Source organism: Pseudomonas putida group bacterium ESBL64, assembly GCF_045277175.1.
GTDB classification, from domain to species: Bacteria; Pseudomonadota; Gammaproteobacteria; order Pseudomonadales; family Pseudomonadaceae; genus Aquipseudomonas; species Aquipseudomonas alloputida.
This window is the reverse complement of sequence record NZ_CP145799.1, coordinates 2710618-2938583: the sequence shown is the minus strand read 5'-3', so window position 1 is coordinate 2938583 and position 227966 is coordinate 2710618. Positions and strand designations below refer to the sequence as shown.

The window sequence follows — 227966 nt, the reverse complement described above, 5'->3', positions numbered from 1 at the left end:
ATTCGTCGCTTCCAGGACCTGCTGCACCACGGTGGCTTCAACGTCACCACCCGTACCACGCGCGGCGACGACATCGACGCTGCCTGTGGCCAGCTGGTCGGCCAGGTCAATGACCGCACTCGCCGCAGTGAGCGCTACATCGCTGTTCGCCAGCTTTCTGCGGACGTCGAACTGCCAGACAGCGCCGCCAGCCACTGACAGGTACCTTGCCCATGAGCCTGCGCGCCGCGCTGTCGATCCTTGCGCTTTCGCTGCTGGCCGGCTGCGTGTCGGGCGGCGCGAGCGACCCCTTGGCCAGCCGCCAGGGCAGGGTGGAGGCGGGGCGGGCTTATGTGCAGCTTGGCTTGGGTTATTTGCAACAAGGTTTGACTGAACAGGCCAAGGCGCCGCTGGGAAAGGCCCTGGCGCTGAATGACCAGGATGTCGATGCGCACGCCGCCCTGGCGGTAGTGTTTCAAGCCGAAGGCGAGCCGGCGCTGGCCGAAGCACACTTTCGCAAGGCCTTGCTGATAAGCCGCGGTGACACGCGAATTCGCAACAATTACGGCAGTTTCCTTTATGCTCAGGGGCGATTTGCCGAGGCCAAGCAGATGTTTCGCCTGGCCAGTGCCGATACCCTGTATCCTGAGCGCTCACGCGTGTACGAGAATCTGGGCCTGACCGCCCTGAAGCTCGAACGCCGCGATCAGGCGCACGCGTATCTGTTGAAAGCGTTACAACTCAACCAGCGGCAACCAAAAGCGTTGCTGGAAATGGCTGAGTTGTCCTACGAAAACAGGCATTATGTGCCGGCCCGGGACTACTACGATCGTTTCAGCCAGTTGAGCGACCACGACGCCCGTAGCCTGCTGCTGGGCAGCCGCCTTGCCAGGGTGTTCGACGAGCAGGGCGCACTGGCCGAACTGGGTCAGCAATTACAACGACTTTATCCCGGTACGCCGGAATATCAGCAATACCTGTCGGAGCAACGATGAACGCCGCGCACCCCGAAGTAGCAGTAGCGCCTGGCCAGAACCCCGGTGAGCTTTTGCGCCTGGCCCGTGAGAAACGGGACTGGTCTCAAGCCGAGGTGGCCCGCAAGCTCAACCTCACTGTCAGTTCGTTGAACCACGTGGAAACCGGCGCCTTCGACAAGCTGCCCGGGCATACTTTCGCTCGTGGCTACATTCGCGCCTACGCCAAGCTGATGGACCTCGACCAGGCCGCCCTGGTAGACGCCTTCGACCGTTACACCGGTACCCACGCCAAAGGCAGCGACGTGCATTCGTTGGGCCGTATCGAAGAGCCTGTGCGTCTGTCGCACAACATCCTGCGCGGCGTCAGCCTGCTGTTGCTGGTGGCTGTGGTCGGTGGTGGCTTTTTCTGGTGGCAGGACCAGGGCAGCCTGCGGGGCAAGGACCTGGCCAAGATTGCCCTGGAGCATGTCGAGGTCGAAAGCGCCGACGGCACCACACAGATTCACCCGCTCGATGAGCCTGAAGACCAGGCCGTTTCCGCTGGCCAGCAAGCTGAAAGTGCGCCGCTGGCGCTGGAGCAGGGCGCTGCCGAGCAGCCTGCTGCCGCTGAACAAGCACCGGTAAGCTCTGAGGCCGCCATTGCCGCAGCGCCTGCTCCAGCACAGCAAGCGCCGGTGCAACCCGCACCTGCTGCTTCGCCTGCACCGGTTACTCCTCCGGTACAGGCCACTGCTGCACCTGCACCTGCACCTGCACCGGCCGTGGCGGCCGCCGAGCCTGCCGCGGTGCCAGCTGGCAGCGCCAAGGTCGCCATCCAGTTCACCGCCGATTGCTGGACCCAGGTCAGCGACGGCAACGGCAAGGTGCTGTTCAGCGCCATCAAGCGCAAGGGGGACAACCTCGAGCTGACCGGCAAGCCGCCATTCGCGGTACGCCTGGGCTTTGCCCGGGGCGCCCAGGTCAGCTACAACGGCCAGGCCGTCGATGTTGCCCCGTTCACCAGTGGCGAGACTGCTCGCCTGAAGTTGGGACAGTAAGTCATGCACGGCGAATCTCCGATCAAACGTCGCGAATCCCGCAAAATCTGGGTTGGCAATGTGCCGGTGGGTGGTGATGCGCCCATCGCGGTGCAGAGCATGACCAACACCGACACCAACGATGTCGCTGCTACCGTGGCGCAAATCCAGCGTCTGGTCGACGCCGGCGTGGACATCGTGCGCGTCTCGGTGCCGGACATGGACGCCGCCGAAGCGTTTGGCAAGATCAAGCAACGGGTCAGCGTGCCGCTGGTCGCCGACATCCATTTCGACTACAAGATCGCCCTGCGCGTTGCCGAACTGGGCGTTGATTGCCTGCGGATCAACCCGGGCAACATCGGCCGTGAAGACCGTGTGCGCGCCGTGGTCGATGCCGCCCGCGACCGCGGCATTCCGATTCGTATCGGGGTCAACGCCGGTTCGCTGGAAAAAGACCTGCAGAAGAAGTATGGCGAACCGACCCCGGCCGCACTGGTCGAGTCGGCCCTGCGCCACGTCGAGCATCTCGACCGCCTGGATTTCCAGGACTTCAAGGTCAGCGTCAAGGCCTCGGACGTGTTCATGGCTGTCGAAGCCTACCGTCTGCTGGCCAAGCAGATCGTACAACCGCTGCACCTGGGCATCACTGAAGCCGGTGGCCTGCGTTCGGGGACGGTGAAGTCCGCCGTCGGCCTCGGTATGCTGTTGGCCGAGGGTATTGGCGATACCATCCGCATCTCGCTGGCGGCCGACCCGGTCGAAGAAGTGAAAGTCGGCTACGACATCCTCAAGTCGCTGCATCTGCGTTCGCGTGGCATCAACTTCATCGCCTGCCCGAGCTGCTCGCGGCAGAACTTCGATGTGGTCAAGACCATGAACGAGCTGGAAGGGCGTCTGGAAGACCTGCTGGTGCCGCTGGATGTGGCGGTGATCGGTTGCGTGGTCAACGGCCCGGGTGAAGCCAAGGAGGCCCATGTCGGGTTGACCGGCGGCACGCCGAACCTGATCTACATCGACGGCAAGCCTGCGCAGAAACTGACCAATGACAACCTGGTCGATGAGCTGGAAAAGCTCATCCGCCAGAAAGCGGCCGAAAAGGCCGAAGCTGACGCGGCGCTGATCGCCCGTGGCTGACACACCGAATTCGTAAGGACTTTTCGTGAGCAAATCGCTGCAAGCCATCCGTGGCATGAACGACATCCTGCCAGAACAGTCGCCGCTGTGGCGCTACTTCGAAGGCACCGTGGCCGGGCTGCTGGACACCTACGGGTACAGCCAGATCCGCACGCCGATCGTCGAGTTCACCGAGCTGTTCAAACGCTCGATCGGTGAAGTGACCGACATCGTCGAAAAAGAGATGTACACCTTCGAGGACCGCAACGGTGATTCGCTGACCCTGCGCCCTGAAGGCACCGCGGCCTGCGTGCGAGCGGTGCTCGAGCACGGCATCACCGGCAACGGTCAGGTGCAGAAGCTGTGGTACATCGGCCAGATGTTCCGCCACGAGCGCCCACAGAAGGGCCGCTACCGTCAGTTCCACCAGATTGGCGTGGAAGTGTTCAACCTGGACGGCCCGGACATCGATGCCGAGCTGATCATGCTGACCTGGCGCCTGTGGGGCCTGCTGGGCATTCAGGACGCGGTCAAGCTGGAACTCAACAGCCTGGGCACCAGTGAAGCCCGCGCACGCTACCGTGACGCGCTGGTCGAGTTCCTCTCGGCGCGGCTGGAGCAACTGGACGAAGACAGCCAGCGCCGCCTGAAGAGCAACCCGCTGCGCATCCTCGACAGCAAAGACCAGAACACCCAGGCGGTGTTGGTCGGGGCGCCGAAGCTGGAAGACTACCTAGACGAAGAGTCGCGCGTGCACTTCGAAGGCCTCAAGGCCCGCCTGGACGCAGCCGGTATTCCGTTCGTGATCAACACCAAGCTGGTACGTGGCCTGGACTATTACAGCAAGACCGTGTTCGAGTGGGTAACCGACAAGCTCGGCGCCCAGGGCACGGTGTGCGCGGGTGGCCGTTACGACGGCCTGGTCGAACAGATGGGTGGCAAGCCGACCACTGGCGTTGGTTTCGCCATGGGCATTGAGCGCCTGATCCTGCTGTTGGAAACCTTGGGCAAGGTGCCGGAGTCCATCAGCCGCCAGATCGACGTTTACCTGTGCGCCTTTGGCGAGCAGGCGGAGCTGGCAGGCCTGCGCCTGTCCGAAGGCTTGCGCGACCGTTTGCCGGGCCTGCGCCTGGCTGTCAACGCCGGGGGTGGCAGCTTCAAGAGCCAGTTCAAGAAGGCCGACAAGAGCGGTGCACTGTTCGCCCTGATCCTCGGCGACGACGAGCTGGCCAAGCAAGAGATCGGCTTGAAGCCCCTGCGTGGCCAGGGCGAACAACAGAACATTGCCTGGGATGCTCTTGCAGAGCACCTGGAAACCGCGATCGCGCAGGCGTAACGCGGTTCAACAAGCGAATAGGCGAAAAGGAGTATTGGGGTGTCGAGTACCGATGATGATGACCTGGCAGGGGTCAAGGACTGGTGGAACCGCAACGGCAAGCCGCTGCTGACCGGTGCATTGCTGGCTGGCGTGGTGGTGTTGGGCTGGAATACCTGGCACAAGTACCAGACCAACCAGTCGCAAGGTGCCTCGCAGTTGTATCAGGCGCTGATTGAAACCAGCCTGACACCGACCGGCCAGCCGGACGCCACCAAGGTCGCGGAACTGGCCGGCAAGCTCAAGAGCGAGTTTGGCGGCACCGCTTACGCCCAGTACGGCAGCCTGTTCGTGGCCAAGGTCGCGGTCGACAGCGGCAAGCTCGATGACGCCGCAGCCGAGCTGAAAAGCGTGCTGGATAAACCGGCCGACGTTACCTTGGGCGAGATTTCGCGTCAGCGTCTGGCGCGCGTACTGGCAGCCCAGAACAAGGCCGAGGATGCCCTCAAGTTGCTCGACGGCGACGCCGACAAAGCCTTCCTGGCCAGCCGTGAAGAGTTGAAGGGTGACCTGCTGGTGCAGCTGGGTCGCGCCGACGACGCACACAGCGCTTACGAAAAAGCCAAGGCTGCGCTGTCCGATGACGCGGCGGTCGGTGGCCTGCAATTGAAGCTGGATGACCTGGCTAAAGGGGACGCGTAAGTGATCGGTTGGAAACATGCAGCAGTGCTGACCCTGGCCGTACTGGCCGCAGGTTGCAGCAGCAACAGCAAGAAGGAACTGCCCCCGGCCGAGCTGACCAAGTTCACCGAGGAAGTGGTGCTGAAGAAGCAGTGGAGCCGTTCGATCGGTGACGGCCAGGGTGAAACCTACAACACCCTGGTACCGGCCATCGAGAACGACCGTATCTACGCTTCCGACGTCAACGGCGAAGTCTTCGCCCTCGACCGCATCACGGGTGACGTGGTGTGGAAGAAGGACCTGGAGCTGCAGGTTTCCGGTGCAGTTGGCGTAGGCTATGGCCTGGTCATGCTCGGTACCCTCAAGGGTGAAGTCATTGCTCTGGACTCCAGCACCGGTGAGGAGCGTTGGCGCTCGCGCGTGACCAGCGAAGTGCTGGCCCCACCTGCCAACAACGGTGACGTGGTGGTGGTGCAGACTCAGGACGACCGCCTGATCGGCCTGGATGCCGCCACTGGCGACCGCCGTTGGATCTACGAAAACTCCCCGGCCGTGCTGACGCTGCGTGGCACCGGTGCGCCGATCGCCACCAACCGCCTGGCGGTTGCCGGCCTGTCCACCGGCAAAGTGGTCGCGGTTGACATCAACAACGGTGTGCCGGTGTGGGAAAGCCGCGTGGCCATCCCGAAGGGCCGTTCCGAGCTGGACCGTGTGGTTGATATCGACGGCGGCTTGCTGCTGTCTGGTGGTACCCTGTACGTCAGCACCTACCAGGGCCGTGTAGCGGGCCTGGACCTGGAAAGCGGCCGCGAGCTGTGGCAGCGCGATGCTTCCAGCTATGTGGGTGTCGCTCAGGGCTTCGGTAACGTCTACGTCAGCGAAGCCTCGGGTACCGTGGAAGGTGTGGATGAGCGCTCTTCCAGTGCCCTGTGGAGCAACGACAGCATGGCTCGCCGCCAGTTGACCGCCCCTGAAGTGTTCAGCAGCTACGTGGCTGTGGGTGACTTTGAAGGTTACCTGCACCTGCTGAGCCAGGTGGATGGCCGCTTCGTCGGCCGTGAGCGTATCGACAGCGATGGCCTGCGCGCCCGCCCACTTGTGGTCGGCGACACCATCTATGTCTTCGGCAACAGCGGCAAGCTCGAGGCACTGACCATCCGCTGAAGCTATGCTTGAAGCCTTGGCGGGCTTCAAGCCGCGGCGTAGGACACGCCGCCCAAACTCCGGCCGCTGCCTTGCAGCGGCCTTTGCATTTTCAAGAATTCGAGAGTGGAGAGCCGATGGTTCCCGTAATTGCCCTGGTGGGCCGCCCGAACGTCGGCAAATCCACCATGTTCAACCGCCTGACCAAGACCCGCGATGCCATCGTCGGTGACCTGTCGGGCCTGACCCGTGACCGCCAGTATGGTGATGCCAGCTGGCAGGGTCGTTCCTTCATCCTGATTGACACCGGTGGTATCACCGGTGACGAAGTGGGCATGGACGAAAAAATGGCCGAGCAGTCGCTCATGGCCATCGAAGAAGCCGACTACGTGCTGTTCCTGGTTGATGCCCGAGCGGGCATGACCGCAGCAGACCAGATGATCGCCGAGCACCTGCGCAAGCGGAACAAGGCCGCGATCCTGGTTGCCAACAAGATCGACAACATCGACCCCGACGTTGCCCGCGCCGAATTCTCGCCAATGGGCATGGGCAACGCCATTCCGGTGGCAGGCTCCCAGGGCCGGGGTATCAGCGCCTTGATGGAGGCCGTGCTCGGTCACCTGCCGCGTGATGCCGAAGACGAAGCCCTCGAACAGGACGTTGCTGAAGGTGAGGAAGCTGTGCGCATTCCTGGCCCAAGCGAGAAGGATGGCATCAAGATCGCCATCATCGGCCGCCCGAACGTTGGCAAGTCGACGCTGGTCAACCGCATGCTCGGCGAAGAGCGTGTGGTGGTCTACGACGAGCCGGGTACTACCCGTGACAGTATCTACATCCCGTTTGAGCGTGATGGTGACAAGTACACCTTCATCGACACCGCCGGTGTGCGCAAGCGTGGCAAGATCCACGAGGAAGTCGAGAAGTTCTCGGTGGTGAAGACGCTGCAGGCGATCAAGGACGCCAACGTCGTCATCTTCGTCATGGATGCCCGCGAAGGTGTGGTCGACCATGACCTGAACCTGCTGGGCTTTGCCCTTGAAGCCGGTCGCGCCATCGTCATTGCCCTGAACAAGTGGGATGGCATGGAGCCGGGTGAGCGCGCCTACGTGAAGACCGAGCTGGAGCGCCGGCTGTTCTTCGTCGATTTTGCTGACATCCACTTCATTTCTGCGCTGCATGGCACGGGCGTGGGCAACTTGTACAAGTCGGTGCAGGCTGCGTTCCAGTCCGCGGTCACCCGCTGGCCGACCAGCCGCCTGACGCAGATCCTCGAAGATGCCGTGAGCGAGCACCAGCCGCCGATGGTCAATGGTCGCCGCATCAAGCTGCGCTATGCCCACCTCGGCGGTGCCAACCCGCCGCTCATCGTGATCCACGGCAACCAGACCGACAGCATTCCCAAGTCGTACTCGCGTTACCTGGAAAACACCTATCGCCGGGTGCTCAAGCTGGTCGGTACGCCGATTCGTATCGAGTACAAGGGTGGTGAGAACCCGTACGAGGGTAAGAAAAACACCCTTACCGATCGCCAGGTCAACAAGAAACGCCGCCTGATGTCGCACCACAAGAAGGCCGAGAAGAAGCGTCGCGACAAACGCTAAGCAGCGCCATGTGGGGGCGGGCAAGGCTGCCCCCACAGACGCCCTTTGATCCAGAGCAATCCCCCTATTGTTTCAACCTTTTTCCTGACCGCTCGATCCGCTATGCTCGGACTCCACCCCGTGCCGGATAAACCCCAGGAAAGAGGGCTCCATGATCCGCAGCAAACTGCCGAATGTCGGCACGACCATCTTCACCACCATGTCCCAGCTCGCCGTGCAGACTGGCGCGCTCAACCTGTCCCAGGGCTTTCCTGACTTCAATGGCCCGCAGGCCCTGCTCGATGCAGTGGGCCGGCACGTGGCTGCCGGGCATAACCAGTATTCGCCGATGACCGGCCTGCCGGCCTTGCGCCAGCAGGTGGCGGCCAAGGTCGAGCGGCTGTATGGGGCCAGGGTGGATGCCGATCAGGAAGTGACTATCACCCCCGGCGCTACCGAGGCTATTTTCTGTGCCATCCAGGCGGTGGTGCATGCCGGTGACGAAGTGATCGTCTTCGACCCCTGCTACGACAGTTACGAGCCGTCCGTGGAGCTGGCCGGGGGCCGCTGTGTACACGTGCAGTTGAGCGACGTCGACTTCCGTATCGACTGGCAGAAATTCAGCGATGCTTTGAGCCCGCGCACGCGCATGGTCATCCTCAACTCGCCACACAACCCCAGCGGCGCGTTGATCACCCGCGAAGACCTCGACCAGTTGGCCGCACTTATTGCCGACCGCGATATCTACCTGGTCAGCGATGAAGTGTACGAGCACCTGGTCTACGACGGCGTACGCCACGCCAGTGTGCTGGCCCATGAGCAGTTGTACTCGCGTGCCTTCGTGGTCAGTTCCTTCGGCAAGACGTACCACGTTACCGGCTGGAAGACCGGTTACGTGATCGCGCCGCCTGCCCTGAGCGCCGAGCTGCGCAAAGTGCACCAGTACGTCAATTTCTGTGGCGTGACGCCGCTGCAGTGTGCCTTGGCCGACTTCATGGCCGGGCACCCCGAGCATATTGATGAGTTGCCAGCCTTTTACCAGGCCAAGCGCGATCTGTTTTGCGGTTTGTTGGACGGCTCGCGTTTTAACTTTACCCGCACGACGGGCACTTATTTCCAGTTGGTGGACTATTCGCAAATCCGTCCGGACCTGAACGATGTCGACATGTCGCTGTGGCTTACCCGCGAACATGGCGTGGCAACCATTCCGGTATCGGTGTTCTACCAGCAACCCATCCCCGAGCAACGCCTGGTGCGCCTGTGCTTTGCCAAACGAGAGGAGACGCTGCGTCAGGCAGCGGAAAGACTATGCGCGATCTGAGTACACTGCCGAACCTGAAAGTCGCCCTGGTGCAAACCACCTTGGCCTGGCACGACCGCGAGGCCAACTATGCGCACTTCGAGGTGCTGCTGGAGCAGGTGGGCGAGGTCGACCTGGTGATCCTGCCGGAAATGTTTACCACCGGTTTTTCGATGCAATCGGAAAGCCTGTGCGAGCCGGAGAACGGTCCGACCTACAAATGGCTGAAGGCACAGGCCAAGAAGCACAACGCGGTGATTACCGGCAGTGTGATCATCCAGGCCGCCGATGGCAGCCACCGCAACCGCCTGTTGTGGGCGCGGCCGGACGGCGAGATTCTGCACTACGACAAGCGCCACCTGTTCCGCATGGCCGGTGAGCACAAACATTACACCCCAGGCGAGCGGCAGGTGCAGTTCGAGGTCAAGGGCTGGCGGATTCGCCCGCTGATCTGCTACGACCTGCGCTTCCCTGTGTGGAGCCGTGACGCCCAGGACACCGACCTGCTGCTGTACACCGCCAACTGGCCGGCCGCGCGTCGCCAGCACTGGAACCGCCTGCTGCCGGCGCGGGGCATCGAAAACCTGTGCTATGTGGCGGCGGTGAACCGGGTGGGCACGGATGGTAAAGGCTTTGCTTATTCTGGTGACAGCCAGGTGCTGGATTTCCAGGGTGAGAGCCTGCTTAGTGCCGGGGAGGCGGACGGGGTGTTCACTGCAGTATTGAGCGCGGCGGAACTGGCGGCATACCGGGCCAAGTTCCCGGCCAACCTGGATGCCGATACCTTCGAGCTGCACTGACAGCAGGGCCGGCTTCTTCGCGGGTAAACCCGCTCCTACACACGCATCGGCGGTTGGTCACAGGCCGTTGTAGGAGCGGGTTCACCCGCGAAAGGGCCGGCCCTGCTGACCAATTTCCATCCGACGTTCACCATTGCCGCCGCCACCGTATTCGCGGGTAAACCCGCTCCTACACACGTATCGGTGGTTGGGGAAAGGCCGTCGTAGGAGCGGGTTTACCCGCGAAGAGGCCGGCCCTGCTGGCCAATTTCCACCGGCCGTTCACCGTTGCCGCCGCCACCGTATTCGCGGGTAAACCCGCTCCTACACACCGATCAATACACATCCCGCCGATACCGCCCATCCTCGATCAACTGCTGTACAGCAGCTTCACCCAGCATGCCTTTGAGCGCCGCATCCACCCCCGCCGCCATGCCTTGCAGGCTGCCGCAGACATACACGCAAGCCCCGTCGGCCACCCAGCGCTTGAAGTCCTCGGCCTGCTCCAGCATCACGTCCTGCACATACACCTTCTCAGCCTGATCGCGCGAGAACGCCAGGTCCAGCCGTGCCAGGTCACCGTTGTCCAGCCAAGCGTGCAGCTCATCGCCACACAGCAAGTCATGCGCCCGATTACGCTCGCCGAACAACAGCCAGTTGCGCTGCTCACCGGCATTGACCCGCGCGCGCAACAGGCTGCGAAGGCCCGCCAGGCCAGTGCCGTTGCCGATCAGGATCATCGGCGCAGCATCCTCAGGCAGATGGAAGCCACTGTTACGCCGCAGGCGCAGGCTCAGGGTGCCATTCATTGGCAGGTATTCGGTCAGCCAGCCAGAGCCCAAGCCAAGGCTGCCGTCGGGGTGGCGTTCCTGGCGCACGATCAGCTCCAGCACACCATCGCTGGCGATCGAGGCAATGGAGTACTCGCGGCAACCGATTGGCACCAGTGCATCGACCAGCGCTTGTGGCTGCAAGCCGATCAGGTGGTCGCGGCGCGTAGGGAGTTGGCGGCCAGCGAGTGCCTGGGCAAGGGTTTCGCTCAGGCCATTCACCTGCACCTGGCTGCTGGCGTCCAGTGCCATGCCCTTGAGGAACGCGTCGATCCGTGGCTGCCCATTCAGCGGCAGTATCTCTACCAGGTCGCCGGCTTCCCAGCTCGCAGGTTCTGCAGCCTGCAGGCCAAGCAGGTACACCGGTTGGCCTTGGCTGCCGGGGTTGAGCAGTTTGCGGCGCACCAGCGACCAGTTGGCAAAGGTTGGCGGCTGCCAGGCGGCCACCGGCTGGACGCCCGTCAGTTGCGCCAGTTCCTGCTGCCATTGCTGCAGGGCGGCCTGGTCGGCGTTGTCCACTTCCACCGGGCTGAATGCACTGCTGGCACCGCGCTCCCCCAGCCACGCCTGGAGACGACGAGCGAAACCGCAGAAGTGCGGGTACTGACGATCACCGAGGGCGAGCAGGGCATAGTTGAGGTTGTTCAGTGCCCAAGGCTGGCCGAGCACCTTGCGCTCGAAGGCGCGAGCGCTGTCGGGCGCTTCGCCGTCGCCGAATGTACTCACCACGAAGAGCGCGCGATGGGCTTGGCGCAGGTCGTTTTCACCCAGCTCGGCAAGGGCGCGCACCTGAACGGGCTGGCCAGCTGCCTGCAGCTGCTCGGCACTCTGCCAGGCCAACTGTTCGGCAAAGCCACTCTGGCTGGCGAAGCCGATCAGCCAGCCGTCGCCAGTGCCGCTGTTGGCGACGTTGCCACGGGCTGCGCGCACCTGACGTTTCTTGCGGCGGCGGTCGAGGTACAGCAGCCAGCCGGTGACGAAGAACAACGGCATGGTGAGGCTGGCGATGGTGACGATGATGCGCCCCGGCAAGCCGAAGTATTCGCCGACGTGCAAGGCGTAAACACTCTGCAGCAACTGCGCCTTGAATGACTTGTCGGTGTAGCGATCGTGCTTCTTAACTTGGCCGGTGGCCGGGTCAAGGACCAGGGTATTGAAGGCACGTGGGTGCGCGGCGTTGTCGAGCAGGTAGAACAGGTTGGCCGGCTGACCGCCAGCAGGTGGCAGGCGCAGGTTGTAGGTGGACAGGCCTGGGCCTGCGGCCTCCTGGAGGTTGGCCCAGATGGCGTCGTAGTCCACCACCAGCGGTGGCGCATTCTTGTCGACTGTTTGCGGCCCGTGCCGGCCACGGCCTTCACCTCGTTTTTGCTGCTGGCCCGCGGCTGGCGCGTCGGCCAGCAGCTTGTTCAGGCCTTCACGGTACCACTCATAGGACCAGAACAGCCCGGTCAGGGCGAACAGAAGATAGAACAGCAGGCACCAGGTGCCGGCAACGGCGTGCAGGTCCCAGTTGAAGGCGCGGCCTTTCTTGGCCCAGTCGAAGGTCAGCCAGGTGCGCCAGTCCAGCGCTTTACGCGGCCAGCGCAGGTAAAGGCCGGACAGGCAGAAGAACACCAGCATCAGGGTGCAGGCCCCGGTGATTTGCCGGCCAGTATCGCCCATGGCGAGGAAGCGGTGCAGCTTGAGCATGAGGTTGAAGAAGCCTTGCCCGGCCGCTTCGCCCTTGAGTTCGCCGGTGTACGGGTCGGCATAGCGCAGCTCGCCACGGCGTTCGCCCGGTGCGGGCATGAAGAAGATCCGTGCAGCGTTGCCTTCGCGCACGTCGACCCACAGCATCGAGACTTTGTCGTGTTGCTGGGCTTCGACCCGCTTAACCAGCTCGGCCGGCGGTAGCACGCCTTCGGCGCGTACTTCTACCTTGAGTACATCGGCATTGAATGCGCGCAGCAGTTCTTCCTGGAACGAGTACAGCGCCCCGGTAATGCCCATCAAGGCCAGCACCAGGCCAGCGGTGATGCCAAAGAACCAGTGCAATTGGAACAGCGTCTTCTTCACCACGTTTCTCACCTTGAGTTGCCGCCGCGACCCGCGCGGCGTGCATTATGCCTTGATACGCAAAAGCCCCGCTCACAGGAATGAACGGGGCCAGGTGGGCTGCTTTTCGTGTTGTCTGTGCGGGCCTCTTCGCGGCTAAGGCCGCTCCTGCACCGGCAACGCAGGAGCGGCTTTAGCCGCGAAAGGGCCGGCACAGGCGCAGCCCTTCAACAGATCAACCCAACCCAGACATCAGAAGTGCACGCTGGTGGTCAGCAGTGCCGTCCGCCCGGCCGCCTGGTTGGCGAAGTGGGTGGAGAAGGCCTTGTCGTAGTACACCTCGTTGGTCAGGTTCTGCACGTTCAGTTGCAGGTCGACGTTCTTGGTCAGCTTGTAGGCGGCCATGGCGTCGTAGCGTACGTAGCTGTCGACCATGGTGGTGTTGGCCACGCTGCCGTACACGTCATCCACGTAGAACGCACCACCGCCAACGGTCAGCTTTGGCGTGATCGAGTAGGTGGTCCACAGGCTGGCGCTGTTGTTTGGCGTGTTCGGCAGCTGGTTGCCGTCGTTGGCCTTGCCCACCGGGCCGCCGTCGATCTGGCGAGCCTGCATGTAGGTGTAGCCGGCGAACACCTGCCACTTGTCGGTCAGCTTGCCGCTGGCCGACAGTTCGATACCCTGCACGCGAGTTTCGCCGACGTTCTCGTAGGTAGTGGTGTCCACCTGAACGCGGGCGTTTTCCTTCTCAGTGCGGAAAAGCGCCGCTGCCAGCGACAAGCGTTCGTCCAGTAAGTCCCACTTGGTACCGATTTCGTAGTTGGTGGTTTCTTCTGGTTCCAGGTCGCTGCCCAGAATATTGCCGCTGCGGTCGGTTGTACCTGGCAGTGAGTTGGTCTCGGTACCTTCGCCGAGCATTGCGCCTGGCGGTGTCGCCGAGGTGGCGTAGGAAATATAGATGCTACCGTTCTCGGCTGGCTTCCACACCAGACCCAGCTGGCCCGTGAAGAATTCGCTTTTGTCGCGACCTTTGGTGGGTACGCCGTTCTTGTTCAAGACGGTTGCGCCGCTGGCGTCGTAGGTGCGGAACTTGGTATCGAAATGGTCGTAACGCAGGCCCATGTTCAGCAGCCATTGGGGTGTGAGCTCCAATGTGTCGAAGACATAGATCGCTCGGGTCTTGCCGCTGGTCTTGGTGCCGGCGTAGTTGCGCGAGACAGTGCCGTCCCAAGTGTCGTCCGGGTTAGGGTCGCTCAGTGAGGTGCAGCTACCACCATTGCCAGGCCCGGTGCAGGTGAGCTTGCTGTTTGGCGTGACGGTGTAGCTCTGGCGGTCGGATTCTTCCTTGGTGAGTTCGATACCGGTCGAGAAGTTGTTTTTGAAACCGCCGACGAAGAACTCGCCGAACAGGTCGGTCTGGTTGGTGGTGGTGGCGGTGTTACCCACGCGGGTGTTGGCACGACGCCATACACCGTTGTTGTTCACGTTGCCGGCACTGTCATCCGGCTGGGTCAGCACGTAGTCTTGCATGCTGTTGCCGTGACGCAGGGTGTTCTTGATGGTCAGCGAGTCGGTCAGGTCGTGCTCGATGGCGAAAGTGGCGATGTCCACGCGGCTCTTGCGGAAGTCGCGACCGGTTAAGCCGTAGAAGTTGTCGCTGTCACCGCCATCGATCGGCTTGCTCGGGTGCGCCGAAGTACGGGCAGCGCTGCCAGTAACGGGGATGCTGTAAGGGATACCCGAATCCGGCAGGTCGTCGCTTTCCAGGTGGTAGTAGTCAAGGTTGACGCGGGTCGGCGTGCCCAGGCCAAAGGCCAGCGACGGGGCGATACCCCAGCGGTCGTAGTTGACCTTGTCGCGGCCGGCGACGTTGCTTTCGTGGGTCATCAGGTTCAGGCGACCGGCAACGGTATCGCTGAACTGGTAGTTGCCATCGAAGGTGTAGCGCTGGGTCTGGTCGCTGCCCCAGGTCCAGGCGCCGTCCAGCGAGTTGCCCAGATGCGCGCGCTTGCTTACCAGGTTGATGGTACCGCCGGCCGCGCCGCGGCCACCGATGGCCGAGTTCGGCCCCTTGGCCACTTCAACAGATTCGATGGCGAAGATTTCGCGGGTTTGGGCGCCAGTGTCACGTACGCCGTCCAGGTAAGTATCGCCCTGGGCGTCGAAGCCGCGGATGAACGGGCGGTCACCTTGCGGGTTGCCGCCTTCGCCAGCGCCGAAAGTAATGCCTGGCACGGTGCGCAGGGCATCCTGCAGGGTCAGGGCGTTGGTGTCCTTGATCACTTGCTGCGGGATCACGGTTATCGAGCGCGGGGTGTCTACCAGCGGCGCGGTGTACTTCTGCGAGGCGGCCTTGTCCACCTTGTAATCGGTGCTGGCTTGTTCAGCCTTGCCGTTAACGCTGGTGGCATCGAGGGTGATGGCGCTGCTGGCGGCCGGATCGGCGGCATAGACCGACGAGGCACTCAGGGCGACACCGATGGCAGACACGATCAGGCGTGGCGAACTCACAGCAGATGGTACGTACTGGCGCATTGCAAAGAACCTTCCCCAAGGTATTGAGGCGGTGGATCTTAATGTAAGCAATTTTGACTAACAATTGAGACTCGTTACCATTCGTGAAGAATTTACAATCTTTACAATTTGTCTTTACGGTTTCATGCCGCTGAAACGTCTTAAGTGGCGAATGGGGCTTGTGTAGCGCAAAAGGGAATCAATATCATTGCGCCTTTACATTTCCTAACGGTGCCGTTGCCATGCTGCTTCACATCCCAGGCCTGTTCGACGCTGATGAACTGGCCCGTATCTGCGAGGCGCTGGAGCGGGCCGACTGGGCCGATGGCAAGGTTACGGCGGGTTATCAGTCGGCCAAGGCCAAGCACAACCTGCAGTTGCCGGAAGGTCATGCGCTGGCCAAGGAAATCGGCAGTGCGCTGATCGACCGCCTGTGGAAAACCCCACGCTTCATGTCGGCAGCCTTGCCGCACAAGGTGTTCCCGCCGCTGATCAACTGCTACCGCGAAGGCGGCAACTTCGGTTTCCACATCGACAACGCCCTGCGCCAGCCCAAGGGCAGCCCGGAGCGGGTGCGTACCGACCTGTCTTCCACGCTGTTCCTCAGTGACCCGGAAAGCTACGACGGCGGTGAGCTGGTGATCCAGGACACCTATGGCGTGCAGCAGGTCAAGCTGGCCGCCGGTGACATGGTGCTGTACCCCGGCACAAGCCTGCACAAGGTCAACCCAGTGACCCGTGGCCAACGCTATGCCGCGTTCTTCTGGACCCAGAGCCTGGTGCGCGATGACAGCCAGCGGACGCTGCTGTTCGAGATGGACAACGCCATCCAGCAACTGACCGCCGATGTGCCGGACCATCCTTCGCTGTTGCAGCTGACGGGCACCTACCATAACTTGCTGCGCCGCTGGGCTGAGGTCTGAGCCGTGTCCTACCTGCTGCGACGTGAGGAAGTAGTGGATGTGGCCGGCTTGCAGGCCATGCTCGAGGAAACCCCTGGCAAGGCCGCCCAGGCGATTCTGGCGGCAGCGGGGCAGGGCGCGGTCGAGGCGCAGTTGCTGCTGGGGCAGATCCTGCTGGATGGGCGTGGCATCCAGCAGGATGCCACGGTTGCCCGGCGTTGGTTCGGTATCGCTGCACAGGGTGGCAGTGCCATGGCGCACAACATGCTCGGGCGTTGCCTGGAGCATGGCTGGGGCGGCGAGGTGAGTTTGGTGCAGGCGGCCGTTCACTACGCCCGTGCGGCCGATTCGGGTTTGGACTGGGGCCTGTATAACCTGGGCAACCTTCTGGCGACCGGGCGTGGGGTGCCGGCCAATCAGGCGCAGGCACTGATGTGCTACGAGAAGGCTGCGCAGCTGGGGCATGCCAAATCGATGAACCTGTATGGGCGTTACCTGGAGCAGGGCATTGCCACGGCACCCAGCCCGGCGCGGGCGGTGCGCTGGTATCGGCGTTCGGCCGAGGCGGGGGATTTTCGTGGGATGTTCAGCCTGGCGCTGGTGCTGGTCGAGCGTGGGCAGTTGGCCGAGGCAGGGCAGTGGCTGGAGCAGGCCCGGGTTGCGGGGAACATGAATTTCCTGCGTGCTGCGTTGGTAACCCTGCAGGGTGCGGGGCCGGTGTTGATGGCCTTTGCGGCGCGGTATGCCGAGGAGATCGATCGGCGTGGTGAGTGAGGTTGACTGTGCCGGCCAATTTCCACTGGCCGTTCACTGTTGCCGCCGCCACCGTGTTCGCGGGTAAACCCGCGCCTACACACGCATCGGTGGTTGGGCGCAGGCCGTTGTACGGTTTACCCACCAAGAGGCCAGCATCGACAGCACGCACATGAAAACGGGGCCTTTCGGCCCCGTTGTGCATTACAGGTAGTAAGCCTTCAGCGGCGGGAAACCGTTGAATTCCACTGCGCTGTAGCTGGTGGTGTAGGCGCCGGTCGACAGCCAGTACAGGCGGTCACCGATGGCCAGGTTCAGCGGCAGCCCGTACTTGTAGTTCTCGTACATGATGTCGGCGCTGTCGCAGGTCGGGCCGGCGATGACCACTTCTTCGGCTTCGCCTTTCTTCTCGGTCCAGATCGGGAACTTGATGGCTTCGTCCATGGTTTCGATCAGGCCGGAGAACTTGCCCACGTCGGTGTAGATCCAGCGCTCGACGGCGGTACGCGACTTACGTGCGACCAGCACCACTTCGCTGACCAGGATGCCGGCGTTGGCGATCAGCGAACGGCCGGGCTCGAGGATGATTTCCGGCAGTTCGTCACCGAAGTCTTCCTTGAGGAAACGGATGATTTCTTCGGCGTAGGTTTCCAGGCTGTTGGTACGGGTGATGTAGTTGGCCGGGAAGCCACCACCCATGTTGATCAGCTTCAGTTCGATGCCGTCTTCTTCTTTCAGGCGTTCGAAGATTACCTTGACCTTGGCGATGGCGGCGTCCCACACGCTGATGTCGCGTTGCTGCGAGCCCACGTGGAAGGAGATGCCGTATGGCACCAGGCCCAGGTCGCGGGCGAGGATCAGCAGGTCCATGGCCATGTCGGTCTGGCAGCCGAACTTGCGGGACAGTGGCCAGTCGGCAGTGGTGGAGCCTTCAGTCAGAATACGCACGTACACTTTCGAGCCCGGTGCGGCCTTGGCGATGTTGCGCAGGTCGGCTTCCGAGTCGGTGGCGTACAGGCGCACGCCCTTCTCGTAGAAGTAGCGGATGTCCTTGGACTTCTTGATGGTGTTGCCGTAGCTGATGCGGTCGGCGCTGACACCGCGGCCCATCACTTTGTCCAGCTCGTAGATCGAGGCGATGTCGAAGCTCGAACCTTTCTCTTTGAGCAGGTCGATGATTTCCACGGCCGGGTTGGCCTTGACTGCGTAGTAGACCTTGGCAAATTCGAAACCGGCGCGCAGGTCGTCGTACGCCTGGCTGATCATCTGGGTGTCGATGAGTACGAACGGGGTTTCCTGCTTGTCAGCGAACGCCTTCATTTTCTGGAAGGTTTCACGCGCGAAATAGTCTTCGACCTGGATCGACATGCTCAGGGACTCCATGGGCAAACTGAAAGATTAAGTGGCTGCAAACTGAACGTCCTCCGTATCCCCACTTTGGTTCGCCTACTCAGTACTTGAGCCGGATGGATCGTTTCCAGCATGGACGTTCGGCGCGCACTTTAGGGCGTGAAGAATGCAGAATCAACAGGCAATCCGGGCGTGATCGACGTGGATCGACGACCAGCCATTTGAATAACCGACTCGTGTGACCGGCTGATGTTCCCTGCGATCTTTCAAGCGTAAAAAATTGTGGAATGGAGCGTGTTGGGCCCTTCGCGGGCAAGCCCGCTCCTACAGGGGATACGCGTTCCATGTGGGGGGCGGGCTTGCCCGCGAAAGGGCCGGAGGTGTTCATATTTATGGCCACATTTTCCTGGTACCCCCGTACAGGAAATCGCCCATAAATTTTTTGTTACCGACTGGCGGATTTGCTGCTTTTGATGCGAAACATTACTATTCGCACCCTTATCTGCCTCCCTGATGACCCCGACCGTGTCCGGACACAAAGGCTTCCTCGACCATTACCATGAGCTGATCGGCACCTGGACGCGCAAGCTGCGCAGTCGTCAGCAGGCCGAGGACCTCACCCACGATGCCTTTGTCCGGGTACTGGAAACCCCGCGCGAGCAGGTTGAGCAGCCACGCGCCTACCTGCATCAGGCTGCGCGCAACATCGCCGTGGATGGCTTCCGTCGCGAAGACCGCCGCCAGGCCCTGGAGCGGGAAGCCTTCGAAGAAGGCGCAACCGGCAGTGGCGACCCGGAAGCCTACGTGCATGCCCTGGAGCTGGCCGACAGCGTCGAGCGGGCTCTGGCCGAGCTGCCACTCAACTGCCGGCAGGTGTTCATCTGGCAGAAGCTCGAAGGCCTGACCCAGGCCGAGATTGCCGAGCGCATGGGGTTGAGCAAGAACATGGTCGAAAAGTATATGATCCGCACGCTCCGGCACCTGCGTGAGCACCTGGATGTGTCGGCATGAAGAGTCAGGAGACCTTTTCGATGAAACAGCACGGTACCGATGCCGTCCGCGAGCAGGCGGCCGCATGGTTCGCCCGCGTGCAGGATGCACCTCGGGATGCCGGGCTGCACAAGCAGTTGCATGCCTGGTTGGCGAGCGACGAGCACCACCGGGAAGAATATGAGCATCTCTGCCGCGTGTGGCTGGCCGCCGACTTCATTCCACGCCAGCACCTGGAGGCGCTGTGCCAGCCAGACCCGGTGCAGCAGCTGCCACGACGGCGTTTCATGCGCCAGGCGTTGGCCGCCAGTGTTGCGGTAGTGGCGCTGGGCCTGGGCTGGGGCGGCTGGCACCACCTGCAACTGAACCATCAAGGCAGCCTGCAGACGGCCTTCAATGAGCGCCGTCAGGTCGAACTGCCGGATGGCTCGCATCTGGAGCTCAATGGCAGCACGCAGGTGCAGGTCGAGTTCAGCGCCGGCCAGCGGCACGTGCGCCTGAACGCCGGTGAAGTGATGTTCAGCGTCGCCCATGACAGTAACCGGCCGTTTGTGGTCGACACTGCCCAGGGCAGTGTGATCGTCACAGGTACCCGCTTTGACGTCCGCCTGGACCCAGCCAGCACCCGTGTGGCGGTGGAACAGGGGTCGGTGCGGGTGCAGAGCAAGGGCGACTCGCCGGCGCTACTGACGGCCGGGCAGGGGTCGCATATAGATGCACAGGGCCTGGTCGCCGCACCCTATGCGGTCAACACCGGCGCCATGACCGCATGGCGACAGGGCAAGCTGGTGTTCGACAACGCAACCCTCGCCGAAGTAGTGGCCGAAACCTCGCGCTACCGTCGCCAGCCATTGCGGGTCGCCCCTGGGAAAGTCGCCCGGCTGCGCCTGTCCGGTACCTTCAGTACCAACGATACAGACGCTCTGCTGCGGGCCTTGCCGAGCATCCTCCCGGTGGCCATCAAAGCCCATGAAGACGGCTCCAGCGAAATAATCGCCAAATAGATTCAGGTTTTTTTTCACTCGTTCGTCTTCCTCGCCAGCTGCAACTGCCAAGCATTTCCATTTGCACGCGGTTGGCGTTTATTCCGCATTCCAGGATGTTTCGACGACGTGAACAACAACAAACCTCTCCCACGCTTTCGCGCCCTGGCGCTGGCCCTGGCGGTCAGTACTGTGGCCGTTGGCAGCCAGGCCGTAGAGGCCGCTAATGCCCTCCACATCCAGGCCCAGCCATTGGGTTCGGCGCTGAACCAGCTCGGCCAGCAAACCAGCCTGCAGCTGTTTTTCAGCCCCGAGCTGGTCGCCGGCAAACAGGCCCCGGCGGTATCGGGCAACCTGGCGCCGGTGCAGGCGCTGCAACAGCTGTTGCAAGGCAGCGGGCTCACCTACGAGATGTCCGGGGACACCGTTGTGGTGAAGCCTCTGCCGACTACCCTTGACCTGGGCAGCGGCAGCCTGGAGCTGGCCCCCACCGACATCAAGGTGGTCGGTGACTGGCTGGGTGATGCCCAGCAGAGCGTGGTACAGAACCACCCTGGGGCACGCACCGTGGTACGCCGCGAGGCAATGGTGGAGAAGGGCGCAATGAACGTGCGCGACGTGCTGCGCGGCATCCCCGGCGTGCAAGTGCAGGACTCCAACGGGACCGGTGGCAGCGACCTGTCGCTGAACGTGGGCGTACGCGGCCTTACTTCGCGCCTGTCGCCGCGCTCCACGGTACTGATCGATGGCATCCCGGCCGCCTTCGCGCCGTATGGCCAGCCACAGCTGTCGATGGCACCGATTTCCTCTGGCAACCTCGACAGCATCGACGTCGTGCGCGGTGCCGGCTCGGTGCGCTATGGCCCGCAGAACGTGGGCGGCGTGATCAACTTTGTAACCCGGGCGATTCCGGAAAAGGCCTCGGCAGAGCTGTCCACCACCCTGGAGACCTCCCAGCACGGTGGCTGGAAACATACCGAGTCAGCCTTCGTCGGTGGCACGGCCGACAATGGCATGGGCGTGGCGCTGTTGTACACCGGGGTGAATGGCAACGGTTACCGTGAAAGCAACAACGGCAACGACATCGACGACGTAATCCTCAAGACGCATTGGGCGCCAACCGATGTCGATGAGTTCTGGCTCAACTTCCATTATTACGATGGCCGTGCCGACATGCCGGGTGGCCTGACCCAGGCCCAATACGACAGCAACCCGTACCAGTCGCTGCGCGATTACGACTACTTCGCGGGCCGGCGCAAGGATGTGTCGTTCAAATGGCAGCGGCAGCTCGACGATGCCACCCAGTTCGAAGTGCTGACCTACTACACCGACAGCTTCCGCGGCAGCACCATCGCCTCGCGGGACATGAAGACGTTGTCGTCGTACCCGCGCAACTACCACACCTTTGCCATCGAACCCCGTGTGTCGCGCATCTTCTTTGCCGGCCCAACCACCCAGGAAGTCAGTGTCGGTTACCGTTACCTGAAGGAAGCGATGCGCGAACAATCGACTCGCCTGGCGCTGATCGACAACGTGCCGACGGTGACCCCGACTTCCGACGGCCACGTGTTCCAGGACCGCAGTGGCGGCACCGAGGCCAGCGCCTACTACATCGACGACAAGATCGACGTGGGCAACTGGACCATCACCCCTGGCGTGCGCTTCGAGCACATCAATACCGACTGGCGCGACCGCCCGGTGCTGGACGCCAACAACCGCCCGGTAGCCGAGAAGAAGCGCAGCATCACCAGCAACGAGCCTTTGCCGGCACTGAGCGTGATGTACCACGTTTCCGATGCCTGGAAGGTGTTCGCCAACTACGAGACTTCGTTCGGTAGCCTGCAGTACTTCCAGCTGGGCCAGGGCGGTTCTGGCAACAGTACGGCCAATGGCCTGGAGCCGGAAAAAGCCAAGACCTACGAAATCGGTACCCGTTATGACAATGGCGGCTTTGCCGGTGAGCTGACGGCGTTCTACATCGACTTCGATGATGAGCTGCAGTACATCAGCAACGACGTGGGCTGGACCAACCTCGGTGCGACCAAGCACCAGGGCATCGAGGCTTCGGTGCGTTATGACCTGGCCGGGCTGGACCCGCGCCTGGACGGGCTGTCGGTGAGCGGTGGCTACACCTATACCCGCGCGACCTATGAAGGGGATATCCCAGGGTTCAAGGGCCGAGACCTGCCGTTCTATTCACGCCAGGTGGCCACTGCCGGGGTGCGTTACGCAGTTAACCGCTGGACCTGGAACCTGGACGCCTATGCCCAATCGAAGCAGCGTGCGCCGGGAACCGGGATCAATGCCGATGGCAGTTTCAATGGCGACTACATCACCGAGCCGAGTGCTGACGGGCAGTATGGCGATATTCCGGGTTATGTGACCTGGCATGCCCGCGGTGGGTACGAATTCGGGCCTGAACTGTCCAACCTGAAGCTGGCGGCGGGGGTGAAGAACCTGTTCGACAAGCAGTACTTCACCCGCTCCAGTGACAACAATGCCGGCCTTTACGTGGGTGAGCCGCGAACCTTCTACGTGCAGGCCAGTGTTGGGTTTTGATCGAGATTGCCGGGGCCGCTTTGCGGCCCTTCGCTCGCTCTTGTAGGAGCGGGTTTACCCGCGAAAGGGCCGGGCCTGCTGGCCAATTTTCACCAGTCGTTCACCGTTGCCGCCACCACCGTATTCGCGGGTAAACCCGCTCCTACACATGATCGGTGGTGGACATACATCGGGGATTGAACACAGGCCGTTGTAGGAGCGGGTTTACCCGCGAAGGGGCGCAAAGCGCCCCCGACGATTACGAAACCACCGCCTCGGCCGGCGAAACGATACTGCTCTTCGCCCCCCGCGATCTCCCCGAGCTCAGGTACGCGGCAATCGACTCCTGCGTCACCTCGCCCAAGAACACCTGCTCGGCATCCAACACTGGCAACCACGCGCGGTTGAACTCGTACATGCGCGACAGCAGGATGCGCAAGTGCTCATCGTACGAGGCCGTGGCATTGAACGGCCGCAGGAAATCACCGCAAGTGCCTTGCTGGCGGTGCATGTCGCGCCGGCGCACATAGCCCAAGGCCTTGTTTTGCGCATCGGTCACCACCACGTAGCGGCGGTCGTGCTCATCGAGCAGCTCCAGCGCGTCGCCCACCGGTGTTTCCGGGCTCACCGACGGCGCGTTGTCCGCTGCATCCTCGGCACGCACCAGCAACAGGCGTTTGAGGGTGCTGTCCTGGCCCACAAAGTTGCTGACGAAATCATCCGCCGGGTGCGCCAGCAGGGTATCCGGGTGATCCAGCTGCAACAGCTTGCCGGCACGGAAGATGGCAATCTTGTCGCCCAGCTTGATCGCTTCGTCGATGTCGTGGCTGACCATGATCACGGTCTTGTTCAGCGCCCGCTGCATTTCGAAGAACTCGTTCTGGATCATTTCGCGGTTGATCGGGTCGACCGCGCCGAACGGTTCATCCATCAACAGCACGGGTGCATCTGCTGCCAGGGCGCGAATCACGCCGATACGCTGTTGCTGGCCGCCAGACAGCTCGCGCGGGTAGCGTTGCAGGTACTGCTTGGGTTCGAGCTTGATCATGTGCATCAGCTCGCGAGCCCGCTCGTGGCATTTCTGCTTGTCCCAGCCAAGCAGGCGCGGGACCACGGTAATGTTCTCCTCGATGGTCATGTTGGGGAACAGACCAATCTGCTGAATCACATAGCCGATGTGCCGGCGCAGGGTAACTTCGTCCAGCCCGGTGGTGTCTTCGCCATTGATGAACACCTGGCCCGAGGTGGGCGTGATCAGGCGGTTGATCATTTTCAGCGTGGTGCTCTTGCCGCAGCCCGACGGGCCGAGGAACACGCAGATTTCCCCTTCATTGACGGTGAGGCTTACCGAGTCGACGGCTTTGACGTCCTTGCCGTTGACGTTGAAGGTTTTGCTGAGGTTCTTCAGTTCGATCATGAGCGCAGTCCTTCTGGAGTCAGGGCACGTTGCAGGGTTTGCAGCAGCAGGTCGGCGATGATCGCCAGCAGGCTGACCAGTACGGCACCGACCAGCAGCATCGACATGTCGCTGCGGCTGATGGAAGTCAGGATCAGCACGCCGAGGCCGCCGGCGCCGATGGTGGCGGCAATGGTCATCACACCGATGTTCATCACCACGGCGGTGCGCACGCCGGCGAGGATCACCGGTACGGCGATGGGCAGCTCGACCATGCGCAGGCGCTGGCCGAAGGTCATGCCGATGCCACGCGCGGCTTCACGGATACCGGGCTCGACATTGGTCAGGGCCAGGTAGGTGTTGCGCATGATTGGCAGCAGCGAATAAAGAAACACGGCAGTGATCGCCGGCAAGGGGCCCAGCCCCTGGCCGAACTTGGAGTAGAACGGCAGCAGCAGGCCGAACAACGCAATCGAGGGGATGGTCAGCAGCACTGTGGCGCTGGCCTGCAGCGGGCCGGCCACCGCCGGGAAGCGGGTCATCAGGATGCCCAGCGGCACGCCAACGAGGATCGCCAGGCCGACGGCGATGCCGACCAGCATGATGTGCTGCCAGGTCAGTTGCAGCACCTGGGCCCAGTCGAGGTGGGCGAACGTGTCGAGCAGGCTCATGGCTGTACCTCCTTGAGGGGATGCTCTCGCAGGAATGCGGCGGCCACAGCGGTCGGGTTCTGGTGGTCTACGTCAACCTTGGCATTGAGCTGGCGCATGGTCTCGTCATCGAGCTGCTCGGCCAGTGGCTTGAGCAGGGCGACCAGTTGCGGGTTGGCGTCGAGCACGGCCTTGCGCACCACCGGGGCGGCGGTGTAGTCGGGGAAGTAGTGCTTGTCGTCTTCGAGCAGCTTGAGGTTGAACGCGCTCAGGCGACCGTCGGTGGTGTAGACCAGGCCTGCGAACACCTGGTTGTTGTGCATGGCCGTGTAGACCAGGCCCGCGTCCATCTGGCGGATGTTGGCGCGGCCGACCTGCAGGTCGTACATTTCCTTGAGCCCGACCAGGCCGTCGGGGCGGTTGGCGAACTCGGTGTCCAGAGCCACCAGGTGATTACGCTTGCGCTCGTCGCGCAGCACCTGGTTGAGGTCGCTGATCGAGTTGATCTGCGGGTAGGCCTCGGCGACCTGCTTCGGCAAGCCGAGGGCATAGGTGTTGCTGAATTTCGACGGGGTCAGCCAGATCAGGTCTTTTTTGGCATCCAGCTCCTTGACCTTGGCGTAGGTGGCCTCGGCGCTGGGCATACGCTCATCGATGTGGTTGTAGGACACCAGCGACACCCCGGTGTATTCCCACATCAGGTCGAGCTGGCCGGTTTCCTGGGCCTGGCGAGCGATGCTGCTGCCAAGGCCGGTGGTGACGCGTACGTCAAAGCCGTTCGCGCGCAGGTACTGCGCGGTGATTTCGGCGAGCACGGTCTGTTCGGTGAACACCCGCGCGCCGATGCGCACCAGGGGTTTTTCCGCTGCCTGGGCAACTCCTGCGAACAGCAGGGCCGCGCCCAGCAGCAAGGCGATTCTCTTCTTCATACGTTTCCTATCCTTATTGGGCCAGGCCACGTTCCAGCCAGCGCCTGCTGGAGAAACTCACCGCCGCGTCCAGCACCAGAGCCAGCAGCGCGGTGCAGGCGGCACCCAGCAGCAGCTGCGGCTGGTTGTTCAGGGCGATGCCGGGGAAAATCAGGCTGCCCAGGCTGTTGGCGCCGATCAGGAATGCCAGCGGTGCGGTGCCCACGTTCAGCGCCAGGGCCACGCGTACGCCGCCGACGATGATCGGCACGGCGTTGGGCAGTTCCACCTGCCAGAGTTGCTGGCGCGGGGTCATGCCGATGCCGGTAGCGGCTTCCTTGAGCGATGCGGGGACATTTTTCAGGCCTTCGTAGGTGTTGCGCACGATGGGCAGGAGGGACGCGAGGAACAGTGCGAAGATCGCAGGCCCGGCGCCGATGCCCAGGATACTCAGGGCGATGGCCAGAACGGCCAGAGGGGGGATGGTGTTGCCAACGTTGAAGAACTGCATGAAACGCTCGGCTTTGTCGACCCGGTGCGGTCGACTTAACGCAATGCCGGCGGGGATGCCCACGGCCAGCGCCGCCACCATCGAAGCCAGCACCAATACCAGGTGCGCTTGCAGGTAGAACCCAAGATCGTCGCGATAACGCGCGATCGTGTCGATGCCGATCCAGTGGACCAGCAGGGCCAGGATGACGAGCACGGCGGCCCATCCCAACAGCCCCTTTCCGTAGCGTTTAGCCACAGGCGGACTCCTTGTGTTGTCGGCGAGCACACTTCTTGGAAGCCGGCCAATCCTGGCGGCGGGTGGTGTGTTCGCGAGTAGCAGCGAGATGCAAGCCGAAGGCTGCGATCAGGCCATGAGCCGAACCCCGTCGGGCCCGAAAATGCTGATGAAAACCAGTCCCCAACCGAAGCGGGTTGCAGGGGAGTGGACGTCTCCGTGGGCGTAAAGGTTCCCATCTGAGGCGGCATTTGGCCAGCGTTAATCGCTGGGTGGCGGGATTTTTGGCGAGAAAAAACAGCGGCTTAATACGCTGCAGGCGTTGAAATAACTGCGCTTTGGGCATTTGTCGTGATAAATCGATTGCCTGTTGGATTTCTTTTGTCTGTGCCGGCCTCTTCGCGGGTAAACCCGCTCCTACAATGACTGCACCGCATCCGAACCCTGTGTCGTACCTGTAGGCGCGGGTTTGCCCGCGAAGAGGCCGGCACAGGCGCCATTCATTCGGCAGATTTTGGTCCAGGCCCAACTTCAGGTATGATACTGCCCCTTTCAAATCCCCCAGTCAGGCGATTTCCCATGACCAACCAGGCCGCCGAAGTCGCGAAGCGCCGCACTTTCGCAATCATTTCCCACCCCGACGCCGGTAAGACCACCATCACCGAGAAGCTGCTGCTGATGGGCAAGGCCATTGCCGTCGCCGGTACCGTGAAGTCGCGCAAGTCCGACCGCCATGCCACCTCCGACTGGATGGAAATGGAGAAGCAGCGCGGCATCTCCATCACCACCTCGGTGATGCAGTTCCCGTACCGCGAGCACATGATCAACCTGCTCGACACCCCCGGCCACGAAGACTTCTCGGAAGACACCTACCGCACCCTGACCGCGGTGGACTCGGCGCTGATGGTGCTCGACGGCGGTAAAGGTGTAGAGCCGCGTACCATCGCCCTGATGGACGTGTGCCGCCTGCGCGACACGCCTATCGTCAGCTTCATCAACAAACTCGACCGAGACATCCGCGACCCGATCGAACTGCTCGACGAAATCGAAGCCGTTTTGAAGATCAAGGCCGCGCCAATCACCTGGCCGATCGGTTGCTACCGCGACTTCAAGGGCGTGTACCACCTGACCGGTGACTACATCGTGGTGTACACCCCGGGCCACGGCCACGAGCGCACCGAAGCCAAGATCATCCAGAAGCTGGACTCGGACGAAGCCCGCGCGCACCTGGGCGACCAGTACGATTCGTTCGTCGAGCAACTGGAGCTGGTGCAGGGCGCTTGCCACGAGTTCAACCAGGAAGAGTTCATCAACGGTCAGCTGACCCCGGTGTTCTTCGGTACTGCGCTGGGCAACTTCGGTGTCGACCACGTGCTCGACGCCGTGGTCGACTGGGCGCCGCGCCCGCTTGGCCGTGTGGCCCACGAGCGCACCGTGGAGCCTGTGGAAGAGAAGTTCACCGGCTTCGTGTTCAAGATCCAGGCGAACATGGACCCGAAACACCGCGACCGTATCGCCTTCATGCGCATCTGCTCGGGCAAGTACGAGAAGGGCATGAAAATGCGCCACGTGCGCTTGAACAAAGACCTGCGTATCGGCGATGCGCTGACGTTCTTCTCCTCCGAGCGTGAGCAGCTGGAAGAAGCCTTTGCCGGTGACATCATCGGCCTGCACAACCACGGCACCATCCAGATCGGCGACACCTTCACCGAAGGCGAGGCGCTGGGCTTCACCGGTATCCCGCACTTCGCGCCGGAGCTGTTCCGCCGCGTCCGCCTGAAAGACCCGCTGAAATCCAAGCAACTGCGACAAGGCCTGCAGCAGCTGGCCGAAGAAGGTGCTACTCAGGTGTTCTTCCCTGAGCGCAGCAACGACATCATCCTGGGTGCGGTCGGTGTGCTGCAGTTCGACGTGGTCGCCAGCCGCCTGAAGGAAGAGTACAAGGTCGAGTGCGCCTACGAGCCCATCACTGTCTGGTCGGCGCGCTGGATCAGCTGCGCTGACAAGAAGAAGCTCGAGGAATTCCAGACCAAGGCCATGGAAAACCTGGCCATCGACGGCGGCGGTCACCTGACCTACCTGGCGCCGACCCGGGTCAACCTGGCGCTGATGGAAGAGCGCTGGCCGGACATCAAGTTCCGCGCTACCCGCGAGCACCATTAAGGCATGAAATCGGGGCCGCTAGGCGGCCCCATTTCAATTTCCGGCTTTGATACTGGTCCAGATTCGCGTACGAATACGGTCGATCTTCGCCGGCATCGCCTCCAGCGCATACAGCTTGCCCATCACCTCGTCGCTCGGGTAAATCATCGTATTACCCTTCATCGCCGGGTCCACCAACCCGTCCGCCTTGAGGTTGCCGTTGGCGTACTGGACGTGGTTGCTGATGTTGGCCATCACCTCCGGCTGCAGCAGGTAGTTCATGTAGGCATATCCGGCCTTTTCATCCGGCGCATCGACGGGCATGGCGACCATGTCGAACCACATCGGCGCGCCCTCCTTGGGTATCGAATAGCCCACCTTCACGCCATTGTTCGCCTCATCGGCGCGGTTCTTCGCCTGCAGCACATCCCCCGAGAACCCCACTACCACGCAGATATCGCCGTTGGCCAGGTCGCCCGTGTACTTGGACGAGTGGAAATAGCTGATGTAAGGCCGCACTTTCATCAGCAGGTCCTTGGCCTTCTCGTAGTCCTTGGGGTCTTGGCTGTGATGGGGCAAGCCCAGGTAGTGCAGGGCGATCGGCAGCAGTTCGGGGCCATTGTCCAGCACCGCGACGCCGCAGCTTTTCAGCTTGCTCATGTACTCGGGCTTGAAGATCAGGTCCCAGGAGTCCACGGGCGCGTTGTCGCCGAGCACCGCCTTGACCTTGTCGATGTTGTAGCCAATACCGGTACTGCCCCACAGGTACGGGAAGCCGTACTGGTTGCCCGGGTCGTTCACCTCCAGCGCCTTGAGCAGCACCGGGTTGAGGTTGTGCCAGTTAGGCAGCTGGGATTTGTCCAGGCGCTTCAAGGCCTTGCCCTGGATCTGCCGGGCCATGAAATGGTTGGAGGGGAACACCACGTCGTAGCCGGAATTGCCGGTCATCAACTTGCCATCGAGGGTTTCATTGCTGTCGTACACGTCATAGGTCGGCACGATGCCGCTGGCTTGCTGGAAGTTCTTCAACGTATCGGGGGCCACGTAGCTGGACCAGTTGTAGATCTTCACCGTTTCAGCGGCGCTGGCCACGCTGGCGGCCAGCATCAGGGGGGCGAGGAGGAAGGTGCGCATGTCGGGTTTACCTTGCTTTGTCTGTTGTTATCGAAGGCAGGCGATCAGCGGATCAGAAAATAAGCACGTAGGTCTTGCGCACGGTCTCCAGGATGTCCCAGGTGCCGGTGCTGTTGGCCGGTAGCATCAATGCGTCTCCGGCTTCTATGACCAGGGGCTCGCCACCGTCGGGGGTGAACGTGCAGCGGCCCTTGATGAAATGGCAGAACTCCTGTTGCACGATCTGCCGCCGCCAGCGCCCTGGGGTGCATTCCCAGATGCCGGTTTCAACGCCATCGCTGCGCTCCACGCAGGTGACTGACGTGACTGCCACGGGTTCGCCGAGCGGTACCGCGACCGGGTTGGAGCTGTCGAGCACGGCAAATTCGGTGTTCTTGAACTGGGTGATGCTCATGACCGGTGGATCCTGTACGAGTGAAAAGGGAAGTCAGTGCATGAAGCCTTCCATGAAGTCCGCAACCGAGATGGCCAGGCGCCGCCTCCACGGCGCACTGGCGGGGTTGGCGAGGGTCCGGTCCTCATGGACGAAGCTCTGAATGATCGCGTTGTAGCCCAGCCAGCGGCATGGCTCGGGAGGCCAGCTGGCCAGGCTCGATAGCGGGCGGTTGTCGAGCACCCAGGGTTGCGCCGTCAGCTCGTTGCGCTGGTTGAGGATCAGCGCCGCCAGGGTGCGCCCACCCAGGTTGGTAGCCCCGACGCCTTCGCCGCCGTAGCCGCCGGCAAGGGCGATGCCGCGCTGGCGGTCGCAAAGCATGTGTGGGCGGAAGCGTCGCGCCATGCCGAGGTTGCCGCCCCAGGTATGAGTGATGCGTACCTGTTTGAGCTGCGGGAACAGTTCGCCGAACAGGTAGCGGCGCAGTTCGACTTCGTGTTCGTCGAGGTTGAAGTTCTCGCGCAGACGCCCACCGAAGCGGTAGCCACCGCGAGCACCGAAGACCAGGCGGTTGTCGGCGGTGCGCTGGCCGTAGGTGACCTGGCGGCTGCTTTCACTGAAGGCTTGGCCCTTGCTCAGGCCAATTTGCTCCCAGGTGGCCTCTGGCAGCGGCTCGGTGGCCACCAGCAGGCTCTGTACTGGCAATTGGTGTTTGCCCAGTGGCGGCAGGCTGGCGGCGTAACCCTCCACAGCAGGCACCATCCACTGGCAGCGAATCTGTGCCAGCGGGGTACGCACCTCGCTCGGCTGCCAGTCGATGGCCGGGGTGTTTTCGTAGATCGATACGCCCAGCGCCTCCACTGCCCGGGCAAGGCCGCGCACCAGCTTGGCTGGCTGGATGGTCGCCGTGTGCGGGCTGTAGATGGCTCCAAACGCATTGCTGACCCGTAACTGGTTACCCAGCTGCTCGGGGCTCAGCCAGCGGTAGTCGTCCTCGGTCATGCCTTGGCGATACAAGTCGTCGAGGTAGGCGCGCAGGCTGCGTTCCTGCTCCGGGTAGCGCGCTGCGCAATAAAGGACGCCGCCTTTGCGGTAGTCGCAGTCGATGCCTTCGCTTTGCAGCACGCGATGCACTTCATCCGGGATGCCGTGCAGCAGGTCGATGCTGGCGCGGCGCTGTTGCGGCGAGAGGGTGCCGAGCAGGCGGTCTTCGCCGAGCAGGTTGCCCATCAGCCAGCCCCCATTACGGCCGGAGGCGCCGAAGCCGGCGATTTGGGCTTCGATCACCGCGATGTTCAGCTGGGGGGCCTGGCGCTTGAGGTAGTACGCGGTCCAAAGGCCGGTATAGCCTGCACCGATGATGCACACGTCAACGTCGAGGTCATTGCGCAGTGCCGGGCGCGCGCACAGCGGCTCGTCGAGCTGGTCCATCCACAGGCTGAGCGTGCGCAGGGGTTGCATCGGGTTCGACTCCACATCCGTCAAGGTCTGTGGGCGATCGTAGTGGTGTCAGCGGGCAGCTGTCTTACGTGCGTGCACGCAGGGAAATTTGCTTCAGATAGGCCTTGGGCGTGAGCCCGGTGTGCTCACGGAAGCACTTGTAGAACGCCGACAGCGAGTTGAAGCCGGCACTGAAGGCCAGCTCGTCGATCGTCGCCTCGACGCTGTCATCGCCGAGGCTGGCCATCAGGTGCTGCAGGCGTGCCTGGTTGACGTAGCGGTAGAAGCTTTGCCCCAGCACCTGGTTGAGCAGGTAGGAAATCTGGTTGCGGCTGTAGCCGCTGGCGTCGGCGACCTGTTGCAGGTCGAGCTCCGGGTCGAGGTAGGGGCGTTGACGCTGGAAGTAGTGCTCCAGGTCCTGGGCCATGGTCGACAACTGCCGGGGCGACAGGCCCAGGCGGCTGGTGGCGGGGCGCGGGCCGCTGTTGGCGGGGCCTGTGCCGTTCCGGCGGACCAGCGTGGCGTATTCGTTGACCCGCCAGATCAGCCCGTCCCTGACGGTGATCGCCTCGCTGGACTGGAACGCAACCAGGCCGTCGCCGCCCTGCACCGTGACCTGATACTGGATGAATGCGGTGCAGCCATCGACGCGGATGCGGTCGCTGTGGACGATGTCCTCGCCAGCTTCATGGGGCAGGCAAGCGCATACGTAGTCGCGCAGTTCCTGGTGGCCGAGCACGCGGTTCTGGAAGAAGTCGTGGTACTGGATATCGGGGTGGTAGAGCGCCATGACACCGTCGAGGTCGCGGTGCTTCCAGCAGAGGTGGTAGCGCAGCACGATTTCGGCGGTAAGCGGCGTTTGCTCGGGGCCATCGGGGAGGGTGGTGGCGATCATGGGTGGATAGTGCATTGCAGAACACCCAGGTGCAAGGGCGTGGATCCTGCATATTGCACGGTTTGCTCAGGCGGCTTGGAGGGTAAGCCTTTGATTCTTATGAATGTAGTTTTTTGATACAACTGGCATGGCGGCTGCACCTTTCTTGTTACCATCGAACAAGGAGAAAGGCCATGCGCTCGATACTGCTTTGGATGATTGGGGTGCCGATTCCGGTGATCATTCTGATCTGGTTCTTTATGCATTGAGATTTTGGGGGCCGCTCTTTGCGGCCCTTTTGCTACAACTCTTCGCTACAAAAGGCGTGTGCAAGGCAGGGCCCGGATGCCGGCTTGAGATCAATAAATCCAATTTGGTGTTCTGATGAACACCAAAGGTCTCGTTGAATTAGTAATATTTAGTGTAGTAAGTGCAAGTGGAGTGTTGTCTGAAAGTTCCTACAGTATTCTCTTGGCACTTGCCGCTATCTCTACAGTACTAACTAACTCGTTAATAATGTTGCTAGGCTGGTGGACGTGCCGAAATACGTTAGTCTGTAGATTCTTGTCAAAATAGGTGTTTGATTTCTGCTGTTTTCCCGATTACTGTCTGAGGAGGTTCAGGAATAATTCATAATTAAGGACCATTGCTATGGACGTATTCATGGGGTTGCTGGCTGCGGTGTTCTGGGGGTGCACCGACTTCTTGGTCGGCGTGAACGCAAGAGCGGTTGGAGTAAAACGGGCGGTATTTTTCGGTCAGTTGCTAGGGCTTTTCTTGATGGCAATCATTATTGCCATTTCAGCCGATCAGTGGCAGAAATTTACTTCTGCGCCCTGGCTCACGATAGGGTTAGGAATTGTCGCCTCTCTATGCACCGTAGTAGGAGCGCTGGCGCTTTCAAAAGCTTTCGCTATTGGCAAGACAGCCATCGTGGCGCCCCTGGTCACTTCGTATGGTGTTTTTACAACGCTGTTGGCATGGCTGGGTGGTGATGCCCTTTCCGCTTGGCAGGTGGTCGGTATCCTTGTCTGCTTTTTCGGCGTGCTGTTGGCCTGCCGCAGCGATAATGGTGGTTTCGATCGTAAGGTCACCAGCGTAATGTCTGTGTGGTTTGCTTTGTTGGCGGCCATGCTTTACGGCATCAGCTTCTGGATTCAGGGGAAATTCACCTTGCCGGCGCTGGGACCGGTGAACATGCTGGCGCTAGGGTATGCGGTGGGGGTCATTTTTTTGATCCATGAAGCCGTCAGGTTTCTGCGGGACCATACGACAATAATGCTGAAGACCTATGGCTCACTGTGCGGGGCAAGTCTTTTCAACTTGGGAGGGTTTTCTGCGTTTTCTTGGGGGGCTCTAAATGGCTCGGTGTCCGTTGTCACCGTCATCAGCACGTTGTCGGGTGGTATTGCCGCGATCCTGGGGTACTTCTTTTTTCGCGAGCGGCTGTCAGTCATCCAGATCGGTGGTGTTAGCCTAGTGTTGTCAGGCGCTTTGCTTCTTCACCTGTATGGGTGACATTTTCTTCGGTATATAAATCGTAGATTTTTTGGGGGTGCCAATGGCGTGTTTTTCGCTACGGGCCTGTAGATATGAGTGATCATAGTTATGGACTATCAAATCTATCTTGCGAAAGTCATGTTGATATGTTGCCTTGCATGGCAGCATTTGCGGTAGTGGTTGAAACTGGAAGTATTGTAGACGCATCTGCCCGATTAGGCTTGACGGCGTCTGCAGTCAGCAAGCAGGTATCAAAGCATTGAAAATGCCTTGTCCCGTACACAAAAAACTGACACTTCCCTGATGGTCGAATCCCGGTATCCGTCCGGCCAACACATCTTCCTGACGGAACCGGCGAAGGCCATGGTGTCCACCTAAAAGTGGACACCATTTCTGACCCATCAAGCGCATTTTCCAGGCCTCAGCGCCGTACCTACAATAAACCTTTCAAAGCCCAGAGTGCGACGAGCCCGGCGCCTCCATCGCAAACATCGCCTTGGACTACAGCCTCAATGGCAACCTCGTCCACAAATGGATTCAGCTCCACAATCAAAAAGCCTTGGTACTTCAGCTGGGCAGCGCAGCAAGCTGCGGTTTTTCGCATTGAGGGCTGCCCAGTTTTCTAACAGTTAAAGAAACTGCTCCGCATAGTGGCACGCAACCTGCCGCGTACTCACCTGCCTCAGCGCCGGCACCTCCTTGGCACACCGCTCGGTCGCATACGGGCAGCGTTTGTGGAAGGCACACCCATCCGGCGGGTTCAGCGGGTTGGGGAGCTCCCCGACGATACGAATCTTCGGCTTCAACGGGTCTGGATGAATCGCCGGTGTCGCCGACAGCAGCGCCTGGGTATAGGGATGCAGCGGCTTGTTGTAGATGTCCTCCTTCGGCCCCATCTCCGCCGGCCGCCCCAGGTACATCACCAGTACCTGATCCGCCACATGCCGTACCACCGCCAGGTTGTGCGAGATGAACACGTAGGCAGTGTTGAACTCCTTCTGCAGATCCATGAACAGGTTCAGCACCTGCGCCTGAATCGACACGTCCAGCGCGGAGGTCGGTTCGTCGGCCACCAGCACCTTGGGTTGCAGCATCATCGCCCGGGCCAGGGCGATACGCTGGCGCTGGCCGCCAGAGAACATGTGTGGGTAGCGCTGGTAGTGCTCGGGGCGCAGGCCGACCTGCTCCATCATCTTCTGCACTTTGTCGCGGCGCTCGGCCTTGCTCAGCGAGGTGTTGATCAGCAGCGGTTCGGCCAGTTGGTCACCGATCTTCTGCCGTGGGTTGAGCGAGGCGTAGGGGCTCTGGAACACCATCTGCACATCGCGGCGCAGTTGTTTGCGCTCTGCCTTGCTGGCGCCCTTCACCTCGGTGCCGGCAATTTGCAGCGAGCCGGACGACGGCTCTTCGATCAGGGTCAGGGCGCGGGCCAGGGTCGACTTGCCGCAGCCCGACTCGCCGACCACGGCCAGGGTCTTGCCGGCCTCCAGTTCGAACGACACGCCATTGAGCGCGCGCACCAGCGCATGGCCCTTGAACAGCCCGCGGGAGACTTCGTAGTGCCGGGTCAGCTCCCGGGCAGATAGAACGACGGCCATCACGCCACCTCCTGGTTCAGCGGGTAGAAGCAACGCACCAGGCTGTGGGCCTGTGGGTCGAGGGGCGGGCGCTGGCGCCGGCAATTGTCCTGTACATAGGGGCAGCGTGGTGACAGCAGGCAGCCGACCGGGCGGTCGTAGCGGCCGGGGACGATGCCAGGCAATGTGGCCAGGCGCTCGGCGCCAATGCTGTGCTCGGGGATCGCGGCGAGCAGGGCTTCGCTGTAAGGGTGGGCGGGCACATCGAACAGTTCTGGCACCTGGCCCACTTCCACGGCTTGGCCGGCGTACATCACGCACACCCGCCTGGCGGTTTCGGCGACCACGGCGAGGTCGTGGGTGATCAGGATGAGCGCCATGTTGCGCTCCTTCTGCAGGTTGACCAGCAGTTCCATGATCTGTGCCTGGATCGTCACGTCGAGGGCCGTGGTCGGTTCGTCGGCGATCAGCAGCTTGGGCTCGCCGGCAATGGCCATGGCGATCGCCACACGTTGGCTCATGCCGCCTGACAGCTGGTGCGGGTAAGCGTCCAGGCGGCTTTCGGCGGCCGGAATCTCGACCTTCTTCAAGAGCTCCAGAGCACGCTGGCGGGCAGCCTTGCCCTTGAGGCCCAAGTGCTGGCGCAGCACTTCCTCTATCTGGAAGCCCACGGTGTAGCTGGGGTTGAGCGCGGTCATCGGGTCCTGGAAGACCATGGCGATGTCCTTGCCCACCACCTTGCGCCGCTGACGGCCGCTGAGCTTGAGCATGTCGGTGCCGTCGAAGGTGAGGGCGTCGGCGGTGATGCGCCCGGGCGCATCGATCAGGCCCATCAGGGCCATCATGGTGACCGACTTGCCCGAGCCAGACTCGCCGACGATGGCCAGGATTTCGCCGGCATCCACCGCCAGGTCCAGGCCATCGACCACCGGTACCGCGTTGGCGTCGCCGAAGCGCACATTCAGGTTGTTGATCTGCAACAGTGACATGGCGTTCTCCTCAGGCGGCGTTCTTGAGTTTCGGGTCCAGCGCATCGCGCAGGCCGTCGCCCATCAGGTTGATTGCCAGCACACTGAGCAGAATGGTCAGGCCGGGCAGGCTTACCACCCACCAGGCGCGCTCGATGTAATCCCGGGCCGAAGCCAGCATGGTGCCCCACTCGGGGGTAGGCGGCTGCACGCCGAGGCCGAGGAAACCCAGCGCAGCAGCGTCGAGGATCGCCGAGGAAAAACTCAGGGTCGCCTGCACGATCAGCGGTGCCATGCAGTTGGGCAGCACGGTGACGAACATCAGCCGGGGCAAGCCGGCGCCGGCCAGGCGGGCAGCGGTGACGTAGTCGCGGTTCAGTTCGCCCATCACCGCGGCGCGGGTCAGGCGCACGTAGGACGGCAGGGAAACGATGGCGATGGCGATCACGGTGTTGATCAGGCCAGGGCCGAGGATGGCGACGATGGCCACGGCCAGCAACAGCGACGGCAGCGCCAGCATCACGTCCATCAGGCGCATGATCGACGGGCCGAGCAACTGCGGGAAAAAGCCGGCCAGCAGGCCAAGGAGAATGCCCGGGATCAGTGACATCACCACTGACGACAGGCCGATCAGCAGCGACAGCCGTGCACCTTGAATCAGCCGCGAAAGCAGATCACGGCCCAGTTCGTCGGTGCCCAGGATGAACTGCCAGGTGCCGCCTTCCAGCCACACCGGCGGGGTCAGCAGGAAGTCGCGGTACTGCTCGCTCGGGTCATGTGGGGCGACCCAAGGCGCGAACAGCGCGCAGAATACCACCAGGCACATGAAGGCCAGGCCCATGACCGCGCCTTTGTTGCGCGCGAAGGCTTGCCAGAATTCTTTGTACGGGGAGGGGTAGAGCAGGCTCTGGTCCACCGGGCTGGCCGGTGACACGGATTTTGTAATCGGGCTAGTCATGGCAAGGGCCTCAGCGCTGATGACGGATGCGTGGGTTGGCCAGGCCGTAGAGGATGTCCACGACGAAGTTGACCAGAATCACCAGGCAGGCGATCAACAGGATGCCGTTCTGGACCACGGGGTAGTCACGGGCACCGATGGCTTCGATCAGCCATTTGCCGATGCCCGGCCAGGAAAAGATGGTTTCGGTCAGCACCGCACCGGCCAGCAGCGTGCCGACCTGCAGGCCGAACACGGTCAGTACCGGGATCAAGGCATTGCGCAGGCCATGGACGAACACCACACGGGCCGGCGACAGGCCTTTGGCGCGGGCGGTGCGGATGTAGTCTTCGCGCAGTACTTCAAGCATCGACGAGCGGGTCATGCGGGCGATCACTGCCAGCGGGATGGTGCCGAGCACGATGGCCGGCAGGATCAGGTGCATCACAGCGTCCTTGAACGCGCCTTCTTCATCGCTGAGCAGGGTGTCGATAAGCATGAAGCCGGTCTTCGGCTCGATGTCGTAGAGCAGGTCGATGCGCCCGGACACCGGGGTCCAGCCCAGGCTCACGGAGAAGAACATGATCAGGATCAGGCCCCACCAGAAAATCGGCATCGAGTAGCCGGCCAGTGATATGCCCATGACCCCGTGGTCGAACAGCGAACCGCGCTTGAGTGCGGCGATTACACCGGCCAGCAGGCCGACGACGCCGGCGAACAGCAGGGCGGCGAAGGCCAGTTCCAGGGTGGCCGGGAACAGGGTGAGGAACTCGCGCCACACGCTTTCGCGGGTGCGCAGCGATTCGCCAAGGTCACCCTGGGCAAGTTTGCCGACGTAGTCCAGGTACTGGACCGGCAGTGGCTTGTTCAGGCCCAGGCGTTCCATGGCCTGGGCATGCATTTCGGGGTCGACCCTGCGCTCGCCCATCATCACTTCCACCGGGTCGCCGGGGATCAGGCGTATGAGCGCGAAGGTCAGCAAGGTGATGCCGAAAAAGGTCGGTATCAGCAGGCCAAGGCGCCGGGCAATAAAACTCAACATTGTCGGGGTTACCTCATCAGGCCGTGGGGCGATCAGCCCGGTACGGCAGTGCCGCCGGTCCCCGTATGGGTGGCCGGCGGTCGTTGTTGTTCTACTTCACCTTGGTGGTGGCGAAGTTGTTGTTGGTCAGAGGGTTGATCACGTAGCCCTCCACGTTGTCACGCATGGCGGTGAACATCTTTGGATGAGCCATGCTGATCCAGGGTTGTTCGTCATCGTACACTTTCAATGCCTCGTTATAGAGCCTTGCACGCTCGTCGTTGTCGATCACTTCGCGGGCGCGGCTGATCAGCTCCTGGAACTTGGGGTTGCACCAGCGCGCATAGTTCTCGCCACTTTTCACGGCATCGCAACTGAGCAGTGGGCTGAGGAAGTTGTCCGGGTCGCCGTTGTCGCCGGCCCAGCCGGTGGACACCAGGTCGGCTTCGCCGTTCTTCGCCCGGCGCAGCATCTCGGCCCATTCCATGACGCGGATATCCAGCTTGAGGCCGATCTGTTTGAGGTCGGCCTGCAGCATCTCGGCGGACAGGCGCGGGTTGGGGTTGGTCGGGCCGCCGCCGTTGCGGGTGAACAGGGTGATTACCGTGCCCTCGGGTACACCGGCCTGGCTGAGCAGTGCGCGGGCTTTGTCGAGGTCGCGCGGTGGGTTCTGGTTGTGGGTGTTGTAGCCGATCATGGTGGGTGGGTAAGGGTTTACACCCACCAGCGCGTTGCCTTTGCCAAACAGTTGGTCGACATGGGTCTGGCGGTCGAAGGCCATGTTGATGGCTTTACGCACACGCACGTCGTTGAGGTATTTGTGCTGGGTATTCATGGCGATGTAGCCGGTGACCAGGGCCTCGATTTCTTCAACCTTGAGTTTCGGGTCTTGCTTGATCGACGGCACGTCATCGGGCTTGGGATAGAGCGCCACCTGGCACTCGTTGGCGCGCAGTTTCTGCAGGCGCACGTTGCTGTCGATGGCGATGGCGAACACCAGCGCATCGGCCGGCGGCTTGCCGCGGAAATAGTCCGGGTTGGGCTTGAAGCGGACCTGGGCGTCCTTGTTGTAACGCTGGAAGATGAAAGGGCCGGTGCCGATCGGTTTGCTGTTCAGCTCGGCGGTCTTGCCAGACTTGAGCAACTGGTCGCCGTATTCGGCGGAGTAGATCGAGGTAAAGCCCATGGCCATGTCGCGCAGGAACGGCGCTTCCGGTCGGCTGAGGGTAATCACCACGGTGTGCTCGTCAGCCTTGCTGACTGACTTGAGCAGTTCCTTGAACCCCATGCTCTCGAAGTACGGGTAGCCGACGCTGGTCTTGTCATGCCAGGGGTGGTTCGGGTCGAGCTGGCGATTGAGGCTCCACAGCACGTCATCGGCGTTGAAGTCTCGAGTTGGCTTGAAGTAGTCGGTGGTGTGGAACTTCACCCCCTGACGCAGATGGAAGGTGTAGGTCAGACCGTCGGCTGAAATGTCCCAGCGCTCGGCCAGGGCCGGCTGGATCTCGGTGGTGCCGGGTTTGAAGTCGACCAGGCGGTTGAACACTGTCTCGGCCGAGGCATCGGCGGTGACTGCGGTGGTGTACTGGGCGATGTCGAACCCTTCCGGGCTGGCTTCTGTACACACCACCAGCGGTTTGGCCGCCAGTTGCGTGGCGCCGCCCAGAAGCAGCGCGACCAGGGCTAGGCGCAACGGCCGCGATTTCATTAAAGCTCTGTGCATGTGTTGAAAACTCCCTGCTTGCATTGGTTCCAGCGTAGCCGCCCCGGCCCGCAGCGAAACGGGCCAGGGCGTCGACGGTCAGAGAATGTTGAACGGAATGGTGGTGACCACGCGGAACTCATCCAGGCTGCCATCGCCCTGGGCCTTGCTGGCGCGATGGGTGGTGTAGGTGGCGCGTATGCTGGTGTCTTTCAGCGGCCCGCTCTGCAGCGCGTAGCTGGTGCCGATACCCCACTCATAGTGGGTTTCGCCATCCAGGCCATTCACGTCGTAGGCAGTGCCGCGGTAGTGAGTGCCGTCGATACCCCAGCCGCGGGCGTTGTACAGGTTGAACTTCAGGCCAGGCACGCCATAGGGCGCCATGTTCAGCACATAGGAAATCTGCAGCGATTTCTCGTTGGGGCCGTTGAAGTCCGACAGCAGCGAGTTGGCCAGGAAGATGCCGTTGGTTTCGTGCAGGTAGTCGAAGTACTCATTGCCGTTGACCTGCTGCCAGGAGGCGCTGAGGGTGTGGGCCTGATGGGTCAGGCCCAGTGACAGGCTGTAGGTGTCGTTGTCGATCTTGCCCATTTTCTGGCTGCCGGCGTCGACGGTCTTGTAGTAGTTCAGGCCGGTGCTCAGGCTGAGCACTGCGCTGTCGCCGAGCACATGGTTGGCGCCGAAGTAGTACTGGTTCCAGAAGTCGTCGACCTTGGTGGCGTACAGGCTGGTACTCAGGCTCTTGAACGGCTGGTAGTTGATGCCGGCGGTGCTGGCACGGTCGGTTTCCACGCCGGTGGCGCTGTACTCGCTGCGGAACTTGCTGAGGCTCTGTTCGGTACGTGGCGAGACGCGGTCGAAGGTGCCCAGGTCGAGGCTGAGGTTGTCGAATTCAGCGCTGTGCAGGAACGCGCCCTGGAAGCTCGAGGGCAGGGCGCGGTTGCCGATGTAGGCGATCATCGGCGTGTCCACCGACTGGCGGCCAAGGGTAAGGGTGGTGTTGGACACGCGCGCCTTGATATTGCCCAGGCCCAGTTTGCTCCACTGGCCGACGGGGTCGCCATCGCTGTGGGTGAGGGTGCGGTTGTTGGGGCCGGCGATGGCTTCGCGGCTCTGCTGCAGGGCGATGGCGTTGTAGCCGGCAGCCTCGACGGCGAAGCCCACGGTGCCCTGGGTGAAGCCGGAGCTGTAATTGAGGATGGTGCCCTGGACCCAGTTTTCACGGCTGTGGGTGTCGTGGCGGGTGCCGTCGTTCTTGTAGTACTTCCACAGCGGCGCGCGTGCGGCACGTTCGCGGGCATACCAGTTGCGGGTGCTGCCGGACAGGCTTTGGCCGTCGATGAAGCCGCTGGCTTGCGCTTGCTCGCTGCTGCTTTTGAGGGTGAGCGGGAGGTAGTCCTGGCTCTGCGGATCTGCCTGGGCCACCGTGGAAAAGGCACCGATGGATAACGCCAGTGCGGTCAAGGTGAATACTTTCAAGGTTAAAGCTCCCTTTCTTTTCTAGTTATGGCCGGCCTTGTGGGCCGGGTGATTGCTGCGGTGTTGCCAGGGGTGCCGCGGGATCGCCGGGCAGAATCGGGGCGTTGTGTTGGCCGTTCTGGCCTCGTCGCGGGCAAGCTCGCTCCCACAGGTAGGGCGCAGTGTCCGAACCTGTCGAGATCCTGTGGGAGCGGGCTTGCCCGCGAAGAGGCCGGTACTGGCTAACGCTTAATCAACACTCACACCGGAAAAATCATTGCGCCCAAACGGGCTGACCTTGAACTGGGAAACCTTGACGCTAAGCGGCTGGCTCACGGTGGAATGCGCCACCGGCGTAATCGGTACCTGCTGCTTTAGCCGCTGCTGGGCCTGCTGGTACAGGGCGGTGCGTTGCGTACGGTCGGTCACTTGCTTGGCCTGCTTGACCAGGCTGTCGTACTGCGGGTCGCACCACTGCGAGTAGTTGTTGCTGCCGATGGCATCGCAGCTGTAGAGGGTGCCCAGCCAGTTGTCCGGGTCGCCGTTGTCACCGGTCCAGCCGATCAGGGCGATGTCGTGCTCACCGTTTTTCATGCGCTTGAGGTATTCGCCCCATTCGTAGCTGACGATGCGCACCTTGAAACCGAGTTTGCTCCAGTCGGCCTGGAGCATTTCGGCCATCAGCTTGGCATTGGGGTTGTACGGGCGTTGCACCGGCATGGCCCACAGGGTGACCTCGGTGCCAGGTTTGACACCGGCCTGCTGGAGCAGCTGTCTGGCCTTTTCGGGCGCGTACGGGGCGTCCTTGATGCTGTCGTCATAGGACCACTGGGTTGGTGGCATGGCGTTGACCGCCCGTTGGCCGGCGTCCTGATACACCGCCTGGAGGATGGCTTTCTTGTTGACCGCCATGTCCATTGCCTGGCGCACTTCCAGGCGGTCGAATGGCGGGTGCTGGGTGTTGTAGGCGATGTAGCCGAGGTTGAAGCCTGGTTGCTGGAGCACCTGCAGTGTGCTGTCGGCCTTGAGCGCCGGCAGGTCAGCCGGGCGGGGGTGCAGGGTGACCTGGCATTCGTTGCGGCGCAGTTTCTGGATACGCACCGAGGGGTCGGTATTGATCGAGAACACCAGGTTGTCGATCTTCACCTCGTTCGCTGCCCAATAGTCCTTGTTGCCCTTGTAGCGGATCTGCGAATCCTTCTGGTAGCGCTGGAACACGAACGGCCCGGTACCGATAGGCTGCTGATTGATGTCGCTGGGGCGTCCACTGGCCAGTAGCTGTTCGGCGTATTCAGCGGAGAGGATGGAGGCGAAACTCATGGCCAGGTTCTGGACGAACGCGGCATCGACGGTGTTCAGGGTGAACACCACGGTCAATGGGTCGGTCTTCTCGACGCGGGCGATGTTCTTGTCCAGGCCCATGCCGTTGAAATAGGGAAACTCGGTAGGGTAGGCCTGACGGAACCGATGCCCCTTGTCGAGCATGCGGTTGAAGGTGAACAGCACATCGTCGGCGTTGAACGTGCGGCTCGGGCTGAAGGCCTTGTTGCTGTGGAACTTGACCCCTTCACGCAGGTGGAAGGTGTAGCGCAGGCCGTCGTCGGACACCTCCCAGTGCGTCGCCAGGGCCGGGTGCACGGCGGTGCCGCCACGTTCGAACTCGACCAGGCGGTTGTAGATGGGTTCGGCGGCGTCGTTGTCGGTGGCGCTGGTGTACTGGGCGGTGTCGAAGCCGGCGGGGCTGCCTTCAGAGCAGAACACCAGGTTGTTGGCCAGCAGGACCGGGGATTGGCTGACCAGGCCCAGAGCCAGCAGCGCGGAAAGGCGGGTAACGTGGCGCATGGCAAATCCTTTTTCATCTGTTCGCGCCGCCTCCGGGTACGAATGGCGGCAACAGTTCGCCGTCCCCGCAGCGTATGGCCGCAGGACGACATGAAGAGGTGGCGGGGGTGAAGGGCACCCGCGATTCAGCGGGTGCCTCAGTCAGCCTATTTGTCCACGCTGACGCCGTAGAAGGAATTCAGCGCGAACGGGCTGATCTTGAAGTCCTTCACCTTGGCGCTCATGGGCTGGTAGACAGTGGAGTGGGCGATCGGGGTGATCGGTACCTGCTCCTTGAGGATATGCTGCGCCTTCTGGTACAGCTCGGTGCGCTTGGCCTGGTCGGACGTGGCCTTGGCCTGCTTGATCAGGTCGTCGTAGGGCTTGTAGCACCACTTGGAGAAGTTGTTGCCATCGACGGCATCGCAACCGTAGAGGGTACCCAGCCAGTTGTCCGGGTCACCATTGTCACCGCTCCAGCCAATCAGCATGGCACCCTGTTCGCCACCTTTGGAGCGCTTGATGTACTCGCCCCATTCATAACTGACGATCTTCGCCTTGATACCGATCTTGGCCCAGTCGGACTGGAGCATTTCGGCCATCAGCTTGGCATTGGGGTTGTACGGGCGTTGCACGGGCATGGCCCACAGGGTGATTTCGGTGCCTTCCTTGATGCCGGCTTCCTTGAGCAGTTGCTTGGCTTTCTCGGGGTCGAAGGCGGCGTCCTTGATGCTGTCGTCATAAGACCACTGCGTGGGCGGCATGGCGTTGACCGCCAGCTGGCCGGCGCCCTGGTACACCGACTCGATGATCTTTTTCTTGTCCACGGCCATGTCCAGCGCCTGTCGGACTTTCAGCTGGGCCATGGGGTTGGCCTCGTTGCTGCCCTTGATCTTGTCCATCACGTTGTAGGCGATATAGCCGAGGTTGAAGCCGGCCTGCTGCGGCATTTGCAGGTTCTTGTCGGCTTTTAGCGGCTCGATGTCGGCCGGGCGTGGGAACAGGGTGACCTGGCACTCGTTCTTTTTAAGCTTCTGCATGCGCACCGAGGCGTCGGTGGTGATGGCAAAGATCAGGTTGTCGATCTTCACGTCCTCGGGCTTCCAGTAGTCCTTGTTGCCCTTGAAGCGGATCTGCGCGTCCTTCTGGTACTTGCTGAACACGAACGGGCCGGTGCCGATCGGCTTCTGGTTGATGTCGGCGGCCTTGCCATTCTTGAGCAACTGGTCGGCGTATTCGGCGGACTGGATCGAGGCAAAGCTCATGGCCAGGTTCTGGATGAACGCGGCGTCCACCTCGTTGAGGGTGAACTTCACCGTGTGCTCGTCAAGCTTCTCCACCTTGGCAATGTTCTTGTCCATGCCCATGTCGGTGAAGTATGGAAACTCGGTGGGGTACGCCTTGCGGAACGGGTTGTCCTTGTCGAGCATGCGGTTGAAGGTGAACAGCACGTCGTCGGCGTTGAACGGGCGACTGGGCTTGAAGTAGTCGGTGGTGTGGAACTTGACCCCTTCACGCAGGTGGAAGGTGTAGGTCTTGCCGTCGTCGGACACTTCCCATTTGGTCGCCAGGCCCGGGATGACCGCAGTGCCGCCGCGCTCGAACTGGGTCAGGCGGTTGAACACGGTCTCTGCCGAGGCGTCGAAGTCGGTCCCGGTGGTGTACTGCCCCGGATCGAAGCCGGCTGGGCTGCCTTCGGAGCAGAACACCAGGTTGGATGCGGCGACGGCCGACGGTGCGCCGCTGAGCAAGCCTGCACCCAGCAGGAACGGAATGACTGCGTGTTTGAGCATGGTGGCCTCATTGTTGTCATTTTTTGGATGAGGTGGCCTCGTGAGCCGACCTGCGGATACTTATGCAGGGGGTGTTCCCAATGCAACAGGTACAAGGATAGTTGGCGTCAGAAAAGTGGTACGACCGTACATGGATGTCGCATCGGTATAACTTTTGGCGAAGTTAAACGTTTGCGTAGGCAAAATGATGGCGTTTTGCGCGATGTTTCTAGGCAAGGGTAAACGTAGGACGCACCTTGATGGTGCGTAAGAAAGGTCTGAAAATCGTGAAAATGGCGCGTTCACCTGTAGGAGCGGGTTTACCCGCGAACACGGGCGAAGCCCGTGCCATCCACCGCCGTGTCTTGCTCGCGGGCTCCCACAGATGATGCGTGGACGCCTTATGGCATCTGCACTTCGATCAGGCCATCGGCATTCATGCTCACTTCACTGGTGCCCGCCTCGATATCTGGCGCCGGTGCTGCTTCATCAGCCCCCATGGCCTTCATCGCCATCGGCGCGCTACGCAAGTACGGGCGCGGGTAGCCGCTGCTGTTGAGGTTCAGGCTCACCACTTTGTAGCCTTTGCCACCCAGCGCTTCGGTCGCCAGTTGCGCGCGTGCCTTGAAGGCATCGACCGCATCCTTGAGCAGTGCATCCTCGCTGGCCTTGCGCGTGGCCGGGGCGATGGAGAAGTCCATGCCAGCCATTTTCAGCTCTTGCAACAAATCGGCGGTAAGCTGGGACAAGGCCGGGAAGTTGGCGCTTTCAAGGCGCAGTTCGGCGCGCTCGCGCCAGCCGGTAATTTTCTGGCCCTTGCTGTCATACACCGGGTAGCTGTTGCGGCTGCCTTGGCTGATCTTCACGTCCTTGACCTGGCGCGACTGCTGCACGGCCTTGTTCATGGTTTCGGTAATCTGCTTGGCGAGCTTGCCCGGGTCGCTGTTCTGCGCTTCGCTGTACAGGGTCACGACCATCAGGTCGCGCGCCACTTCCTTGCTGACTTCGGCACGCAGCGATACCTGGTTGAAACGCGGTTCATCGGCGGCCAGTGCCGGCAGGCTGGCGAGCAGGCCGCAAGACATGATCAGAGCAGCGCCGCGACGTGGGATTTGCATGTGGTACTCCTTGGCATTTAAAGGCGTGGGGGCTGGTCATCCATTCCACGCATGGCCCATAAGACCGGCAACAGTGTAGTGGGTTCAAAAGTGCCATCATGAACCTGTGACAAAGTGTGGCGCTTTGCCGCATCGCTGCAGCGAGGCGCCCGGCTTCGGTATACTCCAGCCGATTTTTCTGGAGCACTCATCAGGAGAGCTCATGCTCGCCGCCGTACAACCGTTGTCCGCTACCCGCCAGAACCTCTGGCGCCTGACCGTCATTCGGGTCCTGGTCCTGGCTGCCCAGGCCGGCTCGGTGGGCGTTGCCTACTGGACCGAACTGCTGCCGTTGCCCTGGCTGTCACTGGCCGGCACCTTGGCCTTGTCTTCGTTGCTGTGTGCCTTCACGGCCCTGCGCCTGCGGCTGTCGCTGCCCGTCACCGAAATGGAGTACGCCCTGCAGCTGGCCTGTGACCTGCTGATCCACAGTGCCTTGCTGTATTACTCCGGCGGCTCGACCAACCCGTTCGTGTCGTATTACCTGGTGCCGCTGGCGATTGCCGCGGTGACCTTGCCGTGGCTGTATTCGCTGATCCTGTCGGGCATTGCGCTGACGGCCTACAGCTTGCTGCTGGTGCAGTTCTACCCGCTCGAAGGGCTGCCGATGGCGCGGGACAAGATGCAGGTCTACGGCATGTGGCTGAGCATTGCCCTGGCGGCGGCTGTGATCACCTTCTTTGCCGCGCGCATGGCCGAAGAGCTGCGCCGCCAGGAGCAGCTGCGTTCAGAGCGGCGTGAAGAAAGCCTGCGCGACGAGCAACTGCTGGCTGTGGCTACCCAGGCTGCCGGTGCCGCCCATGAACTGGGTACGCCGCTGGCGACCATGAGCGTGCTGATCAACGAAATGCGCCAGGACCACACCGACCCGCTGTTGCAGGAGGACCTGCAGATCCTCCAGGACCAGGTAAAGCTGTGCAAAGAGACCTTGCAACAGCTGGTGCGCGCAGCCGAAGCCAACCGACGCCTGGCCATCGTGGAGCAGGATGTGACCGCCTGGCTGGACGAGGCGCTCAACCGCTGGCACCTGATGCGCCCGGAAGCCAGCTACCGCTTCCAGCGCCTGCGCGACGGCAAGGTGCCGCGTCTGGCGCCGCCGCCAGACCTGACCCAGGCGTTACTGAATCTGTTGAACAATGCCGCCGATGCCTGCCCTGATGATCTGGAGGTTCGCCTGGACTGGGACGCCCAGGACATCGTCATCAGTATCCGCGACCATGGTCCTGGTGTACCGCCAGCCATTGCCGAAGCCATTGGCAAACCTTTTATTACCACCAAGGGCAAAGGCTTCGGCCTGGGCCTGTTCTTGAGCAAGGCCAGCGTGACCCGTGCGGGCGGCTCGGTGAAACTCTATAGTCATGAACAGGGTGGCACCCTGACCGAACTGCGCCTGCCCTATGGCAAGCGAGGAGATGAATGATGAGCGAAGAAAACCAGGTCGAAAGCGAAGAGCTGCCGCACCTGCTGCTGGTGGATGACGATGCCACCTTCACCCGGGTCATGGCCCGGGCCATGAGCCGTCGCGGTTTCCGTGTGAGCACTGCCAGTTCTGCCGAAGAAGGCTTGATTCTGGCCCAGCAGGACCTGCCGGACTACGCCACGCTGGACCTGAAGATGGATGGCGACTCCGGCCTGGTGCTGCTGCCCAAGCTGCTGGAACTGGACCCGGAAATGCGCGTGGTGATCCTGACCGGGTACTCGAGCATTGCCACCGCAGTGGAGGCGGTCAAGCGCGGTGCCTGCAACTACCTGTGCAAGCCGGCTGACGCCGATGATGTGTTGGCAGCACTGCTGTCGGAGCACACCGACCTGGATACCCTGGTGCCGGAAAACCCGATGTCGGTCGATCGCCTGCAGTGGGAACACATCCAGCGCGTGCTGAACGAGCATGAAGGTAATATCTCGGCCACCGCGCGGGCGTTGGGCATGCACCGACGGACGTTGCAGCGCAAGCTGCAGAAGCGGCCGGTTCGGCGCTGATTCTGTATTGATGATGTTGGCCTGTTCGCGGGGGCATCCGCTCCTGCAACTGTGAGCGCGGGCTTGCCCGCGAAGGGCTGCAAAGCAGCCCCCATCAAGGCGAGCACGATGAAGGTACTGTTGGTCATCCTTGCGCTGGTTGCAGGTAGCGCCAAGGCGGAGGACTGGCCTGACCCGCAGTGGCAGAACGACCCCGCCACCCTCGACTGGCAGGCCGTCGACGCTTACGCCTTTCCTGCACGCTCCCCCTCGGAGCGCAGCGGCATCCGCACGGACGCTCTGCTGATCATCCGCGACGGGCGTATCCTTCACGAGCGCTACACCGCGCCCACCCGTGCCGCCACCGCGCACCTGACCTGGTCGGTAAGCAAGAGCGTACTGGCCACGATAATGGGCGTGGCCCAGGGCGAAGGCCGCTTCCAGCTGCAAGACCCGGTCAGCCGCTTCTATCCACCCATGCGCGCCCACCCAGGCGTGCGCGTGGCCGACCTGCTGCACTGGGCCAGTGGCCTCGAGTGGCAGGAAGACTACGAATACGCGCCGCTGAAGTCCTCGGTGGTGGCCATGCTGTATACCCGTGGCCGCGCAGACATGGCTGCCTACGCGGCGGCGCGGGGTGCCACCGCCAGCCCCGGTCAGCGGTTCCTCTACTCCAGCGGCGACAGCAACCTGCTGGCCGCCGCGCTGCGCGGCATGCTCGATGCCGGGCAGTACCCCGACTACCCCTGGCACGCACTGTTCACCCCGTTGGGTATCGGCAGTGCGGCGTGGGAGCGTGACCGGGCAGGCACCTACGTAGGCTCTTCCTATCTCTACCTCAGTGCCCGTGATTTGGCCCGTATTGGCCTGCTGATGCAGCGCGACGGGCGCTGGCAGGGCCGACAATTGCTGCCCAAGGCCTGGGTCGCCTTCAACCGCACCCCGTTTGCCCTGGCCCAAGCGCTGCCTGGCGAGGCCGTCCCTGGTGGCCATTGGTGGCTCAACCAGCCGCTGGCTGGCGCCGAACGGCCTTGGCCCAGTGCACCGGCAGACACTTTCGCCGCCCTTGGCCACTGGGGGCAGGCGTTATATGTGCTGCCTGAGCAAAAGCTGGTGATCGTGCGCTACGCCGATGACCGCGACGGCAGCTATCGACACGACGAACTGCTCAAGCGGGTGCTGGCGGTACTGGCCGGGGAGGGGGCATGAAGCGGCTATTGCTGCTGGCGCTGGCAGGGCTCCTGTTCTGGGCATGGCAGGAACGCCAGGCGCTGGCGGACTTCCCCGGCATACTCTCGGCCTACTCGGCCAAGGAATACTGTTCCTGCCGCTTTGTCATGGGCTTCGACAAGGTGTACTGCCAAGGGTACGTGAAGCAGTGGCTGCCACTGAGCCTGCTGGAGGAAAACAGCCAGCAGCGGCGAGTCACCGCTGAAGGCCTGGGGCGACGCAGCCAGGCGGCCTGGCAAGGCGCGCGTGAGGGCTGCCGCTTGCTGCCATGAATGCAGGCGGGTAAGGTTGGCGGCCTGGTTTCACGAGATCTGTCATGTTCAAGTTGCCCCGTCTGCTGCCTGCCTTATTGCTGGCTTTGTGCCTGCCCGCTCATGCCAATTGGCACCTGGATGGCGAATCCTCACGGCTGTCATTCATCACCGGCAAGAACGGCGACACCGCCGAAGTGCATCGCTTTCTGGTGTTGCATGGCACGGTCGATCGCAAGGGTATGGCCGGGTTGAGGATCGAGATGGACTCGGTGAGCAGTGGTATTCCGCTGCGTGACGAGCAAATGCGCGACAACCTGTTCGAGGTCGAGCGCTTCGCCGAGGCCACCGTGAAGGCGCAGATTGACCTGCAGCCGATCAATGACCTGGCCGACGGTGCACAGATCGAATTGCGCCTGCCGCTGACGGTCACCCTGCATGGCCAGTCGCACAGTTACAGTGTTCTGTTGCTGGCTACCCGCCTGGATGCGCGGCGCTTCCAGGTGGTGACCCTTGAGCCTCTGGTGCTGCGCGCCGAAGATTTTGGCTTGCTGCCGGGGCTGGAAAGCCTGCGCAAGTTCGCCCGGTTGAAGTCCATCAACCCGTCGGTACCGGTTAGCGCGGTGCTGATCTTCACTGCGCGCTGACATGGCGGGGCCGGTCTTCCCCTGGCGTGATGGCAATCAGTTCGAACTGCTCATCGACGGCCCTGTGTTTTTTCCGCGCATGCTCCAGGCGATCATGCGTGCCGAGTTCCAGGTTGACCTGGAGCTGTACCTGGTCGAGGCCGGGGCCTGTGCCGATGCAGTGGTCGACGCGCTGGAGCAGGCTGCCCGGCGTGGCGTACGGGTGCGGTGCCTGTTCGATGACTACGGTTCATTGGCCTTCAACAGCGCGTTGCGTCAGCGCCTGCTGGACGCTGGCGTGTACTTGCGCTGGTATAACCGCCTGCGCTGGAAGCGTGGCCTGCGTAATCTCTACCGTGATCATCGCAAATTGCTGCTGGTTGACGAACGTTGGGCCGTGGTGGGGGGGACGGGCGTTACCGACGAGTTCTGGACGCCCGGTGAGGCGACCAGCGAATGGCACGAAGTGATGGTGCAGATGCAGGGGCCGGTGGTGAGCGACTGGCAGTTGCTGTTTGACCGTCAGTGGCAAGCCAACAACCGCCGCACCGCCTGGCGCCCTGCTGAAGGCTTTGGCCTGCCGCGTCTGCCCAAGGTGCCTGCGCAGGGTCAGGGCATGGGCCGGGTCGCTTATGCCGACGCCCGCCAGCACCAGGACATCCTGCACGCGCTGGTACGGGCGCTGAACAGCGGCAAGAAACGGGTGTGGCTGGCCACGCCGTACTTCCTGCCGACCTGGAGCGTGCGCCGTTCATTGCGTCGGGCCGCCAGCAAGGGCCTGGACGTGCGTCTGTTGTTGACCGGTCCGCGCACCGATCACCCCTCGGTACGCTACGCCGGGCATCGTTACTACCCGCGTCTGTTACGTGCGGGCGTGCGGATTTTCGAGTACCAGCCGTGCTTCCTGCACCTGAAGATGGCTGTGGTAGACGACTGGGTCAGCGTCGGTTCTTGCAACTTCGACCACTGGAACTTGCGCTTCAACCTTGAAGCCAACATCGAAGCGCTGGACCCGCCGTTGACAGCGGCGGTGGTGGCCAGCTTCGAGCGCGACTTCGCCCAGAGCGAAGAAGTCGACCTCGCCCACTGGCATGCGCGCCCTTTGTGGCGCAGGGTGAAGCAACGGATCTGGGGCTGGCTTGATCGGTTGGTGGTCAACTTCCTCGACCGCCGTGACTGACAGCGGCTATCGTGCAGTGACTATTCACAGTTAACCGAAGGAGTGGGCGAGATGACGGCGAAGAAAATTCTCATGCTGGTGGGCGACTACGTCGAAGATTACGAAGCGATGGTGCCGTTCCAGGCCTTGAGCATGGTGGGCCACACGGTGCATGCGGTGTGCCCGGAAAAGCTGGCGGGGCAGACCGTGCGTACCGCGATTCATGACTTTGAGGGTGAACAGACCTACAGCGAAAAGCCAGGGCACAATTTTGCCCTGAATTATGATTTCGTGCGGGTGCGGCCCGAGAGTTATGACGCGCTGCTGATCCCAGGTGGCCGCGCGCCGGAGTACCTGCGCCTGAATGAAAAGGTGTTGGACCTGGTGCGGGCGTTCGACCAGGCCGGCAAGCCGATTGCGGCGGTGTGCCATGGGGCCCAGCTGCTGGCAGCGGCAGGGGTGCTGGAGGGGCGTGAGTGCAGCGCGTACCCGGCATGTGCGCCAGAAGTGCGCCTGGCGGGTGGCACGTTCATCGACATCGCGGTGGACCAGGCGCATGTGGATGGCAACCTGGTGACCGCACCGGCATGGCCCGCGCACCCGGCCTGGCTGGCGGCGTTCCTTCAAGTGCTGGGCACGCGCATTGTCTGACAGGCTTGATTGAATTGGCAGCGGGTTGCTTCAGGCAACCTGCTCAACCCAGTCATTGAGGTTGTAGTAGTTGGTCACCCGGGCAATCTTGCCACAGTGAATATAGAAGAACGCCCCCGCCGGCAGCACATAGGTTTGGCCGTTTGCCGTCGGCAGCCCTTCGTCATCGGCCAGGTATTGGCCATGCACGGTGAACTCCGCCGCCGCGCGGCTGCCATCGGCGTTCTGCATCACCACGATGTCGGCCAGGCGCTCGCGGTAGCAGCGGTTCATCTTGTCCATGAACGCGGCGAACCTGGCCTTGCCCATCTGACGCTCGCCCTGGTTGATGTCGTGGATCACGTCTTCGCTGAGCAGCGCCAGAAAGCCCGGCATGTCACCCGCGTTGAAGGCGGCGTAGTAAGCATTTACCAGTTCGGTTGCGGTCATGGAACATTTCCTGTCGTGTAGGGAAAAGGCGGGTCGTTACCTCGGATGATAGGGTTTCCCCTCAAGCCCGGCTTAGCCGAGCGCGTCATCCACATCGACAAAACGACCGCCAAACATGGAAATACGCCTGTTGCACGGTGCCGCTATCGCGCCTTACATCGATGACCTCGCTCGCCTGCGCCTTACTGTGTTCCGCGAGTTCCCCTACCTGTACGACGGCACCCCGGAGTACGAGGCCGACTACCTGGCCAACTATGCCCGCTCCGGGCGCAGCCTGGTTGTGCTGGCGCTGGACGACGGCAAGGTGGTCGGCGCCTCTACCGGCCTGCCGTTGGTGGATGTCGCGCCCGAATTTCAGCAGCCATTCCTGGCCCAGGGGCGCGACCCGGCCAGTGTGTACTACTTCGGGGAGTCGCTGGTGTTGCCGGCATACCGCGGTCAGGGCCTGGGGGTTCGCTTCTTCATCGAGCGCGAGTCCTACGCACACAAACTGGCCGAGTTCGATTACTGCGCGTTCTGCGCGGTCGAGCGACCTGGTGCGCACCCGCGACGGCCAGCCGAGTACAAACCCCTGCATGGCTTCTGGCGCAACCGCGGCTTCCTGCACGACCCATCGCTGCGTACCACCTACGCCTGGCGCGACCTGGACGAGCAGGAAAGCTCCGACAAGCTGATGTCGTTCTGGCTCAAGGCACTGCCGATATGATCCGCCTGGCAGCCTGCCAGTACGCTATCGAGCTGCACGAAACCTGGGACGCCTACGCCGACCACCTGCAAGGCCTGTGCGCCGAAGCGGTGGAGGCGGGGGCACGCTTGCTGCTACTGCCGGAGTACGCCGGGCTGGTGCTGAGCGGCCAGCTGAATGCCGGGCAGCGGGAAGACCTGAAGGCATCGATTGCCGGCATCCAGCCGCTGATCGAACCCTGGAAAGCGTTGTGCGAGAGCCTTGCCCGACGCTGGGGGATCTACTTGCAACCGGGCAGTGTGCCGGTGCTGGACAACGATGGGTGCTACCGCAACCGTGCCTGGCTGTTCGGCCCCCAAGGTGTGCTGGGTTATCAGGACAAACTGATGATGACCCGCTTCGAGCGCGAGCAGTGGGACATCGCTGCAGGCCAGGGGCTGCAGGTGTTCGAAACCGAACTGGGGCGCTTGGGCATTCTGATCTGCTACGACAACGAGTTCCCGATGCTGGCCCGCCGCTTGGCCGAGTGTGGTGCCGACCTGATCCTGGCGCCGAGTTGTACCGATACCGAGGCCGGTTACCATCGGGTGCGTATTGGCGCCCAGGCGCGCGCCCTGGAGAACCAGATTGCCGTGTTGCAGAGCCCTACGGTGGGGGTGGCGCCCTGGTCGCCGGCATTGGACGAGAATATCGGCCGGGCAGGCTTGTTCGTGCCGCCGGATCACGGGATGCCGGGGGATGGGGTGGTGGCGTTGAGCGAGCAGTTGAACCCGGACTGCAGCCATTGGCTGGTTTGCGAGGTAGATCTGCAGGAAGTGCGGCGGGTGAGGCGGGAAGGGCAGGTGTTTACCTGGCGGGACTGGCCGGAGCAGTTCGAAAGAGTCCTGTGATGACAGTGGCGGCCTCTTCGCGGGCAAGGCCGCCCCCACAGGTAACGCGTAGCCTTCTGGCTTGCGCTGTACGTGTGGGAGCGGGCCTGCCCGCGAAGCCGCCGCCGCAGTTACATCAGGTTACTTCACTTCGACGGCCAGGCTTTCGGCAATCTTGCTCTGCCACAGGGCAGGGCCAGTGATGTGTACCGACTCGCCGTTGCTGTCCACAGCGACGGTCACCGGCATGTCCTTGACCTCGAACTCGTAGATCGCTTCCATGCCCAGCTCGGCGAAGGCCAGTACCTTCGACTTGCGGATGGCCTGGGCGACCAGGTAGGCAGCGCCACCAACAGCCATCAGGTACACGGCCTTGTTGTCCTTGATCGCCTCGATGGCGGTCGGGCCACGCTCGGACTTGCCGATCATGCCCAGCAGGCCAGTCTGCTCAAGGATCTGGCGGGTGAACTTGTCCATACGGGTAGCAGTGGTCGGGCCGGCTGGGCCTACCACTTCATCACCCACCGGGTCGACCGGGCCGACGTAGTAGATGAAGCGGCCTTTCAGGTCTACCGGCAGCTCTTCACCACGGTTGAGCATTTCAACCATGCGCTTGTGCGCGGCATCGCGGCCGGTCAGCATCTTGCCGTTGAGCAGGATGGTTTCGCCCGGCTTCCAGCTGGCCACTTCTTCCGGAGTAATGTCGTCGAGGTTGACGCGACGGGCGCTTGGGCCGGCTTCCCAGACGATTTCCGGGTAGGCGTCCAGCGACGGCGCTTCCAGTTCTGCCGGGCCGGTGCCATCAAGCACGAAGTGGGCGTGGCGGGTAGCGGCGCAGTTGGGGATCATGCACACCGGCAAGGACGCCGCGTGGGTCGGGTAATCCATGATCTTGACGTCGAGCACGGTGGTCAGGCCACCCAGACCCTGGGCGCCGATGCCCAGCTGGTTGACCTTGTCGAACAGCTCCAGGCGGATTTCTTCCAGGCGGTTCTGTGGGCCACGGGCTTTCAGTTCGTGAATGTCGATGGACTCCATCAACACTTCCTTGGCCATGACCGCGGCCTTCTCGGCGGTACCGCCGATGCCGATGCCGAGCATGCCAGGCGGGCACCAGCCAGCACCCATGGTCGGCACGGTCTTCAGTACCCAGTCGACGATCGAGTCGGACGGGTTGAGCATGGCCATCTTCGACTTGTTTTCCGAGCCGCCGCCCTTGGCTGCGACATCGACTTCCACCTTGTCGCCGGGGACGATGGAGTAGTGGATCACTGCCGGGGTGTTGTCCTTGGTGTTCTTGCGGGCACCGGCCGGGTCGGCCAGGATCGAAGCGCGCAGGACGTTTTCAGGCAGGTTGTAGGCGCGACGCACACCTTCGTTGATCATGTCGTCGACGCTCATGGTGGCGCCGTCCCAGCGCACGTCCATGCCCACGCGGATGAACACGGTGACGATACCGGTGTCCTGGCAGATTGGACGATGGCCGGTGGCGCACATGCGCGAGTTGATCAGGATCTGGGCGATGGAATCGCGTGCAGCAGGCGATTCCTCACGCAGATAGGCCTCGTGCATGGCCTGGATGAAATCGACGGGGTGGTAGTACGAGATGAATTGCAGGGCGTCGGCGACGCTCTGAATCAGGTCGTCTTGCTTGATCACGGTCATGCAGCGCGCTCCTCTTAAAGACGGGAACATTCAAAAAGACGCTCGACATAGCCGACCAGCACGTCGAAGCGCCTTGCAAGGCGCCGGCAGGTCAGGCCGACGGAAAAAGGCGCGGCAGTATAGCGCGCATCCGTGCCCGGCACACCTGCGGCCGGTCTGGACCATGGTCGGTAACGGGCAGGCATGGTTTTTCTGCCAAGCGTGACGTCGCAGGCGACAGGTATCCAAGAGGCTGAGTGGTGATAGGGGGTGAGCCGACTGAAGAATATGGAGGGTACAGGCCGAGCTCGTGCACGGGTTAAGGTGAACTCGGCCTTTGATCACTACAACGTAGCAGAGGTGATGGGGTCAACTGTCCGTGTTGCAACGGAGTAAAAAGCCCACGCGGGCACGACCGGACTCGAAATCGGTTCCGCAGATGATGGTTTTGCCAGTCACCTCGGCGCTGGATCTCACGGCAATATCCATGCTGTCACCCAATGCAATGCGTCCCCAGCCGCGGTTTTCACCAAATGCTGTGTCAGGAGTTCCGTCAAGGTTGAAGCGCCCGACGACGACATCAGCTTCTTCACCGCCTAACGTGGAACCGGAGGTGATAATTTTCTCCAGGGAACGGTTGACGTATCCGCTTGTCCACTGCCCGCCCTCGCCACCAAATTCGGTGGTGCCGCCGAAGCCGGGGATTTTCGAGCCGCTGCGCGTAAAGGCCGTCAGGTAGCCTTTTTGCAGGCCCACGGAGGCGATGCAAACGATGCTGCCTTCATCATTCAGCGTATCCAGATCATGGAAATACAACCCGCTCGCGAGCTCCGATAGTAAATATCCATTCGCACCAAACTCTCCATCTTCCAAACCGGTGTCTTTCAAGCAGACTATGTAGGGGCCACTGTCGTCCTTGATTGTAGTGATGCCGCAGACATAGATTTTTCTGCCTGTGATCAAGCAGACTCTTCCGGAGCTTTCGGAAGATTGAGGAGGGGTCAGGAATTTATATCCAACCTTATTGAAGCTGGTGTCGTAATCTCCGTCGAAGTTAAACTTCATCAGCACGCTGTGTGACCAGGGGTACTGGTAGGTAACAAAAACTCCGTCTGTGCTGGATATGCTGGTGAGGGGCGGTGCCGCTGCCGGATTCGTTGTCGGATTTGTTGAGGACTTCGGAGGTGCCGGGGGCAGTTCGATGACCTTGTGTCCATGGCTGCCGAATCGGGTGTCCAACTGCCCGTTCGCAGTGAAACGAGCCAGCGCCGGCAACTCCAAGTTGGTCGATGGGTCGCGGCAGGTGCCCGTGATGATGATGTGCTCGCCGTGCAGATGAATGCCTGCGGATGAAGAGTTGAAGCCCTCTTTGAAGGTTCCGGTAGCCAAGCCGCCTTTGCCAAACGTAGTATCCAATTTCCCGTTGTGGTCTATGCGCATGAGCGCATAACCCAACGCATCGCCAATACGGGTCTGACCTACGCACAGGCGCCATTTATCATCTTTGGCTGAGACTGTTGAGGCGTTTATTGACACCAAGTTCAGGTCTGGATAAGCAATGCCTTGTTCGCCATAGTCAGGGTCTAATAGTTCTGATTTTATAGGTGTGAATTTCATGATGGGTACCTCCACGCTTGAGGAGATCCCAGCGTGATGTGTTAGCCATCAAGGTTAAACTGTCAAATTTGTCAGTTGACACTCAATTCGTTGATTGTAAAAAAATAATTCTGCCGTCGCTGTGGTACATTCGCCATGAAACCCGCCGTCAGGTTCCTGGTTTTGGAGAAACTGTAATCATGCCCATAATCTGTGTGGGCTTGCGCCGTTGGACTGTGCCCATTGGCAGCAACCTGCTCGATGCCCTCAACGAGGCGGGGCTTAATGTGCCTTACAGTTGCCGCGCCGGCAGTTGCCACGCCTGCCTGGTGCACTGCCTGGACGGGCAACCGGCAGACGCTTTGCCCGAGGCATTGGCGTTGGAGAAGCACGCCCAGGGCTGGCGCCTGGCTTGCCAGTGCCGGGTGGTCGAGGACCTGCGTGTGGCGCTATACGACCCCTTGCTGGGTGGTGTACCGGCACAGGTCTGTGCGTTGGACTGGTTTGGCGATGTATTGCGCCTGCGGTTGCGCCCCGATCGGGTGGTGCGTTACCAGGCGGGGCAGCACGTGGTGCTGTGGCTAGGCGCGGTTGCTCGGCCTTATTCCTTGGCCAGTCTGCCGGGTGAGGACGATTTTCTCGAGTTTCATATCGATTGCCAGCGGCCTGGTGCCTTTTGCGACAAGGCGCGTGGTCTGCAGGTCGGCGATCAGATGCGTTTGGGGGAGTTCAGAGGCGGAGCCCTTCATTACGACCCTGATTGGCAGGAGCGGCCGCTGTGGTTGCTGGCTGCGGGAACCGGGCTGGCGCCGCTCTGGGGTATCTTGCGCGAAGCGTTGCGCCGGGGGCATCGGGGCGAAATCCGGGTGGTGCATGTGGCGCGGGATCCGGCTGGGCACTATCTGGCGGAGAAGCTGCTGGAGCTGCCCGGGGTGAGTGTCGAGTTGGTGCTGGTGGAGCATGTGGATGAAGCGTTGGCCGGGATGCGGCTGTTGTCGCGCCAGACGGTGGCGCTGCTGTGTGGGGCACCGGCGAGTGTCGAGCGGTTTGCCCGGCGGATGTTCATGGCAGGGGTACCGCGGGGGCAGGTGTTTGCTGATGTGTTCGTCGAGCATGCCTGAGGGTCGCCTTGACGTGCGAAGGGCCGCAAAGCGGCCCCTCTTTCATGCGGCGCTGCGCTCGGCGACGGGCACCTCGGCCTGCCCCCGCCGATAGAGAACCAGGTAATACGACCCCAATCCGATCAACCAGCAGAACACTGCCGTCCACACATTGTGCGACAGGAAGTGCGCCCCCTGCATCATCCTGCCCACCGACAGTACCGACCCTGCTATCAAGGCCACTGCAAATGCCACCCGCGCCAGGCGCGGCTTGCGATCACGCAGCATGAAAAACAAGGCGAACAGGCAGAAACCGGTCGCTGCATGCCCGCCCGGCCAGCACAGCCCAGGCTTGTCGGTAGGCGGCCGTGGTTCCAGCAGCTTGCTGTAGGTTTCGGTGCCGCCAAACTGGGTCAGGCTCCAAGGGCACTGCACCTGGGTGACTTTTTTCAGCGGCGTGACAAACGCCGTGGACAAGCCCAGTGCCAGCGCCAGGCAGCCCAGTTCACGGCGCCAGCCAAACAGGCGCTTCCAGAAAAAGCTCGCGGCAAAGGTCAGCAGCGATATCACCCCCAACAGGATCACCACTTGCTTGACCCGGTCATGCAGGATGTTTTCCAGCAGGTAACTGTGGCGGCCAATGAACTGCCCGGCAGCGGGGTCGAAGAACAGGTTGGCGACATCCATGTCGACTGAAGTCAGCTCCAGCAGGATCAAGGCCAGCGCAGTCGCCAGGGGAATCCCCAGGTACAGCCAATAGTTGATCGGGCGAGGGGAGGTGCGTTGCTGCATGACGGCTCCAGGGCGCGAAAAAGATCGGGTATTGTCGGGCGCCCGCTATCCTGTGTCCGTGAAGGATCAGTGAAAAAACCGTCAAGTGCGGTGAATTTTCCCCAGGGCTGGCACCGTGCAGGCATAGGCCTTAAGCTGCGCCTGCCGCGCACCACAGCGAGAAGCGCCGCACAGGAGAAACCGATGCGCATTCTTTTGGTTGAAGACAACCGCGATATCCTGGCCAACCTGGCCGATTACCTGGGCATGAAAGGCTACACCGTCGACTGTGCCCAGGATGGCCTGTCCGGGCTGCATTTGGCCGCCACCGAACACTACGACCTGATCGTACTCGACATCATGCTGCCAGGCATCGATGGCTACACCCTGTGCAAGCGCTTGCGCGAAGATGCCCGCCGTGACACGCCGGTGATCATGCTCACTGCCCGTGACCAGCTGGACGACCGCCTGCAGGGCTTCCGCTCTGGGGCTGACGACTACCTGCTCAAGCCATTTGCCCTGTCGGAGCTGGCGGCGCGCATCGAAGCGGTGCTGCGCCGTGCCCAGGGCGGTGGGCGGCGCACCCTGCAGGTGGCTGACCTGAGCTACGACCTCGATACCCTCGAGGTAACCCGCCAGGGGCGCCTGCTGAAGCTTAACCCGGTCGGCCTCAAGCTGCTGGCGGTACTGATGCAGAAAAGCCCGCACGTACTGCGCCGCGAGGTGCTGGAAGAAGCCTTGTGGGGCGATGACTGCCCCGATAGCGACAGCCTGCGCAGCCATGTGCATCAGTTGCGCCAGGTGATCGACAAACCGTTTGAAAAACCGTTGCTGCATACCGTCCATGGCGTCGGCTATCGCCTCGCCGAGGGCCGCGATGGAGTTTAAGCAAAGCCTTGCCCAGCGCATCATCATCGCCTTTGCCCTGATGAGTGCGCTGGTGGCCGGGGCCTTCGCATTCGGTATCGTTGGCACGGTGCACCTGGTCGAAGAGCGACTGATTTCCTCGGTACTGGGCGGTGACCTGCAGCGCCTGCTGCGTATGGACAGCGTCAGTGACTGGAGTCATCGGCCTCGTCCAGACCAGCTGTTCTATTTCAGCGGCGGGCGTGACGACTTCGAGCTGCCCAAGGACCTGCGGCACCTCGACCGCGGTTTCCACGAAGTGTTCCGAGACCAGCTGTCCTACCACGCCATGGTTGAGATCGTCGATGGTCGCCGTTATGTACTGCTGCAGGACCAGAGCGACTTCGAGGAGCGCGAGCGCGTACTGTTTGCCGTGGTTGTGGTGGGCTTCGTGCTCAGCCTGGTGTTGGCGGTCATCCTTGGCTGGCTGGTTGCACGTCGGGTAATGGCACCGGTCATCCGCCTGGCGCGTCAGGTGCGCCACCGCGATCAACTACTGGGCCTGGCCCCGCCGCTGGCTCCCGATTATGCGGCGGACGAAGTCGGCCAGCTTGCAGTGGCTTTCGACGACACCCTGGGCCGCCTGCGTGATGCGCTGACCCGCGAGCGGCTGTTCACCAGCGACGTCAGCCACGAGCTGCGCACGCCTTTGATGGTGTTGGCGACCTCGTGTGAGCTTCTGATGGAAAACCCCGGCCTCGATGCCCGTGCGCGTAGCCAGGTGGAGCGCGTGGCGCGGGCCACCGAAGAAATGCGCGAGCTGGTCAAGACCTTCCTTATGTTGGCCCGCGCGCAGCGTGATGAGGGGGCAGTGGCGTCACGGGCGACCCTGCGCGAAGTGGCCGACGAGCTCATCGGGGTGTGGCGCGACACCATCGAACAGAAAGGCCTCACCCTGTATTTCGATGGCCGCGTGAGCGCTAGCTCTGTGCTGTACAACGCCACCTTCCTGCAGTCGGTGATGGGCAACCTGCTGCGCAATGCGGCGCACTACACCGACAGTGGGTATATCCGCCTGAGCCTGGAAGCCAACGGTTTCAGCGTAGAGGACAGCGGCGTGGGTATCCCCGAAGAGCAGCGTGAGGCCATGTTCAGGCCGTTCGTGCGCGGCGATGAACGGCGTGGCGAGGGCCTGGGGCTAGGGCTTTCGCTGGTGCAGCGGATCTGTGACGACCAGGGTTGGCGTGTCACCCTGACATCCACCTTGCCGCATGGCTGCCGCTTCCAGGTGGACCTGAGCAACACCGTGGCCAAAGGCGACCCGGACGCCCTGGCCGAGTAATGTCTTGTATCAGGTCAAATGGTGTTCAACGTTTTTTTCACATTGGCATGACCTGATTCCAACGCTTGCATACCTAATGTGGGCGCAATGGAGTCAGGAGATGTCCAATGCGTAGCCCCATCAAGCTTGAATTTTCCGAGAAGTACGACAAAGACCATGCGCGCGAGTACTTTCTCAAGCACCAGGACGGCCTGGCGCGACGCCTTTCCCACAAGCGAGATGAGCAGTTGGCGCGCCGCGCCCTGGCATTGGCGGGCGAGCCTGGTTTGGTACTGGACCTGCCATGCGGAGCGGGCCGTTTCTGGCCGCTGTTGGCGGAAAAGCCCAATCGGGTAATCATCGGTGCCGACAACTCCGAGGCCATGATCGAGACCGCCTGTGCGGCGCAACCGCCAGAAGTGGTGGCACGGGTACGGCCTTTGCAGACTTCGGCATTTGCCATCGACCTGCCAGATAACGCCGTGGACAGCATTTTCTGCATGCGCCTGTTCCATCACATTGGCGAGGCAGCGCACAGAAAGACCATTCTTTCGGAATTTCAACGGGTTAGCCGTGATAGCGTGATCCTGTCACTGTGGGTGGATGGCAACTTCAAGGCCTGGCGCCGGAAAAAGCTGGAGCAGCGCCGTAGCGCCAAGGCCGAACAGGATAATTACCAGAACCGTTTCGTGTTACCTGCCGAAACGGTCGAAGAAGAATTCAGGGCCGCCGGCTTCAGAATCCAGGAACGCCTGGACTTCCTGCCGTTCTATGCCATGTGGCGGGTCTATGTATTGCGTAAGGGGTAGTGTTTGATGGCTGTAGCCCATAAAGGGGAAGCGCAGTTCGATTTTTACTGGCGCCAGCAAGGCGAGTGGGTCGAGGAGCCTAACCAGCGCCGCGGCGGCGAGAGTGGCGTGCAACGCCTTAACGATGCCGATGGCAAGCTGTTGTATGCCAAACGCCAGGTCGGGCATATCTACCGCAGCCTGTTGCACCCTTTTGGTCGGCCGACCGTGTTGCGTGAACTCGATGCGCTGAACAGTTTCGAGCAGTTGGGCGTGCGTGTACCGCGCATCGTCTTCTGTGGCGCACAGCGTGATGCCGAGCACCAGTGGCGCGCGCTGCTGGTCAGCGAAGCGCTGGACGGTTTTGTCGAACTCGACACCTGGCATGCCGAAGGTGCCCGCGAGCGTTACCCGCAGGTGGTGCATGAGCGCATGCTCAAGGACCTGGCGGACAACCTGGCGCGGATGCACCTGGGGCACTGGCAGCACGGCTGCCTGTATGGCAAGCACGTATTTATCAAGGTAATCGGCGAGGGCGAGCAGGCCCGCGTCGAAGTGGCGCTGCTGGACCTGGAAAAGTGCAGGCGGCGTATCAGCTGCCAGCGTGCGGCCGGCAATGACCTGCGTCAGCTACGCCGCCATTCGTCGCTCAATGACGCGGAATGGCAGACACTGCTCTACTTTTACAAGATGGCGTTTGGCAGCGCTGTCAAAGGGTTAGAGTAATGAAACTAGAAATTGCTCGAGCTTTGTTCCTGGTAGCTGGCCTGGCGGTGACCACCGTGGCGGTGGCTGCCTGGGAAGAGCCGAGGCCAACGGTGTTCAGCAAGGCTGAGATGGCAGACCAGTGCGCGTTGCCGCGGGATGCAAAACCGCAGCAGCAGGCCCGAAGCGAGCCGGACCAGGACCTTTTGCTGTTCCTGTTTGGCTTGCGTCAAGGGTTGCGGCCACTGGGATGAACCCTGCGTTAGCTGGAAAAGCCAGAGGCCTCGCGATTGCGGGGCCTTTGGCTTTTTGCGTCTGCGTTGCCGGCCTCTTCGCGGGCAAGCCCGCCCCCACAGGTCGGTTCAAGCGATTGCAGGTGCCTTGGCGCTCGCCTTGTGTGCCAGCAGGGTGTAGATGCACGGCAACACAAACAAGGTAAACAGCGTGCCAATCGACATCCCGGTGGCAATTACCATACCGATGTCAAACCGGCTGACCGCTCCCGCCCCGGTTGCCAGAATCAGCGGCACCATGCCGAACACCATAGCCGCAGTGGTCATCAGCACCGGCCGCAGGCGAATGGCCGCTGCTTCCTCGATCGCTTCGCGCACACTCAGGCCACGCTCATCGCGTAGCTGATTGGCGAACTCGACGATCAGGATTCCGTGCTTGCTGATAAGCCCGATCAATGTCACCAGCCCGACCTGGGTGTAGATGTTCATGCTCGACACACCCAGGAACAGCGGCAAAAGCGCGCCACAGATCGACAACGGCACGGTCACCAGAATCACCAACGGGTCGCGGAAGCTTTCAAACTGTGCAGCCAGCACGAGGAAAATGATCGCCAGTGCCAGGCCGAAGGTGACCCACAATGCGCTGCCTTCCTGTACATACTGGCGGGCCACGCCGGCGTAGTCGAAGGCAAAGCCCTCCGGGGCCTCTTCGCGAGCGATGTCCTGCACGGTCTTGAGCGCCTCGCCCAGGCTGACCATGGGGACGCCCTGGATGATCGCAGCGTTCAGTTGCTGGAACTGGTTGAGCTGGCGTGGGCGAGCGCGGTCGGTGAGGGTGATCAGGGTCGACAGTGGCAGCAACTGGCCCTGGTCGTTCTTTACGTAGTAGTTGTTCAGCCAGCCGGGGTTGTCGCGGTAAGGCCGTTCAACCTGGGCGATCACCTTGTAACTGCGGCCTTCAAGGGTGAAACGGTTGATTTCCGCCTCGCCCAGCAGGGTCGCCAGGGTGCCGCCGAGGGTGTCCATCGACACCCCCATCTGCGCCGCCTTTGCCCGGTCGATGTCCACCACCACTTCGGGCTTGTCGAAGGCAAGATCGATATCAAGGAAGGCGAACTTGCCCGATTCCTGAGCGCGCGTCTTGATGCGCTGGGCCACGTCCAGCAGAGCCGGGTAGTCGCCAGCGGTATTGATCACGAACTGGAATGGCAAGCCCTCGCCAGTGCCGGGTAACGAAGGCAGGTTGAAGCCGAAGATCTGCAGCCCGCTGATTTCCTCGAGTTTGGCCTGCACCAGCGGCAGTAGCTCCATCTGTGTGCGTTCGCGCTCGTTCCAGGGCTTGAGCAAAAAACCACCAATACCGGTCTGCACGCCATTGAAGCCGTTGATCTGAAACGACGAGTAATACTCGGGGAAGGCCTTGAACAGCGGTGTGAACTGGTCGGTGTAGGCGTTGAGGTAGTCGAGGTTGGCCGGTTGAGGCGAGCTGCTCATCATGAAGATCACCCCCTGGTCCTCGTTGGGCGCCAGTTCGTTCTGGGTGAATTTGAGCAGCACCGGGATCAGGCACAGGATGATCACGGCAAACACCAGCACCACCGGCCGGCTGTCGAGGGTGGCGTGCAGCACGCGCTGGTAGCGCCCTTTCAGGCGTTCGAACAGTTGGTCGAGGCGATGAGCCAGGCCGCTCGGGTTCTGCTCCCGGCGCAGCAGCAGGGCGCACATCATCGGTGACAGGGTCAGGGCAACGATACCGGAAATGACCACCGCCCCGGCCAGCGTCAGGGCAAACTCCTTGAACAGCGCGCCGGTGAGCCCGGTGAGGAAGCCGATCGGTGCATACACGGCGGCAAGGGTGATGGTCATGGACACCACTGGCATGGCAATTTCGCGCGCGCCTTCCAGGGCTGCGTCGAACGGCGACTTGCCTTCTTCCATGTGCCGGTGAATGTTTTCCACCACCACAATGGCATCGTCCACCACCAGGCCGATCGCCAGCACCATGGCGAGCAGGGTCAGCAGGTTGAGCGAGTAGCCCATCATCTGCATGAAGAACAGTACACCGATCATCGACAGCGGTATGGTCACCACCGGAATCAGTACCGAGCGCAGGGCGCCAAGGAACAGGAACACCACGACGATGACGATCAACACCGCTTCGCCCAAGGTCTTGATCACTTCGTCGATCGAGGCCTGGATGAACCGCGTGGCGTCGTAGGCAATCGACACTTTCAATGCCGAGGGCAGCTGGCTTTCCAGCTCAGGCATGATGCGCCGCACTTCCTTGATGACATCCAGCGGGTTGGCGGCCGGGGTGGCCTTGATGCCGATATAGACCGACGGGGTGCCGTCGAACGAGCTGACCGTGTCGTAGTTTTCTGCGCCCATCTCGACCCGCGCCACATCGCCCAGCAGCACGCGGCTGTCACCGCTGGTCTTGAGCGGCAGGGCGGCGAACGCCTCGGCCGACTTCAGTTCGGTGCTGGCGTTGACGCTGGTGACCACGTATTCGCCTTTCACCTCGCCAGCGGCGGAAAGGAAGTTGTAGCGGCGTACGGCATTGGTCACGTCGGTAGCCGAAAGGCCGAAACCGGCCAGCTTCACCGGGTCCAGCCAAAGGCGCATGGCGAACACTTGATTGCCGAGGATCTCCGCCTCGGCCATGCCCGGCAAAGTGGCCAGCTTGGGCTGGATAACCCGTGACAGATAGTCGGTGATCTGCGGGTTGCTCATTTCCTTGCTGTAGAAGCTGACGTACATCAGCGCCGAGGCGTCGGCAGCTTCCTTGCTCAGTACCGGGTCTTCGGAGTCCTGGGGTAGCTTGTTACGCACCTCATTGGCCTTGGCCAGCAGTTCGGTGAACAGCCGGTCGCTGTCGGCGCCAACGCGCGCGTAAATGGAAATGATCGAGAAGTTCTGCCGGCTCACCGAGGTCATGTAGTCGATGCCTTCGGCGCTGGCCAGGCTTTGCTGCAATGGCTGGGTGATATAGCCCTGGATGGTTTCGGCGTTGGCCCCGGGGTAGGCGGTGGTGACCGTGATCAGGGCGTTTTCCATTTGCGGGTACTGGCGGATCTGCAGCTTGTTCCAGGCCTGGAAGCCGAGCAGCAGAATCAGCAGGCTGACCACGCTGGCCAGCACCGGGCGGCGGATGAACGGGTCGGTGAACGCCATGCCAGCCTCCTGTCAGTCCTTGGCCGCTGCGCCCGGTTCGGGCTTGAGGGCGTTGTCCTGGCCAATGCGTATTGCGGCACCGGGTGTGAGTTTCAGCTGCCCGGCGGTGACCACCTGTTCCCCGGCCTGCAGGCCTTCGCTGACTACAACCACGCCGTCTCGGCGCTCGCCAGTCTTTACCGTGCGCTGTTCGGCGACCAGCTGGGGTTGGCCCTTGTCGTTGTATTCCGGTTTGCCGTCCTTGTCCTTTTTCGGTGAGGCGACATACACCGAGTTGCCATACAGGGTGTAGGTAATGGCGCTTTCCGGCACCACCACTTGCGGCTGCGGGTTGGGCAGCAGGATCAACAGGCTGGCGAACATGCCTGGCAGCAGTTTGCCGTCGGGGTTGGCCATGGTGGCGCGTACCAGCAGGTTGCGCGTGGTTTCCTCGACCTTGGGGTTGATGGCGCTGAGGCTGCCGGGGAAGCGCTGACCCGGGTAGGCGGCCACTTGCACCAGCACCTGCTGGCCCAGGCTCAGGTGTGGCAGCGCCTGTTCCGGCACGTTGAAGTCTACGTACAGGCTGGACGTGTCTTGCAGGGTGGCGATCACAGCCCCGGCGGCCAGGTACTGGCCGATGTCCACCTGGCGGATGCCGATGGTGCCGCTGAAAGGCGCATTGATGCGTTTCTTGATCTTCTGCGCCTTAAGCTGCTCGACCACTGCCTGGTTGCGCCGGTACTGGGAGGAAAGGCGGTCGAACTCGCCGCGGGAGATGGCCGAATCGCCCACCAGCTGGCTGCCACGGCCGAAGTCGACCTTGGCCAGGCCCAGGTCAGCCAGGGCGGTACCGAGCAGGGCTGTTTCCTGATCGTCGTTGAGCTGCAAGAGCAGTTGCCCGGCCTTGACCCGCTGGCCTGAGTCGAAGTGCAGGGATTTGACGATGCCTTCCACCTCCAGGCTCAGATCCACACCCTGCAGCGCCTTGAGGCTGCCGACAGCGGGCAGGCGTTCTTGCCACGGGCGCTGTTCGGCCATGGCAGCCGCCACGGTGATGGGGGGCTTGGGGGCAGTGAACATCTGGATCTGCTGGTAGATCGAGAAGGCTTTGTAACCCCCCAGGGCCAGCACGATCAGCAGAACCACGGCCAACATGATGAGCATGCGGCGGCGCAGCATAGGTCCGGTTCCTTGGATGCAGTTGTTATTCGCTTCTACACGACAACGGGCGATCCTGCCCACGTGCGGATGGGGGAAGTATTGACTGTTTTTCGGGAGGAGGGGCGTGAAATGCCTGTGCCGGCCTTTTCGCGGCTAAAGCCGCTCCTACAGGGACCGTGTAGAACCCTGTGGGATCGGCTTTAACCGCGAGAAGGCCAGTGAATGCAACGGAAAAATCAGACGAGATGCAGGTGGTTGTCCCAGAAGCCGGACGGCAGGTTCATCGGTTGCCCGACCAGTTCGGCCTTGCGGCAATCGTAGAACCGGCAGCGGCCCTGCCCGGAGGTGACGACAAAGCCGTCCTTCACCGCGCCAACGCCTGCGCAGTCGGGCATCGGGGCATCCAGCCGCACCGCGCCGCTGTCCAGGTCCCAGACGAACAGGCGGTTGGCCCGCGGTGCCGTCAGCGCCACCAGCCGCAGCTCGCTGTGGATGGCAACGCTTGCGGTGTATTGGGCCATGGCTTGCAGCTGCCGCTCTGGCACCGGGAAGGCCTTGAATGGCTCGCCCGGGCGCTTGATCGCCAGCAGCTCGGCAGTTTCATCGGCATCGCCCATGAACTGCTGGCAGGCGGCGATGGTGCCATCGCTGGCCACTGCCAGGTGTCGTACGCTGTTCATCTGCTGGGCCAGGGTTTCCTTGCTCAGCAGGGTGCCGTCGCGCTGCATCAGCACCAGGCTCGGTTGCATGGCGTCGAGGTTCATCTCGACACGGCTTTCGGCTTCGGTACGGATACCGCCGTTGGCCACGACCAGCGTTTCACCGTCAGGCAGCCAGGCAACCTCGTGCGGGCCGATACCGTGGGTCGGGATCTCACCGGTGTGCACCAGGCGTTCGCCTTCGAAACGGTACACGCCAAGCACACCGCGCCCGGGGTCGGTGGTGTCGTTCTCGGTGGCATACAGCCATTCGCCGCCTTTGTGCACGACGGCGTGGCCATAGAAGTGCCGGTTCGGCTGCGAGGTTACTGTTTGCAGCAGGCGCCCGTCACGCAGGTCGATCAGGTAGCTTTCGGTGCCTGGGCGGCGGGCGACGAACAGGGCGATGGGCAGCTCGGGGTGGTGGATGATCGCATGGCAACGCTGAGCGACCTGGGTGCTGAACACCTGTGTGCCGTCCAGGCGAAAACCTACGGCAAAGTGCTGGCCGTTGCCGTTGTCACGCGCCGAGAGCAGCAAGGGTTCGCTGCCTTTGTTGCGGAACAGGCTCCAGCCGCCCAAGGTGAGGGCACTGAGCAATACGCTACCGAGTTTGAGTGCCTGGCGTCGCAGCATGATCAGTCACCGTCGTTGGCATTGAAGCCCAGCTGGATGTTCAGCGCCTTGGCAAGATCGCCTTCGTGCAGGCGGTGGACGACGTTCAAGCTGTCGTAGATCTGGTTGAGGGTTTGCTGACCGGCGTCGTCGGCCAGCAGCTCACCGAGCGTTTTCTGGTTGTCGGCAAGCAACTTGAGCGAAGTAGCGTAGGCAGCGTCGATCTTGTCCACCAGCGCTTTCTGATCGCTGGGCAACAGGCCGCGCAGGCCCTTGTTGTCTACCCCGACCCAGACAGCTTCGGCGGCCTTGAGGCTGGCCTGCAGGCTGTTCATCGAGTTGTGGCTGCGCCAGGCCTCGGCCTGCAGCGGCTGCGGAATGCCCTTGCTCTGACGGCCCATCGGTGCGCCGAGCTTCTTCTTCAGGGTGTCCAGGGCGGTCACCTGGGCGCGCAGCAGATCGGCGATAGCCTCGTGGGAGTCGGCGTAGCGCTGGTTGGGGAACTTGGTCAACTGCGAGAGCATGCCGTCGGTGCTGTTCCAACCTTTGAGAATCTCCTCTGCCAGGGCTTTCTGGTGTGCGCCGATGGCCACCAGCAGCGGGCAGTAGCGGGCTTTCTGTTCGGCAGTGGCGATGTCCGGCTTGCTGTCGAACAGGATGTACTCATAGGCCGACAAGCCACGTACCACTACGCTGGACTTGCCCAAAGCCTCAGCATCAACCGGCTTGTCGCCGTTGACCAGCTGCTCGACCTGACGGCCGACCAGGTTTTTCTTGTCAGGCCAGAATTGGACCTGCCAGGCGCGGTTGCCTTCAGCCAGCGGGCCGACCAGTAGCGGTTGCAGCTCGGCCCAGGCTTTTTGTGCATTGAGGAAGTCGGCGCGGGCTTTATCCAGGCTTTCCTTGCCTTCGCAATAGGCCAGGGCACTGGCAGCCAGCGTACGGTCGGCTTCGACCCAGCGGCTGTAGGTAGGCAGGATCACCTGGTTGGCGATGGCGGCGGAGGTCACTGCTTGCGGGTCTTGTGGCGAGCAGGCACCGAGGGCGAGTGCGGCGAGGCTGGTGAACAACAGTTTGGGTCGGAACATGCCCGGCTCCTTTGCGCGTTTAAAGTGAGTTCAGGAACGCGAGCAACGCAGCGCGCTGCTCGGCATCGAAAGTGAGTACGAAATTGCGTGCCGCCTCGGCTTCGCCACCGTGCCACAGCACGGCCTCAAGCAGGTTGCGGGCGCGGCCGTCATGCAGGAACTGGCTATGGCCGCTGACCGTTTCGCTCAGGCCTATGCCCCACAGTGGCGGCGTACGCCAGTCCTGGCCGTTGGCGGCGAATTCGGTGCGCTCGTCGGCCAGCCCCGGGCCCATGTCATGCAGCAGCAAGTCGCTGTAGGGGCGGATGACCTGGTTGGCCAACGCGGGTTCGGTGGCGTCGGCGGCGGTGGTGAACTGCGGTGTGTGGCAACCTTGGCAACCCGCCTGGTAGAACAGGTTCTTGCCCGCCAGCACCTGTGGCGAGCCGACGTCGCGGCGGGCCGGCACCGCCAGGTTGCGGGTGTAGAACGTGACCAGGCGCAGTATGTTGTCGCTGACTTCTTTCTCGCCATCGGCACCATCGCCGTTGGGCGCAGCCAGGCAGCCGGTTTGTGCCGGGGTGCAATCGTCGTTGGGCAGCAGGGTGCTGGTCAGGCCCATGTCGCCGGCAAAGGCGTGCACGTTCTGCTGGTTGACGTTGGGCTGCCCGGCTTTCCAGCCGAAGCGGCCGATCACTGTTTTGCCCTGGGCGTCGTCCCACACACGGTTGGCCCGCCCGCGGATGCCATCGCGGTTACGGTCGTCCGGGTCTTCGTTGGCCAGCAGGTCGGCTTCGGGGATCGCTTCAAGCAGGCCCAGGCCGATCATTGGTGGTGCCACCCGCGCAGAAAAGCGCGTGTCGGGGTGCATCACACCATAGCCGAGCTGGGTGATTTGCAGGGCTGGCTTGCGCAGCTCGACCTGGTGGCCGTCCTTGAATAACACGGTTTCGCGGGTGTAGCTCACCCGCACCTTGCCTTCGGGCGCCACGCCGGGAATGGCCATGTCCTGCAACTGGGTACCGTAGACAGGTTCTGGCACCACGCCGAGGCGCTCGATCACTTTGGCCAGGTAGGGTTGGTCGGGGATCGACAGGCGTACCAGCATACCCACCGCGTTGCTGTCGCCCGGCTCTGGCGGGTGGCCACGGCCATCGCGCACGTGGCAGTTCTGACAGGCGTTGGTATTGAACAGCGGGCCCAGACCATCACGCGCGGTGGTGGTTGACGGCGCGATCACCCAGGGGTTGCGAAAGAAGCTGTTGCCAACGGCGAAGTCCAGGCGCAGCGCTGGCGAGAGGTTGGCCGAGGGCAGGGAATAGGCATTGCGGTCGCTGCGCTGCACGGTCGCCTGGCCACCCGACAACGCTTCGCCGGGCTCGGCGTGAGTGAAACGCGGGGCGTCGTCACAGGCGGCCAAGGCCAAGGCCAGCAGCAAGGGAAGGAGTCGGGACAGCGACAAGGACATCGAGAATCCTGGGCGTGAGCGAAAAACCGGCGTGCAGCTTAGCAGGCCCAGGATCATTGAATAAGAGCAATTTGCGTTTGCTTGATGAAATCGCTGCGAGCGCGGTTGGTCAGGCCATATAGAGCATGAAGTGTCGGTTGACCAGGTTGACGATCAGGTTCTTGTTGCCGCCACCGCGATTATCGCCGGTGACTTCGATGACTTCTTCGCTGGTGTATTCCATGGAGGAGGCGGTAATGCACTTGACCGCGTCCATGTGCGCAGGTTGCCAGTAATCCTGGAATAACCAGATGCTGGTGTCGGCAGACGGGCCGAGGATCAGGCGCAAGGCCTTGTGGTTCTCAGTCGATCTGCCGATCCACGGGATGGCCAGCGAGCCATTCCAGACGTGCTGGGCGCCGACTGCCAGGCTGTTGCTGCGGTTTTCACCGTCGATCAGGGTCAGGGTATAAGGCGTGTTATTGGCGATGGAGCGCAAGTAAGTGACATTGGCCATGTAGTGTTTTCCTTTCAATGTTCAGTTTTCGGGCGTGGCAACGGGCTGGTCGGGGCGCGATAGACATAAGCCGCGAGCAAAGTGATTTCGTTGAACGGGGGGTCGAGCTCGGCGGGATGAAAGCGACCGAGCAGCTGCATCCCTTGGTCAATGGCGACTGCCTCGAACATACGGCGGTCAGTTTCGTTGGGGTCGTACAGGTAGATCTTGCCGGGGCGGGCAACTACCCGGCACATTTCCTCGGCCACATGCCGGGTGATCGGAGCGCCCATCAGCGTCACGTGAGGGACTGCATGGTCGTCGAGGGGAAAGTCCGGAGCATCGTATTCGTATACGACAATGAGGTTGGGAATGTGCCCGCCAGCGAACGGCCCGTTGGAGATGAGCTGGCCAGCCTTGTTCAGGTTGTACGCATCGTTGAATCCGGTGATGAGGTCTTCCCCATTCATGCGCTGGACGATTCGGCCTTCGCCCCAGACATCAAGAATCTGCAGCACTGTGCCTCCTGTTAGCTTTGATCGAAGGCCTACAGGATGAGCATCTGCATGCACGCCAGGCAGCGGGAAGCGTTTTACCCGGCAGCAAACGAAAACGCCCGGCACAAGGCCGGGCGTTTTCGATGAAGCGCTACAGCAGGATCAGAACTCGTGATCCGCAGTGTCCGGGTTCAGGTTGGCAATGCCCAGCTTGCCCGCGGCCTGCTCGATCGAGCCGGTCTGCTTGACCAGGGCGGCGATGGCGTCACGCACGATCTGGTTGCCGGCAGCGTTGTCGGCGGCGATCAGCTGGTCGTAGTGCTCGCCTTTGAGGGCGTGGTCGACGATCACCTGAAGCTTGGCCTCGGTGGCTTCCAGATCGGCCTTGAGGGCTGCATCGGCGGCCGGGTCAACCTTGGCGACCAGCGACGACAGGCTAGGGCCGGTCAGCTTGGTGCCGTCCGGGCGGGTGTACTCGCCCAGGTAGACGTTGCGGATGCCCTTGGCGTCGTAGAAGTGCGAATAGTGAGTGTTGTCGCTGAAGCAGTCTTGCTCGTCTTCTGGCGAGTTGGCTTCCAGCGAAACTTTCATGCGCTCGCCAGCCAGTTCGCCCAGCGACAGGCTGCCCATGCCGAACAGCATCTTGCGCAGGCCGTCGTTGACAGGCTCGGCTTCCAGCTTGGCGCGGTAGTTGTCGGCGACGTTCGGTGCCCAGTTGCCGACCATCTCTTCGAGGTCGGTGACCAGCAGGTCGGTAACCGCTTTGAGGTAGGCGCGGCGGCGGTCGTTGTGGCCGCCGGTGGCGCCCTGGCCTTCCAGGTAGTCGGATGCCGGGCGGTTGCCAGCGCCAGGGCCGGTGCCGTTCAGGTCCTGGCCCCAGAGCAGGAATTCGATGGCGTGATAGCCCGTGGCAACGTTGGCCTCGGAGCCAGCCAGCTCGTTCAGGCTAGCCAGTTTTTCGGGGGTGATGTCCTTGACGTCGACCTTCTCTTCGCCCACCTGGATCTCGGTGTTGGCGATGATGTTGGCGCTGGCCCCCGGGTTGCCCAAGGCGTGCTCGTAGCTCTTGTCGACGTAGTCGATCAGGCCTTCGTCCAGGGGCCAGGCGTTCACCTGACCTTCCCAGTCGTCGATGATGGTGTTGCCAAAGCGGAAGGTTTCGCTCTGCAGGTACGGTACGCGCGCGGCGAACCAGGCTTCCTTGGCGGCTTTCAGGGTTTCGTCGTTGGGCTTGGCCAGGAACGCGTCGACTGCGCTCTGCAGCGTCTTGGCAGTGCTCAGCGAGTCGCTGTACACGGCGTAGACCATGTCGGTGTAATGCTTGACCACGGCTTTGCCGGCTGCTTCGTCGACAGCCCCTGGCGCAACAGCGGTGGTGGCTGCAGCAGGTGCCTGGGCTTGCGGCGCGGCGGCTTTTTCGTCCTTGCCTTCACCGCAACCGGCGAGGGCGATGGCAATGGCCAGCAGACTGGCGGAGGCCAGAGGCATTCGAATCATTATTGGTTTTCCTGCATCGTGTGGTTGGACCAAAGGGGTGGACCGTGCGCCGTGGCACGCAAAACTACAACATCATGCGAAAGATTTGCATTTGCTGTAAAGAGGCGGGCGCGCAATTCATGTAAATCAGGGGCACGGCCTGTAACCGGGCAGGTGGCCTCAGGACACCGAAACCCGGTTGCGTTGCGCTTGTTTGAGGAAGTGGGTCAGTTCACGGGCCGAAAGAGGCTTGCTGTAGTGGTAGCCCTGGCCCTCGTGGCAACCCTGGGCAACGATGTAGGTTTCCTGCTCGGCCGTTTCCACGCCCTCGGCGATCACCTGCATCCCCAGGCTCTTGCCCAGCTGGATGATGGCGCGAACGATGGTGGCGTCGTCATCATCGTCGAGCAGGTCCTGAACGAAGCTCTTGTCGATCTTGATCTTGTCCAGTGGCAGCGACTTCAGGTAGCTGAGGGACGAGTAGCCGGTGCCGAAGTCGTCGATGGCAATCAGCGCCCCGGAGCGGCGCAGGCTCAACAGGTGCTGGGCGGCGGTGCTGATGTCTTCCATCAGGCCGGTTTCGGTGACTTCCAGTTCCAGGCTGCGCGGTGGTAGGCGATAGGCTTGCAGCAGGTTGTTGACCACCCGTGGCAGCTCGCTGTGGTGCAGTTGCACGGTAGACAGGTTGACCGCCATGCGCAGGTCGCTGAAGCCTTGGTCGTGCCATTCGCGCAGTTGCCGGCAGGCCTGGTCAAGCACCCATTCGCCGATGCTGATGATGCTGCCGTTCTGCTCGGCCAGGGGGATGAACTGGTCGGGTGGCACCATGCCCAGTTCCGGGTGCTGCCAGCGCAGCAGGGCCTCTACGCCAACCACCCGGTGGTCGCGGTAGCTGATCTGTGGCTGATACACCAGGTAAAGCTGGTTGCGGGGCAGGGCTTCACGCAGGTCCTTTTCCAGTTCGCGACGGCGACGCATCTCGCTGTCGACGCTGGCGATATAGAACTGGTAGCGGTTGCGCGAGCGGGCCTTGGCCAGGGTCATGGTCTGTTCGGCTTTCTGCAGCAGTTTTTCGGTGCTGTCACCGTCTTCGGGGAACAGGGTGATGCCGATGGTCGCGCGCAGGCGGATTTGCTCGTGGTCGAGGTCGAACGGTACTTCCAGGTCATCAAGGATGCTTTGCGCCAGTTCGGCAGCCTCGTAGGGCTGCTCGATATTGGCCTGTACCAGGGCGAACTGGTCGCCGCCCAGCCGCGCCAGAGCGCCCAGGCGGCCGCTGTGGGCGCGTAGTCGATCGGCCAGGGCCAGCAGCAACTGGTCACCGACCTGGTAGCTGAACTGTTCGTTGATACCCTTGAAGTCGTCCAGGCCAACGCACAGCACTGCCACACGGTGCTGCAGACGGCCGCCGTCGACGAGGATCTTGTCCAGTTGCTGCTGCAGTTGCTGGCGGTTGGGCAGGCCGGTAAGGAAGTCGTACTGGGCCATGCGTTGCAGGCTGTTTTCCGCCTCGTGGCGCAGATGGGTGTTGCGCTCGATCGAGGCCAGCAACTGGTTGGCGGTGTTCACCCACAGGCCCAGTTCGTTTTTCTCGTGGCCCTTGAGCAGCGGTATCTGGTGCTGGCTGGGGCGGTCAGGGTTGATCTGGGTGAGGTGCTCGATGATCTTCGACAGCGGTTTGGTCAGCAGCCAGTGGTAGACCAGGTAAAGCACCAGGCCCATGGCCATGGCCCGCAGCACGCCGGATATGAAGATGATCACCGCGTTGATCAGGAAATCTTTGCCGTAGGAGGAGGTATCGAGGGTAATGCTGAGGTCGCCGTAGTATTCGCTGTAAGGGCCACGGCCGACCAGTTGTGTGGTGTAGGTGCGCTCCTGGCCGAGGATGAGGTCGGTGAGCCAGCGCATGGACATGTCCTGCAGCGGGCGGGACTTTTCTGCCAGCATGGTTTCGTTGGGGTGGCCAATGGAGGCCATGCGCACTGATTCGTCCTGGAACAGGCCTTCCATGACCTGCATGCCCATTTCACGGTCGAGGCTGTAAACCGCCTGGGTCGAGGGATCGCGGAACATGTCGAGGATGCGCTGGGCATCATTGTCCACGGCCTGGCGGGTCTTGTAGGTGTCATAGACGATTTGCGCACAGCTGAGCACGACGCCAACCGCCAACGCCGACAGCAGCACGACCCTGAGCAACTTGACCGACAAGCTGTTCCGCAATTCCAGCTTCAATGGGGTTTCCTTAATCCATGCGCATGGCATCATTTTGCCATCAACGATGACGATACACTACCGGCCGACCGTTAGCAGTGTATCGGTTGCCTGACCCCGCAACTTGAATGCGCTGTATCAATCTTCCAGAGGTTTGATGTTAGCGTGGTATGCGGCCTGAGCAAGCGTTTTGCGGGTGGGGCGCAGGTGAAATGCGTGCTGGCTGCTTCGCGGATAGCCCGCCCCCACAGGCATGGCAAACTCCTCGAACAGAGGGCCGGTGGAGCGGAAGTAACCGATGGCTGCCCCTGAAAGGCAGCGCTATTTCTCCGGCAGCGCCCAGGCAATGATGCTGTCACCCAGCTTGGTCGGAATCCGGTCATGCCCGCCGACCACGGCAACCACGTACTGGCGGCCTTCGCTCACGTAGGTCAGGGGCGACGCCTGGTTGCCGGCCGGTAGGCGTTCTTCCCACAGCAATTCACCACTTTCGCTGTTGTAGGCGCGCATGAAACGGTCGATGGCAGCGCCGATGAAGGTCACGCCGCCGGCTGTAGCCACGCCGGTGGCATCGCTCGGTGTACCGATTTCGAAGCGCAGTTTCGAGGCGATGCCCAAGGGGCCGCTGTCATAGCCGGTGCCGAATGGGCGGCTCCAGCGCACTTCACGGGTGCGCAGGTCGATAGCGGAGATGAACCCCCAGGGTGGCGCGATACACGGTTGTTCCAGCGCCGACATCCATGGGTCCTTGATGGCCCCATACGGCAGGCCGGCCTGGACGCGGAACCCTTGGTTATTGCCGGGCGACTCCTGAAACGATTTGGCATTGATCGCATCGAGCTGCTCGCGTGGAACCAGCCCCTGCATGTACGGCAGCCGCTGGTTGTTGATGATCAGCAGGCCTCGCTGCAGGTCCACCATCACGCCGCCCCAGTTCAGGCCGCCGTGGTGCCCGGGGAAGATCAGGCTTTGCTGGCCGACTACCGGTGGCGTAAAAATCCCTTCGTAACGCGCCTGGCGAAACTCGATGCGACATTGCAGCTGATCGAACGGCGTCAGGCCCCAGGCATCGGCTTCGTTCAGCACTTCCGGGGTTTTCGATGGGCGGCCCATGGTGCTCGGCATGCCCGGTGACAGCGGCTGCGTTGCCGCGGTGTAGTCCCCTGGGGCCGTGCCCTGTGGGACGGCAGCCTCCGAGATATCGACCAGCGGTTCGCCGGTGGCTCGGTCCAGGACGAACAACTGGCCTGACTTGGTGGCTTGAATGACTGCCGGGCGTGTGCCGTTGGCGGTGGGGAAATCGATCAGCGCCGGTTGTGGGCTCAGGTCGTAGTCCCAGAGGTCGTGATGGACGGTCTGGAAGTGCCATTTGACCTTGCCGGTGAGGGCATCCAGGGCCACCAGCGAAGAGCTGAACGTGTCTTCCTGTTCGGTACGGGTACCGCCATAGAAGTCACCTGCAGCATTACCAGTGGTGATGTAGACCAGCCCCAGCTCGTCGTCGGCGGAAATCGGCGCCCATGAGTTGGGCGTGCTGAGCGTATAGGTTTCATCTGCCTCGGCAGGGGCAGTGCTATCGGGACGGCCAAGATCCCAGGCCCACTTTTGTTTGCCGCTGACTGCATCGTAGGCGCGAACCACGCCTGACGGTGCCGGGCGCACATCCGAGTCCAGCACCCGGCCACCGGTGATGACCACCCCGCGGATGACCAGCGGTGCGGAAGTGATGCCGGTGGAGCCTTTACGGAACGTACCCAGGCCGTCCTTGAGGTCGGCAAAGCCTGCCGTGCCGAAGTCTGGGCAGGCCTGCCCGGTAAGCGCATCAACTGCACCCAGGCGGATGTCGTTGGTGCCCCAGATGATGCGTTTGGCGCACAGCCCGCTGGCATTGGGTACTTCGTAGTACGAGACACCACGGCAATAGGCACCGCCGTTGGCGAAGTAGTCCGGGTCGACTTTCGAATCGTAGCGCCAGTTCTCTTTGCCGGTGGTCGCGTTCAACGAAATGATGATTTGCTTCGGCGTGCAGGTATACAGCGAGTCGCCAACCTTGATGGGGGTCGCCTCGTTCAGATACTTGGTTTTTTCGCCAGGCTGTTTGACATCGCCATGGTGGTATTCCCACGCCTTGACCAGGCCGGAAACGTTAGCTGGAGTAATCTGCGCTGCAGCGGAATAGTGGTTGCCGAGGTTCGAGCCGGCATAGGCGGTCCAGTTGGTCTTGTCGTGAGACGCGGCGACGTTGGCGTCTGGTGATACCACCGTGCTGCGGCTGAACGGTTGCTGTGAATGCGCGGTGATCGCCGGCGAGTCGGCCAGATGAACGGTGTTCGGGAAGAACAGCGGTGCCAGGATGGTGGCCGCCATCAGCAGCGGCAGCACGCCCATGATGCTGAAGTACAGTGCCTTGTTGATTTTGGCGAAGTCGCGGCGGACCAGTGGCCAGAAAGCCAGAAAGATCACACTGAGCAGTACCAGCCAGGCCAGGCGTGGAATATAGGCCCAGCCGTTGTAGCCCGACTCCCAGATCGCCCAACCGTAGGTGGCCAGGGATGCTGCGCCATAGAGGTAGATTCCGACCGCCTTCTTCAGGCCCATGAGTGCGGCGGCCAGCAACAATACGGTGCCCATCATCGCGTAGTACGGCGAGCCACCGGCATTGACCAGCGCGCCTCCCTGATAGGCCAGTGTCAGGCCAAGCAGGGCCAGCAGAATCGTGTAGACCCCGAACAGAAGGCTCGAGACCCCCGTCCCTTTAGCCAACGTTCCTCGTTCCATTGCATCCATTCCTGTGTGATTCGGTGCCACAGTGCGTCCGAGCGGTGCGCATATTGCTTATTGTTACAATGAAATACAATAAGTGGCGCGAAATTTACGGCGAGCGCTGATTTTTCAGGTTGCTTTGTATCTTGTGTCAAAAGGAGGCAATGGCTAAGCTGCCATGCCTGATTCACGCGCGGGTTTGAAGGGAGGTGGGAGAAGGGTTATGCCGGCTGGCTTTCCTGCAAGGCAGCCTGGCCGGTTTTGAGGCGGCCTACTTCGTCCAGATGTTTCCAGAGAAACCGTGCCGCCTCTTCGCGCCGACCGGATTCGATCAGGTCGAGCAGGTGCAGGTGCTCCAGGCATTGCGTCATCAGGCGACTGCGGTCGACATTGGCTTTGTAGCTCATGAAGCGTCTGAGCTGGTTTTGCCGGCGTATGGCATCGATGAAGAAGAGGTTGCCCGAGCATTGCACGATCATTTCGTGAAACTGGGCGCCGATTTCAAACAGTTGGGCACGTGACAGCGTGTGAATCTCGCCGTCGAGCATGGCCTGCTGTTGCGCCCTGGCTTTGGCAAAGGCGGCCTGGTTCACGTTGTAGCCCGGCTCACGCAGTGCGGCCGGCTCGATGGCCATGCGGAAGCGGTAGCTCTGGATGTGGGTCTGGGCGTTGTGCACGAATTCGTTGAGGCTCCAGCCTTGCCCGGGCTTGCGCTCGACCATGGCCTCGCTTGCCAGCCGGTTGAGGACCTTGAGCAGTTGCCCGCGAGGCACAGAGTAGCGTCGCAGGAGCTGGGCTTCGAAGAATTCGGCAGGGATTTCCCCGTTGAGGATGTCGTCCACCACACGCAGGTAGAAGTCTTCGAAGGGGTCGCAGGCGGGCGGTACGGTGGCTTCCTGGATCTGCCCGGCGTCCTGTTTCAGAAAATAGCCGCGATTGGGCTCCTGGACCGCGATGTTCCACTCGGCGAGCAGGGCGAATACCCTGCGGATGGGGGAGCGGGAGACATCGAAGGCTTGGGCGAAGGTTTGCTCGCGCAATGGCTCGCCGGCCTTCATCGACCGGGCGCGGATCATCTCGATGACGCGAGGGGCCAATTGCAGGGCGAGGTCTTTCTTGATCACAGGCTGTATTCCGAATGTTTGACTTCAGTCGATCCGGCAGATTTGGGTCGGACTGGGGCAGGAAAATACCACACACGAAGGACCTGAGTATCTGCACGCAGCGAGCTGGCGCAGTTGCCGCCAGCGCAGTGCCTGAGCCGCGGCTCAGGATTTGGAACGACGAATGTTTTCTTCCCGGGATGGATCTTTACACATGCTCAAATTCAATGCTCACCTCGGCTTCCAGTTCAACGAAATGCCTTTTCTGCAGCGTATCGAAGCCGCCGCTGCCGCCGGATTTCGCGCGGTGGAATTCCCCTCGCCCTATGAGTTGGATGCGAGTTTGTTGGCGGATGAACTGGCGAAGTACGCGTTGCCATTGGTCCAGTTTGCCGCACCGGCTGGCGTTTCCAAGGGCATTGCTGCAGTGGCGGGCAGGGAACCCGAGTTTCGTGACGGGTTGCGCCAGGCAGCCAGCTATGCCCGCACACTGGCATGTACGGATGTGCACCTGATGTCCGGGATAACCCACGAGGATGGCGCCGGCAAGGTGTACGCGAGCAACCTGGACTATGCCGTGAAGTACTTCGAGGACCAAGGGCTGCGGCCATTGATCGAAGTGATCTGCACGCAGGAAATGCCAGGGTATTACATGTCCGACTTCAGCAAGGCACAGCAGGTGCTGGAGACGCATGCGAGTCTCGGGCTGATCCTTGATCTTTACCATGCGCAGTTGTTGACCGGAAATGCGGCCGATGTGTTGGCACAGTTCTTTGAGCGGACGGTGCATGTGCAGGTGGCCGACTGTCCTGGGCGGCATCAACCGGGGACGGGGCAGATGGACATTGCAGGGTTGTTTGCGACGCTGGAGCAGCGCGGGTATGCGGGCTGGGTCGGGTGTGAGTACCGGCCTACGGGCGCTACTGCGGATAGCCTTGGCTGGCTTGGTCAGTACGCCTCATGAAAGCCCTGTGCGCTGGCTCGTTCCAGAACCCTTGAAAAAAAACCGATGCCAGAAGACTGGCATCGGTTTTTCGAGGAAGCCCGGCGTGGATGGCAATGCTGGACTGCCAGCATTACGGCGCGAGGCCGGGTTTCTTGCTCAAGGCTGAGGGACTCAGGCCTTGAAGGTCTTGCCTTCGAACTGCTCGGCAACGAAGGCCCAGTTGACCAGGTTCCAGAACGCCTCGACGTACTTCGGACGCAGGTTGCGGTAGTCGATGTAGTAGGCGTGTTCCCAGACGTCGCAGGTCAGCAGCGGGGTGTCGCCGCTGGTCAGTGGGCAGCCGGCGCCGATGGTGCTGGCCAGGGCCAGGGAACCGTCAGCTTTCTTGACCAGCCAGCCCCAGCCGGAACCGAAGGTGCCCACCGAAGTCTTGGTGAACTCTTCCTTGAACTTGTCGAAGGAACCGAAAGCGGCGTTGATGGCGTCAGCCAGTGCACCGGTAGGCTGGCCGCCGCCGTTTGGCGACAGGCAGTTCCAGTAGAAGGTGTGGTTCCAGACTTGAGCGGCGTTGTTGAAGATGCCGCCCGAAGAGCTCTTGACGATTTCTTCCAGGGTCTTGCCTTCGAATTCGGTGCCTGGGACCAGGTTGTTCAGGTTCACGACATAGGTGTTGTGGTGCTTGTCGTGGTGATACTCCAGGGTTTCCTTGGAGATGTGCGGCTGCAGGGCATCATGGGCGTACGGCAGCGGCGGCAATTCAAAAGCCATGGTGGATCTCCTGATTCAGGTCTGTTTGCGGTTTGCGCAAGGCCGATCACGGGCGGCCCGATAAGCGTCGGCGAGTCTGTACTCTTTGCGACGCAAGGGCTGGATCATAGCACCGGGCCCGGCGCATAACCACGCAACAAACATAGGGAATAGAGGTTCCGCAGGGGCTGGGCTGTGCCGACCGGCGGCTCGGCGTTGCGCGGGTGTTGCCTGCAAGACCGCGTGCCGCTCGATCTTGCCGTTGATGAATATGCCGCGCCCCGAGGTCAGTTGAAGATCAATTGCGCCGCCACCGCGAACATCATCACCGCCACCATCAGGTCGAGCATGCGCCAGGTCGCCGGCCGCGCCAGCCACGGTGCCAGCCACGCCGCGCCAATGGCCAGGGTCGAGAACCACAGCAGCGAAGCGCTGGCCGCACCGGCCACGTAGGCGCCAGGGGCGGACTGTTGGGCGCCCAGCGAGCCGATCAGCAACACCGTATCGAGGTACACGTGCGGGTTCAGCAGGGTCACCGCCAGGGCGCTGAGCAGTACGGCGCGACGTGAGCGAACGCCCTGGCCTTGCTGGTGCTGCAGGCTCTGCTTGGAGCAGGCACTGCGCAGCGCCTTGGCGCCGTACCAGATCAGGAACACTGCGCCGCCCCAGCGGGCGATTGCCAGCAAGGTCGGGTTGTGTGCCAGCACGGTGGCCAGGCCGAATACCCCGGCGGCCACGAGGATGGCGTCACAGACGATGCACAGCGCTGCCACCGGCAGGTGATGCTCACGGCGCAGGCTCTGGGCGAGGACGAAGGCGTTCTGGGCACCGATGGCCATGATCAGGCCGAAGGCCACCAGCATGCCATTGAGATAGCTTTGCCACATGGCAGGGCTCTCCAAAAAGGGTCACGGAAGATGCTGGCCATTGTGATGTTCGGCGCTGTATAAGAAAAACAAATAAAGCTGATCACCCATTAGGAAAATCGATGTTCGACTACAAACTGCTGGCTGCCCTCGCGGCCGTGATCGAACAAGGCGGTTTCGAGCGTGCGGCGCAGGTGCTGGGCTTGTCGCAATCGGCCATTTCCCAGCGCATCAAGTTGCTTGAGGCGCGGGTCGGCCAGCCGGTGTTGGTACGTGCCTCGCCGCCCGGCACGACCGAAGTCGGTCGGCAGCTACTCAACCATGTGCAGCAGGTGCGCCTGCTTGAACGCGACCTGCAGCGCCAGGTACCGGCGCTGGATGAAGAGGGCATGCCGGAGCGCCTGCGTATCGCCCTCAACGCCGATAGCCTGGCCACCTGGTGGGCCGGCGCGGTGGGCAACTTCTGCGCACAACAGAACGTGCTGACCGACCTGGTGGTTGAGGACCAGGAAGTGGGCCTGAAACGCATGCGTGCCGGCGAAGTGGCGGCCTGCCTGTGTGGGAGCGAGCGGCCGGTAGCCGGCGCACGCAGTTTGCCACTGGGGGCCATGCGCTACCGGGCATTGGCCAGTCCCGTGTTCATGGCGCGGCACTTCCCCCAAGGTTTTGTCGCCAGCCGCCTGGCCCGTACGCCAGCGATCGTGTACGGCCCGGACGATTTCCTGCAGCATCGCTACCTGGCATCGCTGGGCATAGAGGGTGGTTTCCTGCACCACCTGTGCCCTTCGTCCGAAGGCTTCCTGCGCATGACCGAGGCCGGGTTGGGATGGGGCCTGGTGCCCGAACTGCAGGCCCGGGAGCAACTGGCCAGTGGGCAATTGGTGGAAATCTGCCGCGATACCCCTATCGATGTGCCGCTGTACTGGCATCATTGGCGCAATGGCGGGCAATTGCTCGCGCAACTGACCGACCACCTGCGGCACACCGCACAGCATTGGCTGGTGCCCTTGTAGCCGTGGCTGGCGTCAGTTGCATCTGAAATCTGGCAAGACGGAGTGTTACATGCGAATTCTGGTCACCGGCGCGAGTGGCTTCATTGGCGGGCGTTTTGCGCGTTTCGCCCTGGAGCAAGGCCTGGACGTGCGCGTCAGCGGCCGCCGTGCCGAAGGGGTCGAGCATCTGGTCAAGCGTGGCGCACAGTTCATCCCGGGTGATCTGGGTGACGCCGAGCTGGCCCGGCGTTTGTGCCAGGGTGTCGAAGCCGTGGTGCATTGCGCTGGCGCGGTCGGTAACTGGGGGCGCTATCAGGATTTCTACCAAGGCAACGTGGTGGTGACCGAGAACGTGGTCGAGGGCTGCCTGAAAGAGCACGTACGGCGCCTGGTGCATCTGTCTTCGCCGTCGATTTACTTCAATGGCCGTTCGCGTCTGGACGTCCGTGAAGACCAGGTACCGCGTCGCTTCCACGATCACTATGGGCAAACCAAGTACCTGGCCGAGCAGAAAGTGTTCGGTGCCCAGGAGTTCGGCCTGGAAGTGCTGGCGCTGCGTCCGCGCTTCGTTACCGGTGCGGGCGATGCCAGTATCTTCCCGCGGCTGATGCAGATGCAGCGCAAAGGGCGTGTGGCGATCATCGGCAACGGCCTGAACAAGGTCGATTTCACCAGTGTGCACAACCTCAACGAGGCGCTGCTAAGTGCATTGTTCGCTGATGACCGGGCGCTGGGCCAGGCCTACAACATAAGCAACGGCCAGCCACTGCCGCTGTGGGACGTGGTCAACTACGTGATGCGCCAGATGCAGCTTCCCCAGGTGACCCGCTACCGTTCCTATGGTCTTGCCTATAGCCTGGCCGCGCTCAACGAGGCGGCCTGCATGTTATGGCCAGGGCGCCCGCAACCGACCTTGTCGCGCCTGGGGATGCAGGTGATGAGCCGTGATTTCACCCTGGATATCAGCCGTGCCCGGCAGTACCTGGACTACCAACCCAAGGTCAGCCTGTGGACGGCGCTGGATGAATTCTGCGGCTGGTGGAAGCATTTGCCGCCCGGCTGACAATGGTCATCAATGCGCCGCGCTGGCGGTTTATACTCGTGCCTCTTTGTGACTACCGCGGTTGAATGTATCCATGCGTAACCATGCTCACGATGACTTTGATGACGTGCCTGCCTTGCGGGCGGGCACCGTTGATGATGACGAACTGATGCCGGCGCATGTGATGCGCAGCCGCCAGAAAGCCGCCCGCGGGGCTAGCACGGCGCCGTTGTGGGCGTTGATCGGTGCCGCGTTCATCGCGTTGGCGGGCCTGGGTTGGTGGAGCTTTCAGCAGATCTCGCTGATGGAGCAGCAACTGGTGGCGACCCAGGAAAGCTTTGCCCGCATCAGTGAAGAGGCGGCTGGCCGCCTTCAGGCGATCAGTGGCAAGGTGGCGGCCAGTGAGTCTGGCGCCACTACCAGCAGTGAGGCATTGAAGCTACAGCTGCGCCAGTTGCAGCAGGGTGTTGCCGGGCAGACCGGCGACCTGGGCAAGCGTCTGGAGCAGGTGCTGGCCGATACCCGAGAACAGCAGAAGGCTGTGACCGAGTTGCAAAGCCAGTTGCAGGCGCAACTGAAGCTGGTGAATGGCGAGTTGGCGGCGCTGCGTTCGGGCCAGGTCGATGGTGGCAAGCTGGATGCCCAGTTCAAGAGCCTGAGCGAGCAGGTTGCCGCGCTGAAAGCCTCACAGGTGGATGGCGGCCAGCTGGACGGCCAGCTCAAGAGTTTGGGTAGCGAGGTGGCGGCCTTGAAGAAACAGGGCAACCCGAGCGCTGAGATTCAGAGCCTGCAGCAGGACATGCTGGTGTTGAAGAGCCAGGTCGACAACCGCCCGGCCGCGGCGTCATCCAGTGGTGCTTCGGTGCAGGAGTTCGATGCCTTCCGTGCGCAGATGACGCGTAACCTGAATACGCTGCAGAGCCAGATTCAGAACCTGCAGCAACAGATCAACGCTCGGCCGTGACGCCGCAGGGGAGGGCGTTGCCCTCCTATCGCGACACAAGGCCGCTCCCACTATGTACGGTGTACGCCGATTGAGCTGCGCCCCGGCAATCTTGATTACAACCGCGGGTAATCGATGTACCCCACCGGCCCCTTGCCATAGAAGGTTTCGGGATGTGCCTCGTTCAACGGCGCATCCGCTGCCAGCCGTGCCGGCAGGTCGGGGTTGGCGATGAATGGCACACCAAACGCCACGGCATCCGCTTTGCCACTGGCCAGGGCCGCATTGGCACTGGCCTTGTCGAACCGCTCGTTGACGATGTACGGGCCACCGAATGCCTCTTTGATCAGCGGCCCGATGCTGTCGTCGGCCTCCCGCTCCCGCGAGCAGATGAAGGCGATGCCGCGCTTGCCCAGCGCTCGGGCCACATAGGTGAAGGTCTCGGCGCGGTCGGCGTCGCCCATGTCATGGGCGTCGGCTCGCGGTGCCAGGTGCACACCTACGCGCTGCGCGCCCCACACTTCAATGGCCGCATCGGTCACCTCCAGCAGCAGGCGCGCGCGGTTTTCCAGCGAGCCACCGTAACGGTCGGTGCGCTGGTTGGTGCTACTTTGCAGGAATTGGTCGAGCAGGTAACCGTTGGCGCCATGGATCTCCACACCATCGAAACCGGCAGCCTTGGCATTTTCGGCACCACTGCGGTAGGCCTCGACGATGTCGTTGATTTCTTCGGTTTCCAGCGCCCGCGGGGTAGGGTAGTCACTCAGCGGGCGCACCAGGCTCACATGGCCCTTGGGCTGGATCGCGCTGGGGGCCACAGGCAGTTCGCCATTCAGATAGCTGGGGTGGGAGATACGACCCACGTGCCACAGCTGCAGGAAGATGCGACCGCCCGCGGCATGTACGGCCTTTGTCACATTGTTCCAGCCACGTACCTGTTCATCGTTCCAGATGCCGGGGGTATCTGGGTAGCCGACGCCCATTGGGCTGACCGAAGTGGCCTCGCTGAGGATCAGCCCGGCGCTGGCACGTTGTACGTAGTATTCGGCCATCAGCGCATTGGGCACACGGCCTTCATCGGCACGGCAGCGGGTGAGCGGGGCCATGATGATACGGTTGGGCAGTTGCAGGTCGCCCAGTTTGATCGGATCGAAAAGCGTGGTCATTGTGGTTACCTGCCTTGTCAAAGTGCTTGGCGCAGTTGTTCGAGGAACGCCTGGATGGTGGCTTCGTCGCGTTTGAAGAAGTGCCATTGGCCAATCTTCTGGCTGCTGATCAGCCCGGCGCGCTGCAACGTGGCCAGGTGGGCAGAGACGGTCGACTGCGACAGGCCGCAGCGTTGGTCGATTTGCCCCGCACACACACCGTTTTCGGTGCTGTGGTACTGGTCCGGAAACTGGGTTGCCGGGTCTTTCAGCCAGCTGAGAATTTCTCGCCTGACCGGGTGGGCCAGTGCTTTTATGATTTCGTCGAGATCGAGTGGCATGGTTTGAGGCTCGTTGTAGCGGTATATCGCGATAGGCCGAAATATAATTCGCTGAATTCCGATATACAAATACGAAGGCGTTCTGAGCTGAGCGCGAATCGATATATCGCGTTATAACGATATGCTGGGTGGCGATGCTAGACTGCGCTCATGAACTACCTCGCACACTTGCACCTGGGCGGCCCGGCGCCGCAACAACTGCTTGGCAGCCTGTATGGCGACTTTGTCAAAGGCTCCTTGGAAGGGCGCTTTCCGCCTGCGCTGGAGGCGGCCATCCGACTGCACCGGCATATCGACAGTTACACTGACCAGCATCCGGTGGTGCTGGCGGCTCTGGCACGTTTTCCGCGCGAGCGGCGGCGCTTTGCCGGCATCGTCCTGGATGTGTTTTTCGACCATTGCCTGGCACGGCACTGGGGCAACTACGCCGATCAGCCGCTGGAGCAGTTCACTGGCGCGTTTTATCGGGTATTGCTGGCAGAGCCCGAGCTGCCTGGGCGGCTGGCGCGGATTGCGCCGTTCATGGCAGCGGATGACTGGCTAGGGGCGTATGGCGATTTCGACACGCTGGAGCAGGTGTTCAACGGCATTGCCCGGCGCTTGTCACGGCCTGAGGGGATGGCCGGGGTGATGGTGGAACTGGAGCGGCTGTATGAGCCGCTGCTGGCGGATTTTCGCGAGTTCTACCCGCAGCTGCAGGCGTTTGCGGCGGTAGGGCGGATGTCTGACAGTTAGAGGTGTGTGGGTGATACTGGCCCCTTCGCGGGTAAACCCGCTCCTACGGGCAATGCGCTCGGTGTAGGAGCGGGTTCACCCGCGAAAGGGCCAGAACAGGCAGTACACGCATTCAGGCAGCCCGCGCCTGTCGACGTGGCGCCATCTCCATGTCTTCAACCCCGAACAGCGCCAGGTGAATCGCCTGCTGTGCCTGCAATGCCAGCACCGCACGTTCCTTGCCCACGCTACCTATTGGCTGCAGGAGGTGGATGCACACCTCGCCCCGCGGCAGGGCGAACAGGCGCATCAGGTGCGACACCAGGTCGTCCTCACCAATGAACGGCGCTACCGGGTCGATCTGGCCATCACGCAGGTACTGGATAGCGACTGGCTGCACTGCCACGCCACGGTCGATGGCACCTGCCAGCAGGCGGCCATGAAAGGTGCGCAACGTGCGGCCGCTGGTAGTGGTGCCTTCGGGGAATATCAGCAGCGGGCGGGCCAGCCCCAGTTGCCCGGCGATCTGTTCGCGCAGGCGCTGACTGTCGCCACCACCACGGCGAATGAACAGCGTGCCGGCCTTTTCCGCCAGCCAGCCGGCCACCGGCCAGTGGCGCACTTCGGCCTTGGACAGGAAAGACAGCGGCGTGAGCATGCCAAGCAGGGGGATGTCGGTCCAGGAAACATGGTTGCTGACCCATAGCATCGGTCGCTGTGGAAGTTCGCCAACTACCTTCACGTCGAAGGGCAGGGCGGCGACCAGGCGCTTCATGAACAGGCAGGTCCAGCGCTGGCGCCGTTCGATCGGCGCCTTGAAGCCCAAGCGTTCGCCCAAGGCGATAATGCTGGCCATCAGCATGCCTTGCGCCAGCACCAGCAGCAGTCGGATGAGGCGGGCCAGTACCCGCAACTTCGGCATCAGACCGCCGCCTTGAAGTGGCGGGCGTAGCGTGGGCACAGCTCGTCGCGTTTGAGCAGGATGAACACGTCTGCCACCTGGAAATCCTGGTCCCAGCATGGCTCGCCGCAAATCTTCGCGCCCAGGCGCATATAGGCCTTGAGCAGCGGGGGCATTTCGGCAATGACGTTATTGGGCAGGGCCAGTTTCGGCAGCGGGTTCTTCGGCTCGGCACGCAAGTGTTCGGTGCACAGGTAACGTTCACGCAGGCGCTGCATCACTGCATGGGCCTGCACGCCGCCGTCCTGCATGGGGATACTGGCGCAGCCCATCAGATAGCTGTAGCGGCCCTCGTTGAGCACCTCGGCCAGTTCGCCCCAGAGCACGGCGATGGTACCGCCGTTGCGGTAGTCGGGGGCGACGCAGGTACGGCCCAGTTCGAGGATTGGGCCTTGCAGCTGCAACAGGCCGTGCAGGCTGAATTCTTCTTCGCTGTAGAAACGGCCCAGGCTGCTGGCGGCCTGGTGATCGAGCAGGCGGGTGGTGGCAACCAGTTCGCCGGTGCTCAGATCGCGTACACCAATGTGGCGGCAGTGCACGTCGTAGTCGTCCATGTCCAGGCCCTGCTCGGCACCTTTGAGCTTGGCCTTGAATTCTGCGCTGAATACGGTATAGCGCAGAGCCTGGGCTTCTTGCAGCGCTGCGGCGCCAACCAGGCGTTCGGCTTGCAGACGGCGTTCAGTGCTGTAGTCGCCAGCGGTAGCGATCCGAGTCATTACGAGTCTCCATAAGCCAGCCAAGAAGGGTTGCGGCCGGTCGGCTTTGTTGTGCAAAGTCAGCCTAGGTAGACCCAGTGTCACCCCTGTGAATGTTTGGTGATGCTTGCGTGACACACCCTGAGCCTTAACTGAAAGCCCTCCAGCAAGGAGCTGTTCCATGGCCTGGTTGCAACGACTCAACGATCCGCTTCGCCTTGCGCCGACAGGCACCCTGGGCGAAACCTACGCCGCGCTGCTTGAGCGCCTCGGCCCGGTTGCCCCGTTCGAATTGGCGGTACTGGGTGGGCGTGCAATGGCCACCCCGGGCCTGGCCTTCCTGGTGGGTTACCAGGCTGCCCTTCGCGTGCTGTGGCCCAGTGCGCCGCACAGCCTTGGCGCCTTGTGTGCCACCGAGCGGCGCAGCGTGCGGCCGGCAGACATGCACACACGGCTGGACGCTCTGCGGCTGTCGGGCTGCAAAGACTTCGTTACCGCAGGCCTGGAGGCGGAGTGGTTGCTGGTGGCAGCGCGTAGCGAAGCGGCTGGCGCGGCGCCGCAATTGAGCCTGGCGGTGGTTTACCCCGGGGAGCCTGGGGTGACACTGGAGCCATTGCCGACCCTGCCGCTGATGCCGGAAGTCGGGCACGGCCGACTGCTGCTGGAGCAGGCATCGTGCGAGTTGCTGGCCGGTGACGGCTGGGATGCCTACGTGAAGCCGTTCCGTTCGCTGGAGGATTTGTATGTGCTCACGGCGCTGACCGCTTGGTTGTATGGCGTTGGGCAGGAGTGCGCCTGGCCGCAGGGGCTTCGCCTGCAGTTGCTTGGGCTGTTGGCCGGCTGCGCCGAGGGTAGCCGGCAGTGTGCCGATAGCATGGGTTGTCACTTGTTGCTGGGCGGGTTGTTTGCACAGTTCCAGGCGTTGCGGGGGGAGATCGATGCGGCGTTGGCGACAGGGCCGGGGCACTGGGCGCACATCTGGCAGCGTGACCAAGGGGTGATGGCGCTGGCGGCGTCGGCACGGGAGAAGCGGCTGAACAAGGCGTGGGTTGCTGCGGGATTGTCATGAATGGCTGACAGGTTTGTGTGAACCGATGAGCCGCGGCGTGGTACCTGTGGGGGCGGGGTTAGGTGCAAAGCGGCCGGTACTGGCAGCAGAAAACCTGAAAGGCATGTCCTTTTATCGCGCTTGATCCCCGCAAATCCCAGCCGTTGACGTATCATTGGCCGCCTGACGGCAACCCCTCCAGGATCGCTTGCGCATGCTCGCCCTTCTTATCCAGACCCTGAACATCACGGCACCGGTTTTCGCCATGCTGTTCATGGGCGTCCTGCTCAAACGCATTCACTTGATCGACGACAACTTCAACCGCGTCGCCTCGCAGCTGGTATTCAACGTCTGCATGCCGGCGCTGCTCTTCCTCGGCATCTACCACGCCGACCTGGCCGCAGCGGTCAAGCCCGGTGTCATCCTGTATTTCATCGTCGCCACCCTGGCCGGTTTCGCCCTTGCCTGGGGCATGGCCATCTGGCGCAGCCCGATGGCCGACCGAGGCATCTATACCCAGGGCGCCTTCCGCGGCAACAACGGTGTGATCGGCCTGGCCCTGGCCGCCAGCCTGTACGGTGACTATGGCATTTCCCTGGGGGCAGTACTCGCAGGCCTGGTCATCCTCATGTACAACTCGCTGTCAGCGGTGGTTCTGGCGGTGTACAGCCCGGACCTCAAGTCCGACCCGTGGAGCATCTGCAAGAGCATTTTCAGCAACCCGCTGATCATCAGCGTGCTGGTGGCCGCGCCGATGGCTTACGGCCAGGTGCCATTGCCCAACTGGCTGCTGACCTCAGGCGACTACCTGGCACAGATGACCCTGCCGCTGGCGCTGATCTGTATCGGTGGCACGCTGTCGCTGGCAGCGCTGCGTAACTGTGGCCGGCTGGCCATCGATGCCAGCCTCGTGAAAATGCTCTGGCTGCCGCTGCTCGGCACCCTTGGGGCCTGGTTGTGCGGGTTTCGCGGGGCGGAGCTGGGCATCCTGTTCCTGTACATAGGCAGCCCGACCGCTGCGGCCAGCTACGTGATGGCGCGGGCGGCCAACGGCAATCATGAACTGGCCGCGTCGATCATCGTGATTACCACGCTAATGGCGGCGATCACCACCAACATTGGTATTTTCATCTTGCAGTGGGGCGGATGGATCTAGATCCTTGACTGCAAATAACAGCAACAACACTGCCTCACTGAGCTAAAGGACACTTCATGCAAGACCAGAGCAAGCCCGAGCGGTTACAGCGCGGGCTGAAGAATCGCCATATCCAGCTGATCGCGCTGGGCGGGGCCATCGGTACCGGGTTGTTCCTGGGCATTGCCCAGACCATCCAGTTGGCCGGCCCCTCCGTGTTGCTGGGTTACGCCATCGCCGGCCTGATGGCCTTCCTGATCATGCGCCAGCTGGGCGAAATGGTGGTGGAAGAGCCGGTTGCCGGCAGCTTCAGCCACTTCGCCCACCAATACTGGAGCGAGTTCGCCGGCTTTGTCTCAGGCTGGAATTACTGGGTGGTGTACGTGCTGGTCGGCATGGCCGAGCTGACGGCAGTCGGTATCTACGTGCAGTACTGGTGGCCGGACTTCCCCACCTGGGCCACGGCGGCGATCTTCTTCGTGGTGATCAACCTTATCAACCTGACCCAGGTGAAGGTCTATGGCGAGATGGAGTTCTGGTTCGCCCTGGTCAAGGTAGTAGCCATCGTCAGCATGATCGGCTTTGGTGCCTGGTTGCTGGGCAGCGGTCATGGTGGCCCGGATGCCAGCGTGGCCAACCTGTGGCAGTACGGCGGCTTCTTCCCTAACGGCGTCACGGGTCTGGTAATGGCCCTGGCGGTGATCATGTTCTCGTTCGGTGGCCTGGAGTTGGTCGGCATCACGGCTGCCGAGGCTGACAACCCGCGCGAGAGCATCCCCAAGGCCACCAACCAGGTGGTGTACCGCATCCTGATTTTCTACATCGGTGCCTTGGCAGTGCTGTTGTCGCTGTACCCGTGGCAGAAGGTGGTGCAGGGCGGCAGCCCGTTCGTGATGATTTTCCACGAACTGGACAGCGACCTGGTGGCGACCATCCTCAATATCGTGGTGCTGACGGCTGCGCTCTCGGTGTACAACAGCTGTGTGTACGCCAATAGCCGTATGCTGTTCGGCCTGGCCAGCCAGGGCGATGCGCCGCGTCAGTTGCTGAAGGTGAGCCGTAGCGGCGTACCGCTGACTGCGCTGGCCGTGTCGGCCTTTGCGACCGGCCTGTGCGTGCTGATCAATTACCTGATGCCGGGCGGGGCCTTTGGCTTGCTGATGGCGTTGGCAGTGTCCGCGTTGGTGATCAACTGGGCGAGCATCAGCATTACCCACCTCAAATTCCGCAAGGCCAAGCTGGCCGCCGGGATCACCCCCTTCTACAAAAGCCTGGGGCACCCACTGACCAACTACCTGTGCCTGGCGTTCATCGTGCTGATCCTGGTGGTGATGTACCTGACGCCGCCGATTCGCATCTCGGTAATGCTGATCCCGGCATGGATCGCTGTGCTGTGGGTGGCCTTCAAGCTGAAGAAGGCTCGCCAGGCCAAGGGCTGATCGGGTTTGTTCGTAAGGGGCATGCCGTTAGGTTTCGGCGCCTGTGAGATCGAGCGCCGCCCGCGCGGCGCTCGATCTCACAGGCGATGAAAGCCTAAAGGCATGCGTCTGGCGGCCCTGACGCGTGCCCCTTCCATGCCCCTCAATGCTGCCTCCGCCAGGCACGCACAGTGGTGTACAGCAACACCGCAGCGAGCACCGGCAGTACATAGAACAGCATCAATCGCTCCAGGCGGCCAGCCAGCGGCATACCCATGGTAAAAGCCGCCACATGAAGGCCGTAGGCCAGGTACAGGCAAAGAAACACCAGGCCTTCGGCGCGAGTGATGCGGTAACCGGAATAGAACACTGGCAGGCTCAGGACAGCAACGCCGAGCATTACAGGCAGATCGAAAGACAGCGCGTTAGGCGAGATCGACAGGGGTTCCGGGGTGATCAGTGCGGTCAGGCCCAGCACGGCCAGCAGGTTGAACAGGTTGCTGCCGATCACCGTGCCCACGGCGATCTCCCGTTCGCCACGCAAGGCGGCGATCAGCGCAGCGGCCAGTTCCGGCATGGAGGTGCAGATGGCGACGACCGTCAGGCCGATAATACGCTCGGACAGGCCCAGGTCGGTGGCCATCTCGATGGCAGCTTCCAGTAGCAAGTGGCCCGCCAGGCTCAGCAGGCCAAGGCCGACCAGTATCTGCAGCAGCGTACCTGACCAGAAGCGCCCGGCACCGGACCTGGCGGCGTCCGGGGCCGGGTAGGTGCGTGCGTAATGGCGCGACTGATGCCAGAGCATTGCCAGGTAACCGGCCAGCCCCAGCAATAGCAGTGCCCCTTCAACCCTACCCAGGTGGGCATTGGCGGACAGTGCATACACCAGCCCGCTGGCGACGATCATCAAGGGAAGATCCAGGCGCACCAGCTGACGAGACACCCGTAGCGGGATGATCAGCGCGGCCAGGCCGAGAATGACCAGCACGTTGAAGATGTTGCTGCCGATCACGCTGCCTACTGCCACATCCGGCGCGCCCTGGTAGGCGGCCTGCAGGCTTACGGTCAGTTGTGGCGCGGTACTGCCGAAGGCCACCAGGCTCAGGCCTATGATCAGCGGGCGAACGTGCAGGCGCTGCGCCAGGCGCAAGGCGGAGCGCACCAGTAGCTCGGCGCCACCGATCAGCAACAGCAGGGCAACGCCCATTTGCAGCAGGCTAAAAGTGGGAAGGGTGGCCAGGTCGAAAATGGTCGGACTCCTGTCGCGTCAGTCGCTAAGCCCTTGTACGCGCACGCGCGCTGTTCCGCTACGGAGCATACCGATTTTTTCTGCTGCTGCGCGAGACAGGTCGATCAGGCGGCCGCGGGTGTGCGGGCCACGGTCGTTGATGCGTACCACCACACTGCGCTGGTTGGCCATGTTGGTCACCCGTACACGTGTGCCGAAGGGCAGGCTGCGGTGTGCGGCGGTGAGGCCGTGCTGATTGAACGGTTCGCCACTGGCGGTGCGTTTGCCATGGTGGCGCGAGCCGTAGTAGGAAGCGGTGCCCGTCTGGTCGTAGCCGCGCGGGTCGATGTCATGGCTGGCGCAGCCGGCCAGGAAAGAAAACAGGGCGAGGGTGCCGAGGGAACGTTTTAGCAAGTCAGGTGCTCTCCGGTGCGACCATTCGCGGGTAAACCCGCTCCTACAGGGAAAACGCTGGCTTGTGTAGGAGCGGCTTCAGCCGCGAACGAGGGCGAAGCCCTCGCAGCATTACAGGGGTAAAACCATCACCCTTCGAGCTTGGCCTTGAGCAATTGGTTCACCTGCCCCGGGTTGGCCTTGCCTTTGGAGGCTTTCATGGCCTGACCGACGAAGAAGCCGAACATCTTGCCGCGCTTGGCCTCATCGGCTGCGCGATATTGTTCGACCTGCTCGGCATTGGCTGCCAGCATTTCGTCGAGCATCTTGTCGATCGCACCCGTGTCGGTAACCTGTTTCAGGCCTTTGCTCTCGATGATGCTGTCGGCATCGCCTTCACCGGCGGCCATGGCCTCGAACACGGTCTTGGCAATCTTGCCGCTGATGGTGTTGTCACGAATGCGCAGCAGCATGCCGCCCAGTTGCGCAGCGCTGACCGGCGCCTGATCGATTTCGACACCCAGCTTGTTCAGCAGGCTACCCAGTTCGACCATGACCCAGTTGGCCGCCAGCTTGGCATCACCACCGATCTTCACCACTTCTTCGAAGTAGTCAGCCTGTTCGCGGCTGGAAGCCAACACGTTGGCGTCGTAGGCCGACAGACCGTACTGAGTCTGGAAGCGCTCGACCTTCTGTGGCGGCAGCTCCGGCAGGCCGGCGCGAATGGTTTCGAGGAAGCTGTCCTCGATGACCACCGGCAGCAGGTCGGGGTCGGGGAAGTAACGGTAGTCGTTAGCTTCCTCTTTGCTGCGCATGGAGCGGGTTTCGTCCTTGTTCGGGTCGTACAGGCGTGTTTCCTGCACGACTTTGCCACCGTCTTCGATCAGGTCGATCTGGCGCTGGATTTCGCTGTTGATCGCGCGCTCGATAAAACGGAACGAGTTGACGTTCTTGATTTCGCAGCGAGTGCCGAACTCGGTCTGGCCTTTCGGTCGGATCGATACGTTGCAGTCGCAGCGCAGCGAACCTTCGGCCATGTTGCCGTCGCAGATGCCCAGGTAGCGCACCAGCGCGTGGATTGCCTTGACGTAAGCCACGGCTTCCTTGGCGCTGCGCATGTCAGGCTCGGAGACGATTTCCAGCAGCGGGGTGCCGGCACGGTTCAGGTCGATGCCGGTGGAGCCGCTGAAGTCTTCGTGCAGGCTCTTGCCGGCGTCTTCTTCCAGGTGCGCGCGGGTTACGCCGATGCGCTTGATGGTGCCGTCTTCCAGCGCGATGTCCAGGTGGCCCTTGCCGACGATCGGCAGGTCCATCTGGCTGATCTGGTAGCCCTTGGGCAGGTCGGGGTAGAAGTAGTTCTTGCGTGCGAACACGTTGCGCTTGCCGATCTCGGCATCGATGGCCAGGCCGAACATGCACGCCATGCGCACGGCTTCCTCGTTCAGCACCGGCAGTACACCGGGCATGCCCAGGTCAACCAGGCTGGCCTGAGTATTCGGCTCGGAGCCAAAGGTGGTAGCGCTGCCGGAGAAGATCTTCGACTGGGTGGCGAGCTGAGTGTGGATTTCCAGCCCGATCACAACTTCCCATTGCATGTGTGAATTCCTCAGAAGCCGTTGGGGGCGCGGGTATGCCAGTCGGTCACCTGTTGGTAGCGGTGCGCGACGTTGAGCAGGCGGCCTTCCTGGAAGTAGGGCGCCAGCAGTTGCACGCCGACCGGCAGGCCGTCGACGAAGCCCGCAGGCATCGACAGGCCAGGCAGGCCCGCCAGGTTGGCGGTGATGGTGTAGACGTCTTCGAGATAGGCGGCAACCGGGTCGCTGCTCTTGGCGCCAAGCTTCCAGGCCGGGTTTGGCGTGGTCGGGCCGAGAATCAGGTCGACATCGTTGAAGGCGGCCATGAAGTCGTTCTTGATCAGGCGGCGGATTTGCTGCGCCTTCACGTAATAGGCGTCGTAGTAGCCGGCCGACAGGGCGTAGGTACCGACCATGATGCGGCGCTGTACTTCAACGCCGAACCCTTCGCCGCGTGAGCGCTTGTACAGGTCGGTGAGGTCTTTCGGCTCTTCACAGCGGTAGCCGAAGCGTACGCCGTCGAAACGCGACAGGTTGGAAGAGGCTTCAGCCGGGGCGATCACGTAGTAGGCCGGAATGGCATGCTGCATGTTCGGCAGGCTGATTTCCTTGACCACTGCGCCGAGCTTTTCCAGCTCTTTGACGCTGGCCTGGACCAGGTCGGCGATGCGTGGGTCTAGACCGGCACCGAAGTACTCTTTCGGCAGGCCGATGCGCAGGCCCTGCAGCGAAGCGCTCAGGCTGGCGCTGTAGTCCGGCACCGGTTCTTCGATGCTGGTGGAGTCCTTGGCGTCGAAACCGGCCATACCTTGCAGCAGCAGCGCGCAGTCCTCGGCGGTGCGGGCCAGTGGGCCGCCCTGGTCGAGGCTGGAGGCGTAGGCGATCATGCCCCAGCGCGACACACGACCGTACGTCGGCTTGAGGCCGGTGAGGTTGGTCAGTGCCGCTGGCTGGCGGATCGAGCCGCCGGTGTCGGTGCCCGTGGTGGCGGGCAGCAGGCGCGCGGCCACAGCAGCGGCCGAACCACCGGACGACCCGCCCGGAACGTGCTCGAGGTTCCACGGGTTCTTCACCGCGCCGTAATGGCTGGATTCGTTGGCCGAGCCCATGGCGAACTCGTCCATGTTGGTCTTGCCCAGGGTGACCATGCCGGCTTCGGCCAGCTTGGCGACCACGGTGGCGTCATAGGGCGCCTTGAAGTTGTCGAGCATCTTCGAGCCGCAGCTGGTGCGTACGCCGTTGGTGCAGAACAGGTCTTTGTGGGCGATCGGTGCACCCAGCAGCGCGCCGGTTTCGCCAGCGGCGCGACGGGCATCGGCGGCACGCGCCTGGCCCAGGGCCAGGTCTTCGGTGACGCTGATAAAGCTGTTGATCTGTGGGTCGAGCTGTTTGATGCGCGCCAGCAGCGTGCCGGTCAGCTCTTCGGAAGAAAACGATTTGTCGGCGAGTCCGCGGGCGATCTCGGCCAGGGTCAATTGATGCATGGCAGGCTCTATCCCTTACTCGATGACTTTGGGAACCAGGTACAGACCGCTTTCGGTCGACGGTGCGATGGCCTGGTAGGCATCGCGCTGGTTGCTTTCGGTGACTTGGTCAGGACGCAGGCGCTGGCTGGCCTCCAGCGGGTGGGCCAGGGGCTCGATGCCAGTGGTATCGACCGCTTGCATCTGGTCGACCAGGCCGAGAATGCTGTTCAGGGCGTCGGTAATGCGTGGCAGTTCGCCATCATTCAGGCCCAGGCGGGCCAGATGGGCGATCTTTTCCACGTCGCAGCGTTCAAGCGCCATGAGGATCTCCAAGGGAAACAAAGAACGGAATTTGGGTCCGCGGTGAGGAACATGTCAGCTTTCTGGCGGTCTAACGGCCGCGAAATTCTGCTGGCGTGCTCGGAAAAACAGCCAATTTAACATATTGGCTCCTTGCCCAAAATCCCTGCCATTGTTAGAGTTTGCCGCACTTTTTTACCCACGCTTTCCCCAGGGTCACTTTCCCATGTTCAAGAAACTGCGTGGCATGTTTTCCAGCGATCTTTCTATCGACCTGGGTACTGCCAACACCCTTATTTACGTGCGTGAGCGCGGTATCGTCCTGAATGAGCCCTCGGTTGTTGCCATCCGTACCCATGGCAACCAGAAAAGCGTTGTCGCCGTCGGTACCGAAGCCAAACGCATGCTGGGCCGTACGCCTGGCAACATTGCAGCCATTCGTCCGATGAAAGACGGCGTCATTGCCGACTTCAGCGTCTGCGAAAAAATGTTGCAATATTTTATCAACAAGGTTCACGAGAACAGCTTCCTGCAGCCGAGCCCGCGCGTGCTGATCTGCGTGCCGTGCAAGTCGACCCAGGTCGAGCGCCGCGCCATCCGTGAGTCGGCCCTCGGTGCGGGTGCCCGAGAAGTGTTCCTGATCGAAGAGCCAATGGCCGCTGCCATCGGTGCCGGCCTGCCGGTTGAAGAGGCCCGCGGTTCGATGGTCGTCGATATCGGTGGCGGTACCACTGAAATCGCCCTGATCTCGCTGAACGGCGTGGTCTATGCCGAGTCCGTCCGCGTTGGCGGTGACCGCTTCGACGAAGCCATCGTGACCTACGTGCGCCGCAACTACGGCAGCTTGATCGGCGAATCCACCGCCGAACGTATCAAGCAGGAAATCGGTACTGCCTACCCAGGTGGCGAAGTACGTGAAGTCGACGTGCGTGGTCGTAACCTGGCCGAAGGTGTACCGCGTGCCTTCACCCTGAACTCCAACGAAGTGCTCGAAGCGCTGCAGGAATCGCTGGCGACCATCGTCCAGGCGGTCAAGAGCGCCCTCGAGCAATCGCCGCCGGAGCTTGCCTCGGACATCGCCGAGCGCGGCCTGGTGCTGACCGGTGGTGGTGCGCTGCTGCGTGACCTCGACAAACTGCTGGCCCAGGAAACCGGCCTGCCGGTGATCGTCGCCGAGGACCCGCTGACCTGCGTCGCCCGTGGCGGCGGTCGCGCCCTGGAGATGATGGACAAGCACGCGATGGACCTGCTCTCCAGCGAGTGATCCCGCTCGCTGTTCACGAGCGCCCGGTTTACAGGTAGTACGTACAGTGCTACCTGTATGCGCTGGGCTGGCGCCCGTTTGGGCGCCGTATCCGTCAACCCGCAACCAGGCTGGTGCGTTGTTCCATGTCCAATGACCTCCTGAGTCGTCCACGAGGAACGGCCCATTAAACCGCTTTTCTCCAAGGGCCCTTCGCTGGGCGTTCGCCTGCTCGTTCTGGTGGTGATGTCGGTCGCGTTGATGGTTGTCGACGCGCGCTTCGACGTGCTCAAACCCGTGCGCAGCCAGATGGGCCTGGTGCTGATGGAGTCGTACTGGATCACCGATTTGCCACAGCGTGCCTGGCAAGGTGTGGCCGGCCAGTTCGGTAGCCGCACCGAGCTGATTGCCGAAAACGAGAAGCTCAAGACCGAAGCCCTGCTGCTGCAGGGGCGCCTGCAGAAGCTGGCGGCCCTGACCGAGCAGAACGTGCGGCTGCGCGAGCTGCTCAATTCTTCGGCGCTGGTCAACGAAAAGGTTGAAGTGGCCGAGCTGATCGGTGTCGACCCCAACCCGTTTACCCACCGCATTCTGATCAACAAGGGTGAGCGTGATGGTGTGTTCCTGGGCCAACCGGTGCTCGATGCCCGCGGCCTGATGGGCCAGGTCGTAGAGTTGATGCCCTATACCGCGCGGGTGCTGTTGCTGACCGATACCACCCACAGCATTCCGGTGCAGGTCAACCGCAACGGTCTGCGAGCCATCGCCAGCGGCACTGGCAACCCGGAGCGCCTGGAGTTGCGGCATGTGGCCGACACGGCCGACATCAAGGAAGGCGACCTGCTGGTCAGTTCCGGCATGGGGCAGCGCTTTCCTGCCGGCTACCCGGTGGCCACGGTCAACGAAGTGATCCACGATTCCGGTCAACCCTTTGCCATCGTCCGTGCCATCCCCACCGCCGCGCTTAACCGCAGCCGCTACATGTTGCTGGTGTTCAGTGACCGGCGTAGCCCGGAGCAGCGTGCCACCGATGCCGCCATTGCCCAGGAAGAGGCTGACCGAAAGGGGGCTGCACCTGCTGGCCAGCCGGCCGCTACCCGTGATCAGGTCGCACCCGCCGCTGGCACGCCTGCCGCGTCGGTCACACCGGCAGCACCGGCCACTCCGGTCGCGCAGCCAGCAGCCCCGTCTGCTGCACCTGCCATGCCGGCCGCACCCGCTCAACCCCGGAGGCAATGATGGCTGCATCACGCCGCAATAACGGCTGGGTCATCTGGCTTACGTTCGCCATCGGCCTGCTGCTCAGTGTTTCCCCCATGCCGCAGTTCATGGAAGTATTCCGGCCCATGTGGCTGGCCTTGCTGGTGTCGTTCTGGACCCTTGCCGTGCCGAACAAGGTCGGCATGACCACGGCATTCGTGCTGGGCCTTGCCGAGGACGTGCTGTATGGCACGCTGCTGGGGCAGAATGCGCTGGTCCTTACCCTCATCACCTTTCTGGTGCTGTCCCTGCAGCAGCGTCTGCGCATGTTCCCCATGTGGCAGCAAAGCCTGGTCATTCTGGTGATCTTTGGTATCGCCCAGTTGATCCAGCTGTGGCTCAGTGCACTGACCGGCAACCGCCTGCCCACCCTGGCGCTGGTCTGGTCGGCGGTGATCAGTGCCTTGCTCTGGCCATGGATCAGCTTTGCCTTGCGCGACCTGCGTCGACGCTTGCACATCAACTGACGGCAACGCGCCACTGACAGGGAGATGTCTGCATGACCCCGCTATACCTGGCTTCAGGCTCGCCCCGTCGTCGTGAACTGCTGACGCAGATCGGCGTGCCGTTCATTGTCATCAGTGCCCCCATCGATGAATCTCCGCTAGCCAGCGAAAGCGCCCCTGCCTACGTCGAACGCCTGGCCCGGGCAAAGGCTGCCGCCGGCCTGGCCCGTGTCGACGGCCCGGCTGTAGTGCTCGGCGCAGACACTGCCGTGGTGCTCGATGGTCGTATTCTCGGCAAACCGGAAAACCGTGAAGATGCCTTGGCCATGCTGGCTGACCTGTCAGGCCGCGAGCATCAGGTGCTGACCGCTGTCGCCCTGGACGATGGCCAGCGTGTGCACAGTTTTTGCGTGACCAGCACAGTGCGCTTTCGCGCCATCAGCACCGATGAAGCGCAACGCTATTGGGCCAGCGGTGAGCCAGCTGACAAGGCTGGCGGCTATGCCGTCCAGGGGCTGGGTGCGGTCTTCGTCACCGGTCTTTCCGGCAGCTATTCGGCGGTGGTCGGCTTGCCGCTCTGTGAAACGGCCGATTTGCTTGGCCAGTTCGGCATCGCCTGCTGGCAATCGCTCGCGCATACGCCAGAGGTAACAAACCCGCAGTAGCCAGCAGTGCATACGCCATCCATCATTAGAAAGAACCTTTGACGAGAGCCTGCCATGAGTGAAGAGATCCTGATCAACATCACCCCGATGGAGTCACGTGTGGCGGTGGTTGAAAACGGGGTGCTGCAGGAAGTGCATGTCGAGCGCACCCAGCGCCGTGGCATCGTCGGCAATATCTACAAGGGCAAGGTGGTGCGTGTGCTGCCAGGCATGCAGGCGGCCTTCGTCGACATCGGCCTCGAGCGCGCAGCGTTTATCCATGCCTCGGAAATCTCCCAGCGCGAAGGCTCGGCGGTAGAGAACATCACCGCACTGGTACATGAAGGCCAGGCCCTGGTGGTGCAGGTGACCAAGGACCCGATCGGCACCAAGGGGGCGCGCCTGACCACCCAGCTATCGATCCCGTCGCGCTACCTGGTGTACATGCCACGCAGCAGTCATGTCGGTATTTCGCTGAAAATCGAGGACGAAGCCGAGCGTGAGCGCCTCAAGCAAGTGGTCAGCGACTGCATGGACAGCGAGAACATCAAGGATGCCGGCGGCTTCATCTTGCGCACCGCCGCCGAAGGCGCGCGTGCCGAGGAGATCTTGCAGGACATCCGTTATCTGCGCCGCCTGTGGGAGCAGATTGGCACCCAGATCAAGACCTGCGGCGCGCCCACGGTCATTTACGAAGACCTTGGCCTGGCCCTGCGTACCCTGCGCGACCTGGTCAACCCGAAGATCGAGAAGATCCGCATCGACTCGCGGGAAACCTTCCAGAAGACCACGCAGTTTGTCGGCGAGTTGATGCCGGAAATTGCCGACCGCCTCGAACATTACCCCGGCGAGCGCCCAATCTTTGACCTGTACGGTGTCGAAGATGAGATTCAGCGGGCTCTGGAGCGCAAGGTACCGTTGAAGTCCGGCGGTTACCTGGTGGTCGACCCGGCCGAAGCGATGACCACCATCGACGTCAACACCGGGGCTTTCGTCGGTCATCGCAACCTCGAAGAAACCATCTTCAAGACCAACCTCGAGGCCGCTACCGCCATCGCCCGGCAACTGCGCCTGCGCAACATTGGCGGCATCATCATCATCGACTTCATCGACATGGAAGACGAAGATCACCAGCGTCAGGTACTGCGTACCCTGGAAAAACAGCTGGAGCGCGATCACGCCAAGACCAACATCATCGGCATCACCGAGTTGGGCCTGGTGCAGATGACCCGCAAGCGTACGCGGGAAAGCCTGGAACAGGTGCTTTGCGAGCCGTGTCTGGCCTGTCAGGGCCGCGGCAAGCTGAAAACACCCGAGACCATCTGTTACGAAATATTCCGCGAGATCCTGCGTGAGGCCCGTGCCTATCAGGCTGAAGGCTACCGTGTGCTGGCCAACCAGAAGGTGGTCGACCGCCTGCTGGATGAAGAGTCAGGCAACGTGGCGGAACTGGAAGCCTTTATCGGTCGAACCATTCGCTTCCAGGTCGAGTCGATGTATTCGCAGGAACAATACGACGTGGTGCTGCTCTGAGGTCTTCTGAAACACGCCACTGCATTGTCGTGCTGGCAAAACCGGCACGACGGGCCATCATGGATAAACGACTTGGAGGGCCATGGCCATGGGACGTCTGAACCGCGTTCTTGTTGCTCTGACCCGCTGGGGGTTGGGCATATGTGCCCTGCTGGCCGTATTGGTGGCGCTGTATGTCAGCCTTGGTCGTGAACTGGTGCCGCTGGTAGCCGAGTACCGTGCCGACGTAGAAAGCAAGGCCGAGCAGGCGCTGGGCCTGCCCGTGCATGTCGGTGCCCTGGAAGGGCACTGGAGCGGACTGGCCCCTGTGCTGCGGGTGCGCGACCTGCAATTGGGCGAAGGCACCAAGGCGCTCCGGCTGGACGACGTCATGGTGGTGCCCGACATCTGGGCCAGCCTCACCGCCCGCGAAGTGCGCCTGGCGCGCATCCAGCTGGGCGGGCTGCAACTGATCCTTCGCGAGAACGAGCAGGGCGCCTGGAGCCTGGAAGGCCTGCCGAAGAAGGACGACGCGCCGCTGGACCCTGCCGACTTGCTGCAGCGCCTGCGCCAGCTGGGGCGCATCGACGTGTTCGACAGTCTGGTCACTCTGCACCCCTGGCAGCGCGACCCGCTGACCCTGACTTATGTGAGTGCCGGCCTGCAGGCCGGTGCCACCCGTCAGGCCTTGGATTTGCGTGCGACCCTGCCTGACGGCCAACCCCTGGCGTTGAGCCTGAACAGCCGTATGTTGGCCGACGCTTGGCGTGATGGCGAGGTAGACGCCTATGTCAGCCTGCCGCAAAGTGACTGGGCACATTGGTTGCCGCCCAAGGTGTTGGGTCAGTGGCATGCTGACACCCTGCGGGCGGGCGGTGAGTTCTGGATCGGCTGGGGCAAGGGGCAGTTGCAACGGGCCGTCGTAAGGCTCAATGCACCCAGGCTGGAGGGGGCCTATGCCGGGCGCAAGGCTGCCAACCTGAATAATCTGGCTTTGGGTGCCTGGTTCCAGCGCCGGGAGCAAGGCTTCGATGTGGTCGTCGACTCGTTGGCCATGGACCTCGGCAAGGCCCGCTGGGAGTCTCACCTGCAGTTGCAGCAGCGCCCTGGCCAGAACGCAGCCGATGAAAGCTGGCAGTTACAGGCCGACCGCCTCGACCTCACCCCGCTGACTCCGCTGATCGATGCCCTGGCCCCCCTGCCGGACAAGGTCAAGGATGTGGTCGATGGCTTGAAGGTGACCGGTGCGTTGCGCAATGTGCGCCTCGAGGCCAGGCCCAAGGCCGAGGGTGACCAGCGCCTGCAGTTCGCAGCCAACCTGGAGAAGGTAGGCTTCGATGCTTATCACAACGCCCCGGCGGCCGGTAACGTCAGTGGCAGCATCAGTGGTGACCTGGGCCACGGCGAGCTGCGCCTGGATACCGATGCGTTCATGCTGCATCTGTACCCGATCTTCGCCAAGCCCTGGCATTACCAGAAGGCGAATGCGCGCTTGACCTGGACCTTGGACAAAGACGGTTTCACCCTGATTGCGCCCTACCTCAAGGTGCTGGGCGAGGAGGGCAAGATCGCCGGTGACTTCCTCATTCGCCTGTTGTTCGAGGAAGGCCGCGAGGACTATATGGACCTGCGCGTCGGCCTGACCGAAGGCGATGGCCGCTATACTGCCAAGTATCTGCCCGAGGTGCTCAGCCCGGCCCTCGACGAGTGGCTGCGCAGCGCTATCGTCAAAGGCGCTGTGGATGAAGGCTACTTCCAGTATCAGGGCTCGCTGAACCATGGCGCAGCGCCGCAAGCGCGCAGCATCAGCCTGTTCTTCAAGGTGCATGACGCCGCGCTGGACTTCCAGCCCGGTTGGCCACAGGTGCAGCACGTCGATGGCGATGTGTTCATCGAGGACAGTGGCGTGCGCATCAAGGCCCAGCGAGGCGTGCTGCTCGACACCAAGGTCAGCGATGTGAATGTCGATATCCCGCATGTCGAGGGTGACCAGCACAGCCACCTCTACCTGGATGGCGACTTCGACGGTAGCCTGGGTGATGGCCTGAAGATTCTCAAGGAAGCGCCAATCGGCACCGGTGAGATTTTCGCCGGCTGGGAAGGTGAGGGGCCGCTGAAGGGCAAGGTCAAGCTCGATATCCCGCTGGTCCGTGGGCAGCGCCCAAAAGTGCAGGTGGACTTCGCCACCCACGATGCGCGCCTGAAAGTGGCCCCGCCAAGCCTGGAGTTGAACCGCCTGAAGGGCGACTTCAGCTTCGACTTCGACAAGGGCCTGAGTGGCAAAGGCATCAGCCTGCAGGCTTTCGGCAAGCCGGTAACGGCGCAAATAACCGCTGAAGGTCAGGCTGGGCAGATGCAGACCCGCATCAATGCCAATGGCCAGGTATCGCTCAAGACACTGACTGACTGGCTGCAGTTCAAGCAGGCCTTGCCGGCCTCCGGTGAACTGCCCTATCAGTTGCAGCTCAGTCTGGGGAGCCGGGACAACCGCCTGAATGTCACTTCCAGCCTCAAGGGGCTGGCCATCGACCTGCCGGCTCCGTTCGGCAAAGCGGCAGCAGATACCCGTGACAGCCGTTTCAACATGAGCCTTCAGGGCCCGGAGCGGCAATTCAACGCTGCCTACGCCGACCTTGCCCGCTTTGCCTATGCTGCACCGGCTGAAACGTTGACTCAGGGCCGTGGCGAGCTAGTGCTGGGCACAGGCGACGCCCGGGTACCTGCCAGCCAGGGGCTGAGGGTGCGCGGGCGCCTGGAGACCCTGGACCTGGCCCCTTGGCAAGAGCAGGCGGGCCGGCTGGCTGGGGACGACCCCGGTGGCAGCGCGCGGCAGAACCTGCAAAGCGTCGACCTGAGCATCGGCCAGTTGAAAGCCTTCGGCATGGACCTGAACCAGGCCGTGATACGCCTGGCCCGGGGCGGCCCGGCCTGGGATTTGCGCCTCGACAGCAAGGAAGTCATCGGTAATGCGCGCGTACCGGATGCCAAGGGCGCGCCCATGGTCGTGCGCATGCAGACCTTGCGGCTGCCTGCCGCCAGCGCCGCTGAACAGCAGGCTGAAGACGGCCCCGACCCGCTTGCCTCGTTCGATCCGCGCAAAGTCCCGGCACTGGACCTGAGCATCGATAAGCTCTATCGCGGTGACGATCTTTACGGCAGCGCCGCGATCAAGCTGCGGCCGACCCCACGTGGCGTCACAGCCAGTGATATCGACCTCGACCTCAAGGGGTTGCGCATCGATGGCGGTGGTGGCTGGGAGGGTGAAACGGGCAAAACCAGCAGTTGGTACAAAGGGCGCCTTGACGGCAAGAACCTGGCGGATGTGCTCAGCGCCTGGGGCTTTGCCCCGACGGTGACCAGCCGCGATTTCCGCCTGGATGTGGATGGCCGCTGGCCGGGTTCGCCGGCCGCGGTGGGCCTGAAACGCTTCTCGGGCAGCATGGATGCAGCACTGCGCACCGGCCAGTTCGTCGAGGTCGAAGGCAGCGCACAGGCGCTGCGGGTGTTCGGCCTGCTCAACTTCAACTCGATTGGCCGGCGCCTGCGTCTGGACTTTTCCGACCTGTTTGACAAGGGCCTGGCCTATGACCGGGTCAAGGGCTTGCTGGTGGCCAGCAGTGGCGTGTACGTGACCCGCGAACCGATTACCGTGACCGGCCCGTCGAGCAACTTCGAGCTCGACGGCACGCTGGACATGGTCAGCGACCGGGTCGATGCTGACTTGCAGGTGAGCCTGCCGGTGACCAACAACCTGCCGCTGGCGGCGTTGATCGTCGGCGCGCCGGCGGTGGGCGGTGCGCTGTTCCTGGTCGATCGGCTGATCGGTGACCGCGTGTCACGCTTTGCCAGCGTGCACTACCGTGTCGAAGGGCCGTGGAAAGAGCCTAGAATCACCTTTGTGAAACCTTTCGAGAAATCCCGCTAGGAGTACCCATGAAGGCAGCGGTAATCCAGATGGTCAGCCAGGACGACGTGCAGACCAACCTGCAGCGTGCCGGTGCCCTGTTGGAGCAGGCCGCATTGGGCGGCGCACGGTTGGCGGTGCTGCCGGAAAACTTTGCCGCCATGGGGCGCAAGGACGCTGCTGCCATCGGCCGTGCCGAAGCCTTGGGGGAAGGGCCCATTCTGCCGTGGTTGAAACGCACCGCCCGCGACCTCAAGTTATGGATTGTTGCCGGTACTTTGCCCTTGCCACCGTTCGGCCAGCCCGATGCCAAGGCCCATGCGTGCTCGCTGCTGGTCGATGAACACGGCGAGGTGGCGGCAAGGTATGACAAGCTGCACTTGTTTGATGTGGATGTGGCCGACAACCGGGGCCGTTACCGCGAGTCGGATGACTACGCGCAGGGTGCTCAGGTGGTGGTGGCTGATACGCCGGTCGGGCGGCTGGGGCTGAGCGTGTGTTACGACCTGCGCTTTCCCGAACTGTACAGCGCGCTGCGCGCTGCCGGCGCGGAGCTGATCACCGCGCCAGCAGCTTTTACCGCAGTGACCGGCGCAGCACATTGGGAGGTGCTGGTGCGTGCCCGGGCCATCGAAACCCAGTGTTACCTGCTGGCTGCGGCACAGGGCGGCGCCCATCCTGGCCCACGGGAAACCCATGGCCATGCGGCGATCGTCGACCCTTGGGGGCGCATTCTCGCAGAACAGGCGCAAGGTGAAGCGGTACTGCTTGCCGAGCGCGACATTGAAGAACAAGCGTCCATTCGGGCGCGCATGCCGGTGGTATCGCACCGGCGCTTTTTTTCGCAGGGCGCGTTGCGACCTGCGCATACCTCGGAGTGACTATGAGCCAGATGTTATCCACCGTCAGTGAGCAGCTCCTGGCCCCAGGCGGCTTGACCCTGGACAGCCTGCAGAGCGTGCTGGGTGAGTTGGCTGGCCCCGGCATCGACGCCGCCGACCTGTATTTCCAGGGCCAGATCTCGGAAACCTGGGCGCTGGAGGACGGTATCGTCAAAGAGGGCAGCTTCAACCTCGACCAGGGCGTGGGCGTGCGTGCCCAGTCCGGCGAAAAAACCGGCTTCGCCTACAGCAACGCGATCAACCTTGAAGCGCTGACCTCGGCAGCCCGTGCCGCCCGTTCGATTTCCCGTGCCGGGCAAAACGGCACGGTGCAAGCCTTCCGCAGCCAGGAAGTGGCCGCTCTGTATACCGCGGACAACCCGCTGGACGTGCTCAGCCGTGCCGAAAAGGTCGAGCTGCTTAAGCGTGTCGATGCCGCCACCCGTGCCCTGGACCCGCGCATTCAGCAAGTCAGCGTGAGCATGGCCGGGGTCTGGGAACGCATTCTGATTGCCGCGGCCGATGGCAGCCTGGCTGCCGACGTACGCCCGCTGGTGCGCTTCAATGTCAGCGTCATCGTCGAGCAGAACGGCCGTCGTGAACGCGGTGGGCAGGGCGGTGGCGGGCGTACCGATTACCGCTACTTCACCGAGGAGCGGGTGATGGGCTATGCCCGCGAGGCCTTGCGCCAGGCCCTGGTGAATCTGGAAGCGATCCCGGCACCGGCCGGTACCTTGCCGGTAGTGTTGGGCTCGGGCTGGTCGGGCGTGCTGTTGCACGAGGCCGTCGGCCATGGCCTGGAAGGCGACTTCAACCGCAAGGGCAGTTCGGCGTTCAGTGGCCGCATTGGCGAGAAAGTGGCGTCGAGCCTGTGCACCATCGTCGACGATGGCACCCTTGAAGGCCGCCGTGGTTCTCTGAGCGTGGATGACGAAGGCACCCCGACCGAATGCACCACGCTGATCGAGAATGGCGTGCTCAAGGGGTACATGCAGGACAAGCTGAACGCGCGCCTGATGGGCATGGCTGTGACCGGCAACGGCCGCCGTGAATCCTACGCGCACCTGCCGATGCCACGCATGACCAACACCTACATGCGAGCCGGCGAAAGCGACCCACAGGAGATTATTGCGTCGGTGAAGAAGGGTATCTACTGCGCCAACCTCGGTGGTGGGCAGGTGGATATCACCAGCGGCAAGTTCGTGTTCTCCACCAGTGAGGCCTACTTGATCGAAGACGGCAAGATTACCGCGCCAGTGAAGGGCGCAACCCTGATCGGCAATGGTCCCGAGGCGATGAGCCGGGTTTCGATGGTCGGTAACGACCTGGCACTGGACAGCGGAGTAGGGACGTGCGGCAAGGACGGGCAGTCGGTGCCGGTTGGGGTGGGGCAGCCTACCTTGAAACTGGATGCGATTACCGTGGGCGGTACCGGGGCTTGATGGCTTCGGGAGCCATTGTAGGAGCGGGCACGCCCGCTCCTACAAGGCCCCAGTCCGTCAGCGCAACCCGCGCTGCAACTCGTCGAGGTCGCGGATGTACTTGAACACCTTGCGCGCGGCGGCAGGCGGCTTGTTCCGCGCCTTCTCGTGCTGGGCATGGCGCACCAGCGAGCGCAGCTGCTGGCGGTCGGTGTCGGGGTACTCGTTGACGAAGCGCTCGAGGTCTTCGTCGTTACCGTCGATCAACCGGTCACGCCAGCGCTCCAGGCTGTGGAAACGTTCGTTGTACTGGCGAGTCGAGCTGTCCATCTGTTCGAGCAAGGCGTGGATGGCATCGAGGTCTTGCACGCGCATGAGCTTGCCGACGAACGACATGTGGCGTTTACGGGCGCCATGAGCGGTGTGCTTGCTGGCCTCGGCCAGTGCCTTGCGCAGCTCGTCGGTCAAAGGCAGGCGCGCCAAGGTATCGGCCTTGAGGGTGGTAAGCCGCTCGCCGAGTTCGACCAGCGCATGCAGTTCGCGCTTGATCTGGGTTTTGCTTTTTTCGCCGTCGAAGGCGTCGTCGTTTGAATCAACCATGGTGGCAGTCCGCTAGAAATCGCCGCCATGATAACCAGTCGGGGGCCGCTTGTCCGGCCCGGTCGTAGAATGACCCCAAGCCGTACGCAGAATTTGAGTGGAGAGAACCATGAGTGCAGTCCAGAGCGTAGGTCCGAAAGACCTGCCAGCATTGCAGGAACAGGTCGAGGCGATCATCGCCGAGGCGCGTCGTCAGGGGGCCAGTGCCTGCGAAGTGGCGGTGTCGCTGGAGCAAGGGCTGTCCACCACCGTACGCCAGCGTGAGGTCGAAACGGTCGAGTTCAACCGCGACCAAGGCTTTGGTATCACCCTTTATGTTGGCCAGCGCAAAGGTTCGGCCAGCACCTCGGCCAGTGGGCCGGAGGCGATTCGCGAGACCGTCACTGCAGCGTTGGCAATTGCCAGGCATACCTCCGAGGATGAATGCTCGGGCTTGGCCGACGCAGCGCTGATGGCGCGTGAAATCCCGGATCTGGACCTGTACCACGACTGGGATATCGAGCCCGAGAAGGCCATCGAAATGGCCCTGGCCTGCGAGGCGGCGGCGTTCGACGCCGACCCGCGCATCCTCAACGCCGATGGCACCACCCTCAATACCCATCAGGGCTGCCGCGTGTATGGCAACAGCCATGGGTTCATCGGTGGTTACGCCTCGACCCGGCACAGCCTGAGCTGCGTGATGATTGCCGAAGGCGACGGGCAGATGCAGCGTGACTACTGGTACGACGTGAACCGCCAGGGCAACCTGCTGGCCGACCCGAGCAGCATCGGCCTGCGCGCTGCCCAGCGTGCCGCCAGCCGCCTTGGCGCCCGGCCGGTGCCGACTTGCGAGGTACCGGTGCTGTTTTCGGCCGAATTGGCCGGTGGCCTGTTCGGCAGCTTCCTGTCGGCCATTTCCGGCGGCAACCTGTACCGCAAGTCGTCGTTCCTGGAGGGTACCATTGGCCAGCGCCTGTTCCCTTCCTGGCTGACCCTCGACGAACGCCCGCATATTCCGCGCGCGTTGGGCAGCGCCGCCTTCGACGGTGATGGCCTGGCCACCTATGCCAAACCGTTTGTCGACAAAGGCGAGCTGGTGTCGTACTTGCTGGGTACCTATTCGGGGCGCAAGCTGGGTTTGCCGAGTACCGCCAATTCTGGTGGTGTGCACAACCTGTTCGTCAGCCACGGTGTCGAAGATCAGGCCGCGCTGATTCGCCGCATGGGGCGCGGGCTGCTGGTGACCGAACTGATGGGGCATGGCTTGAACATGGTGACGGGGGACTATTCCCGTGGTGCGGCGGGGTTCTGGGTCGAGAATGGCGAGATTCAGCATGCCGTACAGGAAGTTACCATCGCCGGAAACATGAAGGACATGTTCCAACAGATTGTCGCGATTGGCAGCGATCTTGAAACCCGTAGCAATATTCATACGGGCTCGGTGTTGATCGAGCGGATGACCGTTGCTGGTAGCTGATCTTTAGCCTGCGCCGGCCCTAGCGCGGATCCATCCGCTCCTACACGGTGGTAGACGCACATCGGGGCGGGGACACAGGCCGCTGTAGGAGCGGGTTTACCCGCGAAGAGGCCTACACAGCACTACACCTTTCTCTGCAAATCCGAAGACCCGGCCCTCGCGCCGGGTTTTTATTTCATCACCTTTTTTCTTGAAGTGATTCTGTTTATCACTTAATAATGAATATCATTATCCAGTAACTCGGCGATGATGTTCATGAAATCCGTCCTCCGCGAACTGCCCTACCTGGAAAACTGGCGCTGGCTCAGCCGGCGCATTCGCTGTGCGCTCGACCCCGACGAGCCGCGCCTGATCGAGCATTACCTGGCCGAAGGCCGCTATCTGGTGTGCTGCACCGAAACCTCGCCATGGACGGTGGCGCTGACAGCGTTTCGCCTGCTGCTGGATACCGCCTGCGATCGCATGCTCCCCTGGCATTGGCGTTGTCTGTGCCTGGACCAGGCCTGGCGTCCTCTGTTGGACCTGCGCAACCTCGACCGCCAGGAACAGAACCAACGCTGGCAACCCTACGCCCTGCAGCTGGCCAATTGCCGTCTGCTGCCTTCGATTTCTCCCGATGAACTGATGCAAGGATTTGATGATGAGTGATACCCGTATCGAGCGTGACAGCATGGGTGAGCTGCAGGTGCCGGCCCAGGCCCTCTATGGCGCCCAGACCCAGCGCGCGGTCGACAACTTCCCGATCAGCGGCCAGCGTATGCCGGCCCAGTTCATTCGTGCCTTGTTGCTGGCCAAGGCCGCTGCGGCCAAGGCCAACGTCGAACTGGAGCAACTGTCTGCCGGGCAGGGCCAGGCTATCGTCAAGGCTGTCGAGCAATTGCTGGCCGAGGACTTCATCCAGCACTTCCCGGTGGATGTGTTCCAGACAGGCTCTGGCACCAGTTCGAACATGAACGCCAATGAGGTGATCGCCACCTTGGCTACCCATGTACTGGGTGAGGCGGTCAATGCCAATGACCACGTCAACTGTGGCCAGAGCAGCAATGACATCATTCCGACCACCATCCATGTCAGCGCCGCGTTGGCCCTGCACGAGCAGTTGCTGCCAGCCCTGGCGCACCTGGTACAGGTGATCGAGGTCAAGTCGGCACAAGTACATCAGTTCGTGAAGACCGGTCGTACTCACCTGATGGACGCGATGCCCGTGCGCATGAGCCAGGTGCTGGATGGCTGGGCTGCGCAGATCAATGCTGCCAAGTCGCACATCGAAGGTGTGCTGCCGCACTTGCAGGCGCTGGCCCAGGGCGGAACCGCCGTGGGTACCGGCATCAATGCCCATCCGCAGTTCGCTGTCGGTTTCGCTCGTCAGCTCAGTGGCCTGACCAAGGTCGAGTTCACGCCCGGCCAGAACCTGTTCGCACTGATCGGCTCGCAGGACACTGCCGTGGCTTTGTCTGGCCAGCTCAAGACCACCGCGGTGGCGTTGATGAAAATCGCCAACGATCTGCGCTGGATGAACTCCGGCCCGCTGGCCGGTCTGGGCGAAATTGAGCTGCAAGCTCTGCAGCCGGGCTCTTCGATCATGCCAGGCAAGGTCAACCCGGTGATCCCGGAGGCCACTGCCATGGTCGCCGCCCAAGTGATTGGCAACGACGCGACCATCGCCGTCGCAGGCCAAGCCGGTAACTTCGAGCTGAACGTGATGCTGCCGGTAATCGCCCGCAACCTGCTGGAAAGCATCGAGCTGATGGCCAATGTCAGCCGCTTGCTGGCCGACAAAGCCATCGCCAGCTTCAAGGTCAACGAAGACAAACTCAAGGAAGCGCTCGCGCGCAACCCGATTCTGGTCACGGCGTTGAATCCGATCATCGGCTACCTCAAGGCCGCCGAAATCGCCAAGACCGCCTACAAGCAGGGTCGTCCAATCATCGATGTGGCGCTGGAGCACACCGACCTGTCCCGCGACCAGCTTGAAGCGCTGCTGGACCCGGAAAAACTCACCGCCGGCGGTATCTGACACTGCGTCACCGCCCAGGAGACAACCATGCAGCACTGGAAACGCACCACGGAAACCGCCAACCGCCTATTCGAACAAGGCGAACTGGTGGACGCCCGGGAACACTACCTGCAGGCCTTGGCGTTGGCCCAGGTGCTGTTCGAGCGCTGGCATGACGTGGATGAAGCGGTGGCTGCATTCGTCATCGCCCACCACAACCTGGCTGACCTGCACCTGCGCCTTAACCAGCCGCATGAAAGTGCCGACTATCTGTGCGCGGCTCATCAGCGACTGCTGCAGGCCTGCCAGGAAGCGCGCCTGCCTCAGGCACTGCGTGATGCCGCCCTGCGCCACAGTGCGCGCACTTACACCGAGCTGCTGAGTTTCATTGCCGAGTATGGCCAGTACCCGCGTACCGAGCGCTTGCTCAACCGCCACAGCGCCGGGGCCAGCGAGCTCGCTGCCCAACCGGATGTGGCACCCAGAACCCATGCCTACGGAATTCACTGACATGCCCCATACCTTGCCTGCATTGCCATACGCCTACGATGCGCTGGAACCACACATTGATGCCCAGACAATGGAAATCCACCACACCAAGCATCACCAGACCTACGTGAACAGCCTCAATGCCGCCCTCGAAGGTACCGAGTGGGCCGAATGGCCGGTGGAAAAACTGGTCGCTGCCGTCAAGCAACTGCCGGAGAACCTGCGTGGCGCTGTGACCAACCACGGTGGCGGTCACGCCAACCACAGCCTGTTCTGGACTGTCATGTCACCTCAGGGCGGTGGCGAGCCTGTGGGCCAGCTGGCGCAAGCCGTCACAGCACAACTTGGCGGCTTCGAGGCTTTCAAGGAGGCTTTCACCAAAGCCGCGTTGACCCGCTTCGGCAGCGGTTGGGCCTGGCTCAGCGTCACGCCGCAAAAAACGTTGGTGGTGGAGAGTAGCGGCAACCAGGACAGCCCGCTGATGCACGGCAATGCGCCGATCCTGGGCCTGGACGTGTGGGAGCACGCTTACTACCTCAAGTACCAGAACCGTCGTCCGGAATACATCGGTGCCTTCTACAACGTCATTGACTGGGTGGAAGTTGAACGTCGTTACCTTGAAGCCCTGAAGTGAGTCGGACCGGTATGCGCTCTGAGGTGATGTCTGTCAGCAGTGTGCGCCTGTTCCGCCTGGCGCTTGGGACTTTGCTTTTGCTGGCTGGCGCCGCGTTACTGGTGGCACGGGGCCTCGCCTGGCTAGACCTCGATCCGCGCATGCTGCGCGCCCTGGAGGGCGGTGCTTTATGCGCGCTGGGTACGGCACTGGGCGCAGTACCGGTACTGGTCATTCGCAATATGCCCGTGGCGCTGGCGGATACGCTGTTGGGCTTCGGTGCTGGCGTGATGCTGGCGGCCACCGCGTTTTCCCTGATCATGCCGGGCCTGGCGGCGGCTCAGTCTATTGGCTTCAGCCCTTGGGGGGCAGGTGGCCTGGTCAGTTTTGGCCTGATGTTCGGGGCGTTGTGCCTGTTCCTGGTCGACCTCAAGGTATCCTGGGCTTCGCCTGAAGCGTTGGTGGGCACAGCAAACCAGCCGGTGATTGCAGCGCGCATCTGGCTGTTCGTGATTGCCATCATTGCCCACAACATCCCCGAAGGTATGGCCATTGGTGTGTCGGCCGGGGGAGGTATGGCCGACGCCGACAGCCTGGCCATGGGCATTGCCTTGCAGGATGTGCCTGAGGGGCTGGTGATCGCGCTGGTGCTGGCAGGGGCGGGCATGCCGCGCTTCAAGGCCTTCCTGATCGGCGCAGCCTCAGGCTTGGTCGAGCCGGTGGCGGCGTTGATCTGTGCCTGGCTGGTGAATGTTGCCGAACTGCTGCTGCCGCTGGGGCTGGCCTGTGCAGCAGGGGCGATGTTGCTGGTGGTCACCCAGGAAATCATCCCCGAATCGCGCAGCAACGGCCATCATCGTCTGGCCAGTCTTGGGCTGTGTACAGGCTTCTGTCTGATGATGGTGATGGATACCGCGATGTCCTGATCTTGTGCAAGCGCAGGTTTGCGAGGCCTATTCGCCTTCGTCAAAGAAATTGTTGATCAGTTCGACCAGTGCATCCATGGCGTCGTTGTCCTGCTCACCCTCGGTATGCAGGTGCACCTGGGTGCCTTTGCCTGCGGCCAGCATCATCACCGCCATGATGCTCTTGCCATCCACCAGCTTGTCCGGGGCGCGACCCACCCGTACCTGGCAGGGGAAGCGGCCGGCCACACCGACGAACTTGGCTGCCGCCCGGGCATGCAGACCCAGCTTGTTGATGATGGTGATTTCGCGGGCGGGCATCAGGGGTGGATCCTTGGGCTAGAGGTCGCGATGACGGACCTGGACGTTTTTCAGGGTTTGCTGCAGCTGTTGACCAAGGCGCTCGGTGATGTACACCGAACGGTGATGGCCGCCAGTGCAGCCGATGGCAATGGTTACGTAGGCGCGGTTGCTGGCAGCGAAGCGGGGCAACCATTTGAGCAGGTAGCTGGAGATGTCGTTGTACATGTCTTCGACATCCGGTTGTGCGGCCAGGTAGTCGATCACGGGTTGATCGAGACCTGAGTGCTCACGCAGTTCTGGTTTCCAGTAGGGGTTGGGCAGGCAGCGCACGTCAAAAACCAGGTCGGCGTCGACCGGCATGCCCCGTTTGAACCCGAACGACTCGACCAGAAACGCTGTGCCAGGCTCGGGTTGGTTGAGCAGACGCAGTTTGATCGAGTCACGCAACTGGTACAGGTTCAGGTTGGTGGTGTCGATCTTCAGGTCGGCCAGGTCGGCAATGGGGCCCAACAAATCGCTTTCCACGCGGATCGCTTCCGCGAGCGAGCGGTTGGCGTTGGTCAGGGGGTGCCGCCTGCGGGTTTCCGAGAAACGCTTGAGAAGGACCTCTTCATCGGCATCCAGGTACAACACGTCGCACTGGATGTGCCGTGCGCGGGCTTCTTCAAGCAGCTCGGGAAAACGCATCAGGTGACTGGGCAGGTTGCGTGCGTCGATCGAAACCGCCACCTTGGGCTGCAGCAATTCGGTGTTGATCAGTGCATTTTCCGCCAACTGCGGCAATAGCCCGGCTGGCAGATTGTCGATGCAATAGAAACCGCTGTCTTCCAGGACATCGAGGGCGGTGCTCTTGCCGGAGCCGGACCGGCCGCTGACGATGATCAGGCGCATGTTCAGTGCTCGTTCTGTACGTCCAGGACAACCTGGAACAGGGCCTCGTTGCTGGTGGCCGCACGCAGTCGATCACGGACCTCCTTGCGATCGAGCATGCTGGCGATCTGACGCAGAAGTTCAAGGTGGGCATCGGTGGCCGCTTCGGGCACCAGCAGCACAAACAGCAGGTCCACCGGCGCGCCATCGATGGCGTCGTAATCGATAGGCGCTTCCAGGTGCAGCAGGGCGCTGACTGGCGCAGAGCATCCTTCAAGCCGGCAGTGCGGGATGGCGATGCCATTGCCAAAACCGGTAGAACCGAGCTTTTCCCGGGCTACCAGTTTTTCGAAGACGTCCTGCATCTCCAGTTCTGGCACTTGGTCGGCGATGACAGTGGCGACCTTTTCCAGGGCGCGCTTCTTGCTGCCGCCCGGCACGTTCACGAGGGAACGGCCGGGGGTCAGGATGGTTTCAAGTCGGATCATGGATGAGGGGGATCAGCGGGCAGCTGCACCTTGCAGCAGGCTTTGCTGTTTTTCCTTGTGTTTTTTCAGTTGGCGGTCGAGCTTGTCGGCCAAGGCGTCGATCGCTGCATACATGTCTTCGTGTTCGGCGTTGGCTACCACTTCGCCGCCGGGAATCTGCAGGGTCGCCTCGACCTTCTGCTGAAGCTTCTCGACTTTCATGATTACCTGCACGTTGGTGATCTTGTCGAAGTGACTCTCCACGCGGGCGAGCTTTTCAAGCACGTAATCGCGCAGTGGCTGGGTGACTTCTACATGCTGTCCACTGATATTGACTTGCATACAGCTTCTCCTTTGTTGCCCGTGCATAAAGAGGCAGGTCTTGCACCTGCCACGAAAACGCTGTGGCACATCTCAGGGGCTACATCAGTCGCTTGCGTTCGCTCGACGGTGCGATGCCGAGGGACTCGCGGTACTTGGCGACGGTGCGACGGGCTACCTGGATGCCTTGTGCCTCCAGTAAACCAGCGATCTTGCTGTCACTCAATGGCTTTTTCTGATTTTCCGCCGCAACCAGTTTCTTGATGATCGCGCGGATCGCCGTGGACGAGCATTCTCCGCCTTCGGAGGTGCTGACATGGCTGGAGAAAAAGTATTTCAGTTCGTAGATGCCACGCGGGGTGTGCATGTATTTCTGCGTGGTAACCCGCGAGATGGTCGATTCGTGCATGCCTACGGCTTCGGCAATGTCATGCAGTACCAACGGCTTCATCGCTTCGTCGCCGTGGTCGAGGAAGCCGCGCTGGTGCTCGACGATCTGCGTGGCAACTTTCATCAGGGTTTCGTTACGGCTTTGCAGGCTCTTGATGAACCAGCGCGCTTCCTGCAGCTGGTTGCGCATGAAGGTGTTGTCGGCGCTGGTGTCGGCACGGCGCACGAAGCCGGCGTATTGTGGGTTGACGCGCAGGCGTGGGATGGCTTCCTGGTTCAGTTCTACCAGCCAACGGTCGCTGTCCTTGCGCACGATGACGTCGGGCACCACGTACTCGGGCTCGCTGGACTCGATCTGCGAACCAGGGCGCGGGTTAAGGCTTTGCACCAGTTCGATGACCTGGCGCAGCTCGTCTTCCTTGATTTTCATCCGCCGCATCAGCTGGCTGTAGTCACGGCTGCCGAGCAGGTCGATGAAATCGGTGACCAGGCGCTTGGCTTCGGTCATCCACGGGGTTGTAGCGGGCAGTTGGCGCAGTTGCAGCAACAGGCATTCGCCCAGATTGCGGGCGCCGACGCCAGCCGGCTCGAACTGCTGGATGCGGTGCAGTACTGCTTCGACCTCGTCCAGCTCGATATCCAGCTCCGGGTCGAAACCGGCGCAGATTTCTTCGAGTGTGTCTTCCAGGTAGCCCTGGCCGTTGATGCTGTCGATCAGGGTCACGGCAATCAAGCGGTCGGTGTCGGACATCGGCGCCAGGTTCAACTGCCACAGCAGGTGGCTTTGCAGGCTTTCGCCGGCCGATGTGCGCGTGGTGAAGTCCCATTCGTCATCATCGTTGCTCGGCAGGCTGCTGGCGCTGGTCTGGTAGATGTCTTCCCAGGCCGTATCGACCGGGAGCTCGTTGGGGATGCGCTCGCTCCACTCACCGTCTTCCAGGTTGTCGGCGCTGACGGTGCTTTCCTGGAAGCTGTTGTCCTGAACTTCGGCGGCCGGCTTGTTCTCGGCGTTGTCGGCCATCGGGTCGCTGTTGTCGAAGTCTTCGCCGTCTTCCTGACGTTCGAGCATCGGGTTCGACTCCAGCGCTTCCTGGATTTCCTGTTGGAGGTCCAGGGTAGAGAGCTGGAGCAGGCGGATGGCCTGTTGCAACTGAGGTGTCATCGTCAGTTGCTGGCCCATTTTTAGGACGAGCGATGGTTTCATGGCAGGGGCTTAATACCTTGTTCGCCGGCGCGCATGCGCCATCCACTACACGAGGGCGCCGAAGCGCCAGATCAAGCAAGTTTTATGCCTTAAATTGTAGCGTTTGCCTAGAGTACCGTAACAACTTTACCCGCAGTCTCAGGGCTGTTTGCCAGTACTTCAGGCGCGTGCCGGGTCAGAGGCGGAACTCGTGGCCCAGGTAAACTTCTTTGACCAAGTCGTTTGCCAGGATGGTTTCAGCGTCGCCTTCGGCGATCAATCGGCCATCGTTGACGATATAAGCGGTTTCGCAGATATCCAGGGTTTCACGCACGTTGTGGTCGGTAATCAGTACGCCGATACCTTTGGCCTTGAGGTGGTGGATGATCTGCTTGATGTCGCCGACCGAAATCGGGTCGACACCGGCGAACGGTTCGTCCAGCAGGATGAACTTGGGTGCGGTCGCCAGGGCGCGCGCAATTTCGACGCGGCGGCGTTCACCACCGGACAGGCTCATGCCGAGGTTGTCCCGGATGTGGCTGATGTGGAACTCCTGCAGCAGGCTTTCCAGCTCTTTGCGGCGGCCGTCCCGGTCGAGGTCCTTGCGGGTCTCGAGGATGGCCATGATGTTGTCGGCGACCGACAGCTTGCGGAAGATCGAGGCTTCCTGCGGCAGGTAGCCGATACCGGCGCGAGCGCGGCCGTGCATGGGCTGGTGGCTGACATCGAGGTTGTCGATCAGTACGCGGCCCTGTTCGGCCTGGACCAGCCCGACAATCATGTAGAAGCAGGTGGTCTTGCCGGCGCCGTTGGGGCCGAGCAGGCCGACGATCTGGCCGCTGTCGATAGACAGGCTGACATCACGTACTACCTGCCGCCCCTTGTAGCTCTTTGCCAGGTGCTGGGCTTTGAGGGTTGCCATTTACTCGGCCTTCTTCTTGGGCTGGATCACCATGTCGATGCGCTGACGGGGTGTTGTCACATTGCCACCACGGCCGGCGGTCGCCACCTGGGTCTGAGTGTTGTAGACGATCTTTTCGCCTTCGGTGGTATTGCCTTCGCTCTCGACCTTGGCGCGGTCGGTGAGAATGACCAAGTCCTTCTGCGACTGGTACTGGATGGTTACGCCCCAGCCTTTCATCTTGTCCGGCTTGGCTGCGCTCTGCTGCTGCTCGAAGTAGGCCAGGTTGCCCACCGAGGTCACTACGTCGATATCGCCAGAGGCGGAGCGGGTAATGGTCACGGTGTTGCCTTTGATCATCATCGAACCCTGAGTGATGATCACGTCGCCGGTGTAAGTGGCCACGCCTTGTTTGTCATCCAGGTGAGCGTTGTCGGCCTGGATGCGGATAGGCTGGTCACGGTCGTTCGGCAGGGCGAGGGCGCTCGCGCTTCCCAGTGCTGCGCTCAGGCTGAGCAAAAGGGGGAGGGTTTTAACGAGCCTCATACTGTCCTCTTACGTTAGAGAGCAAGTCCATCTTGCCTTCTTTCAAATACGCTTTCATGCCTTTGCCCGTAGTGGTGCCTCCGGCGCCGTCGATTCTAACGGCTTGCTCGGTCTGCGCATATTGCTTCTGCGGGAACACGGTCATGCGTGAGCTGGTAATGATGGTTTCACGCTGCCTTTCATCGGTGCGGGCAATCCGTACCTTGTCGATCAGTTCGACCTCGGTACCGTCAGGATTGACCTCGGCGCGCGTGCTCTGCACATGCCACGGGTACTCGGTGCCGCGGTACAGGTGCAGGTCCGGTGTGGTCACCTGGGTGACTTCGCTGGTCTTGAGGTGTTCGATTCTGTCGGCGGTCATTTCGTATTGCAGCTTGCCGTCGGGCAGGAACTGCACGCTGTGGGCGTTGATCGCGTAGTAATCGATGGCGCTTTCGTCGACTTGGGCCACGGGCTTGTCGAGGAAGCTTTCCGGGCTGACATTCCAGTAGCCAATGGCTACCAACAGGGCGGCTATCGCCCCGAGCAGCACAATGTTTCGGGCTTTCTTGCTGAGCATGGGCAGCCTTACAGGTAGTTGGCGTTGGCAGCGTCCAGGGTGCCCTGGGCCTGCATGATCAATTCGCAGAATTCACGGGCCGCGCCTTCGCCGCCACGTGCCTGGGTCACGCCGTGGGCGTGCTGGCGTACGAACGGTGCGGCGTTGGCTACGGCCATGCCCAGAGCCACTCGGCGAATCACCGGCAGGTCGGGCAGGTCGTCGCCCAGGTAAGCCACTTGATCATAGCTTAGGCCCAGTTCGGCGAGCAGGCCGTCAAGCACCACCAATTTGTCCTCCCGGCCTTGGTAGAGGTGCGGGATGCCGAGGTTACTGGCCCGGCGTTCGACCACGGGGGTCTTGCGCCCGCTGATGATCGCGGTGGTCACGCCCGAGGCCATGAGCATCTTGATGCCCTGGCCGTCGAGGGTATTGAACGTCTTGAATTCGCTGCCATCCTCGAGGAAGTACAGGCGCCCGTCGGTGAGCACGCCGTCCACGTCGAAGACTGCCAGCTTGATGCCTTTGCCGCGTTGCATGAGGTCCTGGTTCATTCCATCGCTCCTTTACATTACGCCGGCGCGCAGCAGGTCATGCATGTTCAGGGCGCCGGTCGGGCGGTCTTCACGGTCCACCACCACCAGGGCGTTGATCTTGTGGTCTTCCATTATCTTCAGGGCTTCGGCGGCGAGCATGTCGGCACGCGCAGTCTTGCCATGAACGGTCATGACCTGGTCGATCAGGGTGGTATGCACATCGATATTGCGGTCCAGGCTGCGGCGCAGGTCACCGTCGGTGAAGATCCCGGCCAGTTTGCCATCGGCTTCGACGATCACGGTCATGCCCAAACCTTTGTGGGACATTTCCAGCAGCGCGTCCTTGAGCAGGGTGCCGCGTGATACTTGAGGTAGATCGTCGCCGGCGTGCATCACGTTCTCGACCTTCAGCAGCAGGCGGCGGCCCAGCGCGCCTCCCGGGTGCGAGAAGGCGAAGTCCTCGGCGGTGAAGCCGCGGGCTTCGAGCAAGGCGATGGCCAAGGCGTCGCCCAGTACCAGCGCTGCCGTGGTGGAGGAGGTGGGGGCCAGGTTCAGCGGGCAGGCCTCTTGTGCGACACGTGCGTCAAGGTTGACCTCGGCGGCCTGGGCCAGCGGCGAGTCCGGGTTGCCGGTCAGGCTGATCAGCTTGATGCCAAGGCGTTTGATGAACGGCAGCAGGGTGACGATTTCGGCGGTGCTGCCGGAGTTCGACAGCGCAAGGATGACATCATCACGGGTGATCATGCCCATGTCGCCATGGCTGGCTTCGGCCGGATGCACGAAAAACGCCGGTGTGCCGGTGCTGGCCAGGGTCGCGGCGATCTTGTTGCCGATGTGCCCGGACTTGCCCATGCCGACCACGACGACCCGGCCCTTGCTGGTCAGAATCAGTTCGCAGGCTTTGACGAAATTGTCGTCGATGCGCGCCAAAAGGGCCTCTACGGCCTCGAGTTCCAGGCGCAGAGTGCGTTGGGCGGATTGGATCAGCTCGCTGGATTGGCTCATGTCGAAAAAGCAATGCCTGATGAAAGGGCGACGATTATACGCGCAATGATGAAAACCCTCACCTCCTCGATTGTTGCAGTGAATACCACCAAAGCCTGTCCCTGGGCTGAACGACTGCTTGCCCGGCCTTGGGGCGGGGCTGTCAGCGGTGCTATAGTTCGCCGCTATTCGGCCTGTCAGGGGTGCGTGTGCCTTCCAGATGGAGGCCGGCGTCCATTAGGACGAGGCTGCATTAGCAAGGAGTCTAGATGAGTGTGGATAGCGCCTACGCGGTCGAGTTGAAGGGTGTAACCTTCAAACGTGGTTCGCGCAGCATTTTCAGCAACGTGGACATCAGCATCCCGCGCGGCAAGGTCACCGGCATCATGGGGCCATCGGGGTGCGGCAAGACCACGTTGCTCCGCCTGATGGGCGCACAGTTGCGTCCCGCGAGCGGTGAGGTATGGGTTGCCGGGCAGAACCTGCCGACGCTGTCGCGCAGCGACCTGTTCGACGCCCGCAAGCAGATGGGCGTGCTGTTCCAGAGCGGCGCGTTGTTCACCGACCTCGATGTGTTCGAGAACGTCGCGTTCCCGCTGCGCGTGCATACTCAGCTGTCGGACGAAATGATCCGTGACATCGTGTTGATGAAGCTGCAGGCCGTGGGCCTGCGCGGTGCCATCGACCTGATGCCCGACGAGCTGTCCGGTGGCATGAAGCGCCGTGTGGCACTGGCCCGGGCGATTGCCCTGGACCCGCAGATCCTCATGTACGACGAACCGTTCGTCGGCCAGGACCCGATCGCCATGGGGGTACTGGTGCGCCTGATTCGCCTGCTCAACGATGCCCTGGGCATCACCAGCATCGTGGTTTCCCATGACCTGGCAGAAACCGCCAGCATCGCCGACTACATTTACGTGGTAGGTGACGGCCAAGTGCTGGGCCAGGGGACGCCTGATGAGCTGATGGGTTCGGACAATCCACGGATCCGCCAATTCATGAAAGGCGACCCGGATGGCCCGGTTCCCTTCCACTTTCCCGCGCCTGACTACCGCGCCGACCTGCTGGGGGCGCGTTGATGCGCAGAAAATCCTTACTCGAACGTGTCCGCCTGCTGGGCCGCTCGGCAATCGACGTGCTGGCCGTGCTCGGGCGTTCGTGCCTGTTCCTGTTCCATGCGCTGGTCGGTCGCGGTGGTATTGGCGGCGGCTTCCAGCTGCTGACCAAGCAGTTGTACTCGGTGGGTGTGCTGTCGCTGGCGATCGTCGTCGTGTCCGGTGTGTTCATCGGCATGGTGCTGGCGCTGCAGGGCTACAGCATCCTGACCAAGTACGGCTCGGAGCAGGCGGTAGGGCAGATGGTCGCCCTGACCCTGCTGCGTGAACTTGGCCCGGTGGTAACGGCGTTGCTGTTTGCCGGGCGTGCCGGTTCCGCGCTGACCGCCGAAATCGGCAACATGAAGTCTACCGAGCAGTTGTCGAGCCTGGAAATGATCGGTGTCGACCCGCTCAAGTACATCGTTGCGCCACGCCTGTGGGCCGGTTTCATCTCGCTGCCGCTGTTGGCGCTGATCTTCAGCGTGGTCGGTATCTGGGGTGGCTCGTGGGTGGCGGTGGACTGGCTGGGTGTCTACGAAGGCTCGTTCTGGGCCAACATGCAGAACAGTGTTTCTTTCACTGACGACGTGCTCAACGGGCTGGTCAAGAGCCTGGTGTTTGCTTTCGTCTCGACCTGGATCGCCGTATTCCAGGGGTACGACTGTGAGCCCACCTCAGAAGGGATCAGTCGTGCAACCACCAAGACCGTGGTCTATGCCTCGTTGGCAGTGCTGGGTCTGGACTTTATTCTGACCGCCTTGATGTTTGGAGATTTCTGATGCAAAACCGCACCCTGGAAATCGGTGTCGGCCTGTTCCTCCTGGCCGGGATCCTGGCGCTGCTGCTGCTGGCCCTGCGTGTCAGCGGGCTGTCGGCCAGCCCGACCACTGATACCTATAAAGTTTATGCGTACTTCGACAATATCGCCGGTTTGACGGTCAGAGCTAAAGTGACCATGGCCGGTGTGACCATCGGCAAGGTCACCGCCATCGATCTGGACCGTGATTCCTACACCGGTCGGGTGACGTTGCAGCTGGACAAGTCGGTCGATAACCTGCCGACCGACTCCACTGCCTCGATCCTGACCGCCGGTTTGCTTGGTGAGAAGTACATCGGCATCAGCGTGGGCGGTGAAGACGATGTCCTCAAGGATGGTTCAACCATCCATGACACTCAGTCGGCACTGGTGCTGGAAGATCTGATTGGCAAGTTCCTGCTCAACTCTGTTGGCAAGGAACCGAAAGAAGCGCAACCGGCTAATTAAGGAGTACCCATGATTTCGATCCTGCGACGTGGCTTGCTGGTGCTGCTGGCGGCCTTCCCCCTGCTGGCCCTGGCTGTGCAGACACCGCACGAAGTGGTTCAAAGCACCACCAATGAACTGCTCGGCGACCTCAAGGCCAACAAGGAGCAGTACAAGTCCAACCCCAACGCCTTCTATGACTCGCTCAACCGCATTCTCGGCCCGGTGGTGGATGCCGACGGTATCTCGCGTAGCATCATGACCGTGAAGTACTCGCGCAAGGCGACCCCGGAGCAGATGCAGCGCTTCCAGGAAAACTTCAAGCGCAGCCTGATGCAGTTCTATGGCAATGCCTTGCTCGAGTACAACAACCAGGGCATCACTGTCGACCCGGCTAAAGCCGATGACGGCAAACGCGCCAGTGTCGGCATGAAGGTTACCGGCAACAACGGTGCCGTGTACCCCGTGCAGTACACCCTGGAGAACATTGGCGGCGAGTGGAAGGTGCGTAACGTGATCGTCAACGGCATCAACATCGGCAAGCTGTTCCGTGACCAGTTCGCCGATGCCATGCAGCGCAACGGCAATGACCTGGACAAGACCATCGACGGCTGGGCTGGCGAAGTGGCCAAGGCCAAGCAGGCTGCCGACAACTCGCCAGAGAAGACCGTCAAATGAGCGAGGCCGCTGTAAGCATGGCAGAGCCGGGCGTGCTGCGTCTGGCTGGCGTGCTGGATTACCGCAGCGGCCCGGCCTTGCGCAAGCAAGGCAAGGTGCTGATCGATGGCTCGCGCGAGCCGCGACTGGTGCTTGATTGCTCGGCTGTCGAGAAGTCGTCGAGTGTCGGCTTGTCGTTATTGCTTGCGTACATGCGTGATGCTCAGGCCACTGGCAAGGCGTGCGAAGTGCGTGGCATGCCTGACGACATGCGGGAAATTGCCGAGGTCTATGATCTCGATGAAGTGCTGGCAAGCTAGTGGCCCGGCACGGATGATGGCCCCTCGGTCAGCGAAGCCTTCGTTGGGCTTCGCAGGCGAGGGGCTTTTTTGTATGATGGCCGACCCGTGCGCATCGGGCGCCGATTGAGGTTGAGCATGCAGGCCGTAGAAGTTAAAAGCTTCCTTGAAGAGAAATTGCCGGGTTCCCGGGTCGAAGTTGAAGGCGAAGGCTGCAACTTCCAGTTGAACGTGATCAGCGACGAGTTGGCTGGCCTGAGTCCGGTCAAACGCCAGCAGGCGATCTATGCTCACCTGAATCCGTGGATCGCCAATGGCAGCATCCATGCGGTAACCATGAAATTTTTCAGCAGCGCAGCCTGGGCTGAGCGCACCTGAGCCAACTTGGCGGCGAGACTCCAATGGACAAACTGATTATTACTGGCGGCGCTCGCCTTGACGGCGAGATCCGCATTTCGGGCGCGAAAAACGCAGCCCTGCCGATTCTGGCAGCGACCCTGCTGGCCGATGGCCCGGTCACCGTGGGCAACCTGCCGCACCTGCACGACATCACCACCATGATCGAGCTGTTCGGGCGCATGGGCATCGAGCCTGTGATCGACGAAAAGCTGTCGGTGGAGATCGATCCACGCACCATCAAGACCCTGGTCGCGCCGTACGAGCTGGTCAAGACCATGCGCGCCTCGATCCTGGTGCTGGGCCCGATGGTTGCCCGTTTCGGCGAAGCCGAAGTGGCCCTGCCTGGCGGTTGCGCCATTGGCTCGCGCCCGGTCGATCTGCACATCCGTGGCCTTGAGGCCATGGGGGCGAAGATCGAAGTGGAAGGCGGCTACATCAAGGCCAAGGCGCCTGAAGGTGGCCTGCGTGGCGCGCACTTCTTCTTCGACACCGTCAGCGTGACCGGTACCGAGAACATCATGATGGCCGCTGCCTTGGCCAAGGGCCGCAGCGTGTTGCAGAACGCCGCGCGTGAGCCTGAAGTGGTCGATCTGGCCAACTTCATCAACGCCATGGGCGGGAACATTCAGGGCGCAGGTACCGACACCATCACCATCGACGGTGTCGAACGACTGGATTCGGCCAACTACCGCGTCATGCCGGACCGCATCGAGACCGGTACCTACCTGGTTGCCGCTGCCGTGACCGGTGGCCGCGTCAAGGTCAAGGACACCGACCCTACCATCCTTGAAGCCGTGCTTGAAAAACTCAAGGAAGCGGGTGCCGACATCAACACCGGCGAGGACTGGATCGAACTGGACATGCATGGCAAGCGGCCGAAAGCCGTGAACCTGCGTACTGCCCCGTATCCGGCGTTCCCGACCGACATGCAGGCGCAGTTCATCTCGCTGAACGCCATTGCCGAAGGCACTGGCGCGGTAATCGAGACCATCTTCGAAAACCGCTTCATGCATGTTTACGAAATGCACCGCATGGGCGCGCAGATCCAGGTCGAAGGCAACACCGCCATCGTCACTGGCGTCAAGGCGCTGAAGGGTGCCCCGGTCATGGCCACCGACCTGCGTGCTTCCGCCAGCCTGGTGCTGTCGGCGCTGGTTGCCGAAGGCGATACCCTGATCGATCGCATCTACCACATCGACCGTGGTTACGAGTGCATCGAGGAAAAACTGCAGATGCTCGGCGCGAAAATCCGCCGCGTACCGGGCTAGTACCCCGCGGGTGCAAGGACGCACCTTTTGAATTGAATGCGGCCAGGTCGATGACCTGGCCGGCAGCAGCCGCTTAAGGACCGACGTTCCAATGTTGACCATCGCGCTTTCCAAAGGCCGTATTCTCGACGATACCTTGCCGTTGCTCGCCGAGGCCGGCATCGTGCCGACCGAAAACCCGGACAAGAGCCGCAAACTGATCATCCCGACCACGCAGGACGATGTGCGCCTGCTGATCGTGCGTGCCACCGACGTGCCGACCTATGTCGAGCATGGTGCTGCCGACCTGGGTGTGGCCGGCAAGGACGTGCTGATGGAGTACGGCGGCCAGGGCCTGTATGAGCCCCTGGACCTGCAGATTGCTCAATGCAAGCTGATGACCGCGGGCGTAGTCGGCGCCGCCGAGCCCAAGGGCCGCCTGCGTGTGGCCACCAAGTTCGTCAACGTAGCCAAGCGTTACTATGCCGAACAAGGTCGCCAGGTCGACATCATCAAGCTGTATGGCTCGATGGAGCTGGCGCCGCTGATCAACCTTGCCGACAAGATCATCGACGTGGTCGACACCGGCAACACCCTGCGTGCCAACGGCCTGGAACCTCAGGAACTGATCGCCACGATCAGCTCGCGCCTGGTGGTCAACAAAGCCTCCATGAAAATGCAGCACGCCCGTATCCAGAGCCTGATCGACACGCTGCGTCAAGCGGTCGAATCGCGACACCGCGGTTGACTCCTGCGCGCGACCTTCGCTGTCGCGCCCGTCTATCCGCGTCATAGCCATTTTTCTCGGGTGCCCGCGCGGATGGACTGGTAGCTTGGGATTGTGCGAAAAGTCGCCGAGCGGCGATCATGCAAGAACGAAAACAGGCGAGGAACGGCCGGGGTCGCGCCCGACTTTGCTGGTTGCAAATGAGCATTCCGAGCCTGTTTTTAACGTAGCATGATCGTCGCGCAGGCACTTTTCGCACAATCCCCTAGGGCGCCTGAGCATTCGCTAATATTACGAGGCCCTCGCCATGACCGTGTCCACTGCAATTGCCCGTCTCAACGCCGCTGATCCGGATTTCGCTCGACATCTGGATCATCTGCTGAGCTGGGAAAGTGTGTCCGATGACGCGGTCAATCAGCGCGTGCTCGACATCATCAAGGCCGTGCGTGAACGCGGTGATGCGGCGCTGGTGGAATTCACCCAGCGCTTCGATGGTGTTGACGCCAAGTCGATTGACGACCTGATCCTCAATCGCGCGCGCCTGGAACTGGCGCTGACCCGTATTACACCGGTCCAGCGCGAGGCCCTGGAAAAGGCCGCCAACCGTGTGCGCATTTATCACGAGCGGCAGAAGCAGGATTCCTGGCAGTACACCGAGGCCGACGGCACCGTGCTCGGCCAGAAGGTCACCCCGCTGGACCGTGCTGGCCTGTATGTGCCGGGCGGCAAGGCGTCGTACCCGTCGTCGGTGCTGATGAACGCCATCCCGGCCAAGGTCGCGGGCGTGGCTGAAGTGGTGATGGTGGTACCGACCCCGCGTGGTGAGGTCAACGAGCTGGTGCTGGCGGCTGCCTGCATCGCCGGTGTCGACCGGGTGTTCACCGTCGGTGGTGCCCAGGCCGTGGCTGCGCTGGCCTACGGTACTGAAAGCGTGCCGCAGGTGGACAAGATCGTCGGCCCGGGCAACATCTACGTTGCCACCGCCAAACGCCACGTGTTCGGCCAGGTAGGCATTGACATGATCGCCGGCCCCTCGGAAATTCTCGTGGTGTGCGACGGTCAGACCGACCCGGACTGGATTGCCATGGACCTGTTCTCCCAGGCCGAGCACGACGAAGACGCCCAGGCCATCCTGGTCAGCCCGGATGCCGCCTTCCTCGATCGTGTGGCTGCCAGCATCGACAAGCTGATGCCGACCATGGAACGTGCCGATATCATCGAGAAGTCGATCAATGGCCGTGGTGCGCTGATCCAGGTGCGTGACATGCAGCAGGCCATGGACGTGGCCAACCGCATTGCACCGGAGCACCTGGAGCTGTCGGTGGCCGACCCGCAAGCCTGGCTGCCACACATTCGCCACGCTGGCGCGATCTTCATGGGCCGCCACACCAGCGAAGCGCTGGGCGATTACTGCGCTGGCCCTAACCACGTGCTGCCCACTTCAGGTACCGCGCGTTTTTCGTCGCCGCTGGGGGTGTATGACTTCCAGAAGCGTTCGTCGATCATCTTCTGCTCCGAACAGGGCGCTTCCGAACTGGGCCACACTGCCTCGGTCCTGGCCCGTGGCGAGTCGCTGACCGCCCACGCCCGCAGCGCTGAATACCGTATCCTGACCCAAGAGAAGGGGAACTGAGCATGAGTCGATTCTGGAGCCCCTTCGTCAAGGACCTGGTGCCTTACGTGCCGGGCGAGCAACCCAAGCTGGCCCGCCTGGTCAAGCTGAACACCAACGAAAACCCCTATGGCCCGTCGCCCAAGGCGCTGGAGGCCATGCGCGGCGAGCTGAACGATAACCTGCGCCTGTACCCGGACCCGAACGGTGACCGTCTCAAGCAAGCGGTGGCCGAGTACTACGGCGTGACCCCGGCGCAAGTGTTTGTCGGCAACGGCTCGGACGAGGTGCTGGCGCACATCTTCCACGGCCTGTTCCAGCACGATGCGCCCCTGCTGTTCCCGGACATCAGCTACAGCTTCTACCCGGTGTACTGCGGCCTGTACGGCATTGCCTTCGAACAGGTGGCGCTGGATGAGCAGTTCCAGATCCGCATTGAGGACTACAAAAAGCCCAACGCTGGCATCATCTTCCCCAACCCCAACGCGCCGACCGGTTGCCTGATGCCGTTGCTGGTGGTGGAGCAGCTGCTGCAGGCTAACCGTGATTCGGTGGTGGTAGTGGATGAGGCCTACATCGATTTCGGTGGTGAAACGGCGATCAGCCTGGTGGACCGCTACGATAACCTGCTGGTTACCCAGACGCTGTCGAAGTCGCGCTCGCTGGCAGGGCTGCGAGTGGGCCTGGCGGTGGGGCACCCGGACCTGATCGAGGCCTTGGAGCGGATCAAGAACAGCTTCAACTCCTATCCGCTTGACCGTGCAGCTATCGTCGGTGCGGCGGTGGCGTTCGAAGACCGTGAGTACTTCGAGGACACCTGCCGCAAGGTGATAGACAGCCGCGAGGTGTTGGTCGGTCAGCTGCAGGCCAAGGGCTTTGAGGTGCTGCCGTCGGCTGCCAACTTCATCTTCGCCCGCCACCCGCAGCAGGATGCCGGCGAGCTGGCGGCACGCTTGCGCGAGCAGGGCGTGATCGTGCGTCACTTCAAGCAGCCGCGTATTGCCCAGTTCCTGCGGATCACCATCGGTACGCCGGAAATGAACCAGGCACTGCTGGATGCGTTGAGCTGACGTGTAGGAGCGGGTTTACCCGCGAATACGGTAGCGGCGGCAACGGTGAACGGCGGGTGGAAACTGGCCAGCAGGCCCGGCCCATTCGCGGGTGAACCCGCTCCTACAACAGCCTGTGCGCGTCCAATGTAGGAGCGGGTTTACCCGCGAATACGGTAGCGGCGGCAGCGGCGAACGGTCGGTGGAAATTGGCCAGCAGGCCCGGCCCATTCGCGGGTGAACCCGCTCCTACAACAGCCTGTGCGCGTCCATCGTAGGAGCGGGTTTACCCGCGAATACGGTAGCGGCGGCAGCGGCGAACGGCCGGTGGAAATTGGCCAGCAGGCCCGGCCCATTCGCGGGTGAACCCGCTCCTACAACAGCCTGTGCGCGTCCAATGTAGGAGCGGGTTTACCCGCGAATACGGTAGCGGCGGCAACGGTGAACGGCGAGTGGAAACTGGCCAGGAGGGCCGGCCCTTTCGCGGGTGAACCCGCTCCTACGGGGATCGCGCCAGCCCTTGAGGAACGACAAAACTGTTGCTTCTCAAGGGCTTAATAGCGGCGGTCTTCGATCACAAATGGCTTGGCTGCCGGCCTGTTGCGCACCGCCGCCGGTGTACCATCCAGCACCAGTACATAATCGTTCTGCTTGTCCATCCCCTCCGGATCGATCCATTGATCGTCTCTGGCCGCAACCTGGGCAACCACATGGCCGTTCTTGATAATGGTCAGATAACCCTTGGTGTTACTGTTCCAGCGTAGCCGTCCTTTGTTTTCATCGGCCCGCGCCTTGCGCACGCCGGTATCACCCAGTAAAGGCGTGCCGTCCAGTAGCCATTCCGGCTGCAGCTTGAGGCCCATGTGACGCAGCACCGTGGGCGCTACCGAGGTCTGCGCGGGAAGCCCGTACAGGCCGCCGGGCCCAGGCATCTCCACAGGAATGCTCAGCTCGGTCAGTTCCTGATTCAACGGCTTGTTGCTGGCGATGAAGATACTCTTTTCCTGCTCCGAAGCGCCGCCATGGCCTTTCCCCCAATAGTCCCGGCCATGGTTGGTGCTGACGAGTACCAGCCAGTCTTCCTGTGGGAACATGCGACGCCGCTGGTCTACCTTGTCCAATAGCCGCCCGATCTCGCTGTCGGCCTTGCGCAACGCCTGCGCATAGTGCTCACCGTAACCCCTTTGATGGCCGATCTGGTCAGGTTCGTCCAGTTGAATGAACGTGAAGTCAGCAGGTGTGTCACCCAGGATCTGCAACGTACGCGCAATCACCTGTTCATCTGGCAAACCACTTTCGCGTACATCGGCGTCATGGGCGTCCTCCAGCAGAAATGCCGTGTTGATGGGTGACCAGTTGACGATGCTGGAGAGGTAGGCATTGGGGTAGGCCAGGCGTAGCCGCTTGAACAGGCTGGGAAACGCCGGGTTGACCCGTTGCGAGTCGTCGTCCGATTCAACGCCATGCTTGTTGCTCCACACGCCGGTCAGCAAAGTGATCCAGCCAGGGCCGCTCAACGTGAGCTGCTCGCTGGCTTTACCATTGATACCCCCGGCGTAAGCCTTGCCGTAGTAAAGCCGCTGCTCCAGGTTGGTTGCATCGCCCAGTTGCAAATACTGCTGCAGTTGCACGCCATCAAGGCCGATGAGCAAGGTCTTGGGGCGGCTCGGGTGCCGGGCCGGGTCACAGCCTGGCTGCAGGGCCAGGAACAGCAGTAACAGCAAACTCGCCATTCGCATGTGGGCGCATCCTTGAAAGCACGTAACGAGCGTTGCAACAAAGGGGCATGCCCACAACTGGCAGAAATACCAGGTGGTTTACGTCTTCGCCTGCAATCCAGTAAGCTGCGGCAATTCATCGGATGATTGGTTGAGTGACATGAATACAGAGCTGACCAAGCGTTCCCTGGTGGAGTTGGCGGTAGAGCGCATGCGCGAATGCATCGTGCTGGGCGATTGGCAGGTCGGCCAGCGCCTGCCTACCGAGCCAGAGCTTGCCTTGCAACTGGGCATTAGCCGTAACACGGTGCGTGAGGCCATGCGCGTGCTGGCGTTCAGTGGCCTGGTGGAAATTCGCCAGGGAGACGGCAGCTACCTGCGCACTGCCCAGGACCCGCTGCAGGCGGTGCACGCGATGTCCCGATGTACGCTCGAGCAGGCCCGCGAGACCCGCCATATCCTCGAGGCGGAGGCCATCGGCCTGGCGGCTTTGCGTCGTAACGATGCCGACCTGCAAGCGCTGAAGGATGCCCTGGAAGGCAGTGCCGGGCACTTTCACGGCGATGTCGATGCCTATGTCGCCTGCGATCTGGTCTTCCACCAGCGGCTGGTCGATGCCGCCCATAACCCGGCATTGAGCGAGCTGTACCGTTACTTCTCCGGGGTCGTGGCTGCCGCTCTGCAACACAATATGGCCACCGTTCCGCGCTGCCAGGCCACGTTCGACTTGCATGGGCAGATCCTCGACGCCATCGAGCAACGTGACGCTGAACGGGCCAAGCGCCTGAGCCGTACCCTAATTGAATCCTGACACCGAGAAGGCCATGGCTGAATCCATCACCCGTAATACCCCATCGAACGAGCGGGATCTCGATGAGCTACTGATCGACGCTGAAGCTGACGACGAACAGGTCCAGCAACAGGCTGTGGTGTTGCGGCGGCCCTGGCTGTTGCTGCTGGGCCTGGTGCTGGTGGCCTTGAACCTGCGCCCGGCATTGTCGAGCATGGCGCCGGTGCTGGGCCAAGTATCTGAAGGCTTGGGGCTGAATGCTTCGCAGGCGGGCTTGCTGACCACCTTGCCGGTGCTCTGCCTGGGCCTGTTTGCTCCCTTGGCGCCAGTGCTGGCGCGGCGCTTTGGCAGCGAGCGGGTGATTCTTGGCATCCTCGTCACCCTGGCGCTTGGCCTCGTGGTACGAAGTACCTTTGGGGCTGTCGGGGTGTTCCTCGGCAGCCTGATGGCAGGGGCCAGCATCGGCATTATCGGCGTATTGTTGCCAGGTATCGTCAAGCGCGACTTTCCGCAACACGCTGGCACGCTGACCGGTGTATACACCATGGCATTATGCCTGGGCGCGGCCATGGCCGCGGGTGCCACCGTGCCGTTGGCCCAGCATTTCGACGGCAGCTGGGCACTAGGGTTGGGCTTCTGGGTGCTGCCGGCTTTGCTGGCCATGCTGGTGTGGCTGCCACAGGCCCGTCAGGGGCATGGGCTGCACAGGGTGGCCTATCGCGTGCGAGGCTTGTGGCGTGACCCACTGGCCTGGCAGGTGACCCTGTATATGGGCCTGCAGTCATCACTGGCCTACATCGTGTTCGGTTGGTTGCCATCGATCCTGATCGGTCGCGGCCTCAGCCCTACCGAGGCAGGGTTGGTGCTGTCAGGGTCGGTAATCGTGCAGTTGATCAGCTCGCTCAGTGCCCCCTGGCTGGCCACCCGCGGCAAGGACCAGCGGCTGGCAATCGTGCTGGTCATGTCAGGTACGCTGGCGGGGCTGTTCGGTTGCCTGTATGCGCCACTTTCCGGGTTGTGGGGGTGGGCCATTGTGCTGGGCCTGGGGCAGGGCGGTACCTTTGCCCTGGCGCTGACCTTGATCGTGCTGCGCTCGAAAGATGCCCACGTGGCGGCGAACTTGTCGAGCATGGCCCAAGGGGTGGGTTATACCCTGGCCTCGATGGGGCCTTTCGCGGTGGGCCTGGTGCATGACCTGACCGGCGGCTGGGCGGCATTGGGTTGGATTTTTGCGGTACTGGGCGTTGGCGCCGTCGTGTTCGGGCTGGGTGCCGGGCGGGCACTGCAGGTGCAGGTGACCTGCGAAAAAGTCTGAGGCCTGTTTTTGCAGTACCGTCCTCTTGCCTGCCAAGAGGAGGGTACTGGCATAAGCCATCGGGGCAGATTATCGTGCAGTTTTCGAACCTAGGACGGACAAGCCCACAATGAGCGATGCCAACCGCGCCCTGATTACCCGTTTCTACCAGGCTTTCCAGCGCCTGGATGCCGACGCCATGCTGGCCTGCTACAGCAGCGATATCGTTTTCAGCGACCCGGTGTTCGGCACCCTGCGCGGCAAGGACGCAGGCGATATGTGGCGGATGCTCACCACCCGCGCCAAGAACTTCACCCTGACATTCGACAGCATACGTGCAGATGAGCACAGTGGCAGCGCGCACTGGGTGGCTACCTACCTGTTCAGCCAGACCGGCCGTGTTGTGGTCAACGATATCCAGGCACGCTTTGTCATGCGTGATGGGCTGATTTGCCAGCATGACGATACCTTTGACCTGTGGCGCTGGTCGCGGCAAGCGTTGGGTGTTCCTGGAATGCTGCTGGGGTGGTCGCCGCTGATGCAGAACAAGGTCCGCCTGCAGGCATTCAAGGGGTTGCGCGCATTCCAGCAGGCCCAGGGTGAGTGAAGTCGTCGAACCTGCCGTTGGTAAGCCCTGGTTTGTCTATCTGGTAAGGGCAGCCAATGGCTCGTTGTATTGCGGCATCAGCGATGACCCGCAGCGTCGGTTCGCCGCGCATCAGAAAGGGCAGGGCGCCCGCTATTTCAAGACCAGCCCGGCCCAGGCGCTGGTGTACGTGGAGCAGTGGCCGGACAAGGGCGCGGCGCTGCGCCAGGAGCGGTTGGTGAAGCGGCTGCGCAAGTCAGCGAAGGAGGCACTGGTGGCCTCCTTTGGGGGCTTGGGGGAAATCAGTCCTTGCGGCGCTTCAGCTGATCCACCAAGGTTGTCGGCAGCCCCTTGATGATCAAGGTCCCCGCCGCTTCGTCATACTCCACCTTGTCCCCCAGCAAATGTGCCTCGAAGCTGATCGACAGCCCCTCGGCACGCCCGGTGAAACGGCGGAACTGATTGAGGGTGCGTTTGTCAGCAGGAATTTCCGGCGACAGGCCGTAGTCCTTGTTGCGGATGTGGTCGTAGAACGCTTTGGGGCGGTCCTCGTCGATCAGGCTGGACAGCTCTTCAAGCGTCACCGGCTCGCCCAGCTTGGTCTGGGTGGTGGCGTACTCGACCAGGGTCTGGGTCTTTTCGCGGGCGGATTCTTCCGGCAGGTCTTCGCTTTCGACGAAATCGCTGAAGGCCTTGAGCAGGGTACGCGTTTCGCCCGGGCCGTCGACGCCTTCCTGGCAGCCGATGAAGTCGCGGAAGTAATCCGACACCTTCTTGCCGTTCTTGCCCTTGATGAACGAAATATACTGCCTGGAGTTCTGGTTGTTCTTCCACTCCGACAGGTTGATGCGTGCTGCCAGGTGCAGCTGGCCCAAGTCGAGATGACGGGAAGGGGTCACGTCGAGCTCGGCATTCACCGCCACGCCTTCGCTATGGTGCAGCAGGGCGATCGCCAGGTACTCGGTCATGCCTTGCTGATAGTGGGCAAACAGGATGTGGCCGCCGGTGGACAGGTTGGACTCTTCCATCAGCTTCTGCAGATGCTCGACAGCCACGCGGCTGAAGGCGGTGAAGTCCTTTTCCCCCTCCAGGTACTGCTTCAGCCAGCCGCTCAGCGGGTAGGCGCCCGATTCGCCGTGGAAAAAGCCCCAGGCCTTGCCTTGCTTGGCGTTGTAGCTGTCATTGAGGTCGGCCAGGAGGTTTTCGATGGCATCGGAGGCAGCCAGTTCGGAGTCGCGAGCATGCAGCACGGCGGGGCTGCCATCGGGCTTTTTGTCGATCAGGTGAACGATGCAATGACGGATTGGCATGGAATTCTCGGCGAGCTGCAAAAGTTGCCAAGTTTAACCTAGACCTGAGGTGATGCAGTGGCCGTATGTTGGCAGATATGTCGGTTGTTCGTTTTTTGTTCAATTTTGTGTGTTTTCAGCTGAAACCCCCGAAAAACCTGCATTTAATCAAAGTGCGAAGCGGATATTTATCCATTCCTGTGGTAGTTTTGCGCGGTCTTGCGCCCCTCGTGTGCGCATTGCTGGCAGCATGCTGTCGTCGTGTCGAACCAAACGCCGATTTTCGTATCTACATACGCAATTGGCGCGGCCCTCCATTTCAAGGGGCTGGCCCGATAACGTCGTAGTCCGCTGCATAACCATCGAATTTGATAGGGAAGGAACACCACCATGGCATTGACCAAAGACCAACTGATTGCCGACATCGCCGAATCGATCGCCGCGCCAAAAGCCACCGCCAAGAACGCTCTGGAGCAACTGGGCCAGATCGTTGCCGACCAACTGGAAAACGGCGCTGAAATCACTCTGCCAGGCATCGGCAAGCTGAAAGTCTCCGAGCGTCCTGCCCGTACCGGCCGCAACCCTTCGACTGGCGCTGCCATCGAAATCGCTGCCAAGAAAGTCGTCAAGTTCGTTCCAGCCAAAGTGCTGACCGACGCTATCAACAAGTAATTGTTGTTTTGACGAAACCGCGCCCGGCTTGCCCGGGCGCGGTTTTTTCATGCCTGTGATTTACGCTGGGCGTGCCAGGCCTGGCGTGCGGCGTCGTCATGGAAGCTCCAGGCGACCATGCGGCTCTGTTTCTGCCCCTGGCCCATCTCGATGATGCGCACGGCCTTGGCGCCGGACTTCTTCAACGCGGCCTCGATGCCCGGCAGGTTGCTGGCCTTGGACACCAGGCTGGTGAACCACAGCACCCGTTCGGCGTACTGCACGCTTTCGCCAATCAACTGGGTGACAAAGCGGATTTCGCCACCTTCGCACCACAGTTCATTGTTCTGGCCACCGAAGTTCAGCACCGGCAGCTTGCGTTTGGGGTCCTGCTTGCCGAGGTTCTTCCATTTGCGCTGGCTGCCGCGGGTGGCTTCGTCGCGTGAGGCATGGAAGGGCGGGTTGCACAGGGTCAGGTCAAAGCGTTCGCCCTCCTGCAGCAGGCCGCTGAGGATGTGCGCTCGGTTGGCCTGCTGGCGCAGGGTAATGGCTTTGCCCAGGCCATTGGCCTGGACGATAGCCTTGGCCGAGGCCAGAGCCACGGGGTCGATGTCTGAACCGAGGAAGCGCCAGCGGTAGTCGCTGTGGCCCAGCAGTGGATAGATGCAGTTGGCCCCCACGCCGACGTCCAGCGCGCGCACTTGGGTGCCCCTTGGGACGTCGCCAGCATTGTCATCGGCCAACAGGTCGGCGGCTACGTGGATGTAGTCGGCACGGCCAGGAATGGGCGGGCACAGGTAATCGGCTGGGATGTCCCAGTGCTGGATGCCGTACTGGGCCTTGAGCAGTGCACGGTTGAACACGCGGACGGCTTCGGGGTTGGCAAAGTCGATGCTGGGCTTGCCGTGGGGGTTGGTGATGGTGAAACGGGCCAGGTCAGGGTGGGCCTTGATAAGGCTGGGGAAGTCGTAGCGACCCTGGTGGCGGTTGCGCGGGTGCAGGGTGGGTTTGTTCGGGGTCATGGCAGTGTCCAGCCCTATACGAGCGGTGGCTTGAAGAACCTGGGGCTGCTACGCAGCCCTTTCGCGACACAAGGCCGCTCCCACAGGGTGGTGGCGCCTTGAAGGTTGGCGCCGTCCTGTGGGAGCGGCCTTGTGTCGCGAAAGGGCCGTGCAGCGGCCCCAACGGTCTCTCTAGTGATTACAGCGCTGCAATCCGCGCATGCTGCTCGGTGAAGTTGGCCAGGGCCTGTTCGGACTCGGCCAGCTTGGCGCGTTCCTTCTCGATCACCGCAGGCGGGGCCTTGTCGACGAAGGCTGCGTTGGACAGCTTGCCGCCAACACGTTGCACTTCACCTTGCAGGCGCTGGATTTCCTTGTTCAGGCGCGCCAGCTCGGCATCCTTGTCGATCAGCCCGGCCATTGGCACCAGCACTTGCAGGTCACCGACCAGGGCGGTAGCGGACAGCGGCGCTTCGTCGGCATCACCCAGTACGGTGAACGACTCGACCTTGGCCAGCTTCTTCAGCAGCGCTTCGTTTTCCTGTAGGCGGCGCTGGTCGTCGGCGTTGGCGTTCTTCAGGAACAGCGGCAGCGGCTTGCCGGGGCCGATGTTCATTTCGGCGCGGATATTACGCAGGCCGACCATCAACTCTTTCAGCCACTCGATGTCGCCTTCGGCGGCGGCGTCAATGCGCGTTTCGTTGGCCACTGGCCATGGCTGCAGCATGATGGTCTTGCCGTCGATGCCGGCCAGCGGCGCGATGCGCTGCCAGATTTCTTCGGTGATGAACGGCATGAACGGATGCGCAAGACGCAGTGCCACCTCCAGCACGCGCACCAAGGTGCGGCGGGTGCCACGGGCGCGCTCTACCGGGGCGTTTTCGTCCCACAGTACCGGTTTGGACAGCTCCAGGTACCAGTCGCAGTACTGGTTCCAGATGAACTCGTACAGCGCCTGGCTGGCCAGGTCGAAGCGGAACTGCTCCAGCTGGCGGGTTACTTCGGCTTCGGTACGCTGAAGTTGCGAGATGATCCAGCGGTCTGCCAGCGACAGCTCGTAGGCTTCGCCGTTCTGGCCGCAGTCTTCACCCTTGTCCAGCACGTAGCGGGCAGCGTTCCAGATCTTGTTGCAGAAGTTGCGGTAGCCTTCGACGCGGCCCATGTCGAACTTGATGTCGCGGCCTGTCGAGGCCAGCGAGCAGAAGGTGAAGCGCAGGGCGTCGGTGCCGTAGCTGGCAATACCTTCGGGGAACTCGGCCTTGGTCTGCTTGGCGATCTTCTCGGCAAGCTTGGGCTGCATCATGCCGCTGGTGCGTTTTTCCAGCAGGGCGTCGAGGGTGATGCCGTCGACGATGTCCAGCGGGTCCAGCACGTTGCCCTTGGACTTGGACATCTTCTGGCCCTGGCCGTCACGTACCAGGCCGTGCACGTACACGGTCTTGAACGGTACCTGCGGGGTGCCGTCTTCGTTCTTGATCAGGTGCATGGTCAGCATGATCATGCGCGCAACCCAGAAGAAGATGATGTCGAAGCCAGTCACCAGCACGTCGGTGGAGTGGAACTTCTTGAGGAATTCGGTCTGTTCCGGCCAGCCCAGGGTGGAGAATGTCCACAGGCCCGAGCTGAACCAGGTGTCGAGTACGTCGTCATCCTGACGCAGGACCACGTCGGCGCCCAGCTTGTGCTTGGCGCGCACTTCTTCCTCGTTGCGGCCAACGTAGACCTGGCCGGCCTCGTCGTACCACGCAGGAATGCGGTGGCCCCACCACAGTTGGCGGCTGATGCACCAGTCCTGGATATCGCGCATCCAGGAGAAGTACATGTTCTCGTATTGCTTGGGCACGAACTGGATACGGCCATCTTCCACGGCGGCGATGGCAGGCTCTGCCAGCGGCTTGGTGGAAACGTACCACTGGTCGGTCAGCCACGGCTCGATGACCGTGCCGGAGCGGTCGCCTTTCGGCACTTTCAGGGCGTGGTCGTCGATGCTGACCAGCAGGCCCTGGGCGTCCAGGTCGGCGACGATCTGCTTGCGCGCGACAAAGCGGTCAAGGTTGGCGTACTGGGCCGGCAGTTGGGTGTCGACCTGCTCGTTAACGCTGCCGTCGAGGTTGAAGGCCTGGGCGCTGGCCAGCACGAAGGCGTTCTTGTCGAAGATGTTCAGCAGCGGCAGGTTATGACGCTTGCCGACTTCGTAGTCGTTGAAGTCGTGGGCCGGGGTGATCTTCACGCAACCGGTACCGAACTCGGGGTCGCAGTAGTCATCGGCGATGATCGGGATGCGGCGGCCGACCAATGGCAGTTCGACGAATTTGCCGATCAGTGCCTGGTAGCGTTCGTCGTTCGGGTTGACGGCCACGGCAGCGTCACCCAGCAGGGTTTCCGGACGCGTGGTGGCAACTACCAGGTAGTCCTGGCCTTCGGCGGTCTTGGCGCCGTCGGCCAGCGGGTAGCGCAGGTTCCACAGGTGGCCTTTCTCGTCGTGGTTTTCCACTTCGAGGTCGGAGATGGCCGTGTGCAGCTTGGTGTCCCAGTTGACCAGGCGCTTGCCGCGGTAGATAAGGCCGTCTTCATGCAGGCGCACGAACGCTTCTTTAACCGCTTCGGAGAGGCCGTCGTCCATGGTGAAGCGCTCGCGGCTCCAGTCTACCGATGAGCCCAGGCGGCGAATCTGGCGGCTGATGTTGCCGCCGGACTGATCCTTCCATTCCCAGACTTTTTCCAGGAACTTTTCGCGGCCCAGGTCATGACGGTTCTGGCCTTTGGCTTCAAGTTGGCGCTCGACCAGCATCTGCGTGGCGATACCCGCGTGATCGGTACCCGGCTGCCACAGGGTGTCGCGGCCTTGCATGCGGCGGAAACGGATCAGGGCGTCCATGATCGCGTTGTTGAACCCGTGGCCCATGTGCAGGCTGCCGGTTACGTTCGGCGGCGGGATCATGATGGTGTAGGACTCGCCTGCACCTTGTGGAGCGAAATAGTTCTCGGACTCCCAGGTGTTGTACCAGGAAGTTTCGATTGCGTGCGGCTGGTAGGTCTTATCCATGCGCGGCGGGACCCTGTGCATTTATTCGGGAAAGCCGGGAAGTATAACCAAGCTGGGGGCCGCAGGCGACAAGCTGCTGACAACTGTGGGAACAGAGTCGCCTGCTTCGCGGGCAAGTCCGCTCTTACGGGCAAAGCGCAGGCTCAGAACCTGTGGGAGTGGGCGCGCCCGCGAAGCAGGCGACACCGTTGCCCGGTTCTACTCGGAACGCTTGATCAGCCGCTCGATCCGCGCATCCAGCCGGCGCTTGATTTCGTTCTCGATATGCGGGGTAAAGTCGTTGATCACGTCCTGCATGATCATCTGCGCTGCGGCGCGCAGCTCGCTTTCCAGGTGCAGCAGGGTGTCCTGGCGGCGGGTCTGCGGGTCGTCCTCGGGTTCGGCAGCTACAGGTTCGGCGGGCGCCGCGGGGTCGCTGGCGGCTTCGTCCAGCAGCAACGGAATCTGCTCTACCGTCTCGGTGAGCAGCGGCGGTTGCAGGTCGGCGTCGCCAAGCAGCTGACGGATCGACTCGAGGTCATCGAGCAGATGGGCGGAATCGGGCAAAGGGGAGGGCTTGTCCATCGTCGTCAAAGTCGCTGTAAGCGGTGGTCTTGCAGAGCATAGCCCTGTTCACGGTAGAAACGGAATCGCTCACGGGCTGATTGGCGGATAGCCGGCTCTTCAACAACGATTTCGGCCACCCGCTCGAACTGCCCGACAAAGCCCGGCACGCTGGCGCCGAGGTTGATCAGCAGGCCGTGGTGCTCGCCGGCGTTGTCAGCCAGGCCCAGAACCACGTCAGCATCGGCATGCACCTCGGCGAGGTCGTGGGGCACGAAGGCCTCGCCCTTGAAGCGCCACAAGCGTTGGTCCAGTTCACTGCGCTGTTCTGCATCCTGGCAGTGCAGATAGACCCGGTGGCCGAGGCGCCAGGCCTTCTCGCACAGCTTGCAGGCGAAATCGAGCCGCGCCGACAGCGAGTCGGTGGGCAGAATGTAGAAGTCGACTTTGCTCATGGTGGGAATCGCCGGCCGGTGGCGCGCAAGGCACCACCGGCTTCACGGCTTCAGGCGCCAGCGCGGTCCAGCAGGTACTGGGTCAGCAGAGGTACCGGGCGGCCAGTGGCGCCTTTGTCCTTGCCGCCACTGACCCAGGCGGTACCGGCAATGTCCATGTGCGCCCAGTTGTAGGCTTTGGCGAAGCGCGACAGGAAGCAACCCGCGGTGATCGTACCGGCCTTCGGCCCACCGATGTTGCCCATGTCGGCGAACGGGCTGTCCAGCTGCTCCTGGTATTCATCGAACAGCGGCAGCTGCCAGGCACGGTCGTCGGCGCGCTTGCCGGCATCGAGCAACTGCCCGACCAGGTCGTCGTTATTGCCCATCAGGCCGGAGGTGTGGCTGCCCAGGGCGACGATGCAGGCGCCGGTCAGGGTGGCGATGTCGATCACCGCCTGCGGCTTGAAGCGCTCGGCGTAGGTCAGGGTGTCGCACAGCACCAGGCGGCCTTCAGCGTCGGTGTTGAGGATTTCCACGGTCTGACCGCTCATGGTGGTGACGATGTCACCTGGGCGGGTGGCACCGCCGCTTGGCATGTTCTCGGCGCAGGCCAGCAGGCACACCAGGTTGATCGGCAGTTGCAGCTCGAGCACTGCACGCAGGGTGCCGAACACGCTGGCGGCGCCGCACATGTCGTACTTCATTTCATCCATGCCGGCGCCTGGCTTGAGGCTGATGCCGCCAGTGTCGAAGGTAATGCCTTTACCCACCAGCACGAATGGTTTGTCGGCCTTTTTGCCGCCCTGGTAATTGAGCACGATCAGGCGTGGCGGCTGGTCGCTGCCCTGGCCCACGGCGTAGAACGCGCCCATGCCCAGGTCCTTGATCTTTTTCTCGTCCAGCACTTCAACCTTGAGGGCCTTGTGCGCCTTGCCCAGTTCCTTGGCCTGTTCGGCCAGGAAGCTTGGGTGGCAAAGGTTGGGTGGCAGGTTGCCGAGGTCACGGGTGAAGGCCATGCCGCTGGCGATGGCGCTGGCATGCTTGACCGCACGCTCGACTTCGGCCTGGCCGGCTTTGTCGGCCAGCAGGGTGACCTTTTTCAGCGCACGCGGCTCGGCTTTCTGGCTTTTGAAACGGTCGAACACATATTCGCCGTCCAGCAGGGTTTCGGCCAGCAGGCGGTATTTGCCGTAATGGGCGTCGCGGTTGCTGACTGAGATATCGTCCAGGGCCAATACTGCGTCAGCGCCGTTCAGGCCCTTGAGCACGCCAGCGACACTGGCCACCAGTTTGCGCCAGGCGCGGTCGCCCAGGGCTTCTTCCTTGCCGCTGCCCACCAGCAGCACGCGCTCGGCCTTCAGGCCCGGAAGGTTCTGTAGCAGCAGGGTCTGGCCCGGCTTGCCGGCCAGGTCGCCGCGCTTGAGCACGGCGCTGATGGCGCCTTCGCTGGCCTGGTCGACAGCCTTGGCAACAGCGCCGAGCTTGCGGTTTTCACCTACCGGAAGGACCAGTGTGGCGGTTTTTACGGATGCAGCAGCTACGCTTTTTACAACCAGTTCCATGTCAGGATCCCCGAATGATCGATACGAATGGCGCTGTGTGTTCCAGCGCTCTGGACGGGCCTGGCCGCGTCGTCGCGCACCAGCGGAAAAGCTGCCAGTTTGAGCCTGTGGCAAGCGTGCTGACAACCCCGTTGTGCACCTTCGTACGCGGCCAAGTGACAGGGGCGGTCAATCACAGGATAATGCGCGCACTTTACATGGAGGTTCGCCTTTGGCGAACCGGCATTGGTCTTGGATGTACTAAGTCATTGTTTGGCGCCATTGCATGGCAGTCCGCCCTGACAACCCAGGAGTGTCTGGTTTGATCGTCTTTCGTTATCTGTCCCGCGAGGTCCTGGTCACCTTGAGCGCCGTCAGCGCTGTGCTGTTGGTGATCATCATGAGCGGGCGCTTCATCAAGTACCTGGCCCAGGCTGCCCAGGGCGTGCTCGACCCTGGCGTGTTGTTCCTGATCATGGGCTTCCGCTTGCCAGGCTTCCTGCAACTGATCCTGCCTCTGGGGCTGTTCCTCGGCATCCTCCTGGCTTACGGGCGCCTGTACCTGGAAAGTGAGATGACCGTGCTGTCGGCCACTGGCATGAGCCAGCAGCGCCTGCTGGGCATGACCATGGCGCCGGCTGCCCTGGTTGCCTTGCTGGTGGCCTGGCTGAGCCTGAGCCTGGCCCCGCTGGGCGTGGCCCAGGTGCAGCAGATCATCAGCCAGCAGGATGCCCTGACCGAGTTCGACACCTTGGTGCCGGGCCGCTTCCAGACCTTGCGTGATGGTTCGCGGGTAACCTATACCGAGCAATTGTCGGATGACCGCATCAACCTGGGCGGGGTGTTCATCTCCGAGAAGCGCTTCAATCAGGACAAGACCAAGGACCGCGCCCCCTCGGTGCTGGTCGCCGAGAAGGGCCACCAGGAAATCCAGGCCGACGGCAACCGCTACCTGGTGCTGGAAAACGGTTACCGCTACGACGGCAACCCGGGCCAGGCCGACTACCGCGCCATCAAATATGACACCTACGGCGTGCTGCTGCCCAAGCCGGAAGTCGCCGAGGAAGTGACCGAGCGCGAAGCGCTTCCCACCTCCGAACTGATCGGCAAGGAGGGCCTGCGTGAGCGCGCCGAGCTGCAATGGCGGTTGTCGCTGCCGATCCTGGTGTTCGTCGTCACCCTGCTGGCGGTGCCGCTGTCGCGGGTCAACCCGCGCCAGGGCCGTTTCCTCAAGCTGCTGCCGGCAATTCTTCTGTACATGGCCTACCTGACAATGCTGATTTCCGTACGCGGCGCCCTCGAGAAGGGCAAACTGCCGATCGCCCTGGGCATGTGGTGGGTACACGGTCTGTTCCTGCTGATCGGCCTTGGCCTGATGTACTGGGAGCCGCTGCGCCTCAAACGCGCCGCCCGCCGTGCGGAGGTGGCCCATGGCTAAGCTCGATCGCTACATCGGCCAGAGCGTGCTGCTGGCCATCCTGGCCGTGCTGGGGATCATCCTCGGCCTGGCTTCGCTTTTCGCCTTCATCGATGAGATGGGCGACCTGAGTGACACCTACACGGTGATGGAAGCAGGCAACTTTGTCCTGCTTACTGCACCTCGGCGGCTGTATGAAATGCTGCCAATGGCCGCCCTGATCGGTTGCCTGATCGGCCTGGGCAGTCTGGCCAGCAGCAGCGAGCTGACCATCATGCGTGCGGCCGGCGTGTCCATCGGTCGTATCGTCTGGGCGGTGATGAAACCCATGCTGGTGCTGATGCTGGTGGGGCTGCTGATTGGCGAATATGTGGCACCGGTGACCGAGAACAAGGCTCAGGCCGACCGTTCCCTGGCCCAAGGTGGTGGTGAAGCACAAAGTTCCAAACGTGGCATGTGGCACCGCCAGGGCGAGGAGTATGTGCACATCAACGCCGTACAGCCCAATGGCCTGCTGCTGGGCGTGACGCGCTACCGCTTCGACAGCGAGCGCAAGATTGTCACCTCGAGCTTTGCCCGCCGTGCGCAGTACCAGAACGACCACTGGCTGCTCGCTGATGTGCGTACCACCTATTTCCGTGGCGACCACACCGAGGTGGTCAACGCGCCGGAGGAGCGCTGGGATGTTTCGCTCACCCCAGAACTGCTCAATACCGTGATCCTCGCGCCGGAGTCGCTTTCGATTACCGGCTTGTGGGACTACATCCACTACCTGTCTGACCAGGGCCTGAACAACTCCCGATACTGGCTGGCATTCTGGACCAAGGTGCTGCAGCCGATGGTAACGGCGGCCCTGGTGCTGATGGCGATCTCGTTCATCTTTGGCCCGCTGCGTTCGGTTACCCTTGGTCAGCGCGTGTTCACGGGTGTGCTGGTGGGCTTCGTGTTTCGCATTGGCCAGGACCTGCTCGGGCCTTCGAGCCAGGTATTCGGCTTCCCGCCGCTGCTGGCGGTGGTGATACCGGCGGGCATCTGTGCCTTGGCCGGTGTGTGGTTGTTGCGCCGGGCAGGGTAATAGCCAGAGCTGCACAAGAAAGCCGACCTCAGGGTCGGCTTTTTCATGGCTGTTTATCTGGCCCGGCGCGTTCGCGGGCAAACCCGCGCCTACAGGTATCGCGCAGGCATCAGGAAAGGGCCCGAACCGGCAACGCCAATCCTCTGGCTCATTTCTTCTGTTTAGGCACCCGCACCAGCTGGCTTTCCGAATAGATGTCATGCCAACCACGCTTGCGCTTGTCGATCAGCACCCAGAAAAAACCCAGCCCCAGGCACAGCCACGAGGCAATCGACACGACGAACCGCAAGAGCGCCTGCCACAGGCTGATGGCCGAGCCATCGGCATTCTGCACCCGAACGCCCCATACCTGCATACCCAGCGTCTGCCCACCGTGGGTCCAGAACTTGGCAAAAAAGCCGAACAGGGCAAACAGCAGTACCGTAGACAGCAATGGGTCGCCATCCAGTGCACCGGCCTCGGTCAGCTCGCGCATACGTGCTTCGCCGATGATCGACATCTGAATCATCTTGTAGGCGCCGGCGGTCACGATCAGCAGCGCGGTGCACAGTAGAAAGTCATAGAACATCGCTGCCAGGCGCCGGCCCAGGCCGACCGGCGGAAAATCACCCTGGGGTGTGAGCAGAGGCTTGGACATGCAGGACAGCTCCAGAAGACGAGCCTGCTATTCTACGGGCAAAAAAAAACCCCTGCACTTGGCAGGGGCTTTTCAAAGTCTGGCGCTGGATCAGACAGGTTGAACCTTGTCAGCCTGCATGCCTTTCTGGCCCTGAACTGCTTCAAAGGTAACCTTCTGGCCTTCTTTCAGGCTTTTGAAGCCGCTACCTTCGATAGCGCGGAAGTGCACGAACAGATCCGGACCGCTTTCTGGGGTGATGAAGCCGTAACCTTTTTCGTCATTGAACCACTTGACGGTACCGTTCTGACGCTCAGCCATTGTCTTATTTCCTATGAAGCTTAAATTTTGATGACAGTTTCTTTCGCACTTTTTTGTAAGCGAAAGATTACTGGGCTGGGTTGCAGGAAGTAAGAGACGTCGAACGGGTTGTAGCAAATCTCGGCTACTGGCCCAGGTCACGAACTGTTGCGACCCATGCAAACACAGTGCAGTGACTCTACGCCAACTCCCGAGCGAAAAACAAGCCCTTGGTCGTATGGAAAACTGGCCGCTTGCCGATAACCGACCGATTTGTCGGAAACGGCATGGCGCCTGGCCTGGCGCCATGTTCAAAAGTTATTGGGCAGGTTCGAAAACGAATATGTCGACGCTGCCCAAAACCTTCACAAAGCTGTTTCAGCCACGGTAGTAACGTGGTGTCACGAAAGGCATTTTGCTGACTTTCAAGGCCACCTTCTTTCCACGCACCACGGCAAACAGCTCGGTGTCGAGTGCAGCATGTTCACTATCGATATAACCCATTGCGACAGGTGCGGCGAGTGTCGGGCCAAAGCCCCCGCTGCACACTTTGCCTACCGGTTTATCGTTTGCGTCGACAATGTCCGCACCTTCACGAACAGGCGTACGCTCCTGCGGCAACAGGCCGACACGTTTGCGCGCAACACCATCGCGCACGTGGGCGAAGATCGTCTCGGCACCCGGGAAGCCGGCAGCCCGTGCACCCTCGGCACGGCGCACCTTGGAAATTGCCCACAGCAGGCTGGCTTCGATCGGCGTAGTCTCGCTGTTCATGTCGTGGCCATACAGGCACAGGCCAGCTTCCAGGCGCAGCGAGTCGCGTGCGCCCAAGCCGATCGGCTGTACTTCCGGCTCGGCCAGCAGGCGGCGAGCCAGGGCGTCGGCAGCGTTGACCGGTACCGAGATCTCGTAGCCGTCTTCGCCGGTGTAGCCCGAGCGGCTGACGAAGCAGTCCACACCCAGCAGTGTTACTCGGCGGAACTGCATGAAGGTCATGCCGGCCACTTCTGGAGCCAGGCGTTCCAGCACCTTGACTGCAGCCGGGCCTTGCAGGGCGAGCAGGGCACGCTCCTCGAACAGCGGCTGCACCTCGCAACGGTTGCCAATGTGGGATTGCAGGTGAGCCAGGTCCTGCTCCTTGCAGGCGGCGTTGACTACCAGGAACAGGGTGTCCTCGCCCAGGTTGGCCACCATCAGGTCGTCGAGAATGCCGCCTTGCTCATTGGTGAACATGGCATAACGCTGCATGCCCACCGGCAGGTCGATGATGTCCACCGGTACCAGGCTTTCCAGCGCCTTGGCGGCGTCAGCGCCACGCAGAACGATCTGGCCCATGTGCGAGACGTCGAACAGGCCGGCCTGCTCGCGGGTGTGCAGGTGTTCCTTGAGCACGCCCAGCGGGTACTGCACCGGCATGTCGTAGCCGGCGAACGGCACCATGCGTGCACCCAGTTCCAGGTGCAAGGCATGCAGTGGGGTCTTGAGCAGTGTTTCGGACATCGATGACTCCTTGCTGTCATTGTTGGGTCAACATTCGATGATGTTGACGGCCAGGCCGCCACGGGCGGTCTCTTTGTATTTGCTTTTCATGTCGGCGCCGGTCTGGCGCATGGTGCGGATGACCTTGTCCAGCGACACGTAGTGCTGCCCGTCGCCGCGCAGGGCCATGCGTACCGCGTTGATGGCCTTCACCGAGCCCATGGCATTGCGCTCGATACAGGGCACCTGTACGAGGCCGCCTATCGGGTCGCAGGTCAGGCCCAGGTTGTGTTCCATGCCTATTTCGGCTGCGTTCTCCACCTGCTGCACGCTACCGCCCATCACTTCGCACAGCGCCCCAGCGGCCATCGAACAGGCAACGCCGACCTCGCCCTGACAGCCCACTTCGGCCCCGGAGATGGAGGCGTTTTCCTTGTACAGGATGCCGATGGCTGCGGCGGTGAGCAGAAAGCGCACCACCCCGTCCTCGCTGGCACCGGGGACGAAGCGCATGTAGTAGTGAAGGACTGCCGGGACGATGCCCGCTGCACCATTGGTAGGGGCGGTGACCACACGACCGCCGTAGGCGTTTTCCTCGTTCACCGCCAAGGCGTAGAGGTTGACCCAGTCGAGCACTGACAGGGCATCACGCAGGCTGGCTTCCGGGTGGCCGCTCAGTTGGCGGTACAGGGCCGGTGCGCGGCGTTTGACCTTGAGCCCTCCCGGTAATATGCCCTCATGCTGGCAACCTGCCGCGACGCAATCTTGCATCACCTGCCAGATGCGCAGCAGCCCGGCTCGGGTTTCTGCTTCAGGGCGCCAGGCGTTCTCGTTGGCCAGCATGACCTGGCTCACCGACAGGTCATGCGCGGTGCAGTGGCCGAGGAGCGCCTTGGCGGTCTTGAACGGATAGGCCAGCACCGTGGTGTCTTCGACGATGCGGTCATGGCCGGCAGCGTCCTCGTCGACCACGAAACCACCGCCTACCGAGTAATACTCGCGGCTTCGGATTTGCAGGCCTGCGTCGTCGAAGGCGCGAAATATCATGCCGTTGGGGTGGTAGTCCAACGGCTTGCGGATCATCGCCAGGTGCTGCTTTTCGATAAACGCAATGCTGTGTTCGCCCAGCAGGTTGATGCGTCCGCTGTCGCGGATGACCTGCAGGCGGGCGGGAATGCTGTCGGTGTCGATAATGTCCGGGTGTTCGCCTTCAAGGCCCAGCAGCACGGCTTTGTCACTGCCGTGGCCTTTGCCTGTGGCGCCCAGTGAGCCATACAGCTCGGCTTTGACGCTGGCAGTGCGGGCCAGCAGGCCGTCACGGCGCAGCCCTTCGGCAAACCGCGCAGCGGCGCGCATCGGGCCGACCGTGTGGGAGCTGGAGGGGCCGATGCCGATCTTGAACAGGTCGAAGACGCTCAGTGACATGTTGACCTCCTGCCAGTTTGTTGGGCGGACGTTGAGCCCTGTAGGCGCGGGTTTATCCGCGAATGCGGTGGTATTGCCACCCTCGCATTCGCGGGTAGACCCGCGCCTACACAGAGCCCGCCACCCAAGCCAGGTGGCGGGGAGGGGCTATCAGGCGTCCTGATAGCTCTCGATCGACGGGCAGGCGCACACCAGGTTGCGGTCGCCGAACACGTTGTCGACCCGGCCCACCGGCGGCCAGTACTTGCCTTCCACCAGGCTCGCCAGGGGGTATACCGCCTGCTCGCGGCTGTAGCCATGGGTCCATTCGCCAACCAGCTCAGCCGCAGTGTGCGGTGCGTTTTTCAGCGGGTTGTCGTCCTTGTCCAGGCTACCGTTCTCCACCGCGCGGATTTCTTCGCGGATCTGGATCATTGCGTTGCAGAAGCGGTCCAGTTCTTCTTTGGACTCGCTTTCGGTCGGTTCGATCATCAGCGTGCCAGCCACCGGGAAGGACATGGTCGGGGCGTGGAAGCCAAAGTCGATCAACCGCTTGGCCACGTCGTCGACACTGATGCCGCTGGTGTCCTTCAGTGGGCGCAGGTCGAGAATGCACTCGTGAGCCACCAGGCCGTTACCGCCGGTATACAGAACAGGATAGTGCTCTTCCAGGCGGCGGGCGATGTAGTTGGCGTTGAGGATTGCCATCTGCGAGGCACGTTTGAGGCCGGCACCGCCCATCATGCGGATATACATCCATGTGATTGGCAGGATGCTGGCGCTACCGAACGGCGCAGCGCATACCGCGCCCTGGGTGTTTTCCAGCTGTGCATGGCCTGGCAGGAACGGCGCCAGGTGCGACTTGACGCCAATCGGGCCAACACCCGGGCCACCACCACCGTGCGGGATGCAGAAGGTCTTGTGCAGGTTCAGGTGGGAAACGTCGCCGCCGAACTTGCCTGGCGCGCACAGTCCGACCATGGCGTTCATGTTGGCGCCATCGATATACACCTGGCCACCGTTGTCGTGGATGATCGCGCAGATTTCGCCGATCGCTTCCTCGAACACGCCGTGGGTCGACGGGTAGGTGATCATGATTGCAGCCAGGCGCTCGCGGTGCTCGATGGCTTTGGCGCGCAGGTCCTCGACATCGACGTTGCCACGTGCGTCACAGGCGGTAACCACGACACGCATGCCAGCCATGTGTGCGGTGGCCGGGTTGGTGCCATGGGCCGACGACGGGATCAGGCAGATATCGCGGTGGCCTTCACCCCGGCTGCGGTGGTAGGCGCGGATCGCCAACAGCCCGGCGTATTCGCCCTGCGAGCCGGCGTTGGGCTGCAGCGACACGGCATCATAGCCAGTGGCCGCGCACAGCATGGCCTCCAGTTCGGTGGTCATCTGCAGGTAGCCCTGGCTCTGCTCGGCCGGGGCGAACGGGTGCAGGTTGCCGAACTCGGCCCAGGTGACCGGGATCATTTCGCTGGCGGCGTTCAGCTTCATGGTGCACGAGCCCAGCGGGATCATGCTGCGGTCCAGCGCCAGGTCCTTGTCGGCCAGGCGGCGCAGGTAGCGCATCAGCTCGGTTTCGCTGTGGTAGCGGTTGAACACCGGGTGTTCGAGGATGGCCGACTGGCGCAGCAGGGCGGCAGGCAGCAGGGAACCGGTGCTGGCGGCCAGTGCGGTGAAGTCAGGCTGTGCCTGCTCGCCACCCAACAGCTGCCACAGCGATTCGACGTCAGCCTGAGTGCTGGTTTCGTCCAGAGACAGGCCCACATGGGCGGCATCGATCTGGCGCAGGTTGATGCCCTGGGCGCGTGCCTTGTCATGCAGGCTGGCGGTGGCAGTGCCGGTGGCCAGGGTCAGGGTATCGAAGGCGCTGGCGCCCACCACTTGTACGCCCAGCGCCTTCAGGCCGGCGGCGAGGATCGCGGTCAGGGCATGGGTGCGCTCGGCAATGCGCTTGAGACCGACAGGGCCGTGGTACACGGCGAACATGCTGGCGATGTTGGCCAGCAGCACCTGGGCGGTGCAGATGTTGCTGGTGGCCTTTTCGCGGCGGATGTGTTGCTCGCGGGTCTGCATGGCCAGACGCAGGGCGGTTTTGCCGAAGCGGTCAATCGACACGCCGACCAAGCGGCCAGGCATGTCGCGCTTGAACGCGTCGCGGGTGGCGAAGTAAGCCGCGTGCGGGCCACCGAAGCCCAGTGGCACGCCGAAGCGCTGGGCGCTGCCGATGGCTACATCGGCGTCGAATTCGCCCGGTGGGGTCAGCAGGGTCAGGGCCAGCAGGTCTGCCGCTACGGCGACCAGGGCGTTGGCCGCGTGGAAGCGCTGCACGACCTCGCGGTAGTCGAACACTTCACCGTTGCTGGCCGGGTATTGCAGCAGGGCCCCGAAGAAGGCGCTGACATCGCCCAGCTCGCGTTCGTCGCCAACCACAACCTCGATACCCAGCGGCTCGGCACGGGTGCGCAGCACGTCGAGGGTTTGCGGGTGACAGTGCACGGAGGCGAAGAAGGCATGGCTGGACTTGTTCTTCGACAGGCGCTTGCAGAAGGTCATGGCCTCGGCCGCAGCCGTGGCTTCGTCGAGCAAGGAGGCGTTGGCGATCGGCAGGCCGGTGAGGTCGCTGATCAGGGTCTGGAAGTTCAGCAGCGCTTCCAGGCGGCCCTGGGAAATTTCTGGCTGATACGGGGTGTAGGCGGTGTACCAGGCCGGGTTTTCCAGCAGGTTGCGCAGGATCGGTGCCGGGGTGTGGGTGTTGTAGTAGCCCTGGCCGATGTAGCTTTTGAACAGCTGGTTCTTGCTGGCGATGGCCTTGAGTGCGGCGAGTGCGTCGGCCTCGCTCTGGCCGTCGTGCGAGCCAAGCACGCTGGTGCCTTTGATGCTGTCGGGGATGACCGCAGCGGTCATGGCGTCCAGCGAGTCGAAGCCCAGTGCAGTGAGCATGGCCTGTTCGTCAGCGGCGCGCGGGCCTATGTGACGGGCGATGAATTCGTTGGCGGTGCCGAGGTTGATGGTCATGGCGGGATTCCTCAGGCGTCGTCGTTGGCTTTGAGCAGGCGGTCGTAGGCGTCCTGGTCGAGCAGAGCGGTGACGGCTTCTGCATTGGCAGGGATGAAGCGGAAGAACCAGCCTTCGCCCATCGGGTCTTCGTTGACCAGTTCCGGGCTGTCTTCAAGCTGGCCGTTGACCTCGACCACTTCACCCGTCAGTGGCATGTACACGCCGCTGGCGGCCTTGACCGATTCGACGGTGGACGCTTCGCTGCCTTTCTCATACTGCTGCAACTCTGGCAGTTGCACGAAAACCACGTCGCCCAGGGCATTCTGGGCGTAGGCGGTGATGCCCACGGTGACGCTGCCATCGGCTTCGACGCGCAGCCATTCGTGATCTTCAGTGAAACGCAACTCGCTCATGGGGAATCCTCGGGAAGCAGGGCGTTGGGGGCGCGGTGGCGCCGCGCTCTTAGGGTAGGATTCCCTTAGCAATAATGCGGCCAACCTATAAAACTTCTTATTTATCAATAGATTACGTAAATAGGCGGAGAAGCCGTATTTTTCGTATGGAATGATATCGTTACAGGTGCTCATGGGAGGAAAAGGGTTTGAGCATCAAACCCTTGTGCACCCACGTCGAGGAGGGTGTGTATCGTTTTCGCTACGACGTAGTGAAAACGATACACGTGGTGCCTGGACAGGCGAGGTGCCAATGGCCTTCGGTCATCTCACTTTCAGCAGATGATCCAGCGAAAACGCGCCGGCGCCTCGGGCAACCAGGAGCAGCAAGAGCCCTGCCCAAGTCAGGTGGGTGGGCCACGCATCGGGGTAGACGAACACTTCGATCACCAACGTCATGCCCAGCAGTGCCAGCGCCGATAGCCGGGTCATCAGCCCGAGCACCAGCAATAGCGGGAACAAGTGCTCAGCGTAGGCGGCCAGGTGCGCTGCAAGCCAGGGCGAGAGTAGCGGCAGCGCGTACTCGGTGCGGAACAGCTCATAGGTGCCGGGTGTAAGGGTGAGGAAACCCTCCACTTTGGTGCGTCCGGAAAGAAAGAATATCGAGGCGATCCCGAACCGGGCGACCAGGCATAACAGGTCATCGCTCAAACGGCGCTCGAGGCTCTGTGCAACGTGGTTCCAGGCGCGCCGCAGGCTGCTGGCCGGAGGTGTGAAATCGGCACTAGCCATGGTGGTGTTCTCCTGTGAAGGCGAGTGGGCGAAAAGCCTGGGCTGTCATCAGGCGCCCGAGCATCTCGGTGAAATCCAGGTCGGTTTCAGCGTGTCGCGCCAGTTCCGAGGCCTGCATCAGCGACTGTCCGGCCGCACAGGCCTTGAGAAACGCATGGCCACCTTTCCCCAGCGGCTGATGGCATACGCCATCAGCGGTGCCGACAAACAGCACCCCTTCGCCCACCCATGGCTGGTCATGGGGCCAGGCAACCTGCTCGCGGGCGCAGCGCCACAGGGTGTACACAGGATGCGCTTCGCACCAGTACCAGCGAGCACTGGCACGGGGGGGCAAGCAACCGTGATCAAGATCGCTGGGGGTCATGCCTGCCAGTTCGACAAGGTTCAGGCACGTTTCGTACGGCGCGCTGAAGGCTTCTGTCCAATGCAGGTCCAGGCGGGCGACATCCGCCAGATACGGCACAGCGTGCTGTGACTGAATGTCTTCGAGGAAATCCGGGAAGGTTGCGCCATAGCAGATCAGCCGGGGATCGCTGGGGGGGAATTGCCGCGCGTAAACTGCCGCGGTCTCATCCATCCAGGCGCGCCCGACGAGTGTGCACACGCTCGGAAAGTTTGCGCGCAGCGCATCCACGCAGCCGGCCAGCACCGTGTTGCGATAAACCGCGAACGCCGCCTGTTCGGTCACTCCTGAAAGCTCGGGAGCAGGACGGGAATAGAGCGCCTCGATGAACGCGTGCTGGAACTGACCAAGGGAAAGGTTCATGGCAATACACCCGGGCAAGTCATGATCGACTGTGCGATGGACCGTTCAGCAAGCAGCTCGGTGAACGGGGGAAGCTTGTCGTCACGTTCAATGAGTGTCGGGCGCGGGCCGACACGGGAAACCAGTTGGCGGTACAGCGCCCACACAGGCTCGGCCACCAGCGCATCATGAGAGTCGATCAACAGGCTGCCTTGGTCATCATCGCTGTGCCCGGCCAGATGAACTTCTGTGATGGCTTGCGCTGGAAAGCGGTCCAGGTAGGCAGTTGCCGAAAACCCCAGATTGTGAGCACTCACATAGACGTTGTTGATGTCCAGCAGCAGGCCACAACCGGTGCGACGTGTCAGTTCGTCAAGAAAGTCGATCTCGTCCCAGTCATGGCCCTGCAGCTGCAAGTAATGACTGGGGTTTTCGATGGATATACGCCGGCCCAATACCTCCTGGCATCGCTGGATGTTTTCAGCGATGCGCTGCAGGGCTTCGTTGCTGCGGGGAAATGGCAGCAGGTCTGGATGGTAGTGACCCTGCCAGGTGGACCAGGCCAGGTGCTCTGATACAAGTACCGGTTCGATCTGATCGCACAGTGCGCGCAGACGCTGCAAATGGTCCTGATCGGGGGGCGCGTCAGCCGCAAGCGAAAGTGCTACACCATGCAATGAGACCGGGTGAAGTGCTGCGATTCGGTTCAGCCAGGCAAGGCGAGGGCCACCGACCATGTAGTTCTCCGGGTGAACCTCAAACCAGAGCCCTTCGAGATTGCACGCCAGCGCCTGGTCGTAGTGCTCGGCCTTCAGGCTGATTCCGGCGCCCATTCGTGCGTCTGCGTTCATGGTCGGTTTCCCCTGATCAAGACTTTTGAGGTGTCAGCGAGCCCATGCCGGCAGGTGTCTTGATCGATGTGCAGGTGCCGGCGGGGACGTTTTTCCAGTGCATGCCGTCGTAGTCCTTCTTCGCACTGCCGGCGCAGCTGGTGCCGGCGCCGGCCTTGCAATCGTTCTTTCCTGCCATGGCGACGCCGTAGCATTTTTCCATGGCAGCGCCATTGCCGGCGGGTTGCGTGCTGTCGGCCGCCATGGCGGCGCCTGCAAGCGTGGCAAGAGCGAGCGCTGCGGTGGTGAGGGCGAGGGTTTTCATGGTCAATCTCCTGAGAGTGTGGCCGTGGTGTATACCGGCGGCTCATGGAGTAATTCGTGCCTTGCGTAAAACGGGTTACAGCCTTGGAAGAAATTTTTCAGGGCGTGTCTTCACGACCTGATGTTGAAGCCAAGGGCATGGCATATTTGCAGCACCTGCGTGCCACACGCCGGGAGCGGATGAATCAAGTCAATTGTATTCAGGGTGTAACCCAGGCGACCCATGCAGCGAACTAACTCACAGGATGAGCTCGAGGCTCGCGAGGCCCGGTTGAAAGCACTGTTGCTTCGGGGGCTGACAGGCGACCAGCTGGCCTATCAGGATTTTCTTGGCACGCTTGCGCTGCATGTGCGTGCGTTTCTGCGCAGCCGTCTGAGCAGGCGCCCGGCCGAGATAGAGGACATGGTGCAGGATGTGCTGCTGGCGGTGCATAACGCGCGCCACACGTACCAGCCGCAGCAGCCGTTGACCGCCTGGGTGCAGGCGATCGCCCGTTACAAGCTGGCGGATCATCTGCGAAGTGTTTCACGTCGCGACGCCCGGCATGATGTGCTGGACGATGATGCGCAACTGTTTGCCGTCTCGGAGGTTGAATCAGCCGAGGCCAGCCGAGACCTGACCAAGCTGCTCAAGCAACTGCCAGAGCGGCAACGACTGCCGATTGTTCATGTCAAGCTGGAGGGGTTGTCCGTCGAGGAGACGGCACAACTTACCGGGCTTTCCAGTTCAGCGGTAAAGGTGGGGATACATCGAGGTCTGAAAGCGCTATCCAGGCTGATTGGAGGAGCCAACAACCATGAAGACTGACGATTTGATCGCCTTGCTGGCTGCAGGCGAAGGGCCAGTACCGCGCCACGCCGTTTGCAATCGGATGGCAGTGGCTGTGCTGGGCGGGCTGACCGCCGCACTGCTGCTGACAATTACCCTTTACGGTGTACGCAGTGATATCACAGAGGTCGCACAAACCCCGTTGTTCTGGGGCAAAGTCGCCTTTCCAACCAGCTTGGCGTTGATCGGGCTGTGGTTGACGAGCCGCTTGGCCAGGCCAGGAGGGAAGGGCGCTGCAGGCTGGAAGATGCTTGGCTTGCCACTGCTGCTGGTCTGGTGCGGGGCGGCGGTCAGCATCGCCGGGGCGCCTGTGGAGGCGCGCGCCGACCTGTTGTTCGGGCGCACATGGCGTACCTGCGCACTGAATATAACGTTGCTGTCGGTGCCGGCCTTTGTCACCGTGTTCTGGGCGCTGAAAGGTCTGGCGCCCACCCGGTTACGGCAAGCGGGCGCTGCCGGTGGCCTGCTGGCGGGCTCGACCGCAACGGTTGCCTACTGCCTGCATTGTCCGGAAATGGGCGTACCGTTCTGGGGTGTGTGGTATGTCCTAGGCATGCTCGTGCCGACGGTATTCGGTGCCTGGTGGGGCCCCCGCATGCTGCGTTGGTAGGCTGTACCGGCAGGCCCCACGCCACTCAGAACGATGTCATTCAAGGGGAGCGTGAGATCGCTTAACCCGCAACAAACCAGGGCAATGCCAGGTACAGCTTGATCACGATGACATTGATGATGTCGATGAAGAACGCCCCCACCATCGGCACCACCAGGAAGGCGAGGTGCGAGGCACCATAGCGTTGTGTCACCGCCTGCATGTTGGCGATGGCTGTCGGTGTAGCACCCAGGCCGAAGCCACAGTGGCCGGCAGCCAGGACTGCTGCATCGTAGTTGCGCCCCATTACCTTGAACGTCACGAAGATTGCGAACAGCGCCATGACCAGTGTCTGCGCGGCCAACAAGGTAAAGAAGGGTAACGCCAGGGCTGCCAGGTCCCACAACTTGAGCGACATCAAGGCAATGGCCAGGAACAGGGACAAACTCACATTGCCCAGTACCGACACTTCCCGTTCGAATACTTTGTAAACGCCTAAAGCCCGAAGCCCATTGCGCAACACTACACCGACGAAGAGTACGCAAACGAAGGTCGGCAGTTCGAATGCTGTGCCTTTCAACAAGCCATTAAGTAATGTGCCCGTCAGTAAGCTGACCGCAATAAGTGCCAAGGTTTCTATAAATGAAAACGATGTGATCAGGCGCTCTTTGTCGGGTTGTTCAAAGCCCTTGGGTAACTGCGGTGCTTCTTCTTGCACGCCAGGTGTTTCGACCCGTTTGATCAGCAACCGGGCGACTGGCCCACCGATCAAACCGCCCAACACCAGGCCGAAAGTGGCAGAGGCCATTGCCAGTTCCGAAGCCGAAGCCAGGCCGAACCGCTCAGTGAAGGTCGCGCCCCAGGCAGCGCCTGTACCGTGGCCACCCGACAAGCTGATCGAACCGGCCAGCAGGCCCATCAGCGGGTCGAGCCCCAGTGCTGTTGCCAGGCCGATGCCCATGGCGTTCTGAACCATTAGCAAACCCGTCACCACCAAAAGGAATACGGCGACCACGCGTCCACCCTTCTTCAGGCTTGCGAAGTCTGCACTCAAGCCGATGGTAGCGAAGAATGCCAGCATCAACGGTGTTTGCAACGAGGTATCGAATTGGACGTGTACATCGAAACTGCGCAATGCCAGGAGTAACAGGGCAACGACCAGGCCGCCTGCAACAGGCTCCGGGATATTGTATGCGCGCAGGAAACCAATGCGTGCAACCAGGCCGCGTCCCAGTAGCAGTACCAACGAGGCGGCTACCAGTGTCCCGTAAAAATCGAGTTCGAACATCAGGGTACTCTTCGTTCAGGGTGACAAGCAAAATTGCAATGTCGCCATTCTACGGGGAGCACTCCAGTCACATGTGGCTGAGCGGCTAGGAAAAGTCCGATTCAATTATGGGTTTTGACCACAGCCGTCATGGTTTCCCGGGTATTCCATATTTACGCAGCCTCTGCGCGATAGCCGTGTGCGAAGTTTGCAAGCGCCCGGCCAGTTGCCGTGTTGACGGGTAGCTGGCATACAAGCGCTGTAACAGCTCGCGCTCGAAATCACCTACAGCCTGTTCCAGGCTGGCCACTTCGCCATCTTGCCCGCGTGCCACCGAGGTGCCGGCGATGTCCAGGTCGCCGATATCCACCAGGTTGCCCTCGCAGATAGCCGCGGCGCGGAAGATCACGTTCTGCAATTGGCGCACATTGCCCGGCCAAGGGTTGGCCAGCAGTGCCGAATGGGTGGAGGGGGTCAGCCGACAGGCTGGGCGCTGGATCTGTGTGCACGCCTGCTGCATGAAGAAGTGCGCCAGCATCAGGATGTCCTGGCCACGGTCGCGAAGCGGCGGTACCTCCAGGTTAAGCACGTTCAGGCGGTAGAACAGGTCTTCGCGAAAGCTGCCTTCGGCGACCATGCGCTCCAGATCGCGGTGGGTGGCGCTGATGATGCGCACATCCACCTTCACCTCACGGTCGCCACCCACCCGGCGGAAGCTGCCATCGCTGAGAAAACGCAGCAGCTTGGCCTGCAGGTAGGGCGACATTTCACCAATTTCATCGAGAAACACGGTGCCCTGGTTGGCCAGTTCCATCAGCCCAGGCTTGCCACCTCGTTGCGCGCCGGTAAAGGCCCCGGGCGCGTAGCCGAACAGCTCGCTTTCGGCCAGGCTCTCGGGCAGCGCGGCGCAGTTCAGCGCCAGGAACGGGGCCGCATGGCGGCTGCTGACGGCATGGCAGGCGCGGGCGACCAGTTCTTTGCCGGTGCCGGTCTCGCCATGCACCAGCAGCGGCGCATCGAGCGCAGCCACGCGTAAGGCGCGGGCCTTGAGGGTGCGGATGGCCGGCGACTCGCCAAGCAAGGCATCGAAGCCTTCGGCGTGGTCGTGGTGCAAGGCCGACAGGCGTTCGCCCATGCGCGAGGGGGGGTACAGCGTCAGCAGGCCACCGGCGTTGGTAATCGGCATGGCGTCCAACAGCAGGCTATGGCCGTTCAGCTGCATTTCGCGCATGGGCAGGTGGAAGTTGTTGTCCAGCAGCGCTTGCAGCAGCGCGGGATCGCCAAACAGCTCACCCACCGAGCGCCCGGCAGATTCGCGGCCGCACAGTTCGATCAGCGCCGGGTTGGCCAACAGCACCAGGCCTGCGCTGTCCACCGCCAGCACCGGGTCGCTCATGGCGGCCAGCAGGGCATCGAGCTGCAGGTGGCGGCGCTGGCCGGGGAGGATGTCGACCACGTCCACCGATTGCACGCCGTGTACTTCGAACAGCGCGTCGTGCAGTTCTTCAAGTACGGCGGGGCTGAGGGTGGGGGCGTCGATGTAGACGTTCGGCGGGACCATCTCCACGGCGTCCAGGTTGAGGTTGCGGGCACCGAGCAGGGCGAGGACTTCCTGGGTGATGCCGACGCGGTCGATGAAGCTGACGTGGATGCGCATGGGGTTCGAACAGTTGGCAACGGAGGCCGCCAGTATGCCCTGAGACGGGGTTCAGGCCCAAGGTCGGCGGTGGCGCATTCGCGGGCGTGCCCGCTCCCGCAGGGTTGCTGCTGTAGGGGCGGGCTTGCTCGCGAAAAGGGTCACTCCAGATGTTCAGGTTTGATCGGGTCGCCCGATTTCACATCGAGCTTTTCGCGAATGTCCGCAAACATATGGTCATAGAGCTTGTGCGGCGAACTCAGGGTCTCGAATTTCTTCGGCGGCGCCAGATACGACTGCGCCTTGCGGGTCAGTAACATGAGGAAGCTGGGCAAGGCCTGGTCCTTGGCCAGGAAGAACTTTTCTTCCACCGTCTTGCCTTCGATGCTGCCATGCATGTGGAACTGAATGCCTCTGCCTTCCTTGGGGTCCGACACAGCCTCGTACTCGATGTTCAGGTCATAGCTGTGGTCGGCGTTGTTCAGCGCAGAGCGCTCGATGTGTACATGACCAGGCTGATACTGGGCCATGGCTATCTCCTTTGGAAGGTCGAAAATGGCGGGCCGCGTAAGCCCGCCGACTGCATTCAACGGTAGCTGATCCCCGGCTTCTCGGTGGAAACCCGAGTGCCGGCTTTGCCTTTGACGATGCCTTCGATGTTCTCCAGCGAACTGATCACCGCCACCTTGCCGGTGTTGCGGGCAAAGTCGCAGGCAGCCTGCACCTTCGGCCCCATGGAGCCGGCGGCAAACCCCAGCGTTTCCAACGCGTCCGGGTGGGCCTGGGCGATGGCCTTCTGCGTCGGCTTGCCCCAGTCAATGTAGGCTGCATCGACGTCGGTGGCGATAATCAGAAGGTCGGCTTCCAATTGCTCGGCCAGAAGCGCCGAGCACAGGTCTTTGTCGATCACCGCCTCGATGCCTTTGAGCTTGCGGTTTTCATCGTACATGGTGGGGATGCCGCCACCGCCTGCGCAAATCACGATGCTGCTTTTTTCCAGCAGCCACTTGATCGGGCGAATTTCGAAGATGCGCTTGGGTTTCGGGCTGGCTACCACGCGGCGGTACTTGTCGCCGTCGGCCTTGACCACCCAGCCCTTTTCCTTGGCCAGACGCTCGGCCTCTTCCTTGCTGTAGACCGGGCCGATGAACTTGGTCGGGTCCTTGAAGGCCGGGTCGTTGGCATCCACTTCCACTTGGGTGAGCAAGGTGGCGAATGGCACCTCGAAGGCCAGCAGGTTGCCCAGTTCCTGTTCGATCATGTAACCGATCATGCCCTCGGTCTCGGCACCCAGCACGTCCAGCGGGTAGGCCTCGTCTGGCTTGTACGACAGGGCCTGAAGCGACAGCAGACCCACTTGCGGGCCGTTGCCGTGGGCGATGACCAGCTCGTTGCCAGGGTGAATCTTGGCGATCTGTTCGGTGGCGGTGCGGATATTGGCGCGCTGGTTGTCAGCGGTCATGGGCTCGCCGCGACGAAGCAGGGCGTTGCCGCCCAATGCAACAACGATACGCATGGTAATGTCCTTTAGCGAAAGAATGAATGGACTGTCGCTGCACGGAGGCTGCGGAGTTCGCTGTGGGAGCGGGCATGCCCGCGAAGAGGCCAGACCTGACATCATCGATGATGCGGCTGACGCCTTCGCGGGCACGCCCGCTCCCACAGGGACTGCGGGCTACTTATAGATCAGCCAGGGTCGATACCAGGATCGCCTTGATCGTGTGCATGCGGTTTTCCGCCTGCTCGAAGGCGATGCACGCTGGCGATTCGAACACGTCATCGGTCACTTCGATGCCGTTGGCCAGGTCCGGGTATTGTTCGGCGATCTGCTTGCCTACCTTGGTGTCGGAGTTGTGGAATGCCGGCAGGCAGTGCATGAACTTGGTCCGCGGGTTGCCGGTGGACTTCATCAGTTCGGCATTCACCTGATAAGGCTTGAGCTGCTTGATGCGCTCACCCCAGGCTTCGATCGGCTCGCCCATCGATACCCACACGTCGGTATGCACAAAGTCGACACCCTTGACCGCGGCTTTCGGGTCTTCGGTGAGGGTAATGCGTGCGCCGCTTTCTTCAGCGTACTGCTTGCAGCGCTCGACCAGGTCGTCGTGCGGCCACAGTGCCTTGGGCGCGGCGATGCGCACATCCATGCCCAGCTTGGCGCCGATCAGCAGCAGCGAGTTGCCCATGTTGTTGCGGGCATCGCCCAGGTAGGCGTAGCTGATGTCGTGCAGCGGCTTGTCGCTGTGCTCACGCATGGTCAGCACGTCGGCGATCATCTGGGTGGGGTGATATTCGTCGGTCAGGCCGTTGAACACCGGCACGCCGGCGAACTTGGCCAGCTCTTCGACGATTTCCTGCTTGAAGCCACGGTACTCGATGGCGTCATACATGCGCCCGAGCACACGGGCGGTGTCCTTCATGCTTTCCTTGTGGCCGATCTGCGAGGAGTTGGGGTCGATGTAGGTGACGTTGGCGCCTTGGTCATAGGCTGCGACTTCGAAGGCACAACGGGTACGGGTGGAGGTTTTTTCGAAGATCAGGGCGATGTTGTTGCCCTTCAGGTGCTGCTGCTCGGTGCCCGTGTACTTGGCGCGCTTGAGGTCGCGGGACAGGTCCAGCAGGTAGCGCAACTCGCGGGTGGTGTGGTGTTCCAGGCTGAGCAAGTTGCGGTTGTGAATGTTGAACGCCATGACAGTTTCTCCTTGAGTTCGGTGATGTCCCGGCCGCCACTTCATGGGTGCGGCCGGGCGTAATGGTCGTTAGTAGTCGATCGGGTCGCGCACGATAGGGCAGGTCATGCAGTGGCCGCCGCCACGGCCCCGGCCCAGTTCGCCGGCGCTGATGGTGATGACCTCGATGCCGGCCTTGCGCAGCAGGGTGTTGGTGTAGGTGTTGCGGTCGTAGCCAATGACCACGCCCGGCTCGATGGCCACCACGTTGTTACCGTCATCCCACTGTTCGCGCTCGGCGGCGAAGCTGTTGCCGCCGGTCTCGACCACGCGCAGCTTGACACCCAGTTGCTCGCCCACCACTTCGATGAACGACTTGTTGATGCGGCGTACATCCATTCCGTAAGGCTTGCTTTCGTCCGGGCGGATGATGAATGGCACAATCTCTTTCACCACTTCCGGGAAGACCGTGACCAGGTCGCGGTCGCAGAAGCTGAAGACAGTGTCCAGGTGCATGGCGGCGCGGGACTTTGGCAGGCCGGCGACGATCACTTCCTTGACGGCGCCCTTGGCGAACAGGTTTTGCGCGAGCTGGCCGATGGCCTGGCGCGAAGTGCGCTCACCCATGCCGATGAGCACGATGCCATTGCCGATCGGCATCACATCACCGCCTTCGAGGGTGGCATTGCCATGGTCCTTGTCCGGGTCGCCATACCACACCTGGAAGTCGGCCTCGGTGAACGCCTTGTGGAACTTGTAGATGGCGGTGGTCAACAGGGTTTCCTGGCGACGCGCCGGCCAGTACATCGGGTTCAGCGTCACGCCGCCGTAGATCCAGCAGGTGGTGTCGCGGGTGAACTGGGTGTTGGGCAGGGGTGGCAGGATGAAGCTGGAGTGGCCCAGGTAGTCGTTGTACATCTTCACGACTTCGGCGCCTTCGCTCTGCGGCAGGTCCTGGCCTGCCACGCCGCCGATCAGGAATTCTGCCAGGTGGCGTGGCTCCAGGCCTTCGAGCCAGCTGCGCACTTCGTTGGTCAGGCCTACGCCGACGGTGTCAGGGGTGATCTTGCGGTCGAGGATCCACTTGAGGGCCTCTTTGTTCTGCACGATATCGGTCAGCAGGTTGTGCATCTCCAGCACATCCACACCACGCTCGCGCATCTTGGTGACGAAGTCGAAATGGTCACGCTTGGCCTGGTCGACCCAGATCACATCGTCGAACAGCAGTTCGTCACAGTTGCTCGGCGTCAGGCGCTTGTGCGCCAGGCCCGGTGCGCAAACCATCACTTTGCGCAGTTTGCCGGCTTCGGAGTGGACACCGTACTTCTGTTTTTCAGCGGACATGGTTTCATTCCTCCAATTGAGCGAAGACGTGGGTCAAAGGGTCAGGAAGCCGTCATACAGGCCAAAGGCTGCCACCAGGGCGCCAATGACCACGGCTGCGAAGATCAGTTTTTCCACGTTGGTGAAGACCGGTTTGCCCACCTCACGCTTGGCCTTGGCGAACAGGATGGCGCCAGGTGCGTAGAGCAGGGCAGAGAGCAGCAGGTATTTCACGCCGCCGGCGTACAGCAGCCAGATGGCGTACAACAGGGCGATGCCACCGATGATCAGGTCCTTCTTGCGTTCGGCCAGGGCCTGTTCGTAGGTTTCGCTGCGCAGTGCCAGCAAGAACGCATAGGCTGCCGACCACAGGTAGGGCACCAGGATCATCGAGGTGGCCAGGTAGATCAGGGACAGGTAGGTGCTGCTTGAGAACAGCGTGATGACCAGAAAGATCTGCACCATGGCGTTGGTCAGCCACAGGGCGTTGGCCGGTACCTGTTTGGCGTTCTCGCGGCGCAGGAACTCCGGCATGGTGTGGTCCTTGGCTGCGGCGAACATGATCTCGGCGCACAACAGCACCCACGACAGCAGCGCCCCGAGCAGCGAGATGACCAGGCCGACGCTGATCAGCACCGCGCCCCAGTGGCCGACCACATGCTCCAGCACGGCAGCCATCGATGGGTTCTGCAGCTTGGCCAGTTCCGGTTGAGTCATGATGCCCAGCGACAGCACGTTGACCAACACCAGGAACAGCAGCACGGTCACGAAGCCGATCACCGTTGCCTTGCCCACGTCGGTGCGTTTTTCCGCCCGCGCCGAGAAGATGCTCGCGCCCTCGATGCCGATGAATACCCACACGGTAACCAGCATCATGTTGCGCACTTGGTTCATGACGCTGCCAAGCTCTGGCGTGCCTACGGCCCAGATATCGGCGGTGAAGATGTCGAGCCTGAAGGCGAACAGGCAGATTAGGGCGAACAGCACCAGCGGCACCACTTTGGCCACAGTGGTGACCAGGTTGATGAAGGCTGCCTCCTTGATGCCGCGCAGTACCAGAAAGTGCACCGCCCACAACAGGATCGATGCGCCAATGATGGCGGCTGGGGTGTTGCCTTCACCGAAGATCGGGAAGAAGTAACCCAGGGTGCTGAACAGCAGTACGAAGTAGCCGACGTTGCCCAGCCAGGCACTGATCCAGTAGCCCCAGGCCGAGGAAAAGCCCATGTAGTCGCCGAAGCCGGCCTTGGCATAGGCATACACCCCGCCATCCAGGTCAGGCTTGCGGTTGGCCAGGGTCTGGAACACGAAAGCCAGGGTCAGCATGCCGACCGCGGTGATCCCCCAACCGATCAGCACGGCCCCAACCCCTGCGCTGGCGGCCATGTTTTGCGGCAGCGAGAAGATCCCGCCGCCAATCATCGAGCCGACGACAAGTGCAACTAATGCGCCGAGCTTTAGTTTTCCGGATGAATCAGACATTTAACAACTCCTGCCAGGAGAAAGTTGACGACAGAATAGATCCGACGCCGTTGCCTTGACCTGACTTACGTCAGTTTAAGGCGACGTGAAGGTAGGAAATTTCCTTCACGGGTGCTCCTGGAGAGTGCCGACAGCTTGAGCTGCAGGCCTTGTGTGCTGGCACCTCCATGTCCTTCTAGAGCAAACGCTCTGTTCAGCCTGCGAAGCTTGAAACTAGCCGCTTTTGCCGCTTTAGCAAATTTTTCACAAGAATTTCGAGTTTTATCAGTTTCTTTTCTAGTTGCTGGACTGCTGCTAGTTTTGAGGGAGCAGGTACATAGACAAAGCAGTTATGAGTGATATAGGTTGGGCGCACGGCTTCAGTATAAGTAACGGTATTTATATAGCCAGCAAGGCTGTTTCAAACGCATGACAGGGCTGGAAGAAAGGGAGGCTCATGAGCGAACCGGGACAGAAGCTGCGCCTGGGCGCGCTGATCGCGCTGGTGGTCGGGTCGATGATTGGCGGCGGGATCTTCTCGCTACCGCAGAACATGGCCGCGCGTGCTGATGTGGGTGCAGTGCTGATCGGCTGGGGGATCACCGCAGTCGGCATGTTGGCCCTGGCTTTCGTGTTCCAGACCCTGGCCAACCGCAAGCCGGAACTGGACTCAGGGGTATATGCCTACGCCAAGGCCGGCTTTGGCGAGTACATGGGCTTTTCCTCGGCCTGGGGCTACTGGATCAGCGCCTGGCTGGGCAATGTCGGCTACTTCGTACTGCTGTTCAGCACCCTGGGTTTCTACTTCCCGGTGTTCGGCGAAGGCAACACACCCATCGCCATCGGTTGTGCCTCGCTGCTGCTGTGGTCGGTGCACTTCCTGGTACTGCGCGGCATCAAGGAGGCGGCCTTCATCAACCAGGTCACCACCGTCGCCAAAGTGGTGCCTTTGCTGATTTTCGTGGTGATCGCGGCATTCGCCTTCCGCGCCGATATCTTCACCCGGGATATCTGGGGCTTGAGCAACCCACAATTCGGCAGCGTGCTGGAGCAGGTGCGCAACATGATGCTGGTGACCGTATTCGTGTTCATCGGCATAGAGGGTGCCAGCGTGTATTCCGGGCGCGCCCAGCGTCGGTCAGACGTGGGCAAGGCCACGGTCATCGGTTTTCTGGGTGTGCTGGCGCTGCTGGTGCTGGTCAACGTGTTGTCGCTGGGCATCATGACCCAACCGGAACTGGCCGGGCTGCAGAACCCCTCGCTGGCCTCGGTGCTGGAGCATATCGTCGGCCCCTGGGGCGCCTTGCTGATCAGCCTCGGCCTGGCGGTCTCGCTGCTTGGCGCCTTGCTTTCATGGGCGCTGCTGTGTGCCGAAATCCTTTACGCCACGGCGCGGGACAAGACCATGCCGCGCTTTCTGGCCAAGGAAAACGCCAACCATGTGCCGGCTAACGCCCTGTGGCTGACCAACTGCATGATTCAGGGTTTCCTGCTGATTACGCTGTTCTCCGCCGGTACGTACACCAGTCTGATCTACCTGGCCTCGTCGATGATCCTGGTGCCCTACCTGTGGTCTGCGGCGTATGCCGTGTTGCTGGCGATGCGCGCAGAAACCTATGCCGGGCAGCCGAGGTTGCGGCGCAAGGACTTGCTGGTGGCGCTGGTTGCCCTGCTGTATGCCGTGTGGCTGTTGTATGCCGGCGGGCTCAAGTACCTGCTGCTTTCGGCGCTGCTGTACGCCCCCGGCGTCATCTTGTTCGCGAGGGCCAAGCATGAGCAGGGGCAGACGTTGTTCACGGCCTGGGAAAAGCTGATTTTCGCCGCCGTGCTGGTGGGTGCCGCGCTGGCGGCCTACGCCTTGTATTCAGGGCTGCTGAGCTTGTGACGGTGCAGGGCAGGCGTGTTCCGGGCGTGACCAGATCCACAGGTTGCCCAGGGTCATGCCGGCGATTGCCAGGAATACCGGCCAGTGATGTTCCAGAAAGGTCAGCATCAGGCCCGCGCACAGCAGCATGCTGATGGTTGCGCTGACCTTGGCCCGGCGCTGGATCACCTTGCCGTTGCGCCAGTTATGCAGAATTGGCCCGAACAGCCGGTGGTTCTCCAGCCATGCCGACAGGCGCGGTGAGCTGCGCGTGGCGGCCCAGGCGGCCAGCAGGATGAACTCGGTGGTCGGCAAGCCAGGAATCACAATGGCGACCAGGCCCACCCCGAGGCTCACGTAGGCCAGGATTCCATACAACAGGCGGGCGAGTTTCGAGCGGGCTGGTCGGGTCATGTTCTCACTGCATAAAACGGTTCGGCCACCGGAGGGGTGGCCGGCTTCGGCGTATCAGACCAGCGCGGCATCCGCAGCGTAGGCGTGCTTGAGCAGCTCGGTGAAGCGCTCGAAAGCGGCCACTGCACCGCGCTCGGCAGCCGCTTCCTCTTCCGGCGAGAGCGCCAGGCCATCGAGGATGCGGGTGAACTGCTTCCAGCCTTCGGCACGGCCACCGGCGGGCTCCCCCAGGTGACGGGCACCGAAGCTGTCGGACAGTTCCAGGGCCACGGCACGCTTGATCAGAAACGCAGCGCCCAGTTTGGAGCCTTCGGAGACGAAGATCCAGCCCATTGCCTCGCCCAGGCTCAGCTTGCCCACGGCACCCGGTACGGCGGCCGGTACTTCGGTGTCGAGGTCGGCAAGGTCCAGGCGGGCCTGGTCGGCACGGCAGCGCTCAGCCAGATCAGGGACGATGGCGATCAGCTGAGGGTCGTTGTACAGGGCCTGCAGCTCGGACTGGAACAGGTACTGCGCGACGACGAAGCGGGCGAAGCTTTCGCGGCTGTCGAAAGGCGCGTGGGATTTGACCAGGGCATCCAGTTCGGCGTGCGGGGCGTGGGTGATCTGGTTCAAGCGCTGGGAGCGCAGGGCTGGGCGTTCGGTCATGGGGCAGTCCTTGGAAAGAGGGCGTCTAGATACAAGACGAAACAGCGGGAGCGGGACAGTAAAAAAAGCCGGTATTTGGTTTGCCAGTACCGGCCTCTTCGCGGGTAAACCCGCTCCTACAGGCGCATCACTGGCTCAAGGCATGCGCAGTTCCTGTAGGAGCGGGTTTACCCGCGAAGGGGCCGGCACTGACGGAACACATCGACTAGTGGCAGCTCAGGTCAGATATCCCAAACCACATTGATACCGAAGTTGCGCCCCGGCATGGTCAGGCGGTCGATGTTGGCCGGCTGGGTCACAGCCGCCTCACCCTGGCCGTCGTAGCTGCGCACCGAATCCCACTGCCAGTATTTCTTGTCGGTAAGGTTGTACAGCCCGGCATTGATGGTGACGTCGTCGGTGACCTTGTAGTAGCCGGTCAGGTCCAGCACACCGTAGCCCGGGGTGCGGAACTTCGAGGTAGAACCGTCAGGCGAATAAAAGGTGCTGTCGTCGACACGGGTCTTGCGCTTGACCAGCGTCCAGCTCAGCAAGCCACCGTAGTTCTGCTGCTCGTAGCCCAGGCCGAATACGCCCTTGAGCGGGTTGACACTGTTCAGCGGTTGACCGGTGTCATCGTTACGACCATAGGTGTAGGCAATCGAGGTTTGGGTATAGAGGCCCTGCGGTGCGCCGAAGTGGTCGAGGTTCAGGCGGCCCTTGAATTCGGCACCCTTGATGGTGGCGTGCTTGATGTTGTTGGCCTGGAAGGTCTGTTCCAGGTTGGCGCTTTGCACGGCATCTTCGTCGATGAAATCACGGTACTTGTTGTAGAACACTGCCACGTCGAAGTTGCCGGCGTCGAAGTTGCCACGCAGGCCGGTTTCGTAGCTTTTGCTCTTTTCAGGCTCAAGGTTCGGGTTGCCCTCCACGCGGTAGCCTTGGTCCAGGTTCTGGAAGCGGCCATACATGGCTTTGGCGGTCGGCGTGCGGAAGCCCTCTGCATATTGGCCGTACCAGGTGTAATTGTCGTTGAAGGCGTAGGTCAGGCCGAACTTGGGCGAGACGCGGTGCCACTTCTTGTCCGAATCGTCCTGGGAAGTAGGCGCCGTACCGCTGGACTCCAGACCGCGCAGGAATTCCTCGGTGAATTTGGGCTCCATACGGGTGTAGTCGTAGCGCGCGCCGGGCATGAAGGTCCAGTTGTTCCAGCGGATTTCATCCTGCGCGAACAGGCTGTAGGTATTCACGGTCGGGTCCGGGAAGTCGCTGACCAAGGCCTGGCCGTCACGCGCGCTGTCCTGTCCGATGGCTGTACAGGTACCCCCGATGTTCAGGCAAGTGCCGGTGCCGCTACGTGAACCCGTTACTTTCTCCTGTTTGAATGTGGTGCCGTAGGTAAACAGGTGGTCGGTTTGGCCAATGCTGAAGGCCTTGTCCAATTGGGCGTCGAATACCCACTGGCGATCCTTGTAGGTAGTCTGCCGGTCCCGAAGCACTTGGCGTCCCGAGGCGACATACAGCTCATCGGTACGTTGGTCGGTCTTCGCGATCTGGTAGTTGAGGCTCCATTTGACGTGATCTGCGACCACGCTATCGAGGTCGAATTCATGATTGAGGCCGAAGCGTTCACGGGTGATCGTGTCGTTGCCTTGGCGCATGCGGTACGAGTTCATGCCACCAAAGCCGGGGATGAACGGCCCACCCACCGCGCTGAGGATGTTCTGGTCGCGGTCATCTTTGTAGCGCTCGTAGGTGAACCCCAGGCGCGCGTCGTCGGCGTAGTTCCAGCCCAGCTTGGCCAGCACGTTGGTGGTGCGCACGTCCATCGGGTTGGCTTCGGTGCGCGACAGGCCGTCGCCACTGTGGCTGCCGTGGGTTTCGGTCTCGTGGCCGTTGCGCTGGCTCAGGTGCAGCAGGCCGTCGAAATCACCCTGGCGGCCGGCGACGGTGGCGGAGGTCAGCCAGCTTTCGTCGGCCGAGCTGTAGCCGGTTTTCAGGCGTGCACCCACGTCTTTACCGGGCTTGATGATGTCGTCCGGGTCGAGGGTGAAGTAGCTCACCGCACCGCCGATGGCGTTGCTGCCATACAACACCGAGGCCGGGCCGCGGAGGATTTCCACACGCTTGACGATTTCCGGGTCGACGTAGTTGCGCTGGGTCTGGGCGTAAGGGCCGTAGAAGAAGCTGTCGGGGATCGACACGCCGTCGACTTGGGTGAGGATCCGCTCGCCGTCGATACCACGGATGTTGTAGCCGTTCAGCCCGCTGCGTTGGCCGGTTCCGGATACCGACACCCCCGGCTCGTAGCGCACCAGATCCTGGATATTGTTCACGTTCTGCCGGTCCAGTTGCTCACGGGTCTGCACGCTGACAGTGCTCGGCACCTGGCTGACGTCCTGTGCGCTGCGGGTGGCGCTGACGGTCACCTGCTGCAGGGCGATCACGTTGCTTGCGGTTTGGCGCTCCAGTACCACATTGCCGTTGCTGATCTTGCGAAAGCTCAGCCCGGTGCCCCGCAACAGGCGCTTGAGGGCAGCATCTGGCGGCAGCGAACCTTGTACGCCTGGCGAAGCCACGCCGTCGGCCAGCTCGGCGCTGAAGCCGACCTGCCAGCCGGTGACCTGGCTGAAGGCGTTGATCGCCGACACCAGCGGCTGCTGGTCGATGCTGAAGCGGTAGTCGCCCATGCGCGGGCTGCTGGCCTGGGCCGGCTCGGCGGCCAGCGCCGGCAGGCTGCAGGCGCCGCTGGCGAGCAGAGCAAGGGTCAACAGGGACAGTTGTCCTGTACGGCGGGGAAGGTTGGACGAGCGGGTAGGACCAGTGGACATCGGAAGCGCTCCCAGACGCGCGGGCTGTTATAGGTGATGGCTGTTCTTGCTTTAAACAAGAATCAGTTGCATTGGCTATAACGAGACGGGCGGGCGAGTGCGATCGCGTAAAAATAATTCAGGGGTCAGTTCAGGATGACCAGCGCCGGGTACTCATGCAGTTGTGCCGAGGTGATGTGGGCCAGTGCGCGCAGGGTTTCCAGCGGCTGGTCGAGGCGATAGTTACCGGTGACGGCAACGTTCTCCAGCTGCGCATTGCGGTTGATGATCCAGCCCGGGTAGTAGCGCTGCACTTCGGCCAGTACCTGGCTCAACGGGCAGTTCTCGAACACCAGACGGCCGTCGATCCAGGCCAGGTCCTTGTGCATGTCGGGGCGCTGGCGCTGGCCAAAGCCCTGGGGGCCGACGCTGATGCTGTCGCCGGCAGTCAAGCGGATGCGCTGGTCGCGCTCCCCCTGCAGGTCGACATCACCGCGTTGCACCCGTACCTGGGCCTCGCCGTCAAGGTAGCGCACGGCAAAGTCGGTGTCGCGCACCTGTGCGCGCAACGGCCCGGCTTCAACCTCCAGCGGCAACTGAGCGCCCTCGGGGACCTGGAAGTAAGCCTCGCCCTGTAGCAGGCGGGCGACCTGGCGGCCGTCCTGGCGTTCGCTGGCAAACGCTGAATTGGTGTTGAGCAGCACTTTTGCGCCGTCTTCCAGTTGCAAGCGCTGGCGCTCGCCGACCACCGTAAGGTGGTCGGCCTGCAGGCGCATGGGCAGGTTACCGACGGTGAACAGCCCGACCAGCAGCATCGCCGCGGTGGCCAGGGGTTTCCAGTGACTGCGCAGGCGCCCGCGTAATGAGCGGCGTTGCCGCTGGTGCATGTGCGTGGCCACCTGATGCAACGGCGCACCGTTCCACAGTGCCTCAGCCTCGACATAGGCCTCGGCGTTTTCGGGCGCGGCGCTCAGCCAGGCTTCAAAGGCCTGGGTGTCCTCGGCATCTGCGCATTGCAGGCGCACCAGCCAGTCCAGCGCCTCGTCCATGGCACGAGCACGGGCAATAGGCCTGGCAGGTGACGGGCGAGGGGCGGGGCTGTCGGTCACGGTGAATCCTTGAATGGTTTTTTGCGAATGATCAAGACTAAGGCGGGGTGTGGCAAGGGCTTTGCGTTGCCGTTCGCCTGCGGTCAGCTTACTTGAGTCGTTCGGCAACACCCATGCAGATTGCCATGATCAGTTTCAGTTCCTTTTGTACCGTGCTGGGCGAAACACTCAGTTGTTCGGCGATTTCCAGATAGGTGGCGCCATGCAGGCGGCTTAGGATGAAAATGCGTTGTTGGCGCTCGCTCAGTTGATTGAGGCTGACGCTGAGGTGCTTGAGCAACTGCTCGGCGTGCGCGGCATCCTCGCTGCTGGTGGCGGGCGCGGCGACACTGTGCAGCACTTCGTCGGGCACGTCGTCGACCAGCATGCGTGCCTGCACCCGGCGTGCACGCAGGTGGTCCAACGCCAGGTTGCGCGCGGTCTGAAACACAAACGGCTCGATGTGCTCGATGGGCCGCTCGCCCAGCGCGCGGGACACCCGCAGGTAGGTTTCCTGCAGCAGGTCTTCGGCCGTGCTGGGGTTACCGACCATGCGCTGCAGGGTACGCAGCAGGGTGAGGCGCTGAACGAGGAAGACGGAATTGAACCGGGACTGACTCACGGGGGGACCTGGCCGACGAAAGGTTAATGATAATGCTTATCATCCGTGCTGCAGGTCAAGTGTGGAAGTATCAGGAAAAGGTAAAGATTGTAGTCGCGGGATGCCGTGTGCTTTTTTGTGGGAGCGGCCTGCAACCTTGAGCCTGCCCCAACCATTCATCGGTCACGGTGCGTTATACCTTGGTCGACGACCACGTTTGCCACGAGGCCTGAGCAACCCCTATGGGAGCGGCCTTGTGTCGCGATAGGGCCGCAAAGCGGCCCCAGCAATCTATGCATGATGCGGAGATCTTGGGGCCGCTGCACGGCCCTTTCTCGACGCAAGGCCGCTCCCACAGGGATCGCGCCAGCTTTTAGAAATTGAGCAAGACAGTTGCCCCCACACGGGTCGCGTCAGCCAGCCCGGTGCAGCGCCAGGCAGTTATCCAGCATCCGGTTGCTGAACCCCCACTCGTTGTCATACCAGGCCAGCACCTTGAGCATCCGCCCGTTGGCCCGGGTATGGTTGGCATCGAAGATCGACGACAGCGGGTTGTGGTTGAAATCGCAGGAAACCAATGGCAGGGCGTTGTAGCCCAATACCTTGGAATGCTTGCTGGCCTCGAGGAACAGCTGGTTGACCTGCTCGGCCGTGGCCTCGCGCTTGAGGTTGACGGTGAGGTCCACCAACGACACGTTGATGACGGGCACCCGCACCGCCATGCCGGTCAGCTTGCCGGCCAGTTCCGGCAGCACCAGGCCCACGGCCTCGGCGGCACCGGTCTTGCTCGGGATCATCGACTGGGTGGCTGAACGCGCACGGTACGGGTCGCTGTGGTAAACGTCAGTCAGCACCTGGTCGTTGGTGTAGGCGTGAATGGTGGTCATCAGGCCTTGCTCGATGCCGAACTCCCGGTGCAGCACCTGGGCGATCGGCGCCAGGCAGTTGGTGGTGCAGGAAGCATTGGAAATGACCTGGTGCGAGGCCCGCAGGATGTCGTGGTTGACCCCGTACACCACAGTGGCATCGGCACCCTTGGCCGGAGCCGAGACAATCACCTTGCCCGCCCCGGCGGCCAGGTGCGCAGCGGCTTTGGCGCGGTCGGTGAACAGCCCGGTGCACTCGAACACCACGTCGATCGCCTCGGCCTTCCAGGGCAGTTCGGCCGGATTGCGAATGGCACTGACCGCGATACGGTCCCCGTTGACCGTCAGGCTTTCGTGGTCGGCCTCGACGGTCGCGTCGAAGGTGCCGTGGACACTGTCGTACTTGAGCAGGTGGGCGTTCATGGTGCTGTCGCCCAGGTCGTTGATGGCGACGACCTGCAGGTCCTGGCGGTAGCCTTGGGTATACAGTGCGCGCAGGACATTGCGCCCGATTCGGCCGAATCCATTGATGGCGATGCGAAGGGTCATGGCAGTACCTCTGGCAGTTCGAGTGAAACCTGTGGCACAAAGGAGCTTCACTGAAACGGTTTTGTTGTTGGAATTACAAGATTATTCACTGGCTGATAGAAAACAAGCCTTTTTAGTGGCAGTATTTTGTTTAAATATACAACGAGTGGTTGGGCAACGTGCCTCCACCGATGCAGCGGGCTCCTAACCATGAGCCTAGGCCGCAATCGTTTGGAGGGGAAATGCCCGGTAAACCGCCCTTACAATTAGCCTGGAGTCCAGTACATGCATCCGCGCATCCTTGAGGTCACCCAGCGGCTGGTCGAACGCAGCCGCGCCACCCGCGAACGCTACCTGCAACTGATTCGCGGTGCGGCCAGTGAAGGCCCCATGCGTGCCAGCCTGCAGTGCGCCAACTTCGCCCACGGCGTGGCCGGTTGCGGCAGCGAAGACAAGCAGACTCTGCGCCTGATGAACGCGGCCAACGTGGCCATCGTCTCGGCCTACAACGACATGTTGTCTGCCCACCAGCCTTACTTGCACTTCCCCGAGCAGATCAAGCAGGCCCTGCGCGAGGTCGGCTCGGTCGGCCAGTTCGCCGGTGGCGTGCCGGCCATGTGCGACGGGGTGACCCAGGGCGAGCCGGGCATGGAGCTGGCGATCGCCAGCCGTGAAGTGATCGCGATGTCCACGGCGGTAGCGCTGTCGCACAACATGTTCGACGCAGCACTCATGCTGGGCATCTGCGACAAGATCGTCCCCGGGCTGATGATGGGCGCGCTGCGCTTTGGCCACCTGCCGACCATCTTCGTCCCGGGTGGGCCTATGGTTTCCGGCATCTCCAACAAGCAGAAGGCCGATGTGCGCCAGCGCTATGCCGAAGGCAAGGCCAGCCGCGAAGAGCTGTTGGAGTCCGAGATGAATTCCTACCACAGCCCCGGCACCTGCACCTTCTACGGCACCGCCAACACCAACCAGCTGGTGATGGAAGTGATGGGGCTGCACCTGCCGGGCGCCTCGTTCGTCAACCCGTACACGCCGCTGCGTGACGCACTCACCGCCGAGGCTGCGCAGCAGGTGACGCGCATGACCAAGGCCAGCGGCAGCTTCATGCCGCTGGGCGAAATCGTCGACGAGAAGGCGCTGGTCAATTCCATCGTCGCGCTGCACGCTACTGGCGGCTCGACCAACCACACCCTGCACATCCCGGCGATTGCCCAGGCTGCCGGTATCCAGCTGACCTGGCAGGACATGGCCGACCTCTCCGAAGTGGTGCCGACCCTGTCGCACGTGTACCCCAACGGCAAGGCCGACATCAACCACTTCCAGGCTGCCGGCGGCATGGCCTTCCTGATTCGTGAACTGCTCGATGCCGGCCTGCTGCACGAAGATGTCAACACCGTGGCCGGCCATGGCCTGCGCCGCTACACCCAGGAACCCTTCCTCGACAATGGCAAGCTGGTGTGGCGCGAAGGGCCGCAACACAGCCTGGACGAAAGCATCCTGCGCCCGGTGTCGCGACCATTCTCGGCCGAAGGCGGCCTGCGGGTGATGGAGGGCAACCTGGGCCGTGGCGTGATGAAAGTGTCTGCCGTTGCCCCCGAGCACCAGGTGGTCGAGGCCCCGGCGCGGGTGTTCCAGGACCAGCAGTCGCTGGCCGACGCGTTCAAGGCCGGTGAGCTGGAGCGTGACTTTGTCGCGGTGGTGCGCTTCCAGGGCCCGCGTTGCAATGGCATGCCGGAACTGCACAAGCTCACCCCGTTCCTCGGTGTATTGCAGGACCGTGGCTACAAGGTTGCGCTGGTTACCGACGGGCGTATGTCCGGTGCCTCGGGCAAGATCCCCGCGGCCATCCACGTTTGCCCGGAGGCTTACGACGGCGGCCCGCTGGCGCGGGTGCGCGATGGTGATATCGTGCGGGTCGACGGAGTCGAAGGCACGTTGCGGATCATGGTGTCGGCCGAAGAACTGGCCAGCCGTGAGCTGCCGCCGGCCCCCCAGGGTAACGACCTGGGGTGTGGGCGCGAGCTGTTCGGCTTCATGCGCATGGCGTTCAGCCCGGCAGAGCAGGGCGCCAGTGCCTTTACCTCGGCCTTGGAGCACCTCAAATGAAGCACCTGCTGGTTGGTGATATTGGCGGCACCAATGCCCGTTTTGCGTTGTGGCGTGACAACCAGCTGCATGAAGTAAATGTTTTCGCCACCGCGGACTACACCAACCCCGAGCAGGCCATCGAGGCCTACCTGGAAAGCCAAGGTATCGCCCGCGGTGGCCTGGCGGCGGTGTGCCTGGCGGTGGCCGGCCCGGTCGATGGCGATGAATTTCGCTTCACCAACAACCACTGGCGCCTGAGCCGCACGGCATTTTGCAAGACCTTGCAGGTCGAGCGACTGTTGCTGATCAATGATTTCACCGCGATGGCGCTGGGCATGACGCGTCTGCGCGAAGGCGAGTTCCGCGAGGTGTGCCCCGGCCAGGCCGACCCCTCGAGGCCGGCACTGGTGATCGGGCCAGGTACTGGCCTGGGTGTGGGCTCGCTGCTGCGTCTGGGCGAACAGCACTGGAAGGCCCTGCCGGGTGAAGGCGGGCATGTTGACTTGCCGGTAGGCAATGCTCGCGAAGCGGCAATCCACCAGCAGATCCACAGTCAGATCGGCCATGTCAGCGCCGAGGCCGTGCTCAGTGGCGGGGGGCTGGTGCGGCTGTACCAGGCGATCTGTGCGCTGGACGGCGACACGCCCAGGCACAAGACCCCGGCGTATATCACCGATGCCGCACTGGGCGGTGAGCCACGGGCGCTGGCGGTGGTCGAGCAGTTCTGTCGTTTCCTTGGGCGAGTGGCGGGTAACAATGTGCTGACGCTGGGCGCGCGAGGCGGGGTCTATATTGTGGGCGGCGTGATTCCGCGTTTTGCCGAGCTGTTCTTGCGTAGCGGGTTTGCCGCGAGTTTTGCCGACAAGGGGTGTATGAGTGGCTATTTCACCGGGGTGCCGGTGTGGCTGGTGACGGCGGAATTTTCCGGATTGGAGGGGGCAGGGGTAGCGTTGCAGCAGGCGTTGGATCACTGATGGAGCCGCTTTGCGGCGCCAATGGCACTACCCGACAGCAGGCAAAAGACCTGCAATCAACAAGAGGAAGGACCACCTTGAGCACTGCCGGCAAATCGATCCTGATGGTCGACGACGACCAGGAAATCCGTGAACTGCTGCAAACCTACCTGAGCCGCTCCGGCTTCCAGGTACATGCCGAGGCTGACGGCAAGGGCTTTCGCCACGCGCTGGAAACCACGCCCTGCGACCTGGTCATTCTTGACGTCATGTTGCCCGACGAAGACGGCTTCAGCTTGTGCCGCTGGGTACGCCAGCACCCACGCCAGGCGCGCGTACCTATCATCATGCTCACCGCCAGCTCCGACGAGGCCGACCGGGTCATCGGCCTGGAGCTGGGCGCTGACGACTATCTGGGCAAGCCGTTCAGCCCCCGCGAATTGCAAGCGCGAATCAAGGCTTTGTTGCGCCGCTCCGAGTTCGGCCAGGCGGCGCCGGGCAGTGCCGTATTGGCCTTCGACGACTGGCGCCTGGACACGGTCAGCCACCGCCTGTTCCACCGTGATGGAGAGGAGGTGATTCTCTCTGGCGCCGACTTTGCGCTGCTCAAACTGTTCCTCGATCACCCGCAGCAAATCCTCGACCGTGACACCATCGGCAACGCCACCCGTGGCCGCGAACCGATGCCGCTGGACCGTATCGTCGACATGGCGGTCAGCCGTCTGCGCCAGCGCCTGCGCGATACCGACAAACCTCCCCGGCTGATCCGCACCGTGCGTGGCAGTGGCTACTTGTTGGCGGCGCATGTCTGCTGTGCGCCCTGAGCGGCGCTGGCGCCTGCTGCCGCGCTCCTTGCTGGGGCGCATGCTGCTGCTGACCTTGCTGGTTGTCCTGCTGGCCCAGGGGTTGTCCAGCATTATCTGGGTTTCCCAGCTGCGGGCCAGCCAGCTTCAGGGGCTGCGTGCCAGCGCCAGCAGCCTGGCCCATTCCATGAGTGCCAGCGTCAGTTACTTCCGCTCGCTGCCGGTGGCCTATCGGCCGCTGGTGCTCGACCAATTGCGCAGCATGGGTGGCACGCGTTTCTTCGTGTCGCTCAACGCCACGCCGCTGGACATGCAGGCACTGCCCGTCACCCCTCGCAAGCAGGCGGTGATCGATGTATTCCAGCAGGTGCTGCACGAGCGCCTGGGTTCGCAGATGGAAATTTCCGTGGAGTTTGTCGGGCCTGACGACCTGCGCATCTTCAACAGCGGCCTCAAACTCGACGAGCTGCCGCGCTCATGGGCCCATTATTCGCTGACCCTGGAGCCGCTGAAACCCCCGGTACTGGTCACGCAGATCCGCTTGGGCGAGGGCGAATGGTTGTACATCGCCTCCCTGTTGCCCGAACCGTACACGGGGCTGGAAGCCGAACGCCTGCCGCGCCAGCAGATCGGCTTCATCGTGCTGACCACGGCCTTGCTGTTGCTGTTCATCGGCTTGCTGGTGCATTGGCAAAGCTGGCCACTGAAGCGCCTGGCGCGGGCCGCCCGAGAGATGTCGCTGGGTGCCGATGTGGCGCCAGTGGCTGAAGCTGGCGGCAGCGAAGTGGTCGAGGTGAGTCGGGCATTCAACAGCATGCGCGAGCGTATCAGCCGTTACCTGACCGAACGCAGCCAGCTGTTCAGCGCCATTTCCCACGACCTGCGCACGCCGATCACGCGCCTGCGACTGCGCGTCGAACTGCTGGAAGACGAGCGATTGCAGGCCAAGTTCAGCCAGGACCTGGACGAGCTGGAGTTGCTGGTCAAAGGCGCCTTGCAGTGCGTGAAGGACACCGACATCCACGAAAACATCGAGCCGGTCGACCTTAACCAGGTGCTGGAGATTCTGGCCGAGCCTTACCTGGGCGATGGTCGCATCACCGTCGAGGGCCAGGCGCTGGCGCCTTACCCGGGCAAGCCGTTGGCGTTGCGTCGCTGCATCGGCAACCTGATCGATAACGCCATCAAATACGGCGAGCGGGCGCGGCTACGTATCATCGACGGGGCAGAGGGCTTTGTGCTGCAGGTGGATGACCAGGGGCCCGGGGTGCCGCAACAGCAGCTGGAACAGGTGTTCGAGCCGCATTTCCGTCTGGCCGGGCAGCAGCAGGGCTATGGGCTGGGGTTGGGCATTGCGCGCAACATCGCCCATAGCCATGGGGGCGAGGTGAGCTTGCTGAACCTGCGTGAGGGCGGGCTGCGGGTGACCCTGTATCTGCCGCGGGGTATGGATTGAATTTTTGGGGTGCCAGTGCGGGCCTCTTCGCGGGTGAACCCGCTCCTGCGACGCAAACCTGACGCGATCGTTGTAGGCGCGGGTTCACCCGCGAAGAGGCCCGCACAGGCACCCAAAATGTCACTGCCCGGTGACAATCCCGTCGTCCTTCGTGACATCCGCCATGACCCCGCTGGCTAGAATTCGCAAACGACTGGCAAGGATCAAGCTGGCCCATGATTTCCCTCAACCTGTCCGCTCACAGCTGGCTCAATGCCCCGGCCCACACCGCCTGGCGCCTGGCCGAAGCGCAGCGCCTGCTGGCATTCGCCAAAGCCGCGAAACTGCCCGACGGCTTTGGCAACCTGGATGCCAAAGGCCAGCTCACGCCCGGCGCCTGCGCCGAAACCATGAATACCGCGCGAATGACCCACTGCTTCGCCCTGGCCCATCTGCAGGGCATTCCCGGCAGCCTGGCCTATGCCGAACACGGTGTGGCCGCCCTGCGTGGGGCCATGCAGGACGCCAGCTACGGTGGCTGGTTCGCCCACCCCGGCGGCCAGGAAGACAGCGGCAAGGCTGCCTACCTGCATGCCTTCGTCGCCCTTGCCGCCAGCTCTGCAGTGGTGGCCGGTGCAGCCGATGCCCAGCTGTTGCTGGCCGATGCAACCGAGGTGCTCGAAACGCACTTCTGGAGCGAAGCCAAGGGTGCCCTTCGAGAGACCTTCTCTCGCGCATGGCAACTGCCTGAGCCGTACCGTGGCGCCAACAGCAACATGCACGCGACCGAGGCCTTCCTGGCCCTGGCCGATGCCACCGGCAACAGCCTTTGGCTGCAACGCGCCTTGCGCATTGCTGAGCGCATTATCCATACCCATGCCGCCGCCAACGGTTATCGGGTCATCGAACATTTTGACGCCCATTGGCAGCCGCTGCCGGATTACAACCGCGAGCACCCCGCTGACCACTTCCGGCCCTATGGCACTACGCCCGGGCATGCCATGGAATGGGCACGGCTACTGTTGCACCTGGAGGCCAGCCTGCAACGGGCTGGGTTGCTCGCCCCGCAGTGGCTTCCAGACAGTGCCTGCAGATTGTTCGATGCCGCCTGCCAGCATGCCTGGAACGTCGATGGCGCTGCAGGTTTCGTCTACACCCTGGACTGGGCCAATCGCCCGGTGGTGCATGCACGCCTGCACTGGGTGCACGCCGAAGCTTGCGCCGCCGCAGCAGCCTTGTTGCAGCGCACCGGCGAAGCCCAGTACGAGCAGTGGTACCGCAACTGCTGGGGCTTTATCGCCAACCATTTCATCGACCCTGTCGCTGGCAGCTGGCACCACGAACTCGATGCCCGCAACCGGCCAGCGGGGACCCTCTGGCCAGGCAAGCCCGACCTCTACCACGCCTACCAGGCGCTGCTGCTGCCAGGCTTGCCGCTGGCACCCAGCCTGGCCAGCAACCTGGCCAGCTCCAGCTATGTAACCAGATGATGACATTCACGCATCGCTTCGTTACCTGACGAGGCGGGCACGCTGTTTAGACTTCATGCTACGCAAGCGATCGACTTGCACGGCATAACAACAAGAAAGGTGCTCCGATGAATTCCACGCTCCGTCTCGCTGCCGCAATCTCTCTGGCTTCTTTACTTCCTTTGGGGGCTTCGGCTGCCGAATCCAAAGGCAGTGTCGAGGTCGTGCACTGGTGGACCTCTGGCGGTGAAAAGGCGGCGGTCGATGTGCTCAAGGCGCAGGTCGAGAAAGACGGCTTCACCTGGAAGGACGGCGCTGTTGCCGGTGGTGGTGGTGCCACGGCCATGACCGTGCTGAAAAGCCGCGCCGTCGCAGGCAACCCGCCCGGTGTCGCGCAGATCAAAGGCCCCGACATCCAGGACTGGGCGGCCACCGGCTTGCTCGACGCCGATGTGCTCAAGGATGTGGCCAAGGCCGAAAAGTGGGACTCGCTGCTCGACAAGAAAGTGGCCGACACCGTGAAGTACGACGGTGATTACGTTGCTGTACCGGTGAACATCCACCGCATCAACTGGTTGTGGATCAACCCCGAGGTGTTCAAAAAAGCCGGCATCGACAAGGCGCCTACCACCCTCGACGAATTCTACTCCGCCGCCGACAAGCTCAAGGCGGCCGGCTTCATCCCGCTGGCTCATGGTGGCCAACCCTGGCAGGACAGCACCGTATTCGAAAGCGTGGTGCTGTCGGTGATGGGCGTCGATGGCTACAAGAAGGCCTTGGTCGACCTCGACAGTGCAACGCTGACCGGGCCGCAGATGGTCAAGGCGCTGACCGAGCTGAAAAAGGTCGCCACCTACATGGACCCGGACGGCAAGGGCCAGGACTGGAACCTGGAAGCCGCCAAGGTCATCAACGGCAAGGCCGGCATGCAGATCATGGGCGACTGGGCCAAGAGCGAATGGACCCTGGCGAAGAAAACCGCCGGCAAGGATTACCAGTGCGTGCCGTTCCCCGGTACCGACAAGGCCTTCCTGTACAACATCGACTCGTTGGTGGTTTTCAAGCAGAACAACGCTGGCACCTCTGCTGGTCAGCAGGACATCGCCCGCAAGGTGCTGGGTGAGGATTTCCAGAAGGTCTTCAGCATCAACAAGGGCTCGATCCCGGTACGCAACGACATGCTTGCCGACATGGGCAAGTATGGTTTCGATGCCTGTGCTCAAACCTCCGCCAAGGACTTCCTTGCCGATGCCAAGACCGGCGGCCTGCAACCGAGCATGGCGCACAACATGGCCACCACGCTGGCCGTGCAGGGCGCGTTCTTCGATGTGGTGACCAACTACATCAACGACCCCAAGGCCGACCCGGCCGATGCGGCGAAGAAGCTGGCGGCGGCGATCAAGGCTGCCCAGTAACGGCTGTTCGCGGGCACGCCCGCTCCCAGATGGGCCCTGCTCACCACTGTTCCTGGTCATGACGCCGGACCTGTGGGAGCGGGCTTGCCCGCGAAGCGGTGCGTAGCACCGCCACTACCTCGGGATCCAAGACATGACTACGACCACCGCCCAACTGCGGGCCTCACCCCTGGACGCGCTTCAGCGCTGGCTGCCCAAGCTGGTGCTGGCACCCAGCATGTTCATCGTCCTGGTGGGCTTCTACGGCTACATCCTCTGGACCTTCGTGCTGTCCTTCACCACCTCGACCTTTCTGCCCACCTACAAGTGGGCGGGCCTTGCGCAATACGCCCGTCTGTTCGACAACGACCGCTGGTGGGTGGCGAGCAAGAACCTGCTTCTGTTCGGCGGCCTGTTCATCGCCATCAGCCTGGCCATCGGTGTGTTGCTGGCGGTGCTGCTGGACCAGCGCATCCGTCGCGAGGGCTTCATCCGCACCATTTACCTGTACCCCATGGCGTTGTCGATGATCGTCACCGGTACCGCCTGGAAGTGGCTGCTCAACCCGGGCATGGGCCTGGACAAGTTGTTGCGTGACTGGGGCTGGGAGGGCTTTCGCCTGGACTGGCTGATCGACCCTGACCGGGTGGTGTATTGTCTGGTGATCGCGGCCGTGTGGCAGGCTTCGGGCTTCATCATGGCCATGTTCCTTGCCGGCTTGCGTGGCGTCGACCCGTCGATCATCCGCGCTGCGCAGATGGATGGCGCCAGCCTGCCGCGCATCTATTGGACCGTGGTGCTGCCCAGCCTGCGCCCGGTCTTCTTCAGTGCACTGATGATCCTCTCGCACATTGCCATCAAGAGCTTCGACCTGGTGGCGGCAATGACGGCCGGCGGCCCGGGTTACTCCTCCGACTTGCCGGCCATGTTCATGTACTCGTTCACCTTCAGCCGCGGCCAGATGGGCATGGGCTCGGCCAGCGCCATCCTCATGCTCGGGGCGATCCTGGCGATCCTCGTGCCTTACCTGTACTCGGAGCTGCGGAGCAAACGCCATGCATAGTCCTGTCGACAAGCCAGTGCTCAGCCTCAGCCGTATGGCCATCCATGCCGTGTTGCTGATCGCCGTGCTGCTGTATCTGGTACCGCTGGTGGTGATGCTGCTGACCAGCTTCAAGACCCCCGAAGACATCAGTACCGGCAACCTGCTGAGCTGGCCTGCAGTGATTACCGGCATAGGCTGGGTCAAGGCCTGGGGAGCGGTCAGCGGTTACTTCTGGAACTCGATCATGATCACCGTGCCCGCGGTGCTGATCTCCACCGCGATTGGTGCACTGAACGGCTATGTGCTGTCGATGTGGCGCTTCCGAGGTTCGCAACTGTTCTTCGGCCTGCTGCTGTTCGGCTGTTTCCTGCCGTTCCAGACTGTGCTGCTGCCGGCCTCGTTCACCCTCGGCAAGCTTGGCCTGGCCAGCACCACCGGTGGCCTGGTGCTGGTGCATGTGGTCTACGGCCTGGCCTTCACCACGCTGTTCTTCCGCAACTTCTACGTGAGCATCCCCGACGCATTGGTCAAGGCCGCACGGTTGGACGGCGCCGGGTTCTTCACCATCTTCCGCCGCATCATCCTGCCGATGTCCACGCCGATCATCATGGTCTGCCTGATCTGGCAGTTCACCCAGATCTGGAACGACTTCCTGTTCGGCGTGGTGTTCTCCAGCGGCGACTCGCAACCGATTACCGTAGCCCTGAACAATCTGGTCAATACCAGCACCGGGGCCAAGGAATACAACGTCGATATGGCGGCAGCGATGATCGCTGGCCTGCCAACCCTGCTGGTCTACGTGGTGGCAGGCAAATATTTCGTGCGCGGGCTGACGGCCGGCGCGGTCAAGGGGTAAGCCATGGCAACGCTCGAACTTCGCAATGTGAACAAGACCTACGGCAGCGGCCTGCCGGATACCCTCAAGGACATCCAGCTGTCGATCAAGGATGGCGAGTTCCTGATCCTGGTGGGCCCGTCGGGCTGCGGCAAGTCGACCTTGATGAACTGTATCGCCGGCCTGGAGCAGATCACCGGCGGCGCCATCCTCATTGACGAGCAGGACGTCAGTGGCATGAGCCCCAAGGACCGCGATATCGCCATGGTGTTCCAGTCCTATGCGCTGTACCCCACCATGAGCGTGCGCGAGAACATCGAATTCGGCCTGAAGATCCGCAAGCTGCCCCAGGCCGCCATCGATGAGGAAGTGGCGCGGGTGGCCAAGTTGCTGCAGATCGAACACTTGCTGGCGCGCAAGCCGGCGCAGCTGTCCGGCGGCCAGCAGCAGCGCGTGGCCATGGGCCGGGCACTGGCGCGGCGACCCAAGATCTACCTGTTCGATGAACCCCTGTCCAACCTCGATGCCAAGCTGCGGGTCGAAATGCGCACCGAAATGAAGTTGATGCACCAGCGCCTGAAGACCACCACGGTGTACGTCACCCATGACCAGATCGAGGCCATGACCCTGGGCGACAAGGTGGCGGTGATGAAGGACGGCATCATCCAGCAGTTCGGCACCCCGCAGCAGATCTACAACGACCCGGCCAACCAGTTCGTGGCCAGCTTTATCGGTTCGCCACCAATGAACTTCATTCCGGTGCGTCTGGCCAGGCAGGACGGCCGCTTGCTGGCGTTGCTCGACAGCGGCCAGGCGCGCTGCGAGCTGCCCTTGGGGGGGGCTGCTGACGCGCTTGAGGGGCGCGAGATCATCCTCGGCATCCGCCCTGAGCAGATTGCCCTGGGCGCTGCTGACGGCAATGGTTTGCCGGCTATCCGCGCCGAGGTGCAGGTCACAGAGCCCACCGGGCCGGACCTACTGGTGTTCGTCACGCTCAACCAGACCAAGGTGTGCTGCCGCCTGGCGCCAGATGTGGCGTGCCGGGTGGGTGACACCCTCAACCTGCAATTCGACCCAGCCCGGGTGCTGCTGTTCGACGCTGCCAATGGCGAGCGCCTGCACCTGGCCGGCACTGGCGCAACCGCAAAGGACAACGTGGCTCACTTCAAAGGCCGTTGAATCGTCTACACCATCAATAAGAAAAAGAGGACGCAAAGGGATGGAACAGCGCAAACGCATCAAGACACTGGGATCGCTGGCCCTGCTTGCAATTGTAGGCAGCAGCGGTACACAGGCTGCCGAGGCTTTTTCCAGCGAATCCAAATGGATGACCGGCGACTGGGGCGGCACCCGGACCGAGCTGCTGGACAAGGGCTATGACTTCACCCTCGATTATGTGGGCGAGGTGGCTGGCAACCTGCATGGCGGCTACAACGACGACAAGACCGCACGCTACAGCGACCAGTTCGCCCTCGGCGCGCATCTGGACTTGCAGAAGATACTGGGCTGGCATGATGCCGAGTTCAAGCTGGCGATCACCGAGCGAAGCGGTCGCAACCTGTCCAACGACCGCATCAGCGACCCGCGCGCCGGGCAGTTCAGCTCGGTGCAGGAGGTTTGGGGCCGTGGCCAGACCTGGCGCCTGACCCAGATGTGGATCAAGCAAAAGTACTTTGACGGCGCGCTTGACGTGAAATTTGGCCGTTTTGGCGAGGGGGAGGACTTCAACAGCTTCCCTTGCGACTTCCAGAACCTGGCCTTCTGCGGCTCGCAGGTGGGCAACTGGGTGGGCGGCATCTGGTACAACTGGCCGGTCAGCCAGTGGGCGCTGCGGGTGAAGTACAACATCACCCCGGCGTTCTTCGTGCAGGTCGGGGCCTTCGAGCAGAACCCCTCCAACCTGGAAACCGGCAACGGCTTCAAGCTGAGCGGTAGCGGTACCAAGGGTGCGATCCTGCCGGTGGAAGCGGTGTGGTCGCCCAAGGTCAATGGTCTGCCGGGCGAGTACCGCCTGGGTTACTACTACAGCACGGCCAAGGCTGACGATGTGTACGACGACGTCAACGGCAACCCGCAGGCGCTGACCGGTGAGGCCTTCAAGTCGCATTCCAGCAAGCACGGATGGTGGGTGGTGGCGCAGCAGCAGGTCACTGCCCATGGCGGCGACGTCAACCGTGGCCTCAGCCTGTTCGCCAACTTCACCGTGCACGACAAGGCCACCAACGTGGTCGACAACTACCAGCAGGTGGGGCTGGTCTACAAAGGCGCTTTCGACGCTCGGCCCAAGGATGATATCGGCTTCGGCGTGGCGCGAATTCATGTGAATGACGACGTGAAGAAGCGCGCCGAACTGCTCAACGCACAGAGCGGCATCAACGATTACGACAACCCTGGTTTCGTACCGCTGCAGCGTACCGAATACAACGCAGAGCTCTACTACGGCTTCCACGTCACCAACTGGCTGACCGTGAGGCCCAACCTGCAGTACATCAAGAGCCCTGGCGGGGTGGACGAGGTGGATAACGCGCTGGTCGCTGGCTTGAAGATTCAGTCGTCATTCTGAGGCAACTTGTTGTAAATTTACGCCAATCCATTTTCGGTTCCCGGCACCCACTGGTCTGCAGTGGGTGTTGGGGATAGGCCGAGACAGCGCTATCTCAAACAACAAGAGCTCTGAACCATGCCCGAACATCCGCTCCATCGCTTCTTTTCCTCGCAGCGGCCCCGGCCGACATTCGAGTGGGAGCGTTATCAGCAGCGCGATGTCCTGATCATCGATCACCCCCGTTGCCAGGCGGTGTTCAGCCGCCAGGGCGCGCAGTTGTTGCACTTTCAACCAGCGGGTGAACGGCCGTGGCTGTGGTGCGCCGAACAGTGGCCGCAGGTTGGGGCGATCCGGGGGGGTGTGCCGGTGTGCTGGCCCTGGTATGGCCGTCATCCCAGCGAAGACCTGTGGCCGGCCCACGGTTGGGCGCGGCTGCTGGACTGGAAGCTGGTGGACAGCCGTGAGGACGAGGAGGGCGTGACCCTGAAATGGCGGCTGGACCTGTGCGACTGGCAGGTCGACCTGCACGCCCGGCTGGGTAGCCGCATGGAACTGAGCCTGAGCACCGAGCATCAGGACAGCGAACCCTGCCAGTTGAGCCATGCACTGCTGGCGTACTGGCGCATCAGTGACGTGTCCGAGATAGCGCTGTCTGGGTTGGAAGATATTGAGGGCTACGACCGCCTCAACCGCCAGGCTTGCCGTGAAGATGGCGCGCTGAAGCTCAAGGGCGGGTGCCAGAAGGTCTACCCCGGTACGCCACGGGTGCAATTGCAGGACCCGGCCTGGCAGCGCGAGCTGTGCATCGATACCGGTGACAGCGACGACACCGTGGTCTGGCACCCTGGCAATCGCCCGCTGATGGGGGTGACTGGCCGCGAGTCGCAGCGTTTTGTCTGCGTCGAGGCGACCAGCGGCAGTGGTGAAGGCCTGAGCCTGGCGCCTGGGCAGCGTGCGCACCTGCGTTTGCAGGCGCACCGGCTCAGTTGAGTTCGTCGTCCTCGATCGGGTAGCGGCTGGCGTTGAGGCTTTCCTTGATCTTGCGCAGGTGGGGCTGGAAGTCCACGCCGCGGCGCAGGGTCATGCCGGTGGCCAGTACATCGAGCACGGTCAGCTGGATGATCCGTGAGGTCATTGGCATGTAGATGTCGGTATCTTCCGGCAGCGGGATGTGCAGGCTCAGGCTGCAGGCATTGGCCAGTGGCGAGCCCGCGGCGGTCAGGCCCAGCACCGAAGCGCCGTTTTCACGTGCCAGGCGCGCCACTTCGACCAGTTCGCGGGTGCGCCCGGTGTAGGAAATGATCACGAACAGGTCGCCGGTGTGGGCGACCGAGGCCAGCATGCGCTGCATCAGCACATCGGCGTGGGCCGACACGGCCAGGTTGAAGCGGAAGAACTTGTGCTGCGCATCCAGGGCCACCGGGGCCGAGGCACCGAGGCCGAAGAAGTGGATCTGCCGGGCCTGGATCATCATGTCCACAGCGCGGCTGACCTGTTGCGGGTCCAGTTGCTGGCAGGCGCTGTCAAGCGAGGCGATGGCGCTGGCGAAGATCTTCTGGGTATAGGCGGCCGGGTCATCGTCGGCCTCCACTGCGCGGCTGACATACGCAGCACCACTGGCCAGGCTCTGCGCCAGTTGCAGCTTGAGCTCGGGGTAGCCGCTGACGCCGAACGAGCGGCAGAAGCGGTTGACGGTCGGTTCGCTGACTTTGGCCGCCTGAGCCAGCGCAGCGATGCTGAAACGGGTGGCTTGTTGCGGGTTGAGCAGGATGACTTCGGCGACTTTGCGTTCGGCCTTGTTCAGCTCGTCGAGGCGGCCCTGGATCTGTTCCAGGAGGTTTCGCACGCGGTCCATGGGTGTGTCCTTGGGTCGGGAAGACAGCCGGCTGTGGGAGCAGCAGGCTTTTTGCACGGTCGTCTATCGTACTGTCGGTGCGGTTGGCGCACCACTTGTCTGTAACACTTGCGTGTAATGTTGTGGTTTTTACTACATTATCCCTTGAAAACCGTGTGTGAAAGCGGTATTCCTAGACCAACTTTAGGAAAGAACCAACATCATGGCTGCAATCAGTGTCGAACCTTGCACCTTTGCCCTGTTTGGCGCCCTCGGCGACCTGGCATTGCGCAAGCTGTTTCCTGCGCTCTACCAGCTCGACCGGGCCAACCTGTTGCACCCGGACACTCGCCTGCTGGCCCTCGCCCGTGAGGTCGGCAGTGCGCAGGAGCACCTGGACAGCATCGAAGCCCACCTGCGTCGGCACGTGCCCGAGGCAGATATCGAGCCTGCCGCGCTGGGTCGCTTCCTCGCCCGCCTGAATTACCAGCATCTGGACTTCCTTCAGCCCGAGGGCTATCAGGCCCTGGCCGAGCAACTGCCGGGCGAGCTGCCGCTGATCGCCTACTTCGCCACGGCGGCGGCGGTGTATGGGGCCATCTGCGAAAACCTCGACAAGGTCGGGCTGGCTGCGCGCACCCGGGTAGTGCTCGAGAAACCGATTGGCCACGACCTGGAGTCGTCGCGCCGGGTCAACGATGCCGTTGCGCGGTTTTTCCCTGAAAGCCGGGTTTACCGCATTGACCACTACCTGGGCAAAGAGACGGTGCAGAACCTGATTGCCCTGCGCTTCGCCAATAGCCTGTTCGAAACCCAGTGGAACCAGAACTCCATCTCCCATGTGGAGATTACCGTCGCGGAAAAGGTCGGTATCGAGGGCCGTTGGGGTTATTTCGACAAGGCCGGCCAACTGCGCGACATGATCCAGAACCACCTGCTGCAGTTGCTGTGCCTGATCGCCATGGACCCGCCCAGCGAACTGTCCGCCGATGCCATCCGCGACGAGAAGGTGAAAGTGCTCAAGGCCCTGGCACCGATCACTGGTGACGGTTTGAGCACCAGTGTGGTGCGCGGCCAGTACATTGCCGGCTACAGCGAAGGCAAGCCGGTACCTGGTTACCTGGAAGAAGACAACGCCAACGCCCAGAGCGACACCGAAACCTTCGTCGCCCTGCGCGCCGACATCCGTAACTGGCGCTGGTCGGGCGTGCCGTTCTACCTGCGAACCGGCAAGCGCATGCCGCAAAAACTGTCGCAGATCGTCATTCACTTCAAGGAAACGCCGCATTACATCTTCGCCCCGGAACAGCGTTTGCAGATCGGTAACAAGCTGATCATCCGCCTGCAACCGGACGAAGGCATTTCTTTACGGGTGATGACCAAGGAGCAGGGCCTGGACAAGGGCATGCAACTGCGCAGTGGCCCATTGCAGCTGAATTTTTCCGATGCCTGGCGCAGTGCACGAATTCCGGATGCCTACGAGCGGCTGTTGCTCGAAGTGATGCGCGGCAACCAGAACCTGTTCGTGCGCAAGGACGAAATCGAGTACGCCTGGAAGTGGTGCGACCAGTTGATCGCCGGCTGGCGTAATGCGGGCGATGCGCCCAAGCCATACGCGGCGGGCTCCTGGGGGCCGATGAGCTCGATTGCACTGATCACACGCGATGGGAGGGCGTGGTATGGGGATATCTGAATTGAAACTGCCAGCGGCCGTGAAGGCTCATGAACTGGCGGATGCCAAGGCACTGTCCGTGTCCTTGGCTCATGATGTGGCTGAGCGCCTGCGCGCCGCGATTGCCGCCAAGGGGCAGGCCTGTGTGGTGTTGTCTGGCGGCCGCAGCCCGGTGCCGTTCCTGGAGAAGCTGGCCAGCGAGCGCCTGGACTGGGCCAAGGTCATCGTCAGCCTGGCTGATGAGCGCTGGGTGCCAGTGGAGCACGCTGACAGCAATGCCGGCCTGCTGGCCCGCCACCTGTTGAAGGGCGAAGCGGCCAAGGCCCGTTTCGTTGGCCTGTACCAGCAGGCGGAGAACCTCGATGCAGCTGCGCTCAAAGCTGACCAGGCCTTGGCCGAGCTACCGCCGATCGACGTGCTGGTGCTGGGCATGGGCGACGATGGCCATACCGCCTCGCTGTTCCCCGCCAGTCCCAACCTGGAAGCAGGCCTGGACCCGGCCGGCCCGCGCCGCTGCCTGCCATTGCTGGCGCCGAGCGTGCCGCACCAGCGCCTGTCGATGACCCGTTCGCTGCTGGCCAGCGCGGCCTTCATCGCGCTGTCTGTGCAAGGCCAGGGCAAACTCGCTACCCTGCGCGCCGCGCTGGCGGGCAACGACCTTACTGAAATGCCGATTCGCGCTTTTCTTCACGACCCCCTGGACATCTACTGGTGCCCATGAGCCAAGGATCCACAGTCATGACCACCCTTGAACGCCCACAGCCCAAGCTCTCGATGGCTGATAAAGCCGCGCGGATCGACGCCATTTGCAAAAAGGCGCGCATCCTGCCGGTAATCACCATTGCTCGTGAGGAAGACATCCTGCCGCTGGCTGACGCCCTGGCCGCTGGCGGCATCCGTACCCTGGAAGTGACCCTGCGCTCACAGCATGGCCTCAAGGCCATTCAGGTGCTGCGTGAGCAGCGCCCGGAGCTGTGTGTCGGCGCCGGTACCGTGCTCGATCGCAGCATGTTCGCGGCGGTTGAAGCTGCGGGCGCGCAGTTCGTCGTTACCCCAGGCATTACCCAGGACATTCTCGAGGCTGGCGTGGACAGTGAAATCCCGCTGTTGCCGGGCATCAGCACGCCGTCCGAAATCATGATGGGCTATGCCCTGGGCTACCGCCGGTTCAAGTTGTTCCCGGCGGAAATCAGCGGCGGCGTAGCGGCGATCAAGGCCTTTGGTGGCCCGTTCGGCGATATTCGTTTTTGTCCTACCGGTGGTGTAAACCCGGCCAACGTGCGCAACTACATGGCACTGCCAAACGTGATGTGTGTGGGGGGAACCTGGATGCTCGACAGCAGCTGGATCAAGAACGGTGACTGGGCGCGGATCGAAGCGTGCAGTGCCGAGGCGATGGCACTGCTGGACGCCAACTGAAAACTGTTGTGTGCTTTACGGCTTGTGGGGCGCTTGGTCGGCGCCCCTTTTTTTTGCCTGGGGTATTTGCAGTGGTTGTGCTGGCCCTTTCGCGGGTAAACCCGCTCCTACGCACCGATCTGCGGTGGACATACACCGGGGGGCACAGGCCGTTGTAGGAGCGGGTTCATCCGCGAATGGGCCGGGCCTGCTGGCCAATATCCCTGGCCGTTCACCGTTGCCGTGGCCTCCGTATTCGCGGGTAAACCCGCTCCTACACCTGATCGGTGGTGGACACACATTGGTGATTGGACACAGGCCGTTGTAGGAGCGGGTTTACCCGCGAAAGGGCCAGTGCAGGCCAACAAAAAAGCCCGCATCAAACGATGCGGGCTTTCTCATCCCTCATTCCAGGCTTCAGGCCGCCTTGGCTTCCTGCTGGCTCAGCGAGCGGTTCAGCGCGCTGAACAGGGCCTTGAAGCTGGCCGTGGTGATGTTCTCATCGATACCCACGCCATGCACCGGACGGCCACCGGCTACACGCAGTTCAATGTAGGCCGCGGCCTTGGCATTGGTGCCAGCGCCAATGGCGTGCTCGTTGTAGTCCATGATCTCCACGGCAATCGGCAGGCCGGCCACCAGTGCTTCCAGGGCGCCGTTGCCCTTGCCGCGCCAGTGCAGGGTGGTTTCGCCTTCACCGGCAACTTCCACTTCCACAGCGCTGTGGCCGTTTTCTTCCTGCAGGCGATGGCTGACCAGTGCGTATGGCGCGTTGGCCTGGAGGTATTCCTTGTGCAGCAGGCTGTAGATCTGCTGGGCGGTCATTTCCAGGCCCAGGCGGTCAGTCTCACCCTGCACCACCTGGCTGAATTCGATCTGCATGCGACGCGGCAGGCTGATGCCATATTCCTGCTCGAGCAGGTAGGTGATACCGCCTTTGCCCGACTGGCTGTTGACGCGGATTACCGCTTCGTAGCTGCGGCCGATGTCGGCCGGGTCGATCGGCAGGTAAGGCACCTCCCACAGTTCCCCATCCTGCTGCTTGGCGAAGCCCTTGCGGATGGCGTCCTGGTGCGAGCCGGAGAACGCGGTATGGACCAGGTCGCCCACATACGGGTGACGTGGGTGCACCGGCAACTGGTTGCACTCTTCGACCACCTTGCGCACACCGTCGATGTCGGAGAAGTCCAGCAATGGGTCGATGCCCTGGGTATAGAGGTTCAGTGCCAAGGTCACCAGGTCGACGTTACCGGTACGCTCGCCGTTGCCGAACAGGCAGCCTTCGGCACGGTCGGCGCCGGCCATGAGGCCCAGTTCGGTGGCAGCGATGCCGGTGCCGCGGTCGTTGTGGCAGTGCAGGCTGATGATCACGCTGTCGCGGCGGCTGACGTTGCGGCAGAACCACTCGATCTGGTCGGCGTAGATATTTGGCGTGGACACTTCCACGGTGGCCGGCAGGTTGAGGATGATCTTGTGTTCAGGGGTAGGGTTCCACACCTCGATGACCGCGTCGCAGACTTCCTTGGCGAACTCCATTTCAGTGGCGCTGAAGGTTTCTGGCGAGTACTGGAAGGTCCACTGGGTTTCCGGCTGCTGGGCGGCGTACTTGACGAACAGCTTGGCCGCGTTCACCGCGATGTCCTTCACGCCTTGCTTGTCCTGATTGAAGACGATGCGGCGGAACGACGGGCTGGTGGCGTTGTACAGGTGGACGATGGCCTTCTTCGCACCGCGCAGCGATTCGAAGGTGCGGGCAATCAGGTCTTCACGTGCCTGGGTGAGCACCTGGATGGTGGTGTCATCCGGGATGTGGCCGTCCTGGATCAGGGTGCGCACGAAGTCGAAATCGGTTTGCGAGGCAGACGGGAACGAGGCTTCGATCTCCTTCACGCCAACCTGCACCAAGGTCTTCCAGAAGCGCAGTTTCTTCTCCGAGTCCATCGGCTCTATCAGCGACTGGTTGCCGTCACGCAGGTCGGAACTGCACCAGATAGGTGCCTGGGTGATGGTCTTCGACGGCCAGGTACGGTCAGGCAGGTCGATGGTCGGGAAAGCGCGGTATTTCTTCGAAGGGTCTTTGAGCATGGTCATGGAAGCAATCCTTTTGTGTGCGGCCGAGATCGGGCCTGCCGAGCGATAACGATATGAAGAGGCGAGGCGACGCGATTCAGCCTGGTAGTCGGGCGCTGACCAGGCAGAGGCTGCGATGTTGTCGGAGCAGGATGAGGGTGCTGAAGGTTTTCATGCCTTCAAACTTAACCAGTGGGGTGGGGGATGGCAAGCGTTCGGGAAAAATTGAGAGGAATGCTTAAAAAAAGTAATTAGGCGAGATTTTATGGCTTGGATCTGCTGGGTGCTTATTGATTTTTGCGCAGTATTTTTCGATGGCGCAACACAGTTGAACTGCTGTCGACTGCGCTGGCCTCTTCGCGGGCATGCCCGCTCCCACAAGTATTGAGCTGTGTCTGAAGGCTTCGCTGTACCTGTGGGAGCGGGCGTGCCCGCGAAGCAGGCGCCGCAGTTTCAGGGCTGGAACGCCCCAATGAAAATCGCCGGGTCCACCCGCGCATCGTTCAGGCTGACGTTCCAGTGCATGTGCGGCCCGGTAGCCCGCCCGGTCGAGCCCACGCGCCCGACCACCTCGCCACGACGCAGTTGCTGGCCCACCTGCACATCGATTTTCGACATGTGGCAGAACATGCTGATAAAGCCCTGCCCATGGTCGACGAACACCGTGCGGCCGTTGAAGAAATAGTCCCCCACCAGAATCACTTTGCCATTGGCGGGTGTCTTGATCGGCGTGCCTGCCGGCACCGCAAAATCCAGCCCCGCATGCGGGTTGCGTTCTTCGCCGTTGAAGAAGCGGCGCACGCCGAACTTGCTCGACAGCGGGCCGTTGACCGGCTTGTCGAGAACCAGGTTGCTCGGCAGGTTAGGGCTGAAGCTGCGGTAGGCCTTGATCTGCTCGGCCAGTTCGCGGTCGATGCGCTTGAGGTCGGCCGGGTTCGGGTTGACCTGGCGCGTGTTCTTCAGGGTGATGCGCTGCTCAGGGTACTTCTTGCTGCCTACGCTGAAAGGCAGGGTGCGCCCGCCCTGGTTCAGCACTGCGGTACCGGGCTTCTGGGTCAGCGGGATGCCGACGATGGCCAGCCAGTTGTCCTGCTCCTTCACCACCAGCACCGGTTTGCCGTCGAAACGGGCGCTGGGTGCGTTGGCGGCGGGGCCCAGGTCGACGACTGCCACACCGCCGGGTACCGGTTTGTTCAGTGTGCGGGTGATGTAGCTGGCCTGGGCGCCGCCGGCCAGCAGCAGCAGGGAAAGGGCAAGCAGATGCGCGAGCACGCGGGGCATGTGTCAGTCCAGTAGTGAGAGGGTGACCGGGGTCAGGTGGTTGTCTTCGACCCGCACCAGCAGCTCGCCTTCGTTCAGGCGGGCGGTCAGGCGTTGGCCGTTGCGGGTCTGTTCCGCGCTGCGAATGGCCTGGCCTTGTTCATCCAGCAAAATGCTGTATCCGCGGGCCAGGGTGGCCAGCGGACTGACCACCTGCAGTGTCTGCAACTGGGCCTGGAACCGCTGGCGACGGTCCTTGAGCACCTCACGCATGGCCCGTGGCAGGCGCTCGGCCAGGCTGTCCAGGCGCTGGTTCAGCAGTTTCAGGTTACGCCCCGGATGCTGCGCGGCCAGGCGGGCGTCCAGGCGTGCCAGGCGTTCGCGGCGCTGGTTGAGGTTAAGCATGAACGCGCGACGCAGGCGCATGTCCAGGTCGTCCAGGCGTTGAGCCTGCTGGCGCAAACGCTCGCCTGGATGACGCAGGCGGCGGGTGAGTGACTCCAGGCGCAGGCGGTCGTGGGTCAGGCGGTTCTGCATGCGCAGCAGCAGGCGCCGTTGCAGGCCATCCAGGCGTTGCCGAAGGCCGCTGTTGTCAGGGGCCAGCAGCTCGGCGGCAGCCGACGGGGTGGGCGCGCGCACGTCAGCCACGAAGTCGCTGATCGACACGTCGGTTTCATGGCCCACGGCGCTGACAATTGGCGTGACGCAGGCGGCCACGGCACGCGCCACGGCTTCCTCGTTGAAACACCACAGGTCTTCCAGCGAACCACCACCACGCGCCAGAATCAGCGCATCGAAGCCGAGGCTGTCGGCCAGGCGGATGGCGCGTACGATCTGCGCGATGGCTTCGCGGCCCTGTACCGCCGTAGGGATCAGGTTCAGCTCCACCTGCGGGGCACGGCGGCCGAACACACTGATGATGTCGCGGATCACCGCGCCAGTGGGCGAGGTGATGATGCCGATGCGCTGCGGGTGAGCCGGCAGTGGCTTCTTTCGTTCGGTGCTGAACAGTCCCTCGGCACCGAGCTTTTCCTTCAGGGCCTCGAAAGCCAGGCGCAGCGCGCCATCACCGGCGGGCTCGACGGTGTCGAGAATCAGCTGGTAGTCGCCACGTCCCTCGAACAGCGAAACCTTGCCGCGCACCCGCACCGCCAGGCCGTCTCGCAGTGCCTGGCGTACCCGCGTGGCGTTCTGCCGGAACAACGCGCAACGCACCTGGGCGCCGCTGTCCTTGAGGGTGAAGTACATGTGGCCGGACGCCGGGCGGGCGAGGTTGGAGATTTCGCCTTCCACCCACACGCTGCGGAAAACGTCTTCCAGCAGCACGCGGGCGCGGCCGTTGAGTTGGCTGACGGTAAGGACCTCGCGGTCCAGCCCGAGTCGTTCGAAAGGGTCTTTGATCATGGCAGGCATCATAAATGACATCGGCCCCGGTTGTCTGTCTTGCCCCTACTGTCAGCCTTGACCCAATCCTTGTGGGAGCGCCCTTGCGTCGCGAAAGGGCCGCAACGCGGCCCCGGCACTTCATGCGGCGAAGCTGAAAACCTGGGGCCGCATCGCAGCCCTTTCGCGACGCAAGGCCGCTCCCACAAGACCGCAACCGGTGCCTTCAGCCCTGCATCGTCGCCACGAACTGCCGCACCAGTTGCCCCGCATCACGGCGACAGGCCAGTGCCACTGTGCTCTGGCAATCACCCTCCAGCGCTACGAAGCTGACTGAAGCCGGGGCAATCTCGCACATGCACCGCGGCAACAACGCCACCCCAAACCCCGCCTGTATCAGCTGCAACTGCGTAGTCTTGCGCGACAGTACCTGCGCCGCCTGCGGGAAGAACCCTGCCCCCATGCACAACGAGGCAGACAGGTAGCTCAAGCCACCGCGATCCCGGTGCGGGATGGAAATGAAGCGTTCTTCCTTCAATTGCTCCAGTTGCACGTGCCGAGTACCCGCCAAGGGGTGCCCAGCGGCGACCGCCAGCAACAAGGGTTCGTCGAACAATTCATGCAGCACCACGCCTTCATGCTGGCGCAGCACCGGCAAGCGCAACAGGCCGATATCCAGCCGTCCGGCAGCAATGTCTTCCAGTTGTGCCTCCGACGACTGCTGCGCAATCTCCAGCGAAACCCCTGGGTTGTGCTTCAGGTAGTTCCCCAGGCGAGCCAGAAGCCCGCCGGTCAGCGGCACGGTGCTGGAATGGTTCAGGCGCAAGCTGCCTTGCAACCCTTGGCCAATGTCACGGGTAACCCGCTCCGCCTGTGCCAGGTCAGCCAGCAAGCGTCGCGCCCGTTCAAGAAAGGCCTGACCGGCCAGCGTCAGGCGAGGCAGGCGCGCCGTGCGTTCGAACAGCGGCGTGCCCAGTTGCTGCTCCAGCTCCTTGATCTGCCGGCTAAGGGCCGACTGGGCAACGTACAGTCGCTCGGCTGCACTGCTGAAACTGCCACACTCGGCGATTTCCACGAAGTAACGCAACTGTCGGATCGACGTCATGTCATGCCTTTTTGAGATGGCTCTTGGGATAAAGGCATATTAGTCGGCATGGCTCATGGCTGGCTAACCTTTGCCTGTCTTCCCAGGAACTGCTGCCATGCTTGCCCAACTGTCGTTTTCCGGCCTTGACTGGCTGCCGATCCTGTTCGCCATCGCTGCGGCCTACATCGTCTTCGGCATCGCCGGCTTCGGTACTGCACTCGTGGCGGGGCCGGTGCTGATTCACTTCATGCCGTTGTCACGCATCATCCCGTTGCTGGTGCTGCTGGATTTCGTGGCCGCGTTCGGCAACCTGCTGCCGTCGCGCCGGGATGTGGTACGCAGTGAATTGCTGCGGCTGCTGCCCTTCATGGCCTTGGGTTGTACGTTGGGCGTGGTGTTCCTGCTGCAACTGAAGTCCGACCTGTTGCTGCTGTTGATGGGGGTATTCGTGACTGCCTATGCACTTTACGGGCTGGCAGTGAAAGTGAGGCCAGCCAGCCTGTCCGGCTTCTGGGCGGTGCCGATGGGCACGGCAGGCGGGTTGTTCGGGGCTTTGTTCGGCAGCGGCGGGTTTCTTTATGCCCTTTACCTGAGCGCACGGCTGGAGGTGAAGGAACAGGTACGCGCCACCCAGAGCGCGCTGATCAGCTGCAGTACGATAGTGCGTCTGTCGCTGTTCCTGATCGCCGGTGTCTATGCCGACCAAAGCCTGCTGCTGCTCGCCGCCTGCCTGCTGCCTGTCATGTTCATTGGCCTGTGGGTAGGGCGTCGGTTGACCCACCGGTTATCCCGTGAAGCGTTCGTACGGCTGGTGACCTGGCTGGTGCTGGCCAGTGGGCTGGCGTTGATTGGTCGCTACCTGAGCGCCTGAGCGGTAGAATTGCGTCATTACCGGCGTTTCTCAGGCTTGTCCCGTTCATGAACACCCAGAGCATCATCGTTCCAAAGCTGTCTACCGTCCCGGTGCATGAAGCCCGTGCCCGCGCCATCCTGCGCTGGCTGGTGCGCGAAAAGGTCGTCGAGGAGCAGCTGACCACCTGTGGCCGCACCGGTAACCGCATGGGCCATGCCCTGGCGGCAGGGGCGCGCAAAGTGGCCCTGCACCCGGAAAAACTGCCCTTCGGCGATCCGGTCAACGGCCTGGAAGTGATGCTCAAGCGCTGCATTTATACCCCCACCGAAGGCTTCCTCGAAGAAGCCGGTTGCCCGGAGTGCCGGCGCGAGGTAGGCGAGCCGTTGTTCGAAAGCCTGGAAGAGTGGATGCCGGCAGTGAGCGACAACTTTACCTGCCCACTGTGCGGCTTCGAAGATGACATCAATGGCTTCATTTACCTGCAGCCATGTGCCTTTTCCAACCTGGGGTTCATCTTCAACAACTGGGGCGAGGCCGGGTTCACCCAGGCCTTTCTCGACAGCTTCGCCGACTGGCTCGACCAGCCGGTGGCCGTGGTGCAGGTAAAACTGCCACAAGCCTGACCGAAGGCCCTTATTTTGCATTGAGCGGCGCGCCATGCATGAGTATAATGGCGCGCTTCCATTTTTCCCGCCCGGGAGCCCCCGCGATGCTGCGTATCAGCCAAGAAGCCCTGACCTTCGACGATATCCTCCTTGTACCTGGCTATTCCGAGGTACTGCCCAATGAAGTCAGTCTCAAGACCCGTTTGACCCGTGGCATCGAGCTGAACATTCCGCTGGTTTCCGCTGCCATGGATACCGTGACCGAAGCGCGTCTGGCCATTGCCATGGCTCAGGAAGGCGGTATCGGCATCATCCACAAGAACATGACCATCGAGCAACAGGCCGGCGAAGTGCGCAAGGTCAAGAAGTTCGAGGCTGGCGTGGTCAAGGACCCGATCACCATCGACGCCGATGCCACTGTGCGCGACCTGTTCGAGCTGACCCGCCTGAACAACATCTCCGGCGTGCCGGTACTGGCGAACGGCGACCTGGTCGGCATCGTCACCTCCCGTGACGTGCGTTTCGAAAATCGCCTGGACGCCAAGGTTCGCGACGTGATGACGCCGAAAGAGCGCCTGGTCACCGTCCGCGAAGGCGCCGACAAGAACGAAGTTCGCGAGCTGCTGCACAAGCATCGTCTGGAAAAAGTCCTGATCGTTGACGACAAGTTCAACCTCAAGGGCATGATGACCGTCAAGGACATCGAAAAGGCCAAGGCTTACCCGCTGGCCAGCAAGGACGACCAGGGTCGCCTGCGCGTCGGCGCCGCTGTCGGCACCGGCAAGGACACCGGCGAGCGCGTTGCTGCCCTGGTGGCGGCTGGCGTTGATGTCGTCGTCGTCGACACTGCCCACGGCCACTCCAAAGGTGTGATCGACCGCGTACGCTGGGTGAAAGAAACCTACCCGCAAGTGCAGGTGATCGGCGGCAACATCGCCACCGGCGCTGCCGCCAAGGCCTTGGCCGAAGCGGGTGCCGACGCGGTCAAGGTCGGTATCGGCCCTGGCTCTATCTGCACCACCCGTATCGTTGCTGGTGTCGGCGTGCCGCAAATCAGCGCCATCGCCAACGTTGCCGCAGCACTGGAAGGCACTGGCGTGCCACTGATCGCTGACGGCGGTATCCGCTTCTCCGGTGACCTGTCCAAGGCCATCGTTGCCGGTGCGTCCTGCGTGATGATGGGTTCGATGTTCGCCGGTACCGAAGAGGCCCCGGGTGAGGTCGAGCTGTTCCAGGGTCGTTCCTACAAGGCCTACCGCGGCATGGGCTCGCTGGGTGCCATGGCACAGGCGCAAGGCTCGTCCGACCGTTACTTCCAGGACTCCTCGGCCGGCGCCGAGAAGCTGGTACCGGAAGGCATCGAAGGCCGCGTTCCTTACAAAGGCGCCCTGGCCGCGATCATCCACCAGCTGATGGGCGGCCTGCGTTCGTCCATGGGCTACACCGGCAGCGCAACCATCGAAGAAATGCGCACCAAGCCGGAGTTCGTGCGCATCACCGGTGCCGGCATGGCCGAATCCCACGTGCACGACGTGCAAATCACCAAAGAAGCCCCTAACTACCGCGTAGGCTGAGGCTTCCAGCTACAACATAAAGCGGGGCTGTCATGACAGCCCCGCGTCGTTTCCGATTTCCACTGACGAGATTGAGTCATGGCCCTCGACATTCACGCTCACCGCATCCTGATCCTCGATTTCGGTTCCCAGTACACCCAGCTGATCGCCCGCCGCGTGCGCGAAATCGGCGTGTACTGCGAACTGCACCCGTTCGACATGGACGATGAAGCGATCCGCGAATTCAACCCGCGCGGCATCATCCTTGCCGGCGGCCCCGAGTCGGTCCACGAAGCCAACAGCCCGCGCGCTCCGCAAGCCGTGTTTGACCTGAATGTGCCTGTGCTGGGTATTTGCTACGGCATGCAGACCATGGCCGAGCAGATGGGCGGCAAGGTAGAAGGTTCCGACCTGCGTGAGTTCGGTTATGCCCGCGTGGACGTTGTCGGCAAGAGCCGCCTGCTCGACGGCATCGAAGACCACGTTGACGACGACGGCGTGCTGGGCCTGGACGTGTGGATGAGCCACGGTGACAAGGTCACCCAGATGCCTGGCAACTTCAACATTCTGGCCAGCACCCCAAGCTGCCCGATCGCTGGCATGTACGACGACGTCCGCGGCTACTACGGCGTGCAGTTCCACCCTGAAGTGACCCACACCAAGCAAGGGGGTCGCATCCTGTCCCGCTTCGTGCAGGACATCTGCGGCTGTGAAGCCCTGTGGACGGCGTCCAACATCGTCGAAGACGCCATCGCCCAGGTGCGTGCGCAAGTCGGTTCGGCCAACGTCCTGCTGGGCCTGTCCGGCGGCGTTGACAGCTCGGTGGTTGCCGCGCTGCTGCACCGCGCCATCGGCGACCAGTTGACCTGCGTATTCGTCGACAACGGCCTGCTGCGCCTGCACGAAGGTGACCAGGTGATGGCCATGTTCAAAGAGAACATGGGCGTCAAGGTGATCCGCGCCGACGCTGAAAAGCAGTTCCTGGACAACCTGGCCGGCGAAGCCGACCCTGAGAAGAAGCGCAAGATCATCGGCCGCACCTTCATCGACGTGTTCGATGCCGAAGCCAGCAAGCTGGAGAACATCCAGTTCCTCGCCCAGGGCACCATCTACCCGGACGTGATCGAGTCGGCTGGCGCCAAGAGCGGCAAGGCTCACGTGATCAAGTCGCACCACAACGTTGGTGGCCTGCCGGAGGAGATGAACCTCAAGCTGGTCGAGCCGCTGCGTGAGCTGTTCAAGGACGAAGTGCGCAAGATCGGCCTGGAGCTGGGCCTGCCGTACGACATGGTCTACCGCCACCCGTTCCCGGGCCCGGGCCTGGGCGTGCGTATCCTTGGTGAAGTGAAGAAGGAATACGCCGACATCCTGCGTCGCGCCGACCACATCTTCATCGAAGAGCTGCGCAAGGCCGACTGGTACCACAAGACCAGCCAGGCATTCGTGGTGTTCCAGCCGGTCAAGTCGGTCGGCGTCGTCGGCGACGGCCGTCGCTACGCCTGGGTTGTGGCCCTGCGTGCTGTCGAGACCGTGGACTTCATGACCGCGCGTTGGGCACACCTGCCGTACGAGCTGCTGGAAACTGTCAGCGGTCGTATCATCAACGAAATCGACGGTATCTCGCGCGTTACCTACGATGTGTCGAGCAAGCCGCCTGCCACTATCGAGTGGGAATAAGCTGAACCCCAAGGGCGCCGCAAGGCGCCCTTGTCGTATCTGCGCCTTGCCTGGCTCAAGGGGCGATGTGATGCATGCCGCGTAATCTCAATTGGGCATGAAGCTCGCCCAGGTTTTGAAAGCGACGTTCATGGATGGTTGGCCAATCGGGGCGCTCCAGGTAGTAAAAGCGCCCATCGCGCTGGATCAGCGTGCGTCGCAAGGTCGAGTCCCGGCTGCGGTTGATCAGGTATTCCTCGCCCTGGGTGCGTTCGATCGCGTAATCGCCAGGCCTCACCAGCAGGCTGTCAAAGTCTGGTGATGGCGGGCGGGTGGTCAATACGGCGGCGCGTAGCCGCAGGTCACTTTGCACATGCCTTACGGTGCCACCTTCGTCCAAGGCATCCACACCAGGGTCTGCGCTGTAAGCGTCAGGTTCGCCGATCGGGCGGTCTTCGACACGCAGTCCAATCGCGCCTTCGGTTTCGGCCAGCCCGGTTACGCCATGGAAGGTGTTGGCGTGGGTGCTGCCGACCAGCGCAATCCATTTTCCCGAGCCGCGCGCGGCCTGGTCTGCCTCGATGATCAAGTGTGCATGGAAGTTCATCATGCGCTGGCGTGCCACATCGGAAACGGGATTTGCCCACGCCTGGCGGTAACTGGCCATGCAGTCGATGGATTGTATGCGTACGCCGTTTTTCTGTGCGCTGACCAGTACCTGCCGAAAGGTGTAGCGGCCCTCGGGGTCGGTGCGGTGGCCGACATCCTGGCTTTCCACGTAGCGATCCAGCTCCTGCGGCATCACGCCGGTGCGGTTGAAGGTATCCAGGTCTGCTTGCTGGAAGTCGGTGGTGAAGTGCTCCATGTACAGCGTCTTTACCTTCAGTTTGCGTAGCTGGCGCATGTTGTCGATCAGCAATCGCTTGCTGCCAAGGCCACTGTGCGCTTCGCCAATGACCAAGCCGTTACTGTTGTTGTAGAGACTTTTCAAAATGTATTTGGAAGAAGCGTTGGCGGGTAATTCTGGTATATGCGGCCGTGCCGGTGTTTGCACTGTGGTCATGAACGTTTGGGCATCGGCGGCCAGTTGATCACGTAGTTGGCGAAATCGGGCGATGGCGGCCTGTCGATCAGGGGCATCGAGGAACGCTCGCGCACCGGTAATCTCATCGTCAGAAACATTCTTCAGTGAGGCGCGCAAATCGGCTGGCACTGCGTAAGGTGTTTCAGCCAAGGGGGGCACGCTTGCTCTTGCTGACGGCCGGCCCCAGATCTTCAGGCTCGACAGCATGCCTCCGTTGAGGCCAAGGCGTTCCACTGGGTGCCACTGGCCTGCGCCATCCAGGCGGATGGGCAAGCTTTTGTAAAATGAGAAAGGGTTTTCAGGATCGACGATGGTCCAGGATTTCAGTTCGGGTACAAAACGTACTTGGTAAGGCATCTCATCGATCAATGCGTAAAACTGCCCATCTTGCAGATGGATACCTTCAAGAAACCCTGTACCAGGTTTGCCGCCAAGCACTACATTCGTTTCGAAAGGGCGCAGTGCAGCCCACCTTTCGCTTGGCTGGAAGGGCTGAGGTACCCAGGTTTCAATCGCCTCTGCCACCTCTGAAGCACTTTCATCAGTGGGTTCCCCGCTGTGTTCATGCGCTGATTCTTCCGCCGGTATCGGGGCTTCCCCTTCCTCAGTCGCAGCGCCTGCTTCAGCCACCTCTGCGAACTCGTCAAGGGGTTTGCCTGGTGCGCTGAGCAGAAAGGTCGCGTTGAACAGTGTCTCGATGGCGGCGAAAATGGCGCCGGTTGTACCTGCCTTGCGTTCACGCGTTGTGTGCCCGTGTACCGCCTGGTAGATGTTCAAACCCATTTCAGCAATGCCTGCCCCCACCAGCGCCAACGCTACCGGCCAACTCACTGCCGCCATGGGGCCGAACACCTGCAGGCCCGCCTTCAGATAACCGATCCACAATTGTCTGCGCAGGTCGGCGTTGGAGCGCAAAGAGAAATGCGCATCATCGATCATCCGCTTGCGAGCCTTGTTGCGCAGCCAGTCGAAAGCATCCTCTTCAATGGTCAGGTCGAGGGTGTTGAGGCCGCTGTAATCATGGTTGCCCCAGCCGTGAAAGAGCAGATCGATCAGATGATTCAACCCGACTTTGCCGTCAGCCTCTTCACGATCGTCGAGGGAAAAATGTGCCAGAAAGCGGGTTCGGTTTTCGACATAGGTGCAGTTTGTGAGCACCCACCAGAACAGTGCCTGGTCGTTCTGGAAGTAATGTAAGCCGTCGACATCGCCCGGCATGTAAATCAGCTGGCTGCCATTGGCCAATTGCAGGCGAAGGATGTCCGTCGCCACATACCCGCCAATGTCCAACGCGCATACGCGCGTTGCGCCACCCGGCAAGACCCTTCGTTGCAGTGCCTCCAGCGATGGCGGCCAGGTTGTCTCGCCCACCAGGGCATGAGCGATATCCTGGCCGTGACGGGCTAGCGCGGAGGAGGGCTCTTGCGCGCAGGCTTCCAGTAATTTGCTCATGAAGTTGGCTTTGGCCAGCGTGCGGAAGTGCTCTGAATGTTTTGCCCAGAACGAGGTCATCCGCGTCTTGAAACCCGAGGCAAAATCAATGCGCCAGAAATACTCCAGCACGTCCTTGGGGTCGAGTCGAACTTCATTGCGCTCGTCATACACGTCTTTGCCTGGTCCATCGCTGTAAAAGCCAGCGAGGTAACTGAGCACGTCAGCGTTGTCCCGGGCTTGGGCATCGAAGCGGTGCATCACCAGTTGTGGCAGGGTCAGGGATTCAAAGGGCTGATCCAGGTGCTGCCAGCCGTTGAAGGTTCGAGGGCTGCTGACGGCGGTGTGGAAACGGTGCAGGTAGACATTGTCGGGCTCGAGTGCTTTCAGGTCATGACGCGCAAGGAGCTGTTGTGCGACTTCGCGCGCCATCTCGCGCATGTCAGGGCAGTCTTCAGTGAGTTGTCCGGCGAGGGTCATCAGCATTTGCTGGTCGCTGGGGAGGGTGTCGGCAAGCATCACGGTTGTCCAATAGAGGTGAAAGGCTGCCAGTTTTGAACGGTCGTGAGCCAGGGCGGTGGTGCTTATTGCTTGTCCGGTCGCTTCGTGACGCCGGGTTTTCACTTAATATTTCCCGTTTGCAGGTGTATCGTATTCGCCTTTATCGTCAGTCCTGCTGGCAGTTTGATTGCACCGAAGCGAGGTACCCGCACCGATGTCCTTCACCCGTCGACAAATGCTCAAAGGCCTCACTGGCCTGGTTGTAGTAGGCCTGGGGGCCGGAGGCGCGGCGCGATACTGGTTGGGCAAGGTCGAGGACGAGAACGCCGGGCACGACTACGAGCTGATTGCCGCCCCGCTGGAAGTGGAGCTGGTGCCGGGTTTCAAGACCGAAGCCTGGGCCTTCGGCCCATCGGCACCTGGCACCGAACTGCGGGTACGCCAAGGCACCTGGTTGCGGGTGCGTTTCATCAATCGCCTGCCGGTCGAAACCACCATCCACTGGCACGGCATCCGCCTGCCGCTGGAGATGGATGGTGTGCCATACGTTTCGCAACTGCCGGTCAAGCCTGGTGAGTACTTCGATTACAAATTCCGCGTGCCGGACGCCGGCAGCTATTGGTATCACCCCCATGTCAGCAGTTCCGAGGAGCTGGGCCGCGGTCTGGTCGGGCCGCTGATCGTCGAGGAGCGTGAACCCACCGGGTTCCAGCATGAGCGTACGCTGAGCCTGAAGAACTGGCATGTGGACGAGCAGGGCGCATGGCTGCCTTTCAGCATCCCGCGCGAGGCCGCGCGCAACGGCACTGCCGGGCGGTTGATCACCATCAACGGCCAGGCTGACTCGATCACCGAGCTGCCGGCCGGCCAGGTGGTGCGGGTGCGCCTGCTGAACCTGGACAATACCTGGACCTACCGCCTCAACCTCAAGGGCAACTGCGAGGCGAGAATCTATGCCCTCGACGGCAACCCGGTGACCCCGCGTGCGCTGGACGAATATTGGCTAGGCCCTGGCATGCGTATCTGCCTGGCCATCCGCATTCCTGAGGCGGGTGAGGAAATTTCCCTGCGCGACGGTTTCGTGCGCCTGGGCACCCTGCGTTCGGTGGCCAGCAACGACGCGCCGAGTGACTGGCCGCCCGCGCTGCCGCCCAATCCGATCGCCGAGCCGGACCTGGAGAATGCCGAAAAGCTGAACTTCAATTTCGAGTGGGCGGCCAGCGTCTCTGTCACCCCTGATCCGGCCAAACCGTCGAGCATGTGGCAGATCAACGGCCAGGCCTGGGATATTACCGACAAGACCTGTGCCGACCGCCCCATCGCCACGTTGCAGAAGGGCAAGAGCTACATCTTCGAGCTTAAGAACATGACCCAGTACCAGCACCCGATCCACTTGCATGGCATGAGCTTCAAGGTGATCGCCTCCAACCGTCACGACATCAAGGAACCGTGGTTCACCGACACCTACTTGCTGGGCAAGAACGAGCGCGCCCAGGTAGCACTGGTGGCGGATAACCCTGGGACCTGGATGTTTCACTGCCACGTCATCGACCACATGGAAACCGGCCTGATGGCCGCGATTGCGGTGGTCTGATGCGCCCGCAGATCATCGATCGCAGTCGCGATCAGGAGTTCATGCGCCTGGCGCTGGCCTTGGCCGCCGAAGGCGCGGTGCTGGGCGAGGTGCCGGTGGGGGCGGTGCTGGTACAGCATGGGCAGGTGATCGGCCAGGGTTTCAATCGGCCGATCATCGACAGCGACCCCAGCGCGCATGCCGAGATGGTGGCGATCAGGGCGGCAGCCAGGTCGGCCAGCAACTACCGGCTACCCGGCAGCACCCTGTATGTGACCCTGGAACCGTGCAGCATGTGTGCGGGGCTGATCGTGCATTCGCGGGTGATGCGCGTGGTGTTTGGCGCGCTGGAGCCCAAGGCGGGGATCGTGCAGAGCCAGGGGCAGTTCTTTGGCCAAGGCTTTCTCAATCACCGGGTGATGGTGGAGGGCGGGGTGCTGGCGCAAGAGTGCGGGCAGATCCTCAGCGACTTCTTCAAGGCCCGCCGGGCCAAGGCTTGAGCTGCACCGGCCTCTTCGCGGGCAAGCCCGCCCCTACAGGTTCTGCGCAAATCTTGTAGGCGCGGGTTTGCCCGCGAAGAGGCCTACTGGCTTACATCGGCGACGACTTATCCGCTGGCTTGTCCTTGTTGACCCCGGGCACATGCAGGTTGCCCTCGGCCACCTGGCCTTCGAGCTGCGGCTGGGTCACCCAGGTGAGGATGTCGTAGTAACGACGGATGTTGGCCACGAAATGCACCGGTTCGCCCCCACGGGCATAGCCGTACTTGGTCTGCCGGTACCACTGCTTCTGAGCCAGCCGCGGCAGCATCTTCTTCACGTCCAGCCACTTGTTCGGGTTGAGCTTCTCGCGCTTGGCCAGGGTGCGGGCGTCTTCCAGGTGGCCGCTGCCGACGTTGTAGGCCGCCAGGGCAAACCAGGTGCGATCCGGTTCCTGAATGCTGTCGTCAAGCTCTTCCTTGATCTTCATGAAGTACTTGGCGCCGCCCTGGATGCTCTGCCTCGGGTCCAGGCGGTTGGACACGCCCATGGCCTGGGCGGTGCGCTGGGTCAGCATCATCAGGCCGCGCACGCCGGTCTTGGAGGTGACTTCCGGCTGCCACATCGATTCCTGGTAGCCGATGGCGGCCAGCAGGCGCCAGTCGACCTGCTCGACCTTGGCGTAGCTCTTGAAGTGCTTCTCGTACTTGGGCAGGCGCTGCTGCAGGTGCTGGGCGAAGGTGTAGGCGCCGACATAGCCAAGCACGTCGACATGGCCGTAGTAGCGGTCCTTCAAGCGTTGAAGGGTGCCGTTTTTCTGTGCCTTGTCGAGAAATTCGTTGATTTCGTTGAGCAGGCTGTTGTCTTCGCCTGCTGCCACTGCCCAGCGCTGGTCGCGGGTGTCGCCCAAATCGAAGGCGACCCGCACGTTGGGGAAATACACCTGGTTCATCGCCAGTTCGTTGGAGTCCACCAGGGTCAAGTCGATCTGACCTTCGTCCACCATGCGCAGCAGGTCCACCACTTCGACGGCGTCGGATTCCTCATATTGCAAGGCAGGGTACTGCTTTTTCAGCTCAGCCAACTGGTCAGCATGGCTGCTGCCCTTGAGCACCATGATCTTCTTGCCGACCAAACCCTGGGCGCCGGTGGGGCGCGGGCGGCCGTTGCGGTAGATGACCTGCGGGGTCACCTCCAGGTAGGGATGGGAGTATTTCACCTGGGTTTTGCGCCGTTCACTGCTGACCAGGCCGGCGGCAGCCAGTACCGGGCCGGAGGGCTTGCCGAGGGAGTCGTAGAGCTCGTCCAGGTTGTCGGCGGTCTCGATCTGCAGCTTTACGCCGAGATCGTCGGCGAAATGCTGGACCAGTTCGTACTCGAAGCCGGTTTCGCCGTTACGGTCCTGGAAGTAGGTTGCCGGGCTGTTGCGTGTGATCACGCGCAGCACGCCATCCTCCTTCACGCGCTCGAGGGTGCTGGGTTTTTCAACGCAGGCACCTAGCAGCAGAAAGAGTCCGGTTGCGAGAAGCCATTTGGCGCAACGCTGGCGCAAAGCAGTGTGGGCGAACATAGGTTGCAGTATACGCAAAGGACTGGCCCAACCATATCTCGACAACGGTTAGCTTGTCTGGTAGCGGGTTGTGTGGTTGGGGGAGGGGGATTGCATGAGGGCTACCAGGTGTCCGGTTTGAGACATTTAGCGCCTGGGAGATCGAGCGCCGCCAGGTGTCAGCCTTAAGATATTCTGCGCCTGTGAGATCGAGCGCCGCAGGTGTCCGCCTTAAAATATTCAGCGCCTATGAGATCGAGCGCCGCGCGGGCGGCGCTCGATCTCATAGGCGCTGAATGTGTCGAACCGGACACCTGGCGGCGCTCGATCTCATAGGCGCTGAATGTGTCGAGCCGGACACCTGCGGCGCTCGATCTCCCAGGCGCAGAATATCTTAAGGCGGACACCTGCGGCGCTCGATCTCCCTGGCGCTGAATGTGTCGAACCGGACACCCGGCGGCGCTCGATCTCGTCTCAAGCCGGACACCGCTGAAAACTGACCCCAAAGTCCGGTTCCGCCGCCCGGCAGGCGTGGCTTAGAGCAGGTGCCGAAAGCCATCGAATTAGGCTAGAATGCACGGCCTCTAAGCACACCCCTTCCTGAGGCTGTCCCGACGATGTTGATCCTGCGCGGCGCTCCTGCCCTTTCTGCCTTTCGCCACGGTAAATTACTCGAGCAACTGAGCCAGAAAGTCCCCGCTGTTACTGGTTTGTATGCCGAATTTGCCCACTTCGCCGATGTTGACGGCGAGCTGACCGCCGACCAGCAGCAGGTGCTGGGCCGTCTGCTCAAGTACGGCCCGAGCGTGCCGGTACAGGAGCCGACGGGTCGTCTGTTCCTGGTGGTACCGCGCCTGGGCACCATTTCGCCATGGGCCAGCAAGGCCAGCGACATCGCCCACAACTGCGGCCTGCAGTCGATCCAGCGCCTGGAGCGCGGCATCGCCTACTACGTGGCCGGCACCCTGAGCGACGCTGACGCCGCCCTGATCGCCGCCGAACTGCACGACCGCATGACCCAGCGGGTGCTCGGCCAACTGGAGCAGGCCGCTGACCTGTTCAGCCACGCCCAGCCCAAGCCTATGACCTCGGTGGACATCCTTTCCGGCGGTCGCGATGCCCTGGCCAAGGCCAACATCGACCTGGGCCTGGCCCTGGCCGAAGACGAGATCGACTACCTGGTCAATGCCTTCCAGGGCCTCAAGCGCAACCCGAACGACATCGAACTGATGATGTTCGCCCAGGCCAACTCCGAGCACTGCCGCCACAAGATCTTCAACGCCAGTTGGGATATCGACGGCCAGGCCCAGGAAAAAAGCCTGTTCGGCATGATCAAGAACACCTACCAGATGCACAACGAAGGTGTGCTGTCGGCGTACAAGGACAACGCCTCGGTGATCGTCGGCAACGTTGCCGGCCGCTTCTTCCCGAACCCTGAAACCCGCCAGTACGGCGCGGTGCAGGAGCCGGTGCACATCCTGATGAAGGTGGAAACGCACAACCACCCGACCGCCATCGCCCCGTTCTCCGGCGCCTCCACCGGCTCTGGTGGCGAAATCCGCGACGAAGGTGCGACCGGCCGTGGCGCCAAGCCCAAGGCCGGCCTGACCGGCTTCACCGTGTCCAACCTGCGCATTCCGGGCTTCGAACAGCCTTGGGAGCAGGCCTATGGCAAGCCCGAGCGTATCGTCGACGCCCTCGACATCATGATCGAAGGCCCTCTTGGCGGCGCTGCGTTCAACAACGAATTCGGCCGCCCGGCCCTGACCGGTTACTTCCGTACCTTCGAGCAAGCCATCAGCACCCCGCACGGTGAAGAAGTGCGCGGCTACCACAAGCCGATCATGCTCGCCGGCGGTATGGGCAACATCCGTGAAGACCACGTGCAGAAGGGTGAAATCACTGTCGGCGCCAAGCTGATCGTGCTCGGTGGCCCGGCCATGCTGATCGGCCTGGGCGGCGGCGCTGCTTCGTCGGTGGCTACCGGTGCCAGTTCGGCTGACCTGGATTTCGCTTCGGTACAGCGCGAAAACCCGGAAATGGAGCGCCGTTGCCAGGAGGTCATCGACCGTTGCTGGCAGCTGGGCGACAACAACCCGATCGCCTTCATCCACGACGTGGGCGCTGGCGGTATTTCCAACGCCTTCCCTGAGCTGGTCAACGACGGTGGCCGCGGTGGCCGCTTCGAGCTGCGCAACGTGCCCAACGACGAGCCGGGCATGGCCCCGCACGAAATCTGGAGCAACGAATCGCAAGAGCGTTACGTGCTGGCCGTCAGCGCGGTCGACTTCGAGCGCTTCAAGGCCATCTGCGAGCGCGAGCGTTGCCCGTTTGCCGTGGTCGGTGAAGCCACTGAAGAACCGCACCTGACCGTCAGCGACAGCCACTTCGGCAACACCCCGGTGGACATGCCGCTGGACGTGCTGCTGGGCAAGCCGCCGCGCATGCACCGTTCGGTTACCCGCGAAGCCGAGCTGGGCGATGACTTCGACCCGAGCGAGCTGGACCTGGACAGCGCCGTCCAGCGCGTGCTGAACCACCCGGCCGTGGCCAGCAAGAGCTTCCTGATCACCATTGGCGACCGCACCATCACCGGCCTGGTTGCCCGCGATCAGATGGTCGGCCCGTGGCAGGTTCCGGTGGCTGACTGCGCCGTTACCGCCACCAGCTTCGACGTCTACACCGGTGAAGCCATGGCCATGGGCGAGCGTACGCCGCTGGCGCTGCTGGATGCCCCGGCGTCCGGCCGCATGGCCATCGGCGAAACCCTGACCAACCTGGCGGCTTCGCGCATCGAAAAGCTGTCCGACATCAAACTGTCGGCCAACTGGATGTCCGCTGCTGGTCACCCAGGTGAAGACGCACGCCTGTACGACACCGTGAAGGCTGTCGGCATGGAGCTGTGCCCGGAGCTGGGCATCACCATTCCGGTCGGCAAAGACTCGATGTCGATGAAGACCAAGTGGAGCGACGAGGGCGTCGAGAAGAGCGTCACCTCGCCGATGTCGCTGATCATCACCGGCTTCGCCCCAGTCACCGACATCCGTAAGACCCTGACCCCGCAACTGCGCATGGACAAGGGCGAGACCGACCTGATCCTGATCGACCTGGGCCGCGGCAAGAACCGCATGGGCGCCTCGATCCTGGCCCAGACCTACGGCAAGATCGCTGCCCAGGCACCGGACGTCGACGACGCCGAAGACCTCAAGGCCTTCTTCGCCGTGATCCAGGGCCTGAACGCCGACGGCCACCTGCTGGCCTACCACGACCGTTCCGACGGCGGCCTGGTTACCACCGTGCTGGAAATGGCCTTCGCCGGCCACTGCGGCCTCGACCTGCAACTCGACCCGCTGACCGACAGCAAGGGCGAAGTGCCGGCCATCCTCTTCAACGAAGAGCTGGGTGCGGTGATCCAGGTTCGCCAGGATGCTACCCCGGACGTGCTGGCTCAGTTCAGCGCTGCTGGCCTGGGTGAAGAGTGCGTCGCGGTGATCGGCAAGCCAGTCAACAACGCTGAAGTGACCATCAGCCTGAACGGCGAAGTGCTGTTCGACGATGACCGTCGCATGCTGCAGCGCCAGTGGGCTGAAACCAGCTACCAGATCCAGCGCCTGCGCGACAACGCCGACTGCGCAGACCAGGAGTTCGACCTGCTGCTCGAGGAAGACAACCCGGGCCTGTCGGTGAAGCTGGGCTTCGACGTCAACGACGACATCGCGGCGCCTTACATCAAGAAAGGCGTGCGCCCGCAAGTGGCCATCCTGCGCGAGCAGGGTGTCAACGGCCAGGTCGAGATGGCTGCTGCCTTCGACCGCGCCGGCTTCGCCGCCATCGACGTGCACATGAGCGATATTCTCGCTGGCCGTGTCGACTTCGAAGCCTTCAAGGGCCTGGTCGCCTGTGGCGGCTTCTCGTACGGTGACGTGCTGGGCGCTGGCGAAGGCTGGGCCAAGTCGGCGCTGTTCAACGCCCGTGCCCGTGACGCCTTCCAGGCCTTCTTCGAGCGTACCGACAGCTTCGCCCTGGGCGTGTGCAACGGTTGCCAGATGATGTCCAACCTGCACGAGCTGATCCCGGGCACCGAGTACTGGCCGCACTTCGTGCGCAACCGCTCGGAGCAGTTCGAGGCCCGCGTGGCCATGGTCGAAGTGCAGAAGTCCAACTCGATCTTCCTGCAGGGCATGGCCGGTTCGCGCATGCCGATCGCCATTGCCCACGGCGAAGGCCACGCCGAGTTCGCCAGCGAAGAAGCATTGCTGGAAGCCGATGTGTCCGGTTGCGTGGCCCTGCGCTACGTCGACAACCACGGCAAGGTCACCGAAGCCTACCCGGCCAACCCGAACGGCTCGCCACGTGGCATCACTGGCCTGACCAGCCGCGACGGCCGCGTGACCATCATGATGCCGCACCCGGAGCGTGTGTTCCGCGCCGTGCAGAACTCCTGGCGTCCGGACGAGTGGCAGGAAGATGCCGCGCTGATGCGTATGTTCCGCAACGCGCGGGTGTGGGTGAACTAAGGCGTGTACAAGCTCGCCTTCTTCGTCCCCGCCAGTCATGTCGAAGTGGTCAAGGCCGCTGTGTTCGCTGCTGGCGGCGGGCGCATCGGTGACTATGAGCACTGCGCCTGGCAAACCCTTGGCCAGGGCCAGTTCCGCCCGTTGGACGGCAGCCAGCCGTTCCTCGGGCAAACCGGCCAGGTCGAAGTGGTGGAAGAGTGGAAGGTGGAGCTGGTGGTGGCTGACGAGCTGATTGTGCAGGTCGTCGCTGCGCTCAAGCAGAGCCACCCGTACGAGACGCCAGCCTATGAAGTCTGGCGGCTCGCCGAGTTCTAGAACGCATCACGGCTATTCGCGGGCACGCCCGCTCCCACAGGGATATCACAATCTTCAGAACCTGTGATATCCCTGTGGGAACGGGCGTACCCGCGAAAGGGCTCTACAATCCAGCCACAATCTCCTTGCCTGGCTCCGGCCGCTTCAACATTCCACAAGCCAGCAACCCCACCTCGAACAGCACCCACATCGGCACTGCCAGCATCGTCTGCGAAAACACATCCGGCGGTGTCAGGATCATCCCCACCACAAAGCACCCGACGACCACGTAGGGCCTGCTGCGCCGCAATGTGGCCACATCGGCCAACCCTGCCCAGACCACGATGAACGTCGCCACCGGGATCTCGAACGCCAGCCCGAAGGCCAGAAACAGCGCCAGGATAAAGTCCAGGTACTGGCTGATATCGGTCATCATCGCCACGCCGTCCGGCGTCACGCTGGCAAAGAAACCGAACATCATCGGGAACACCAGAAAGAACGCGAACGCCATGCCGGCATAGAACAAAACGATGCTCGATACCAGCAGCGGCAGGGCAATGCGCCGTTCACGGCGGTACAGCCCCGGCGCCAGAAAGCCCCAGGCCTGATGCAGCAGCAGCGGCATGGCCAGGAACAGGGCGCACATCGCGGTCAGCTTGAACGGTGCCAGAAAGGGCGAGGTGACGCTGGTGGCGATCATGCTCGCGCCTTCCGGCAAAAAGCGCCGTAGCGGCTCGGATATGAGCGTGTACAGCGTCTGGGCAAAGGGGAACAGGCCGGCGAACACCAAGGCCACCAGCGCCAGGCAACGCACCAGGCGTTTGCGCAGGTCGCGCAGGTGTTCGGTCAGGGGCATGCTCGCGGCAGGGTCCATGGCAATACTCATGAAGCATTTTCCTTGGGCAGCACGGCCGTGGCCGCATCATTGGCCGGTTCCGCGTTCAGGCTGATGCCCTGGCGGATCTCCTGTTCCAGGCGTTGCAGAGGTGCCTGGTCGAGGTTGGGCATCTCGATTTCGCGCTCCACCTGCGTGCGCAAGGCGTGCATGGCCCGGCGCGCCTGGCCCAGGCCGCGGCCGAGGGTGCGGGCTGCCACCGGCAGGCGTTCGGGGCCCAGCACCAACAGCGCGACGACGCCGATCAGCAGCAACTCGCTGAAGCCTACCTCGAACATCAGGCCTGGCGGTCCGCTTGAGATTGCTGGGCAACTTGGCCGTTCAGCGGGCACTGTTGCTGCACGTGCGCCTGGTCAGCGGCGCTGGCGTCATTGTCACCACCCATGGACTTGCGAAAACCCTGGATCGCCTCGCCCACATCGCTACCCAGCCCCTTCAGGCGCTTGGTACCAAACAGCAAGAACACGATCAGCAGTACGATCACCAGTTGCCAGATTCCAATGCCACCCATAGCGACCACTCCTGTAAGGTCATGAAAAGGAAGGGCAATCCTGCCTTGCCTAGATGACGAGCACATGACGAACGGGCACTGCCATCTACCTGAAACACCCCGCGTGTTGACTGGCGTTTTTATTCCGCGAGCGAGGCACGCACCGATGGGTGGAAGGCAACAGCAGGGTGCGGCCCTGTTGATGGTAATGGTGGTGCTGGCAATGCTGGCGGCGGGCATGGCCTGGCTGGTGGAAGATGGCCGGCGTCAGGTCGACGAAGTGCGCCTGCTGCACCAGCGAGTGCAGGTGCGGGCCATGGAGCAGGCCGGCCTGGCCTATGCCGGGCAGGCCCTGCGGGACCCTGCCTGGCGGCTCAGTCCGCTGTTCTGGCAAGCCTTGCGCGGGCAGCCGCTTAACTACGATTTTGGCGCTGGCCAGGCGCAGTTGCGGGTACGCGACCAGCACACCTGCTTCAACGTCAATGCGTTGCTGGGGGCCGATGGCGAACGCGCCGAGCGCCAGTTGCGTTATTTGCTGGGCAATGACATGGCGGCCGAACGCCTGGTCGATGCCCTGGCCGACTGGCTCGATGCCGACAGTGATGCCCGCCTGCAGGGCGCCGAGAGCGCCCAGTACCTGCGTCAGCAACCGCCACGGCTGGCGGCTGACCAGCCGATGCTCGACACCAGCGAGCTGAACCTGTTGCTGGAGCCGGACGCCAACCGCCAGGCGCGTTACCCGATGCTGTGCGCCTTGCCCCAGACCACGGGTTGGCGGCTCAACGCCAACGCGCTGGGGTTGGAGCATATGCCCCTGCTGGAGGCGCTGTATGAAGGGCGTTACTCGCGTTCGTTGCTCAGTCGCATTGTCAGCGGCAGGCCGGCGTCGGGGTATGGGGACGCGGCTGCACTGCGTCAGGCGCTGGGGGCGGTGGATGACGAAACGTTCGAACGGTTGAGCGAAGGGCTGCTGCTCAACAGCGGGCATTTTCTGTTGCAGCTGTCGTTCGAGGAAGAGGGGCGGGTGATGCGCAGCGAGTTCCAGGTGGAGGCGCTGGGGGTGGTGCAATGGCATGCCCGGGTGCCCGCGCAGCAAGTGCGGGTGCGTAGCCGGGAGCCAATAGCCTGGTAACGTTCACTGACCTCTAAGCGGGCAAGCCGCCCCTACGCTGGTTCTGAAACCAGTGAGCCCCCTGTAGGAGCGGGCTTGCCCGCGAAGAGGCCGGTACAGCCAGCAAACGCTGGCTGACCGGCACGGGATCAAACGGTCCCGATCTCCCCACCATCAATACGCTGGATCACCACCGTCGAAGCCCGCGGCCGCACGGTAGCCCCAGCCGGCGTCGCATCGGTCGCCTTGTCGGTATACGGCCAGTTGTCCGGGTGTTGAATGTTGACGAACAGCGTCTTGTTATCCGGGGTAAAGGTAATACCGGTCACCTCGCAACCATTTGGCCCGACAAAGAAGCGCCGCAGGTCCACCTGGTTCTGTGCGTTCACCGGCACCTGCTTGCCGCTGGCATCCACCAGGTCGGTAGGGATCACCGCCAGCAACTGGTCGTTGGTGTAGTCGGTCAAGGTGGTTTCGCCGTTGTCGGTCTCGAACCACAGCACGCCGCGGCTATCGAAGCTCATGCCGTCGGGGCTGGCGAACTGGTTCAGTTCGGTCAGGCCGGAGCGGTTGATGTCGGCGGTGCCGGCAGCGTTGGCGCCGAACACGAAGATGTCCCAGGTAAAGCTCAGTTGGTCGTCGCTGTCGTGCCAGCGAATGATGTGGCCGTGGCGGTTCGGGCCACGTGGGTTCGCTGCATCGACCTTGTCCGGGGTGCGTGCACTGTTGTTGGTTAGGGTCAGGTATACGTCGCCGTTCAGCGGGTTGACCGTGGTCCATTCCGGGCGGTCCATCGGCGTTGCGCCCACGGCATCGCCAGCACCACGGGTGTTGAGGATGATGCCCGGCAGGTCACCATACAGCGCGCCCAGGGTGCTGCCGCCGGTGGTAGCGGTGGCTACGTCCAGCAGCAGCCATACGCCGGTGCCGTCGGCATTGAAACGGGCCACGTAGAGCTTGCCTTGGTCGAGGTACTTGGCGCCGGTGGCCAGGCGGTCGGCCGGGTTGGCATCAGCGGCGTCCCACACGGCGGTGGACACCCACTTGTACAGGTACTCGTTGTTCGAGTCGTCACCCATGTACCACACCAGCGGCTTGCCGGCGACGGGCAGGCCGGGGGCGCAGCCCTCGTGGCGGAAGCGGCCCAGCGCAGTGCGTTTGGTGGCCAGGGTGCTGTTGTTGTACGGATCGATCTCGACGATGTAGCCGTAGGTGCTGGCTTCGTTGCGATAGTCGTCGGTGGCGCTGGCGCCTTTGACGGTAACGTCGAAGCGGGCGAATTCGTCGTCCACTTCGCTGGCGTCACCGGCAGCGGTTTCCCACTTGTACTGGCCGCTGGAGGTGCCCACGCCAATGCGGCGCTGGTCCTCGGGGCGGGTGCCCTTGTTGACGAAGATGCCCGGCCAGTTCTCTTCGCAGGTCAGGTAGGTGCCCCACGGGGTGTAGCCGTTGCCGCAGTTGTTGTTGGTGCCACGGCAGTGGGTGCCAGCAGTGGAGTATTTGGTCTTGACGTGGTCGGTGCCACGCAGCGGGCCGGTGATCTCCATGCGTGAAGCCGTGGTGAAGCGACGGTTCAGCGGGTCGTTGTCGACCACTTGCCAACGGCCGTTGATCTTCTGCAGGCGTACAACGCCAGCACCGTGAGCGTTGATTTCCTTGCGCACTTCTTCAACCGGGCGCTTGCCGTTGACATCGGTAGTGGGGCCGGCCGGGTGCAGGGCGGCAGTGTCGATGTACTCGAAATTGATTGCCAGCAGGCCGTCTTCCGAGCTGCCGTTGATGGGGAAGAAGTGCATGCCGTCGTGGTGCATGCCCATGGCGTTGGCCTGGTCGGTCGAGGTGTTGCTGCCGTCGGACTTCCACGGGTTGCCGTTGCTGTTCAGTGGCGTACCCCAGGGCGCCAGCACGTAGGCGCTATAGCCGGTGGCGACCACACAGGCGTCGGTGCGCGAGCCTGGGATGGACTGGAAGCCCAGTGCCAGTTTCGGCACTTCCGGCTCGGTGACTGGCGGTTCGGTCACCGGGGGCTCGGTGACCGGATCATCGTGATCGGAACCACCACCGTCGAAGCAGCCTGTCAGGCCGGTACCGGCGATCATGGCGATGGCGGCGCCCAGGCTGCCGCGCATGACGCTGCGGCGGCTCAGGTAGGCGTCCATGACGTTGGCCATCGGCAGGTTGCCGCTTTGGTTCCGGTCCAGGTTGTCGCCGGTATCTCGACTCATCAGGGTGTCCTTGTGTTGGCTGAGTTGGAGGAAACCGCGACTTTAAGGCGCAAGTGTGATGATTCCTTGGCAGAAATGTTAACGAGCTTTTAAAACTGCCAGTTCTTAGATTTGTGGTCTACAGATCAAATTGGAATTGCTGTCGGATTTCTGCCATCAAACTGTAATGCCAACGCCGCAACATCCGGGTCCCTGAATGGATGTGGATAAGGATGGCGGATGCGATGGCGAGCAGTGTGCACAGGCGCGAAGTGATCGGCTGGATGGGTATCGGTGCCTTGGCACCGCTGCTCGGCGCCTGCACAGCCTTCCCAGGGCAGCAGGGCGGCAACGCCCAGCTCGACTTGCTGTACGTGGCCGATACCCTCGATGCCCGCCAGCCTGGCCAGGCGGTGGTACCGGCTACCCGGTTGGGGCCGGTCAGCCATTTGGGCCGCGCGCCCTGGATGACTGGCCGCAGTGCCAGTATCGCCTACCCGCAACTGGCGCCGCTGCTGGATGCCAGCCAGGCAACGACAGCGCAACTGGGCGGTTATGCGGTGCTCGCGGCGTTGCTGGAACAACTGCGTGGCGAGGCCGGTGCGAGCAACAGCCTGACCCTGGAGAACGGCCAGGGCTGGAATGGCAGTGGCCTGGCGTACCTGACCCAGGGCGAAAGTGGTGTGCAAGGCAGCCAACTGCTGGGCATCGAAGCGCGGGTCAGCAGCGATGAGCGTGTGCTGTGGCCACAACGCAGCACGGGCCTGTATCGCCAGGCCAGCGCCATTACCCTCGGCGCCGGGCTGGCTGACGCACAACGCCAGGCACTGGGTGTGCAAGCCCTGCACGTTTTCGAGCGCGGCGGTGCCCGTATCGCAGTGGTCGGCGTGACCGACCCGTACGCCCAGGATCAGAAAGCCTCACTTAAACAGTGGTACCAGTCTCTGCTGCCGGTATTCGAACAAGCCCGGCACGAGGCTGACCTGGTGGTGGCCATGGCCGATGCAGGCACGGGCCCCGGCCTGTGGCTGGCTGAACGGGTGCCGCAAATCGACGTGCTGTTGTGCGCCCGTGGTCAGGACCTGTGGCCCGCGCCGGTCGAGGTCACCCAGGCCAGCGGTCGCCGCGTGCCGGTGCTGTTTGCCGGCTGCCGGGGCAGCGGTGCCTTCCGCCTGCGCTGCCAGCGTGTGGCCGGCCAGTGGCAGTTCGACGGGCGTTTTTTCCCGGCCTTTGAACAGCAACTGGCGCCTGCCGCGCAGCTGCGTGTCGCGCAATTGCAGGCGCAACTGCGCCAGCAACGGGCCGGCCACGCGGCCTGGCTCGACCAGCCGCTGGCCCGCGCGCCCCAGGCCTTGTGGCGCCGCGATACCCGTGGCGGCAGCTGGGACTGCCTGCTGCATCAAGCCTTGGCCGACGATAGCAGCATGCCCGTGTTGCTGCCGGGCCTGCGTTATGACTACCCGCTGGCAGCAGGGGCGCCCATTACCCGCGAACACCTGATCAGCCTTACCGGTGGCTACCCGGCGCCAGTGGTCGAGGCACCGGCCAGGCAGGTCGAACAAGTGCTGGAAAACGCCGCTGAACAATTGTTCGGTGACCCGCTGCTGCTGGACAACAGCCAGGACCTGCCGCGCTGGCAGGGCCAGGCCTGGAGCGTCAGCTACAGCCCACAAGGCAAGCGCATCACGGGGCTGGAGCCGGTGCAGGGCCTGTGCCGCACCTTTGGCCTGCAATTCGAAAGCCAGGCCGGCGAGCCACTGTGGCAGCGGGTCGAAGCCTGGCTGGCCCGTCAGCCTGACAACTGGCAACTGGCGCCGCTGCAACTGCCCGAAGTGCGTTACGTGCAGGGGCACCCAGGCTGGCATCCACGGCAGTTGGCCTCGTGATGCTCACCTCGCGTCTGCTCACCGGCGCTGGCCTGACCCTGGCCGGCTGGTTGTCTGCGCAGTGTGTGCTGCAGTTGAGCCGGCAGCCACACCCGGCCACGGCGTCTGCGGTGGCTGACAGCCTGCTGCCCGGGCTGATGGTCGGTCATTGGCAGGCGCCGCCCGACGACGGCGCCATCACCATTACCCGTCTGCCGCTGCAATACCTCGGCGGCCTCAAGGCCCAGCCATTGGCCGCCAGTGTGGTGGTGCTGCGCTACGGCGAGCAAGTGCGCACCCTGGCCCGCGGTCAGCGCCTGGCGCCAGGGATCGTGCTGCAGGACATCGACAGCGATGGCCTGATTTTCAACAACCAGGGGCGGCGTGAGCGCCTGCCCTGGCCGCCACGCCCCGCCGTGACCGGCTTCAAGCGGCAAGGATGAACGATGCCTGTTAGATACTGCATGGCGGCTGCGCTGAGCCTGGCCTTGTCCATGGCCTATGCCCAAGAGCCGGTGTTCGATGACAACGGTACGCCGATGTACGAAGTGAATTTCGTCGATACCGAACTCGGCGAGTTCATCGACAGCGTGTCGCGTATCACCGGCACCACCTTCATCGTCGACCCCCGGGTCAAGGGCAAGGTCACCGTGCGCACTGTCGACCTGCACGACGCCGACGCTATCTACGATATCTTCCTGGCCCAACTGCGCGCCCAGGGCTATGCCACCGTCGACCTGCCCAACGGCAGCGTGAAAATCGTGCCCGACCAGGCCGCGCGCCTGGAGCCGGTGCCGGTAGAGGCGGGCGGGCAGCAGGGCGAGGGCAGCGACAGCGTGGCCACCCGCGTATTCAGCGTGCGCAACGCCGCCAGCGAACAGGTACTGGGCATCCTCAAACCGCTGATCGACCCGCGGGTTGGGGTGATTACACCGTACCCGGCGGCGCACCAGTTGGTGGTGACTGACTGGCGCAGCAACCTCGAACGCATCGCCAGCCTGCTGCGCCAGCTCGACCGCCCTCAAGAGGCACCGGGCAGCGGCAGCACCCAGGTGATCTACCTGCGCCATGCCAATGCTGGTGAAGTGGTCAAGGTGCTGCGAGGGCTCAGCCAGGAAGGGGCGGTGCCGGCTGAAGGCGCGGGCGAGGCAGAGGGCAAGGACCGGCCGGTGATGCCAGCCTCCGGTGGCCCGGGTATCCGCCTGGAATACGAAGAAGGGACCAATGCCGTGGTCATGGTCGGCCCCGACAGCGAGCTGGCAGCGTACCGGGCCATTGTCGAGCAACTGGACATTCGCCGTGCCCAGGTGGTGGTCGAAGCGATCATCGCCGAGGTGTCCGACAGCAGCGCCCAGGAGCTGGGCGTTCAGTGGCTGTTCGCCGACGAGAAGTTCGGTGCCGGTATCGTCAACTTCGGCAGTAACGGGGTGAATATCGCCAGCATTGCCGGGGCCGCCGCGAGTGGCGACAGCGAGGCCCTGGGTGACCTGTTGTCCACCACCACCGGTGCCACGGCGGGCATCGGCCATTTCGGCGGGGGCTTCAACTTCGCCATGTTGGTCAACGCGCTGAAAGGCAAGAGCGGCTTCAACCTGCTGTCCACGCCCACCTTGCTGACCCTGGACAACGCCGAGGCATCGATCCTGGTTGGCCAGGAAGTGCCCTTCGTCACCGGCTCCGTGACGCAGAACAACGCCAACCCGTACCAGACCATCGAGCGCAAGGAAGTCGGGGTGAAGCTGCGCATCAAGCCGCAGATCAATGTCGACAACAGCGTGCGCCTGGACATCGTTCAGGAGGTGTCGTCGATTGCCGACACCAGCTCGGCCAGCGACGTGATCACCAACAAGCGCGAGATCAAGACCAAGGTCATGGTCGAGGACAACGGCCTGGTGATACTTGGCGGCCTGATCAGCGACGAGTTGAGTACCAGCAACCAGCGTGTGCCGCTGCTCGGCGACATTCCTTATCTTGGCCGGTTGTTCCGCTCCGATGCCACCAGGAACGCCAAGCAGAACCTGATGGTGTTCATCCGCCCGCGCATTCTGCGCGACGGCCCGAGCCTGGCGGGCCTCAGTGAAGACAAGTACCGCACCCTGCAGCAGACCACACCGCTGCAATTGCCGGACCTTGCAGAGGGCGCGCGGCTGTTGCAGGTATTCCCCGCCAGCCGTGCACGCCTGGAAGGCGGTGACTGGTGATGCTGCCCTATCGCCAGGCACGGCAGAGCGGAGTGGCCATGGCCCCGGCAGAGCAGGGCTGGCAGCTATGGCTGCGGCCCGACGCCGACAATGCCCAGTTGCAGGAGTTGCTGCGTGTGCATGGCCAGCCAAGCCTGCTCGAATACCTGGAACCTGCGCTGTTCGACGAGCGCCTTGGCCAGCTGTACCAGGCCGGCGATGCCGCCACCGAAGCGCTGATCGAAGGCATTGGCGATCAAGTCGACCTGGATAGCCTGATGAGCGAGATGCCGCGCATCGAAGACCTGCTTGAAAGCGACGACGAAGCCCCGGTGATCCGCCTGATCAACGGCCTGTTCGGCCAGGCGCTGCGGCTGCGCGCCTCGGACATCCATATCGAGACCTTCGAGCAGAGCCTGGTGGTGCGTTTGCGGGTCGATGGCCACCTGCGTGAGGTGCTGCGCCCTCCACGTGCGTTGTCGGCCATGCTGGTATCACGGATCAAGGTCATGGCCCGCCTGGACATTGCTGAAAAGCGTCAGCCCCAGGACGGCCGCATCACCTTGCGCGCGGCGGGGCGCGAAGTGGACGTACGGGTCTCGACCTTGCCCGGCATCCACGGCGAGCGGGTGGTGATGCGCGTGCTCGACAAGCAGGCCAGCCTGCTGGCGCTGGATAACCTGGGCATGCCGACAGCGGTATTGCAGGGCCTGCGCAGTTGCCTGGCGCGGCCCAACGGCATCGTGTTGTCCACCGGCCCGACCGGTTCGGGCAAGACCACGACCCTGTACGCCAGCCTGAACAGCCTCAACGACGGCAGCCGCAACATCCTCACCGTCGAGGACCCGGTGGAGTACGCCATCGCCGGCATTGGCCAAACCGCCATCAACCCGCGTGCCGGGCTGACGTTTGCCAGTGGCCTGCGCGCCATCCTGCGTCAGGACCCTGACGTGATCATGCTCGGCGAAATCCGCGATCAGGAGACTGCACAGATCGCCGTGCAGGCCAGCCTCACCGGCCACCTGGTGCTGTCGACCTTGCACACCAACAGCGCGGTAGGCGCAGTGACCCGCCTGCGCGACATGGGCATCGAGCCCTTCCTGATCGCCTCGTGCCTGCGCGGCGTCCTGGCCCAGCGCCTGGTGCGGCGTTTGTGCGGCTGTGCGGTGGCGCACCCGCTACAGGCCGCCGAGCGCGAGCTGTGGCCCGAGCTGGCGGCACTGGACAGCACTTATCACGCCGTGGGCTGCGAGCAGTGCCAGGGCAGCGGTTATATCGGGCGACTGGGGCTGTACGAATTTATCGAACTGGACGCTGGGCTCATCGGCTTGTTGTACGACGGCGCCAGTGAGCTGGCCATGCAAGATTACCTGGCTGATCGGCGCCAGAGCCTGGTGGCGATGGCCAGCGATTGCCTGGCCCGCGGCGAGACCAGCCTGGCTGAAGTGCTGCGCGTGGTGCAGGGCTAAGGCATGCCGACCTATCGCTACCAGGCCGTTGACCTCGCCGGCAAATCGCACAAGGCCAGCCTGCAGGCTGACAGTGAACGCCACGCCCGCCAGCTGCTGCGCGAGCAGGGCCTGTTCGCCCGCCAGTTGCAGCGCCATGAAGCCGGCAGCCGACAACCCCGACGCCAGCGCTTGAGCCGCGCCCAGTTGTGTGAGCTGACCCGTCAGCTGGCCACCTTGACCGGGGCCGGCATTCCCTTGGTCGATGCCCTTGCCACCCTTGAACGGCAACTGCGTCAACCCGCCTTGCACAGTGTGCTGGTGGCCTTGCGCGGCTCACTGGCCGAAGGCCTGGGCCTGGCCCGCAGCCTGGCCCGGCAGGGTGCACCGTTCACTGGCCTTTACTGCGCGCTGGTCGAGGCCGGCGAACGTTCCGGGCACCTGGCCCAGGTGCTGACCCGCTTGGCCGACCACCTGGAGCAGGTGCAACGCCAGCAACACAAGGCCCGCACAGCGCTGATCTACCCCGCTGTGCTGATGGGTGTGTCGCTGGCAGTGGTGATTGGCCTGATGACGTTCGTCGTGCCCAAACTTACCGAGCAATTCGCCCATGCCGGGCAAAGCCTGCCGCTGATCACCTCGTTGCTGATCGGCCTGAGCCAGGGGCTGGTGCACGCCGGGCCCTGGTTGTTAGGGGGGGCGCTGTTGCTCGGGGGGCTGGCTGGCTGGTTGTTGCGCAAACCGCACTGGTGCCTGCGTCGCGACCAGCTGCTGCTGCGCCTGCCGCGTATTGGCAGCCTGCTGCAGGTGCTGGAGAGCGCGCGCCTGGCGCGCAGCCTGGCGATTCTCTGTGGCAGTGGCGTGGCCCTGCTCGAAGCCTTGCAAGTGGCCACCGAAACCATCGGCAACCGGCGTATCCGCTTGGCCATGGAGCAGGTGCGCCAACACGTGCAGGGCGGCACCAGCCTGCACCGTGCGCTGGATGCCAGCCAGCAATTCCCGCCGCTGCTGGTGAACATGGTCGGCAGCGGCGAGGCCAGCGGCACCCTCGCGGACATGCTCGAGCGCGTGGCCGACGACCAGGAGCGCGGCTTTGCCCGCCAGGTCGATACCGCCATGGCGCTGTTCGAACCCCTGATGATCCTGGTGATGGGCGCCGTGGTGCTGTTCATCGTGCTGGCGGTGCTGCTGCCGATCATGCAACTCAACCAGGGCCTGCAATTGTGACGACAAGGAGTATTGCCATGCAGCATCGACGTAACCGCCAACGCGGCTTCACCCTCATGGAGATCATGGTGGTGATCTTCATCATCGGCCTGCTGATCGCCGTGGTGGCGCCCAGCGTGCTGGGCAACCAGGACAAGGCCATGAAGCAGAAGGTGATGGCCGACCTGGCCACTCTGGAGCAGGCGCTGGACATGTACCGGCTGGACAACCTGCGCTTCCCCAGCAGCGAACAGGGCCTGGCCGCGCTGGTGAAAAAGCCGGCTCAGGAGCCAGTGCCTCGGGCCTGGCGCAGTGATGGCTACGTGCGTCGCCTGCCGGAGGACCCGTGGGGCACCCCGTACCAGTACCGCATGCCTGGGGAACATGGCCGGGTCGATGTGTACTCGCTGGGTGCCGATGGCCTGCCGGGCGGCGAAGGCCAGGATGCCGACCTGGGTAACTGGGCGCTGTAACGGTGCGTCATCAGCGCGGCTTCAGCCTGATCGAACTGTTGGTGGTACTGGCCATTGCCGGGCTGATGACCGGGCTGGCGGTGGCCGGCCTTGGCAACGGCCAGGCCAGTGTCGAGCAGGCCCTGCAACGGCTGGCGGTCGAGGTCCGCGGCCAGGCCGCGCTGGCCCGGCATGCGGGGCAACTGCGCGGGTTGCGCTGGAATGGCCAGCGCCCGGAGTTCGTCCGCCGCGAGGGCAATGCCTGGGTGGTCGAAGCGGTCCCGCTCGGCGACTGGCCCAAGGGCCTGCACCCGGACTGGCCGGCCAGCCCGCAACCGCGCGTGCTGTTCACGCCGCATGGCTGGGCGCAGGCGGGTAGTGTGCGCTGGCGCTGGGCCGATGGCAGTCAGCAATGGGCCTGGAGCCGCACCGATGGCATGTGGATCGTGCCATGAAGCAAGCACAGCGTGGTTTCACTCTGCTGGAGGTGACCGTAGCCCTGGCAATCGCTGCCGTGCTGGCGGTGATCACCAGCCAGGTGCTGCGCCAGCGGCTGGCCGTTCAGGACAACCTGCAACAGCACCGCCTTGGCCTGCTGTGCGCGCGTGAGCTGCAAACCCGCTTTGCCGTCGAGCAGTACTGGCCTGCCGAAAACCAGGTAGCCGGCGAGCTCGGCCAAGGTGGCCAACGGTGTCACTGGCAACTGCAACTGCGCCGCACTGGCGTGCGAGACCTGCGCCGTGGCGAACTGCAATTGTTCGCTGACCGCGATCAGCGCCTGCCACTGGGCCAGTACACCGTGTTTCTGGAGCGCCCATGAAACACCGCCAGGCAGGTCTGACCCTGATCGAACTGATGGTCGCGCTGGCCCTGACGGCCGTGCTCGGCATCATGCTGGCCGCCCTGGTCAACGGCTGGCTGAAGGTGCGCGAACGCTTGCAGGACACCATTCGGCAAACCTCGGTGCTGGACTTTTGCCTGGCCCTGGAGCGGCGCTTCGACAGCCCGGTGCTGCGCCGTGTCTACGACCAGCGTCTGCCGCTGGCCAGCCGTTGGCTGGACTGGCAGCCCGCCAGCAACCAGTTGCTGTGGGTCGCCAGCACCGGCCTGCCGGCAGCCGAAGGTGGCTCGCGCCTGCAACGCCAGCGCCTGCGGTTCGAGGCCCGCGAGCAACGCCTGCTGCTGGAAAGCTCGGCGGACTTGTACGCCGCTGTCGCCCCGCGCTGGGTACAGCGCGAACGACTCGACCAGGTCAGCGCCATGAACGTTCTGTACTACCAGGGCGGCCGCTGGCTGGCCTGGCCTTCTGACCAACCGGTGCACCCAGGCCGTGGTGTGCGTCTGGAACTGCTGCGTGATGGAGCCCCCTATGTCTGCACCTTCGCCCTTCCATGGGGGCGCTCATGAAACTTGAATGGCGGCGGCGTATGCCGGCCCAGGCGTGGCTGCTGGTGCGCCCGGGTACTGTCTGGCATTGGGCGCTGGTCCAGGACGGTATTTTGCAACGCCAGGGGCAGGGCGAGCCACCGGCCAACCCGCAGGCCCATGTTGCGCTGGTCCTGCCTGCCGAGGCGTGCAGCCATTTTCGCGTGCCGGCCCCGCCCGGGCTCAAGCGCGAAGAGTGGCCTTTGCTGCTTGAGGATCGCTTGCTGCAGGCCCCGCATGAGGTGGCCTGTGCCTGCCTGGCCCGTGAACCCGGGTACCTTCGTCTGCTGGTAGTGGCGCGTCAGCAGTTGGATGACTGGCGTGGCCAATGTGCCGAATGGGGCTTGCAGACGGTGCGTTGCTGGGCGGAGCTGCAGCTGCTGCCATCACCCGAGCCAGGATGCGCCTGGCAATGGCAACGCACCCCCGGCCTGTCCCTCTACAAAGGCTTGGCCGAAGACGGACAGGAGCACTGGCTGGCATGGCCTGATGCCTTGGGTGGCGTGCCGCAGCCACCGTGGGCAGGGCTGCACAAGACGTCGCTGAACGGCAATTGGCCAACCGTATTTGCGCCGCTCGCCACATTGCCTGGCCTGTTCGAGCGCGCCCGCAAGGTGCGCTCGTTGCCGGCGGTCTCCCGCCAGCAGCAGCGGCTGCTGGCAGCTTGCCTGGTGCTGGCCACCGTTTGGGGTGGCCTGTGGGTGAGCCAGCAATGGCGTCAGGCGCAACTCTGGCGCAACCAGGTCGTTGCCGTGACCGGCGAGCAGGCCAGCCCTCGGCACGCGGCACAGGCCCTCAAGCGCCTGCGCGAGAGCGTACTGCAGCAGCAACTGCGTACACGTCAGCTAGACGACCTGCAGGCTCGCTTGCAGACCTGGCTGCGTGCC

Annotated in this window: 206 protein-coding genes (2 of these 206 only partly in view); 108 read left to right on the top strand and 98 right to left on the bottom strand. The window is 62.4% G+C overall.

Annotated features, from left to right (window positions below):
• From rlmN to V6093_RS13345, 10 genes are all read left to right on the top strand, one after another.
• Positions 1-198, top strand: the 3' end of a protein-coding gene (gene rlmN, locus V6093_RS13390) for a 23S rRNA (adenine(2503)-C(2))-methyltransferase RlmN (protein WP_003248524.1). Its footprint begins 948 nt before the window's first position; 198 of the gene's 1146 nt are visible here — the last part of the coding sequence; its start codon lies beyond the left edge, outside the window; the stop codon is at positions 196-198.
• Positions 199-212: 14 nt separating this feature from the next.
• On the top strand, positions 213-974 hold the full coding sequence (gene pilW, locus V6093_RS13385; RefSeq protein ID WP_014861260.1) for a type IV pilus biogenesis/stability protein PilW: 762 nt from the start codon (positions 213-215) through the stop codon (positions 972-974).
• Positions 971-1993 (top strand): RodZ domain-containing protein, encoded by a 1023-nt coding sequence (locus V6093_RS13380; RefSeq protein WP_406669817.1) that lies wholly within the window; start codon positions 971-973, stop codon positions 1991-1993. Before pilW ends, V6093_RS13380 begins: the two co-directional genes overlap by 4 nt.
• Before the next feature lie 3 nt (positions 1994-1996).
• On the top strand, positions 1997-3106 hold the full coding sequence (gene ispG, locus V6093_RS13375) for a flavodoxin-dependent (E)-4-hydroxy-3-methylbut-2-enyl-diphosphate synthase (RefSeq protein WP_010952070.1): 1110 nt from the start codon (positions 1997-1999) through the stop codon (positions 3104-3106).
• A gap of 25 nt (positions 3107-3131) precedes the next feature.
• On the top strand, positions 3132-4421 hold the full coding sequence (hisS, locus tag V6093_RS13370) for a histidine--tRNA ligase (protein WP_003248516.1): 1290 nt from the start codon (positions 3132-3134) through the stop codon (positions 4419-4421).
• A gap of 39 nt (positions 4422-4460) precedes the next feature.
• On the top strand, positions 4461-5102 hold the full coding sequence (locus tag V6093_RS13365; RefSeq protein WP_003248514.1) for a tetratricopeptide repeat protein: 642 nt from the start codon (positions 4461-4463) through the stop codon (positions 5100-5102).
• Positions 5103-6245 carry an outer membrane protein assembly factor BamB gene (bamB, locus tag V6093_RS13360; RefSeq protein WP_003248513.1) on the top strand — a complete coding sequence of 381 codons (1143 nt, stop codon included), beginning with the start codon at positions 5103-5105 and terminating at the stop codon, positions 6243-6245.
• A 116-nt stretch (positions 6246-6361) separates the two neighbouring features.
• The gene (der, locus tag V6093_RS13355) at positions 6362-7825 is read left to right on the top strand and encodes a ribosome biogenesis GTPase Der (RefSeq protein WP_003248512.1); all 1464 of its coding nucleotides are present in this window, start codon (positions 6362-6364) and stop codon (positions 7823-7825) included.
• A 151-nt stretch (positions 7826-7976) separates the two neighbouring features.
• Entirely contained in the window at positions 7977-9125 is a 1149-nt protein-coding gene (locus V6093_RS13350; RefSeq protein WP_047603290.1) for a pyridoxal phosphate-dependent aminotransferase, read from the top strand.
• A complete protein-coding gene (locus tag V6093_RS13345; RefSeq protein WP_003248510.1) occupies positions 9113-9904 on the top strand; it encodes an amidohydrolase in 792 nt (263 codons plus the stop codon). The genes V6093_RS13350 and V6093_RS13345 overlap by 13 nt, the downstream gene beginning before the upstream one ends.
• A 314-nt stretch (positions 9905-10218) precedes the next feature.
• Here the strand turns inward: V6093_RS13345 and V6093_RS13340 are convergent, their stop codons facing one another.
• Together V6093_RS13340 and V6093_RS13335 are read right to left on the bottom strand one after the other, a co-directional pair.
• Positions 10219-12771 carry a sulfite reductase flavoprotein subunit alpha gene (locus V6093_RS13340; protein ID WP_108078520.1) on the bottom strand — a complete coding sequence of 851 codons (2553 nt, stop codon included), beginning with the start codon at positions 12769-12771 and terminating at the stop codon, positions 10219-10221.
• A gap of 228 nt (positions 12772-12999) precedes the next feature.
• Positions 13000-15282: a TonB-dependent siderophore receptor gene (locus V6093_RS13335; protein ID WP_004577176.1), complete on the bottom strand. Its 2283-nt coding sequence runs from the start codon at positions 15280-15282 to the stop codon at positions 13000-13002.
• A 221-nt stretch (positions 15283-15503) separates the two neighbouring features.
• On the opposite strand from V6093_RS13335, the gene V6093_RS13330 reads away from it, so the two are divergent.
• Together V6093_RS13330 and V6093_RS13325 are read left to right on the top strand one after the other, a co-directional pair.
• Positions 15504-16184, top strand: a complete 681-nt coding sequence (locus V6093_RS13330) for a Fe2+-dependent dioxygenase (RefSeq protein WP_012051256.1) — start codon at positions 15504-15506, stop codon at positions 16182-16184.
• Between the two features lie 3 nt (positions 16185-16187).
• On the top strand, positions 16188-16937 hold the full coding sequence (locus V6093_RS13325; RefSeq protein WP_047603297.1) for a tetratricopeptide repeat protein: 750 nt from the start codon (positions 16188-16190) through the stop codon (positions 16935-16937).
• A gap of 183 nt (positions 16938-17120) precedes the next feature.
• On the opposite strand, the gene V6093_RS13320 is transcribed toward V6093_RS13325, so the two are convergent.
• Positions 17121-18284, bottom strand: a complete 1164-nt coding sequence (locus V6093_RS13320) for a type III PLP-dependent enzyme (RefSeq protein ID WP_003248498.1) — start codon at positions 18282-18284, stop codon at positions 17121-17123.
• Between the two features lie 495 nt (positions 18285-18779).
• On the opposite strand from V6093_RS13320, the gene V6093_RS13315 reads away from it, so the two are divergent.
• From V6093_RS13315 to V6093_RS13305, 3 genes are all read left to right on the top strand, one after another.
• Entirely contained in the window at positions 18780-19277 is a 498-nt protein-coding gene (locus tag V6093_RS13315; RefSeq protein ID WP_012051258.1) for an RNA polymerase sigma factor, read from the top strand.
• A gap of 20 nt (positions 19278-19297) precedes the next feature.
• Positions 19298-20260 (top strand): FecR family protein, encoded by a 963-nt coding sequence (locus tag V6093_RS13310; protein WP_108078522.1) that lies wholly within the window; start codon positions 19298-19300, stop codon positions 20258-20260.
• 108 nt (positions 20261-20368) lie between these two features.
• On the top strand, positions 20369-22798 hold the full coding sequence (locus V6093_RS13305; RefSeq protein ID WP_406669816.1) for a TonB-dependent siderophore receptor: 2430 nt from the start codon (positions 20369-20371) through the stop codon (positions 22796-22798).
• Between the two features lie 238 nt (positions 22799-23036).
• Here the strand turns inward: V6093_RS13305 and V6093_RS13300 are convergent, their stop codons facing one another.
• Genes V6093_RS13300 through V6093_RS13285 form a run of 4 tightly spaced genes read right to left on the bottom strand, consistent with a single transcriptional unit; the run spans position 23037 to position 26479 of the window.
• On the bottom strand, positions 23037-24194 hold the full coding sequence (locus tag V6093_RS13300) for a betaine/proline/choline family ABC transporter ATP-binding protein (protein ID WP_003248489.1): 1158 nt from the start codon (positions 24192-24194) through the stop codon (positions 23037-23039).
• Positions 24191-24844, bottom strand: a complete 654-nt coding sequence (locus V6093_RS13295; protein ID WP_003248487.1) for an ABC transporter permease — start codon at positions 24842-24844, stop codon at positions 24191-24193. Before V6093_RS13295 ends, V6093_RS13300 begins: the two co-directional genes overlap by 4 nt.
• Positions 24841-25752 (bottom strand): glycine betaine ABC transporter substrate-binding protein, encoded by a 912-nt coding sequence (locus tag V6093_RS13290; RefSeq protein ID WP_004575997.1) that lies wholly within the window; start codon positions 25750-25752, stop codon positions 24841-24843. Before V6093_RS13290 ends, V6093_RS13295 begins: the two co-directional genes overlap by 4 nt.
• A 13-nt stretch (positions 25753-25765) precedes the next feature.
• On the bottom strand, positions 25766-26479 hold the full coding sequence (locus V6093_RS13285; RefSeq protein WP_004575998.1) for an ABC transporter permease: 714 nt from the start codon (positions 26477-26479) through the stop codon (positions 25766-25768).
• A gap of 558 nt (positions 26480-27037) precedes the next feature.
• Here V6093_RS13285 and V6093_RS13280 point away from each other — a divergent pair.
• The gene (locus V6093_RS13280) at positions 27038-28621 is read left to right on the top strand and encodes a peptide chain release factor 3 (protein WP_406669815.1); all 1584 of its coding nucleotides are present in this window, start codon (positions 27038-27040) and stop codon (positions 28619-28621) included.
• A 33-nt stretch (positions 28622-28654) separates the two neighbouring features.
• On the opposite strand, the gene V6093_RS13275 is transcribed toward V6093_RS13280, so the two are convergent.
• The 4 genes from V6093_RS13275 to V6093_RS13260 form a co-directional block, all read right to left on the bottom strand.
• The gene (locus tag V6093_RS13275) at positions 28655-29734 is read right to left on the bottom strand and encodes a polyamine ABC transporter substrate-binding protein (protein ID WP_003248478.1); all 1080 of its coding nucleotides are present in this window, start codon (positions 29732-29734) and stop codon (positions 28655-28657) included.
• A 52-nt stretch (positions 29735-29786) separates the two neighbouring features.
• A complete protein-coding gene (locus V6093_RS13270; protein WP_003248474.1) occupies positions 29787-30128 on the bottom strand; it encodes a cupin domain-containing protein in 342 nt (113 codons plus the stop codon).
• Between the two features lie 33 nt (positions 30129-30161).
• A complete protein-coding gene (locus V6093_RS13265; protein ID WP_047603303.1) occupies positions 30162-31568 on the bottom strand; it encodes an FAD-binding oxidoreductase in 1407 nt (468 codons plus the stop codon).
• A 64-nt stretch (positions 31569-31632) separates the two neighbouring features.
• Positions 31633-32457, bottom strand: a complete 825-nt coding sequence (locus V6093_RS13260) for a helix-turn-helix domain-containing protein (RefSeq protein WP_406669814.1) — start codon at positions 32455-32457, stop codon at positions 31633-31635.
• A 615-nt stretch (positions 32458-33072) separates the two neighbouring features.
• Between V6093_RS13260 and V6093_RS13255 the strand changes: the two genes are divergently transcribed.
• Both V6093_RS13255 and V6093_RS13250 read left to right on the top strand, forming a co-directional pair.
• On the top strand, positions 33073-33939 hold the full coding sequence (locus V6093_RS13255) for a DMT family transporter (protein ID WP_014860058.1): 867 nt from the start codon (positions 33073-33075) through the stop codon (positions 33937-33939).
• A gap of 74 nt (positions 33940-34013) precedes the next feature.
• Positions 34014-34184, top strand: coding sequence for a LysR family transcriptional regulator (locus V6093_RS13250; protein ID WP_202607602.1), 171 nt, complete (start codon positions 34014-34016; stop codon positions 34182-34184).
• Positions 34185-34550: 366 nt separating this feature from the next.
• On the opposite strand, the gene V6093_RS13245 is transcribed toward V6093_RS13250, so the two are convergent.
• The 9 genes from V6093_RS13245 to V6093_RS13205 form a co-directional block, all read right to left on the bottom strand.
• Positions 34551-35519, bottom strand: coding sequence for a peptide ABC transporter ATP-binding protein (locus tag V6093_RS13245; protein ID WP_003255261.1), 969 nt, complete (start codon positions 35517-35519; stop codon positions 34551-34553).
• A complete protein-coding gene (locus V6093_RS13240) occupies positions 35519-36487 on the bottom strand; it encodes an ABC transporter ATP-binding protein (protein WP_003255260.1) in 969 nt (322 codons plus the stop codon). The genes V6093_RS13245 and V6093_RS13240 overlap by 1 nt, the downstream gene beginning before the upstream one ends.
• Positions 36488-36497: 10 nt before the next feature.
• Entirely contained in the window at positions 36498-37424 is a 927-nt protein-coding gene (locus tag V6093_RS13235; protein WP_003255259.1) for an ABC transporter permease subunit, read from the bottom strand.
• Positions 37425-37434: 10 nt separating this feature from the next.
• A complete protein-coding gene (locus V6093_RS13230; protein ID WP_003255257.1) occupies positions 37435-38445 on the bottom strand; it encodes an ABC transporter permease subunit in 1011 nt (336 codons plus the stop codon).
• A 91-nt stretch (positions 38446-38536) separates the two neighbouring features.
• Positions 38537-40147, bottom strand: coding sequence for an ABC transporter substrate-binding protein (locus tag V6093_RS13225; RefSeq protein WP_406669813.1), 1611 nt, complete (start codon positions 40145-40147; stop codon positions 38537-38539).
• A 78-nt stretch (positions 40148-40225) separates the two neighbouring features.
• Positions 40226-41605, bottom strand: a complete 1380-nt coding sequence (locus V6093_RS13220; RefSeq protein WP_003255254.1) for an OprD family porin — start codon at positions 41603-41605, stop codon at positions 40226-40228.
• Positions 41606-41833: 228 nt separating this feature from the next.
• Positions 41834-43426, bottom strand: coding sequence for an ABC transporter substrate-binding protein (locus V6093_RS13215; RefSeq protein ID WP_003255252.1), 1593 nt, complete (start codon positions 43424-43426; stop codon positions 41834-41836).
• Between the two features lie 146 nt (positions 43427-43572).
• Positions 43573-45198 carry an ABC transporter substrate-binding protein gene (locus V6093_RS13210; protein ID WP_012051277.1) on the bottom strand — a complete coding sequence of 542 codons (1626 nt, stop codon included), beginning with the start codon at positions 45196-45198 and terminating at the stop codon, positions 43573-43575.
• Positions 45199-45578: 380 nt separating this feature from the next.
• On the bottom strand, positions 45579-46295 hold the full coding sequence (locus V6093_RS13205; RefSeq protein WP_003255248.1) for an SIMPL domain-containing protein: 717 nt from the start codon (positions 46293-46295) through the stop codon (positions 45579-45581).
• A 202-nt stretch (positions 46296-46497) separates the two neighbouring features.
• Here V6093_RS13205 and V6093_RS13200 point away from each other — a divergent pair, with 202 nt between their 5' ends.
• The 7 genes from V6093_RS13200 to V6093_RS13170 all read left to right on the top strand — a co-directional run bounded on the left by V6093_RS13200 (position 46498) and on the right by V6093_RS13170 (position 52210).
• Complete coding sequence (locus tag V6093_RS13200; protein WP_003255246.1) at positions 46498-47754, top strand: ATP-binding protein; 1257 nt, start codon at positions 46498-46500, stop codon at positions 47752-47754.
• On the top strand, positions 47754-48314 hold the full coding sequence (locus V6093_RS13195; protein ID WP_003255244.1) for a response regulator transcription factor: 561 nt from the start codon (positions 47754-47756) through the stop codon (positions 48312-48314). Before V6093_RS13200 ends, V6093_RS13195 begins: the two co-directional genes overlap by 1 nt.
• 108 nt (positions 48315-48422) lie before the next feature.
• Positions 48423-49502, top strand: a complete 1080-nt coding sequence (locus V6093_RS13190) for a serine hydrolase (protein WP_265978146.1) — start codon at positions 48423-48425, stop codon at positions 49500-49502.
• Positions 49499-49795, top strand: a complete 297-nt coding sequence (locus V6093_RS13185; protein ID WP_012051281.1) for a hypothetical protein — start codon at positions 49499-49501, stop codon at positions 49793-49795. Before V6093_RS13190 ends, V6093_RS13185 begins: the two co-directional genes overlap by 4 nt.
• A 44-nt stretch (positions 49796-49839) precedes the next feature.
• Entirely contained in the window at positions 49840-50421 is a 582-nt protein-coding gene (locus tag V6093_RS13180; RefSeq protein WP_004574419.1) for a YceI family protein, read from the top strand.
• Position 50422: 1 nt separating this feature from the next.
• The gene (locus V6093_RS13175; RefSeq protein ID WP_003255240.1) at positions 50423-51580 is read left to right on the top strand and encodes a phosphatidylserine/phosphatidylglycerophosphate/cardiolipin synthase family protein; all 1158 of its coding nucleotides are present in this window, start codon (positions 50423-50425) and stop codon (positions 51578-51580) included.
• Between the two features lie 51 nt (positions 51581-51631).
• Positions 51632-52210, top strand: coding sequence for a DJ-1/PfpI family protein (locus tag V6093_RS13170; RefSeq protein ID WP_003255238.1), 579 nt, complete (start codon positions 51632-51634; stop codon positions 52208-52210).
• 30 nt (positions 52211-52240) lie between these two features.
• On the opposite strand, the gene V6093_RS13165 is transcribed toward V6093_RS13170, so the two are convergent.
• Positions 52241-52639 carry a nuclear transport factor 2 family protein gene (locus tag V6093_RS13165; RefSeq protein ID WP_003255237.1) on the bottom strand — a complete coding sequence of 133 codons (399 nt, stop codon included), beginning with the start codon at positions 52637-52639 and terminating at the stop codon, positions 52241-52243.
• A gap of 115 nt (positions 52640-52754) precedes the next feature.
• Between V6093_RS13165 and V6093_RS13160 the strand changes: the two genes are divergently transcribed.
• A complete protein-coding gene (locus tag V6093_RS13160; protein WP_003255235.1) occupies positions 52755-53345 on the top strand; it encodes a GNAT family N-acetyltransferase in 591 nt (196 codons plus the stop codon).
• Positions 53342-54214 (top strand): carbon-nitrogen hydrolase family protein, encoded by an 873-nt coding sequence (locus tag V6093_RS13155; RefSeq protein ID WP_265978149.1) that lies wholly within the window; start codon positions 53342-53344, stop codon positions 54212-54214. Before V6093_RS13160 ends, V6093_RS13155 begins: the two co-directional genes overlap by 4 nt.
• A 120-nt stretch (positions 54215-54334) precedes the next feature.
• Here V6093_RS13155 and V6093_RS13150 read toward each other — a convergent pair whose 3' ends face one another.
• Positions 54335-55858 (bottom strand): fumarate hydratase, encoded by a 1524-nt coding sequence (locus V6093_RS13150; RefSeq protein WP_003255232.1) that lies wholly within the window; start codon positions 55856-55858, stop codon positions 54335-54337.
• Between the two features lie 348 nt (positions 55859-56206).
• The gene (locus V6093_RS13145) at positions 56207-57454 is read right to left on the bottom strand and encodes a hypothetical protein (RefSeq protein WP_047603314.1); all 1248 of its coding nucleotides are present in this window, start codon (positions 57452-57454) and stop codon (positions 56207-56209) included.
• A gap of 179 nt (positions 57455-57633) precedes the next feature.
• Between V6093_RS13145 and V6093_RS13140 the strand changes: the two genes are divergently transcribed.
• On the top strand, positions 57634-58554 hold the full coding sequence (locus tag V6093_RS13140) for an iron-sulfur-binding ferredoxin reductase (protein WP_047603316.1): 921 nt from the start codon (positions 57634-57636) through the stop codon (positions 58552-58554).
• 42 nt (positions 58555-58596) lie between these two features.
• Here the strand turns inward: V6093_RS13140 and V6093_RS13135 are convergent, their stop codons facing one another.
• Positions 58597-59325, bottom strand: coding sequence for a phosphatase PAP2 family protein (locus tag V6093_RS13135; protein ID WP_047603318.1), 729 nt, complete (start codon positions 59323-59325; stop codon positions 58597-58599).
• A 183-nt stretch (positions 59326-59508) separates the two neighbouring features.
• On the opposite strand from V6093_RS13135, the gene colR reads away from it, so the two are divergent.
• From colR to V6093_RS13110, 5 genes are all read left to right on the top strand, one after another.
• Positions 59509-60192, top strand: a complete 684-nt coding sequence (gene colR / locus V6093_RS13130) for a two-component system response regulator ColR (RefSeq protein ID WP_003255215.1) — start codon at positions 59509-59511, stop codon at positions 60190-60192.
• On the top strand, positions 60182-61492 hold the full coding sequence (locus V6093_RS13125) for a HAMP domain-containing sensor histidine kinase (protein ID WP_108078513.1): 1311 nt from the start codon (positions 60182-60184) through the stop codon (positions 61490-61492). Before colR ends, V6093_RS13125 begins: the two co-directional genes overlap by 11 nt.
• A 107-nt stretch (positions 61493-61599) precedes the next feature.
• Positions 61600-62280, top strand: a complete 681-nt coding sequence (locus tag V6093_RS13120) for a class I SAM-dependent methyltransferase (protein WP_003255211.1) — start codon at positions 61600-61602, stop codon at positions 62278-62280.
• A 6-nt stretch (positions 62281-62286) separates the two neighbouring features.
• Positions 62287-62985 carry a lipopolysaccharide kinase InaA family protein gene (locus tag V6093_RS13115; RefSeq protein ID WP_004574440.1) on the top strand — a complete coding sequence of 233 codons (699 nt, stop codon included), beginning with the start codon at positions 62287-62289 and terminating at the stop codon, positions 62983-62985.
• Positions 62985-63218 (top strand): hypothetical protein, encoded by a 234-nt coding sequence (locus tag V6093_RS13110; RefSeq protein ID WP_019750538.1) that lies wholly within the window; start codon positions 62985-62987, stop codon positions 63216-63218. The genes V6093_RS13115 and V6093_RS13110 overlap by 1 nt, the downstream gene beginning before the upstream one ends.
• A gap of 108 nt (positions 63219-63326) precedes the next feature.
• Here V6093_RS13110 and V6093_RS13105 read toward each other — a convergent pair whose 3' ends face one another.
• The 11 genes from V6093_RS13105 to V6093_RS13055 form a co-directional block, all read right to left on the bottom strand.
• Positions 63327-66371: a multidrug efflux RND transporter permease subunit gene (locus tag V6093_RS13105; protein WP_265978153.1), complete on the bottom strand. Its 3045-nt coding sequence runs from the start codon at positions 66369-66371 to the stop codon at positions 63327-63329.
• 12 nt (positions 66372-66383) lie between these two features.
• On the bottom strand, positions 66384-67532 hold the full coding sequence (locus tag V6093_RS13100) for an efflux RND transporter periplasmic adaptor subunit (RefSeq protein ID WP_265978155.1): 1149 nt from the start codon (positions 67530-67532) through the stop codon (positions 66384-66386).
• Positions 67533-67750: 218 nt separating this feature from the next.
• The gene (locus V6093_RS13095; RefSeq protein WP_047603324.1) at positions 67751-68848 is read right to left on the bottom strand and encodes a DUF1513 domain-containing protein; all 1098 of its coding nucleotides are present in this window, start codon (positions 68846-68848) and stop codon (positions 67751-67753) included.
• 2 nt (positions 68849-68850) lie between these two features.
• On the bottom strand, positions 68851-69915 hold the full coding sequence (locus tag V6093_RS13090; RefSeq protein ID WP_004574445.1) for an imelysin family protein: 1065 nt from the start codon (positions 69913-69915) through the stop codon (positions 68851-68853).
• 19 nt (positions 69916-69934) lie between these two features.
• Positions 69935-71362 (bottom strand): di-heme oxidoredictase family protein, encoded by a 1428-nt coding sequence (locus tag V6093_RS13085; protein WP_406669812.1) that lies wholly within the window; start codon positions 71360-71362, stop codon positions 69935-69937.
• Between the two features lie 109 nt (positions 71363-71471).
• Positions 71472-71858 (bottom strand): hypothetical protein, encoded by a 387-nt coding sequence (locus V6093_RS13080; protein WP_014860097.1) that lies wholly within the window; start codon positions 71856-71858, stop codon positions 71472-71474.
• Positions 71859-71872: 14 nt separating this feature from the next.
• Positions 71873-72355: a hypothetical protein gene (locus V6093_RS13075; RefSeq protein WP_003255196.1), complete on the bottom strand. Its 483-nt coding sequence runs from the start codon at positions 72353-72355 to the stop codon at positions 71873-71875.
• Positions 72356-72496: 141 nt separating this feature from the next.
• Entirely contained in the window at positions 72497-73831 is a 1335-nt protein-coding gene (locus V6093_RS13070) for an imelysin family protein (protein ID WP_003255194.1), read from the bottom strand.
• Positions 73832-73990: 159 nt separating this feature from the next.
• Entirely contained in the window at positions 73991-76042 is a 2052-nt protein-coding gene (locus tag V6093_RS13065) for a bifunctional diguanylate cyclase/phosphodiesterase (protein WP_003255193.1), read from the bottom strand.
• Between the two features lie 300 nt (positions 76043-76342).
• Positions 76343-78799, bottom strand: coding sequence for a membrane-bound PQQ-dependent dehydrogenase, glucose/quinate/shikimate family (locus tag V6093_RS13060; protein WP_179052710.1), 2457 nt, complete (start codon positions 78797-78799; stop codon positions 76343-76345).
• 206 nt (positions 78800-79005) lie between these two features.
• Positions 79006-79908 carry a GntR family transcriptional regulator gene (locus V6093_RS13055; protein WP_047603326.1) on the bottom strand — a complete coding sequence of 301 codons (903 nt, stop codon included), beginning with the start codon at positions 79906-79908 and terminating at the stop codon, positions 79006-79008.
• A gap of 193 nt (positions 79909-80101) precedes the next feature.
• On the opposite strand from V6093_RS13055, the gene V6093_RS13050 reads away from it, so the two are divergent.
• Positions 80102-80851 (top strand): hydroxypyruvate isomerase family protein, encoded by a 750-nt coding sequence (locus V6093_RS13050; RefSeq protein WP_265978163.1) that lies wholly within the window; start codon positions 80102-80104, stop codon positions 80849-80851.
• Positions 80852-81004: 153 nt separating this feature from the next.
• Here the strand turns inward: V6093_RS13050 and V6093_RS13045 are convergent, their stop codons facing one another.
• Positions 81005-81601: a superoxide dismutase gene (locus V6093_RS13045; RefSeq protein ID WP_003255187.1), complete on the bottom strand. Its 597-nt coding sequence runs from the start codon at positions 81599-81601 to the stop codon at positions 81005-81007.
• Positions 81602-81867: 266 nt separating this feature from the next.
• The gene (locus V6093_RS13040) at positions 81868-82467 is read right to left on the bottom strand and encodes a LysE/ArgO family amino acid transporter (protein ID WP_003255185.1); all 600 of its coding nucleotides are present in this window, start codon (positions 82465-82467) and stop codon (positions 81868-81870) included.
• 101 nt (positions 82468-82568) lie between these two features.
• Between V6093_RS13040 and V6093_RS13035 the strand changes: the two genes are divergently transcribed.
• The 3 genes from V6093_RS13035 (at position 82569) to V6093_RS13025 (ending at position 85444) form a co-directional block, all read left to right on the top strand.
• Positions 82569-83459: a LysR family transcriptional regulator ArgP gene (locus V6093_RS13035; protein WP_003255184.1), complete on the top strand. Its 891-nt coding sequence runs from the start codon at positions 82569-82571 to the stop codon at positions 83457-83459.
• Positions 83460-83508: 49 nt separating this feature from the next.
• Complete coding sequence (locus V6093_RS13030; protein ID WP_003255182.1) at positions 83509-84501, top strand: NAD(P)-dependent oxidoreductase; 993 nt, start codon at positions 83509-83511, stop codon at positions 84499-84501.
• 73 nt (positions 84502-84574) lie between these two features.
• Positions 84575-85444, top strand: a complete 870-nt coding sequence (locus V6093_RS13025; protein WP_003255181.1) for a hypothetical protein — start codon at positions 84575-84577, stop codon at positions 85442-85444.
• Positions 85445-85539: 95 nt separating this feature from the next.
• Here V6093_RS13025 and V6093_RS13020 read toward each other — a convergent pair whose 3' ends face one another.
• Both V6093_RS13020 and V6093_RS13015 read right to left on the bottom strand, forming a co-directional pair.
• Complete coding sequence (locus tag V6093_RS13020; RefSeq protein WP_047604985.1) at positions 85540-86589, bottom strand: alkene reductase; 1050 nt, start codon at positions 86587-86589, stop codon at positions 85540-85542.
• A 17-nt stretch (positions 86590-86606) separates the two neighbouring features.
• Positions 86607-86909, bottom strand: a complete 303-nt coding sequence (locus V6093_RS13015; RefSeq protein WP_003255178.1) for a helix-turn-helix transcriptional regulator — start codon at positions 86907-86909, stop codon at positions 86607-86609.
• A gap of 150 nt (positions 86910-87059) precedes the next feature.
• Between V6093_RS13015 and V6093_RS13010 the strand changes: the two genes are divergently transcribed.
• Entirely contained in the window at positions 87060-87644 is a 585-nt protein-coding gene (locus V6093_RS13010) for an ACP phosphodiesterase (RefSeq protein ID WP_012051299.1), read from the top strand.
• A 112-nt stretch (positions 87645-87756) separates the two neighbouring features.
• Here the strand turns inward: V6093_RS13010 and V6093_RS13005 are convergent, their stop codons facing one another.
• Together V6093_RS13005 and olsB are read right to left on the bottom strand one after the other, a co-directional pair.
• Positions 87757-88545 carry a lysophospholipid acyltransferase family protein gene (locus V6093_RS13005; protein ID WP_108078505.1) on the bottom strand — a complete coding sequence of 263 codons (789 nt, stop codon included), beginning with the start codon at positions 88543-88545 and terminating at the stop codon, positions 87757-87759.
• Positions 88545-89300, bottom strand: coding sequence for an L-ornithine N(alpha)-acyltransferase (gene olsB, locus V6093_RS13000; protein WP_047604988.1), 756 nt, complete (start codon positions 89298-89300; stop codon positions 88545-88547). Before olsB ends, V6093_RS13005 begins: the two co-directional genes overlap by 1 nt.
• 160 nt (positions 89301-89460) lie before the next feature.
• Between olsB and V6093_RS12995 the strand changes: the two genes are divergently transcribed.
• The 3 genes from V6093_RS12995 to V6093_RS12985 all read left to right on the top strand — a co-directional run bounded on the left by V6093_RS12995 (position 89461) and on the right by V6093_RS12985 (position 92901).
• On the top strand, positions 89461-90348 hold the full coding sequence (locus V6093_RS12995) for a hypothetical protein (protein WP_003255174.1): 888 nt from the start codon (positions 89461-89463) through the stop codon (positions 90346-90348).
• A gap of 193 nt (positions 90349-90541) precedes the next feature.
• A complete protein-coding gene (locus V6093_RS12990; RefSeq protein WP_003255173.1) occupies positions 90542-91483 on the top strand; it encodes an AEC family transporter in 942 nt (313 codons plus the stop codon).
• Positions 91484-91539: 56 nt separating this feature from the next.
• Complete coding sequence (locus V6093_RS12985) at positions 91540-92901, top strand: amino acid permease (protein ID WP_047604989.1); 1362 nt, start codon at positions 91540-91542, stop codon at positions 92899-92901.
• Positions 92902-93043: 142 nt separating this feature from the next.
• Here the strand turns inward: V6093_RS12985 and V6093_RS12980 are convergent, their stop codons facing one another.
• The 5 genes from V6093_RS12980 to gatC form a co-directional block, all read right to left on the bottom strand.
• Entirely contained in the window at positions 93044-94087 is a 1044-nt protein-coding gene (locus V6093_RS12980) for a calcium/sodium antiporter (protein ID WP_004574464.1), read from the bottom strand.
• Positions 94088-94147: 60 nt separating this feature from the next.
• Positions 94148-94522, bottom strand: a complete 375-nt coding sequence (locus V6093_RS12975; RefSeq protein ID WP_003255170.1) for a septal ring lytic transglycosylase RlpA family protein — start codon at positions 94520-94522, stop codon at positions 94148-94150.
• Between the two features lie 128 nt (positions 94523-94650).
• Positions 94651-96096, bottom strand: coding sequence for an Asp-tRNA(Asn)/Glu-tRNA(Gln) amidotransferase subunit GatB (gene gatB, locus V6093_RS12970; protein WP_003255169.1), 1446 nt, complete (start codon positions 96094-96096; stop codon positions 94651-94653).
• A gap of 11 nt (positions 96097-96107) precedes the next feature.
• A complete protein-coding gene (gatA, locus tag V6093_RS12965; RefSeq protein WP_180688795.1) occupies positions 96108-97559 on the bottom strand; it encodes an Asp-tRNA(Asn)/Glu-tRNA(Gln) amidotransferase subunit GatA in 1452 nt (483 codons plus the stop codon).
• A gap of 15 nt (positions 97560-97574) precedes the next feature.
• On the bottom strand, positions 97575-97862 hold the full coding sequence (gene gatC, locus V6093_RS12960) for an Asp-tRNA(Asn)/Glu-tRNA(Gln) amidotransferase subunit GatC (protein ID WP_003255165.1): 288 nt from the start codon (positions 97860-97862) through the stop codon (positions 97575-97577).
• 205 nt (positions 97863-98067) lie between these two features.
• On the opposite strand from gatC, the gene mreB reads away from it, so the two are divergent.
• The 8 genes from mreB (at position 98068) to tldD (ending at position 109173) form a co-directional block, all read left to right on the top strand.
• On the top strand, positions 98068-99105 hold the full coding sequence (gene mreB / locus V6093_RS12955; RefSeq protein ID WP_003255163.1) for a rod shape-determining protein MreB: 1038 nt from the start codon (positions 98068-98070) through the stop codon (positions 99103-99105).
• A 165-nt stretch (positions 99106-99270) separates the two neighbouring features.
• Complete coding sequence (gene mreC, locus V6093_RS12950; protein ID WP_080756804.1) at positions 99271-100323, top strand: rod shape-determining protein MreC; 1053 nt, start codon at positions 99271-99273, stop codon at positions 100321-100323.
• On the top strand, positions 100323-100811 hold the full coding sequence (gene mreD, locus V6093_RS12945) for a rod shape-determining protein MreD (RefSeq protein WP_003255161.1): 489 nt from the start codon (positions 100323-100325) through the stop codon (positions 100809-100811). Before mreC ends, mreD begins: the two co-directional genes overlap by 1 nt.
• 32 nt (positions 100812-100843) lie before the next feature.
• Positions 100844-101455, top strand: a complete 612-nt coding sequence (locus tag V6093_RS12940; RefSeq protein WP_047604993.1) for a nucleoside triphosphate pyrophosphatase — start codon at positions 100844-100846, stop codon at positions 101453-101455.
• Between the two features lie 54 nt (positions 101456-101509).
• Positions 101510-102967 (top strand): ribonuclease G, encoded by a 1458-nt coding sequence (gene rng / locus V6093_RS12935; RefSeq protein ID WP_003255158.1) that lies wholly within the window; start codon positions 101510-101512, stop codon positions 102965-102967.
• Between the two features lie 82 nt (positions 102968-103049).
• Positions 103050-106871: a YhdP family protein gene (locus tag V6093_RS12930; protein ID WP_265978170.1), complete on the top strand. Its 3822-nt coding sequence runs from the start codon at positions 103050-103052 to the stop codon at positions 106869-106871.
• An 8-nt stretch (positions 106872-106879) separates the two neighbouring features.
• Positions 106880-107731: a carbon-nitrogen hydrolase family protein gene (locus V6093_RS12925; protein WP_012051308.1), complete on the top strand. Its 852-nt coding sequence runs from the start codon at positions 106880-106882 to the stop codon at positions 107729-107731.
• A 2-nt stretch (positions 107732-107733) separates the two neighbouring features.
• Entirely contained in the window at positions 107734-109173 is a 1440-nt protein-coding gene (gene tldD / locus V6093_RS12920) for a metalloprotease TldD (RefSeq protein WP_003255154.1), read from the top strand.
• A gap of 57 nt (positions 109174-109230) precedes the next feature.
• Here tldD and yjgA read toward each other — a convergent pair whose 3' ends face one another.
• Positions 109231-109752, bottom strand: coding sequence for a ribosome biogenesis factor YjgA (gene yjgA, locus V6093_RS12915; protein ID WP_003255152.1), 522 nt, complete (start codon positions 109750-109752; stop codon positions 109231-109233).
• Between the two features lie 109 nt (positions 109753-109861).
• Between yjgA and pmbA the strand changes: the two genes are divergently transcribed.
• The 6 genes from pmbA (at position 109862) to V6093_RS12885 (ending at position 115232) form a co-directional block, all read left to right on the top strand.
• Positions 109862-111208 carry a metalloprotease PmbA gene (gene pmbA, locus V6093_RS12910; RefSeq protein ID WP_265978171.1) on the top strand — a complete coding sequence of 449 codons (1347 nt, stop codon included), beginning with the start codon at positions 109862-109864 and terminating at the stop codon, positions 111206-111208.
• 246 nt (positions 111209-111454) lie between these two features.
• A complete protein-coding gene (locus tag V6093_RS12905; RefSeq protein ID WP_012051310.1) occupies positions 111455-111856 on the top strand; it encodes a hypothetical protein in 402 nt (133 codons plus the stop codon).
• Positions 111849-113225, top strand: coding sequence for a lyase family protein (locus V6093_RS12900; protein WP_104886642.1), 1377 nt, complete (start codon positions 111849-111851; stop codon positions 113223-113225). The genes V6093_RS12905 and V6093_RS12900 overlap by 8 nt, the downstream gene beginning before the upstream one ends.
• Positions 113226-113252: 27 nt before the next feature.
• A complete protein-coding gene (locus tag V6093_RS12895) occupies positions 113253-113714 on the top strand; it encodes a hypothetical protein (protein ID WP_019750558.1) in 462 nt (153 codons plus the stop codon).
• Position 113715: 1 nt separating this feature from the next.
• Positions 113716-114327 carry a superoxide dismutase gene (locus tag V6093_RS12890; RefSeq protein ID WP_047604997.1) on the top strand — a complete coding sequence of 204 codons (612 nt, stop codon included), beginning with the start codon at positions 113716-113718 and terminating at the stop codon, positions 114325-114327.
• A gap of 11 nt (positions 114328-114338) precedes the next feature.
• Entirely contained in the window at positions 114339-115232 is an 894-nt protein-coding gene (locus V6093_RS12885) for a ZIP family metal transporter (protein ID WP_003255142.1), read from the top strand.
• 27 nt (positions 115233-115259) lie between these two features.
• On the opposite strand, the gene V6093_RS12880 is transcribed toward V6093_RS12885, so the two are convergent.
• From V6093_RS12880 to V6093_RS12835, 10 genes are all read right to left on the bottom strand, one after another.
• A complete protein-coding gene (locus tag V6093_RS12880; RefSeq protein WP_003255140.1) occupies positions 115260-115532 on the bottom strand; it encodes an HPr family phosphocarrier protein in 273 nt (90 codons plus the stop codon).
• Positions 115533-115550: 18 nt separating this feature from the next.
• Positions 115551-116405 (bottom strand): RNase adapter RapZ, encoded by an 855-nt coding sequence (rapZ, locus tag V6093_RS12875; RefSeq protein ID WP_003255139.1) that lies wholly within the window; start codon positions 116403-116405, stop codon positions 115551-115553.
• 2 nt (positions 116406-116407) lie between these two features.
• Positions 116408-116872: a PTS IIA-like nitrogen regulatory protein PtsN gene (ptsN, locus tag V6093_RS12870; RefSeq protein WP_003255137.1), complete on the bottom strand. Its 465-nt coding sequence runs from the start codon at positions 116870-116872 to the stop codon at positions 116408-116410.
• A gap of 12 nt (positions 116873-116884) precedes the next feature.
• A complete protein-coding gene (gene hpf / locus V6093_RS12865; RefSeq protein WP_003255135.1) occupies positions 116885-117193 on the bottom strand; it encodes a ribosome hibernation-promoting factor, HPF/YfiA family in 309 nt (102 codons plus the stop codon).
• Between the two features lie 79 nt (positions 117194-117272).
• Positions 117273-118766 carry an RNA polymerase factor sigma-54 gene (locus tag V6093_RS12860; RefSeq protein WP_003255133.1) on the bottom strand — a complete coding sequence of 498 codons (1494 nt, stop codon included), beginning with the start codon at positions 118764-118766 and terminating at the stop codon, positions 117273-117275.
• Positions 118767-118941: 175 nt separating this feature from the next.
• Positions 118942-119667 carry an LPS export ABC transporter ATP-binding protein gene (lptB, locus tag V6093_RS12855; RefSeq protein ID WP_003255132.1) on the bottom strand — a complete coding sequence of 242 codons (726 nt, stop codon included), beginning with the start codon at positions 119665-119667 and terminating at the stop codon, positions 118942-118944.
• A complete protein-coding gene (gene lptA / locus V6093_RS12850) occupies positions 119668-120192 on the bottom strand; it encodes a lipopolysaccharide transport periplasmic protein LptA (RefSeq protein WP_003255131.1) in 525 nt (174 codons plus the stop codon).
• Positions 120179-120751, bottom strand: a complete 573-nt coding sequence (lptC, locus tag V6093_RS12845) for an LPS export ABC transporter periplasmic protein LptC (RefSeq protein ID WP_003255130.1) — start codon at positions 120749-120751, stop codon at positions 120179-120181. The genes lptA and lptC overlap by 14 nt, the downstream gene beginning before the upstream one ends.
• A gap of 8 nt (positions 120752-120759) precedes the next feature.
• Complete coding sequence (locus V6093_RS12840; protein WP_003255129.1) at positions 120760-121284, bottom strand: HAD family hydrolase; 525 nt, start codon at positions 121282-121284, stop codon at positions 120760-120762.
• Positions 121285-121296: 12 nt separating this feature from the next.
• The gene (locus V6093_RS12835) at positions 121297-122271 is read right to left on the bottom strand and encodes an SIS domain-containing protein (protein WP_003255128.1); all 975 of its coding nucleotides are present in this window, start codon (positions 122269-122271) and stop codon (positions 121297-121299) included.
• Between the two features lie 248 nt (positions 122272-122519).
• Between V6093_RS12835 and V6093_RS12830 the strand changes: the two genes are divergently transcribed.
• From V6093_RS12830 to hisC, 10 genes are all read left to right on the top strand, one after another.
• Complete coding sequence (locus V6093_RS12830; RefSeq protein WP_003255127.1) at positions 122520-123329, top strand: ATP-binding cassette domain-containing protein; 810 nt, start codon at positions 122520-122522, stop codon at positions 123327-123329.
• A complete protein-coding gene (gene mlaE / locus V6093_RS12825) occupies positions 123329-124126 on the top strand; it encodes a lipid asymmetry maintenance ABC transporter permease subunit MlaE (RefSeq protein WP_003255125.1) in 798 nt (265 codons plus the stop codon). The genes V6093_RS12830 and mlaE overlap by 1 nt, the downstream gene beginning before the upstream one ends.
• Positions 124126-124611: an outer membrane lipid asymmetry maintenance protein MlaD gene (gene mlaD, locus V6093_RS12820; protein WP_003255124.1), complete on the top strand. Its 486-nt coding sequence runs from the start codon at positions 124126-124128 to the stop codon at positions 124609-124611. Before mlaE ends, mlaD begins: the two co-directional genes overlap by 1 nt.
• Before the next feature lie 9 nt (positions 124612-124620).
• Positions 124621-125268, top strand: coding sequence for a phospholipid-binding protein MlaC (locus V6093_RS12815; RefSeq protein WP_003255123.1), 648 nt, complete (start codon positions 124621-124623; stop codon positions 125266-125268).
• On the top strand, positions 125265-125567 hold the full coding sequence (locus V6093_RS12810) for a lipid asymmetry maintenance protein MlaB (RefSeq protein WP_003255122.1): 303 nt from the start codon (positions 125265-125267) through the stop codon (positions 125565-125567). The genes V6093_RS12815 and V6093_RS12810 overlap by 4 nt, the downstream gene beginning before the upstream one ends.
• A 117-nt stretch (positions 125568-125684) precedes the next feature.
• Complete coding sequence (locus V6093_RS12805; protein WP_003255121.1) at positions 125685-125924, top strand: BolA family protein; 240 nt, start codon at positions 125685-125687, stop codon at positions 125922-125924.
• Positions 125925-125947: 23 nt separating this feature from the next.
• Entirely contained in the window at positions 125948-127213 is a 1266-nt protein-coding gene (gene murA / locus V6093_RS12800; RefSeq protein ID WP_003255119.1) for a UDP-N-acetylglucosamine 1-carboxyvinyltransferase, read from the top strand.
• Between the two features lie 91 nt (positions 127214-127304).
• A complete protein-coding gene (gene hisG, locus V6093_RS12795; RefSeq protein WP_003255118.1) occupies positions 127305-127940 on the top strand; it encodes an ATP phosphoribosyltransferase in 636 nt (211 codons plus the stop codon).
• Between the two features lie 286 nt (positions 127941-128226).
• The gene (hisD, locus tag V6093_RS12790; RefSeq protein ID WP_003255117.1) at positions 128227-129552 is read left to right on the top strand and encodes a histidinol dehydrogenase; all 1326 of its coding nucleotides are present in this window, start codon (positions 128227-128229) and stop codon (positions 129550-129552) included.
• A 2-nt stretch (positions 129553-129554) separates the two neighbouring features.
• Positions 129555-130601 carry a histidinol-phosphate transaminase gene (gene hisC, locus V6093_RS12785; RefSeq protein WP_108078503.1) on the top strand — a complete coding sequence of 349 codons (1047 nt, stop codon included), beginning with the start codon at positions 129555-129557 and terminating at the stop codon, positions 130599-130601.
• A gap of 533 nt (positions 130602-131134) precedes the next feature.
• On the opposite strand, the gene V6093_RS12780 is transcribed toward hisC, so the two are convergent.
• Complete coding sequence (locus V6093_RS12780; RefSeq protein ID WP_143999592.1) at positions 131135-132319, bottom strand: alkaline phosphatase family protein; 1185 nt, start codon at positions 132317-132319, stop codon at positions 131135-131137.
• A 139-nt stretch (positions 132320-132458) separates the two neighbouring features.
• On the opposite strand from V6093_RS12780, the gene V6093_RS12775 reads away from it, so the two are divergent.
• The 4 genes from V6093_RS12775 (at position 132459) to V6093_RS12760 (ending at position 135323) form a co-directional block, all read left to right on the top strand.
• Entirely contained in the window at positions 132459-133109 is a 651-nt protein-coding gene (locus tag V6093_RS12775; RefSeq protein WP_004575660.1) for a FadR/GntR family transcriptional regulator, read from the top strand.
• Between the two features lie 13 nt (positions 133110-133122).
• Positions 133123-134403: an MFS transporter gene (locus tag V6093_RS12770; protein ID WP_047605000.1), complete on the top strand. Its 1281-nt coding sequence runs from the start codon at positions 133123-133125 to the stop codon at positions 134401-134403.
• Between the two features lie 109 nt (positions 134404-134512).
• A complete protein-coding gene (locus tag V6093_RS12765) occupies positions 134513-134989 on the top strand; it encodes a nuclear transport factor 2 family protein (protein ID WP_003255111.1) in 477 nt (158 codons plus the stop codon).
• The gene (locus tag V6093_RS12760; protein WP_003255109.1) at positions 134982-135323 is read left to right on the top strand and encodes a GIY-YIG nuclease family protein; all 342 of its coding nucleotides are present in this window, start codon (positions 134982-134984) and stop codon (positions 135321-135323) included. Before V6093_RS12765 ends, V6093_RS12760 begins: the two co-directional genes overlap by 8 nt.
• Here the strand turns inward: V6093_RS12760 and yejK are convergent.
• Positions 135271-136278 (bottom strand): nucleoid-associated protein YejK, encoded by a 1008-nt coding sequence (yejK, locus tag V6093_RS12755; RefSeq protein WP_003255108.1) that lies wholly within the window; start codon positions 136276-136278, stop codon positions 135271-135273. The two genes, V6093_RS12760 and yejK, sit on opposite strands and share 53 nt — an antisense overlap.
• Positions 136279-136647: 369 nt before the next feature.
• Between yejK and V6093_RS12750 the strand changes: the two genes are divergently transcribed.
• Positions 136648-136929, top strand: a complete 282-nt coding sequence (locus tag V6093_RS12750; RefSeq protein ID WP_003255106.1) for an HU family DNA-binding protein — start codon at positions 136648-136650, stop codon at positions 136927-136929.
• A 47-nt stretch (positions 136930-136976) separates the two neighbouring features.
• Here the strand turns inward: V6093_RS12750 and rlmF are convergent, their stop codons facing one another.
• From rlmF to V6093_RS12725, 5 genes are all read right to left on the bottom strand, one after another.
• On the bottom strand, positions 136977-137930 hold the full coding sequence (rlmF, locus tag V6093_RS12745) for a 23S rRNA (adenine(1618)-N(6))-methyltransferase RlmF (protein WP_012051325.1): 954 nt from the start codon (positions 137928-137930) through the stop codon (positions 136977-136979).
• 178 nt (positions 137931-138108) lie between these two features.
• Positions 138109-140955 carry a valine--tRNA ligase gene (locus V6093_RS12740; RefSeq protein WP_004575658.1) on the bottom strand — a complete coding sequence of 949 codons (2847 nt, stop codon included), beginning with the start codon at positions 140953-140955 and terminating at the stop codon, positions 138109-138111.
• 198 nt (positions 140956-141153) lie between these two features.
• Positions 141154-141519 (bottom strand): hypothetical protein, encoded by a 366-nt coding sequence (locus V6093_RS12735; protein ID WP_003255102.1) that lies wholly within the window; start codon positions 141517-141519, stop codon positions 141154-141156.
• A 5-nt stretch (positions 141520-141524) separates the two neighbouring features.
• Positions 141525-141953 (bottom strand): DNA polymerase III subunit chi, encoded by a 429-nt coding sequence (locus tag V6093_RS12730; RefSeq protein ID WP_010952168.1) that lies wholly within the window; start codon positions 141951-141953, stop codon positions 141525-141527.
• A 50-nt stretch (positions 141954-142003) separates the two neighbouring features.
• The gene (locus V6093_RS12725) at positions 142004-143497 is read right to left on the bottom strand and encodes a leucyl aminopeptidase (RefSeq protein ID WP_047605003.1); all 1494 of its coding nucleotides are present in this window, start codon (positions 143495-143497) and stop codon (positions 142004-142006) included.
• A 301-nt stretch (positions 143498-143798) separates the two neighbouring features.
• Between V6093_RS12725 and lptF the strand changes: the two genes are divergently transcribed.
• Positions 143799-144914 carry an LPS export ABC transporter permease LptF gene (lptF, locus tag V6093_RS12720; RefSeq protein WP_004575655.1) on the top strand — a complete coding sequence of 372 codons (1116 nt, stop codon included), beginning with the start codon at positions 143799-143801 and terminating at the stop codon, positions 144912-144914.
• Positions 144907-145968, top strand: coding sequence for an LPS export ABC transporter permease LptG (lptG, locus tag V6093_RS12715; protein WP_047605004.1), 1062 nt, complete (start codon positions 144907-144909; stop codon positions 145966-145968). The genes lptF and lptG overlap by 8 nt, the downstream gene beginning before the upstream one ends.
• A gap of 148 nt (positions 145969-146116) precedes the next feature.
• Here lptG and V6093_RS12710 read toward each other — a convergent pair whose 3' ends face one another.
• From V6093_RS12710 to V6093_RS12665, 10 genes are all read right to left on the bottom strand, one after another.
• A complete protein-coding gene (locus V6093_RS12710) occupies positions 146117-146605 on the bottom strand; it encodes an RDD family protein (RefSeq protein WP_003255094.1) in 489 nt (162 codons plus the stop codon).
• 90 nt (positions 146606-146695) lie between these two features.
• Positions 146696-146905 (bottom strand): cold-shock protein, encoded by a 210-nt coding sequence (locus V6093_RS12705; protein ID WP_003255093.1) that lies wholly within the window; start codon positions 146903-146905, stop codon positions 146696-146698.
• A 357-nt stretch (positions 146906-147262) separates the two neighbouring features.
• A complete protein-coding gene (gcvT, locus tag V6093_RS12700; RefSeq protein WP_265978179.1) occupies positions 147263-148384 on the bottom strand; it encodes a glycine cleavage system aminomethyltransferase GcvT in 1122 nt (373 codons plus the stop codon).
• Between the two features lie 27 nt (positions 148385-148411).
• Positions 148412-149788 carry an L-serine ammonia-lyase gene (locus tag V6093_RS12695; protein WP_265978180.1) on the bottom strand — a complete coding sequence of 459 codons (1377 nt, stop codon included), beginning with the start codon at positions 149786-149788 and terminating at the stop codon, positions 148412-148414.
• Between the two features lie 150 nt (positions 149789-149938).
• Positions 149939-152794 carry an aminomethyl-transferring glycine dehydrogenase gene (gene gcvP / locus V6093_RS12690; protein WP_406669811.1) on the bottom strand — a complete coding sequence of 952 codons (2856 nt, stop codon included), beginning with the start codon at positions 152792-152794 and terminating at the stop codon, positions 149939-149941.
• Positions 152795-152805: 11 nt separating this feature from the next.
• Positions 152806-153189 carry a glycine cleavage system protein GcvH gene (gcvH, locus tag V6093_RS12685; protein WP_014860112.1) on the bottom strand — a complete coding sequence of 128 codons (384 nt, stop codon included), beginning with the start codon at positions 153187-153189 and terminating at the stop codon, positions 152806-152808.
• A gap of 303 nt (positions 153190-153492) precedes the next feature.
• Positions 153493-153960 carry a DoxX family protein gene (locus tag V6093_RS12680; RefSeq protein ID WP_014589844.1) on the bottom strand — a complete coding sequence of 156 codons (468 nt, stop codon included), beginning with the start codon at positions 153958-153960 and terminating at the stop codon, positions 153493-153495.
• On the bottom strand, positions 153953-154726 hold the full coding sequence (locus tag V6093_RS12675) for a DNA-binding domain-containing protein (RefSeq protein WP_406669810.1): 774 nt from the start codon (positions 154724-154726) through the stop codon (positions 153953-153955). Before V6093_RS12675 ends, V6093_RS12680 begins: the two co-directional genes overlap by 8 nt.
• Complete coding sequence (locus V6093_RS12670) at positions 154723-155556, bottom strand: DUF692 domain-containing protein (RefSeq protein WP_406669809.1); 834 nt, start codon at positions 155554-155556, stop codon at positions 154723-154725. Before V6093_RS12670 ends, V6093_RS12675 begins: the two co-directional genes overlap by 4 nt.
• 16 nt (positions 155557-155572) lie before the next feature.
• Positions 155573-155860 (bottom strand): DUF2282 domain-containing protein, encoded by a 288-nt coding sequence (locus tag V6093_RS12665; protein ID WP_143999593.1) that lies wholly within the window; start codon positions 155858-155860, stop codon positions 155573-155575.
• 222 nt (positions 155861-156082) lie between these two features.
• On the opposite strand from V6093_RS12665, the gene V6093_RS12660 reads away from it, so the two are divergent.
• Together V6093_RS12660 and V6093_RS12655 are read left to right on the top strand one after the other, a co-directional pair.
• Positions 156083-156667 (top strand): sigma-70 family RNA polymerase sigma factor, encoded by a 585-nt coding sequence (locus tag V6093_RS12660; RefSeq protein WP_003255081.1) that lies wholly within the window; start codon positions 156083-156085, stop codon positions 156665-156667.
• Positions 156657-157298 (top strand): DUF1109 domain-containing protein, encoded by a 642-nt coding sequence (locus V6093_RS12655; RefSeq protein WP_003255080.1) that lies wholly within the window; start codon positions 156657-156659, stop codon positions 157296-157298. The genes V6093_RS12660 and V6093_RS12655 overlap by 11 nt, the downstream gene beginning before the upstream one ends.
• Before the next feature lie 61 nt (positions 157299-157359).
• On the opposite strand, the gene gltS is transcribed toward V6093_RS12655, so the two are convergent.
• The 7 genes from gltS to arcD (V6093_RS12620) form a co-directional block, all read right to left on the bottom strand.
• A complete protein-coding gene (gltS, locus tag V6093_RS12650) occupies positions 157360-158565 on the bottom strand; it encodes a sodium/glutamate symporter (RefSeq protein ID WP_014860118.1) in 1206 nt (401 codons plus the stop codon).
• Between the two features lie 127 nt (positions 158566-158692).
• Complete coding sequence (locus tag V6093_RS12645; RefSeq protein WP_003255078.1) at positions 158693-160201, bottom strand: sigma-54-dependent transcriptional regulator; 1509 nt, start codon at positions 160199-160201, stop codon at positions 158693-158695.
• A gap of 140 nt (positions 160202-160341) precedes the next feature.
• On the bottom strand, positions 160342-160710 hold the full coding sequence (locus V6093_RS12640; RefSeq protein ID WP_003255077.1) for a DUF5064 family protein: 369 nt from the start codon (positions 160708-160710) through the stop codon (positions 160342-160344).
• Between the two features lie 56 nt (positions 160711-160766).
• Positions 160767-161696, bottom strand: coding sequence for a carbamate kinase (gene arcC, locus V6093_RS12635; RefSeq protein ID WP_047605011.1), 930 nt, complete (start codon positions 161694-161696; stop codon positions 160767-160769).
• Between the two features lie 163 nt (positions 161697-161859).
• Entirely contained in the window at positions 161860-162870 is a 1011-nt protein-coding gene (locus tag V6093_RS12630) for an ornithine carbamoyltransferase (RefSeq protein ID WP_003255074.1), read from the bottom strand.
• 69 nt (positions 162871-162939) lie between these two features.
• Positions 162940-164193: an arginine deiminase gene (arcA, locus tag V6093_RS12625; protein WP_003255072.1), complete on the bottom strand. Its 1254-nt coding sequence runs from the start codon at positions 164191-164193 to the stop codon at positions 162940-162942.
• Between the two features lie 33 nt (positions 164194-164226).
• Positions 164227-165654: an arginine-ornithine antiporter gene (arcD, locus tag V6093_RS12620; RefSeq protein WP_003255071.1), complete on the bottom strand. Its 1428-nt coding sequence runs from the start codon at positions 165652-165654 to the stop codon at positions 164227-164229.
• Positions 165655-166090: 436 nt separating this feature from the next.
• Between arcD (V6093_RS12620) and arcD (V6093_RS12615) the strand changes: the two genes are divergently transcribed.
• Positions 166091-167518: an arginine-ornithine antiporter gene (gene arcD, locus V6093_RS12615; protein ID WP_003255067.1), complete on the top strand. Its 1428-nt coding sequence runs from the start codon at positions 166091-166093 to the stop codon at positions 167516-167518.
• On the opposite strand, the gene V6093_RS12610 is transcribed toward arcD (V6093_RS12615), so the two are convergent.
• The 6 genes from V6093_RS12610 to gap form a co-directional block, all read right to left on the bottom strand.
• Positions 167498-167911, bottom strand: a complete 414-nt coding sequence (locus tag V6093_RS12610) for a YbaN family protein (protein ID WP_003255065.1) — start codon at positions 167909-167911, stop codon at positions 167498-167500. The genes arcD (V6093_RS12615) and V6093_RS12610 overlap by 21 nt on opposite strands.
• Before the next feature lie 54 nt (positions 167912-167965).
• Complete coding sequence (locus tag V6093_RS12605) at positions 167966-168559, bottom strand: biliverdin-producing heme oxygenase (RefSeq protein ID WP_121782918.1); 594 nt, start codon at positions 168557-168559, stop codon at positions 167966-167968.
• A 221-nt stretch (positions 168560-168780) separates the two neighbouring features.
• The gene (locus V6093_RS12600; protein ID WP_070096425.1) at positions 168781-171369 is read right to left on the bottom strand and encodes a TonB-dependent receptor; all 2589 of its coding nucleotides are present in this window, start codon (positions 171367-171369) and stop codon (positions 168781-168783) included.
• Positions 171370-171494: 125 nt separating this feature from the next.
• Entirely contained in the window at positions 171495-172457 is a 963-nt protein-coding gene (locus V6093_RS12595; protein ID WP_047605015.1) for a FecR domain-containing protein, read from the bottom strand.
• 88 nt (positions 172458-172545) lie between these two features.
• A complete protein-coding gene (locus V6093_RS12590) occupies positions 172546-173058 on the bottom strand; it encodes an RNA polymerase sigma factor (protein ID WP_003255059.1) in 513 nt (170 codons plus the stop codon).
• A 392-nt stretch (positions 173059-173450) separates the two neighbouring features.
• The gene (gene gap, locus V6093_RS12585) at positions 173451-174452 is read right to left on the bottom strand and encodes a type I glyceraldehyde-3-phosphate dehydrogenase (protein WP_014589858.1); all 1002 of its coding nucleotides are present in this window, start codon (positions 174450-174452) and stop codon (positions 173451-173453) included.
• A 264-nt stretch (positions 174453-174716) separates the two neighbouring features.
• Between gap and edd the strand changes: the two genes are divergently transcribed.
• The 11 genes from edd (at position 174717) to V6093_RS12530 (ending at position 187994) form a co-directional block, all read left to right on the top strand.
• Positions 174717-176543, top strand: coding sequence for a phosphogluconate dehydratase (gene edd, locus V6093_RS12580; protein ID WP_003255057.1), 1827 nt, complete (start codon positions 174717-174719; stop codon positions 176541-176543).
• Positions 176540-177499, top strand: a complete 960-nt coding sequence (locus tag V6093_RS12575) for a glucokinase (RefSeq protein ID WP_406669808.1) — start codon at positions 176540-176542, stop codon at positions 177497-177499. Before edd ends, V6093_RS12575 begins: the two co-directional genes overlap by 4 nt.
• 77 nt (positions 177500-177576) lie before the next feature.
• Complete coding sequence (gene gltR / locus V6093_RS12570; protein ID WP_003255055.1) at positions 177577-178302, top strand: two-component system response regulator GltR; 726 nt, start codon at positions 177577-177579, stop codon at positions 178300-178302.
• Positions 178283-179737, top strand: a complete 1455-nt coding sequence (locus V6093_RS12565) for an ATP-binding protein (protein WP_010952195.1) — start codon at positions 178283-178285, stop codon at positions 179735-179737. The genes gltR and V6093_RS12565 overlap by 20 nt, the downstream gene beginning before the upstream one ends.
• A 215-nt stretch (positions 179738-179952) precedes the next feature.
• The gene (locus tag V6093_RS12560; protein ID WP_047605016.1) at positions 179953-181206 is read left to right on the top strand and encodes an AGE family epimerase/isomerase; all 1254 of its coding nucleotides are present in this window, start codon (positions 179953-179955) and stop codon (positions 181204-181206) included.
• 107 nt (positions 181207-181313) lie between these two features.
• On the top strand, positions 181314-182600 hold the full coding sequence (locus tag V6093_RS12555; RefSeq protein WP_406669807.1) for an ABC transporter substrate-binding protein: 1287 nt from the start codon (positions 181314-181316) through the stop codon (positions 182598-182600).
• A 133-nt stretch (positions 182601-182733) separates the two neighbouring features.
• Complete coding sequence (locus V6093_RS12550) at positions 182734-183642, top strand: carbohydrate ABC transporter permease (RefSeq protein WP_003255050.1); 909 nt, start codon at positions 182734-182736, stop codon at positions 183640-183642.
• Positions 183635-184480 carry a carbohydrate ABC transporter permease gene (locus tag V6093_RS12545; RefSeq protein ID WP_003255048.1) on the top strand — a complete coding sequence of 282 codons (846 nt, stop codon included), beginning with the start codon at positions 183635-183637 and terminating at the stop codon, positions 184478-184480. Before V6093_RS12550 ends, V6093_RS12545 begins: the two co-directional genes overlap by 8 nt.
• 3 nt (positions 184481-184483) lie before the next feature.
• On the top strand, positions 184484-185638 hold the full coding sequence (locus V6093_RS12540; RefSeq protein ID WP_004575642.1) for an ABC transporter ATP-binding protein: 1155 nt from the start codon (positions 184484-184486) through the stop codon (positions 185636-185638).
• A 40-nt stretch (positions 185639-185678) separates the two neighbouring features.
• Positions 185679-187022: a carbohydrate porin gene (locus V6093_RS12535; RefSeq protein ID WP_019750578.1), complete on the top strand. Its 1344-nt coding sequence runs from the start codon at positions 185679-185681 to the stop codon at positions 187020-187022.
• 117 nt (positions 187023-187139) lie between these two features.
• Positions 187140-187994, top strand: a complete 855-nt coding sequence (locus V6093_RS12530; RefSeq protein WP_003255044.1) for a D-hexose-6-phosphate mutarotase — start codon at positions 187140-187142, stop codon at positions 187992-187994.
• On the opposite strand, the gene hexR is transcribed toward V6093_RS12530, so the two are convergent.
• Positions 187987-188850, bottom strand: a complete 864-nt coding sequence (hexR, locus tag V6093_RS12525) for a DNA-binding transcriptional regulator HexR (RefSeq protein ID WP_169774905.1) — start codon at positions 188848-188850, stop codon at positions 187987-187989. The genes V6093_RS12530 and hexR overlap by 8 nt on opposite strands.
• Positions 188851-189061: 211 nt before the next feature.
• Between hexR and zwf the strand changes: the two genes are divergently transcribed.
• From zwf to V6093_RS12510, 3 genes are read left to right on the top strand one after another with little or no spacing between them, the layout of a single operon-like run.
• Positions 189062-190531: a glucose-6-phosphate dehydrogenase gene (gene zwf / locus V6093_RS12520; protein ID WP_010952201.1), complete on the top strand. Its 1470-nt coding sequence runs from the start codon at positions 189062-189064 to the stop codon at positions 190529-190531.
• Positions 190518-191231 (top strand): 6-phosphogluconolactonase, encoded by a 714-nt coding sequence (gene pgl, locus V6093_RS12515; protein WP_047605018.1) that lies wholly within the window; start codon positions 190518-190520, stop codon positions 191229-191231. Before zwf ends, pgl begins: the two co-directional genes overlap by 14 nt.
• Before the next feature lie 17 nt (positions 191232-191248).
• Positions 191249-191929 (top strand): bifunctional 4-hydroxy-2-oxoglutarate aldolase/2-dehydro-3-deoxy-phosphogluconate aldolase, encoded by a 681-nt coding sequence (locus V6093_RS12510; RefSeq protein ID WP_003255037.1) that lies wholly within the window; start codon positions 191249-191251, stop codon positions 191927-191929.
• A 396-nt stretch (positions 191930-192325) separates the two neighbouring features.
• Here the strand turns inward: V6093_RS12510 and leuA are convergent, their stop codons facing one another.
• From leuA to V6093_RS12490, 4 genes are all read right to left on the bottom strand, one after another.
• On the bottom strand, positions 192326-193999 hold the full coding sequence (gene leuA, locus V6093_RS12505; protein ID WP_003255035.1) for a 2-isopropylmalate synthase: 1674 nt from the start codon (positions 193997-193999) through the stop codon (positions 192326-192328).
• A 432-nt stretch (positions 194000-194431) separates the two neighbouring features.
• On the bottom strand, positions 194432-195259 hold the full coding sequence (locus V6093_RS12500; protein ID WP_054889405.1) for a M23 family metallopeptidase: 828 nt from the start codon (positions 195257-195259) through the stop codon (positions 194432-194434).
• 3 nt (positions 195260-195262) lie between these two features.
• The gene (xseA, locus tag V6093_RS12495) at positions 195263-196642 is read right to left on the bottom strand and encodes an exodeoxyribonuclease VII large subunit (RefSeq protein ID WP_004575640.1); all 1380 of its coding nucleotides are present in this window, start codon (positions 196640-196642) and stop codon (positions 195263-195265) included.
• 205 nt (positions 196643-196847) lie between these two features.
• Positions 196848-197726, bottom strand: a complete 879-nt coding sequence (locus V6093_RS12490) for a LysR family transcriptional regulator (RefSeq protein WP_003255031.1) — start codon at positions 197724-197726, stop codon at positions 196848-196850.
• A gap of 97 nt (positions 197727-197823) precedes the next feature.
• Here V6093_RS12490 and V6093_RS12485 point away from each other — a divergent pair, with 97 nt between their 5' ends.
• The 4 genes from V6093_RS12485 to guaA all read left to right on the top strand — a co-directional run bounded on the left by V6093_RS12485 (position 197824) and on the right by guaA (position 202396).
• Positions 197824-198579, top strand: coding sequence for a sulfite exporter TauE/SafE family protein (locus V6093_RS12485; RefSeq protein ID WP_003255029.1), 756 nt, complete (start codon positions 197824-197826; stop codon positions 198577-198579).
• A gap of 47 nt (positions 198580-198626) precedes the next feature.
• Entirely contained in the window at positions 198627-199184 is a 558-nt protein-coding gene (locus tag V6093_RS12480; RefSeq protein WP_406669806.1) for a sugar ABC transporter ATPase, read from the top strand.
• Positions 199185-199270: 86 nt separating this feature from the next.
• Entirely contained in the window at positions 199271-200740 is a 1470-nt protein-coding gene (gene guaB / locus V6093_RS12475) for an IMP dehydrogenase (RefSeq protein ID WP_003255025.1), read from the top strand.
• Positions 200741-200818: 78 nt separating this feature from the next.
• Positions 200819-202396: a glutamine-hydrolyzing GMP synthase gene (gene guaA / locus V6093_RS12470; protein WP_003255024.1), complete on the top strand. Its 1578-nt coding sequence runs from the start codon at positions 200819-200821 to the stop codon at positions 202394-202396.
• A 55-nt stretch (positions 202397-202451) separates the two neighbouring features.
• Here the strand turns inward: guaA and V6093_RS12465 are convergent, their stop codons facing one another.
• Positions 202452-205370 (bottom strand): dermonecrotic toxin domain-containing protein, encoded by a 2919-nt coding sequence (locus V6093_RS12465; protein WP_406669822.1) that lies wholly within the window; start codon positions 205368-205370, stop codon positions 202452-202454.
• A 235-nt stretch (positions 205371-205605) separates the two neighbouring features.
• On the opposite strand from V6093_RS12465, the gene V6093_RS12460 reads away from it, so the two are divergent.
• Both V6093_RS12460 and tadA read left to right on the top strand, forming a co-directional pair.
• Complete coding sequence (locus V6093_RS12460) at positions 205606-206985, top strand: multicopper oxidase family protein (RefSeq protein WP_047605020.1); 1380 nt, start codon at positions 205606-205608, stop codon at positions 206983-206985.
• Positions 206985-207464 (top strand): tRNA adenosine(34) deaminase TadA, encoded by a 480-nt coding sequence (gene tadA / locus V6093_RS12455; RefSeq protein ID WP_003255021.1) that lies wholly within the window; start codon positions 206985-206987, stop codon positions 207462-207464. The genes V6093_RS12460 and tadA overlap by 1 nt, the downstream gene beginning before the upstream one ends.
• Before the next feature lie 91 nt (positions 207465-207555).
• Here tadA and mltF read toward each other — a convergent pair whose 3' ends face one another.
• Positions 207556-209013 carry a membrane-bound lytic murein transglycosylase MltF gene (mltF, locus tag V6093_RS12450; protein ID WP_003255019.1) on the bottom strand — a complete coding sequence of 486 codons (1458 nt, stop codon included), beginning with the start codon at positions 209011-209013 and terminating at the stop codon, positions 207556-207558.
• A 596-nt stretch (positions 209014-209609) separates the two neighbouring features.
• On the opposite strand from mltF, the gene purL reads away from it, so the two are divergent.
• Positions 209610-213509: a phosphoribosylformylglycinamidine synthase gene (purL, locus tag V6093_RS12445; protein ID WP_047605021.1), complete on the top strand. Its 3900-nt coding sequence runs from the start codon at positions 209610-209612 to the stop codon at positions 213507-213509.
• Positions 213510-213512: 3 nt separating this feature from the next.
• Positions 213513-213824: an NIF3 1 gene (locus V6093_RS12440; RefSeq protein ID WP_012051368.1), complete on the top strand. Its 312-nt coding sequence runs from the start codon at positions 213513-213515 to the stop codon at positions 213822-213824.
• Positions 213825-213927: 103 nt separating this feature from the next.
• On the opposite strand, the gene tatC is transcribed toward V6093_RS12440, so the two are convergent.
• The 3 genes from tatC to tatA are packed head-to-tail and all read right to left on the bottom strand — an operon-like array spanning position 213928 to position 215209.
• On the bottom strand, positions 213928-214689 hold the full coding sequence (gene tatC, locus V6093_RS12435) for a twin-arginine translocase subunit TatC (protein WP_003255015.1): 762 nt from the start codon (positions 214687-214689) through the stop codon (positions 213928-213930).
• Positions 214686-214976 (bottom strand): Sec-independent protein translocase protein TatB, encoded by a 291-nt coding sequence (gene tatB / locus V6093_RS12430; RefSeq protein ID WP_003255013.1) that lies wholly within the window; start codon positions 214974-214976, stop codon positions 214686-214688. The genes tatC and tatB overlap by 4 nt, the downstream gene beginning before the upstream one ends.
• Positions 214976-215209, bottom strand: coding sequence for a twin-arginine translocase TatA/TatE family subunit (gene tatA / locus V6093_RS12425; RefSeq protein ID WP_003255011.1), 234 nt, complete (start codon positions 215207-215209; stop codon positions 214976-214978). The genes tatB and tatA overlap by 1 nt, the downstream gene beginning before the upstream one ends.
• Before the next feature lie 145 nt (positions 215210-215354).
• Between tatA and gspK the strand changes: the two genes are divergently transcribed.
• Entirely contained in the window at positions 215355-216320 is a 966-nt protein-coding gene (gspK, locus tag V6093_RS12420) for a type II secretion system minor pseudopilin GspK (RefSeq protein WP_265979740.1), read from the top strand.
• Between the two features lie 128 nt (positions 216321-216448).
• On the opposite strand, the gene V6093_RS12415 is transcribed toward gspK, so the two are convergent.
• Positions 216449-218524 (bottom strand): PhoX family phosphatase, encoded by a 2076-nt coding sequence (locus V6093_RS12415; RefSeq protein WP_047605024.1) that lies wholly within the window; start codon positions 218522-218524, stop codon positions 216449-216451.
• A gap of 224 nt (positions 218525-218748) precedes the next feature.
• On the opposite strand from V6093_RS12415, the gene V6093_RS12410 reads away from it, so the two are divergent.
• The 10 genes in view from V6093_RS12410 to V6093_RS12365 are tightly spaced (at most 21 nt apart) and all read left to right on the top strand, a layout consistent with a single transcriptional unit that may run on beyond the window.
• Positions 218749-220389 carry a lipoprotein UxpA gene (locus V6093_RS12410; protein WP_265979743.1) on the top strand — a complete coding sequence of 547 codons (1641 nt, stop codon included), beginning with the start codon at positions 218749-218751 and terminating at the stop codon, positions 220387-220389.
• Positions 220389-220811 (top strand): hypothetical protein, encoded by a 423-nt coding sequence (locus V6093_RS12405; RefSeq protein ID WP_003255004.1) that lies wholly within the window; start codon positions 220389-220391, stop codon positions 220809-220811. Before V6093_RS12410 ends, V6093_RS12405 begins: the two co-directional genes overlap by 1 nt.
• A gap of 21 nt (positions 220812-220832) precedes the next feature.
• Positions 220833-222569 carry a type II secretion system secretin GspD gene (gene gspD / locus V6093_RS12400; RefSeq protein ID WP_144000533.1) on the top strand — a complete coding sequence of 579 codons (1737 nt, stop codon included), beginning with the start codon at positions 220833-220835 and terminating at the stop codon, positions 222567-222569.
• A complete protein-coding gene (locus tag V6093_RS12395; RefSeq protein ID WP_060538681.1) occupies positions 222569-224017 on the top strand; it encodes a GspE/PulE family protein in 1449 nt (482 codons plus the stop codon). Before gspD ends, V6093_RS12395 begins: the two co-directional genes overlap by 1 nt.
• 3 nt (positions 224018-224020) lie before the next feature.
• Positions 224021-225223: a type II secretion system inner membrane protein GspF gene (gene gspF / locus V6093_RS12390; RefSeq protein ID WP_108078453.1), complete on the top strand. Its 1203-nt coding sequence runs from the start codon at positions 224021-224023 to the stop codon at positions 225221-225223.
• Positions 225224-225240: 17 nt separating this feature from the next.
• Positions 225241-225675 (top strand): type II secretion system major pseudopilin GspG, encoded by a 435-nt coding sequence (gspG, locus tag V6093_RS12385; RefSeq protein WP_004575677.1) that lies wholly within the window; start codon positions 225241-225243, stop codon positions 225673-225675.
• Between the two features lie 2 nt (positions 225676-225677).
• Complete coding sequence (gspH, locus tag V6093_RS12380) at positions 225678-226109, top strand: type II secretion system minor pseudopilin GspH (RefSeq protein ID WP_108078452.1); 432 nt, start codon at positions 225678-225680, stop codon at positions 226107-226109.
• A complete protein-coding gene (locus tag V6093_RS12375) occupies positions 226106-226474 on the top strand; it encodes a type II secretion system protein GspI (RefSeq protein ID WP_143999599.1) in 369 nt (122 codons plus the stop codon). Before gspH ends, V6093_RS12375 begins: the two co-directional genes overlap by 4 nt.
• Positions 226471-227061: a type II secretion system protein gene (locus V6093_RS12370; RefSeq protein ID WP_012051376.1), complete on the top strand. Its 591-nt coding sequence runs from the start codon at positions 226471-226473 to the stop codon at positions 227059-227061. Before V6093_RS12375 ends, V6093_RS12370 begins: the two co-directional genes overlap by 4 nt.
• On the top strand, positions 227058-227966 hold the 5' portion of the coding sequence (locus V6093_RS12365; RefSeq protein WP_258230026.1) for a type II secretion system protein GspL. Its footprint extends 168 nt past the window's final position; only the first 909 of its 1077 coding nucleotides appear in the window; it begins with the start codon at positions 227058-227060; its stop codon lies off the right edge, out of view. The genes V6093_RS12370 and V6093_RS12365 overlap by 4 nt, the downstream gene beginning before the upstream one ends.

Bases quoted from the DNA above. Each gene is read 5' to 3' on its own strand.
- V6093_RS12565 (WP_010952195.1), top strand. From the start codon at position 178,283: ATGTCTGCTGTGCGCCCTGAGCGGCGCTGGCGCCTGCTGCCGCGCTCC.
- V6093_RS13350 (WP_047603290.1), top strand. From the start codon at position 7,977: ATGATCCGCAGCAAACTGCCGAATGTCGGCACGACCATCTTCACCACC.
- V6093_RS12695 (WP_265978180.1), bottom strand. From the start codon at position 149,788: ATGTCACTGAGCGTCTTCGACCTGTTCAAGATCGGCATCGGCCCCTCC.
- V6093_RS12540 (WP_004575642.1), top strand. From the start codon at position 184,484: ATGGCAACGCTCGAACTTCGCAATGTGAACAAGACCTACGGCAGCGGC.
- V6093_RS12545 (WP_003255048.1), top strand. From the start codon at position 183,635: ATGCATAGTCCTGTCGACAAGCCAGTGCTCAGCCTCAGCCGTATGGCC.
- V6093_RS13235 (WP_003255259.1), bottom strand. From the start codon at position 37,424: ATGACTAGCCCGATTACAAAATCCGTGTCACCGGCCAGCCCGGTGGAC.
- V6093_RS12415 (WP_047605024.1), bottom strand. From the start codon at position 218,524: ATGAGTCGAGATACCGGCGACAACCTGGACCGGAACCAAAGCGGCAAC.
- V6093_RS12410 (WP_265979743.1), top strand. From the start codon at position 218,749: ATGGCGAGCAGTGTGCACAGGCGCGAAGTGATCGGCTGGATGGGTATC.
- mreD (WP_003255161.1), top strand. From the start codon at position 100,323: ATGGCTGCATCACGCCGCAATAACGGCTGGGTCATCTGGCTTACGTTC.
- V6093_RS12405 (WP_003255004.1), top strand. From the start codon at position 220,389: ATGCTCACCTCGCGTCTGCTCACCGGCGCTGGCCTGACCCTGGCCGGC.
- V6093_RS12500 (WP_054889405.1), bottom strand. From the start codon at position 195,259: ATGCCCCGCGTGCTCGCGCATCTGCTTGCCCTTTCCCTGCTGCTGCTG.
- V6093_RS13125 (WP_108078513.1), top strand. From the start codon at position 60,182: ATGGAGTTTAAGCAAAGCCTTGCCCAGCGCATCATCATCGCCTTTGCC.
- murA (WP_003255119.1), top strand. From the start codon at position 125,948: ATGGACAAACTGATTATTACTGGCGGCGCTCGCCTTGACGGCGAGATC.
- V6093_RS13170 (WP_003255238.1), top strand. From the start codon at position 51,632: ATGACGGCGAAGAAAATTCTCATGCTGGTGGGCGACTACGTCGAAGAT.
- V6093_RS12890 (WP_047604997.1), top strand. From the start codon at position 113,716: ATGCCCCATACCTTGCCTGCATTGCCATACGCCTACGATGCGCTGGAA.
- V6093_RS13245 (WP_003255261.1), bottom strand. From the start codon at position 35,519: ATGGCCGTCGTTCTATCTGCCCGGGAGCTGACCCGGCACTACGAAGTC.
- V6093_RS12930 (WP_265978170.1), top strand. From the start codon at position 103,050: ATGGCCATGGGACGTCTGAACCGCGTTCTTGTTGCTCTGACCCGCTGG.
- V6093_RS12640 (WP_003255077.1), bottom strand. From the start codon at position 160,710: ATGGCCCAGTATCAGCCTGGTCATGTACACATCGAGCGCTCTGCGCTG.
- V6093_RS13295 (WP_003248487.1), bottom strand. From the start codon at position 24,844: ATGAGCCTGCTCGACACGTTCGCCCACCTCGACTGGGCCCAGGTGCTG.
- V6093_RS13050 (WP_265978163.1), top strand. From the start codon at position 80,102: ATGCTCAAATTCAATGCTCACCTCGGCTTCCAGTTCAACGAAATGCCT.
- rlmF (WP_012051325.1), bottom strand. From the start codon at position 137,930: ATGACCCCGAACAAACCCACCCTGCACCCGCGCAACCGCCACCAGGGT.
- guaB (WP_003255025.1), top strand. From the start codon at position 199,271: ATGCTGCGTATCAGCCAAGAAGCCCTGACCTTCGACGATATCCTCCTT.
- mlaE (WP_003255125.1), top strand. From the start codon at position 123,329: ATGCGCAGAAAATCCTTACTCGAACGTGTCCGCCTGCTGGGCCGCTCG.
- ptsN (WP_003255137.1), bottom strand. From the start codon at position 116,872: ATGATCCGACTTGAAACCATCCTGACCCCCGGCCGTTCCCTCGTGAAC.
- gspD (WP_144000533.1), top strand. From the start codon at position 220,833: ATGGCGGCTGCGCTGAGCCTGGCCTTGTCCATGGCCTATGCCCAAGAG.
- V6093_RS13240 (WP_003255260.1), bottom strand. From the start codon at position 36,487: ATGTCACTGTTGCAGATCAACAACCTGAATGTGCGCTTCGGCGACGCC.
- V6093_RS12780 (WP_143999592.1), bottom strand. From the start codon at position 132,319: ATGCGAATGGCGAGTTTGCTGTTACTGCTGTTCCTGGCCCTGCAGCCA.
- V6093_RS12465 (WP_406669822.1), bottom strand. From the start codon at position 205,370: ATGACCCTCGCCGGACAACTCACTGAAGACTGCCCTGACATGCGCGAG.
- colR (WP_003255215.1), top strand. From the start codon at position 59,509: ATGCGCATTCTTTTGGTTGAAGACAACCGCGATATCCTGGCCAACCTG.
- V6093_RS12830 (WP_003255127.1), top strand. From the start codon at position 122,520: ATGAGTGTGGATAGCGCCTACGCGGTCGAGTTGAAGGGTGTAACCTTC.
- yejK (WP_003255108.1), bottom strand. From the start codon at position 136,278: ATGCCAATCCGTCATTGCATCGTTCACCTGATCGACAAAAAGCCCGAT.
- V6093_RS12395 (WP_060538681.1), top strand. From the start codon at position 222,569: ATGCTGCCCTATCGCCAGGCACGGCAGAGCGGAGTGGCCATGGCCCCG.
- gcvP (WP_406669811.1), bottom strand. From the start codon at position 152,794: ATGACCATCAACCTCGGCACCGCCAACGAATTCATCGCCCGTCACATA.
- xseA (WP_004575640.1), bottom strand. From the start codon at position 196,642: ATGATCAAAGACCCTTTCGAACGACTCGGGCTGGACCGCGAGGTCCTT.
- V6093_RS12905 (WP_012051310.1), top strand. From the start codon at position 111,455: ATGATGTTCATGAAATCCGTCCTCCGCGAACTGCCCTACCTGGAAAAC.
- V6093_RS12665 (WP_143999593.1), bottom strand. From the start codon at position 155,860: ATGAAAACCCTCGCCCTCACCACCGCAGCGCTCGCTCTTGCCACGCTT.
- V6093_RS12815 (WP_003255123.1), top strand. From the start codon at position 124,621: ATGATTTCGATCCTGCGACGTGGCTTGCTGGTGCTGCTGGCGGCCTTC.
- V6093_RS13020 (WP_047604985.1), bottom strand. From the start codon at position 86,589: ATGACCACGCTTTTCGATCCGATCAAACTGGGCGACCTGCAACTGCCC.
- V6093_RS12880 (WP_003255140.1), bottom strand. From the start codon at position 115,532: ATGCCCGCCCGCGAAATCACCATCATCAACAAGCTGGGTCTGCATGCC.
- V6093_RS13315 (WP_012051258.1), top strand. From the start codon at position 18,780: ATGACCCCGACCGTGTCCGGACACAAAGGCTTCCTCGACCATTACCAT.
- V6093_RS13230 (WP_003255257.1), bottom strand. From the start codon at position 38,445: ATGTTGAGTTTTATTGCCCGGCGCCTTGGCCTGCTGATACCGACCTTT.
- arcD (WP_003255067.1), top strand. From the start codon at position 166,091: ATGAGCGAACCGGGACAGAAGCTGCGCCTGGGCGCGCTGATCGCGCTG.
- V6093_RS12725 (WP_047605003.1), bottom strand. From the start codon at position 143,497: ATGGAACTGGTTGTAAAAAGCGTAGCTGCTGCATCCGTAAAAACCGCC.
- V6093_RS12560 (WP_047605016.1), top strand. From the start codon at position 179,953: ATGATTTCCCTCAACCTGTCCGCTCACAGCTGGCTCAATGCCCCGGCC.
- V6093_RS12460 (WP_047605020.1), top strand. From the start codon at position 205,606: ATGTCCTTCACCCGTCGACAAATGCTCAAAGGCCTCACTGGCCTGGTT.
- V6093_RS13195 (WP_003255244.1), top strand. From the start codon at position 47,754: ATGAGCGAAGAAAACCAGGTCGAAAGCGAAGAGCTGCCGCACCTGCTG.
- V6093_RS13270 (WP_003248474.1), bottom strand. From the start codon at position 30,128: ATGAGCATCACCCAGTTCAAGAACACCGAATTTGCCGTGCTCGACAGC.
- leuA (WP_003255035.1), bottom strand. From the start codon at position 193,999: ATGACCATGCTCAAAGACCCTTCGAAGAAATACCGCGCTTTCCCGACC.
- ispG (WP_010952070.1), top strand. From the start codon at position 1,997: ATGCACGGCGAATCTCCGATCAAACGTCGCGAATCCCGCAAAATCTGG.
- yjgA (WP_003255152.1), bottom strand. From the start codon at position 109,752: ATGGTTGATTCAAACGACGACGCCTTCGACGGCGAAAAAAGCAAAACC.
- V6093_RS12925 (WP_012051308.1), top strand. From the start codon at position 106,880: ATGAAGGCAGCGGTAATCCAGATGGTCAGCCAGGACGACGTGCAGACC.
- V6093_RS13100 (WP_265978155.1), bottom strand. From the start codon at position 67,532: ATGCTGCGCCGCCGCATGCTCATCATGTTGGCCGTGGTTCTGCTGATC.
- V6093_RS12805 (WP_003255121.1), top strand. From the start codon at position 125,685: ATGCAGGCCGTAGAAGTTAAAAGCTTCCTTGAAGAGAAATTGCCGGGT.
- V6093_RS13085 (WP_406669812.1), bottom strand. From the start codon at position 71,362: ATGTCCTTGTCGCTGTCCCGACTCCTTCCCTTGCTGCTGGCCTTGGCC.
- V6093_RS12885 (WP_003255142.1), top strand. From the start codon at position 114,339: ATGCGCTCTGAGGTGATGTCTGTCAGCAGTGTGCGCCTGTTCCGCCTG.
- V6093_RS13070 (WP_003255194.1), bottom strand. From the start codon at position 73,831: ATGATTCGAATGCCTCTGGCCTCCGCCAGTCTGCTGGCCATTGCCATC.
- V6093_RS12600 (WP_070096425.1), bottom strand. From the start codon at position 171,369: ATGTCCACTGGTCCTACCCGCTCGTCCAACCTTCCCCGCCGTACAGGA.
- V6093_RS13120 (WP_003255211.1), top strand. From the start codon at position 61,600: ATGCGTAGCCCCATCAAGCTTGAATTTTCCGAGAAGTACGACAAAGAC.
- V6093_RS13260 (WP_406669814.1), bottom strand. From the start codon at position 32,457: ATGCACTATCCACCCATGATCGCCACCACCCTCCCCGATGGCCCCGAG.
- tatC (WP_003255015.1), bottom strand. From the start codon at position 214,689: ATGAGTATTGCCATGGACCCTGCCGCGAGCATGCCCCTGACCGAACAC.
- V6093_RS13320 (WP_003248498.1), bottom strand. From the start codon at position 18,284: ATGTCGATCCAGGTCGAAGACTATTTCGCGCGTGAAACCTTCCAGAAA.
- V6093_RS13105 (WP_265978153.1), bottom strand. From the start codon at position 66,371: ATGGCGTTCACCGACCCGTTCATCCGCCGCCCGGTGCTGGCCAGCGTG.
- V6093_RS12630 (WP_003255074.1), bottom strand. From the start codon at position 162,870: ATGGCGTTCAACATTCACAACCGCAACTTGCTCAGCCTGGAACACCAC.
- V6093_RS12645 (WP_003255078.1), bottom strand. From the start codon at position 160,201: ATGCGCATCCACGTCAGCTTCATCGACCGCGTCGGCATCACCCAGGAA.
- V6093_RS13265 (WP_047603303.1), bottom strand. From the start codon at position 31,568: ATGCAACCCCTGCGCACGCTCAGCCTGTGGATGGACCAGCTCGACGAG.
- lptC (WP_003255130.1), bottom strand. From the start codon at position 120,751: ATGCTCAGCAAGAAAGCCCGAAACATTGTGCTGCTCGGGGCGATAGCC.
- V6093_RS12730 (WP_010952168.1), bottom strand. From the start codon at position 141,953: ATGAGCAAAGTCGACTTCTACATTCTGCCCACCGACTCGCTGTCGGCG.
- V6093_RS12940 (WP_047604993.1), top strand. From the start codon at position 100,844: ATGACCCCGCTATACCTGGCTTCAGGCTCGCCCCGTCGTCGTGAACTG.
- olsB (WP_047604988.1), bottom strand. From the start codon at position 89,300: ATGACTCGGATCGCTACCGCTGGCGACTACAGCACTGAACGCCGTCTG.
- V6093_RS12990 (WP_003255173.1), top strand. From the start codon at position 90,542: ATGCTCGCCCTTCTTATCCAGACCCTGAACATCACGGCACCGGTTTTC.
- gspF (WP_108078453.1), top strand. From the start codon at position 224,021: ATGCCGACCTATCGCTACCAGGCCGTTGACCTCGCCGGCAAATCGCAC.
- V6093_RS13150 (WP_003255232.1), bottom strand. From the start codon at position 55,858: ATGACCGTGATCAAGCAAGACGACCTGATTCAGAGCGTCGCCGACGCC.
- guaA (WP_003255024.1), top strand. From the start codon at position 200,819: ATGGCCCTCGACATTCACGCTCACCGCATCCTGATCCTCGATTTCGGT.
- V6093_RS13165 (WP_003255237.1), bottom strand. From the start codon at position 52,639: ATGACCGCAACCGAACTGGTAAATGCTTACTACGCCGCCTTCAACGCG.
- pilW (WP_014861260.1), top strand. From the start codon at position 213: ATGAGCCTGCGCGCCGCGCTGTCGATCCTTGCGCTTTCGCTGCTGGCC.
- V6093_RS13160 (WP_003255235.1), top strand. From the start codon at position 52,755: ATGGAAATACGCCTGTTGCACGGTGCCGCTATCGCGCCTTACATCGAT.
- V6093_RS12770 (WP_047605000.1), top strand. From the start codon at position 133,123: ATGGCTGAATCCATCACCCGTAATACCCCATCGAACGAGCGGGATCTC.
- V6093_RS13225 (WP_406669813.1), bottom strand. From the start codon at position 40,147: ATGCACAGAGCTTTAATGAAATCGCGGCCGTTGCGCCTAGCCCTGGTC.
- lptA (WP_003255131.1), bottom strand. From the start codon at position 120,192: ATGAGGCTCGTTAAAACCCTCCCCCTTTTGCTCAGCCTGAGCGCAGCA.
- V6093_RS13015 (WP_003255178.1), bottom strand. From the start codon at position 86,909: ATGCCACTCGATCTCGACGAAATCATAAAAGCACTGGCCCACCCGGTC.
- V6093_RS12860 (WP_003255133.1), bottom strand. From the start codon at position 118,766: ATGAAACCATCGCTCGTCCTAAAAATGGGCCAGCAACTGACGATGACA.
- V6093_RS13215 (WP_003255252.1), bottom strand. From the start codon at position 43,426: ATGCGCCACGTTACCCGCCTTTCCGCGCTGCTGGCTCTGGGCCTGGTC.
- V6093_RS13185 (WP_012051281.1), top strand. From the start codon at position 49,499: ATGAAGCGGCTATTGCTGCTGGCGCTGGCAGGGCTCCTGTTCTGGGCA.
- V6093_RS12375 (WP_143999599.1), top strand. From the start codon at position 226,106: ATGAAGCAAGCACAGCGTGGTTTCACTCTGCTGGAGGTGACCGTAGCC.
- V6093_RS12485 (WP_003255029.1), top strand. From the start codon at position 197,824: ATGCTTGCCCAACTGTCGTTTTCCGGCCTTGACTGGCTGCCGATCCTG.
- V6093_RS13025 (WP_003255181.1), top strand. From the start codon at position 84,575: ATGCGTAACCATGCTCACGATGACTTTGATGACGTGCCTGCCTTGCGG.
- V6093_RS13030 (WP_003255182.1), top strand. From the start codon at position 83,509: ATGCGAATTCTGGTCACCGGCGCGAGTGGCTTCATTGGCGGGCGTTTT.
- rapZ (WP_003255139.1), bottom strand. From the start codon at position 116,405: ATGCGCCTGATCATCGTCAGCGGCCGGTCCGGCTCCGGCAAGAGCACC.
- V6093_RS12555 (WP_406669807.1), top strand. From the start codon at position 181,314: ATGAATTCCACGCTCCGTCTCGCTGCCGCAATCTCTCTGGCTTCTTTA.
- V6093_RS12535 (WP_019750578.1), top strand. From the start codon at position 185,679: ATGGAACAGCGCAAACGCATCAAGACACTGGGATCGCTGGCCCTGCTT.
- hpf (WP_003255135.1), bottom strand. From the start codon at position 117,193: ATGCAAGTCAATATCAGTGGACAGCATGTAGAAGTCACCCAGCCACTG.
- V6093_RS12605 (WP_121782918.1), bottom strand. From the start codon at position 168,559: ATGACCGAACGCCCAGCCCTGCGCTCCCAGCGCTTGAACCAGATCACC.
- V6093_RS12985 (WP_047604989.1), top strand. From the start codon at position 91,540: ATGCAAGACCAGAGCAAGCCCGAGCGGTTACAGCGCGGGCTGAAGAAT.
- arcC (WP_047605011.1), bottom strand. From the start codon at position 161,696: ATGCGTATCGTTGTTGCATTGGGCGGCAACGCCCTGCTTCGTCGCGGC.
- lptB (WP_003255132.1), bottom strand. From the start codon at position 119,667: ATGGCAACCCTCAAAGCCCAGCACCTGGCAAAGAGCTACAAGGGGCGG.
- rng (WP_003255158.1), top strand. From the start codon at position 101,510: ATGAGTGAAGAGATCCTGATCAACATCACCCCGATGGAGTCACGTGTG.
- lptG (WP_047605004.1), top strand. From the start codon at position 144,907: ATGGCTAAGCTCGATCGCTACATCGGCCAGAGCGTGCTGCTGGCCATC.
- V6093_RS12670 (WP_406669809.1), bottom strand. From the start codon at position 155,556: ATGAACGCAGACGCACGAATGGGCGCCGGAATCAGCCTGAAGGCCGAG.
- V6093_RS13280 (WP_406669815.1), top strand. From the start codon at position 27,038: ATGACCAACCAGGCCGCCGAAGTCGCGAAGCGCCGCACTTTCGCAATC.
- gatB (WP_003255169.1), bottom strand. From the start codon at position 96,096: ATGCAATGGGAAGTTGTGATCGGGCTGGAAATCCACACTCAGCTCGCC.
- V6093_RS12675 (WP_406669810.1), bottom strand. From the start codon at position 154,726: ATGAACCTTTCCCTTGGTCAGTTCCAGCACGCGTTCATCGAGGCGCTC.
- V6093_RS13090 (WP_004574445.1), bottom strand. From the start codon at position 69,915: ATGTTCCGACCCAAACTGTTGTTCACCAGCCTCGCCGCACTCGCCCTC.
- V6093_RS13380 (WP_406669817.1), top strand. From the start codon at position 971: ATGAACGCCGCGCACCCCGAAGTAGCAGTAGCGCCTGGCCAGAACCCC.
- V6093_RS13010 (WP_012051299.1), top strand. From the start codon at position 87,060: ATGAACTACCTCGCACACTTGCACCTGGGCGGCCCGGCGCCGCAACAA.
- arcA (WP_003255072.1), bottom strand. From the start codon at position 164,193: ATGTCCGCTGAAAAACAGAAGTACGGTGTCCACTCCGAAGCCGGCAAA.
- V6093_RS12895 (WP_019750558.1), top strand. From the start codon at position 113,253: ATGCAGCACTGGAAACGCACCACGGAAACCGCCAACCGCCTATTCGAA.
- V6093_RS13135 (WP_047603318.1), bottom strand. From the start codon at position 59,325: ATGCAGCAACGCACCTCCCCTCGCCCGATCAACTATTGGCTGTACCTG.
- der (WP_003248512.1), top strand. From the start codon at position 6,362: ATGGTTCCCGTAATTGCCCTGGTGGGCCGCCCGAACGTCGGCAAATCC.
- arcD (WP_003255071.1), bottom strand. From the start codon at position 165,654: ATGTCTGATTCATCCGGAAAACTAAAGCTCGGCGCATTAGTTGCACTT.
- mreB (WP_003255163.1), top strand. From the start codon at position 98,068: ATGTTCAAGAAACTGCGTGGCATGTTTTCCAGCGATCTTTCTATCGAC.
- V6093_RS12835 (WP_003255128.1), bottom strand. From the start codon at position 122,271: ATGAGCCAATCCAGCGAGCTGATCCAATCCGCCCAACGCACTCTGCGC.
- V6093_RS13345 (WP_003248510.1), top strand. From the start codon at position 9,113: ATGCGCGATCTGAGTACACTGCCGAACCTGAAAGTCGCCCTGGTGCAA.
- V6093_RS12900 (WP_104886642.1), top strand. From the start codon at position 111,849: ATGAGTGATACCCGTATCGAGCGTGACAGCATGGGTGAGCTGCAGGTG.
- V6093_RS13155 (WP_265978149.1), top strand. From the start codon at position 53,342: ATGATCCGCCTGGCAGCCTGCCAGTACGCTATCGAGCTGCACGAAACC.
- V6093_RS12810 (WP_003255122.1), top strand. From the start codon at position 125,265: ATGAGCGAGGCCGCTGTAAGCATGGCAGAGCCGGGCGTGCTGCGTCTG.
- V6093_RS12840 (WP_003255129.1), bottom strand. From the start codon at position 121,284: ATGAACCAGGACCTCATGCAACGCGGCAAAGGCATCAAGCTGGCAGTC.
- V6093_RS12750 (WP_003255106.1), top strand. From the start codon at position 136,648: ATGGCATTGACCAAAGACCAACTGATTGCCGACATCGCCGAATCGATC.
- V6093_RS13275 (WP_003248478.1), bottom strand. From the start codon at position 29,734: ATGCGCACCTTCCTCCTCGCCCCCCTGATGCTGGCCGCCAGCGTGGCC.
- zwf (WP_010952201.1), top strand. From the start codon at position 189,062: ATGGCTGCAATCAGTGTCGAACCTTGCACCTTTGCCCTGTTTGGCGCC.
- V6093_RS13180 (WP_004574419.1), top strand. From the start codon at position 49,840: ATGTTCAAGTTGCCCCGTCTGCTGCCTGCCTTATTGCTGGCTTTGTGC.
- gap (WP_014589858.1), bottom strand. From the start codon at position 174,452: ATGACCCTTCGCATCGCCATCAATGGATTCGGCCGAATCGGGCGCAAT.
- V6093_RS13310 (WP_108078522.1), top strand. From the start codon at position 19,298: ATGAAACAGCACGGTACCGATGCCGTCCGCGAGCAGGCGGCCGCATGG.
- V6093_RS12480 (WP_406669806.1), top strand. From the start codon at position 198,627: ATGAACACCCAGAGCATCATCGTTCCAAAGCTGTCTACCGTCCCGGTG.
- V6093_RS13330 (WP_012051256.1), top strand. From the start codon at position 15,504: ATGCTGCTTCACATCCCAGGCCTGTTCGACGCTGATGAACTGGCCCGT.
- V6093_RS13190 (WP_265978146.1), top strand. From the start codon at position 48,423: ATGAAGGTACTGTTGGTCATCCTTGCGCTGGTTGCAGGTAGCGCCAAG.
- V6093_RS13290 (WP_004575997.1), bottom strand. From the start codon at position 25,752: ATGAAGAAGAGAATCGCCTTGCTGCTGGGCGCGGCCCTGCTGTTCGCA.
- V6093_RS12980 (WP_004574464.1), bottom strand. From the start codon at position 94,087: ATGGGCGTTGCCCTGCTGTTGCTGATCGGTGGCGCCGAGCTACTGGTG.
- V6093_RS13080 (WP_014860097.1), bottom strand. From the start codon at position 71,858: ATGGCCAATGTCACTTACTTGCGCTCCATCGCCAATAACACGCCTTAT.
- gspG (WP_004575677.1), top strand. From the start codon at position 225,241: ATGCAGCATCGACGTAACCGCCAACGCGGCTTCACCCTCATGGAGATC.
- hisC (WP_108078503.1), top strand. From the start codon at position 129,555: ATGAGTCGATTCTGGAGCCCCTTCGTCAAGGACCTGGTGCCTTACGTG.
- gltS (WP_014860118.1), bottom strand. From the start codon at position 158,565: ATGTTCGAACTCGATTTTTACGGGACACTGGTAGCCGCCTCGTTGGTA.
- V6093_RS13300 (WP_003248489.1), bottom strand. From the start codon at position 24,194: ATGATCGAACTGAAGAACCTCAGCAAAACCTTCAACGTCAACGGCAAG.
- pmbA (WP_265978171.1), top strand. From the start codon at position 109,862: ATGAGTGCAGTCCAGAGCGTAGGTCCGAAAGACCTGCCAGCATTGCAG.
- V6093_RS13250 (WP_202607602.1), top strand. From the start codon at position 34,014: ATGAGTGATCATAGTTATGGACTATCAAATCTATCTTGCGAAAGTCAT.
- hisD (WP_003255117.1), top strand. From the start codon at position 128,227: ATGACCGTGTCCACTGCAATTGCCCGTCTCAACGCCGCTGATCCGGAT.
- V6093_RS12655 (WP_003255080.1), top strand. From the start codon at position 156,657: ATGAAGACTGACGATTTGATCGCCTTGCTGGCTGCAGGCGAAGGGCCA.
- pgl (WP_047605018.1), top strand. From the start codon at position 190,518: ATGGGGATATCTGAATTGAAACTGCCAGCGGCCGTGAAGGCTCATGAA.
- hisG (WP_003255118.1), top strand. From the start codon at position 127,305: ATGTTGACCATCGCGCTTTCCAAAGGCCGTATTCTCGACGATACCTTG.
- V6093_RS13255 (WP_014860058.1), top strand. From the start codon at position 33,073: ATGGACGTATTCATGGGGTTGCTGGCTGCGGTGTTCTGGGGGTGCACC.
- V6093_RS12490 (WP_003255031.1), bottom strand. From the start codon at position 197,726: ATGACGTCGATCCGACAGTTGCGTTACTTCGTGGAAATCGCCGAGTGT.
- V6093_RS13115 (WP_004574440.1), top strand. From the start codon at position 62,287: ATGGCTGTAGCCCATAAAGGGGAAGCGCAGTTCGATTTTTACTGGCGC.
- V6093_RS13140 (WP_047603316.1), top strand. From the start codon at position 57,634: ATGCCCATAATCTGTGTGGGCTTGCGCCGTTGGACTGTGCCCATTGGC.
- gcvT (WP_265978179.1), bottom strand. From the start codon at position 148,384: ATGTCCGAAACACTGCTCAAGACCCCACTGCATGCCTTGCACCTGGAA.
- purL (WP_047605021.1), top strand. From the start codon at position 209,610: ATGTTGATCCTGCGCGGCGCTCCTGCCCTTTCTGCCTTTCGCCACGGT.
- mlaD (WP_003255124.1), top strand. From the start codon at position 124,126: ATGCAAAACCGCACCCTGGAAATCGGTGTCGGCCTGTTCCTCCTGGCC.
- V6093_RS12575 (WP_406669808.1), top strand. From the start codon at position 176,540: ATGAAGCACCTGCTGGTTGGTGATATTGGCGGCACCAATGCCCGTTTT.
- V6093_RS12530 (WP_003255044.1), top strand. From the start codon at position 187,140: ATGCCCGAACATCCGCTCCATCGCTTCTTTTCCTCGCAGCGGCCCCGG.
- V6093_RS12610 (WP_003255065.1), bottom strand. From the start codon at position 167,911: ATGACCCGACCAGCCCGCTCGAAACTCGCCCGCCTGTTGTATGGAATC.
- tatB (WP_003255013.1), bottom strand. From the start codon at position 214,976: ATGTTCGAGGTAGGCTTCAGCGAGTTGCTGCTGATCGGCGTCGTCGCG.
- V6093_RS12660 (WP_003255081.1), top strand. From the start codon at position 156,083: ATGCAGCGAACTAACTCACAGGATGAGCTCGAGGCTCGCGAGGCCCGG.
- mltF (WP_003255019.1), bottom strand. From the start codon at position 209,013: ATGTTCGCCCACACTGCTTTGCGCCAGCGTTGCGCCAAATGGCTTCTC.
- V6093_RS13205 (WP_003255248.1), bottom strand. From the start codon at position 46,295: ATGCAAATCCCACGTCGCGGCGCTGCTCTGATCATGTCTTGCGGCCTG.
- V6093_RS13335 (WP_004577176.1), bottom strand. From the start codon at position 15,282: ATGCGCCAGTACGTACCATCTGCTGTGAGTTCGCCACGCCTGATCGTG.
- V6093_RS12705 (WP_003255093.1), bottom strand. From the start codon at position 146,905: ATGGCTGAGCGTCAGAACGGTACCGTCAAGTGGTTCAATGACGAAAAA.
- V6093_RS13110 (WP_019750538.1), top strand. From the start codon at position 62,985: ATGAAACTAGAAATTGCTCGAGCTTTGTTCCTGGTAGCTGGCCTGGCG.
- tldD (WP_003255154.1), top strand. From the start codon at position 107,734: ATGAGCCAGATGTTATCCACCGTCAGTGAGCAGCTCCTGGCCCCAGGC.
- V6093_RS13005 (WP_108078505.1), bottom strand. From the start codon at position 88,545: ATGCCGAAGTTGCGGGTACTGGCCCGCCTCATCCGACTGCTGCTGGTG.
- gatA (WP_180688795.1), bottom strand. From the start codon at position 97,559: ATGCATCAATTGACCCTGGCCGAGATCGCCCGCGGACTCGCCGACAAA.
- V6093_RS12995 (WP_003255174.1), top strand. From the start codon at position 89,461: ATGGCCTGGTTGCAACGACTCAACGATCCGCTTCGCCTTGCGCCGACA.
- edd (WP_003255057.1), top strand. From the start codon at position 174,717: ATGCATCCGCGCATCCTTGAGGTCACCCAGCGGCTGGTCGAACGCAGC.
- gatC (WP_003255165.1), bottom strand. From the start codon at position 97,862: ATGGCGCTTGAACGCTGCGACGTGGAAAAGATCGCCCATCTGGCCCGC.
- V6093_RS13040 (WP_003255185.1), bottom strand. From the start codon at position 82,467: ATGTGGCAAAGCTATCTCAATGGCATGCTGGTGGCCTTCGGCCTGATC.
- V6093_RS13095 (WP_047603324.1), bottom strand. From the start codon at position 68,848: ATGCTGCGACGCCAGGCACTCAAACTCGGTAGCGTATTGCTCAGTGCC.
- V6093_RS13060 (WP_179052710.1), bottom strand. From the start codon at position 78,799: ATGGAACGAGGAACGTTGGCTAAAGGGACGGGGGTCTCGAGCCTTCTG.
- V6093_RS13200 (WP_003255246.1), top strand. From the start codon at position 46,498: ATGCTCGCCGCCGTACAACCGTTGTCCGCTACCCGCCAGAACCTCTGG.
- V6093_RS12550 (WP_003255050.1), top strand. From the start codon at position 182,734: ATGACTACGACCACCGCCCAACTGCGGGCCTCACCCCTGGACGCGCTT.
- V6093_RS13175 (WP_003255240.1), top strand. From the start codon at position 50,423: ATGGCGGGGCCGGTCTTCCCCTGGCGTGATGGCAATCAGTTCGAACTG.
- V6093_RS12370 (WP_012051376.1), top strand. From the start codon at position 226,471: ATGAAACACCGCCAGGCAGGTCTGACCCTGATCGAACTGATGGTCGCG.
- V6093_RS12765 (WP_003255111.1), top strand. From the start codon at position 134,513: ATGAGCGATGCCAACCGCGCCCTGATTACCCGTTTCTACCAGGCTTTC.
- tadA (WP_003255021.1), top strand. From the start codon at position 206,985: ATGCGCCCGCAGATCATCGATCGCAGTCGCGATCAGGAGTTCATGCGC.
- V6093_RS12740 (WP_004575658.1), bottom strand. From the start codon at position 140,955: ATGGATAAGACCTACCAGCCGCACGCAATCGAAACTTCCTGGTACAAC.
- V6093_RS13210 (WP_012051277.1), bottom strand. From the start codon at position 45,198: ATGCTCAAACACGCAGTCATTCCGTTCCTGCTGGGTGCAGGCTTGCTC.
- V6093_RS13145 (WP_047603314.1), bottom strand. From the start codon at position 57,454: ATGAAATTCACACCTATAAAATCAGAACTATTAGACCCTGACTATGGC.
- V6093_RS12680 (WP_014589844.1), bottom strand. From the start codon at position 153,960: ATGGCTAGTGCCGATTTCACACCTCCGGCCAGCAGCCTGCGGCGCGCC.
- V6093_RS12735 (WP_003255102.1), bottom strand. From the start codon at position 141,519: ATGGACAAGCCCTCCCCTTTGCCCGATTCCGCCCATCTGCTCGATGAC.
- V6093_RS12710 (WP_003255094.1), bottom strand. From the start codon at position 146,605: ATGTCCAAGCCTCTGCTCACACCCCAGGGTGATTTTCCGCCGGTCGGC.
- tatA (WP_003255011.1), bottom strand. From the start codon at position 215,209: ATGGGTGGCATTGGAATCTGGCAACTGGTGATCGTACTGCTGATCGTG.
- V6093_RS13035 (WP_003255184.1), top strand. From the start codon at position 82,569: ATGTTCGACTACAAACTGCTGGCTGCCCTCGCGGCCGTGATCGAACAA.
- gspK (WP_265979740.1), top strand. From the start codon at position 215,355: ATGGGTGGAAGGCAACAGCAGGGTGCGGCCCTGTTGATGGTAATGGTG.
- V6093_RS12775 (WP_004575660.1), top strand. From the start codon at position 132,459: ATGAATACAGAGCTGACCAAGCGTTCCCTGGTGGAGTTGGCGGTAGAG.
- V6093_RS12510 (WP_003255037.1), top strand. From the start codon at position 191,249: ATGACCACCCTTGAACGCCCACAGCCCAAGCTCTCGATGGCTGATAAA.
- V6093_RS13045 (WP_003255187.1), bottom strand. From the start codon at position 81,601: ATGGCTTTTGAATTGCCGCCGCTGCCGTACGCCCATGATGCCCTGCAG.
- gcvH (WP_014860112.1), bottom strand. From the start codon at position 153,189: ATGAGCGAGTTGCGTTTCACTGAAGATCACGAATGGCTGCGCGTCGAA.